The 196,614-nt window shown below is 73.2% G+C and carries 182 protein-coding genes, 1 tRNA gene and 5 pseudogenes (1 of these 188 only partly in view); 67 read left to right on the forward strand and 121 right to left on the reverse strand.

Translation table 11 applies throughout. The annotated features are described in order from the left end of the window. The 7 genes from IE287_RS39285 to IE287_RS09405 all read right to left on the reverse strand — a co-directional run. Positions 1–477, reverse strand: partial view of a GNAT family N-acetyltransferase gene (locus IE287_RS39285; RefSeq protein ID WP_189848462.1) — the start only. Its footprint begins 510 nt before the window's first position; the window shows 477 of its 987 coding nt (coding positions 1–477); its start codon is at positions 475–477; the stop codon falls past the left edge of the window. A gap of 51 nt (positions 478–528) precedes the next feature. Further along, on the reverse strand, positions 529–1,623 hold the full coding sequence (locus IE287_RS09380; RefSeq protein ID WP_189848463.1) for a winged helix DNA-binding domain-containing protein: 1,095 nt from the start codon (positions 1,621–1,623) through the stop codon (positions 529–531). A 61-nt stretch (positions 1,624–1,684) separates the two neighbouring features. Then, on the reverse strand, positions 1,685–2,953 hold the full coding sequence (locus IE287_RS09385; protein ID WP_189848464.1) for an ABC transporter substrate-binding protein: 1,269 nt from the start codon (positions 2,951–2,953) through the stop codon (positions 1,685–1,687). Continuing rightward, positions 2,950–4,035, reverse strand: a complete 1,086-nt coding sequence (locus IE287_RS09390) for a branched-chain amino acid ABC transporter permease (RefSeq protein WP_229883361.1) — start codon at positions 4,033–4,035, stop codon at positions 2,950–2,952. The genes IE287_RS09385 and IE287_RS09390 overlap by 4 nt, the downstream gene beginning before the upstream one ends. Continuing rightward, positions 4,028–4,918, reverse strand: a complete 891-nt coding sequence (locus IE287_RS09395) for a branched-chain amino acid ABC transporter permease (RefSeq protein WP_189848465.1) — start codon at positions 4,916–4,918, stop codon at positions 4,028–4,030. The genes IE287_RS09390 and IE287_RS09395 overlap by 8 nt, the downstream gene beginning before the upstream one ends. After that, on the reverse strand, positions 4,915–5,838 hold the full coding sequence (locus IE287_RS38425; RefSeq protein WP_268254973.1) for an ABC transporter ATP-binding protein: 924 nt from the start codon (positions 5,836–5,838) through the stop codon (positions 4,915–4,917). Before IE287_RS38425 ends, IE287_RS09395 begins: the two co-directional genes overlap by 4 nt. Then, positions 5,835–6,692 (reverse strand): ABC transporter ATP-binding protein, encoded by an 858-nt coding sequence (locus tag IE287_RS09405; RefSeq protein ID WP_189848466.1) that lies wholly within the window; start codon positions 6,690–6,692, stop codon positions 5,835–5,837. Before IE287_RS09405 ends, IE287_RS38425 begins: the two co-directional genes overlap by 4 nt. 206 nt (positions 6,693–6,898) lie before the next feature. On the opposite strand from IE287_RS09405, the gene IE287_RS09410 reads away from it, so the two are divergent. Next, the gene (locus IE287_RS09410; protein ID WP_189848467.1) at positions 6,899–8,098 is read left to right on the forward strand and encodes a PucR family transcriptional regulator; all 1,200 of its coding nucleotides are present in this window, start codon (positions 6,899–6,901) and stop codon (positions 8,096–8,098) included. 37 nt (positions 8,099–8,135) lie between these two features. Next, positions 8,136–8,726, forward strand: coding sequence for a hypothetical protein (locus IE287_RS09415; RefSeq protein WP_189848468.1), 591 nt, complete (start codon positions 8,136–8,138; stop codon positions 8,724–8,726). A 147-nt stretch (positions 8,727–8,873) separates the two neighbouring features. On the opposite strand, the gene IE287_RS09420 is transcribed toward IE287_RS09415, so the two are convergent. Further along, the gene (locus IE287_RS09420; RefSeq protein WP_189848469.1) at positions 8,874–10,025 is read right to left on the reverse strand and encodes a glycerate kinase; all 1,152 of its coding nucleotides are present in this window, start codon (positions 10,023–10,025) and stop codon (positions 8,874–8,876) included. Positions 10,026–10,137: 112 nt separating this feature from the next. On the opposite strand from IE287_RS09420, the gene IE287_RS09425 reads away from it, so the two are divergent. Beyond that, positions 10,138–11,868: a BCCT family transporter gene (locus IE287_RS09425; protein WP_189848470.1), complete on the forward strand. Its 1,731-nt coding sequence runs from the start codon at positions 10,138–10,140 to the stop codon at positions 11,866–11,868. A gap of 40 nt (positions 11,869–11,908) precedes the next feature. Continuing rightward, positions 11,909–12,403, forward strand: a complete 495-nt coding sequence (locus IE287_RS09430; RefSeq protein ID WP_189848471.1) for an NUDIX domain-containing protein — start codon at positions 11,909–11,911, stop codon at positions 12,401–12,403. A 26-nt stretch (positions 12,404–12,429) separates the two neighbouring features. Here IE287_RS09430 and IE287_RS09435 read toward each other — a convergent pair whose 3' ends face one another. Continuing rightward, the gene (locus IE287_RS09435; protein ID WP_030497067.1) at positions 12,430–12,633 is read right to left on the reverse strand and encodes a type II toxin-antitoxin system VapB family antitoxin; all 204 of its coding nucleotides are present in this window, start codon (positions 12,631–12,633) and stop codon (positions 12,430–12,432) included. A 64-nt stretch (positions 12,634–12,697) separates the two neighbouring features. Between IE287_RS09435 and IE287_RS09440 the strand changes: the two genes are divergently transcribed. Further along, complete coding sequence (locus IE287_RS09440; protein ID WP_189848472.1) at positions 12,698–13,414, forward strand: SIR2 family NAD-dependent protein deacylase; 717 nt, start codon at positions 12,698–12,700, stop codon at positions 13,412–13,414. 45 nt (positions 13,415–13,459) lie between these two features. Here IE287_RS09440 and IE287_RS09445 read toward each other — a convergent pair whose 3' ends face one another. The 5 genes from IE287_RS09445 to IE287_RS09465 form a co-directional block, all read right to left on the reverse strand. Then, positions 13,460–13,966 (reverse strand): methylated-DNA--[protein]-cysteine S-methyltransferase, encoded by a 507-nt coding sequence (locus IE287_RS09445; protein ID WP_189848473.1) that lies wholly within the window; start codon positions 13,964–13,966, stop codon positions 13,460–13,462. A gap of 12 nt (positions 13,967–13,978) precedes the next feature. After that, positions 13,979–15,448 carry an AlkA N-terminal domain-containing protein gene (locus IE287_RS09450; RefSeq protein WP_189848474.1) on the reverse strand — a complete coding sequence of 490 codons (1,470 nt, stop codon included), beginning with the start codon at positions 15,446–15,448 and terminating at the stop codon, positions 13,979–13,981. A 100-nt stretch (positions 15,449–15,548) separates the two neighbouring features. Continuing rightward, positions 15,549–16,169 (reverse strand): L-threonylcarbamoyladenylate synthase, encoded by a 621-nt coding sequence (locus IE287_RS09455; RefSeq protein ID WP_189848475.1) that lies wholly within the window; start codon positions 16,167–16,169, stop codon positions 15,549–15,551. 9 nt (positions 16,170–16,178) lie between these two features. Beyond that, the gene (locus IE287_RS09460) at positions 16,179–17,612 is read right to left on the reverse strand and encodes a phytoene desaturase family protein (protein WP_189848476.1); all 1,434 of its coding nucleotides are present in this window, start codon (positions 17,610–17,612) and stop codon (positions 16,179–16,181) included. A gap of 121 nt (positions 17,613–17,733) precedes the next feature. Beyond that, positions 17,734–18,582 carry an inositol monophosphatase family protein gene (locus IE287_RS09465; protein WP_189848477.1) on the reverse strand — a complete coding sequence of 283 codons (849 nt, stop codon included), beginning with the start codon at positions 18,580–18,582 and terminating at the stop codon, positions 17,734–17,736. A 220-nt stretch (positions 18,583–18,802) separates the two neighbouring features. Here IE287_RS09465 and lplAB point away from each other — a divergent pair, with 220 nt between their 5' ends. The 3 genes from lplAB (at position 18,803) to IE287_RS09480 (ending at position 21,700) form a co-directional block, all read left to right on the forward strand. Continuing rightward, complete coding sequence (gene lplAB / locus IE287_RS09470; protein ID WP_189848478.1) at positions 18,803–19,858, forward strand: lipoate-protein ligase LplAB; 1,056 nt, start codon at positions 18,803–18,805, stop codon at positions 19,856–19,858. Between the two features lie 71 nt (positions 19,859–19,929). Beyond that, on the forward strand, positions 19,930–20,832 hold the full coding sequence (locus IE287_RS09475) for a hypothetical protein (protein WP_189848479.1): 903 nt from the start codon (positions 19,930–19,932) through the stop codon (positions 20,830–20,832). Positions 20,833–20,893: 61 nt separating this feature from the next. Next, entirely contained in the window at positions 20,894–21,700 is an 807-nt protein-coding gene (locus IE287_RS09480; protein WP_229883362.1) for a serine protease, read from the forward strand. 109 nt (positions 21,701–21,809) lie between these two features. Here the strand turns inward: IE287_RS09480 and IE287_RS09485 are convergent. Continuing rightward, positions 21,810–21,894, reverse strand: a tRNA-Leu gene (locus IE287_RS09485). 250 nt (positions 21,895–22,144) lie between these two features. On the opposite strand from IE287_RS09485, the gene IE287_RS09490 reads away from it, so the two are divergent. After that, positions 22,145–22,375 (forward strand): hypothetical protein, encoded by a 231-nt coding sequence (locus IE287_RS09490; RefSeq protein WP_189848480.1) that lies wholly within the window; start codon positions 22,145–22,147, stop codon positions 22,373–22,375. A 28-nt stretch (positions 22,376–22,403) separates the two neighbouring features. Here IE287_RS09490 and IE287_RS09495 read toward each other — a convergent pair whose 3' ends face one another. Both IE287_RS09495 and hydA (IE287_RS09500) read right to left on the reverse strand, forming a co-directional pair. Then, positions 22,404–23,417, reverse strand: coding sequence for a TIGR03842 family LLM class F420-dependent oxidoreductase (locus IE287_RS09495; RefSeq protein ID WP_189848481.1), 1,014 nt, complete (start codon positions 23,415–23,417; stop codon positions 22,404–22,406). A gap of 46 nt (positions 23,418–23,463) precedes the next feature. Next, positions 23,464–24,855 (reverse strand): dihydropyrimidinase, encoded by a 1,392-nt coding sequence (gene hydA, locus IE287_RS09500; protein ID WP_189848482.1) that lies wholly within the window; start codon positions 24,853–24,855, stop codon positions 23,464–23,466. Positions 24,856–25,319: 464 nt separating this feature from the next. Between hydA (IE287_RS09500) and IE287_RS09505 the strand changes: the two genes are divergently transcribed. Beyond that, positions 25,320–25,700 (forward strand): STAS domain-containing protein, encoded by a 381-nt coding sequence (locus IE287_RS09505; protein ID WP_189848483.1) that lies wholly within the window; start codon positions 25,320–25,322, stop codon positions 25,698–25,700. Positions 25,701–26,330: 630 nt separating this feature from the next. Then, a complete protein-coding gene (locus IE287_RS38430) occupies positions 26,331–26,921 on the forward strand; it encodes a helix-turn-helix domain-containing protein (protein WP_229883363.1) in 591 nt (196 codons plus the stop codon). Positions 26,922–26,949: 28 nt separating this feature from the next. Here IE287_RS38430 and IE287_RS09515 read toward each other — a convergent pair whose 3' ends face one another. The 3 genes from IE287_RS09515 to IE287_RS09525 are packed head-to-tail and all read right to left on the reverse strand — an operon-like array spanning position 26,950 to position 28,477. Beyond that, on the reverse strand, positions 26,950–27,279 hold the full coding sequence (locus IE287_RS09515; protein ID WP_189848484.1) for a hypothetical protein: 330 nt from the start codon (positions 27,277–27,279) through the stop codon (positions 26,950–26,952). Next, entirely contained in the window at positions 27,276–27,905 is a 630-nt protein-coding gene (locus IE287_RS09520) for an Asp23/Gls24 family envelope stress response protein (RefSeq protein WP_229883364.1), read from the reverse strand. Before IE287_RS09520 ends, IE287_RS09515 begins: the two co-directional genes overlap by 4 nt. Then, a complete protein-coding gene (locus IE287_RS09525) occupies positions 27,896–28,477 on the reverse strand; it encodes an RNA polymerase sigma factor (RefSeq protein WP_229883365.1) in 582 nt (193 codons plus the stop codon). The genes IE287_RS09520 and IE287_RS09525 overlap by 10 nt, the downstream gene beginning before the upstream one ends. A gap of 170 nt (positions 28,478–28,647) precedes the next feature. Between IE287_RS09525 and IE287_RS09530 the strand changes: the two genes are divergently transcribed. From IE287_RS09530 to IE287_RS09545, 4 genes are read left to right on the forward strand one after another with little or no spacing between them, the layout of a single operon-like run. Continuing rightward, a complete protein-coding gene (locus IE287_RS09530; RefSeq protein WP_189848485.1) occupies positions 28,648–29,130 on the forward strand; it encodes an Asp23/Gls24 family envelope stress response protein in 483 nt (160 codons plus the stop codon). 58 nt (positions 29,131–29,188) lie between these two features. Next, complete coding sequence (locus tag IE287_RS09535) at positions 29,189–29,371, forward strand: hypothetical protein (RefSeq protein WP_189848486.1); 183 nt, start codon at positions 29,189–29,191, stop codon at positions 29,369–29,371. After that, complete coding sequence (locus IE287_RS09540; protein ID WP_189848487.1) at positions 29,368–30,279, forward strand: DUF6286 domain-containing protein; 912 nt, start codon at positions 29,368–29,370, stop codon at positions 30,277–30,279. Before IE287_RS09535 ends, IE287_RS09540 begins: the two co-directional genes overlap by 4 nt. Further along, positions 30,272–30,796, forward strand: coding sequence for a hypothetical protein (locus IE287_RS09545; protein ID WP_189848488.1), 525 nt, complete (start codon positions 30,272–30,274; stop codon positions 30,794–30,796). The genes IE287_RS09540 and IE287_RS09545 overlap by 8 nt, the downstream gene beginning before the upstream one ends. A gap of 797 nt (positions 30,797–31,593) precedes the next feature. On the opposite strand, the gene IE287_RS09550 is transcribed toward IE287_RS09545, so the two are convergent. From IE287_RS09550 to IE287_RS09590, 9 genes are all read right to left on the reverse strand, one after another. Continuing rightward, positions 31,594–33,246, reverse strand: coding sequence for a HoxN/HupN/NixA family nickel/cobalt transporter (locus IE287_RS09550; protein WP_189848489.1), 1,653 nt, complete (start codon positions 33,244–33,246; stop codon positions 31,594–31,596). Beyond that, on the reverse strand, positions 33,243–34,331 hold the full coding sequence (locus IE287_RS09555; RefSeq protein WP_229883366.1) for a tetratricopeptide repeat protein: 1,089 nt from the start codon (positions 34,329–34,331) through the stop codon (positions 33,243–33,245). The genes IE287_RS09550 and IE287_RS09555 overlap by 4 nt, the downstream gene beginning before the upstream one ends. Before the next feature lie 342 nt (positions 34,332–34,673). Next, positions 34,674–36,188 (reverse strand): DUF4331 domain-containing protein, encoded by a 1,515-nt coding sequence (locus tag IE287_RS09560; protein ID WP_189848649.1) that lies wholly within the window; start codon positions 36,186–36,188, stop codon positions 34,674–34,676. An 875-nt stretch (positions 36,189–37,063) separates the two neighbouring features. After that, positions 37,064–37,810, reverse strand: a complete 747-nt coding sequence (locus IE287_RS09565; RefSeq protein ID WP_189848491.1) for a class F sortase — start codon at positions 37,808–37,810, stop codon at positions 37,064–37,066. Positions 37,811–37,899: 89 nt separating this feature from the next. Further along, positions 37,900–38,601 carry a hypothetical protein gene (locus tag IE287_RS09570; RefSeq protein WP_189848492.1) on the reverse strand — a complete coding sequence of 234 codons (702 nt, stop codon included), beginning with the start codon at positions 38,599–38,601 and terminating at the stop codon, positions 37,900–37,902. 446 nt (positions 38,602–39,047) lie between these two features. After that, positions 39,048–39,920, reverse strand: a complete 873-nt coding sequence (locus IE287_RS09575) for a DUF4394 domain-containing protein (protein WP_229883367.1) — start codon at positions 39,918–39,920, stop codon at positions 39,048–39,050. A 668-nt stretch (positions 39,921–40,588) separates the two neighbouring features. Beyond that, positions 40,589–41,239: a fasciclin domain-containing protein gene (locus IE287_RS09580; protein WP_189848493.1), complete on the reverse strand. Its 651-nt coding sequence runs from the start codon at positions 41,237–41,239 to the stop codon at positions 40,589–40,591. Between the two features lie 92 nt (positions 41,240–41,331). After that, positions 41,332–42,924: a molybdopterin-dependent oxidoreductase gene (locus IE287_RS09585; RefSeq protein WP_189848494.1), complete on the reverse strand. Its 1,593-nt coding sequence runs from the start codon at positions 42,922–42,924 to the stop codon at positions 41,332–41,334. Between the two features lie 67 nt (positions 42,925–42,991). Beyond that, positions 42,992–45,055 (reverse strand): MMPL family transporter, encoded by a 2,064-nt coding sequence (locus IE287_RS09590; protein WP_229883368.1) that lies wholly within the window; start codon positions 45,053–45,055, stop codon positions 42,992–42,994. Positions 45,056–45,387: 332 nt separating this feature from the next. Between IE287_RS09590 and IE287_RS09595 the strand changes: the two genes are divergently transcribed. Beyond that, a complete protein-coding gene (locus IE287_RS09595) occupies positions 45,388–45,798 on the forward strand; it encodes an ATP-binding protein (RefSeq protein ID WP_189848495.1) in 411 nt (136 codons plus the stop codon). Positions 45,799–45,947: 149 nt separating this feature from the next. Here the strand turns inward: IE287_RS09595 and IE287_RS09600 are convergent, their stop codons facing one another. Further along, positions 45,948–46,187 carry a chaplin gene (locus tag IE287_RS09600; protein ID WP_189848496.1) on the reverse strand — a complete coding sequence of 80 codons (240 nt, stop codon included), beginning with the start codon at positions 46,185–46,187 and terminating at the stop codon, positions 45,948–45,950. Between the two features lie 300 nt (positions 46,188–46,487). Between IE287_RS09600 and sigK the strand changes: the two genes are divergently transcribed. From sigK to IE287_RS09650, 10 genes are all read left to right on the forward strand, one after another. Beyond that, on the forward strand, positions 46,488–47,153 hold the full coding sequence (sigK, locus tag IE287_RS09605; RefSeq protein WP_189848497.1) for an ECF RNA polymerase sigma factor SigK: 666 nt from the start codon (positions 46,488–46,490) through the stop codon (positions 47,151–47,153). Then, the gene (locus IE287_RS09610) at positions 47,150–47,899 is read left to right on the forward strand and encodes an anti-sigma factor (protein ID WP_189848498.1); all 750 of its coding nucleotides are present in this window, start codon (positions 47,150–47,152) and stop codon (positions 47,897–47,899) included. Before sigK ends, IE287_RS09610 begins: the two co-directional genes overlap by 4 nt. A 37-nt stretch (positions 47,900–47,936) precedes the next feature. Next, positions 47,937–48,419: a peroxiredoxin gene (locus IE287_RS09615; RefSeq protein WP_189848499.1), complete on the forward strand. Its 483-nt coding sequence runs from the start codon at positions 47,937–47,939 to the stop codon at positions 48,417–48,419. A gap of 132 nt (positions 48,420–48,551) precedes the next feature. Next, a complete protein-coding gene (locus tag IE287_RS09620) occupies positions 48,552–49,811 on the forward strand; it encodes an NAD(P)/FAD-dependent oxidoreductase (RefSeq protein WP_373307821.1) in 1,260 nt (419 codons plus the stop codon). Next, complete coding sequence (locus IE287_RS09625; RefSeq protein WP_229883370.1) at positions 49,808–50,602, forward strand: DUF1365 domain-containing protein; 795 nt, start codon at positions 49,808–49,810, stop codon at positions 50,600–50,602. Before IE287_RS09620 ends, IE287_RS09625 begins: the two co-directional genes overlap by 4 nt. Further along, a complete protein-coding gene (locus tag IE287_RS09630) occupies positions 50,599–51,939 on the forward strand; it encodes a class I SAM-dependent methyltransferase (protein WP_189848502.1) in 1,341 nt (446 codons plus the stop codon). The genes IE287_RS09625 and IE287_RS09630 overlap by 4 nt, the downstream gene beginning before the upstream one ends. Then, positions 51,936–53,222: a class I SAM-dependent methyltransferase gene (locus IE287_RS09635; protein ID WP_189848503.1), complete on the forward strand. Its 1,287-nt coding sequence runs from the start codon at positions 51,936–51,938 to the stop codon at positions 53,220–53,222. Before IE287_RS09630 ends, IE287_RS09635 begins: the two co-directional genes overlap by 4 nt. Next, positions 53,219–54,049 (forward strand): DUF1295 domain-containing protein, encoded by an 831-nt coding sequence (locus IE287_RS09640; RefSeq protein ID WP_189848504.1) that lies wholly within the window; start codon positions 53,219–53,221, stop codon positions 54,047–54,049. Before IE287_RS09635 ends, IE287_RS09640 begins: the two co-directional genes overlap by 4 nt. After that, positions 54,046–54,774, forward strand: coding sequence for an alpha/beta fold hydrolase (locus IE287_RS09645; protein ID WP_189848505.1), 729 nt, complete (start codon positions 54,046–54,048; stop codon positions 54,772–54,774). Before IE287_RS09640 ends, IE287_RS09645 begins: the two co-directional genes overlap by 4 nt. Positions 54,775–54,864: 90 nt before the next feature. Then, positions 54,865–55,257, forward strand: coding sequence for a DoxX family protein (locus IE287_RS09650; protein ID WP_189848506.1), 393 nt, complete (start codon positions 54,865–54,867; stop codon positions 55,255–55,257). Here the strand turns inward: IE287_RS09650 and IE287_RS09655 are convergent. From IE287_RS09655 to IE287_RS09665, 3 genes and pseudogenes are all read right to left on the reverse strand, one after another. After that, the gene (locus IE287_RS09655; RefSeq protein WP_189848507.1) at positions 55,229–55,660 is read right to left on the reverse strand and encodes a hypothetical protein; all 432 of its coding nucleotides are present in this window, start codon (positions 55,658–55,660) and stop codon (positions 55,229–55,231) included. The two genes, IE287_RS09650 and IE287_RS09655, sit on opposite strands and share 29 nt — an antisense overlap. A gap of 38 nt (positions 55,661–55,698) precedes the next feature. After that, entirely contained in the window at positions 55,699–56,094 is a 396-nt protein-coding gene (locus tag IE287_RS09660) for a cupredoxin domain-containing protein (RefSeq protein ID WP_189848508.1), read from the reverse strand. A 228-nt stretch (positions 56,095–56,322) separates the two neighbouring features. Continuing rightward, positions 56,323–56,991, reverse strand: a pseudogene (locus IE287_RS09665) (hypothetical protein); the annotation flags it as partial. Positions 56,992–57,259: 268 nt separating this feature from the next. On the opposite strand from IE287_RS09665, the gene IE287_RS09670 reads away from it, so the two are divergent. Next, positions 57,260–57,904, forward strand: a complete 645-nt coding sequence (locus IE287_RS09670) for a carbonic anhydrase (RefSeq protein ID WP_189848510.1) — start codon at positions 57,260–57,262, stop codon at positions 57,902–57,904. Positions 57,905–57,988: 84 nt separating this feature from the next. Here IE287_RS09670 and IE287_RS09675 read toward each other — a convergent pair whose 3' ends face one another. Next, complete coding sequence (locus IE287_RS09675) at positions 57,989–59,002, reverse strand: TIGR03842 family LLM class F420-dependent oxidoreductase (protein WP_189848511.1); 1,014 nt, start codon at positions 59,000–59,002, stop codon at positions 57,989–57,991. An 11-nt stretch (positions 59,003–59,013) separates the two neighbouring features. Then, on the reverse strand, positions 59,014–60,405 hold the full coding sequence (gene hydA, locus IE287_RS09680; protein ID WP_189848512.1) for a dihydropyrimidinase: 1,392 nt from the start codon (positions 60,403–60,405) through the stop codon (positions 59,014–59,016). A 433-nt stretch (positions 60,406–60,838) separates the two neighbouring features. Between hydA (IE287_RS09680) and IE287_RS38435 the strand changes: the two genes are divergently transcribed. Continuing rightward, positions 60,839–61,069: a hypothetical protein gene (locus IE287_RS38435; RefSeq protein ID WP_229883371.1), complete on the forward strand. Its 231-nt coding sequence runs from the start codon at positions 60,839–60,841 to the stop codon at positions 61,067–61,069. A 2-nt stretch (positions 61,070–61,071) separates the two neighbouring features. Here the strand turns inward: IE287_RS38435 and IE287_RS09690 are convergent. Both IE287_RS09690 and IE287_RS09695 read right to left on the reverse strand, forming a co-directional pair. Beyond that, a pseudogene (locus IE287_RS09690) lies at positions 61,072–61,191 on the reverse strand (IS5/IS1182 family transposase); the annotation flags it as partial. A 16-nt stretch (positions 61,192–61,207) separates the two neighbouring features. After that, positions 61,208–62,007, reverse strand: a protein-coding gene (locus tag IE287_RS09695) for an IS5 family transposase (RefSeq protein ID WP_189848652.1) whose coding sequence is annotated in 2 segments (ribosomal slippage) — positions 61,208–61,659 and positions 61,659–62,007 — 801 coding nt in all. Because the reading frame shifts where the segments join, the coding sequence is not laid out codon by codon here. 88 nt (positions 62,008–62,095) lie between these two features. Here IE287_RS09695 and IE287_RS09700 point away from each other — a divergent pair. Together IE287_RS09700 and IE287_RS09705 are read left to right on the forward strand one after the other, a co-directional pair. Further along, the gene (locus IE287_RS09700) at positions 62,096–62,728 is read left to right on the forward strand and encodes a hypothetical protein (protein ID WP_189848514.1); all 633 of its coding nucleotides are present in this window, start codon (positions 62,096–62,098) and stop codon (positions 62,726–62,728) included. A 193-nt stretch (positions 62,729–62,921) separates the two neighbouring features. After that, positions 62,922–63,608, forward strand: a complete 687-nt coding sequence (locus IE287_RS09705; RefSeq protein WP_229883372.1) for a hypothetical protein — start codon at positions 62,922–62,924, stop codon at positions 63,606–63,608. Positions 63,609–63,667: 59 nt separating this feature from the next. Here the strand turns inward: IE287_RS09705 and IE287_RS09710 are convergent, their stop codons facing one another. The 5 genes and pseudogenes from IE287_RS09710 to IE287_RS09730 all read right to left on the reverse strand — a co-directional run bounded on the left by IE287_RS09710 (position 63,668) and on the right by IE287_RS09730 (position 67,938). Continuing rightward, on the reverse strand, positions 63,668–64,255 hold the full coding sequence (locus IE287_RS09710) for a DUF4253 domain-containing protein (RefSeq protein ID WP_189848515.1): 588 nt from the start codon (positions 64,253–64,255) through the stop codon (positions 63,668–63,670). 559 nt (positions 64,256–64,814) lie between these two features. Then, positions 64,815–65,452, reverse strand: a pseudogene (locus IE287_RS09715) (transposase family protein); the annotation flags it as partial. A gap of 207 nt (positions 65,453–65,659) precedes the next feature. Next, on the reverse strand, positions 65,660–66,886 hold the full coding sequence (locus IE287_RS09720) for an MAB_1171c family putative transporter (protein WP_189848516.1): 1,227 nt from the start codon (positions 66,884–66,886) through the stop codon (positions 65,660–65,662). Further along, positions 66,880–67,401 carry a hypothetical protein gene (locus IE287_RS09725; RefSeq protein WP_189848517.1) on the reverse strand — a complete coding sequence of 174 codons (522 nt, stop codon included), beginning with the start codon at positions 67,399–67,401 and terminating at the stop codon, positions 66,880–66,882. Before IE287_RS09725 ends, IE287_RS09720 begins: the two co-directional genes overlap by 7 nt. Further along, on the reverse strand, positions 67,402–67,938 hold the full coding sequence (locus tag IE287_RS09730) for a hypothetical protein (protein ID WP_189848518.1): 537 nt from the start codon (positions 67,936–67,938) through the stop codon (positions 67,402–67,404). A gap of 591 nt (positions 67,939–68,529) precedes the next feature. Here IE287_RS09730 and IE287_RS09735 point away from each other — a divergent pair. Next, a complete protein-coding gene (locus tag IE287_RS09735) occupies positions 68,530–69,558 on the forward strand; it encodes a ParB/RepB/Spo0J family partition protein (RefSeq protein WP_189848519.1) in 1,029 nt (342 codons plus the stop codon). Between the two features lie 155 nt (positions 69,559–69,713). On the opposite strand, the gene IE287_RS09740 is transcribed toward IE287_RS09735, so the two are convergent. Next, complete coding sequence (locus tag IE287_RS09740) at positions 69,714–70,433, reverse strand: 4'-phosphopantetheinyl transferase family protein (RefSeq protein ID WP_189848520.1); 720 nt, start codon at positions 70,431–70,433, stop codon at positions 69,714–69,716. Beyond that, positions 70,430–71,785: a cation:proton antiporter gene (locus IE287_RS09745; protein ID WP_189848521.1), complete on the reverse strand. Its 1,356-nt coding sequence runs from the start codon at positions 71,783–71,785 to the stop codon at positions 70,430–70,432. The genes IE287_RS09740 and IE287_RS09745 overlap by 4 nt, the downstream gene beginning before the upstream one ends. A gap of 312 nt (positions 71,786–72,097) precedes the next feature. Between IE287_RS09745 and IE287_RS09750 the strand changes: the two genes are divergently transcribed. Further along, positions 72,098–73,309, forward strand: a complete 1,212-nt coding sequence (locus tag IE287_RS09750; RefSeq protein WP_189848522.1) for a Cmx/CmrA family chloramphenicol efflux MFS transporter — start codon at positions 72,098–72,100, stop codon at positions 73,307–73,309. A 138-nt stretch (positions 73,310–73,447) separates the two neighbouring features. Here the strand turns inward: IE287_RS09750 and IE287_RS09755 are convergent, their stop codons facing one another. The 8 genes from IE287_RS09755 to IE287_RS09790 all read right to left on the reverse strand — a co-directional run bounded on the left by IE287_RS09755 (position 73,448) and on the right by IE287_RS09790 (position 84,859). Further along, positions 73,448–74,626, reverse strand: coding sequence for a 3-deoxy-7-phosphoheptulonate synthase (locus tag IE287_RS09755; RefSeq protein ID WP_189848523.1), 1,179 nt, complete (start codon positions 74,624–74,626; stop codon positions 73,448–73,450). Between the two features lie 80 nt (positions 74,627–74,706). Beyond that, entirely contained in the window at positions 74,707–75,018 is a 312-nt protein-coding gene (cmlD, locus tag IE287_RS09760; RefSeq protein WP_189848524.1) for a 4-amino-4-deoxychorismate mutase CmlD, read from the reverse strand. Beyond that, complete coding sequence (gene cmlC / locus IE287_RS09765; protein WP_189848525.1) at positions 75,015–75,983, reverse strand: 4-amino-4-deoxyprephenate dehydrogenase CmlC; 969 nt, start codon at positions 75,981–75,983, stop codon at positions 75,015–75,017. Before cmlC ends, cmlD begins: the two co-directional genes overlap by 4 nt. Continuing rightward, complete coding sequence (gene pabB / locus IE287_RS09770; RefSeq protein WP_189848526.1) at positions 75,980–78,040, reverse strand: aminodeoxychorismate synthase component I; 2,061 nt, start codon at positions 78,038–78,040, stop codon at positions 75,980–75,982. Before pabB ends, cmlC begins: the two co-directional genes overlap by 4 nt. A gap of 142 nt (positions 78,041–78,182) precedes the next feature. Then, positions 78,183–79,766 carry an MBL fold metallo-hydrolase gene (locus IE287_RS09775; RefSeq protein WP_189848527.1) on the reverse strand — a complete coding sequence of 528 codons (1,584 nt, stop codon included), beginning with the start codon at positions 79,764–79,766 and terminating at the stop codon, positions 78,183–78,185. Between the two features lie 23 nt (positions 79,767–79,789). Beyond that, complete coding sequence (locus IE287_RS09780; protein WP_229883373.1) at positions 79,790–82,678, reverse strand: AMP-binding protein; 2,889 nt, start codon at positions 82,676–82,678, stop codon at positions 79,790–79,792. Next, on the reverse strand, positions 82,665–83,843 hold the full coding sequence (locus IE287_RS09785; protein ID WP_189848529.1) for a hypothetical protein: 1,179 nt from the start codon (positions 83,841–83,843) through the stop codon (positions 82,665–82,667). Before IE287_RS09785 ends, IE287_RS09780 begins: the two co-directional genes overlap by 14 nt. Next, entirely contained in the window at positions 83,840–84,859 is a 1,020-nt protein-coding gene (locus tag IE287_RS09790) for an AurF N-oxygenase family protein (protein ID WP_189848530.1), read from the reverse strand. Before IE287_RS09790 ends, IE287_RS09785 begins: the two co-directional genes overlap by 4 nt. Before the next feature lie 294 nt (positions 84,860–85,153). On the opposite strand from IE287_RS09790, the gene IE287_RS09795 reads away from it, so the two are divergent. The 6 genes from IE287_RS09795 to IE287_RS09820 all read left to right on the forward strand — a co-directional run bounded on the left by IE287_RS09795 (position 85,154) and on the right by IE287_RS09820 (position 91,173). After that, positions 85,154–85,459: a hypothetical protein gene (locus tag IE287_RS09795; RefSeq protein WP_106433679.1), complete on the forward strand. Its 306-nt coding sequence runs from the start codon at positions 85,154–85,156 to the stop codon at positions 85,457–85,459. A gap of 17 nt (positions 85,460–85,476) precedes the next feature. Then, positions 85,477–86,175 carry an SDR family NAD(P)-dependent oxidoreductase gene (locus tag IE287_RS09800; RefSeq protein ID WP_189848531.1) on the forward strand — a complete coding sequence of 233 codons (699 nt, stop codon included), beginning with the start codon at positions 85,477–85,479 and terminating at the stop codon, positions 86,173–86,175. Between the two features lies 1 nt (position 86,176). After that, positions 86,177–87,571 (forward strand): class I adenylate-forming enzyme family protein, encoded by a 1,395-nt coding sequence (locus tag IE287_RS09805; protein WP_189848532.1) that lies wholly within the window; start codon positions 86,177–86,179, stop codon positions 87,569–87,571. A 103-nt stretch (positions 87,572–87,674) separates the two neighbouring features. Continuing rightward, a complete protein-coding gene (cmlS, locus tag IE287_RS09810; RefSeq protein WP_189848533.1) occupies positions 87,675–89,390 on the forward strand; it encodes a chloramphenicol-biosynthetic FADH2-dependent halogenase CmlS in 1,716 nt (571 codons plus the stop codon). Positions 89,391–89,610: 220 nt separating this feature from the next. Then, positions 89,611–90,591, forward strand: a complete 981-nt coding sequence (locus IE287_RS09815; protein WP_189848534.1) for an aldo/keto reductase — start codon at positions 89,611–89,613, stop codon at positions 90,589–90,591. A gap of 243 nt (positions 90,592–90,834) precedes the next feature. Beyond that, positions 90,835–91,173, forward strand: coding sequence for a globin family protein (locus tag IE287_RS09820; RefSeq protein ID WP_229883374.1), 339 nt, complete (start codon positions 90,835–90,837; stop codon positions 91,171–91,173). Between the two features lie 950 nt (positions 91,174–92,123). Here the strand turns inward: IE287_RS09820 and IE287_RS09825 are convergent. The 8 genes and pseudogenes from IE287_RS09825 to IE287_RS09860 form a co-directional block, all read right to left on the reverse strand. Beyond that, on the reverse strand, positions 92,124–93,140 hold the full coding sequence (locus IE287_RS09825; protein ID WP_189848535.1) for a TIGR03842 family LLM class F420-dependent oxidoreductase: 1,017 nt from the start codon (positions 93,138–93,140) through the stop codon (positions 92,124–92,126). A gap of 45 nt (positions 93,141–93,185) precedes the next feature. Beyond that, positions 93,186–94,577 carry a dihydropyrimidinase gene (gene hydA, locus IE287_RS09830; RefSeq protein WP_189848536.1) on the reverse strand — a complete coding sequence of 464 codons (1,392 nt, stop codon included), beginning with the start codon at positions 94,575–94,577 and terminating at the stop codon, positions 93,186–93,188. Positions 94,578–94,722: 145 nt separating this feature from the next. Continuing rightward, a pseudogene (locus IE287_RS09835) lies at positions 94,723–95,199 on the reverse strand (dihydropyrimidinase); the annotation flags it as partial. A gap of 19 nt (positions 95,200–95,218) precedes the next feature. Beyond that, the gene (locus IE287_RS09840) at positions 95,219–96,499 is read right to left on the reverse strand and encodes an aspartate aminotransferase family protein (protein ID WP_189848537.1); all 1,281 of its coding nucleotides are present in this window, start codon (positions 96,497–96,499) and stop codon (positions 95,219–95,221) included. Next, the gene (locus tag IE287_RS09845) at positions 96,496–97,335 is read right to left on the reverse strand and encodes a nitrilase-related carbon-nitrogen hydrolase (protein WP_189848538.1); all 840 of its coding nucleotides are present in this window, start codon (positions 97,333–97,335) and stop codon (positions 96,496–96,498) included. Before IE287_RS09845 ends, IE287_RS09840 begins: the two co-directional genes overlap by 4 nt. A 315-nt stretch (positions 97,336–97,650) precedes the next feature. Further along, on the reverse strand, positions 97,651–99,015 hold the full coding sequence (locus IE287_RS09850; protein ID WP_189848539.1) for a UL36 very large tegument protein: 1,365 nt from the start codon (positions 99,013–99,015) through the stop codon (positions 97,651–97,653). 158 nt (positions 99,016–99,173) lie between these two features. Beyond that, on the reverse strand, positions 99,174–99,590 hold the full coding sequence (locus tag IE287_RS09855) for a PPOX class F420-dependent oxidoreductase (protein WP_189848540.1): 417 nt from the start codon (positions 99,588–99,590) through the stop codon (positions 99,174–99,176). A 106-nt stretch (positions 99,591–99,696) separates the two neighbouring features. Continuing rightward, on the reverse strand, positions 99,697–99,948 hold the full coding sequence (locus IE287_RS09860) for a helix-turn-helix domain-containing protein (protein WP_189848541.1): 252 nt from the start codon (positions 99,946–99,948) through the stop codon (positions 99,697–99,699). Between the two features lie 52 nt (positions 99,949–100,000). On the opposite strand from IE287_RS09860, the gene map reads away from it, so the two are divergent. Next, positions 100,001–100,768, forward strand: a complete 768-nt coding sequence (gene map, locus IE287_RS09865; protein ID WP_189848542.1) for a type I methionyl aminopeptidase — start codon at positions 100,001–100,003, stop codon at positions 100,766–100,768. Positions 100,769–100,819: 51 nt separating this feature from the next. On the opposite strand, the gene ggt is transcribed toward map, so the two are convergent. Continuing rightward, the gene (gene ggt / locus IE287_RS09870; RefSeq protein WP_189848543.1) at positions 100,820–102,679 is read right to left on the reverse strand and encodes a gamma-glutamyltransferase; all 1,860 of its coding nucleotides are present in this window, start codon (positions 102,677–102,679) and stop codon (positions 100,820–100,822) included. Between the two features lie 116 nt (positions 102,680–102,795). Between ggt and IE287_RS09875 the strand changes: the two genes are divergently transcribed. Continuing rightward, complete coding sequence (locus IE287_RS09875; protein ID WP_189848544.1) at positions 102,796–103,527, forward strand: hypothetical protein; 732 nt, start codon at positions 102,796–102,798, stop codon at positions 103,525–103,527. On the opposite strand, the gene IE287_RS09880 is transcribed toward IE287_RS09875, so the two are convergent. Continuing rightward, positions 103,493–104,761 (reverse strand): cytochrome P450, encoded by a 1,269-nt coding sequence (locus tag IE287_RS09880; protein WP_189848545.1) that lies wholly within the window; start codon positions 104,759–104,761, stop codon positions 103,493–103,495. The two genes, IE287_RS09875 and IE287_RS09880, sit on opposite strands and share 35 nt — an antisense overlap. A gap of 95 nt (positions 104,762–104,856) precedes the next feature. On the opposite strand from IE287_RS09880, the gene IE287_RS09885 reads away from it, so the two are divergent. Further along, positions 104,857–106,215: a hypothetical protein gene (locus IE287_RS09885; RefSeq protein ID WP_189848546.1), complete on the forward strand. Its 1,359-nt coding sequence runs from the start codon at positions 104,857–104,859 to the stop codon at positions 106,213–106,215. Positions 106,216–106,404: 189 nt separating this feature from the next. Next, entirely contained in the window at positions 106,405–107,958 is a 1,554-nt protein-coding gene (locus IE287_RS09890) for a CocE/NonD family hydrolase (RefSeq protein WP_189848547.1), read from the forward strand. Between the two features lie 52 nt (positions 107,959–108,010). Here the strand turns inward: IE287_RS09890 and IE287_RS09895 are convergent, their stop codons facing one another. The 15 genes from IE287_RS09895 to IE287_RS09965 form a co-directional block, all read right to left on the reverse strand. Beyond that, entirely contained in the window at positions 108,011–108,877 is an 867-nt protein-coding gene (locus tag IE287_RS09895; protein WP_189848548.1) for an amino acid ABC transporter permease, read from the reverse strand. Continuing rightward, a complete protein-coding gene (locus tag IE287_RS09900) occupies positions 108,874–109,518 on the reverse strand; it encodes an amino acid ABC transporter permease (protein WP_189848549.1) in 645 nt (214 codons plus the stop codon). Before IE287_RS09900 ends, IE287_RS09895 begins: the two co-directional genes overlap by 4 nt. A gap of 17 nt (positions 109,519–109,535) precedes the next feature. After that, positions 109,536–110,465, reverse strand: coding sequence for a glutamate ABC transporter substrate-binding protein (locus tag IE287_RS09905; protein ID WP_189848550.1), 930 nt, complete (start codon positions 110,463–110,465; stop codon positions 109,536–109,538). A gap of 14 nt (positions 110,466–110,479) precedes the next feature. After that, positions 110,480–111,223, reverse strand: coding sequence for an amino acid ABC transporter ATP-binding protein (locus tag IE287_RS09910; protein ID WP_189848551.1), 744 nt, complete (start codon positions 111,221–111,223; stop codon positions 110,480–110,482). Positions 111,224–111,401: 178 nt separating this feature from the next. Beyond that, positions 111,402–111,839, reverse strand: a complete 438-nt coding sequence (locus tag IE287_RS09915; RefSeq protein WP_189848552.1) for a DUF6278 family protein — start codon at positions 111,837–111,839, stop codon at positions 111,402–111,404. Between the two features lie 74 nt (positions 111,840–111,913). After that, positions 111,914–112,693, reverse strand: coding sequence for an exodeoxyribonuclease III (locus tag IE287_RS09920; protein WP_189848553.1), 780 nt, complete (start codon positions 112,691–112,693; stop codon positions 111,914–111,916). Positions 112,694–112,738: 45 nt separating this feature from the next. Beyond that, positions 112,739–113,371 carry an MBL fold metallo-hydrolase gene (locus IE287_RS09925; protein WP_189848554.1) on the reverse strand — a complete coding sequence of 211 codons (633 nt, stop codon included), beginning with the start codon at positions 113,369–113,371 and terminating at the stop codon, positions 112,739–112,741. Between the two features lie 217 nt (positions 113,372–113,588). After that, positions 113,589–114,860, reverse strand: a complete 1,272-nt coding sequence (pcaDC, locus tag IE287_RS09930; RefSeq protein WP_189848555.1) for a bifunctional 3-oxoadipate enol-lactonase/4-carboxymuconolactone decarboxylase PcaDC — start codon at positions 114,858–114,860, stop codon at positions 113,589–113,591. 233 nt (positions 114,861–115,093) lie between these two features. Beyond that, positions 115,094–116,527, reverse strand: coding sequence for a DEAD/DEAH box helicase (locus IE287_RS09935; protein WP_189848556.1), 1,434 nt, complete (start codon positions 116,525–116,527; stop codon positions 115,094–115,096). Between the two features lie 49 nt (positions 116,528–116,576). Then, entirely contained in the window at positions 116,577–117,857 is a 1,281-nt protein-coding gene (glsA, locus tag IE287_RS09940) for a glutaminase A (RefSeq protein WP_189848557.1), read from the reverse strand. A gap of 88 nt (positions 117,858–117,945) precedes the next feature. Continuing rightward, positions 117,946–118,533, reverse strand: coding sequence for a hypothetical protein (locus IE287_RS09945; RefSeq protein ID WP_189848558.1), 588 nt, complete (start codon positions 118,531–118,533; stop codon positions 117,946–117,948). Further along, on the reverse strand, positions 118,530–119,693 hold the full coding sequence (locus tag IE287_RS09950) for an ROK family glucokinase (protein WP_189848559.1): 1,164 nt from the start codon (positions 119,691–119,693) through the stop codon (positions 118,530–118,532). Before IE287_RS09950 ends, IE287_RS09945 begins: the two co-directional genes overlap by 4 nt. Before the next feature lie 65 nt (positions 119,694–119,758). After that, entirely contained in the window at positions 119,759–120,547 is a 789-nt protein-coding gene (locus IE287_RS09955) for an ATP-binding cassette domain-containing protein (RefSeq protein WP_189848560.1), read from the reverse strand. Then, the gene (locus tag IE287_RS09960) at positions 120,544–121,605 is read right to left on the reverse strand and encodes an ABC transporter permease (RefSeq protein ID WP_189848561.1); all 1,062 of its coding nucleotides are present in this window, start codon (positions 121,603–121,605) and stop codon (positions 120,544–120,546) included. Before IE287_RS09960 ends, IE287_RS09955 begins: the two co-directional genes overlap by 4 nt. Further along, positions 121,602–122,621 carry a sugar ABC transporter substrate-binding protein gene (locus tag IE287_RS09965; protein ID WP_189848562.1) on the reverse strand — a complete coding sequence of 340 codons (1,020 nt, stop codon included), beginning with the start codon at positions 122,619–122,621 and terminating at the stop codon, positions 121,602–121,604. Before IE287_RS09965 ends, IE287_RS09960 begins: the two co-directional genes overlap by 4 nt. A 160-nt stretch (positions 122,622–122,781) precedes the next feature. Between IE287_RS09965 and IE287_RS09970 the strand changes: the two genes are divergently transcribed. Beyond that, positions 122,782–123,780: a Gfo/Idh/MocA family protein gene (locus IE287_RS09970; protein ID WP_189848563.1), complete on the forward strand. Its 999-nt coding sequence runs from the start codon at positions 122,782–122,784 to the stop codon at positions 123,778–123,780. Between the two features lie 15 nt (positions 123,781–123,795). On the opposite strand, the gene IE287_RS09975 is transcribed toward IE287_RS09970, so the two are convergent. From IE287_RS09975 to IE287_RS09985, 3 genes are read right to left on the reverse strand one after another with little or no spacing between them, the layout of a single operon-like run. Continuing rightward, positions 123,796–124,212 carry a PaaI family thioesterase gene (locus IE287_RS09975; RefSeq protein ID WP_189848564.1) on the reverse strand — a complete coding sequence of 139 codons (417 nt, stop codon included), beginning with the start codon at positions 124,210–124,212 and terminating at the stop codon, positions 123,796–123,798. 10 nt (positions 124,213–124,222) lie between these two features. Further along, on the reverse strand, positions 124,223–124,918 hold the full coding sequence (locus tag IE287_RS09980; RefSeq protein ID WP_189848565.1) for a response regulator: 696 nt from the start codon (positions 124,916–124,918) through the stop codon (positions 124,223–124,225). Then, positions 124,915–126,129, reverse strand: a complete 1,215-nt coding sequence (locus tag IE287_RS09985) for a sensor histidine kinase (RefSeq protein ID WP_189848566.1) — start codon at positions 126,127–126,129, stop codon at positions 124,915–124,917. Before IE287_RS09985 ends, IE287_RS09980 begins: the two co-directional genes overlap by 4 nt. A 144-nt stretch (positions 126,130–126,273) precedes the next feature. On the opposite strand from IE287_RS09985, the gene IE287_RS09990 reads away from it, so the two are divergent. Further along, positions 126,274–126,504 (forward strand): hypothetical protein, encoded by a 231-nt coding sequence (locus tag IE287_RS09990; protein WP_189848567.1) that lies wholly within the window; start codon positions 126,274–126,276, stop codon positions 126,502–126,504. A gap of 36 nt (positions 126,505–126,540) precedes the next feature. Here the strand turns inward: IE287_RS09990 and IE287_RS09995 are convergent, their stop codons facing one another. Both IE287_RS09995 and IE287_RS10000 read right to left on the reverse strand, forming a co-directional pair. Further along, complete coding sequence (locus IE287_RS09995) at positions 126,541–127,476, reverse strand: DMT family transporter (protein WP_189848568.1); 936 nt, start codon at positions 127,474–127,476, stop codon at positions 126,541–126,543. 104 nt (positions 127,477–127,580) lie between these two features. Beyond that, entirely contained in the window at positions 127,581–128,192 is a 612-nt protein-coding gene (locus tag IE287_RS10000) for a dihydrofolate reductase family protein (protein ID WP_189848569.1), read from the reverse strand. Positions 128,193–128,392: 200 nt separating this feature from the next. On the opposite strand from IE287_RS10000, the gene IE287_RS10005 reads away from it, so the two are divergent. Next, positions 128,393–129,133, forward strand: a complete 741-nt coding sequence (locus tag IE287_RS10005) for an SDR family NAD(P)-dependent oxidoreductase (RefSeq protein WP_189848570.1) — start codon at positions 128,393–128,395, stop codon at positions 129,131–129,133. Positions 129,134–129,481: 348 nt separating this feature from the next. Here IE287_RS10005 and alc read toward each other — a convergent pair whose 3' ends face one another. Together alc and allB are read right to left on the reverse strand one after the other, a co-directional pair. Then, complete coding sequence (alc, locus tag IE287_RS10010; protein WP_189848571.1) at positions 129,482–130,597, reverse strand: allantoicase; 1,116 nt, start codon at positions 130,595–130,597, stop codon at positions 129,482–129,484. A 3-nt stretch (positions 130,598–130,600) separates the two neighbouring features. Continuing rightward, the gene (gene allB / locus IE287_RS10015; RefSeq protein ID WP_189848572.1) at positions 130,601–131,938 is read right to left on the reverse strand and encodes an allantoinase AllB; all 1,338 of its coding nucleotides are present in this window, start codon (positions 131,936–131,938) and stop codon (positions 130,601–130,603) included. Positions 131,939–132,264: 326 nt separating this feature from the next. On the opposite strand from allB, the gene IE287_RS10020 reads away from it, so the two are divergent. Further along, positions 132,265–133,071 (forward strand): IclR family transcriptional regulator, encoded by an 807-nt coding sequence (locus tag IE287_RS10020; protein WP_189848573.1) that lies wholly within the window; start codon positions 132,265–132,267, stop codon positions 133,069–133,071. A 398-nt stretch (positions 133,072–133,469) separates the two neighbouring features. On the opposite strand, the gene IE287_RS10025 is transcribed toward IE287_RS10020, so the two are convergent. Both IE287_RS10025 and IE287_RS10030 read right to left on the reverse strand, forming a co-directional pair. After that, the gene (locus tag IE287_RS10025; RefSeq protein WP_189848574.1) at positions 133,470–134,156 is read right to left on the reverse strand and encodes an ABC transporter ATP-binding protein; all 687 of its coding nucleotides are present in this window, start codon (positions 134,154–134,156) and stop codon (positions 133,470–133,472) included. Then, positions 134,153–135,226 (reverse strand): ABC transporter permease, encoded by a 1,074-nt coding sequence (locus IE287_RS10030; protein WP_189848575.1) that lies wholly within the window; start codon positions 135,224–135,226, stop codon positions 134,153–134,155. Before IE287_RS10030 ends, IE287_RS10025 begins: the two co-directional genes overlap by 4 nt. Before the next feature lie 112 nt (positions 135,227–135,338). Here IE287_RS10030 and IE287_RS10035 point away from each other — a divergent pair, with 112 nt between their 5' ends. Together IE287_RS10035 and IE287_RS10040 are read left to right on the forward strand one after the other, a co-directional pair. Continuing rightward, positions 135,339–136,502, forward strand: coding sequence for a sensor histidine kinase (locus IE287_RS10035; RefSeq protein WP_189848576.1), 1,164 nt, complete (start codon positions 135,339–135,341; stop codon positions 136,500–136,502). Then, a complete protein-coding gene (locus tag IE287_RS10040) occupies positions 136,499–137,137 on the forward strand; it encodes a response regulator (protein ID WP_189848577.1) in 639 nt (212 codons plus the stop codon). The genes IE287_RS10035 and IE287_RS10040 overlap by 4 nt, the downstream gene beginning before the upstream one ends. 35 nt (positions 137,138–137,172) lie before the next feature. Here the strand turns inward: IE287_RS10040 and IE287_RS10045 are convergent, their stop codons facing one another. After that, a complete protein-coding gene (locus tag IE287_RS10045; protein WP_189848578.1) occupies positions 137,173–137,511 on the reverse strand; it encodes a DUF5955 family protein in 339 nt (112 codons plus the stop codon). 160 nt (positions 137,512–137,671) lie between these two features. On the opposite strand from IE287_RS10045, the gene IE287_RS10050 reads away from it, so the two are divergent. The 3 genes from IE287_RS10050 to IE287_RS10060 all read left to right on the forward strand — a co-directional run bounded on the left by IE287_RS10050 (position 137,672) and on the right by IE287_RS10060 (position 141,581). Continuing rightward, positions 137,672–138,355, forward strand: a complete 684-nt coding sequence (locus tag IE287_RS10050; protein ID WP_373307822.1) for a nucleotidyltransferase family protein — start codon at positions 137,672–137,674, stop codon at positions 138,353–138,355. 255 nt (positions 138,356–138,610) lie between these two features. Next, the gene (gene aceB, locus IE287_RS10055; RefSeq protein ID WP_189848579.1) at positions 138,611–140,233 is read left to right on the forward strand and encodes a malate synthase A; all 1,623 of its coding nucleotides are present in this window, start codon (positions 138,611–138,613) and stop codon (positions 140,231–140,233) included. Between the two features lie 202 nt (positions 140,234–140,435). Next, positions 140,436–141,581: a GDSL-type esterase/lipase family protein gene (locus IE287_RS10060; protein ID WP_189848580.1), complete on the forward strand. Its 1,146-nt coding sequence runs from the start codon at positions 140,436–140,438 to the stop codon at positions 141,579–141,581. Here the strand turns inward: IE287_RS10060 and IE287_RS10065 are convergent. Then, positions 141,568–143,367: a hypothetical protein gene (locus IE287_RS10065; protein ID WP_189848581.1), complete on the reverse strand. Its 1,800-nt coding sequence runs from the start codon at positions 143,365–143,367 to the stop codon at positions 141,568–141,570. The two genes, IE287_RS10060 and IE287_RS10065, sit on opposite strands and share 14 nt — an antisense overlap. A gap of 93 nt (positions 143,368–143,460) precedes the next feature. Further along, a complete protein-coding gene (locus tag IE287_RS10070; protein ID WP_189848582.1) occupies positions 143,461–144,417 on the reverse strand; it encodes a fibronectin type III domain-containing protein in 957 nt (318 codons plus the stop codon). A 143-nt stretch (positions 144,418–144,560) separates the two neighbouring features. On the opposite strand from IE287_RS10070, the gene IE287_RS10075 reads away from it, so the two are divergent. Next, positions 144,561–145,160 (forward strand): hypothetical protein, encoded by a 600-nt coding sequence (locus tag IE287_RS10075; protein WP_189848583.1) that lies wholly within the window; start codon positions 144,561–144,563, stop codon positions 145,158–145,160. Between the two features lie 155 nt (positions 145,161–145,315). Here IE287_RS10075 and IE287_RS10080 read toward each other — a convergent pair whose 3' ends face one another. From IE287_RS10080 to IE287_RS10115, 8 genes are all read right to left on the reverse strand, one after another. Continuing rightward, the gene (locus IE287_RS10080; protein WP_229883387.1) at positions 145,316–146,656 is read right to left on the reverse strand and encodes a nucleobase:cation symporter-2 family protein; all 1,341 of its coding nucleotides are present in this window, start codon (positions 146,654–146,656) and stop codon (positions 145,316–145,318) included. A 396-nt stretch (positions 146,657–147,052) separates the two neighbouring features. Further along, positions 147,053–148,444: an 8-oxoguanine deaminase gene (locus IE287_RS10085; RefSeq protein WP_189848585.1), complete on the reverse strand. Its 1,392-nt coding sequence runs from the start codon at positions 148,442–148,444 to the stop codon at positions 147,053–147,055. Between the two features lie 74 nt (positions 148,445–148,518). Next, positions 148,519–149,937, reverse strand: coding sequence for a nucleobase:cation symporter-2 family protein (locus IE287_RS10090; protein ID WP_189848586.1), 1,419 nt, complete (start codon positions 149,935–149,937; stop codon positions 148,519–148,521). Between the two features lie 92 nt (positions 149,938–150,029). Continuing rightward, a complete protein-coding gene (pucL, locus tag IE287_RS10095) occupies positions 150,030–150,953 on the reverse strand; it encodes a factor-independent urate hydroxylase (protein ID WP_189848587.1) in 924 nt (307 codons plus the stop codon). 5 nt (positions 150,954–150,958) lie between these two features. Then, on the reverse strand, positions 150,959–151,366 hold the full coding sequence (gene uraH, locus IE287_RS10100) for a hydroxyisourate hydrolase (RefSeq protein ID WP_189848588.1): 408 nt from the start codon (positions 151,364–151,366) through the stop codon (positions 150,959–150,961). After that, the gene (uraD, locus tag IE287_RS10105; RefSeq protein ID WP_189848589.1) at positions 151,363–151,878 is read right to left on the reverse strand and encodes a 2-oxo-4-hydroxy-4-carboxy-5-ureidoimidazoline decarboxylase; all 516 of its coding nucleotides are present in this window, start codon (positions 151,876–151,878) and stop codon (positions 151,363–151,365) included. Before uraD ends, uraH begins: the two co-directional genes overlap by 4 nt. A 155-nt stretch (positions 151,879–152,033) precedes the next feature. Further along, complete coding sequence (locus IE287_RS10110) at positions 152,034–152,354, reverse strand: helix-turn-helix domain-containing protein (protein WP_189848655.1); 321 nt, start codon at positions 152,352–152,354, stop codon at positions 152,034–152,036. A 44-nt stretch (positions 152,355–152,398) separates the two neighbouring features. Beyond that, positions 152,399–152,659, reverse strand: a complete 261-nt coding sequence (locus IE287_RS10115) for a YkoF family thiamine-binding protein (protein WP_189848656.1) — start codon at positions 152,657–152,659, stop codon at positions 152,399–152,401. Between the two features lie 140 nt (positions 152,660–152,799). Between IE287_RS10115 and IE287_RS10120 the strand changes: the two genes are divergently transcribed. From IE287_RS10120 to IE287_RS10135, 4 genes are all read left to right on the forward strand, one after another. Continuing rightward, positions 152,800–153,633 (forward strand): TIM barrel protein, encoded by an 834-nt coding sequence (locus IE287_RS10120; protein WP_189848590.1) that lies wholly within the window; start codon positions 152,800–152,802, stop codon positions 153,631–153,633. Between the two features lie 44 nt (positions 153,634–153,677). Then, positions 153,678–154,568 (forward strand): 2-hydroxy-3-oxopropionate reductase, encoded by an 891-nt coding sequence (locus tag IE287_RS10125; RefSeq protein WP_189848591.1) that lies wholly within the window; start codon positions 153,678–153,680, stop codon positions 154,566–154,568. A 187-nt stretch (positions 154,569–154,755) separates the two neighbouring features. Continuing rightward, positions 154,756–156,213 carry a catalase gene (locus IE287_RS10130; protein ID WP_189848592.1) on the forward strand — a complete coding sequence of 486 codons (1,458 nt, stop codon included), beginning with the start codon at positions 154,756–154,758 and terminating at the stop codon, positions 156,211–156,213. 573 nt (positions 156,214–156,786) lie between these two features. Next, positions 156,787–157,452, forward strand: coding sequence for an HNH endonuclease (locus IE287_RS10135; protein WP_189848593.1), 666 nt, complete (start codon positions 156,787–156,789; stop codon positions 157,450–157,452). Here the strand turns inward: IE287_RS10135 and IE287_RS10140 are convergent. The 3 genes from IE287_RS10140 to gcl form a co-directional block, all read right to left on the reverse strand. Then, complete coding sequence (locus tag IE287_RS10140; RefSeq protein WP_189848594.1) at positions 157,388–157,783, reverse strand: hypothetical protein; 396 nt, start codon at positions 157,781–157,783, stop codon at positions 157,388–157,390. The genes IE287_RS10135 and IE287_RS10140 overlap by 65 nt on opposite strands. Before the next feature lie 656 nt (positions 157,784–158,439). Next, positions 158,440–158,841: a hypothetical protein gene (locus IE287_RS10145; RefSeq protein WP_189848595.1), complete on the reverse strand. Its 402-nt coding sequence runs from the start codon at positions 158,839–158,841 to the stop codon at positions 158,440–158,442. A gap of 82 nt (positions 158,842–158,923) precedes the next feature. Beyond that, positions 158,924–160,711, reverse strand: a complete 1,788-nt coding sequence (gcl, locus tag IE287_RS10150) for a glyoxylate carboligase (RefSeq protein ID WP_189848596.1) — start codon at positions 160,709–160,711, stop codon at positions 158,924–158,926. Positions 160,712–161,003: 292 nt separating this feature from the next. On the opposite strand from gcl, the gene IE287_RS39400 reads away from it, so the two are divergent. The 3 genes from IE287_RS39400 (at position 161,004) to IE287_RS10165 (ending at position 163,617) form a co-directional block, all read left to right on the forward strand. Continuing rightward, a complete protein-coding gene (locus tag IE287_RS39400) occupies positions 161,004–162,212 on the forward strand; it encodes a hypothetical protein (RefSeq protein ID WP_373307823.1) in 1,209 nt (402 codons plus the stop codon). A 90-nt stretch (positions 162,213–162,302) separates the two neighbouring features. After that, positions 162,303–163,070, forward strand: a complete 768-nt coding sequence (locus IE287_RS10160; RefSeq protein WP_189848597.1) for a TIGR04222 domain-containing membrane protein — start codon at positions 162,303–162,305, stop codon at positions 163,068–163,070. A 19-nt stretch (positions 163,071–163,089) separates the two neighbouring features. Further along, the gene (locus IE287_RS10165; RefSeq protein ID WP_189848598.1) at positions 163,090–163,617 is read left to right on the forward strand and encodes a GNAT family N-acetyltransferase; all 528 of its coding nucleotides are present in this window, start codon (positions 163,090–163,092) and stop codon (positions 163,615–163,617) included. Between the two features lie 100 nt (positions 163,618–163,717). Here IE287_RS10165 and IE287_RS10170 read toward each other — a convergent pair whose 3' ends face one another. Next, positions 163,718–165,313, reverse strand: coding sequence for an AMP-binding protein (locus IE287_RS10170; RefSeq protein ID WP_189848599.1), 1,596 nt, complete (start codon positions 165,311–165,313; stop codon positions 163,718–163,720). After that, positions 165,310–166,992 (reverse strand): AMP-binding protein, encoded by a 1,683-nt coding sequence (locus IE287_RS10175; RefSeq protein WP_189848600.1) that lies wholly within the window; start codon positions 166,990–166,992, stop codon positions 165,310–165,312. The genes IE287_RS10170 and IE287_RS10175 overlap by 4 nt, the downstream gene beginning before the upstream one ends. Before the next feature lie 105 nt (positions 166,993–167,097). Between IE287_RS10175 and IE287_RS10180 the strand changes: the two genes are divergently transcribed. Continuing rightward, the gene (locus IE287_RS10180; protein ID WP_189848601.1) at positions 167,098–167,931 is read left to right on the forward strand and encodes a helix-turn-helix transcriptional regulator; all 834 of its coding nucleotides are present in this window, start codon (positions 167,098–167,100) and stop codon (positions 167,929–167,931) included. A 45-nt stretch (positions 167,932–167,976) separates the two neighbouring features. Here the strand turns inward: IE287_RS10180 and IE287_RS10185 are convergent, their stop codons facing one another. The 11 genes from IE287_RS10185 to IE287_RS10235 form a co-directional block, all read right to left on the reverse strand. Then, the gene (locus IE287_RS10185; protein WP_189848602.1) at positions 167,977–169,077 is read right to left on the reverse strand and encodes a winged helix DNA-binding domain-containing protein; all 1,101 of its coding nucleotides are present in this window, start codon (positions 169,075–169,077) and stop codon (positions 167,977–167,979) included. Between the two features lie 321 nt (positions 169,078–169,398). Then, on the reverse strand, positions 169,399–170,643 hold the full coding sequence (locus IE287_RS10190) for a DUF6357 family protein (protein ID WP_189848603.1): 1,245 nt from the start codon (positions 170,641–170,643) through the stop codon (positions 169,399–169,401). 91 nt (positions 170,644–170,734) lie between these two features. Next, a complete protein-coding gene (locus tag IE287_RS10195) occupies positions 170,735–171,388 on the reverse strand; it encodes a hypothetical protein (RefSeq protein ID WP_189848604.1) in 654 nt (217 codons plus the stop codon). Between the two features lie 173 nt (positions 171,389–171,561). Further along, positions 171,562–172,236: a potassium-transporting ATPase subunit C gene (locus IE287_RS10200; RefSeq protein WP_189848605.1), complete on the reverse strand. Its 675-nt coding sequence runs from the start codon at positions 172,234–172,236 to the stop codon at positions 171,562–171,564. A gap of 8 nt (positions 172,237–172,244) precedes the next feature. Continuing rightward, positions 172,245–174,356 (reverse strand): potassium-transporting ATPase subunit KdpB, encoded by a 2,112-nt coding sequence (gene kdpB, locus IE287_RS10205; RefSeq protein ID WP_189848606.1) that lies wholly within the window; start codon positions 174,354–174,356, stop codon positions 172,245–172,247. Then, entirely contained in the window at positions 174,353–176,017 is a 1,665-nt protein-coding gene (gene kdpA / locus IE287_RS10210; RefSeq protein WP_189848607.1) for a potassium-transporting ATPase subunit KdpA, read from the reverse strand. The genes kdpB and kdpA overlap by 4 nt, the downstream gene beginning before the upstream one ends. 8 nt (positions 176,018–176,025) lie before the next feature. Further along, positions 176,026–176,115, reverse strand: a complete 90-nt coding sequence (gene kdpF, locus IE287_RS10215) for a K(+)-transporting ATPase subunit F (protein WP_033204243.1) — start codon at positions 176,113–176,115, stop codon at positions 176,026–176,028. Positions 176,116–176,498: 383 nt separating this feature from the next. Then, a complete protein-coding gene (locus IE287_RS10220; RefSeq protein WP_189848608.1) occupies positions 176,499–176,855 on the reverse strand; it encodes a SpoIIAA family protein in 357 nt (118 codons plus the stop codon). A gap of 266 nt (positions 176,856–177,121) precedes the next feature. Then, positions 177,122–177,607 carry an SRPBCC family protein gene (locus tag IE287_RS10225; protein ID WP_189848609.1) on the reverse strand — a complete coding sequence of 162 codons (486 nt, stop codon included), beginning with the start codon at positions 177,605–177,607 and terminating at the stop codon, positions 177,122–177,124. A gap of 378 nt (positions 177,608–177,985) precedes the next feature. Continuing rightward, complete coding sequence (locus IE287_RS10230; protein ID WP_189848610.1) at positions 177,986–178,276, reverse strand: SAV_915 family protein; 291 nt, start codon at positions 178,274–178,276, stop codon at positions 177,986–177,988. Between the two features lie 392 nt (positions 178,277–178,668). Continuing rightward, complete coding sequence (locus IE287_RS10235) at positions 178,669–180,906, reverse strand: RICIN domain-containing protein (RefSeq protein WP_229883375.1); 2,238 nt, start codon at positions 180,904–180,906, stop codon at positions 178,669–178,671. 192 nt (positions 180,907–181,098) lie between these two features. Here IE287_RS10235 and IE287_RS10240 point away from each other — a divergent pair, with 192 nt between their 5' ends. Next, a complete protein-coding gene (locus IE287_RS10240; RefSeq protein ID WP_229883376.1) occupies positions 181,099–182,148 on the forward strand; it encodes a LacI family DNA-binding transcriptional regulator in 1,050 nt (349 codons plus the stop codon). Positions 182,149–182,210: 62 nt separating this feature from the next. On the opposite strand, the gene IE287_RS10245 is transcribed toward IE287_RS10240, so the two are convergent. The 3 genes from IE287_RS10245 to IE287_RS10255 all read right to left on the reverse strand — a co-directional run bounded on the left by IE287_RS10245 (position 182,211) and on the right by IE287_RS10255 (position 186,419). Then, positions 182,211–184,430 carry a choice-of-anchor A family protein gene (locus IE287_RS10245; RefSeq protein WP_189848612.1) on the reverse strand — a complete coding sequence of 740 codons (2,220 nt, stop codon included), beginning with the start codon at positions 184,428–184,430 and terminating at the stop codon, positions 182,211–182,213. Between the two features lie 73 nt (positions 184,431–184,503). Then, positions 184,504–185,502: a YhjD/YihY/BrkB family envelope integrity protein gene (locus IE287_RS10250; RefSeq protein ID WP_189848613.1), complete on the reverse strand. Its 999-nt coding sequence runs from the start codon at positions 185,500–185,502 to the stop codon at positions 184,504–184,506. 125 nt (positions 185,503–185,627) lie between these two features. Next, entirely contained in the window at positions 185,628–186,419 is a 792-nt protein-coding gene (locus IE287_RS10255) for a bestrophin-like domain (protein ID WP_189848614.1), read from the reverse strand. 296 nt (positions 186,420–186,715) lie between these two features. Here IE287_RS10255 and IE287_RS10260 point away from each other — a divergent pair, with 296 nt between their 5' ends. After that, positions 186,716–187,093, forward strand: a complete 378-nt coding sequence (locus IE287_RS10260) for a DUF1304 domain-containing protein (protein ID WP_189848615.1) — start codon at positions 186,716–186,718, stop codon at positions 187,091–187,093. A gap of 52 nt (positions 187,094–187,145) precedes the next feature. Here the strand turns inward: IE287_RS10260 and IE287_RS10265 are convergent, their stop codons facing one another. Then, entirely contained in the window at positions 187,146–188,039 is an 894-nt protein-coding gene (locus tag IE287_RS10265) for an alpha/beta hydrolase (protein ID WP_189848616.1), read from the reverse strand. A gap of 288 nt (positions 188,040–188,327) precedes the next feature. Here IE287_RS10265 and IE287_RS10270 point away from each other — a divergent pair, with 288 nt between their 5' ends. Beyond that, positions 188,328–188,783 carry a tellurite resistance TerB family protein gene (locus IE287_RS10270; RefSeq protein ID WP_189848617.1) on the forward strand — a complete coding sequence of 152 codons (456 nt, stop codon included), beginning with the start codon at positions 188,328–188,330 and terminating at the stop codon, positions 188,781–188,783. Positions 188,784–189,063: 280 nt separating this feature from the next. On the opposite strand, the gene IE287_RS10275 is transcribed toward IE287_RS10270, so the two are convergent. Further along, entirely contained in the window at positions 189,064–190,002 is a 939-nt protein-coding gene (locus tag IE287_RS10275; protein ID WP_189848618.1) for a M56 family metallopeptidase, read from the reverse strand. A gap of 4 nt (positions 190,003–190,006) precedes the next feature. After that, positions 190,007–190,483 (reverse strand): BlaI/MecI/CopY family transcriptional regulator, encoded by a 477-nt coding sequence (locus IE287_RS10280; RefSeq protein ID WP_189848619.1) that lies wholly within the window; start codon positions 190,481–190,483, stop codon positions 190,007–190,009. Positions 190,484–190,640: 157 nt separating this feature from the next. Here IE287_RS10280 and IE287_RS10285 point away from each other — a divergent pair, with 157 nt between their 5' ends. Next, positions 190,641–190,838 carry a twin-arginine translocase TatA/TatE family subunit gene (locus IE287_RS10285; RefSeq protein WP_373307826.1) on the forward strand — a complete coding sequence of 66 codons (198 nt, stop codon included), beginning with the start codon at positions 190,641–190,643 and terminating at the stop codon, positions 190,836–190,838. A gap of 346 nt (positions 190,839–191,184) precedes the next feature. On the opposite strand, the gene IE287_RS10290 is transcribed toward IE287_RS10285, so the two are convergent. Then, the gene (locus IE287_RS10290; RefSeq protein WP_189848621.1) at positions 191,185–191,784 is read right to left on the reverse strand and encodes a TetR/AcrR family transcriptional regulator; all 600 of its coding nucleotides are present in this window, start codon (positions 191,782–191,784) and stop codon (positions 191,185–191,187) included. Positions 191,785–192,234: 450 nt separating this feature from the next. Continuing rightward, positions 192,235–193,476, reverse strand: coding sequence for an alanine racemase (locus IE287_RS10295; protein WP_189848622.1), 1,242 nt, complete (start codon positions 193,474–193,476; stop codon positions 192,235–192,237). 312 nt (positions 193,477–193,788) lie between these two features. Between IE287_RS10295 and IE287_RS10300 the strand changes: the two genes are divergently transcribed. From IE287_RS10300 to IE287_RS10310, 3 genes and pseudogenes are all read left to right on the forward strand, one after another. Beyond that, complete coding sequence (locus IE287_RS10300) at positions 193,789–195,120, forward strand: D-arabinono-1,4-lactone oxidase (RefSeq protein WP_189848623.1); 1,332 nt, start codon at positions 193,789–193,791, stop codon at positions 195,118–195,120. A 64-nt stretch (positions 195,121–195,184) separates the two neighbouring features. Then, entirely contained in the window at positions 195,185–196,276 is a 1,092-nt protein-coding gene (corA, locus tag IE287_RS10305) for a magnesium/cobalt transporter CorA (RefSeq protein WP_189848624.1), read from the forward strand. Positions 196,277–196,389: 113 nt separating this feature from the next. Next, positions 196,390–196,614: pseudogene (locus IE287_RS10310) on the forward strand (histidine kinase); the annotation flags it as partial.

The raw sequence follows: 196,614 nt of genomic DNA on the forward strand, positions 1-196,614 counted from the left end.
GGGTTCCAGCCGCTTCTCCAGGCAGACCAGACCGGGACGGTCGTCCCAGGGGGCGGCGGGCTCGAAGCCGAGCCCGCGGTAGAGGGCGAGGGGGGCCTCCCGCCACTCCCAGACCGTGAGCCGGACGGACCGCGCGCCGGCCGCGGCGGCCCGGCGCAGCGCCTCGCCCATCAGCGCGCCGGCGAGGCCGCGTCCCCGGGCCGCCGGCTCGACCCACAGCCGCTTGACCTCGGGCACGGCTCCGGCCTTCAGGACGAGGCATCCGTCCGGCCGGTCCGTCCCCGGCGCGGTGGCGAGCAGCACCGTGTCCGCGGCGAAGGCCGCGGCGGGGGCCTCGGTCTCGGCGCGGTGTCCGTCCGGCAGTCCGGCGGGGCCGGTCACCGCCGCGCCCTTCTCCGCCTCGGTGGCGAGGTGGTAGGCGGTGAGCAGGGCGGGCAGCCGGGGGTGTGCGGCGTTCTCCTCGATGAGCACGTTCATGGCCGGAGCATCACACCGTGAGGTTTCCGGCGTGTGACGCGGCCGGGCGGCTCAGGGCTCCTCCACGCGGACGCGGTCGCTCGCGCGGTCGGTGAGGAAGGAGGCCAGGGCGGCGCCCTCCCCGGTCACGTCGGCGCGCTCGGCCCGGGTGAGGGGGCGGAGCGGGGTGACGGCGAGGACGGACTCGCGCAGGGTCCAGGTGGCGGAGACCCGGCCGTCCACCAGGACGACGCGCTCGCCGGCGACGGAGAGTCCGCGGTGGGCGTCGTCGATGATCCGGCTCCGGTCCTGGTAGCCGAGGATCGCGTTGTCGAAGGCGGGCAGGAACCGCACGGGGGCGGGGGTGCCGGGGTCGGGTCGGGGCGCGTCGGGGAGGTCGAGGAGCTCGCGGCCCCGCTCGTCGCGGAAGGAGACGAGCTCGTCGCGGACGGCCTTGACGGCGGCGGGCAGGCCCGTGAGCCCGCACCAGGCGCGCAGGTCGGCGGAGGAGGCGGGTCCGTGGGCGGCGAGGTAGCGGCGGACCAGGGTCCGGCCGACCGGGTCGGTGTCGTCCTCGGGGAGCGGCGGGACCTCGCGGCCGAGCCAGGCCGCGAGGGTCTGGTTGTGGACCCCGGCCCGGGCGCCCCACAGGCCGCGCGGAGGCAGCTGGACCATCGGGATCACGCCGGCGACGAGGAGTTCGCCGAGGGCCCGGCGGGGCGGTCCGGGCCACCGGTCGGCGACGGCCTCGACCAGTTCGGCCATGGTGCGGGGCGCGCCGTCGGCCATCACGGCGCGGCCGGCGGCGGCCAGCTCCTCCGGGTCGACCCCGGCGAGCTCGGCCCTGTAGGTGGTGAGGACGCGGCCCTGGAGCATGGTGCCGTGGCGGGCGCGCCAGGCCAGGGCGTCCTCGGCGGTGACGAGGTGGACGGTGCGGCGCATCAGGTGGGTGCGGACGACCCGGCGTCCGGTGAGCAGCTCGTCCAGGGCGCCGGGCCGGAAGTCGCGGATCCGGGACCAGAGTCCGGTGAAGGGCTCCTGGGGCTCCTGCGCCTGGAGGCCGCAGAGGTGGGCGACGACGTCGTGGGCGGGGGCGTCGGTGCGGTCGAGGAGGAACTGGCGGGCGAGGGCGGCGCGGCCCAGGGCGCGGGCGTCGAGGACGGTCATGCCCGCCACGCTCCCACGGAAAGAGGACGGTTCCCGTCCTCTTTCCGTGCGGCTCCCCGGTTCAGGGGGTGTAGTTCTTCGCCGCCTCGGAGACGAAGGGCTGGCGGACCGTGCGCATGCCGCCGGGGACCTTCTTGTCGGGCTGGATGACGACGGACTGGCGGGACGACGGGGACTTCGGGTCGCTGAAGTCGTGGGTCATGCCGAAGCCGGGGTCGTGGGCGCTGAGGATGAGGAGCGCCTTGGCGACCCCCTCCCGGGTGAGGTCCTCGTGTTCGCACGCCTTCTTCAGGATCTCGCCGAAGGCCGTGGCGGCGGTCCAGCCGGCGACGACGCCGTTGTCGAGGCCGTCGTCGGGGTAGGCGGCCGCGTAGTCGGCGGCGAGCTTCCGGGCCGCCGGGGTGTCGGCGCCGATGGGGAGGCTCGGGGAGGCGAACCAGTACATCTTCTCCAGGGCCGGGCCGGCCTGGGTGCCGAGCAGCTGCGGGGCGAAGGCGGAGTTGTTGCCGACGACGGGGACCCGGAGGCCGGTCGCGGCGGCGACGCCGACCAGGGAGGCGGCCTGGCGGGGTCCGGCGCTGACCAGGACCGCCTTGACCCCGGCCTGCTTGAGGGCGGCGACCTGCGCGGACATGTCGTTGTCGGTGGGCTTGATCTTCTGCTCGACGACGGTCAGGCCGGCCTGCTCGGCGGCGTACTTCGAGCCCTTGAGCGCGTTCTCGCCGTAGTCGCCCTCGAAGTAGACGTGCCCGAGCCGGTCGCCCTTCTTCAGGCCCTTCTCGGTGAGGAGGAAGTCGACCGCGTTGATCGTCTCGACGTCGTAGGTGGCGCCGAGGACCCGGATGTACGGGGAGCCGAGCAGCGAGGCCGACCAGGCCTGCGGCATGATCAGGCCCTTGTCCTGGCCGTCGACGCGCTGCTTGACGGCGGCGACGAACGGGGAGCCGATGAACTGGGCGTAGCCGACGACCTTCGGCTCCAGCTCGGTGTAGGCGGCGAGCGCCTTCTGCGGGTCGTAGCCGTGGTCGCGGACGGTGAGCTCCAGCGTGCGTCCGCAGATGCCGCCGGCGGCGTTGGTCTGCTTCACCCACAGCTGCTGGGCCTGGGTGACGCTCTTGCCGAGGGTGGCGTACACGCCGGTCATGTCGGTGAGCGCGCCCAGCGCGATGGTGGTGTCGGTGACGCCCTCGCCGGTCTTCACCCCGCCCGCGCCGGTCTGCTTGCCGTCGCCGGTCTTCGCCTTGGAGCTGCATCCGGCGGCGGTGAGCGCGACCAGCGTCGCGAGCGCCGCGGCGAGGCCCCGCACGGCCGCCTGTCGTCTGTGCTTCATCGAGTCTCCCCTGAGGGTCGGTGGATGGGGGTTCGCGCGACGAGCCTCGCGAGGCCGCCGGGCAGGAAGAGGACGACGCCGACGACGGCGGCGCCGTAGAGGTAGCGGGCGGCCTCGCCGGGCGCGATGCCGCCGGTGCCGGGGGCGGAGACCAGCGGCAGGCCCTCGGCGTACCGGTTCAGGACCTGCGGGAGCAGGGCGACGAAGACGCCGCCCGCGACGGCTCCGGCGACGGATCCGAGCCCGCCGATGACGATCATCGCCAGGTACTCCAGGGAGAGCGCCATGCCGAAGTACTCGGGCACGGTCCGCTGGAAGACCAGGGCGAGCAGGACGCCGGCCAGGCCCGCGTACATGGAGGAGAGGACGAAGACGGCGGCCCGGTGCCGGGCGACCGGGATGCCCAGGACCCCGGCGGCGATCCGGTGGTCGCGGATGGCGTTCATGGCGCGCCCCGGGCGGCCGCGGAGCACTCCGCGGGCGAAGAGCACCCCGCCGGCGAGCAGCGCCAGGCCCAGGTACCAGAGCTTCTCGACGGCGCCGAACGGCACCTGGGCGACGAGGAGTTCGGTGTCGTCGAAGGTGAGGCCGAAGAGGTTCAGGGGCGGGACGGCGCGCCCGTTGTAGCCGCCGGTGAGGCCGTGGGCGTTGAAGAGGACGTGCTGGCCGATGAAGATCAGCGCGAGGGTGGCGATGCCGAGGTACGCGCCGTGCAGCCGGCCGGCGATGGGGCTGAAGAGCCCGCCCGCGAGGCCCGCCAGGCCGACGGCGAGGACGGCGGCGAGCCAGCCCGGCAGGCCGAGGCCGGCGAGTCCGTCGGTGCCGTCGCCCGCGAGGGCGCAGTAGCCGTAGGCGCCGACGGCGAGGAAGAAGGCGTGGCCCATGGAGAGCTGGCCGGTGGCGCCGGTGAGGAGGTTGATGCCGATGGCGCCGATGGCGGCGGCGATGGCGAAGAGGCCGGCCTGGAGCCAGAACCGCTCCAGGTAGAAGGGGAGGGCGAGGAGGACGACGACGCCGGCGCCGCCGAGGCCGGCGGCGGCCCGCCGGTACGCCTTCGCGGGGGTCCCGGGACGCTCAGACACGGGCGAGCTCCTTCGTGCCGAAGAGGCCGGCCGGGCGGATCAGCAGCACCACGACCATCACCAGGTACGGGGCGAGGTCGCCGATCCCGCGCCCGAGGAAGGCCAGGTCCGACTGGTAGCCGGTGGCGAGGGACTCGACGACGCCGACGATCAGTCCGCCGGCGAGCGCGCCGGTGGTGGAGTCGAGGCCGCCGAGGATCGCGGCGGGGAAGGCCTTGAGGGCGGCGAGCGAGGTGCCCCGCTCCAGGCCGGGGGTGGGGAAGACGGTGAGGAAGAGCGCGGCGACGGCGGCCAGTGCCCCGGCGACCGCCCAGGCGCCCAGCGAGACCCGGCCGAGCCGGACGCCCATGAGGGCGGCGGTCTCCTGGCTCTCGGCGGCGGCGCGCATGGCCACGCCCCAGGAGGTGTGCCGGAAGGCGAGGAGGAAGGCGGTGATGAGGAGGCCGGCGGCGAGCAGCGCGGCGATCCGGGTCTCGGCGATCGTCACCGGGCCGAGGGTGACGACCGCGTCGCCCCACGGGTCGCCGAGGGCGAGGATGTCGGTGCCGATGCGGCGGGTGAGTTCGGTGGCGAGCAGGATGTCGACGCCGATGGTCACGATGGCCAGGACGCTGTGGTCGGCGCCCCGGTGGCGGCGCATCACGAGGAACTCGACGGCGGCGCCGACGACGGCCGCGCCGGCGACCCCGGCGGCCAGCGCGGGCCAGAAGCCGAGCGGTTCGTGGAGGACGGCGACGAAGTAGCCGCCGGCCAGGAGCAGCGAGGCGTGGGCGAAGTTGACGACCTCCGTGGCGCGGAAGATGACGACGAAGCCGAGGGCGATGAGGGCGTAGACGGAGCCCAGGGAGAGCCCGTTGATGAGGAACTCCGCGAAGGTGCTCACGCGGCGGTCTCCTCTCCGAGGTAGGCGCGGACGACCGCCGGGTCGTTCTGCACGTCGGCGGGGCGGCCGTCGGCGATGCGGCGGCCGAATTCGAGGACGGTGACGGAGTCGGCGAGCCGCATGACCAGGCCCATGTCGTGCTCGACGAGGAGCACGGAGATGCCGAGTCCGTCGCGGACGCCCGCGATGACGGCGGCGGTGCGGCGCCGTTCGTCGGCGGTCATGCCGGCGACCGGTTCGTCGAGGAGGAGCAGGGTGGGCTCCATGCAGAGGGCGCGGGCGAGTTCGGCGAGCTTCTGCTGTCCGTACGGGAGCGAGCCCGCGGGCTTCGCGAGCTGGTCGCCGAGGCCGACGAAGTCCGCGATCTCGCGGACGCGGGCCCGGTGCCGGGCCTCCTCGCGGGCGGCGGACGGCAGCCGGAGCCCGGCGGCGAGGAAGCCGGTGCGGGTGAGCCGGTGGCGGCCGAGCATGAGGCTGTCCTCGACGGTGGCGCGGGGCGGCAGGGCGAGGTTCTGGAAGATCCGGCCGACGCCGAGGTCGGCGATCCGGTGCGGCGGCAGCGCGGTCAGCTCGTGCGGGCCGAGCCGCACGGAGCCGGAGGTGGCCCGGTAGACCCCGGAGAGCACGTTGAAGCAGGTGGACTTCCCGGCGCCGTTGGGCCCGATGAGGGCGTGCACGGTCCCGGGCCGGACGGTGAAGTCGACGGCGTCGAGGGCGGTGAGTCCGGCGAAGCGGACGGTGAGCCCGGTGACGGTGAGGGCGGGCACGTCGGGGCGGACGCCCGGCGCGGCGGGCGCGGCGGCCGTCCGGTCCTCGCCGGGCGCGGCGGCCGGGTCCGGGCCGGCCGGGGCGCGCGGGGCGGGGACGGCCGGGCGGTCCGGTCCGTCCGGGGTGCCGGCCGGCGGTGGGGCGGTGCTCATCGGGTCTCCTTGCGGCGCGGGGCGCGGGCGGGGACCCGGGCCTCTGCGTCCCAGCGGGACAGGACGGGGTGGGCGGCCCGGGCGCGTTCGGCGTCCTCGGCCGCCGCGGCGTCGACGACGCCGAGATACCGGCGGCGGACCTCGTCGGAGGCGGCGAGTTCGGCCGCCGGGCCGGAGAGGGTGACCTCGCCGACCTCCAGGACGTACGCGTGGGAGGCGAGCCGCAGGGCGAGCGCCGCGTTCTGCTCGACGAGCAGCACCGCCGTGCCCTGGGCGTTGATCTCCCGGACGGCGTCCGCGATCCGGGCCGCCATCAGCGGGGCGAGCCCGAGCGAGGGCTCGTCGAGGAGGAGCAGCTCCGGGGCGGCCATCAGCGCCCGGCCGACGGCGAGCATCTGCTGCTCGCCGCCGGAGAGCAGCCCCGCGGGCTGCCGGGACCGTTCCGCGAGGACGGGGAACAGCTCGTGGACGCGGCGCAGGGCGGCGGCCTTCGCGGCGCGGTCGCCGCGCCGGGCGAGGCCGCCGGCCCGCAGGTTGTCCTCGACCGTCATCCGGGCGAAGACCTGCCGCCCCTCGGGGACCTGGCAGACGCCGGCGGCCACCACCCGGTCGGGCGGCAGCCCGTCGAGCGGCCGGCCGGCCGCGGTGACCGTGCCGGAGACCACGGCCCCGCCGTGGAACCTCAGGGTGCGCGAGACCGCCCTCAGCAGTGTGGACTTGCCGGCGCCGTTGCCGCCCAGGACGGTGACGACGGCGCCCGCGGGCACGGTCAGCGACACGCGTCGCAGCGCGTGCACCGGTCCGTATCCCGCCGTCAGATCCGTCACCGTCAGGGCGGGTGCGGTACCTCCCATGACTCCCCTTCCGGGCCGCCTTGTTACTCGGCCGTGTTACTCGGCCGTTCGGTGGCGCTCACCCCAGCACCGCGCCGGACCGCCCGTCCACGTCCGGCGGCACAAACGCTGCCGGTGACCAGCGGGGCCACCGGAGGGCTGTGCATGCGCACAACGCTGCGCGTCAGGGCGTTGCCGTGGAGCGCGGGGCGGTGGATGCTCCCGGCATGGGACGGCGCAGACGGCGGACCGGTGACGACTGGAAGGTGCTCGCGCGGGCGTGCACGGCGCTTCTGGAGCGGGTGCCGGAGCTGGTGGACGAGCATCTGACGGAGCTGCACGCGTACGAGCCCGCCTACGGGCGGATCGTGCCGTACGACCAGCACTGGCAGGAGGCGCAGGAGGCGATGCGGATCGGGATCGAGATGATCTCGGCGCCGCGGCACTCGCCCCGGCGGGACCTGGAGCACGCGGAGCTGCTGGGCCGGCGGCGGGCGGAGCAGGGCATGCCGCTGGAGCTGGTGGTGCACGCGTACCGGCACGCCGGGCACCTGGTGTGGGAGGCGCTGATCGAGGGCGCGGGCCCCGACGCGGCGCAGCTCGCGGCGCTGATGCAGTCGGCGACGACGGTCTGGTCGGCGGTGGACGCGCAGGCGGACCGCGCCTCGGAGGCGTACCGGGCGACCGAGGCGGAGCTGCGGCGGCGTACGGACGAGCAGCTCCAGGCGCTCCTGGACGCGCTCCTCGAAGGGCAGCGGTCGCCGGAGATGGTGGCGGGGGCGGCGGCGGGGCTGGACCTGCCGGAGCAGGGGCGGTACGCGGTGGTGGTGCTGCGTCCGGACCGGCGCGAGGAGCGGGAGCCGTTCCACCGCCGGGTGCGGGGGGAGGGGCTGCGGTTCCTGTGGCGGATGCGCGCGGACTGCGAGATCGGGGTGGTGGCGTTCGCGGAGGGGACGGGGCTCGACGCGCTGGCGGAGCTGCTCGACGCGCGGTGCCCGGGGCCGGGCGGCATCAGTCCGGTCGTCACGGGGCTCACCGAACTGGGCCGGGCGCGCCGGCTCGCCGAACTCGCCCTGCGCACCTGCCCGCCGGGCAGCCGTCAGGTGGTCCGGCTGGACCGCCGGATGGCGGGGGCGCTGGTCGTGGGCCGACCGGACCTGGCGGAGCTCCTCGTCACGGACGTCCTGGGCGGACTGCTCGAACTGGACCCGGCGGACCGGGCGGTGCTCCTGGAGACGCTGGACGCGTGGCTGGAGTGCGAGGGTTCGGCGGGCCGGGCCGCGGGCCGTCTGTACTGCCACCGCAACACGGTCTTCAACCGCCTACGCCGGCTGGAGCAGTTGACCTCCCGTTCGCTGTCCCGGCCGAGGGACCTCACGGAGATGACGCTGGCGCTGGACGCCTTCCGGCTGACGTCGCCGGGGTGAGGGGCGGGCGACCTGGCAGGATGCCCCCGTGACAGCGATGACGAACACACGCACGACGGCGCGGCCGGTCCTCGGTCGGGTCCTGGTCGCGGCGGGGCTGCTGGCCCCGGTCCTCCAGGTGCTGGGCTCCTGGGCGGCGGAGTCGACCCGGCTGGTGGTCCTGCTCGGCGCGTTCGGGGCGGCCTGGCCGTACTGGTTCGCCCTGTGCGTGCTGTGCGCTGCGGGCGTCCGGCGGCTGGACGTGCGGCGGGGGGTGCGGGAGACGGTGACGGTGCTGTGCGCGGCGGGTGCCGTGCTGCTGCTGTTCTTCCGTCTGGTGCTGTTCGACGTCTTCAGCGGCGGGTGGGAGGAGACGCAGCGGATCGCCGCGCCGGGCGGCGGGGACCGGTCCGTCCGGATCGAGCAGGGCTCGGCGATGATCGACCCGCTCTGGCGGGTCTCGGTCGTCGACGGCTCGGGGCTCACCGCCCGGAGTCACCTCGTGGCGTCGTACGACGGGAACACGGGCTTCCACGCGGTCGCCTGGGACGGTCCGGACCGGCTCCTGGTCACCGACGACGGCGGTACGACGACGATCACCCTGGACCCCGCCGACGGCGAACCGCACCGGACCATCGGCACGGGGTGACGGCGGCGCCCGGCCCCGGCGGGCGGGACCGGCGGACTGGGCCGACGGCACGGAGCGACGGGGCCCGGGCGCGGGGCGCGCGCCGCGCGGAGCGACGGGTGACGGTGGCCGGGCGCCGTGCGGCGCCCGGCCCCGTACGGCCGGGGTCTAGGCCAGGAAGTCCCGGGCGATGCCCTCGGCGACCTCCTCCAGGAGGGGGCCCGCGTTCGGGATGGACTTCGCCGGGTCGGGCTCCAGGGCGGAGAGCGGGTAGGCGCGGCGGATGCCGGCGGCGCCGAGGGCCTCCGGCGGCAGGGCGAGGCGTCCGCAGACCGCGACGACCTCCTTGCCCGCGGCGCGGGCCGCCGCGGCGACGCCCGCGGGGGCCTTGCCGTGGAGGGTCTGCTCGTCGAGCGAGCCCTCGCCGGTGATGACGAGGGTGGCGCGCTCCAGGGCGGGGGCGAAGCCGAGGACCTCCAGCATCAGCTCGATGCCGGGGCGGAAGCCCGCGCCGAGCAGGAGGGCGCCGTAGCCGATGCCGCCGGCGCCGCCGGCGCCCGGGGAGGCGGCGAGCTCGGTGGCCTTCGGGCCGATCGCCTTCTCCAGGACCCGCGCGTAGTGGTCGAGGGCGGCGTCGAGGGTCTCCACGTCCTCGGGCGTGGCGCCCTTCTGCGGACCGTAGACGGCGGGCGCGCCCTTGGGCCCGGTCAGCGGGTTGTCGACGTCGCTGGCGAGGATGAAATCGACCCCGTCGAAGCGGGCGTCGAGGTCGGAGAGGTCGGCGGAGGCCAGCGCCGCGAGGGCCGCGCCGCCGGGGCCGACGGGCTCGCCGGCCGCGTCGAGGAAGCGCGCGCCGAGCGCGGCGAGCATGCCCGCGCCGCCGTCGGTGGTGGCGCTGCCGCCGACCCCGAAGACGATCGTGGTGGCCCCGGCGTCGAGCGCGGCCCGCAGCAGTTCGCCGGAGCCGTACGTCGTGGCGGTCAGCGGGGCGAACGTGCCGGCGGGGAGGAGCTGGAGGCCGGACGCCTCCGCCATCTCCACGACCGCCGTGGTGCCGCGCAGCGCGAACGCGGCGGTGACCGGTGTGCCGACGGGGCCGGTGACCCGGACCTCGCGCCGCTCGAACCCGGCCGCGACGGCCGCCGCGACCGTGCCGTCGCCGCCGTCGGCGACGGGCAGGGCCTCGACCGAGAGGCCGGGGACGACCTTCCGGAGTCCCGCCGTGACCCGCTCCGCGACCTGTACGGCCGTGAGCGAGCCCTTGAACTTGTCGGCCGCCACGAGCACGTGAGCGACCTGAGTTGCTGCTCCGTCCGTCACCTTGCATCCCTTGCTTTCGAACAGGCAGTCGCGCCAGGGCCGACCCTATCCGTACCGCCAGACGGCGTGCCACCCCCGGATAACACCAAATGTCGGACCATAGTGGGCTCACATGAGCACGGATATGAACGAGCGGCCGTCTCCGGATCACGTACCGGAACGCCACGCGCCCGATGCGAAGGTCATCGGGATCGGCGTGGCCGCGGTCGTCGGGGCCGTCGGCTGGGCGGCGCTCGGCAAGGACTCCTTCGACAGCGCCTCCTCCTCGGCCCTCACCTGGGTCCTGAACAACTTCGCGTGGCTCTTCGTGGTGGCCGCGGACACCTTCCTGGTGCTGTGCGTGGTCCTCGCGCTGAGCCGGTTCGGCCGGATCCGGCTGGGGGCGGACGACGCGGAGCCGGAGTTCACCAACCTGGCGTGGATCGCGATGATGTTCAGCGCCGGCATGGGCATCGGCCTGATGTTCTACGGCGTCGGGGAGCCGCTCCAGCACTTCCTGGACCCGCCGCCGGGCGGCGGCCCCCCGGGCACCGGTGCGGCCGCCCGGACGGCGATGGAGTACTCCTTCTTCCACTGGACGCTGACCCCGTGGGCGATCTACGGCATCGCCGGGCTCGCGCTGGCGTACGCGGGCTTCCGCAAGGGCCGCGGCAACCGGCTGAGCAGCGCTTTCGTGCCGGTCCTCGGCGCCCGGCGGGCCGCGTCCTGGCAGGGTAGGGCGATCGACCTCCTCGCGGTCTTCGCGACCGTCTTCGGCACGGCGACGAGCCTGGGCCTGGGCGCGCTCCAGGTGGCCGAGGGACTGGACATCACGATGGGCGTCGAGAACTCGACGGCCACGCAGCTGATCATCATCGCCTCGCTGTCGGGGGCGTTCGTCCTGTCGGCCTTCTCGGGCCTGCACAAGGGCGTGAAGTGGCTGTCGACGCTGAACATCGTCCTCGCCGCCTGCCTGGCGCTCTTCGTCTTCCTGCTCGGCCCGACCGTCTACGTCCTGGACACGATCCCGGCCTCGGTCGGCGGCTACCTGCACCAGCTGCTGCCGATGGCGAGCCGCACCGGCGCCTTCACCGACCGCGACTGGCTGGGCGCCTGGACGATCTTCTACTGGGCGTGGTGGCTGTCCTGGGCGCCCTTCGTGGGCACCTTCATCGCCCGGATCTCGCGGGGCCGGACCATCCGCGAGTTCCTGGTCGGCGTGCTGCTCGTGCCGTCCGGGGCGACGGTGGTCTGGTTCTGCGTGATGGGCGGCACGGCGATCCGGCTGGAGTCCACCGGCGAGGCCGACCTGGCGACGGCGGTGGAGGACGGGGCGGAGGCCTCGCTCTTCGCGATGCTGGAGGCGCTGCCGCTGGGCACGGTCACCTCGGTCCTGGCGATGCTGCTGGTGATGACGTACTTCGTGACCAGCGCCGACTCGGCCTCCCTCGTCATGGGGTCGCTGACCAGCCGCGGCTCGCTGCACCCTCCGACGTGGCTGGTGGTGACCTGGGGCGTGCTGATGGCGGCCGTCGCGGCGGTGCTGCTCGTGGCGGGCGGCCTCGACTCGCTCCAGACGGCGACGATCCTGGTGGCGCTGCCGTTCGTGGTGGTCATGCTGGTGCTGTGCTGGGCCCTGGTGAAGGAGCTGCGGGAGGACCCGGGCGCGGGCCCGTCCCGGCACCACGCGCTGCACGGGCTGCGGGACGCGGTGCGGACCCTGGTCGGCGAGGCGATGACCGAGCAGGGCGGCGGCACCCGGCACCCCCGGCTCCACCGGGCGGCCCGCTCCCGCGCCGACGCGGACGGCGAGGAGCCGCCACGGGACGGCGGGGCGTCGCCACGGGACGGCGGGGCGCCCTGAGGCCGGCCCGGCGGACGACCCGCCTGGTTACGCTGACGGTGTGACAGTCACCGATTACGCCACGTACATCGCCGGACTCCCCCGCGTCCTGGCCGCATCCGCCGCGCTCTTCCGGGACGACCGGGACCGGATCCTCGTCCTGGAGCCGAACTACCGCGAGGGCTGGGTCCTGCCGGGCGGCACCGTCGAGTCCGACACGGGCGAGACCCCCCGGCAGGCGGCCCGCCGGGAGACCGAGGAGGAGATCGGCCTGGACGTCCCGCTGGGCCCGCTGCTCGCGGTGGACTGGGCGCAGAGCACCACGCGGCCGCCGATCGTGGCCTACCTCTACGACGGCGGGGTGCTCTCCGCGGAGCAGTTCGCGCGGATCCGGCTCCAGGAGGCCGAGCTGGTCTCCTGGAAGCTGATCGAGCGGTCCGAGGTGGCCGCCCACCTGCCGGGCAGCCTGGGCTCGCGGGTGCTGGCCGGGCTGGAGGTGCTGGACGGCGGCCGGGGCCCGGCCGAGCTGGAGAACGGCCGCCCGGCGGCCGGCTGACCGCGCCGGCGCGCCCTCCCCGCGGGTCAGCCCTGCGGGGGCTCCGGCGGCAGCATCTCGCCGGTGCGGTTCGCCTCGTCGCGCGTGGCGGTCCGGGCCTCCGTGCGGTGGCCGCGCGCGATGTAGTCGCGGACCACCGCCTCCACGGCGTCCTGCGGGCTGCCGACCCCCGCCAGGACCATGACTTCCACGACGAGTTCGGCGTCGAGCGCGATGTTCACCTTGGCCATGGGCGGAACCTAGCACCGGGAAACCCGGTCGCGGGAGCGGATCGGGGATGCCTACCCTCCCGCCATGACGATGGTCGCGATCCTCAGCGGTGCCGGCATCTCCACGGACTCGGGCATCCCGGACTACCGGGGGCCGAACGGGCTCTGGCGCAAGGACCCGGAAGCCGAACGGCTGGTCACCTACGGGCCGTACATGGCCGACCCCGAGGTCCGCCGCCGCTCCTGGCTGATGCGGCGCGACGCGCCGGTCCTGACCGCCGAGCCGAACGCGGCGCACCGCGCGATCGCGGCGTACGAGCGGACCGGCAACGCCCTCCGGGTGATCACCCAGAACGTGGACGGACTGCACCAGGCGGCCGGGGTGCCGGACCGGAAGGTCCTCGAACTCCACGGCACCGCCCGGTCGGTGGTCTGCACGGCCTGCCACGCCCGCACCCCGATGGCGCGGACGCTGGAGCGCCTGGACGCGGGCGACCCGGATCCGGCCTGCCGGGACTGCGGCGGGATCCTGAAGCCGGCGACCGTGATGTTCGGGCAGCGGCTGGACCCGGTGGTGCTGGGCAACGCGATGTCCGTCGCCAAGGCCGCCCGGGTCTTCATCGCGGTCGGTACCAGCCTCCGGGTGCAGCCGGCCGCCTCGCTGGCCGGGATCGCGGCCGAGCACGGGGCCCGGCTGATCGTGGTGAACGCCGAGCCGACCCCGTACGACCCGCTCGCCGCCGAGGTCCTGCGCGAACCGATCGGCACGGCGCTGCCCGCGCTGCTGGAGCGGCTGGCCTGACGCGCGCCCCGTCGACCGGGCCGCGCCCCGTCGACGGGGCGCCCGCTAGAACAGCGCCTCGGGCAGCCCGGCGCCGCCCGACTCGAAGGCGAGCAGGCGCTGCTTGCGGTCGAGGCCGCCGCCGTAGCCGGTGAGGCTGCCGCCGGAGCCGACGACCCGGTGGCAGGGGACGATGACGCTGACCGGGTTCTTGCCGTTGGCCAGGCCGACCGCGCGGGAGGCGCCGGGGTTGCCGAGGGCCTCGGCCAGCTCGCCGTAGGTGCGGGTCTCCCCGTACGGGATGAGCCTCAGCTGCTCCCAGACGCGCAGCTGGAAGGGGGTCCCCTCCAGGTGCAGCGGCAGGTCGAACGCGGTGAGCCCGCCCGCGAAGTAGGCGTCCAGCTGGCGGACCGCCTCCCCGAAGGGACGGGGGTCGGGGTCGCCGAAGCTCTCCTCCGGCGGGCGGTGGCGCTGTCCGGTCATGTGGACCCGGCTGAGGACGCCGTCGACGGCCACCAGGGTCAGCGGCTCGTAGGGGCTGTCCACGACCGTGTGCACGACGGTGCGGGGCATGGCGGAACTTCCTTACGCGGGGAGGTGGTTGATCGGGTGGCCGTCGGTCGCCCACAGGTACTGGACAGCGTAGGCGCGCCAAGGCGCCCAGTGGGCGGAGCGGGCGGTGAGCGCGGCGGGGGTGCCGGGCAGGCCCAGCAGCTCCGCGGCGCGGCGGACGCCGAGGTCGCCGGGGAGGAAGGCGTCGGGGTCCCCGAGCGCCCGCATGGCGATGAGCTCGGTGGTCCAGGGGCCGAAGCCGGGCAGGGCGAGCAGCCGGGCGCGGGTCTCGGCGCGGTCGGTGTCGGGGCCGAGGGCGAGGGTGCCGTCGGCGAGGGCCCGGACGAGGGTGAGCAGGGTGGCGCGCCGGCTGCGGGGCAGGGCGAGGGTCCCGGGGTCGAGCCCGGCGAGCGCCCCGGGGGTCGGGAAGAGGTGGGTGAGGCCGCCCTCGGGGTCCTCGACGGGGACGCCGTGCGCGGTGACGAGACGGGCCGCGTGGGTGCGGGCGGCGGCGGTCGAGACCTGCTGGCCGAGGACGGCCCGGACGGCGAACTCGGCGGGGTCGACGGTGCCGGGGACGCGCCGCCCGGGCGCCTTGTCGACGAGCGGCGCGAGCAGCGGGTCGGTGCGGAGCCGGTCGTCGACGGCGACGGGGTCGGCGTCGAGGTCGAGGAGGCGGCGGCAGCGGCTGATGGCGTGGGTGAGGTCGCGCGGGTCGGTGAGGGAGAGCCGGCAGGCGATGTGGTCGGGGCGCGGGGCGAGGGCGACGATACCGTGCCCGTACGGGAGGGCGAGGGTGCGCCGGTAGGCGCCGTCCCGCCACTCCTCGACGCCGGGGACGGCGGTGGCGGCGAGGTGGCCGAGGAGGTTGGAGGGTTCGAGGGGGGCGCGGAAGGGCAGCCGGAGGGCGATCACGCCGGGGGTGTGGGGGGCGGCCGGCCGGGCGGCGCGGGCGCGCAGCTCGCCCGGGGTGAGGGCGAAGACCTGGCGGACGGTGTCGTTGAAGGAGCGGATCGAGGCGAAGCCGGCCGCGAAGGCGATCTCGCCGAAGGGCAGCGCGGTGGTCTCGACGAGGGTGCGGGCGGTCTGGGCGCGCTGGGCGCGGGCCAGGGCGAGCGGGCCCGCGCCCAGCTCGGCGAGGAGCTGGCGCTCGATCTGCCGGGTGGACCAGCCGAGCCGGCGGGCGAGCCCGGGTACGCCCTCCCGGTCGACGACGCCGTCCTGGATGAGCCGGACGGCGCGGGCGACGGCGTCGGCCCGCACGTTCCACTCCGGGGAGCCGGGGCTGGTGTCGGGGCGGCAGCGCTTGCAGGCCCGGAAGCCGGCCCGCTGACAGGCGGCGGCGCTGGGGTGGAACTCCATGTTCTCGGGCTTGGGCGGGACCGCCGGGCAGCTGGGACGGCAGTAGATCCGAGTGGTGCGGACGGCGGTGAAGAAGACGCCGTCGAAGCGGGCGTCCTTGGACTGGACGGCCCGCACACAGCGCTCGGTCTCGGTGTGCATGGATCCAGGATCGGGGATGCGCGGACACCCGGCTGGCAGGAAAACGACATGGACGTCCGGGCGGGCCGTCCGGGGACCGCCGGCCCGCTCCCGGCGGGGGTCACTCGAAGCGGGTGGGGTCCCCCGCGCCGACGCGGACGATTTCGGGGTCGCCGCTGGAGAAGTCGACGACGGTGGTGGGGACGGTGCCGCAGTCGCCGGAGTCGAGGACGGCGTCGACCTGGTGGTCGAGCCGCTCCTTGATCTCCCAGCCCTGGGTCAGCGGCTCCGCCTCGTCGGGCAGCAGGAGGGTGCTGGAGAGCAGGGGTTCGCCGAGGGAGGCGAGCAGCGCCTGGGTGACGACGTGGTCGGGGATGCGGACGCCGACGGTCTTCTTCTTGGGGTGGAGGAGCTGGCGGGGCACCTCCTTGGTGCCGGGCAGGATGAAGGTGTACGCGCCGGGGACGGCGGCCTTGACGGCGCGGAAGACCCGGTTGTCGATGTGCACGAGCTGGCCGAGCTGCGCGAAGTCCGCGCACATCAGGGTGAAGTGGTGCCGGTCGTCGAGGCGGCGGATCTCCCGGATGCGGGTGAGGCCGTCGTGGTTGCCGATCCGGCTGCCCAGCGCGTAGCAGGAGTCGGTGGGGTAGGCGATCAGCCCGCCCTTGCGGATCGAGTCGGCCACGCCGTCGATGATGCGCGGCTGGGGGTTCTCGGGGTGCACGTCGATGTACTTCGCCATGGGCCGAGTCTAGGTTCCCCGGCCGTCGGGCTTCCTGAGGTGGCGCCAGACGGCCTTGGCCGCGTTGTGCCCGGACATGCCGTGGACGCCGGGACCGGGCGGGGTGGCGGCGGAACAGAGGAAGACCGCCGGGTGGGGGGTGCGGTAGGGCCACGGGGAGAGGGTGGGGCGGAGCACGAGCTGGAGGCCCCGGGCGGCGCCGCAGGCGATGTCGCCGCCGACGTAGTTGGCGTTGCGGGCGGCGAGTTCGGGCGGGCCCGCGGTGGCGCGGGCCAGGATCCGGTCGCGGAAGCCGGGGGCGAAGCGCTCGATCTGCCGCTCGACGGCGTCGGTGAGGTCGCCGCGCCAGCCGTTGGGCACGTGTCCGTACGCCCAGAAGACGTGCCGGCCCCCGGGGGCGCGGCTCGGGTCGACGAGGCTGGGCTGGGCGGTGATGAGGAACGGCGTGTCGGGGGCGGTGCCGGAGGAGGCCTGGCGCAGGGCCGTGTCGATCTCCCGGGCGGTGGGCCCGATCTGGACGGTGCCGGCCCGGCGGGCGGCCTCGGCGGTCCAGGGCACGGGGCCGTCGAGCGCGTAGTCGAGCTTGAAGGCGGAGGCGCCGTAGCGGTAGCCGGCGTAGCGGTGGGCGCCGAAGCCGGCGATGCGGGCGAGCGCGGTGGGCGAGGTGTCGAAGAGGTAGGCGCGGGCGGGCGGCAGGTCGTCGAGCCGCTTGACCTCGAAGCCGGTGTGGACGGTGCCGCCGAGCTCGGTGAGGTACGAGACGAGGGCGTCCGGGATCGCCTGGGAGCCGCCCCGGGGCACCGGCCAGCCGACGGCGTGCGCGGCGAGCGCGAAGACGAGGCCGACGGCGGAGGTGGCGAAGCCGTCGAGGGGCGCCATGACGTGCCCGACCAGGCCGGCGAGGAGGGCACGGGCCTTCTCGTCGCGGAAGCGGCGCAGCAGCCAGGTGGAGGGCGGCAGTCCGGCGGTCCCGAAGCGGGCGAGGGTGACCGGGTCGCGGGGCAGCGCGGTCAGCGGCAGCTGCATGAAGTCCCGGGCGAGCGTGTCCCACCGGCCGAGGTACGGGGTGACGAGCCGGCGGTAGGTGCCGGCGTCGCGCGGGCCGAGGGAGGCGGCGGTCTCGGCGACGGAGCGGGAGAGGACGGCGGCGGTGCCGTCGTCCCAGGGGTGGGCCATGGGCAGTTCGGGGTGGAGCCACTCCAGGCCGTGGCGGGCGAGCGGCATGGTCCGCAGGACGGGGGAGCCGGCGCCGAGCGGGTGGACGGCGGAGCAGGGGTCGTGGCGGAAGCCGGGGAGGGTCAGCTCCTCGGTGCGGGCTCCGCCGCCGACGGTCTCCTTCGCCTCGAAGACGGCCGTGGAGAGGCCCCGGCGGGCCAGTTCCACGGCGGCGGTCAGTCCGTTGGGGCCCGCCCCCACGACGACGGCGTCGAGCAGCGACGTCACCTCGGACTCCTCACGTCGGCCGGCGGTTCGGCAGGGCCAGGATAGGCCCGGGCCGCGCGGGGGCGGAGCGGGCCCCCGGGGGCGGTCCGCTCGCCCACGGGGCCGCGCGGGCGGGCACGGTTCACGCCCCGGCCGCGCCGCCGGCGAGGAGGGCGCGGATCCGCTCGGCGGTGGCCGCGTCCCTGGCCGCCGTGAACGGCAGGGCGTTGTCCCCGGTGATCCTGAACGGCTCGCCGGTGACGGTGGTCTGGGCGCCGCCCGCCTCCGCGACCAGCAGCAGTCCGGCCGCGTGGTCCCAGGCGAGCTCCCAGCTGAAGGCGGTGGCGTCGAGCTCGCCCCGGGCGACGGCCAGGTACTCCAGGCCGGCCGAGCCGCACGGGCGGGGCCGGACGCCCTCGGTCACCAGGCCCAGCAGGGCCCGCTTCTGATCGGGCGTCGTGTAGTCGGGGTGCGAGGTGGCGACCTCCAGGACCGCGCCCGGGGCGGGGGATCCCGAGCGGAGCGGCCGTCCGTCGAGGAAGGCGCCGCGGCCCCTCACCGCGACGGCGAACTCGCCCAGCGCGGGCGCGTGGGTCCAGGAGGCGAGGAGCTCGCCGTGCCGGGCGAGGGCGACCAGGGTGCAGAAACCGGGGTCGCCGTGGACGAACTGGCGGGTGCCGTCCACCGGGTCGACGATCCAGACGGGCGCGTCGCCGCGCAGCGCGTCGTACAGCCCCGGGTCGGCGTGGACGGCCTCCTCGCCGACCACCACGGAGCCCGGCAGCAGGGCGGTGAGCGCCTCGGTGAGGTGCTCCTCGGCGGCCCGGTCGGCGACCGTCACCAGGTCGTACGGCCCCTTCTTCTCGACGATCTCGTGGTCGGCGAGCTGCCGGAAGCGCGGCATGATCTCCGCCGCGGCCGCCTTGCGGACGGCCGCCTCCACCTCGGTCGTGCCGCCGTCGAGGACGTGCTCAAGGAAGGACTCGATCATGGCTCCAGCTAAGCACGCGGCTCCGACAACCGGTACAGGGCCTCGGTCCGGCCCGGAAGGACGGCGCCAGGAGTACGCTTTGGACGGTTTGACCCCGAGTTCCGCAGGTTCCCCGGGTTCCGAGAGCTCCACGGGTTCCGCAGGTTCCCAGAGCTCCACGGGTTCCGAGAGTCACGCGAGTCCAGAGGGGCGCGCGAGTCCCGAGAGGCAGGTCGGTCCGGTGCACGGCGAGTACAAGGTCCCCGGCGGGAAGCTGGTCGTCGTCGATCTCGACGTGGTGGACGGGGCGCTGGCCCGGGTGCGGGTGGCCGGCGACTTCTTCCTCGAACCCGACGAGGCGATCCTCGCCATCGACCGGGCGCTGGAGGGAGCCCCCGCGGACACCGAGGCCTCCGGGCTCGCGGCCCGGATCGACGCGGCGCTGCCGCCGGGCACCCGGATGTACGGCCTCACCAGCGAGGGCGTCGGGGTGGCGGTCCGCCGCGCGCTCGCGCACGCCACCGACTGGACCGACTACGACTGGCAGCTGATCCACGAGCCGCCGCAGTCCCCCGCCCTGCACATGGCGCTCGACGAGGTGATCACCGCGGAGGTGGCGGCCGGCCGGCGGCCGCCGACCCTGCGGGTCTGGGAGTGGGGCGCGCCCGCCGTCGTCATCGGCAGCTTCCAGTCGCTGCGCAACGAGGTGGACCCGGAGGCCGCCGAGCGGCACGGCATCCGCGTGGTGCGCCGGATCAGCGGCGGCGGCGCCATGTTCATCGAGCCCGGCAACACCATCACGTACTCCCTGTCGGTCCCCGACGCGCTGGTGCAGGGCCTGTCCTTCGCCGACAGCTACGCCTACCTCGACGACTGGGTGCTCGACGCCCTCGGCGACATGGGCGTCAAGGCCTGGTACCAGCCGCTCAACGACATCGCGACCGAGGCCGGGAAGATCGCGGGTGCGGCGCAGAAGCGGGTGGTGACCGGCGACGGCGCGGTCCTGCACCACGTGACGATGGCGTACGACATCGACGCCGACAAGATGACCGAGGTGCTGCGGATCGGCCGGGAGAAGCTCTCCGACAAGGGCACGAAGAGCGCCGGGAAGCGCGTCGACCCGCTGCGCCGGCAGACCGGCCTGCCGCGCGGGGCGGTGATCGAGCGGATGGTCGCCTCCTTCCGGCAGCGGTACGGCCTGGCGGAGGGCCGGGTCACCGGAGAGGAGCTGGCCCTCGCCGAGGAGCTGGCGGAGACGAAGTTCTCGTCGCCGGAGTGGACCGCGCGGGTGCCCTGACGGGGCCCGGCCCGTCCGGCGGCACTCCGGGAGCCCGGCCCGGCCGGCGGGACGCCCCCTAGGGTTCCCCCATGCGTGTGGACTTCCCGGTGCGGCCCGGGCTGCGGATGGAATGCGCCGACGGGCGGCGGCTGGTGCTGGTCCAGGAGGCGGCCGGCGGGGGTCCGGTGCCGGTGCTCTTCGCCCGGCAGCGGGCGACCCGCCGGGGCGTGCACTACGCCCGCACCGGCCGGTACGCGTCCCCGCTGGCACCGCTGCGGGCGGAACGGGCCCGGGCGTACGCGGCGTACGCGCCGCCCGGCGGCGGGGCGTGGACCGAGCGGTGGGCGGCGCACGCGGAGGCGGAGCTGCGCGCGGCGGAGGCGGGACCGCTCCACGCGGGCGCGTGGCGGCTGGGCCCGGACGCCGGCGGCTGGTTCGTCGAGCGCCACTGGGAGCACCTGCTGCCGCACGACCGGGACCGGGGACACCTGACCTGGTTCGGGTACGGCGACCCGGCCGGCGACGCCCGCGACCTGCTGCCGCTGCGGGCCCCGTCCGCCCCGGACGCACCCCGGGTGAAGGCCTACCGCCGCCAGTACCGGGAGGGCGTGCTGCCGCCGGTGTTCGCCTGGTGGATCAGCGGTCTGAACGTCCCCGTCGTCCTGGACGGCCACGACCGGCTCACGGCGGCGCTCGCGGAGGGCGGCCGGCCTCCGGTGCTCGTCCTGTCCCGGTCGGTCGACGCGGAGTGGGTGGCGCTGTGCGCGGAGCGTCCGGTGCGGGCGTACGAGGAGCGGATGGCGGCGCTGGAGGACGGTCCGCCGCACCGCACGCGGGCGGCGAACGCGGCCCGCCGCCTCGCCGCCGAGCTGGAGGCGGTCACCGCCTCCGCCGACCCGACCCGCGCCTGGCCCTTCCCCGGCGGCCCGGCCGCCTGGGACGCGGCGGCCGCCTCGGCCGTCCCCGGCTGGCTCCCCGACGCGGACGGGTGACCTGCCCCGCGGCGGCTCGTTGACGCCAGGGACACGCCGCGTCGAGGGCACGGAGGGCACATTGGGACGGGCGAGGGCGGTGACGGCGGCGCTCCTGGGGATCCTCCTGGCGACGGCGCCGGTCGCACCGCGTGAGGCGACGGCGATCGTCGGCGGCAGGGAGGCGGCCCCGGGGGCGCACCCGTACGCGGCGGCGCTGGTCGACACCGGGCGGGACCGGCAGTTCTGCGGCGGCGTGCTGGTCGGTCCCCGGCACGTCCTGACCGCCGCCCACTGCCTGACCGGCTCGTACGCCGACACCGGACGGGTCGCGGTGCTCCTGGGCGGGCACGACCTGCGGACGGCGGCGGAGTCCCGCCACGCGCGCGTGGTCCGCCCCGCCCGCTTCACCACCCACCCCGGCTACGACCGCCGCACCCAGCACGACGACCTCGCGGTGATCACCCTGGCGGCCCCGGTCCGGCCCGGCGACGGGGTGCGCCCGGTCGCCCTGCCCTCCCCGGGCGAAACGTTCGCCCACACCCGGCTGGAGGCCGCCGGCTGGGGCGCGACCGCCTTCGGCGCGGAGCCCTCGCCCGTGCTGCGCACGGTCACCCTGGACACCCTCTCCAACGGCGCCTGCGCGCTCCGCGGCGTCGACGGCCTCACCCCGGCCCAGCTCTGCACCTGGTCCCCCGGCCGCGACACCTGCGTCTACGACTCCGGCGGCCCCCTCGTCCACCGCTCCCCCGCCGGCCGTCCCGTCCTGGCCGCCCTGGTCTCCTACGGCCGCGGCTGCGCGACGGACACCCCGGCGGTCAACACCCGGATCACGTCCCACCTGGCCTGGATCACCCGCACGACGGGCATCCGCCCACCGGCCGCCTGAGCGGCCCGGGCGACACGCGCACGGGCAGGGGCGGAGGCAGGGGCAGGGGCACACGAGAACGAGCCGTGTGCTCCGGTTTCCACCGGAGCACACGGCTCGTCGTCGATCGTGTCCGAGGGGGGACTTGAACCCCCACGCCCGATAAAGGGCACTAGCACCTCAAGCTAGCGCGTCTGCCATTCCGCCACCCGGACAAGGTGTTGGCCGCCTGTTCGTTTCCTCGCGGCGACGAACATCAATCTATCAGGTGTTCGGGGTGGTTCTCACCCGCGTTTGCGGTGGTCAGGGGCGGGAGCGGGGGCAGGCCGGGAGACCGCGGGGCGCGCGATGCGTCACGGGGAGCTCAGCGGGTAGAAGCCGCGGCAGGAACGGACCGCGCGACGGAATGAACCCGGGCGGGAGCCGGCACGGCCCCGCCCCCACGAGTCTCGGAGGCGATCCACCATGGCGTTGGCGCTCACCCTGATATCCGCCGGCGGGGCCGGCCTGCTGATCCCCCTGGGCGAGGTCACCGCCCTGCTGCGCAGGCTCGCGGACGGCTCGCTGGACACGGACGACGAGACCGACGCGGACTTCGACGGCGATCTGTCGCTCGCCGGTCAGCTGCACTCCGTCGCCGATCAGATCGACGCGGAGTGCATCGCCTCCCTGCCGCCCCGGGAGGGGCCCTCCTGAGCGGCGACCGCCCCTCTTCCGCCGCCGCTCAGCGGAACGACGGGATGATCTCGGAGTCGTAGGCGTCGATGGTGGCCTCGCGGTGGTCGTGCATGGCGTAGACGGCGAACTGGTGGACGCCGAGGTCCTTGAGCCGGCGGAGCTTGTCGACGTGGGCCTCGGCGGGGCCGAGGAGGCAGAAGCGGTCGACGATCTCGTCGGGGACGAAAGCGGTGTCGGGGTTGTCGGCGCGGCCGTGGTGGGAGTAGTCGTAGCCCTGCCGGTCCTTGATGTACGCGGTGAGCTCCTCGGGGACCATGCCGGAGTGCTCGCCGTACTTGGCGACGAGGTCGGCGACGTGGTTGCCGACCATGCCGCCGAACCAGCGGCACTGGTCGCGGGCGTGCGCGAGGGCCTCGGGCGAGTCGTCCGCGGTCACGTAGGCGGGGGCGGCGACGCAGATCGTGAGGGCGTCGGGGTCGCGGCCGGCGTCCTGGGCGGCCGTCCTGACCGCCTTGACCATCCATTCGGTGAGGAAGGGGTCGGCGAGCTGGAGGATGAAGCCGTCGGCCTTCTGCCCGGCGAGCGCGAGGGCCTTGGGGCCGTACGCGGCCATCCAGACGGGGAGTTTTCCGTTCTTGATCCAGGGGATGCGGATCGGGTTGCCGTCGACCTCCGCCTCGCGGCCCTCAGCGAGGTCGCGGATGACGTCGATGGCCTCGCCGAGGCGGGCGAGGGTGTTGGGTTTGCGGCCGGCCACGCGCATCGCGGAGTCGCCGCGGCCGATACCGCACACGGTCCGGTTGCCGTACATGTCGTTGAGGGTGGCGAAGGTGGAGGCCGTCACCTCCCAGGTACGCGTCCCCGGGTTGGTGACCATCGTGCCGACGTGCAGCTTGGTGGTGTTGGCCAGGATCTGGCTGTAGATGACGAAGGGCTCCTGCCACAGCACGGCGGAGTCGAAGGTCCATCCGTAGCGGAAGCCGTTGCGTTCCGCCCGGCGCATCAGGCCGACGACCTGCGAGGCGGGCGGGTCGGCCTGCAGGACGAGTCCGAAGTCCACTCGGGGACCTCCAAGTTCGAGTCGGTGCGATGAGACCCCAGGCCGCTTAGCCCAGGTACTGACAGAGTCCGCGCGGCACGAACGCCCCGTGCCCCGCGTGCCCCGTGTACTTCCGCTGGTCGACGACGAGCTCACCCCTGGACAGGACCGTTTCCACCTGACCGGTGATCGTCCTCCCCTCGTACGCCGAGTAGTCGACGTTCATGTGGTGGGTCTCGGCCGACAGGACCTGGGTGGCGTGCGGGTCGTAGATGACGACGTCCGCGTCCGAGCCGGGGGCGATCGTCCCCTTCTGCGGATACAGGCCGAACATCCGGGCCGGGGTCGCGCAGGCGATCTCGATCCAGCGGCGGCGCGAGATATGCCCGTCCACGACGGCCTGGTGGAGGAGATCCATACGGTTCTCCACGCCCGGCAGGTCGTTGGGGATCTTCGAGAAGTCGCCCCGGCCCAGCTCCTTCTGCCCGACGAAGCAGAACGGGCAGTGGTCCGTCGACACCACCTGGAGGTCGTTGGTCCGCAGGCCCCGCCACAGCGGCGCCTGGTGCTCCTTCGGCCGCAGCGGCGTCGAGCACACGTACTTAGCGCCCTCGAAGTCCGGCTCCGCCAGGTTGTCCGTGGACAGGAACAGGTACTGCGGGCACGTCTCGCCGAAGACCGGCAGCCCCATGTCCCGGGCGGCGGCGAGCTCCGCCACGGCCTCCTGCGCCGACACGTGCACCACGTACAGCGGGCTGCCCGCGACCCGGGCCAGCTGGATCGCCCGGTGAGTGGCCTCAGCCTCAAGCAGCGCCTTGCGGACCTCGCCGTGGTAGCGGGGATCGGTCTCGCCCCGCGCCAGGGCCTGTTCGACCAGGACGTCGATTGCGATGCCATTCTCGGCGTGCATCATGATCAGCCCGCCCGTGTCACCGGCCACCTGCATCGCCCGCAGGATCTGCCCGTCGTCCGAATAGAAGACCCCCGGATACGCCATAAACAATTTGAACGAGGAAACGCCGAGTTCGACCAGCTTCGGCATCTCCCGCAGCGTCGACTCGTTCACGTCGGACATGATCATGTGGAACGCGTAGTCGACCGCGCAGTTGCCGTCCGCCTTTGCCATCCAGGCATCCAGGCCGGCCCGAAGCGGCTCGCTCTTCGCCTGCACCGCGAAGTCGACGATCGTCGTGGTCCCGCCCCACGCCGCAGCCCGCGTCCCCGTCTCGAATGTGTCCGACGCGAACGTGCCGCCGAAAGGCAACTCCATGTGGGTGTGGGCATCGACGCCGCCCGGGATCACGTATTTCTGCGACGCGTCGATCACCCGGTCCGCCGCCCACTCCTGCGTCCCAGGCGCCGCCAGGGCCACCACCCGGCCGTGCTCGATCAGCACATCCGCGTGCACCTCGTCTGCGGCCGTGATCACCAGACCACCGGTAATCAGAGTCCGAGTCATTCCCCAGCCATCCCTTCGTACCGACCACCGACCAGACCACCACCGGCACGTGCCGGGGCCACGCCCCGGCCCGCCGGCTCCCTCACGCCGCCACCCCGCACGGCACACGGCCTACTCCGCTAGAAAACCCCTGGTCACGCGACCGAACGAAACTCTTGACTTCGTTGGCATGGTGCCTGGAGATCGCGTAGCGGCCTGCAGGGACATAGCCGCACCACGTCCCCGGTCCGTGGCATTTCCGATCAGCTCTATGGCATCCGGTCCGTCGGGCGCTTCGCTCCGCTGTAATTGACGTCCGGCCACGCAGCGGCTCACACTCCAGCCAGACGGTTGGACACCTCAGCCTGCGGTCTGTGACGCTCCTCGGGCGCAGTTCCCCCTCTGCGCCCCGATCCGGGCCACCGCGCAGGTGAAGCAGCTGGTGCCACCGTTTCCCCGGCCCGGCCCGGGGGTGTTGTGAGTGCGTGAGCATCATGATCAGTTCCCCGATAGTCGCCCTGCCGGACACGGACGAGGCGGACGCCCCCGCAGTGGACCTCAGCTGCGTCTCGTGCGGTGACACCCTGCGGATGCGGCTCGCCGGTGAAGTCGACCACTTCACCGCGACACCGCTGAGGGTCGTACTGACCACGGCCGCGGCCTACGGATACCGGCATCTCGATCTCGACACCCGAGCCATCACGTTCTGCGACTCCGCGTTGCTCGATGCGCTGGCCGGCTGGTGCCGCAGCGGCCGCACCGTGTCCCATACCGCCACCTCCCGGCCGGTCGGCCGGCTCCTGGCGATGGAGCGCGACCTGGGCCGCCCCTCGGCGCCGGGCGCGTGGAAGGTGACCGGCCGGTGATCTTCCGGGCGATGACGGTCGTACCGCTCCTCCTCGTACCGCGCCTTCTGGCGCCGCTCCTGGCGTTGGGCCCGGCCGGGCGACCGGGCCGCCGCCACCGTGTGCGCGTTAGAGCACGCTGACCCGTACCAGGCCGGTGGCCCGTGCTCGCGTCGAGCGGACACGGGCCACCCGGCGGTTGGCTTTGTCGACGTCACACGACAGCGGTTGTCGACACCCTCGGGAGGCACTCACCCGAGCCTGGACCTCGATGTCGACGAGAACGGGAGGCACCCGCCGGCACTCGGCAACGGGGGATGAGGGTCGCCACCTACGCCCGTAGCCAGCGCTTTTGTCTCGGGCCCCGGACGAGGGGCACACGGCGTCTTGCCAGTCGGCACCGAACTGCTGTCTGAAGCCATCGATATCCGACGCGGGCAGCGCCTCCCGAACCGCCCGAGAAGCGCTGCTCTTCGTCATCGACAGAGCCACGGCGGTCATTCCTCGCCGTGGCAGTCTTCTGCCACTCCCCGTGCGTGACGGGCCCCGTCGGGCGGCGACTCCTCATGCGTGGGCGTGTGGCGCTGCTGCGTCCGGGTGATCATCCGTAACCTCGCATCACGGCCGGTGCGCACGGATTGTCACATAGGTATGACAACAGCGCATCAGCAGGTGATCCCTCGTCAGACCTTCGCCTTCCCTGCGGCAGGGGCGTCGCGGCGCAGGCAGGATGACCTGCCCGAGCCGGACGAGCGGCGCTGGCTGCGGGAGCGGTGGGGCCTGTCGACCAGGCAGGTGGCGGCGGCGTTCGGGGTGACACCGGCGACGGTGCGGTCCTGGGAGCACGGCCGTTCGGCACCCCGGGGTGGCCGCAAGGAGGCCTACCGGCGGTTCCTGGCCGGCCTGGCCCAGCACGGCGAGGTGACCCGGTCCCGCGCCGCGCGCGGTGACCGGTGTCCGGGGGCGGACGTGCGGCGTCCGGCACACCGCCCGGCCGCCCCTGTGACACCCGCCCCCGTGTCGTCCCCCCCCGTGACGCCCGCACTGCGGCAAGGCGGCACGCCCAGGCCCGCGTGCCCGGCCGCGTCCGCGGCGGGCTGGGTGGTGCGCGTCGGCCCGGGCGGGGCGGGGGCGGATCCTGTGGCGCCGGAGCGCATCCGGCGCCATCGGCTGCTCAGCGCCGCGGCCTGCGTGTGGTCGCTCGCCCTGTGGGTGCTCCTCACCTGTCCACCGTCCTTCTGACAACGCCGGCCGGATGGGTGTCGACCGGTCACACGATGCCGGTGACGGTCACCCGCACAGCGCCCGGTGTGGTGGCTGCCGCCTCCGCGGCCGCCGCCCGTACGGCACTGGCGGTGTGGGCGGCCTGGTGCTGTGCGCGGACGACGATGTCGATCCGCAGGGCGGTGGTCCGGCCCCGGGAGTCGTAGGCGATGTGCACCGCGGTGCCCGGATCGGACCGGTCGGCGGCAGCCGGCTGTCGTGAGCTGCCCGCCCGCAGCAGGGAGCGCAGGCCGGGACGCAGGCACGCGACGCCGGGGACGGCCAGGACGGCGTCGGTGACCTGCTGGGTGAGGACCTTGGCGCGGTCGCTGTTCACGGCCTGGCCTCCTGCGGCTGGGTGGGAGGGTCGTGGAGGTCGATGACGGTGACGTCCAGGTCGCCGAGGGCCAGGCCGAGGTGCTGTCGGGCGGCACGGATCAGGCTTTCGCGCACCGCGCAGATGGTGTCTGGGAGGTCTTGTCCGTAGACGACGGTGATGCGGAGGTGGACGGTGGAGGGGCCGCGGGCGGGGTGGGTGCGGCTGCCGGGCGGGGTGATGCGGCAGCTTCCGGCCAGCACGCCGGGCACCTGCTCGGCGGCGGTGCGCAGGGTGCGGGCGGCGACGGACTCGTAGATCCAGCTGTCCTCACCGGCCTCGCCCAGGGGCAGGGTGCGGCCCGGGCGCAACTCCAGGCGGACCGCGTCCATGACGCGTCGCACCACGGCGGTGGTGTCGATGTCGGTGGGTGGAGCGGCCGGGGGGAGTACGGCGGCCCGGAGGTGTTCCAGGTCGGCGACGGCCTGTCTGCAGGAGGGGCAGGTGGCGGTGTGCGGGTCGGTGTCCGGCCGGTCGGCGTGCTCCCATACGGTGGCCAGGTCCCTGCCGCAGGCGAGGAGTTCGAGGTCTTCGTCGTCCGGGTTCTCGTCGGGATTCTCGTGGGGGTGGGGGGTGTTCATCGCCATGCGACCATCGCCTCCGTCAGCATGCGCCGGGCCCGGAAGACGCGTGCGCGGACCGCTTCGGGCCGGATGCCCACCGCCTGGGCGATCGTCTCGTACGGCTGTCCTTCGATCTCTCGCAGGACCCAGCAGACCTTCTGCTCGGCGGACAGGCTGCCCATGGCCTGGGCGAGGTCGCGTACGGCGGCGTGCGACTCGGCGGCGCGGGCGGGTGAGGACTGGTGTTCCGGTGCGGCCGGTTCGGCGACCGCGTCGAGGTCGGCCGCGGGTCTGCGGGCCCGCAGCAGGTTCAGGCACCGGTTGGTGACGATGCGGTACAGCCACGTGCGGAACCCCGCCTCGCCCCGGTACTCGGGAAGGCTCCGCCACGCGCTGAGGAAGGCGTCCTGGACGGCGTCCTCGGCTTCGGCCCGGCTGCCCATCAGGCGTTCGGCGAGCTGCATCATGGCCGGCGAGTGGCAGTGGACCAGCATCTCGAACGCCTCCTCGTCTCCTTCCGCGGCCCGTACCGCCAAGAGCCGGTCGCCGGCCTCGGCCGTCTCCTCATCGTCGTCCGGGCCCCACCGAGCTTTCAACGCGGGCTCCTTCCAGCCTCCACCGCTTTGACACCGCCCGCCCGGCTTTCGTTACGCCACCCGGATCCGAACTTTCGTTCACCCGTTCACGACAAGAGGTCCGTAACGCACCGCGCTCTCGCGGTGTCAAAGCAGTGCAAGCACACACCGACCCCATCGAGGGAGCAGTCATGACGGCAACGCAGGAGAAGACCCCGGTCCGCATGGACCACGCGGCCGGCCCGGTACCCGGCGCCGGCCGCACGCAGGTCGACGAGCCCGGCGGCACGCACGGCAGGACGTCGATCGCGGACACCGTCGTCGTCAAGATCGCCGGGCGGGCGACGCGGGAGGTCCCCGGTGTCCACGACATGGGCGGCGGCCTGTCCCGGACGCTGGGCGCGGTCCGCGACCGGGTGCCCGGCGGGCGCCCGAACGTGGGCCGCGGCGTGAAGGTCGAGGTGGGCGAGCGCCAGGCCGCCATTGATGTGGAACTGGTCGTGGAGTACGGCGTTCCGGTTCCGGACGTGGCCCGCGACGTGAGGGAGAACGTGATCGCCGCGGTGGAGCGGATCACGGGCCTGGAGGTCGTGGAGGTGAACATCGCCGTCACCGACGTCCACCTGCCCGGAGACGACGAGGACGACAACACCATCGAGACGCGGGTGGCGTGAGCGGCTCGCGCCGCGTCACCGCACGGACAACGTCGACGAGGGAAGGAAGGCAGCAGCCATGAGCAGGGACGTCCTCGGGCTGATGGTCGGGATGGCACTGGGATTCGCCGGCTGGTTCGGGGGCTTCGGGGCCTTCCTCCTGGTCGCCGCCCTCGGCGGGCTCGGCTACGCGGCCGGCCGCCACGCCGAGCGGGGCGGAGACCTGCGCGACCTCCTGATCGCCGAGCGCAGGCACCGGTGAACACCGCCGAGCGGGGCGTCACCACCGTCGCCGACCGGGTGACGGCCAAGATCGCCCGGCAGGCGGCCGCCGAAGCCACCGCCAAGACCGGCGGGCACGTCCTCAGGTCGGCGGCCACCACCCGCGGGCGCCACGTCGAGGTGACTGTGGAGGTGGACCTCCCCCCGTCCGCACCGGCCGACACGGGCCGGATGGTCCACCTCCGCGATCACCTGACCGACCGCACCCGGCACCTGACCGGGCTGGCCGTCACGCCCGCACGTCTGCGGGTCCGCAGGCTCCACCCACTCGCCGCCCGCCCCCTGCCAGAGGCCGAGCAGCAGCCGGCCACGGTCGGCAGGTTGTGGTCCCCGCGTCGTGCCGCCGCCACGGGTACGGCCTTGGCCGTGGGCGTCCTGGCCGCACTGACGCTGTGGTCCGTCCTGCACCAGCACCTGCCCGGCATTGCCGCGCCGCCGTGGGAGCAGGTGCGGCAGTGGGCTTCCCTGTCCGGCTGCCGGTCTCTCGCGCGGCCGGCAGCCCTGGCGGCCGCCGCTGCCGGGGCATGGCTGGTTCTCCTGGCCGCCACTCCCGGACACAGACGCCTGCTGCCCCTGGGCTGCCCCCGGTCGGCCCGGGCGGTCATCAGCCGCACGCACGCCGCGCGCCTGATCCGGGCGGCCGTCACCGAGGTGCCCGGGCTGCGGGTCCACTCCGTCCACTTCACCCCGCGCAAGGTCACCGTCCGCGCCGAAGCGGCCTACGGCACACCGCACGACGTCCGCGGGACGACCAACACGACCATCGAGCGCACCCTGAGGAGCATGGTCCTGCGACACCCCCCGCAAGTACGGCTCCTCCTGCGCCCCGCCCAGGACCCGCACACCGCCCCCGACCGGCGGCCTGCACAGGAGGACGGGAATGCGTAGCCGCACCGTGGCCAACCGGACGGCGCTCGCCCTGACCGGTCTCGCTCTCCTGGCCTCGGGAGCCGCCGCCACCCGGTGGGGCGAGGAGAGGATCCTCACAGCTGCCCTGCGCCACCTGGAGCCCACGGATCACCGCCTGCTCCTCGCCGCGAGCAGTGCCGCCCTCGCCGCCTCACTGGTCCTGCTCACCGCACAGATCCGGCGCCCGGGCCGGCGCCGCCTGAACCTTCCCGCCCCTGGCTGCCAACTCGACAGCCGCGCCGTCCGCCACGCCGTCCGGACCGGCTGCGCCGCCGTCCCGGGGGTCGTGCGGGCCCGCTGCAGCCTCACCGGCCGCCGGGGCACGATGCGCCTGGCCATCACCCTGACCGTGAACGGCACAGCACACCCCGGCGAGGTCTTGACCGCAGTGGCCGACGGTGTCCTGCCGCAGATCACCCCCCTGCTCACACCTCGTCGACTCCACACGCGTATCCGTCTGCGGGTCCAACGCCCCCGGCCGCACCGAACCCAGTGAGACGCGGCCGGCGGAGCCGTTCCCACGGTGACGGGCAGCCCCTGCGTGGGAACGGCTCCGCTGCCACGGCCCCGCCTGCGCGGGCATGTGCCCCAAAGGGGCGATTATCGCTGTTACGCGCGGAGCAGCGGCATGCCCGACGCGCGGCTGTGGCCGCTCCCTCTTCTCGCGGCCACAGCCCTCAAATCGCCACCACAGGCCGGTGAGTACTGCCGACCCTCGTGCACCAGCTGACCGGGTCCGCGGCAGGAAACCTGGCCGCACCCATCACCAAGGCTGCTTGCCGCGGTGATCAGGCTGTGCCCTCACGGCGCGATGCCCGCCCTGCTCCACCCTGTTCCGGTCGGCGTACGACAGTGGCGGGTCGTCGAGGGGCGGATGGCGCTCCCGCCCGGCGACCGCCACCGCTACGTCACGCGGTCCACCGGATCCCCCCGCCACCGGGCTGCCGGACGGCATGGTCGAGGCCCTCGCCGACCTATAAACGCTGCAACACGGAGCGGACCTGAAAGCCCACTGCCTCCCGCATGCCCATGGGGTCGGGCCGACGGGTGACCCGGCTGTGCAGGAACCCTGTCGGCGTTCGCGAGTAAGGGATGCCGGCATGCGGGGCCGGCCTGCCGGAGAACGCGCCCCATGAAGAAGCGCGTTGGCCGACGTTCCGCCTCCAAGTCTGGGGCACGACTTCGGTCCCCCGGCACGCAGCCGCCGGCCAACACTCGACCGCCCTGATGCAACCCTTTGCGCGACCGGAGCGGGCTGCCGAGACAGGGCCAGCTGGCAGGTCTCCCAAGCATTCAGGGGGTGAGGGCGCGTACGGTCAGTCCGAGTCCGACCACGACGACCAGGGCGGAAGTGCCCACCGGTCCGATGCGCGCGGCGGCACCGACGAGCCGGCGCAGCCGGGGCTGATCACCAGCCTGCTTGATGCGGTGTTTGACGTGGAGGAGCAGCAGTCCGGCCAGGGTCAGGGTGGCGGCCATGCCCAGGCCGTAGGCGAGGACGAGGAGCACGCCGAAGGCGGTGCGGCCGAGGGCGACGGCGCCGAGGAGGACGACGAGCGCGGAGGGGCTGGGAACGAGTCCGCCGGCGATGCCCATACCGATCAAGCCGGCTTTTCCGGCCGGGCGGGGGGCGTGGGTGTGCTCGGAGGGCGTCTGCTCCTGGGTTCTGCGCGAGGCGGGGACCGGGGCCGGAGCGGTGAGGAGGCGAGGAGAGGCGGTAGCAGATACCGCCGCACCAGTACGGTCTGCCGTCGGCGAAGCCGGATGGTGCCCCGCCCCGTGCTCGTGGTGGCGCCCGTGATCGTGGTCGTGGTGGTGGTCACGCCCGTGATGGTGGTCGTGGTCGTGATGGTGGTCGTGATGGTGCCCGTGGTGGTGATGGTGGTGACCGTGGGCGGGCTTGTTGCGGAGGGCGCGGGTGAGAAGCCACAGGCCGATGGCGGTGACGATGAGTCCGCTGGCGGTGCCAAGCCAGGCCAGGACGGTTTCGCCGGCGAGGTGGGTTGCGGTGGGGAGGGCGAGGCCGAGGACGAGTACGCCTGCGGTGTGGGTGAGGGTGATGGTCGCGCCGACGGTGACGGCGTCGCGGCGGGTTCCGCGGCGTCCGGCGAGGTAGGCGGCCATGATCGTCTTGCCATGGCCGGGCAGGAGAGCGTGGGAAGCCCCCAGGATGATGGCGAGGAGGAGAGCGAGAAGGCCGATGGGAAGGGTGAGTTCGTGCCGGGAGACGAGCGCGTCGAACCAGCCTGCGATCCGGCCGCCAGGTGTCCCCGCCGGACCGGCGGCGGGCGTGGTGGTGTCGGTGGTGCCGTTGGAGGGGGTGGTGTGCAGTTCGGCGGTGCGCTGGTCCAGTGGGGTGGCCAGTGGGTCGGGCGGGTAGCGGCGGAGTTCCTGGGTGGCTGAGGTGGTGGGGAGTTCGGTTCCGGTGATGCGCAGTCCGATGCCCTTGGCGGTGATCTCCCGCCATCCGATGCGGTTGGTGTCGTAGCGGGTGTCGACACTGATGTCACCGCCGCGCTCGAGGGGGGCGGGAGTGGTGTAGACGCAGGTGAGGCGGCTGGTTTTGAGTCCCGCCTCGCCGGGTTCCCAGGTGAGCCGTGCGGCCTTGGGGCTCCATGGTGCGGGGCCTGCGGGGGTGCGCAGGTGGAGTCGCTCGGCCAGCGTTGCGCAGGTGGTGCGCGCGTATCGGGTGGTTTCGGCGCCGGTGATGTCGTTGTTGTTGTCGGTGTCGATGAGGGAGCGTTCTTGGAGGGCGGCGATTTCTGCGCGGTCGACGATGACGGTGGCGTCGATGCGGTCTGGGTGGAGGGTCAGGCCGGTGTGGTAGTTGACGGTGAAGTTGCCCAGCGGGTGAGCGGGTGCGGCTGCTGCGGCGGGGGTGGTCAGGCCGCAGAGGGCGGTGAGCAGGCCGGTGGCTGCGGTGAGGGCGCCGTGTGCGGGGGTCATGGGGTGCCGATTCGCTTGAGGAGGGCACGCGCGTGGGCGGCGTGCAGCGGGTTGAGTGCGGAGGCGGGGCCGAGTGCTGCCTGCAGGTCGGCGGTGGCGGCCGCTTGGTTGCCCAGGGCGTGGTGGATGGCGGCGCGGTGGTAGCGCCACAGTGCGTGCCGGGTGCCGAGCGCGAGGGCTTGGTCGGCTTGGTCGAGGGCTTCGCGGTGTCGGCCCGCTTTGTGCAGGGCCCAGGCGTAGGCGTCGTGGACGGCGACGAACGGCCTGGTTCGCAGGGCTTGTTCGGCCATGGTGACGGCGCGGGCGGGGCTGCCGTGGTCGGCTTCGAAGAGGATGGCGTCGGTGTCGGGCGGGTCACCGGCGGATGTTCGGAGGGTGTCCTGGGCCCGGAGCAGCGTGAACTGGGCTTTGGCCTGTTCGCCGTGTCCGAGAGCCTGGTGCGTCTCGCCGAGGGCGAGCAGGAGGTGTGGCAGGGGTGCGATGTCCGTGGCGCGCTGCCAGTCGGCGCGTGCTTGAGCCGTCTGGCCGAGAGCGGCGTGGGCACGTGCTCGGGCGTCGAGGAGTGCGGGGTCGGCCGGTGTCTTGCGCAGCCCCTGGTCGGCTTCCTTCAGTGCGAGGGGGGCGTCGCCGTCCTCAAGGGCCAGGCTGGACAGGCAGGCGTGGGCGAAAGCCTGCTCGCTGTCGGTGGTGGCTGCGGTCAGGGAGCGCCGCATCAGTTCGGTGGCTCGCACGGTGCTGCCGCGCAGTTCGAAGACGTAGGAGGCGCGGGCCAGGGATGAGGCATCGGGGCGCAGGTCGTTCATCTTCTGCACGGCCCGTTCGGCGTCGCGGTACTGGCCGAGTTGGGTGTGGGCGTCGGCGAGTACCCCGTACGCGGCGGGGTTGTAGGGGTCGCTGGTGATGGCCTTTCGGGCCCAGGTGCGGGCGTCTGTGAAGTCGTGGCGGGCGGCGGCGAGCGCGGCCATGCCGGATTCGGCGGTGCTGTTGCCGGTGGGCTGCAAGGAGAGGGAGCGGCGCAGGGCCTTCTCGGCCGTGGCGTAGAGGGCGGGGTCGGCCGTGGTCCGGGCCTGCTCGATGCGGGCCATTCCAAGGTCCGACCACGTGTCCCAGTCGCCCGGCAGACGCTTCAGGCGCGCGGTGAAAGCCGCTACCGCGACCGCGGGGTGGGCGGCTGCGCCAGGGGGTGCGGAGGCACGCAGGGGCGGTGGACCAGGGGGGACAGCCGGGATGAGTACGGCTCCGGCGGCGAACATGGCGGCGCCCAGCGCGAAGGTGACGGCGATGGTTCTCACTCGGCGCCGGCCGCGCGCTGGCGTGGGCGGGTCAGGTTGCATTGGAGGGGGTCTTTCCTGCGTGAGTGACGCGCTCCCGGGGCCTGAACGGGCGCGGTCTGGCCCCGGGAGCCTTGATGATGCGGTGGCGTCACATCAGCCGCGGTTGCGGCGGCGCATCCGCCATCCGGCCGCCGCCAGCAGGACGGCTCCCACGCCGCCGAGGGAGGCCGCGGACTTCTCCTTGCTCATGGCCATGCCGGACGGTCCGCTGTTGACGGACTTGGTGTGCGGCAGGGCCAGGTAGGGGAACGAGGTACCGAAGGGAACCTCGTTGGCGTTGACCTTGTCGCCGTCGGCGAGCGCGGGGACGAGCTGTCCGGTCTGGGCGGCGCCCTCGACGGCCTGCAGCGAGATGTCGATGACGTCGTCGGTCAGGCGGCGTCCGTTGGGGAATCCGGCCAGGTCACCGGCGAGGACTCCGTACCGGTTCGGGTTCGCGGCCGGGGGCACGGTCATGTTGAGGCGCAGCTCCTCCGCGGGAACGATCTTGCGGAGGTTTGCGTCGCGGTTGAGGCGGTGGGCGTTGAGGTCGGCCTGGATGGGCCCGCACGCCTTGCAGATGCCGGTGAGGTAGATCTCGGCGAGGTCGTTGCGCGGGGCGGGCGGTGCGGGGACGCCGTAGACCTGCTGGATCAGCTTGGGCAGGATCGGGTCGAGGACCTTGTCGACGACCGGCTGGACGGTGCGGTCCTGGTCGGGGTTGAGGGTGTTGAAGGCGTCCTTGTACTTCAGCGGGACGACGACCTCGTTGACCAGCGGGTTGCCCAGGCGGGAGACCTGCTTCCACTTGTCGCCGTGCCCGGTGCGCGAGTCGGAGACCTGCACGCCCTTGCGGTCGGTGGTTGACCAGATCCCCACGACCGGGTTGCGTGACGGGGTGTAGTTGAGCGCCAGGTACTTCTTGGGGATCTGCAGGGCGACGGAGTTGACGTTGTAGCCGGCCAGCGTGTCCTGCCCACGCTCGGACAGGTCGCCGCCGTACAGCAGGTCGAAGACCCGAAGGTCGGCGAAGAAGGGGTCCTCGGCCTGTCCGGCGAACGTCTTTCCGCCCCCCGGCAGGGAGCGCACGGCCTGGGCGCGCAGGGAGGCGTAGTTCGGCATGGAGGCCGGACCGACGCGGGAGGGCGCGGCGGGCACGTTGGCCAGCAGAGTCCTGCTCTTGTTGCCGCGGGTCTCGATGAGGTCGTAGACCTGCCGGAAGTTCAGGTCCGGGTCGTCCAAGGTGGTGACCTGGCCGGTGTTGTAGAGGAACTGGTTCGCATCGTCGCGAGTCCGGTTCTTGAACCGCCAGGTGTACGTGATGTCGGCGTTGCCGTCACCCGTGTTGTCGATCTTGATGTTGTAGCGGAGGTCCTCGCCGAAGGCGTAGAAGTTCGGTCCGCCGTTGGGCTCCTCGAACGGGATCCAGTTCGCCAGCAGGGTGACGGTGTCGGACTTGTCGGGGCTGGTGAACGCGTACACGTCGGTGTTGTCGGCACGCGGATCACCGGCGATCAGCGGGGCCTCGCGGTGGCTGGAGGCGGAGCTGACACCAGGGCCGAGGGTGAGGACGGCCATGGCGGTCGCCAGAGCGCCGGAGCCGAGGACGAGCAGGGAGTGGTCCAGCATCCGGCGTCGGCCGGACGCCGGGAAGGTTGCCTTCACGAAGGGGTGTTTCCTTTCCAGCAAGGTGCGTACTGCGCCAGACCCCATCGGGGAGGCAACGGTTCGCCACGGGTTTGTACAGGTGGCGGTCGGCACCGCGGCGAACGAGGGGTTCGCACTGCCCGAGCAGGGTCAGGAAAGGCAACGGGGACTGACCAGGCCCAGGCACACCATCACGCACGGCTGCGCAGGGCGAAGGAAACCACGGCCGGACGGCGTCGCGTGTCCGACTGCCGCCCCCCGCCGGTGCGCCCGGGACCGTCTGCGCGAGAAATCCACAGGTCACAGGCGCAAGTACGCCCACCTGCGCGCCATCCGAGACGTCGACGACACGTTGCGTGCTGTTAGGCCAAACGAGACAACACGCCTTTATTGCAACGAAGTTGCAGCAGCCGTGGCCGTCTACGTCCGTGTGATTCTGTCAGCGCGAGTCCGGCACAACCCACGGCTGGTATCGCTCCTCGTAGCCATGACCACACCGTCATCGCGGGCAGCCCCGCGCCTCCTCGGTCTCGGCCGGGACCATCGCGGTTGCTCAGCGCCAGAGCCGACGACCATGGTCGGGAGGTGCTGCTGGTGCCGCTCGGCACACGTCGCCTGCGCGAGAGGGTGCCCGATCGACCCGCTCGGAGTGCGGCGGCCCGACCTACAAGGCATTCTGAGACCGGCTCAACGTGCCGTAGGAGGCCACTGGAGAGCCCGCATCGAAAGGCCCGCCACCCCCCAGGGTGGCGGGCCTTTCGAACTGTTGCGGGTTGCCCGCTTCACGCGCGTGCATGGGCGGGGGCGTGCTGACCGCAGGCGCTGGCCAGTGTGGGTGGTTGTGCGGGAGCAGGGGGTCAGTCGGCGGGTTGCAGGTGGGCGAAGACGACGAGGTTCTCGGTGTAGTCCTTGGCCGTGCGGTCGTAGGGGCCTGCGCAGGTGATGAGCCGGACGAGGGCGTCGGGGGTATCGTCGTACACGCGCTGGTTCGGGAAGTCGTCCTTGCTGAAGCTCTCCACCGAGTCGACGAGGAAGACCGCGGTGGTGCCGTCGGCGCGCGTGACTTCGAAGGAGTCGCCGGCCTGAAGTTCGCCGAGCCGGGCGAAGACGGCCGGTGCAGTGGCCGTATCCAGGTGGCCGGCGATAAGCGCGGTCCCCCGCTCGCCGGGAGCGATGCCGGCGGCGTGCCATCCGACGAGGTTGACGTCGTCGGCCGGGGGTGGATCCAGGGCCCCTGAAGGCCCGATCTCCAGGTCGGTGAACGGAGCGTCTACGCCGATCTTGTCGATCTTCAGGCGGGTAGGGATCGCTCGGGACATGGCGGGACTGGACGTCGGTCCGGTTCCCGGCGGGGCCTGGTGGGGCGCGCGGGAAGGTGTCGAGGCGCCGACGGGGGCCGACAGGGCCGTGGAGGATGCCTCGGATCGTGGAGTGTCAGCCTCGTCCTGCGTGAAAGTCTTCGGTCCGAAAAGGACCAGGAGCGCGGCGAGTGCCGTCGTCCAGAACACCGTGGGCGCAACCCATCGTGCCGGCCAGCGGCGGGAGGCATCTTCGCCGGCGGAGTCGGGTGGGGGTTGCTTCACAGACGTCTTCTCATCGGGCATGGCGGATCCGGGGTCGCGTGGCGAGCAGAGACGGTTTCCACGGCGCAGGGGCTGCCCTCAGTGCGGCAGCCCCTGCGCCGGGTCGGCTATCACGCGGACGCGCCGGCAGTCTTCTTACGGCGGTAGAGAACGAACGCGCCCGCCCCGGCCGCCAGCACCAGCGCACCGGACAGGCTCACGCTGTCCCCCGCGAGGCCACCGCCACCGGTGTGCATGCCGCCCTTGGGCTTGTCGTGCTTGTAGCCCTCCGGCTTCTGCTGCTCGGGCTTGCCCCAGTCATCGGCGTTGACCGCGGACAGTGCGCCCGCCCCCGTGTGCATACCGCCGTACGGCTTGTCGTGGTCCTTCTTCTCGTGCTTGTCCTTGGACCAGTCGTCGCCGATCAGGGACAGGGCGCCGGAGCCGGTGTGCATCCCGCCGTGCGGCTTGTCGTGGTCCTTCTCATGCTTGCCGCCCTTGTCATGCTCCTTCGACCAGTCGTCACCGCTGACCGCGGTGAGCGCGCCGCCACCGGTGTGCATGCCGCCGTGCGGCTTGCCGTGGTCCTTGTCGCTCTTGTGGTGCTCCTTCTTGCCGTGCTCGTCCTTGGACCAGTCGTCGCCACCGATCAGGGACAAGGCGCCGGAGCCCGTGTGCATCCCGCCGTGCGGCTTGTCGTGGTCACGCTTCTGGCTGTGGGCGGAGTCGTCCTTGTCCCAGTCCCCGGCCGTAAGCGCGTATGCGCCGGGCGTGGTGAGGGCCAGAGCGGCGGCCGTGGCGGTGGCGGCGAAGAGAATGCGGGCAGAGCGCATCAAACGCTTCCTTCCATCCGCTGCGTCAGCAGACCGTTGTCTGCTTCCATACGCGGCGACATGGCCCACCGTCAGCTCCTCAGTGACGGTCCGCCACCTGAACTAGTGCATAAGAGAAACAGCGGCAGCGGTACCTGGCGGCCGTACGGGAGCAGCCGGACATGACCAGAGGAAGTCGGCTTCCGCGCCAGATGAGGCTTGGGCTCAGCGCAGCGCCCCCTGCAGGAGGGGGCGCTGTGTCTGAGGATGTGGTCAGTCTCCGAGGCAGCAGATCAGTGATGCCAGCAGGAGTCCTTCCCATCCCAGGAGCCGGGTCTCGCTCCTGCCCGGCTCATGGCGTACTTCGAGGCCGGAGACGGGTGTGGGCTGCCAGGCGTCATCGGGCCCAGGCTCGCGAGCAGGGGCCGAAAGGCGCTGGGGCGACTGACCGTCCGCGTGTGGGCCCGTCAGTTCTGGTCCAGGGGCAGGGCGATGTCGACGACCTGCCGGCCGGCGGGGAAGGCGCCGACAAGGTCTGCGCGGCCGTTGAGGATGTTGACCTTGTAGAAGCGCTGCTTGCCGTCGGTGGACAGGGCGGCGAAGCCCCGGTTGGAGCCGTCGGAGCTCTTGTAGTAGATGTCGAATCCGGCCGACGGGCCGGCGCTCACTCCGAGGTTTCCGGTGGGGGCCAGGGTGCCGGCGTTGGCCGGGGACTGCAGGGAGACGCGGTCGTTGGTGGTGTCGATGTCGAACAGCGAGGTCGCGGTTGCCGCGTTGAGGTCGTTGTTGGTGTATGCGGCGCCGGTGACGCCCAGAGCGGTGGAGGGCGGCATGGTGGGGTTGGTGAGCGTGCCGTCGACGGCGGTGGGGGTGGCGGGGGCATTGACGTTGTGGCGCAGGTTCTGGCCGGTGTCGCTGATGACGCGCAGGCGGTCGGCGGCGGGGTTGAAGTCGACGCCGAAGTGCTTGCCCTGAAGGGCGACGGTCAGCTGGGAGACCTTGACGGCCTTGGCGCTGCTGCTGAGCGTGTAGATGCCGCCCTTCTCACCCACGCCGTAGAGCTTGCCGTCCTGGACCCGGAAGTCGATGCCGACCAGCACGGTGTCGCCGCGGAGGCCGGAGACCTTCCCCAGCGCCCAGGTCTCGGACGGCTTGTGGACGTCGAAGCCCACCAGACGCTGGTCCGTCGTCAGGCCCACGCTGACCAGGCTGTGGCCCGCGGCGCGGTTCCCCGGGCCGAAGGGTCCGGCATCGCCCGTGTGGGCCGAGGCCAGCACGGGCGACATCAGAGCAGCAGCCACCGCGGCAGCCGTGACGGTGGTGGCGATGCGTGTACGCACGAGAGGACTCCGATCGATCAACAGCCCGCACCCACGACGGGGGCGAGTCTGTGGATGCTTCGACACCCCCTGCCGCAAAGGATGGGCTCTGCAGCCCCCAACCGCCCGATTGGCCGTCAAAAGTCCTACCGCCACACCCACCCACAGCCCAACGCCGTCCGCTTCCCTGAAATCGACCGGACGTACATGCAGGGGGAACAGACATGCATCGGGCGAGGCGGAGTACAGACCGCTACGGCGCGGCGGTGCGACACACAGTCGGCGTTCAAGCGACGGATCCCTCACGGAAGATATCGATTGCGACCAGCCAGTCCATCTCCGCCCCGGAGACTGAGTCACCGCCAGCACGCAACTGAAGGCGCGGCTCGCCGGGCAGCGAGCGAACCGTCGTTGAACAGTCTGCCGTGGCCCGAACCGCTCGGAGAGGCCGCTCCACGTCACGCCGGCCGGGGGTCTGCACGCGATGCCCTCAAGCACTTGGGGGCCCCGTATCGCCCGTGCAGCGCCAGAAATGATCTCCGACGATCGGAGCGCGATCCAGCGATCGAACACACACCCCTTCAGGGGGGCACACGGTCCGACTCTGCGGCGGCGGCCGCGATGCCGCCGCCGTGCCCCTTCGAGGCGAAGGGGCACGGCGGCGGCATGCGTTGCTGCTGGGGCGGCGTTTACTTGGGCATGAGGACGGTGTCGACGATGTAGACGTTGGCGTTGGAGGTCTTGACGTTGCCGCAGACGACCTTGGAGACGTCGTTGACGGTGTAGTTCTCGCCGGAGCCCTTGGTGGTGATCATGCCCTTCTGGAGGGTCTCGAAGGAGCCGTTCTCCAGCTGCTTCGGCGTCAGCTTCTCGCCGACGACGTGGTAGGTGAGGATCTTGGTGAGGGTGGCCTTGTCGGCGAGGACCTTGTCGAGGTCCGCCTTCGGGATCTTGGCGAAGGCATCGTTCGTCGGCGCGAAGACCGTGATGTTCTCCGCGTTGTTGAGGGTGTCGACCAGGCCGGCCTGCTTGACGGCGGTGACCAGGGTCGACAGGGCCGGGTTGTTGGAGGCGGCGGTGGCGACCGGGTCCTTGGCCATGCCGTCGAAGGAGCCCGCGCCCTCCTTCGGCACCCCGGCACAGGCCGGACCGAAGGGCTGGTCGTCGGTCATCGGCTCCTCGGACGGCGTGCTCGTCTCCGTCTTCGCCTGGTCGCCGGCGGCCGCGGTGGGGGCTGCCTTGGTGTCGCTGCCGGAGTCGGAGCACGCGGCCAGGGAGAAGGGCAGCGCGGCGGCTGCGACGACGGCGATCGCGGTACGGCGGATCTTCAGGCTGTTCATAATGGTTTGCTCCTTGAAGGGCTGTCTCTGCGGAGTGGTGGTTTGGTTGGTAGTGCTGCCCGTGGGCGTAGCCGGCGGGCCGTCTGGGTGGTCTAGGAAACGGTGACGAAGACGCTGTGCCAGCCGCTCGCCCCGTCGGGAATGGTCCGGGTGCGCTGCTCGGTCTGGACCTGGCCAGTGCCGTCGGTGGCGCGGACGGTGAGGTTGTGGCCGCCGGGGGTGGCGTTCCATCGGTAGGTCCACTGGCGCCAGGTGTCGGTGCCTGCCTGGGCGGCGAGGTCGGCGTCCTGCCACGGTCCGTCGTCGATGCGGATCTGTACCCGGGTGATGCCGCGGCGCTGGGCCCAGGCGACCCCGGCGACCGTGACGATGCCGGCGGCCGGGCGGGCGAACGGCTTGGGGGTGTCGATACGGGACTGTGTCTTGATAGGCGCCTTGCGGGCCCACTTCCGCTTCACCCAGTACGGGTCGTAGGCGTCGAACGTGGTGAGCTCGATGTCGGTGATCCACTTGCAGGCCGACACGTATCCGTACAGGCCGGGGACGAGCATCCGGACCGGGAAGCCGTGGTCGAAGGGGAGCGGCTCGCCGTTCATGCCGACCGCGAGCATCGCGTCCCGGCCGTCCATCACGTCCTCGACCGGCGAGCCGAGCGTCATACCGTCGACCGACCGCGCCACCAGCTGATCCGCTTTCCCGCCCCGCGACGGGGGGACCACGCCGGCCTCCTTCAGAAGGTCGGCGAGGGGGACACCCAGCCAGCGGGCGTTACCGATGTAGGGGCCGCCGACCTCGTTGGAGACACAGGTCAGGGTGATGTCCCGCTCGATGAGGGGGCGGGCCAGGAGCTGGTCGAGGGTGTAGGTGCGCGGCCGGGTGACCCCTTTGCCGTGAATCCACAGCCGCCAGGTGCCGGCGTCGACCTTGGGCACGGTCAGGGCGGTGTCGACGCGGTAGAAATCGCGGTTGGGGGTGGTGAAGGCTGTGATGCCGGGGACCTTCAGCTGGACGCCGGCCGGGAGAGCGGGGGCGGGAGAGGAGGGTTTGGGCAGGACCAGGGCCTCGCGGGAGGCGACAGCACCTTGGCTTTGTCGACTGGTGAAGAACCGTCCCAGCGCTCCGGCCGTGATGGCCGCCGCGGCGGTCGCGCCGGCCGCGGTGAGGAAGCCGCGCCTGTCCCACGACAAAGCGTCGGACTGGCCGGCCTCGCCGACCGGGGCTGGGGCGGGGAGGGCTTTGGACGCCAAGAGGTACAGCACGCCGGCTCCCGCGACCGCTCCCGCGATGGAGGGCAGTACGTCACCGAGGCCTCTGGAATCGGGACGGCCGAAGGCGGCTGCGGCCCCGATGACTCCGAACAGCAGCACGCCCGCGGCTCCGATGCGCCGATGCGACAGGGCGAGGATGCCCAGGCCGATGGCGATGAGGGCGAGGATCGCGAGAATCCCGAGCTGCAAAACCGTCTTGTCGTTCTCTCCGAACGTGCGGATCGCGAAGTCCTTCACGGCCGCCGGCGTCCGGTCGATCACCGCGCCGCCCACCACCGTCACCGGTCCGGCCGCCGGCCGCACCAGTCCAGCGACCAGCTCGGCCACGGCCAAGGCCGTGAAGGCGGCCAGAAGCCCGGCCAGCGCGCCCCGTGCGGCGCGGAAGAGGGTCCTGCGGAAGCTGCTCACACCCGCCATTCGGCGTGCCCCGCCGGGCGGATTGGTTCGACCTCCAAAAGAGTGAACTCTTCTTTCTGGGTTGCCTTCACGGCGCGGACGCGGAGGTCGCCGGCCGGCCGGCTGCATCAACGCCTTGGGCAGGTTGAGGGCCGCTAGCGGAAAGGGCGATGTCACGGGTCAAGCGCGTGGGCCACCAGGCGCAGTGGCCGAGGTCGAGGATGAGGGCGGGGACGAGAAAGAGCCGCACGAGAAGGGTGTCGATGAGGACGCCGATGGCGACGACGCAGCCGATCTGGGCGAGGTACAGAAGGGGCATCACGGTGAGCGCGGCGAAGGTGGCGGCCAGGATGAGTCCCGCGGCGCTGATGACTCCGCTCGTGGTCTGAACTCCGCGCTGGACCCCCGCCAACGTGCCGTGGCGGACTGCTTCGGCGCGGATCCGGTGCACGAGGAAGATGTTGTAGTCGACGCCGAGTGCGACGAGAAAGACGAAGGAGAACAGCACCACGGCCGGTTCGGTCGCCGCGCTGGCGGAGACCAGCCGGAAGAGCAGGGCGGCAACACCGAACGCGGTGAACAGACTGACCCAGGCAGCCGCGACCAACAGCAGTGGCAGCAGCAAACAACGCAGCAAGACAATCAGAACGGCCAGAACCACGACCAGGACCAGGGGCATGATCAACCGGTGGCCGCGCACGGACGCCTGGTGCAGGTCGGCAAGTTGCGCGCTCTGACCGCCGACCAGCGCCCCGGTCCCGGCCAGCGAGCCGCGCAGCCGGTCCACCGTGTTGCGGGCGATGGCGCTGTCCGGGGCGTCCATCAGCGTGGCGAGGATTTGTGACCTGCCCTCGGGACCGGGCAAGGGTGCGGCGACGGCCGCCACACCAGGTGTGGCGGAGATCCGGTCGCGCACGTCGGCTGCCTGGGCGGCGGAGGCGACGATCGCCAGGGGGCTGGCGGTCCCCGCCGGAAAGTGGCGCGCCATCACCTCGTGCCCGGCGGCCGAGGGCGCGCCGGCAGGCAGAGCCTGGTGCAGCGGAACGCCGCTCTGGGAAAGCAACGGAGCGAATGACGCCCCCGCGACGAGCGCGAGCAAGCAGCCGGCCCAGACGCGGCGGGGCCGCCGGGCCGTCGCGCGGGCGATCCTCGTCCACATCGCGGCCGTCCCCCGCGGGGAGGAAGGCCTCAACACCCGTTGGCCGCACAGGATGAGGGCGGCCGGCAGGAAGGTCAGGGACACGAGGGCGCAGCAGGCCATGGCGATCGCCACCGCAGGCCCCAGGGCCTGCTCGCCGGGCAGGTCGCTGAACGCGAGGGTGATCATGGCGCAGGCGATGGTCGCCGCGCTGGCAAGGACAGGTGGCGCGGTGGCGCGGCAGGCGGCTTTCATCGCCGTAGAGGTGTCAGGCTTTCCGGTGCGCTCTTCGCGGTAGCGGGCGGCCAGCAGGAGGGCGTAGTCGGTGCTGGCGCCGACGACGAGGACGAACACGATGCCCTGGGTCTGGCCGTCGACCTGCAGCAGGCCCGACCGTGCCAGTGTGTACAAGGCGGCACACGCTGCTGCCAGGGCCAGCAGCGAGGCCGCGGTGGCCAGCAGCGGCATCAGCACGCTGCGGTAGACGAGGAGGAGGATCACCAGGACGCCGCCGAGGGCGACGATCAGCAGGGTGCCGTCGGTCTGTGAGAAGGCGCCGTCGAGGTCGGCTTGAGCAGCTGCTGGGCCCGCCAGGTGCACGGTTGTCGAGGCGGCCGTAGCGGCCGTCTCGCGGATGCGCGCGAGCTCGGCGGGCAGGTCGGCAGGTCCGGCGGTGATCACGGCGGTCATGGCCCGGCCGTCCTGGGCGAGGACGGGAGCAGCGCCGTCGGCCAGACGGAAGGCGACCTGACGGATCTCCTCCTGCTGGTCCGGCAAGATCCGTTCACCCTCGGTACGGGGGGTCCAGATCACGGCGAGAGGCAGCGGATCTTCGGCGCCCGCCGGATTGAGCAGATCGGCCACCCGGGCGGATTCGGCCCCGGCCGGCAGCTGCACTTCCTGGCCGGCCTGCGTGACCTCTTCGAGCCGAACGGTGTAGGGCCCGGCGGCGACAGCCAGGACCAGCCACAGCAGCACTACGGCGAACGACCTTGCACGGTTGAGCCTCAGCACGAAGCCATCTCTCTGTCCTTGCTGCCGGGCACGCCCTGCGGACGGCGGCGGCAGCAGAGCACGGGCGCCCGGGATTGCACTCCGTCTCCGATTCGGCACGGCACCAGAACCGGGATGGGAGGCAGAGCCGGACATCACCCGGACGGCCGCTCGCAGGTCTTCGCAGATATGGGCAATCCGGCAGGAAGTCGAGCACGAATCATCCATGCAAGCAGCCCTGGAGTTTCAGCCACGACGCCGGCGACGGCGGTCGGCAAGCCGCCGCAGCAAGGATCACCGCCTTGCCCTTCACCCGGTCTACGGTCACGGAACGCTCACCGCAATGAACGATCATGGACACCGCCATCGCGACCTGCGGGCACCCAGGCACGCTGCACGTCCCGCTGCCCCCTGGCGGACAGGCAGCACGCCAGGCCCGTCAGGCTGCGGCACGGCTCCTGGCGCAGCAGGCAAGCTCCTGCCCGCGCGAGATCGCCGAGGATCTCGTGCTGATCGTCTCGGAGCTGGTCGGCAACGCGGTGCTGCACGCGGCCGGACCCTACGCGCTCACACTCAGCCTGGAGCCGGGACGGGCGGGTATCGCCGTCAGCGACGGCACGGCAGACCTGTCAGGCCGTCACCGCGACGCGCAGCGGGAGGAACCGGGAGGCCGGGGGCTGAAGATCATCCAAGCGCTGGGGGCGGACGTCTTCGTCAGTCCCGCCAGCCGAGGCAAGCAGGTCATCGCGGTCCTCACCTGGTAGCCCAGGCGGAAAGGACGTGGTGCCGCGGGCGGCTGTGCCGACAGCCGCCCGCAGCTGACCCGGCCGGAGCACACTGCCTTCCGGGCGGATCACCGGTCCGCGCGACCCCGTCTTGTCGGCGGCGGACCGGGGCTCTTCGCGGTGCTCGATCAGGCGTTGACGCAGGTGTTGCCGAAGGACGGGTTCAGCAGCCCGATCACGCTGACGGTGTTACCGCAGGCGTTGACCGGGATGTGGATGGGAACCTGGATGAGGTTGCCCGAGCCGACCCCCGGCGAGTAAGCGGCCACACCCTGGGCACCGGCATCTGCCGATGCCATCGACGCGCCGCCGACGACCACCGCGCCGGCCGCCAGGGCCACCGCCAGACCGTGCCGTACACGAACCATGTGAACTACCTCCCAAGAGGGTGCCTCGGCCGTGCAGCTCACACGGCCGGTGTGGGGAGCAGAAGAACAGCGCCCTGCTCTCCTCACGACCGGTCTTCGCCGCGGCGCACTCTCCGGCTTGGCCGCTGCGCCCGGCTCCCCTCGAACGGGTTACACAAAGGCGGCGCGGCTGACGAACTGCCCACCCATCCACACGCCCGTCCGCTACGAAGAACCGACGACACCCCCCAAAGGTTCAGACGACCGGACCGTCACCGGACAGTCCGATCCGACCGAGCGACGGCAAAGGACCGGCATGCGATGGACGCCCCGCCCCCCGACGGCCTCACCAGGCCTCCGCTGCGCCTGTTCCCCACGGCCGGAGCAGCACAGGTGAACCAACCGATCCCCTTCGGCACGCGCGGCCCCGCCGACCACGCCGGCACCGACCTCTCCGACGTCATGCACCAGGTCGCGCAGGGTGACAAACGCGCCTTCTCCGTCCTGTACGACGCCCTCGCGCCGCTGGTCTTCGGCATCGTCGTCAAAGTCGTGCGCGACCGGGCCCAGTCCGAGGAAGTCGCCCAGGAAGTCATGATCGACCTGTGGCGGCAGGCCGCCCGCTACCGGTCCGAGGCCGGCGCTGTGACAGCGTGGGCGGCGACGATCGCCCACCGCCGGGCCGTGGACCGCGTCCGCTCCGCCCAGGCCGCGGCCGACCGCGAGCACGCCCAGGCCGCCCGCGAGCACACCACCGCCTTCGACGAGGTCACCGAACAGGTCGAGACCCGCCTGGAGTCCGAGCAGGTCCGTCGCTGCCTGCGCGGCCTGACCGAACTGCAACGGCAGGCGGTGACCCTGGCCTACTACCGGGGGCTGACCTACCGTGAAGTCGCCGAAGCCCTGCGCACGCCTCTTCCGACCATCAAGACACGCATGCGCGACGGGCTCATCCGGCTCCGCGACTGCATGGGGGTGACCACATGAAACACCACGCCACCGATGCCCACACCCTGGTTGCTGCCTACGCGCTGGGCGCACTCGACGACGCCGAGCGCAAGGACTTCGACGCTCACCTGCGGGCGTGTGAGGCCTGCCGGCAGGAAGCCGCCGAGTTCCAGGCGACCACGGCACGCCTGGCGGCGGCGGTCGCCCAGCCACCGCCCGCCGCGGCCAAGGCCCAGGTCATGGCCGCCATCGACGAGGTGCGCCAGCTACCCCCGCGCATCCCCGCGCCGAGCGCGGCGCCCGTACTCGGCGGGATCCTGCGCCGACGGGCCGTGCCTCTGGCGCTCGCTGCCAGTGTGGCCGCGGCCGCTCTGGGCGGCGTCGCGATCAGGCAGACGCAGAACGGACAGGACCTCGAACAGCAGGCCCGGCAGGCCCAGCAGCAGCTCGACGCGGTCAGCGCCGTCCTGGCGGCCCCGGACGCGCGTACCGTCCACGGCAAGACCGCCAACGGAGCGCTGACCACCGTGGTCTCCTCCGAGCAGCAGAACAAGGCCGCCTTCACCGCCGCCAACCTGCCCGCACCCGGTTCCGGCAAGACCTACCAGCTGTGGCTCGACCACGACGGCACGATGCGCCCGGCCGGACTGATCGACCACGACGGCACCGTCCTCCTGACTGGCAACCCCGCCGACGCGGGCGCCGTCGGCCTCACCCTCGAACCCGCCGGAGGCTCCCCCCAGCCCACCACCGACCCCTTGCTCCTGATGACCCTGCCCGCCTGACCAGACGCTTGCACCGAGCAACGAATCGAGGTCCCTCATGGCCCCCACCCCGAAAATCGGGGACATCGTCGGTGACTTCCGCCTGCCCGGCGGGCACCTGGACGGCGAAACCTTCCACCGCCGCGACTACACGCTGTGCGAGCAGCGTGGCAAGCCACTTGTCCTCGCCTTCTACCCCGGCGACGACACCACGGTATGCACCGCGCAGCTGTGCGCGTACTCCGACGGCCTGCCCGAACTCCAGTCCGCCGGGGCCACCGTATGGGGCATCAGCCCGCAAGGGGTCGACAGTCATGAGATGTTCGCCCGAAGCCGCACGCTGCGCATGCCTCTGCTGTCCGACGAGGCACGAACGGTGGCAAAGTCCTTCGGGATCAGCGCACCCCTGATCGGACTGCGCCGCTCGGTGTTCATCATCAACGGCCACGGCCGCCTGCACTGGAAGCACGTCACCGCCGTAGGAGCCACCTACCCGCCCGCGGTCACGCTACGCACTCAGCTCGCTGGACTCACCGGCTGAACCGGCACGTCTCCACGTCCGGACCCTCCACCCCGCCACCACACATCACGCCCAATCCGATGGCCCGACTGCTGCGAAGTACGGGTGAAACGCAGCAGCCGGGCGGCGTGTCGAGTGGCAGGAGCAATCGTGGTGACAGACCGGAAAGTGGCGGTCGTGGGCGCGGGAGTGGCGGGCCTGACCGCCGCCTATGTCCTGGCGTGCTCGTACGAGGTGACCCTGTACGAGGCGGACGGGCGGCTCGGCGGCCATGCCCACACCCGCGAGCTACCCGGCCCGGCAGGGCGGGCGCTCGCCGTGGACTCAGGCTTCATCGTCCACAATGAACGCACCTACCCCACCCTGCTCCGTCTGTTCCGGGAGCTGGAGATCGGCACGCAGGACGCCGAGATGAGCATGTCGGTGCGGTGCGACGGGTGTGGTCTCGAATACGCGGGCGCCCGGGGCGCGGCCGGACTGTTCGCCTCGCGGGCCGCGCTGCGGGGCAGCTATCTCCGGCTTTTGACGGAGGTACCGCTCTTCCACCGCGCCGCCCGGCGCCTGCTGGCGCGCGGGGCCCCCGCGGGCGTCACCTTCGGGGACTTCCTGCACGACGGCGGGTACTCCCCCTATTTCGTCAGCCACTTCGCCCTGCCGCTCGTGTCCGCCGTATGGTCCTGCCCCGCCCGGACCGCGCTGTCGTACCCGGCCGCATACCTGTTCGCCTTCCTGGAGCACCACGGGCTGCTGTCGGTCACCGGATCCCCGCAGTGGAAGACCGTCACCGGAGGCTCGTCCGCCTACGTCACGGCTGCCGCCAAACGAGTCCATCGTGTCCGCACCTCCAGCCCGGTCGAGGCCATCGGGCGCACCGGCCGCGGCGCTCTCGTCACCGCCGGCGACGGCGACACCGAGGCGTACGACGCCGTCGTCATCGCGACGCACCCGGACCAGGCGCTCCGCCTGCTCGCGGACCCCACCGGCGACGAACGGCGGCTCCTGGGCGCCTTCCGCTACTCCCGCAATCCCACGGTGCTGCACACCGACGACTCCCTCCTGCCCCGCTCCCCCAGGACCCGCGCGAGCTGGAACTACCGCATGGCTAGCTGCGAGCCCTCCACCGCCCCCGTCCGCGTCAGCTACGACATGGAGCGCCTCCAGCGCCTGCCAGCGGGCTCCGGCTACGTCGTCACACTGGGCGGTGACGACGGCATCGCCACGGACCGCGTGGTCGAGCGAATGGTCTATGAACACCCGGTCTACACGCCCGCCTCGGTCGCGGCGCAGCGCGAGCTGGCCCTCCTGAACACCGGTGTGACGGCGTACGCCGGAGCATGGCACGGCTGGGGGTTCCACGAGGACGGCTGCCGCTCCGGCGTCGAGGCCGCCCGCTCCCTGGGGGTGAGCTGGTGACCCGTACCTCAGGCGACCTCATATCCACGGGCTCCGTGGGCACGGACTCCGCGGCGCTGTACGACTGCGTGATCACACACGTCCGCCGCACACCCCTGCGCCACACGGTGCGGCACCGTACGTACCTGTGGTGCGTGGACGTCGACCGGCTGCCAGTGCTACCCCGGCCGCTGCGCCCGCTCGCCCGCTTCGACGCCCGCGACCACTTCACCGGCACCGCCGGGTCGATCCGCGCCGGGCTCGACGCCTTCCTCGCCGCCCAGGGCGTCGACCTGAGGGGCGGGCGGGTGGTGATGCTGGCGCACGCTCGGGTGTTCGGGTTCGTCTTCAACCCGCTGAGCGTGTTCTGGTGCCACAACGCCTCCGGCGCCCTGATGTGCGTCGTCGCGGAGGTCCACAACACCTACGGGCAGCGCCACTGCTACCTGCTCCGGACGGAGGGGGCGGGCGAGGCCAGCAGGACGGGCGAGGTTGTGGTGAACAAGTCGTTCTACGTCTCGCCGTTCTTCGCGGTCGAGGGCCGCTATCGGATGCGGTTGCCGCTGCCCGGCGAGCGCCTCGGCCTGACCGTCCATCTGGAGCACGGCGGCGGCCGTGCGTTCACCGCCGTCGTCCGGGGCGTCCGCCGCCCCGCGAGCGTGCGCGCCCTGCTGTCGGCGGCCGTGCGCAGACCCTGGTCCACCGCCGCTGTCTGGGCGGGCATCCGCCTCCACGGCGTCCGTCTGCTGCTGCGCGGACTGCCCGTCCACCCCCGTCCCGCTTCCCCACCGCAGAAAGGCATGCTGCCGTGACCCGCCCCGCCCTCACCTCCCAGGCTCGCTCCCAGCCCGCGAGCCGCACCGCCTGGCCCCCTCACCACATGGTCCAGGGCAGCGGGACCGCGGCCGCCGCGCCGGCCGTCCGCCGCGCGGACGTCGACGCCCGCCGGTGGCCGGACGTGGCCCGGGTGCCGTCGGCCGGTCCCGCGCGAACCACCCTCGCCCGGTACGTGGTAGGGCGCGCCCTGGACCGGCTGGGCCTGACCGGGCACCCCGTCGGCGTCCGCCCGTCGGCCGGCGGAGCGCGGCTGGTCCTCCACGACCCGAACGCCTTCTACCGCCGGATCGGCCGCCACGGGCTGATCGGCTTCGGCGAGTCCTACCTGGCCGGCGAGTGGGACAGCGACGACCTGGCCGGCGTCCTGACCATCCTCGCCGGCAACGTCGACGAGCTGGTCCCCGCGCCGCTGCGCCGGCTCCGCGGCCTGTGGGTGTCCGCCCGCCCCGCCGCCGACCAGAACACCCGCAACGGGGCCCGGAACAACATCCGCCGCCACTACGACCTGTCCAACGACCTCTTCGCCACCTTCCTCGACCCCACCCTCACCTACTCCTCCGCCATTTTCAGCGCCTTTCCCGCCCGCTTCGAGTCCCTCGCCGCCGCCCAGCACCGCAAGATCGACCGGCTCCTGGACCTCGCCGGCGTCAGCGAGGGCACCCGGCTGCTGGAGATCGGCACCGGCTGGGGCGAACTCGCCCTGCGAGCCGCCGCCCGCGGCGCCCGGGTCACCACCCTGACCCTCTCCGCCGAGCAGGCCGCGCTGGCCCGCGAGCGGATCGCGGCATCCGGGCTCACCGAGCGGGTGGACGTCCAGCTGCGCGACTACCGCGACATCGAGGGACACTACGACTCCGTGATCAGCGTGGAGATGATCGAAGCGGTCGGCGCCGACTACTGGCCCTCCTACTTCACCGCCCTGCGCCGCGCGCTCGCGCCCGGCGGCAGGATCGCCCTGCAGGCCATCACCATGGGCCACCAGCGGATGCTGCACACCGCCGCCACCCACACCTTCATCAGCAAATACGTCTTCCCCGGCGGCCTCATCCCCTCCCGAGAAGCCATCGCCGAACACTCCGCCGCCGCCGGCCTGCACACGCTCGCCGACAACGGCTACGGCGAGCACTACGCCGAGACGCTCCGCCTGTGGCGCGAACGGTTCACGGCCCACCTCCCCGCCGTCACCGAGCTCGGCTTCGACCCGGTCTTCGCGCGTATGTGGGAGTTCTACCTCGCCTACTCGGAAGCCGGATTCCGTTCCCGCTACCTCGACGTCCGCCAGCTCCTCCTCAGCGAAGGAACCCACCGATGAGGCCCGTCGCCGACCGAATCGCCCAGCTCCTCGGCCACTTCGTCCCCGGTCCGCTCCCCGTGCGCATCCGCGCCTGGGACGGCAGCCAGACGGGGCCCGCCGACACGCCTCTGGTGGTCCTCCGCTCGCCCGACGCCCTGCGGCGGCTGCTGTGGCAGCCGGGCGAGCTCGGCCTGGCCGAGGCGTACATCACCGGAGACCTCGACATCGAAGGCGACCTGGCCGACGCCCTCTCCCAGGCCGGGCGGAGCGTCCGCGATCGGCCGGGGACCCGCCCCGGGGCGGCGGGCATGGCCGCAGCCACCGCCCTCGCCGTACGCCTAGGTGCCGTCGGACCGCCCCCGAAGCGCCCCGACGGACGAGCCCGGCTGACCGGCGGTCTTCACAGCGTCTCGCGGGACCGCGCGGGAATCAGCCACCACTACGACCTCTCCAACGACTTCTACGCCCTCCTCCTCGACGAGACGATGGCGTATTCCTGCGCCTACTGGACCCGGCCCGACCACCCTGCCTACACCCTGGCCGACGCCCAGCGCGACAAACTCGACCTGATCTGCCGCAAGCTCGGGCTGAACCCTGGGGACCGGCTGCTTGACGTCGGCTGCGGCTGGGGCTCCCTCACCGTCCACGCAGCCCGCACGTACAAGGCCCGTGTCACCGCGGTCACCCTGTCCCGCGCCCAGCACGAGTACGTCACCGAACGCGCCGCGCGCGAGGGAGTGGCCGACCTCGTGGACGTTCAGCTGCGGCACTGGCGCGACATCGACGGCGGCGGCTACGACGCCGCGACCGCCGTCGAGATGGGCGAACACGTCGGCGACGCCGAGTACCCCGCCTTCGCTTCCAAGCTGCACGACGCGCTGCGCCCCGAGGGCCGCCTCCTGATCCAGCAGATGTCCCGCGGCTCCCGCGCACCCGGCGGCGGCGCCTTCATCGAGACGTACATCGCCCCCGACATGCACATGCGCCCCGTCGGCCGCACCGTGGACCTGCTCGAGGAAACGGGCCTGGAGACGCGCTCCGTGGAAGCCCTCCGCGAGCACTACACGAGGACCATCGACGCCTGGCGCGCCACCCTCGAACAGCGCTGGAACGACGTCGAGGCCCTCGTCGGAACGACGACCGCCCGGGTGTGGCGCCTCTACCTCGCCGGCGCGTCGCTCGCCTTCTCCGAACGCCGCATGGGCGTCGACCAGATCCTCGCCGTGCGGCCCGCCCGCGAAGGGGCGTCCGGCATGCCGGCGACCCCCGCCGACTGGTACATCCCGGTGAGCCCGGCGTGAGCGGCACCGCTTGGGGCGCCCTCGGCGTCAACCTCGCCGTCTGCGCGGGCACAGCGGCGGCGGTGCTCCTCACCACCTTCGCCGTCGCCGTGCGCCGCGGACTGCACCGCATCGTCGACATCGCCTGGGGCCTCGCCTTCGCCGCCGTAGCCGCGGTCTCCTGGCTACTCTCCGACGGTCACGGCGACGACGGCCGACGCCTGCTCGTCGCCGCGGCGACCGCCCTGTGGGGGCTGCGGCTGGCCGCCCACATCGCCCACCGGTCCCGCGGCCACGGCGAGGATCCCCGCTACACCGCCCTGCTCGACAAGGCCCGCGGAAACCGGACCCTCTACGCGCTGCGCACCGTCTACCTCGGCCAGGCGGCCCTCGTCTGGCTGATCTCCCTGCCCGTCCAGGCCGCCTCCTACAGCTCCGCGCCCCTGGACGCCCTGGCGTACTGCGGGCTCGCGCTGTGGGCGACCGGGCTCGTCTTCGAGGCCGTCGGCGACCACCAGCTGGCCCGCTTCAAGGCGAACCCCGCCAACCGGGGACGGATCATGGACCAGGGCCTGTGGTCCTGGACCCGGCACCCCAACTACTTCGGCGACAGCCTCATCTGGTGGGGCCTGTACCTCCTCGCCTGCACCGCCTGGCAGCCGGCCCTCGCCGTCCTCGTCTCCCCGGTCCTGATGACCCTGCTGCTCACCATCGGCAGCGGCAAGCGTCTCCTGGAGAAGCACATGGCCCACCGCCCCGGTTACGCCGCGTACACGGCGCGCACCAGCGGCTTCCTCCCCCTGCCACCCCGGAAAACCGCTCGCGGCACGCCGGAGAAGACGACATGAGCGAAGCCGAGCGAAGCAGCGCCTTCCATGCGCTGCACGTGCCCGAGCCCCGGTTTCCGCACGCGGCCGGTGCGGTGCTGCTGCTGCACGGCGGACGCGCCGACTCCCTCGCACCCCCCTCTGCCCTCAACCTGCCCGACCTGCGCATGAGAGCTTTCGCCCGGACACTCGGGCAAGACCCCCGCCACGCCGACATCCTCATCGGATACGTCCGCTACCGGGTACGGGGCTGGAACGCAGAACGCGCCGATCCCGTCCACGACACACGCCACGCCCTGGCCGAGCTCGCGGACCTGGCCGGCCCTGTTCCCGTGGTTCTGCTCGGGCACTCGATGGGAGCCCGGGCCGCGCTGCGCGCCGCCGACGATCCGCACGTCCGCGGCGTCGTCGCCCTCGCACCGTGGTGCCCTCCTGGTGAGCCGGTCACCCACCTCGCCCACCGCACCGTCATCGCCCTCCACGACCCAGCCGACCCGACCACGTCCGCCGCGGGCACGTGGGCCTACCTGCGCCGCGCTGAGGCAGCCGGGGCCCGTGTCCGAGGCGTCCGCATGCCCGGCGGCCGCCACACCATGATCAGGCGCTCGAACCTCTGGCACACGCTCGCCGCCGACAGCACAGCCGAAGTCCTCGGCTTGGGACCCCCACCCCACATCTCGACCCCGGAGACGGTCTGGAGTGCCGGCCCGCTGGACGCCGCCCTGTTCAGCCCCGGCCCTCGGTGAGTGAGCATCACGCCCTCCGCCCGCTCCGCCCCAACCCCGATGGGTACGCTCGGATGCCCGCTCCCGCCCGTCCCTGACCGAAGGAACCCCATGTCTCCTGCACGTTCCGCGTTTCTGCTCGCCGGCCTGATGGCCTCGGCAGGCGTTGCTCACTTCGTCGCGCCCAAGCAGTTCGACTCCATCGTGCCGCGTTCCCTGCCCGGCAGCCCCCGGACCTGGACCAAGGCCAGCGGCGTGGCCGAACTGGCCTTGGCCGCCGGTCTCGCGCTGCCGGCGACCCGAAGGGCGAGCGCCCGGGCCACCGCCCTGTTCTTCGCCGGGGTGTTCCCGGCGAACGTCAAGATGGCCTACGACTGGCGCCACCGCTCGACGAGCGCGAGAGCCGTCGCCTACGCCAGGCTTCCCCTCCAGGTCCCGCTGATTCTCTGGGCCCGCCACGTCGGGACGCATGACGTCAGGCGTGCCGACGGCGCCGACGGGTGAGGAGGAGCGTGGCTGCGAGAAGTGCCAGCACTTGGGCGATGACGACGAGGTTCTTATCGGTGAACCAGAGCGGCTCGTACATGTTGGGCAGGGGGCCGAGTTCGCCGACATCGACGTACCGGTAGAGCAGGAGCGCGGCCAGTCCACCGGCCGCGACGGTCCAGGCGAAGGCTTCTGCCAGCAGGCGGCGCCAGACGAGGACCAACAGCGCCGCGAGTGCGGCGACGGCGGCTTCGATTCTGAACAGGGTTCCCTGGCTGACGGTGGCGCTGACGGCGTCGTAGCGGTCGGCGAGGTACACGTGGAGGTAGGCGTCGGCTGCAAGACCGGCTGCGGCCAGGAGACGGGCGACGCCGCGCAGTCTGCGGTGTGGAGTGTCCGGGCCAGTGAGATCGTTGGGCATGGGGCTGCTCCGGCGTGAGCCGCGCGTGGCCTGTGCGGTCAGCGCACGGTGAGGGTGCCCATCATGGACGGATGGATGCCGCAGAGGTAGCGGTAGGCGCCGGCAGTCGACGGTGCGGTGAACATGGCTGTCCGGCCGCCTTCAATGGTGCTGGTGTCGAAGGCGCTGGGGGCTTCGGCCGTCACGGTGTGGGGCGCGGAGTCCTCGTTTACCACGGAGACCTTGGCTCCTGGTGAGACCGTGAGGTCGGCCGGCTCGAAGCGGAAGTCCTCGATGACGATGCGTTCTTCGCTGACCGATGTGGTGGACGGCGTGGAGGGCGACGGGGAGGTGGGTGCGCTGCCGCCGGAGCAGCCGGCGAGGGCGATAAGCATGCACAGCACGGCGATCGCTACAACTGCTTGCAGCCTGCGGAAGCGGGGAGGAATAGGCATGAGGTCCTCCTGGGTGCGCTGGGCGGAATACCCGGCTGTCGCGGAGCCAGATGGTGCGACAGGGGGCTTCCCGGGGTCCGGCGGTGCACCAAGTAGGTGGGGCTGACGTCCTGCGGAGGGGGTGACGGCCTCGGCGTCGAGGAGGTCGCAGAGGCCGTCGGGAGGGCGGAACGGCTGCAGCCCATGGGACTCTGGGCGTCACCCTTTCGCCGAGGGTCAGTACTTGCCCATGGAGCTGCCGCTATGGCCCTCGATAACGCCGCAGCTCGCGGGGGCGGTGGCTTCCTGGGGAAGCTTGGGGTCGAGTTCGCTCTTGCCCTTGCCGAAGTCGTACTTGCCGTTGCCGTTGGGGTCGATCCCGTGCTGGACGATGTGCAGGTAGGTGATGTTGTCGGCGACGGCCTGGGAAACGGTGATCGTGCGCGAGTAGGACAGGTTGCCGTTCTTGTCCGCGACCGGCATCCGGTCGACGGCAAGACCGCTGGCCTTGGTGGTGTCGCCCTTGGTGGTCAAGGAGATGTTGATGTCTCCGTAAGCGGGCAGGCCCTCGGCAGTGGTGACGATGCCGTCGCCGTTCTTGTCGGCGCTGGCATCGGGGCAGGTGAAGTCGTGCCCAGTGGTGGACCCGTGGATGTGCTGAGCGTGCGGCTGACCCGGAACCAGGCCCTGGGCTTCGATCTTCACCGTGAGCTGGCGGCCCTGCAGGGTGAGCTGCGCGGTGCCGCTGGCACCCGAGTCGTTCAGCTGCCGCAGGTCGACCTGGTAGCTCCGGCCGTGCTGCGTCTGCTGGCCCGCGTCGTTCGTGTCATGAGCCAGAGCCGGGGCCGCCACGGCGAGCGTGAGGGCAGCGGGCAGCGCCATGAGGGTGGTGAGGCGGGTGGAGCGCTTGACTGTCATCGCGATGCATCCCCTTCCGGGGAGGGTTCACCGGCATGAGACCGGATCGCGTTCGGACGTTGGTCCCTTTCACCCTCTATTCGGGGCGCCCCAGAAGGAGGATTGCTCGCTACTCGCGCCACTCTTCGTGCGTGAGCGCAAAGAGTGGTGACCGACCCCCGGTGCCACTCCGCCGCGGGCGCCTGCCCCGCCCGGCCTCGTGCGGAGCGCACCGGAGGGCACCGGGGTGGCCGGTGCGAGGGCTGGTCTCCCCTCGTAGGCTGCCGCCATGACCGAGAAGACCCTGACGCCCACGCCCCGTGACGCTTTCGACCTGCTTATGTCCGGTAACCAGCGCTTCGTCTCCGGCGCCTCCGAGCATCCGAACCAAGACGCCGCCCGCCGCACCGAGACCGCACCGTCCCAGAAGCCTTTCGCGGTGCTGTTCGGTTGCTCCGACTCCCGGCTGGCCGCCGAGATCATCTTCGACCGCGGTCTGGGTGACCTGTTCGTGGTCCGCACCGCCGGACACGTCGCCGGCACCGAAGTGCTCGGAAGTCTCGAGTTCGGCGTCGCGGTCCTCAACGCGCCGCTGGTCGTCGTCCTGGGCCACGACTCGTGCGGCGCCGTCGCCGCGGCCTGCTCCGCCCTGGAGAACGGAAAGATGCCGGGCGGCTTCGTCCGCGACGTGGTCGAGCGGGTGACTCCCAGTGTGCTGACCGCCCGCGCCGCCGGACGTGAGAGTGCCGAGGAAATCCTGGCCGAGCACATCGAGCACACGGTGGACCTGCTGCTGGAGCGCTCCCGCGTCCTGGCCGACGCGGTGGCCGCCGGCCGAACCGCCGTGGTGGGCCTGTCCTACCGGCTAGCCGACGGCAGCGCCCAACTGGTTGCCGCCCGCGGCCTCGACGCCCTGGTTCCCGCCGCGTCCTGACCCCTCCGTGGAACGGACCGAGCGCGCGCAGACATGGGTCGGCACAACGTCGTGCCGGCCGTACGGAGGTTCGGCGGCCCCGCGTCAGTTGATCGCGGGGATGATGTCGGTGCCGTAGGCGTCGATGGTGCCCTCGCGGTGGTCGTGCATGTCGTAGACGGCGAACTGGTCGACGCCGAGGTCCTTGAGATGGCGGAGCTTGTCGATGTGGGCCTCGGCGGGGCCGAGGAGGCAGAAGCGGTCGACGATCTCGTCGGGGACGAACGCGATGTCGGGGTTGTCGGCACGGCCGTGGTGGGAGTAGTCGTACCCCTGACGGTCCTTAATGTACGCCGTCAGTTCCTCGGGGACCATCGAGGAGTGCTCGCCGTACTTGGCGACCAGGTCGGCGACATGGTTGCCGACCATTCCGCCGAACCACCGGCACTGGTCCCGGGCGTGGGCCAGGGCCTCGGGCGAGTCGTCGGCCGTCACGTACGCGGGGGCGGCGACGCAGATGGTGAGGGCGTCGGGGTCGCGCCCGGCGTCGACGGCGGCCTGCCGGACGGCCTTGACCATCCACTCGGTGAGGAAGGGGTCGGCGAGCTGGAGGATGAAGCCGTCGGCCTTCTGCCCGGCCAGCGCGAGCGCCTTCGGGCCGTAGGCCGCCATCCACACCGGGAGCTTGCCGTTCTCGATCCAGGGGATGCGGATCGGGTTGCCGTCGACCTCGGCCTCGCGGCCCTCGGCGAGGTCGCGGATGACCTCGATGGCCTCGCCGAGGCGGGCGAGGGTGTTGGGCCTGCGGCCGGCGACGCGCATGGCGGAGTCGCCGCGGCCGATGCCGCAGACGGTCCGGTTGCCGTACATGTCGTTGAGGGTGGCGAAGGTGGAGGCGGTGACCTCCCAGGTGCGGGTGCCGGGGTTGGTGACCATGGGGCCGACGCGCAGCTTGGTGGTGTTGGCCAGGATCTGGCTGTAGATGACGAAGGGCTCCTGCCACAGCACGGCGGAGTCGAAGGTCCAGCCGTAGCGGAAGCCGTTGCGTTCGGCACGCTTCATCAGGCCGACGACCTGCGAGGCGGGCGGGTCGGTCTGCAGGACGAGTCCGAAGTCCAAGGGGCGGCCTCCTAGTTCAGGTGCTGACAGGTGGAGCGGGGGACGAAGGCGCCGTGACCGGCGCGTCCGACGTACGTGCGCTGGTCGATGACCGGTTCGCCGCGCGAGAGGACCGTCTCGACCCGGCCGGTGACCGTCCTCCCCTCGTACGCCGAGTAGTCGACGTTCATGTGGTGGGTCTCGGCGGAGAGGGTCTGGGTGGCGTGCGGGTCGTAGAGGACGATGTCGGCGTCGGCGCCGGGCGCGATGGTGCCCCTCTGCGGGTAGAGGCCGAACATCCTCGCCGGGGTGGCGCAGGCGATCTCGATCCAGCGCCGCCGCGAGAGGTGCCCGTCGACGACGGCCTGGTGGAGGAGGTCCATGCGGTTCTCCACGCCCGGCAGGCCGTTGGGGATCTTCGAGAAGTCCCCGCGCCCCAGCTCCTTCTGGCCCGTGAAGCAGAACGGACAGTGGTCCGTCGACACCACCTGGAGGTCGTTCGTCCGCAGCCCCCGCCACAGCGCCGCCTGGTGCTCCTTCGGGCGCAGCGGCGTCGAGCACACGTACTTGGCGCCCTCGAAGTCCGGCTCCGCCAGGTTGTCCGTCGACAGGAACAGGTACTGCGGGCAGGTCTCGCCGAAGACCGGCAGGCCCTTGTCCCGGGCCGCGGCCAGCTCGGCGACCGCCTCCTGGGCCGAGACGTGGACGACGTACAGCGGGGAGCCGGCGACCCGGGCGAGCTGGATCGCGCGGTGGGTGGCCTCCGCCTCCAGGAGGGCCTTGCGGACCTCGCCGTGGTACCGGGGGTCGGTCTCGCCGCGGGCCAGGGCCTGCTCCACCAGGACGTCGATCGCGATGCCGTTCTCCGCGTGCATCATGATCAGCCCGCCGGTGTCGGCCGCGACCTGCATGGCCCGCAGGATCTGCCCGTCATCCGAATAGAAGACACCCGGATACGCCATAAACAATTTGAACGAGGAAACGCCGATCTCGACCAGCTTCGGCATCTCCCGCAGCGTCGACTCGTTCACGTCCGACATGATCATGTGGAACGCGTAGTCGACCGCGCAGTTCCCGTCCGCCTTTGCCATCCAGGCATCCAGACCGGCCCGAAGCGGCTCGCCCTTCGCCTGCACCGCGAAATCGACGATCGTCGTCGTCCCACCCCACGCCGCCGCCCGCGTCCCCGTCTCGAACGTGTCCGACGCGAACGTGCCACCGAACGGCAACTCCATATGCGTATGCGCGTCCACCCCACCCGGGATCACATACTTCTGCGACGCGTCGATCACCCGGTCCGCCGTCCATTCCTGCGTCCCCGGCGCCGCCAGCGCCACCACCCGGCCATGCTCGATCAGCACATCCGCGTGCACCTCGTCCGCGGCCGTGATCACAAGACCACCGGTAATCAGAGTCCGAGTCATTCCCCAGCCATCCCTTCACCCCCGCCGAACAGGCCACCACCGGCACGGGCCGAGGCCACGCCCCGGCCCACCGGCCCCCTCACGCCGCCACCTCGCACGGCACACGGCCTACTCCGCCAGAAAACCCCTGGTCACGCGACCGAACGAAACCCTTGAATACTCCAGGAACCCTCAAGAGTCATGGTGTTGAGCGGCATGGGGGTTAAATGCGTCGCGGTGACACGTTGAGCCCACTCCAACTTCGGGCAGTGCTGGTCAGATCCGCGCGATGGGCATCTGATAGACCCTGGCTATGACATTCGCGGCGGTGGGCGAGGGTGGTGCGGGCGGATGGCACGTCGATCGGGGTGCGCTCACCGCGGTGATCTGTGCTCGGTGGACTGAAGCCGAGATCGCTTCGTCGGCCCGTAGGGCCGTGCGCAGTCTCATATGGATGCTCGATACAGAGAACGGCCTGGGTGAGGCTTATCTGCACGAGGCCGGTACCTGCCTGTACATGTACGTGTGGGAGGAGGACGCGATCTGGTTGGCGATCGCCTTCCGCAGACTGACACCCATGCACCTTGACCTGGTGTTTTGTAATGAAGGCTATACCTTCGACGTGCGCGTGCCAGCCGGGACCACCGAGGCCGAACTGATGGCCCTGGCGAGTGCTGCGGGCTGAGCTCAGCCCGCAGTGGCGAAGTGGAGGACCAGGACGGCCTTCACGGTGTCGGTGATACGGGTCGTGCTGCACCGGAGCTTCCGCAGCAGGCGCCACTGCTTCAGAGCAGCCATGGCCTGCTCGCCCTAAGAAGTCATCTCATTTGGTGAGTCTGCGGTAGCAGATAAGGGTGCAGGCGATGGCGGTGAAGGCCAGGAAGTGGTCGGCTTTGCGTTCGTAGCGTCGGTGGAGTCGTCGGCAGCCGGCGAGCCAGGCCATGGTGCGTTCGATGGTCCACCGATGTCGTCCGAGCCGCTGAGAGGATTCGATGCCTTTGCGGGCGATGCGGTGTCGGATGCCTCGGCCGGAGAGCCATTGGCGCAGGTGGCGGTAGTCGTAGCCCTTGTCGGCGTGGAGCTTGCCGGGCTTACGCCTGCGTCGGCCGCGGCGTGAGCGGATCGGGGGTATGCCCTTCACCAGCGGGATCAGGGCCTGGCTGTCGTGGAGGTTCGCCGCCGAGATTCCGACGGAGATGGGCAGACCGGTCCGCTCGGTGATGAGGTGGATCTTCGACCCGTACTTGCCCCGGTCGACAGGATTCGGACCCGTCAGCTCCCCCTTTTCATCGCCCGCATGTTGACCGAGTCGATCGCGCAGCGCGACCAGTCCAGCTCGCCCCGGGAACCGAGCTCGTCGAGGACCAGGCGGTGCAGCTTGGCCCAGACCCTGGCCTTCGACCACTCGGTGAACCGGCGGTGGGCCGTGGCCCCGGACGGCCCGAACGACGAGGCAGGCAGCTGTCGCCACGTACACCCGGAGGTCGCCACGAACACGATCGCGGCCAACACCTCCCGGTCACCATGCCGACGCCGGCCACCACCCTGAGGCCGCGAAGGAGCCTCCGGCACCACCCGCTGAAACAACTCCCACAACCCGTCCGGCACCAGACGCTCGACAATCCCCACCACGCCTCGCACCCTACCGACCCGTAGGAAGCGTGCCGTAAATGCGACGCCTTGCGATGACAGGCCGTGGCAGGATCACCGGATGTCCAACGATGTTGCCTATCCCGTCTTCCGTACCCCCGACCCTGCACTCGCCCTGCGTACCGCGCGCCGTCTCATGGAGTTCGGCCGCTGCGAGCATTCCGAGGTTTCCGCGTACGCGGAGCTTTCTTCCGTCGCCGAGGTGCGGCGGATGGCGAAGGCCATGTCCCAGGGACGGTTCTGCGGGGCATCTGAACCGGACGAATTCGAAGGGGTGCCGTTCGAGGACCAGCCTGCTCTCGTCGTCGGCGTCGAGGCGAGCGGCTTGCCGGCCGAGGAAGCCGCGTTCGAGGGACGGCTGCCGGTGGAGTGGGAGGTGTGGAACCTGCCGATCGGCAGTATCGAGGCGGATCTCACCGCGGCGATCGGTACGAACGTGGGCTTGATCAATTGGGATGCGCTGCAATGGCCGGCCGCTCCCGAGGCCGGATTCCACGGCGAGTCCAAGCACGCCGAAGTGACACTCCTCTTCAACACCTGCACCCGCGAGCTCGATGAACCCACCGATGACCACACCGTCCTCGTCCATGTACGCAGTGCCGTCTTCGACGGCCGCCAGACAAACGAGCCGTATGCCCACTGGCTCGCCGCGCAGGTGGGCCTCACGGTCATCGGGCCCGCGCAACGGTGTTGAAGGAGCCCGCCGACCCTCGGAAATAGCTCCCCCGATTCGTCCGGTACCAGCCGCTCGACGATCCCCGGCACGGCCTGCCGGCCACTCAGCCGCCGACGGCCCAAATAGGCCGGGCTGATCATCCGCTCAGCGCTATCGTCTGCGGACAAGAGCCTTACGCCCGGGGGGAAGTGTCTTGAGACAACGGATTCTCATGAGCGCCGCCGCCACGCTGCTGGTGACATCGGCTGGCTGTACGTCGGGGACGGAACAGCCGCGGGACTCCTCAAAGCCCGCAGCAGTGAAGTCCTCGGTCACGACACCCTCGGCGGTCACCCAGCGGCCGTACGACAAGATGCCGGCGCGGCCGCTGGGCCAGGCGGCGGTCAGCGGCCGTGATCATGCTTTCCTGCAGGAGGCGTTCGCGATCCAGATGCCGGCAGGACACAAGGTTCCACCGGCCGACGAGGTGGTCGTGATCCGTCGCCTGGATGCCAAGAACGGGGATCTGGCCTGGATGTCCGACGGGCGCACCTTCTGCTACGGCAAGATCCGGGAAGGATACAGCTCGCTCAGCTGCGGCCAGCTCCCTGAGGAGCCGCCGGCGCCCGGACTGCTCTTCACGATCTGGGGCGAGCCTGACCGGGTGACCAACGGGGAAAACAACGACGAGGTCCGCGTCGTGGGCTTCGTGATCGCCGAGGGCGGTCCGAAGCGTTTCGACCACGTCAAGCGCAGCAAGGGGACGGGGCCGGTGCATCAGGCGGTCGCGAGGTTTCCCTCCGGTCGCATGGTCACCTTCCTAACGATCGACCGTGCCTACGGGCCCATCGACCCCGAGGCGGAGATCTGCAGGAGCGACCGGAAGATCTGCTTCCCGTCCGAGGACCTGCCGCACTGACACGACGGCGGTGCGCGGCCGTCAGCCGCGCACCGCCCCACGAGGTCCTGCGCTCTGGTTCAGTCCCACCAGAGTGACCACATCGTCGAGCGGGCCATCGTGTCGCCGGTCTTCACCGCGTCGTCCACGGTGTCGTGGCAGTAGGCGCGCAGCTCCGCGGCGGCCTGCGCGGCGCCCCGCGGGTCCAGGGGCGGCCGGTCGACGACCAGCTCCAGGTAGGAGCCGTTGGCGAAGAAGAGCTCGGCGCCCCACTGCTCGTGCCAGCGGCGCAGGAGCGCGGAGGTGTCGAGGGGCGTCAGGCTGCGGTCGCCGTACCCGGCCCAGCCCCACGTCGTGTAGACACGCGGCAGAAGCACCGGAACCTCGTAGCCACCGCGCGCGGCCACGAAATTCACCCACCGCCAGTCCTTCTCGAAGAAGTCCCGGGTACCGGTCGCCCACTGCGACACTCCCTGCAGCGGCCGCTCCACGGCCGGTGCGAGTAGGGGTGCCAGCCGGTCGGGGTCGTAGTCGGACCGCCAGAGGTCGAAATCGTCGTCCACGTTGGCGACCTCCTCCACCGCCCACCGGCAGGCCGACACCACTATGGACGCCGCCTTCGCGTCGTGGTCCTGAGACGCGGCTTCGCCGACCCACCGCTCCAGCACGCCGGCATCCCACGCCGCATGATCGTGCCACTCCGTCGCATCACTCGGCGGGCTCAACGTGACGTACGGCCACCAACCGGTCCGGTCATGCCTGCCGCGCCACTCCTCCCACACCGTACGAGCCTGCTCTCGCGGCACGCGGACGCCCAGGACCTCGACACCCGCCGCGGTCACAGACCGCTCGGTCTCGGCGGCGGGAAAGGACATCCGCAAGCGGTGAAGGAGGTCATCGGAGGGAAGAAGCGGCGGGCGGAGGAACGATGTCATGAGATCAGGACCCTAGACGATCCCTGCAGGGCGAGCCCCTCCTTCGTCTCCGCCTCGTCGAAGCAGCAGCGATTCCAGCCGTACCGAGCCGCTCCGGGCCGGTGGCCCCCTGACGAAGGCAGCCATCGTCACCGCTGACGCATTTCACCTCCCCCTGAACCTGCCACCTTCCAACACTGCCTGCACGAGTCCAGGACACGTGTGCTCGCCCCCCTTCGCACGAGGCACAGGTTCGGGCCTCACGTTCCGTATCGCCAGGCTTCATGCTCATCACCAAATGAGATGACGTCTAAGCACGGATGCGCGCATGGGACAGATTGAAGGCTCGCTGACCCGCGGAAAGCTGCTCCCACCTGCCGCGGACAAGGGCAAGCGGACGGTCCCGCCGGCACCCTGCTAGCCCTTGTCCGCCCAGCAGGCCAAGCCCGCGTCGGTGAGGGTGTCGATGACGCCATGGGTGCGGGCGCCTTGATGTCGTGGACGGCGCCCGGCAAGGCCTGCGAGACCCACAGCAATCGGCCATGCGGATCAGCGATGACCTGCACATTCATGCCGTGCCTCTTGTGCCTCCCGCAGTAGAACGGGCGGTCGGCGGCAATCCGGTTGATCGGCAGCAACGTCCCGTCGAGGATCACGAACGCCTTGCGTGCCGCCGTCTTCACCGCGGCAGCCAGGTCCGGAGCGAGTCCGGCTAGAACGTCAACGGCCTCGGCGATGTACCGGTAGGCAGTGGTGGTGCCGACACCGAACCTGGCCGCGAGCTGGGCACAGGTGTGCCCGCACCGCAGATGGGCCAGCGCGAGCAGGGCGTGGCAGCTGGCACTCAAACGTCGCCAGCGGGTGCCGCGACGCCGGCGGGGGCCGCACCTGAGCTGATAGGAGGCGCAGGGCGGAGCTGGACACGTCGATCCCGGCCGGATAGACAAGCATGCGAAACCTTCGGTGGAGATGGTTCTCTTGGTCGAAAACCCATCTACCAGGGGCTTCACTGCACTGTCAGCCCAACTAGCTATCATCGGCAAGAGGTTGGGAAGGGCTCTCTCTGTATCGAGCCTCCAGTTGAGCTGCTCATGGTCTCTCGGTCCGTTCGGCGTGCGCCTCGAAGTGCCTGTGCGCCTGCCCAGCTGGGCGGGTTCCTCAGTCACCCCGGGCTGAGGCTGCCCCACGGCCTGATGGGGTGGGGGCGAAGGAACGGGCCGGGGGTGAGGTGTAGGCGCGGGCCAGGTCTATCAGGTGGGTCTTTTCGGCCGTGAGGGTCGTCGGGTGGTCCTGGCGGGTGAGGAGCAGGGGGGCGGCTCCGCGCGGAAACGATTCTGCTTCCATGGCGCAGCGCGAGACGCCCGCGAGTTTGGCCCGGCGGGCCTCCTTCATCACACAGGCCAGGACCGCCGCGTCGGCCTGGGCGGGGGTGAGACCGTGGCGCCGGACGTGGTCGCGAGCCAGCAGCGTGAGCCCCGTCGGCACGTAGTGGTCGAGCTCCAGCATGGCGTCCCGGATCTCGATGAGCTTGCGGTAGGCGAGCAGTCGCCGCGGGATCGGCGGCCAGAGGAGTTCGAGCAGTCTCGTGCGGCGCCCGGTCAGGACGACGTGGGGGACGGCGCCCACCAGGGCGTGCCAGAGGGGCCAGAGGCTCCACACCGTGCGGGCGTCGGTCACCGCTCGGACCAGCGCGACGACGGTCGGGACGAGGATGGCCGTCGCGCGCAGCACCGCGTGCAGGTTGATCATGAGCGGGAGGTACGGCCAGACCCACTCCACGTCGAGGACGAGCCGCAGCAGCCGTCCGGTCCAGAACAGCCCGGCGAACGCGGTGCCCGCGGCGAAGAGCCAGAGGGCCGCTGCCAGCAGCCGGTCGTCGGTGCGCAGCCCGTACCAGCAACAGACGATCAGACACACGGCGTTGGCCACCATGTGCGTCCCGATCAGCGTCAGCCAGTAGGCGAAGGACGGCGCCGGGCCGCCGGCCGCGATCACCGAGTGGGCGGGATGCGCCGGGGCGGTGAGGTCGAGGACCGTCAGGACGACCATCACCGTGCCGGTGGCGCCGAAGAGTCCGGCCCGTAATCGTCGGCTTCCGACGGGGGCCGAGACGAAGAACAGGACGGCGCCCGCCGAGACGACGCCGGTGAGGTTCCGCACCAGGTCGACGGCGTGGCCGGTGCCGGTCAGATCCCGTGCCGTCCCGGTGACGACGGGCAGGTCGAGGACCATCGCCACGCCCGCCGTGGCCACCGCCAGCCACAGCCCGCGCTGGTCGGCGGAGCGCAGCGACGGCGCCGCGCGCAGGAGCGCGGCGATACAGATGCAGAGGCAGCCGGGGTACGCGAGCCACGTGCCGAACCCGGTCAGATACGAGCTCAGCACCCCGGGTGCTCGACCCCGAGGGCCGCGCTCAGGCTGGCGAGCGGGCCGTCTGGTTCGCGGCGCGGCGGCTGGTCCGCCCCGGTGCGCAGGAGGCTCGCGAGCAGTTCGGCCTCGCGCTCCTGGAGGGTGGTGTAGTTGGTCCGCCCGAAGAGGCGTCCGATCAGCCTCGGATCGAGGTCCGGCAGGACCGCGCGCAGGGCCGCGTCCTCGGCCGGCCGGCCGGCCGCCAGGCGGTGGTCGAAGAGCATGTGACCGAACTCGTGGAGCACGATGTGTTCCTGGTGGAGCGCGGAGGTGTGCTGCTCGTAGAAGATGTGGTCGTCCGCGGCGGTCGCGAGCCAGACGCCGCAGGTGCCGGCGGACGCGGCTTCGAGCGGTAACGGGTGGAGGTACAGCGGCCGCCCCCGCTGCTCCGCGACGTGGTCGCGGAAGCTCGCGATGGAGAACGGCGCGGGGAGCCGCACCTTTTCGGCGAGCTTCCGGCAGCGCCGATGCAGGGTGAGGGATCGCAGCACCTACCGCTCCTCGTTCTCGGGTAACAGGGCGTCCTTCATCGCCTGGCCGTCGTCTCCGCGTCTGCTCCGGCGCCCCTGCCCGCCGCCCTGGGGTTCGACCTCGGGAAGGTTCTGCACCTTCCGCGTCTCGTTCACGATGGTCAGCAGGGAGTCGAGACTCGCGGGCGAGAGCCCCGAGGCACGCATCGCCAGACTGCGCACCTTGGCGTCCCTCAGGGCGGTGGCGAGCGCCAGCTGGGCCTGCACCCGCTGCGACACCTCCTCGTTGAGGAAGTACTCCGGGGGCACCCCGAAGAACTGGGCGAGGACGTCGAGCTGTTCGAGGGTGATGTTGCGCTTCTTGCCCGTGGCGAGTTCCCACAGGTACGTCCCCGAGATGGAGCCGCCGGTCGCCGCGCTGATCTCCCTGGCGAGGCGGGCGTATCCGGGCCGCTGCTGTTCGTCGGGGTAGACCGCGTGGATCAGTTCGGTGAGCCGCTGGTCGAACTTCCGCAGCAGCGGCCGTACTCCGTCGCCGTGCGCCGGTTCCCCCGTCATGCTAACCATCCCTCCCGAAGACCCCGCAGAGGGTTCGGACCATGTGTATCCCCCGTCCGCAGGAGCGGACAAGAAAGATTCAGGACACGTGTCGAGGCGGACGAGGTTGTCCACGTCAGCGGACATGTTGACGCCTGATCATGCGCTGGCTTAGCGTCACATTTCGGCTACGGTCGCCGACGAGGCGTCGCCCATCCCTCGAAAGGATCGCGAACGCATGGTGCAGCCGCGTGAGACGCAGGATCGGTGGGTGCACCGGTCGAGCGCCGACCGCCCACGGGTCGCCGTGGCCCCGCGGAGAGTCGGCTCCGCCGGCATCGCGGCCGACGCCGCCGTGCCCCGTACGGCTCCGTACCCACCCGTCGTGCACTGACCCGCCGCCTTCCCGGCCCGTTGCCCCGTGGCCCCGTTTTCCCGTTGCCCCCCACACCCTCACCCCCCACTCCTCACTTGTGATCCCCGCGCGCTCCCCGCGGTGGTTCCCCTCCCCCGCGCCGCCGCCTCGCCTTCCCGCGCCGCTCCGTCGCGCCCGCGCCGGCGGAGGCGCACGACCTTTTCAGCCATCGATGACGTGCGTTCCTGGAGGCATTGATGTCCACGATTTCGGACCTACGACAGGCGTCGACCTTCGACATCGACATCCACACCCTGCTGCCGGCCGACTCGCCGCGCTTCGCGCTCGACCAGGCGCACGTACGGGCGCTCGCGGAGAGCGAGACGGAGTTCCCCCCGATCCTGGTGCACCGGGCGACCCTGCGGGTCATCGACGGCATGCACCGGGTGCGGGCCGCGAAGCTGCGCAACATGGACACCATCGGCGCGCGCTGGTTCGAGGGCGACGAGCAGGCGGCCTTCCTGCTCGCCGTGGAGTCCAACACGCGGCACGGGCTCCCGCTCTCCAGCGACGAGCGGAAGCAGGCGGCGCTGCGGATATTACGTACCCACCCCCACTGGTCCGACCGCAGCATCGCCGAGCGGACCGGCTGGAGCGCCACCGGCGTTGGCGCCCTGCGCCGGGACATCGCCGACCCGGACGCGCGGCCGGAGGCGCGGGTGGGGCGGGACGGCCGGGTCCGCCCGTCCACCACGGCGGAGGGCCGCCGGGCGGCGGCCGAGGTCATCCGGCGGAATCCGGACGCCTCGCTGCGGGAGATCGCCCGGCAGGCCGGGATCTCCGTGGGCACCGCCCGCGACGTGCGCCACCGGCTGGCCGAGGGGCGGCCGGCGGTTCCCGATGGACGCCGTGCCGACGCTCCACTCGCCGATCCCGCCGCCGCGCCGCCCTCACCGGACGAGGACCGTACGGGCCGAGGGGGCGCGCCCGACCTCGCCCGCCGCATCACCCTCTTCGACGGGCTCCGCAACGACCCCTCGCTCCGGCTCAGCGAGAGCGGACGGCTGGTCCTGCAGCGCCTGCACGCGCAGCTGCGGACCACCGAGGAGTGGAAGCGCCTCGCCCCGACCATCCCCCTGCACGGCCGGAGCGCGGTGGCCGACATCCTGTCCGCCTGCGCGGACGACCTCAGGGGGACGGCCAGGGAACTGCGGTGCGTCGAGGACTCCCTGACCGACCACGCCGCGCCCGGAAGCGAGCGCCGGCCGGACGCGGGCCCCGCCTGATCCGAGGGACACGCCCCAGCGCCGGCCGGACGCAGGCCCGGCCCGATCCGAGGGACAGGCCCCAGCGCCTGGCCGGACGCGGGACCGGCCCGATCCGAGGGACAGGCCCCAGCGCCTGGCCGGACGCGGGACCGGCCCGATCCGAAAGTCGGGCATTAGCGCCGGCCGGCCGTGGTGGCGGTGTCCGCTCCGCCCAGCGTGGCGGCCGCCACCCGGTGGGCGACGGCGGTGACGACGAGCCGGCGGCCGACCCGCCACCGGCCGTGCAGGGTGTGGAGTGGTCGCCCCTCGTCGTCGTGTCCGGTGCGCAGGAGACGGGCGCGGAAGGTCTGCCGGTACGGGTCGAGGACCAGCTCGGCCTCGCGGAAGTCCAGCCAGGTCCCGGTCAGCGGGAACCACGCCTTGTACACCGACTCCTTGGCGCTGAAGAACAGCCGGTCCCAGTGGAGCGCGGGCCGGGCGCGGGACAGCTCGGTCAGGTGGGCCCGCTCGGTGGACGACGCGATCCGCCGGAGCACGCCCGGCGGAAGCGGTGCGTGGGGTTCGGCGTCGATGCCGAGGGCGGCGACGTCGATCCGGCGGGACACGGCGGCCGCGCGGTAGCCGTCGCAGTGGGTCATCGACCCCACCACGCCCTCCGGCCAGCTCGGCGCGCCCCGCTCGCCCGGCACCATCGGCCCGGCGGGCCGGCCGAGGGAGGTCAGGGCGAGCCGCGCGCAGTGCCGTACGGTGGCGAACTCCCGGCGCCGGCGGTCGGCCGCCCGGCTCAGCACGGCCGCCTCCTCCGGGAAGATCCAGGCGTCCGGGACGTCCCCGAACTCCTCGGCGGTCAGCGCCGCTTCCGGTACGAGCCCGGTCAGGAGCGTCGGCGTCACCGCTTCGCCCCCGACGGCTTCCCGCCCACGGCGCGGGCGGCCTGGGGGCGCGGCACCGCGGCCTCCCACTCGGCGGCCAGCTCCCGCAGGTCCGCGTCGACCATCTGGCGCGGGTACGCCCAGCGCAGCAGGGGCGCGGTCATGGCGGTGGTGACGAGGGCCATGACGACCATCAGGGAGTACAGGTCCGTGTCGAGCAGCCCCAGTTGCAGGCCGACGCCGAGGATGATGAGTTCGGTGAGGCCGCGGGTGTTCATGAGGATGCCCAGTGTCGTCGCGGACCGTCCGGGCCTGCCCGTGGCCCGCGCTCCGAGGTAGGCGCCGCCGAACTTGCCGCCGACCGCCACGAGGAGGATCAGGCCGAGCTCGCCGAGTCCGTCCGCGTCGACCGTGCTCAGGTCCACCTGCAGCCCGGCGACGGTGAAGTACGCGGGCAGCAGCATCCAGGTGACCGCCTCGAACCGGTCGGCGACCGCCGCGCGCAGCCGCTCCGTGCCCTTGCGCGGCACGATCGCGCCCGCGAGGAACGCGCCGAAGATGAAGTGCAGTCCGAACCATTCGCTCAGCGCGCCGGAGACGAGCAGCAGCACCGTGAGGACCCCGAGCGGCCCGCCCCCCGGCCCGCGCTCGCCCGCCCCCGGCCGGTCCGTGCCCTGCCCGCGCCCGGCCACGCCCGTTCCGGCCGGCTCGCGGGCGGCCAGGAACCTGCCGAGGAGCGGCCGTACCACGGAGACCATGGCCACGGCGTACGGCAGGACGAGGAGCACCTGCCAGGAGCTCTGGCTGCCCGTGAAGGTGAGGACGGCCGCGAGCAGCAGCCACGCGACGACGTCCCCGGCGGCCGCGCTCGCCATCGCCAGCGCGCCGACCCGCGTGTGCTGGATGCCCCGGTCGGTGAGGATGCGGGCGAGGACCGGGAAGGCCGTGATGGACATGGCGGCGCCGAGGAACAGCACGAAGCCGAGCCGGTCGCCGGCCGGGTGGGCGTTCCACAGCCACACCGCCAGCGCCGCGCCGAGTCCGAACGAGCAGACGATCGATCCCACGGACACCCCTACCGCGGCGCGCTTGTTCCCGCGCAGCAGCCGGTGGTCGAGTTCGAGGCCGACGAGAAACATGAACAGCGCGACGCCGAGGTTTCCCAGCGTGCTGAGCATCGGCCGGACGTCCGTGGGGAACACCGCGTCCGAGAGTGCGCCGTGGAACAGCGTCGGACCGAGCAGGATGCCGGCGAGGATCTCGCCGAGGACGGCCGGCTGGCCGCATCGCCGTGCGAGGCGCCCGAGCACGTGCGCCAGTGCGAGGACCACCGCGAGCCCCATCATGATCATGGCTGTCTGGTGGGTCGTCATGAACACTCCTTCTCCGCGCCGGGGGTGTCCAAGTCGTTAGACATGACGTTCCGGGCGTTGCTATGTTGAGAGGTATGTCGAGTCCTGAGGCGGAAAGAAGCGAGCCACCGGTGATCCGGTGGCTGATCGCGTAACCCTCTGACGACCCTGCTTCCCCCGGCCTCTGCCGCCGAGCAGCGCGTCGCGCATTCGCCACGGATCAACCGCATCGCGGGATCACGCCCGGATCTCTCCGGGACGTCTCCCACGCCACGCACGGCCTTTAGTCCTGCGTCGCGTCTCCTCTTTCTGCGATGTAGTTGGAGCCTTTTCATGCCATTCGCCATCTACGTTCTCGGGCTGGCCGTATTCGCCCAGGGAACGTCGGAATTCATGCTGTCCGGCCTCGTGGAGGACATGGCCGCCGATTTCGGCGTGTCCCTCCAGGCCGTCGGCTCACTCACCTCGGCCTTCGCCGTCGGAATGATCATCGGCGCACCGCTGGTCGCGATGCTGAGCCTGCGCTGGCCGCGCCGCCGGGCGCTGCTCGCCTTCCTCATCACGTTCCTCCTCGCCCACGTCGTCGGCGCTCTCACGAGCAGCTTCGAAGTCCTCTTCGTCACGCGGGTGATCGCCGCACTGGCCAACGCGGGCTTCCTCGCCGTCGGCCTCGCCACCGCGGCGAGCATGGCCGGGCCGCAGGCCAAGGGCCGGGCGACGTCGATCCTGCTCAGCGGCGTCACCCTCGCCTGCATCGCCGGCGTCCCGCTCGGCGCCGTCCTCAGCGAGGTCTGGGGCTGGCGCTCGGCGTTCTGGGGGGTCGCGATCATCTCCGCCCCCGCGGTCTTCGCGGTGCTGTGGTCCGTGCCGGCGACGCCCGTCGACCCCGCGGCTCCCAGCGTTCGCCACGAACTGCGGGCGCTCCGCACGCCCAAGGTGGGCGTGACGCTGCTGCTCGGGGCACTGGTCAACGGCGCGACGTTCTGCTCGTTCACGTACCTCGCGCCGGTCATCACCAACGTGACGGAACTGAGCTCCGGTTGGGTGCCGGCCGCGCTCGCGCTGTTCGGCATCGGATCCTTCGTGGGGGTCAACGTCGGCGGCCGGCTCGCGGACACCCGTCCCGGCCAGGTCCTCGCGGTCGGTGGTGCGGTCCTCCTCGCCGGCTGGCTGGTGTTCGCCCTTACGGCCGCGAACCCGGTCGTGGCGCTCGTCCTCGTTTTCATCCAGGGCGCGCTGTCGTTCGGCGTGGGCTCCACGCTGATCGCGCAGGCCCTCTACACGGCGTCGGACGCCCCCACGCTCGCCGGTGGCTTCGCCACCGCCGCGCTGAACGTCGGCGCCGCCGCCGGGCCCGCCCTGGGCGGTCTCGCCCTGGGCGCCGAGTTCGGTTACCGCTCGCCGCTGGTGGTGAGCGCCGTGCTCGTCGCCACCGCGCTCGTCCTGGCGGGGGTGGCCCGGGCCGCCGGCGTCACCGGCGCCAAGGCCGAGGCCGCCGCCACGGAGAACCCGCCCACCGGGCGCCCGGTGGAGGCCCGTTCCTGACCGTCCGTCCTGACCGTCCGCAAGGTCCTTCCGGTCCGTCCTCACGGTCCGTCCTTCCGGTCCGTCCCGTCTCCGGTGGCCCGTCCCTCTCGTGGGGGCGGGCCACCGGCCGTCCGGGGTGGACGGCACGGGACCCGGTCAGAACAGGGAGAGGAAATGGGTGACCATGTCCGCCGACTGCTCGGGGTTCAGCCGGGGGTCGCAGGTGGACCGGTAGTCCGTGAACCGCGGCGGCCGGTCGAACTCCGACACGCATTCGGTGACCGGGTCCGGGGTGAGCTCCAGGTGGAGACCCGCGGGCCACTGCCCGTGCTCCCGGAGCGTCCGTACGAAGGCGGCGGTCTCGGCCCGCATCGGCTCGATCAGCCGGGTCTTGTGACCGGCCAGCTTCAGCCCGTTGCCGTGCATCGGGTCGCAGAGCCAGACGACCGGTGCGCCGTGGCGGGCGACCGCCCGGACGACCGGCGGCAGGAGCTCCTCCACCTCCTTGGCGCCGAAGCGTACGATGAACGTCAGCCGTCCCGGTACGCCCTCCGGGTTCAGCGACCGGCTCAGGGCGACCGCGTCCTCCGGCGACACCGTCGGCCCCAGCTTGACACCGACGGGGTTGTGCACGGCCTGAGCCAGGGCGACGTGCGCGCCGTCCTCCCGACGGGTGCGCTCGCCGATCCAGCCGAAGTGCGCGGAACCGCTGTACGTACCGTGGGCGCCCTCGCGCACCAACGGTCGTTCGTACGGCAGCAGCAGCAACTCGTGGGAGGTGTGGACCCGTTCCAGGACGGGCCGTCCCGACCAGGAGCGCCGGATCTCGTCGAGGACGATCTGCGAGCAGGTGTACGCGGTGAGGAGCCTGCGGGGTTCCGGGGTCCTGGCGGCCGGTTGGAACTCGGGCTCGTTGACGGCGTCGCCGCAGTAGCTGGGCATCTTGCGGCCCGAGCCCGACTCCTCGGTCTCGAACGGCGAGGAGCGCGGCTTCCCGTACTGGCCGGCGATCCGGCCAAGGGCCACCGCGGGCAGCCCGCTGCCGGCCCGCATGATCGCGGCGAGGCCCTGGAGGTTGTCGACCTTGCGCCGGACCAGGTCGGGTACGGCCTCGTGGAAGCGTTCGGCGCAGTCGCCGCCCTGGATGAGGAGCGCCGCGCCGCGGGCGACCAGCGCCATCCCGTTCATCAGGTCGACGACCTCGTCCTCGGGGGTGAGGACGGGCAGTCCGGCCAGCTCCCGCTCCACCGTGTCGACGGCGTCCGGGTCGGGCCAGTAGGGCTGTTGTGCCGCCGTCCGCCCGGTCAGGGCCGCGAGCGTCGTGGTCGCGTGCATCGTGGTCTCCTCCGCCCTCGTCGGAACACCGCCGGCAGGGCTGTGGTGGGGGTCGTACGGAGTGGTCCGGGCCGGCGGGGTCAACGCCGGTCCTCGGCCGTGAGGCTCTCCCGGCTCATCACCAGGTCCTCGACGCGGCACATCTCCGTGATGATCGCGTCGTAGAGGTTCACCAGGAACGCCTCGTCGAGGCCGTGGTCGGCGGCGTAACGGGCGGCCCTGTCCTTGACCAGGCTGACCCGGCCGGGCTGCATCATCGGGACCCCGTGCCGTGACTTGTGCCGCGCGATGCGGACACCGAGGTCGATGCGGCGCCGCACCGTGTCCAGGAGCGTCCCGTCGAGGGCGTCGAGCTCCGCGCGCAGCCGCTGCAGCTCGTTGTGCTCGGTCATCGGTCCTTCTCGCCTTCGTCGTCGGTGCGGTGGAGGGTGCGGAACAGCTCCTGGCAGTGGTCCTGGCCCGCCGCGAGCTCCGGTCCCATGAGCCGGCGGAGCTCCTCGAAGACGCCGTCGAGGTCCCCGGCGCCGTCGTTTCCCCGGGGATGGCCGGGGTCGCCGGCGGGGTCGGGGGCGCCGGCGCGGTCCGGGTCGTCGCCGACCAGCGAGACGAAGGAGCGCAGGGCCTCGGCGAGCGCCCGGCGCGCGGACGCCGCCCGGGGGTTGGACCGCTGGATGTCCCCGTACACCTCGGGGGTGCCGCCGAGCACGCGGGCCAGGAGGGCGAGCAGCACCTGGTGGGGCGGCGGTGCCGTCGCCGTCAGGGTCCGGACGTCGACGCCGAGGCGGGCGAGGGCGAGCCCGAAGGAGAGGATCACGGCGTGCGTCAGGGCCTGGGTGACGGCCGTCGTCCGGTCGTGCTCCTCCGCCGTGAGCCGTACGGGTCTGCCGCCGCCGCTCTCGACGAGCCGCAGCAGGGCCGTGACGCCCGGCCCGTCCCTGGTGACCACGGCGGCCACGGGCCGGCTGATCATGCCGGCGGCGGGGGCGAACATCGGGTTGAGGCCCACGTGCTGGACGCCGGGGGCGTGGGCCGCGAGCTCCGCGGCCATGCCCGTCCGGACGGACAGGCTGTCGGCGAGCAGCGCGCCCGGCCGCATGAGCCGGGTCACGGGCGCCACGGCCTTGAGGGCCACGTCCTCGTGTACGGCGAGCAGGACGAGGTCCGCGTCCCGGAGGGCGGCCGCGAGCTCGGGTCCGGGCGCGGTGACGTCGCCCACCAGACAGGCGTCCTGCCGTCCCGGCGGCGGTACGAGGTCGACGACGAGCGTGTGGCTGCCCGCCTTCCGCAGCAGCTCGGCGAACATGCCGCCCACCGCTCCGCTGCCGCCGACGACGACGCTCCGGGGGAAGCCGCTCATCGGGCGCCCGCCACGGCGCTGCCGTCGAGGGCGGTGACCATGGCGCGGGCCTTGACCACGGTCTCGGTGAACTCCTCCTCCTGGTCGGAGAGGGACACGATCGCCCCGCCGACGCCGAACTCCGCCCGGCCGTCGGCCAGCACGATGGTGCGGATGACGATGCTGAGGTCGGCGGCGCCGCCGAGGGCGAACCATCCGAGCGCCCCGGAGTAGACGCCCCGCGGGCCTTCCTCCAGGCGGTCGATGATCTCCATGGTGCGCTTCTTGGGCGCGCCGGTCATGGAGCCGCCGGGGAAGGCGGCGCGTACGCAGGCGGCGGTGCTCGTGCCGGGCCGCAGCCGTCCCCGTATGGTCGACACCAGCTGGTGCACGGGCGCGTAGGTCTCCACCTCGAAGAGCCGGGGCACGTGGACGGAGCCGATCGCGCAGACGCTGTTGAGGTCGTTGCGGACCAGGTCGACGATCATCAGGTTCTCGGCCCGGTCCTTCTCCCGGCTGGCCAGGTCGGCGCGGAGCCGCTCGTCCTCCTCCGCGGTGCCGCCCCGGGGGCGGGTCCCCTTGATGGGCTTGGACTCGACGCCGCCGTCCGCGCCGATCGTGAGGAACCGCTCGGGCGAGGCACTGAGCACCGACAGCTCGGGGAACTCCAGCAGGGCGCCGTACGGGACGGGACTGATGGCGCGCAGCGCGGAGTAGAGCGGCAGCGCAGTCGCCTCGGTCGGCGCGGTGACCATGTTGGTCAGGCAGATCTCGTACGACTCGCCGTTGCGGATCTCCTTGAGGCACTCGTCGATGCGCTTGAGGTACGCGTCCTTGTCGTGGCGCGCGCGGGCCAGGGGGCCGAAGCCCGCCGCCGCCTCGGGGACCCCGAAGACCATGGCGGGGGTCGGCTCGGCCGGGGTGCGGACGGCCAGCCCGGTGAGGGTCTCGGCCGTCTCCCGCAGCCAGGCGCGGGCACCGTCGTCGTGGCCCCGGCGGTCGAGGGCCAGCAGGTAGCAGCAGCCTTCCTGGTGGTCGAGGGCGATGGCGCGGTCGGCGAAGAGGAGCGCGGCGTCGGGGTGCGGGGACCGGTGCGCGGGGTCGCCGGTGGTCTCCGCCTTCAGCTCGTAGCCGAGGTAGCCGACGTAGCCGAGGTTGAACTCGAAGGGCAGCTCGGGGGCAACGGGGACCCGCCGGCGTTCGAGCTGCTCCTCCAGGTAGCTGAAGAAGGGGCGCCGCGTCCGGGTCGTGGTGCCGTCGGAGCCGCGGACGGAGACGACGCCGTCGGCGACGCGGTAGGTGAGGTACTCGGCGAGCGGGCCGCGGTCGTCGCCGAGGAACGAGAAGCGCGAGGCGCCTTCGAGGACGGAGCTGCTGTCCAGCCAGAACGTGGCGCCCTCGCCGGGCAGGCAGCCGCGGCGTACCTCTTCGGCGTCCGGCAGCACGTCGACGCGGCGCACGTGGAGTTCGTACAGGGAGTCGGCCGCGTCGCGCCCTGCCCGGTGGTGGGCGAGGGCGAGGTCGCGGAAGTTGGCCATGATCTCCCGGCCGAAGTCGCTGCCGATCGACTCCGGGTGGAACTGGACGCCCCACAGCGGCTTCTCGCGGTGCCGCAGGCCCATGACGACGCCGTCGTCGCTCCAGGCGAGGGGTTCCAGCTCGTCGGGGAGGCCGGTAGCGGCCAGGGAGTGGTAGCGCACGGCGGTGAACGGCGAGGGGAGGCCCCGGAAGACGTCCTCGCCGGTGTGCCGCACTTCGGAGACGCGGCCGTGCATGGGTTCCGGGGCGAGACCGACGGCCGCGCCGAAGAGGTGGGCGATGCCCTGGTGGCCGAGGCAGACGCCGAGGACGGGCAGGCCGCTGTCGGTAATCGCCTGGCGGCTGATCCCGAAGTCCCGTTCCCGGTCGGGGCTGCCGGGGCCCGGGGACACGACGACCGCGTCGAAGTCCTCGACGGACAGCCGCGACCAGTCGGCGTCGTTGGTCACGACGACGGGGGGCTGCCCGGTCGCCTCGCCGATGTACTGGAACAGGTTGTGGGTGAACGAGTCGTAGTTGTCGATCAGAAGCGTGCGCATGATGGGGCACCTTGTCTCGAAGGGCTCGCCGGAGGGCGCGGGGGCGACGGCGGGCCACGGGGACGGGCCGGAGGGGCCGTGCCGGAGGGGCCGGGGGCCAGGGGCGGCGGATCGCCGCGCCCGGCCGCGGGCGTCGCGTCGCTCAGAGGCGCAGCGTCCGCCGGAGGTGCAGCCGTTCGGCGGTCCCGCCCTTGTCCTGGACGTGCCGGACGAGGAGGTCGCTGTCGACGATGGCGGGGTGGCTCTCGTCGTAGTCGACGGCCATCACGACGCCCATCCAGGGTTCGAGGCCCATCGCGTACACATAGACCTCGTCGGGCTCCAGGGCGTCGACGATCTCCCTCGCCTGCGGGAAGTTGGAGCCGTTGAGCCGTCGGCTCTGGTCGGTCCTGCGGTCCAGCGGCTCGCCGTAGAGCGGACCGTAGATCCAGCTGGCCGCCGCGCCGATGCTCTCCATGCCGATGAAGACGGTGTCGACGGTGCCGATCACCTCGGCCACCTTGGCGTACATCGTCGGGGAGATGTTGGTGGAGTCGGCGGCGAACAACACGGAGCGCTCCCCGAAGCGGATCAGCCATCCGGTCTTGCTGCGGATGCGCAGGTCGCCGTGCTCCCCCAGGAAGGGCAGGGCGACGACCTCGGCCGATCCGCAGGACAGCGTCTCCAGGTCGTCGACCTCGACGACGTCGGTGAAGCCGAGCCGGCGCAGGATGCCGCCGAGTCCGGGGTCCACCAGGCTGGCGTTGGTGGACTTGGGGACCAGGACCCTGCCGACCCGGTGCCGGATCCGCAGCAGGGTCTCGAACAGCATGTGGTCCTGGTGGTTGTGGGTGATGAGCAGGTGGTCGATGCGCTCCGGCAGGTCGGCGAAGGTGAACCGGTTCTCCGCTCCCCCGGGGTATCCGCTGTAGCTCAGCACCGGGTCCACGAGGAAGGTGGTGCCCCGGTGGCGGGCGAACACGCAGGCGTGGCCGACGTATTCGAGGACGTCCTCGTCGGAGGCGGAGGCGGCCGCCGCCGGGGTGGGCTCGAAGTACGAGGCGAACCGGGTGGCCCGCTCGCCGTCGAGGCCGAACCGCGCCGCCAGGTCGTCGAGTTCGGCCCCGGTCAGACGGCCGCGGAAGACCGTGTCGAGCAGCGGGGAGTTCAGCGGAACGTCGACGAGGAGCTGCTCCGGGCCGTACTCCAGCATCGGCGTGGTGAGGGCGAACTCGCGGGCGTCCTCCGTGACGGGGCGGAAGCGGACCTGCTGCCAGGACTCGTCGTAGTACTCGGAGGCGTACATCAGCGGCTCGACGAAGCGGTAGTCGGCCGTGCGGTTGTCCCTGCCGTAGAAGACCTCCACCCGGCCGGCCAGGGCCGCCGGCAGCTCCTGGTAGACGGGGTCGAGGCACTCGCCGTGGTGCCGGGGCAGGATGTCCTCCTCCAGGCACCGGACGGCCTCGAAGAGTTCGTCGAGCCGCTCGCGCCGTGGAGCGGTCTCCCGGTACCAGGCCTCGATGGCGTCGCGGTGCTCGTGGGCGTGGATCCAGGGGCCGCCGTGCATCCGGCGTTGCCGGACGGCCGCCGCATGGACCTGCGGGTCGTCGAGGTAGCTCTCGACGATGCGGTCGAAGCGGTTGTGGACGAAGCGGGCGAGGGTCTGCGGCGGCAGCAGGTACGACCAGCCGTACCATCCGGCGATGGCCGGCTCGACCGCGATGTCCTGGCGTAACGAGTAGCGCATGGGGGACTACGGCTCCGTTCCTGTCAGCGCGGTGTCGGCGCGTGGGCGGCGCCGTTCTGGGCCTCTGCGGTGGTCCCGGTCCGCCCCGGCCGGTCGCCGGCCGGAGTGTCCGACGGGGTGCCGAGCAGCCGGCCGAGGATGTCGTGGTCGACCTCGCGTTGGGCGGAGGGCCAGCCCGGTCCGCTCAGGGCCGCCTGCATGGCGGCCAGGAGCGGGGCGGGGACCTCGCCGCCGTCGCGTACCCGCTCGAACCATTCGGCGGGCGCCAGGACGTCCGCCTCGGTGAGGCCGGTGTGGCGCAGCAGCTCGTCGAGCGCGTACGTACGGTGGACCACGACCGCCGAGCGGGAGTCCGGGGCCCGGGAGGCGCCGTCGGCCGTGCCCGGGTTGGCGTCCGGCCGCCCGAGGAGGGTGTCGGCCAGGGTGCCGACGTCGCAGACGGGCACGTGGCCGCTGAGCCGGGGCATCGCACCCACCCGGCGCGCGGTCTCCAGGAGGGCGGTGAACCAGTCGTCCTTGAGGTGGTGGCGGTCCTCGGGCCGGTGCCCGTAGACCAGCCCCGGCCGGTAGTGGGAGACGGCACAGCCCAGCACGGCGAGGGTGTTCACGTACTCCTCGCTGATCAGCTTCGACCGCGAGTACGGGTCGCCGACCGCCGTGAGGGTCGCGGCCGACAGGGGTAGGAAGCTCGCCCCCGCCGAGGCGGCCGACAGGAAGGCGAAGGACCGGGCACCGAGGGCCGCCGCGGCGCGGACGACCAGGGCCGTGTTGCGCACGCTGCCGCTCAGGTGGCTGTCGAGCGGCAGCAGGTGGTTGACCTGGTAGCCGCAGTGCACCACCGCGTCGACGACGGGGCCGCGCCGCCGGTCGACCCAGCGCTCCAGCTCCGTGTACGAGATGGCCCGGACCCGGGCGTAGTCGGCGGCCTGCCGTCCGAACCGGGTCGCGTGGCCGGTCAGTACACCGTCGGGGTCGCCGGTGCTGACGACGAGGACGGGGCGGCCGGCGGCGAGCAGCCGGTCGAGGACGTGCCCTCCGATGAAGCCGGACGCACCGGTGAGGAGCACCTCGCGGTCGCCGTCCCCGGCCCCGGGCACCGGCTCGTGGCGGGTGTCGCGGCGCAGCAGCGGCAGCTCGGCGCGCAGGGCGTCGCGCTCGGTCTCCACCCGGCGCAGCAGCGTGTCGACGGCGGACTCCGCCGGGGCGACGGCCTCGCCGCGCAGGTGGCGCAGGAAGGCGGCCGGGGCGAAGTCGTAGTCCATGGCGGCGAACGCAGCCTCGACGGCTTCCTCGCCGTACGCGTCGGAGAGTTTGACCTGGATCTGGATCATGGCGAGGGAGCTGCCGCCGGCGTCGAAGATGGACGTCTCGGGGCCGATCTCCTGGCCGAGGACGGCGGTCACGACGTCGAGCACGCGCCGCAGTTCCGCGGCGTCCTCGTCGTCCGTCCCGCCGTGCGGGGCGCCGGCCGGGGAGGCGAGCAGCTCGCGCAGGGCGCTCCGGTCCACCTTCCCGCCGGAGGTGAGCGGGAGCGCGTCGACCAGGACCACCCGGTCGGGTGCCTCCCAGACGGGCACCAGGTCCCTGATCCGGGCCATCACCGACTCCTCGGTGGCCTCGCCGTCCGCGGCCGTGACCAGCAGGATCGTGGCGTCCTGGCGGACGAGTGCCACCTCGCGCCCCAGGTGGCGGGAGAGAGTGGAACCGACATGGGCGAGGTTCACCCGGTGGCCGAGTCGTTTGATCTGCTCGTCGATCCGTCCGAGGTAGGTGAGCTCGCCGTCGTCGGAGAGGGAGACGACGTCCCCGGTGGCGTACGCCGGGGAGCCGTCGACCGTGCCGAACACCTCGTTCTCGGCCGGGCTGCCGCCGGCGTAGCCGAGTGCCACGCCGTCGCCGACGATGACGAGTTCGCCGGTGCCCGCCGTGGCGTGGTCACCGGAGTCGGGGTCGCGGACGAAGGCCCGGAAGCCGTCGACGGGGGTGCCGATGCTCGGCGTGTACGCGGTCAGCTCGGCGAGGGAGAAGCAGACGGTGGCTTCGGTCGGGCCGTAGGCGTTGAACACCCTGCTGTACCGGGCGGCCTTGTCGTACTCGCCCTCACCGAGGGCCTCGCCGCAGAACTCCACCTTCCGGATGCGACTGCGCGCCGCCTCGTCGAGCCGGGCGTAGACGGACGGCGACAGCATGGCGAGGTCACAGCCGTGGGCGGCGAGGTGCCGCGAGACGGACCCCAGCCAGGAGGCCTGGTCGCGCACGGGGACGACGAGGGTCGCCCCGGCGTACAGGGTGCCGAGGATCTCGCTGACGGAGGCGTCGAACGACAGCGACGCGAAGTGCAGGACCTCGTCGTCGGGTGTGATGTCGAGCAGCCTCCGCAGGGAACGGCAGAGGTTGAGCAGACCGCCGTGCCCGACGTCGACGAGCTTGGGATTGCCGGTCGAACCCGAGGTGAAGATGGAGTACGCGACGCGGGAACGGGCCGGCTCGTCGGCCGTGCCGTCCGCCGGCTCCGGGGCCGGGTCCGTGGGCCAGCCGACGTCACCGGCGTACAGGGCACGGAGGCCGGCCTTCTCGCCGCGCACCAGCGCCTCGCGCTCGAAGCAGACGAGCAGCGCCGCGTCCGCGACCCGCGCGAACTCCTCGAACCGGTCGGCGGGCAGGCCCGGGTTCATCGGGGTGTGCACGGCGTGGCTGCGCATCGCCGCGAGGGCCCAGACCACGGCTTCCGCCGTGTGCTCCCCGGCGACCAGGACGCGGCGGCCCGCGGGGCACTCGGTGTCGATCCTGCGGGCGAGCGCGCCGGTGACCCGGTCGAGCTCCTCGTAGGTCCAGGTCCGTCCGGCGGTCCGCAGCGCGGTCCGTCCGCGGTGGCGCCGGAAGAGGTCGGTCAACAGGTCAGGGAGTTCCACCACTTGCTCCAATTCGCTGCTTGAGTCCGTCGAGGACGTCGGCCGCGGCCCCGAGGGAGAGGAATCCGCGCTTGTACTGCATCCGCAACAGCGGCGGGCCCGGCCAGGACCGGTCGGCGAGGAACTTGAGGTCCTCGAAGACCCGGGCGCTGCGTACCGGGACCCAGCGCCACCGGTCCGGCTCCGGACGCATGAACGTGGTGTCGGAGACGACGACGCGGGGCATCCGGCCGCGGGTGAACGCCCGCGCGAAGGCGTCGAGGTCGGACATCGTGAACCGGCCGAGGGACTCCTGGGCGTGCCGGGTCTTGGCGAAGTACTCGGGGGTGTAGTCGGACGGCTGACCGGCCCGTACGACGAGGGGCTTGATCTCGACGTAGTAGCCGCCCTTCGTCGCGAACTCCCAGCGGGAGTAGGGATACTGCAGAACCAGACCGCCGCCGAGGGCGGGCAGCAGGACGCCTGTGACGGCGCTGAGCAGTTCGTCGAAGGTGACGCCCTCGCGCAGCGGCAGCCATTCCTCCACCGACGCGGAGATCGTCGGAATGCCCTTGCGGCCCGGCACGGGCAGCTCGCCGAGGGCGCGGGTGACCTCCGCGGGGTCGGCCGCCGGCAGGGCCGTGTACTGCTCGACGGTCCGTGCGTGGTGGCGGTAGCGGGAGCCGATCCGGCCCGGCGGGGTGTCGCCGCGCAGATGGGCCCTGATCTGCCGGAGCAGGTCGACCACGTCGGCCAGGTCGACGATCAGATGGCTGAACTTGACGAAGACGAGGTACTCGCCGTCCGCGTGCCGCCAGTACGCGAGGCGCACGGCCTCGTCGATCCGCAGCGGCCGGCTGTTGTGGTACGCGGTGACGAGGTCCGCCAGCTCGGCGGGGCCGCCCTCGACGGTGCCCGGCCGCGGGTCGAGGGTGACGACCACGTCCTCCTCCGCCACGTCGACCAGGTCGGCCAGGGCCCGGGTGAGGCCGAGCCGGGCCACGAACGCCCGCCACGCGGCCGGGTCCTCGACCCGACCGGGCTCGACGGTGCCCACGAAGGCCGTGCACGGGTTGACGTCGCAGTCCATGCCGAGGTCGGCGAGGAAGCTGTGGATGTCGCGGACGGCGACCGCGGCGGGGCGCAGCGGAGTGCGGCCGGCCGGCCCGGGACTGCCCGCGGTCACCGGGTCACCGTCGTGCCCCAGCCGAACTCGACCTGGTCGAGGACGTCCATCTCGGTGAGGAGGGTGTGGATGCCCGAGTGGTCCTGCACGAGGTGGGTGCCGCCCTGGGCCTTGCGCACCTCGGCGGCGGCCTTCTCCCAGCCGGGGACGCCCTCGAACGCGACGATCGACTCCCAGGTCGTGAAGTCGGGGGCGACGAAGGCCTCCAGACCGGCCACGACCTTCTCCAAGAGGAACCGGCGCCGGTCGGCCGGAAGCGCCTCGTACACCTGCTTCATCATCTCGCCGGAGATCGAGGCGTGGCAGTACTCGTCGCGGTTGTGCAGCTTCACCGTGGTGGAGTTGACGACCTGGATCTCCTGGTCGTCGGCGAGGAGGTCGAGGTAGGCGTTGATGGAGATCTCGGCGACCGTCGCGAAGCCCAGGGTGGTGAGACTCCGCTGCCACGGCTCCTCGCAGCGGTCCAGATGTGCCTGGTGGATCGTGGTGATGTGCGAGTCCGGCAGCACGCGGTCGGAGAAGTCGCTCCGGCGCATCCGCCGGGTCACCGCGCTGCCGTTGATGTGCATGAGCGTGTGGTACTGCTCGTCCACCATGGCCTGCGCGACGGCGAGCTCCAGCTGCTGGCCGCCGAGACCAGGGTACGCGCCGCCGATGACGAGTTCGAAGGCCGGGTTGGCAATCCGCTGCTCGATCAGCACCGTGTTGCGGTTGTAGGCGACCCAGCCCCAGCTGAGCAGCCGGGAACGGGTCTCGTCGGAGAGGCGCTCCCAGATCGGGTGGCCCCGGAAGGGGATCATGTCCTCCCGGAAGTCCGGGCGGCCGGGATCGAACAGGGCGTAGACGTCCGGTTCCTCGCGCTTCACGGCGGCGCGCCGGTGCCAGTTCCCGACGAGCCGGTTGATGACCGCGTTCTCGGCGGGGTCGTCCGGGTCGAATGCCGGCAGTCCGCCGATCCGGACGTGCCCGTCGTCGTTCCCGGCCGCTTCGGATTTCTCGTCCGTGTGGTCACGCATGGCCCACCCCTTCCTTCACTTTTCTTTGCGGGCTCTTCCCTTTGCGGGCTCGGCCTTTCCCGGGTCCGGCATCTCGAAGTCTGTGGATATCGGTCGCGGGCCGCAAGGGTGTACAGATCACCACCCCGTGCAACTGAAGGAACCGGACAGTTGAACAGGGCGGTGAACCGCGCGGACTGAACGACCTTGCGTGGGCCGGGGGCGTATGACATAAAAATCCAGGCGTCGGCCCGGAGCACGACTCGGCCGGCGGAGCGATCTGTTCTGTCTTTCGTGCTGGACGGAGGCCTTAAGGTGACGGAGCGAATCCAGGGTGTCGTCGTGGCGGCGCTCGAAGAAATCAATCTGACGCGTGAGGAGAAGATTCCGACCGACCAGGTGCTCGACCTGTGTCTCTACGGTGACTCCGGCGTGTTCGAGTCCATGTACCTGGTGGCCTTCCTCTCCCTGGTCGAGGAGAACATCGAGGACGAGTTCGGCACCGAGGTCTCGCTCACGTCCGAGAAGGCGGTGTCCCGCCGGGTGAGTCCGTTCAGCAGCGTGCGCAGGCTGATCGGCTTCATCGAGGAAGAGCTGGAACTCGTCGGCGTACGTGGTTAGCCCAGGTCGCCGCCCTCATGATCCTCATGATCACCGGCACCCGGACCGGCATCGGCAAGGCCCTCGCGGAGCATTTCCTGGAGGCCGGGCACGACGTCGTCGGGTGCAGCAGAAGACCCCCGACCATCGACCACCCGCGCTACCGGCACCACGAGGCGGATCTCGCGGACCCCGGTCAGACGAAACGCATGTTCCGGAGCGTCCGGGAGGAGTACGGAAAGCTCGACGCCCTGGTGAACAACGCCGGCACCTCGTCGATGAACCATTTCATGACGACCCCGGACGAGGTTTCCCGAAAGATATTCGACATCAACTTCTTCGCCGTGCTGAACTGCTGCCGGGAAGCGGTGAAACTGCTGCGGAAATCCACGGAACAGAGTTCCGCTATCCTGAACGTCTCCACGGTCGCGGTGCCCTGGGCCATCGAAGGACAGCTCGCCTATTCGGCCAGCAAGAGTGCGGTCGAACAACTCGTCCGCGTGATGAGCAAGGAGTTGTCCACGTTCGGCATCAGGGTGAACGGAATCGGACTGCCGCCCGTTCACACCGTATTGACGAGGACCGTTCCCCGGCCCAAGATCGACGCTCTGATCGCACGCCAGGCGATATCCCGTCAGTGCACGACGGCGGACATCGTCGGCCCGGTGGAGTTCCTGATCGGCCGGCAGTCGGAGTTCATCACGGGCGAGACGCTCTTTCTAGGGGGTGTGCACTGACATGCGCGACGAACTGCTGCGTAGGTTCGAGGACTTCGGCGCCCGGACGGCGCTCTTCGACCGCGGGACCGCCGTCACGTACGCGGAGCTCCTGAAGCGGATCGGCGAGACCCGGCAGCTGCTGGCGCTCCACGGCGTGAAGCCGCGGGAGACCGTGGTCGTCCACGGCGACTACTCGCTGGACTCGGTGGCGGCCCTGTTCGCCCTCTTCCTCGACCGGAACGTCGTGGTGCCGGTGGTCACGCTCACCGACACCACGCTCGACACCCTCGTCGAGCACTGCCGACCGGGCCATCTGATCAGGACGACCGGGGCGGGTACGGAGGTCGAGGACCTCGCCGGCGTCGCAGAGGACCCCACCGACGGGGCCGACGCCGTGCACGGCCGGCTCGGCGACCCGGACGCGGCCGGACTCGTGCTGCTCAGCAGCGGCAGCACCGGCGCGCCCAAGGTCATCCTGCACAGTCTCGACGTGCTCGTCGGCGAGAAGCTGGAGAAGCGGCCGCGCCGCCGGGAGAACGCCCTCAACATCCTCATGGTGCTGATGTTCGATCACATCGGGGGCATCAACTCCCTGCTCAGCACCCTCCTGGTCGGCGGCACCGCGGTTCTCCCCCGCCATCGCACCCCGGACGAGATCTGCGCGCTGATCGAGCGCCACCGGATCCTCGTCCTCCCCACCAGCCCGACCTATCTCAACCTGATCATGGTCGGCGACTACCACCGCACACACGACCTCAGCAGCCTGCGCCTGATCACGTACGGCACCGAGCCGATGTCCGAGGAACTCCTCCTGCGGGTCCGCAAGACCTTCCCGGGGGTGCGGCTGCTCCAGACCTTCGGGACGAGCGAGACCGGCATCGCCACGACGACCAGCGAATCGTCGACCAGCACGTACTTCAAGATCTCCGACGCCGGTGTGGAGTACCGCATCGTCGACGGCGAACTCCAGCTCAGGAGCCGGACCCAGTTCCTCGGCTATCTGAACTACGACGACGACTCGCTGACCGAGGACCGCTGGTTCCGGACCGGGGACCTGGTCGAGGAGGCGGCCGACGGCTACCTCCGGATCAAGGGCCGGGCCAAGGAAGTCATCAACGTCGGCGGCGAGAAGCTCCTCCCGCTGGAACTCGAATCGGTCCTCATGGGCAGTCCCCTCGTCGAGGACTGCGTCGTGTACGGCAGGCCGAACGCGATCACCGGCCAGTCCGTGTGCGTCGACATCAAGCCCACGGGCGAGCTCACCCGCGCGGCCCTCCGCAAGCACGTCACGGAGTTCCTCGCCGGCCGGGTCGAGCCGTTCAAGGTCCCCTCGAAGATTAACGTCGTCGACACGATCGCGATGTCGGACCGCATGAAGAAACTGCGGTCCCGGCCGGGCGCCGACGAGGAGTGAACGGCCTCCTCCCGCCCGTACCCCGCACCCCGTTCACAGCGCTTCCTCCTCGCCGCCCCGGCGCGGAGTCCCGTCAGCCTGTCCCCGTCCCAAGGAGTACGTGATGACACGATCGAAGGTGGCGATCATCGGCGGAGGGCCGGCCGGTAGTGTCGCGGGCCTCACCCTGCACAAGCTGGGCCACGACGTCACGATCTACGAGCGGTCCGCCTTCCCCCGGTACCGCGTCGGCGAGTCCCTGCTGCCCGGCACGATGTCGATCCTCAACCGCCTCGGGCTGCAGGAGAAGATCGACGCGCAGAACTACGTCAAGAAGCCCTCGGCGACCTTCCTCTGGGGCCAGGACCAGGCCCCGTGGACGTTCTCCTTCGCGGCTCCCAAGGTCGCGCCCTGGGTCTTCGACCACGCCGTCCAGGTGAAGCGCGAGGAGTTCGACAAGCTCCTCCTCGACGAGGCCCGGAGCCGCGGGATAGCCGTCCACGAGGAGACCCCGGTCACCGACGTGGACCTGTCCGACCCCGACCATGTCGTCCTGACCGTACGCCAGGGCGGCGAGAGCGTCACCGTCGAGAGCGACTTCGTCATCGACGCGGGCGGCTCGGGCGGCCCGATCTCCCGCAAGCTCGGCGTGCGCCAGTACGACGAGTTCTACCGGAACTTCGCGGTCTGGTCGTACTTCAAGCTGAAGGACCCCTTCGAGGGGGACCTCAAGGGCACCACGTACTCGATCACCTTCGAGGACGGCTGGGTCTGGATGATCCCCATCAAGGACGACCTGTACAGCGTCGGCCTCGTCGTCGACCGCTCGAAGTCCGCCGAGGTCCGCGAGCAGGGCGCCGACGCCTTCTACTCGTCCACCCTCGCCAAGTGCGCCAAGGCCGTGGACATCCTCGGCGGCGCCGAGCAGGTCGACGAGGTCCGGATCGTGCAGGACTGGTCCTACGACACCGAGGTCTTCTCCGCCGACCGCTTCTTCCTCTGCGGCGACGCCGCCTGCTTCACCGACCCGCTGTTCTCCCAGGGCGTGCACCTGGCCTCGCAGTCGGCGGTCTCGGCCGCCGCGGCCATCGACCGCATCACCCGGCACGGGGACGAGAAGGACGAGGTGCACGCCTGGTACAACCGCACCTACCGCGAGGCCTACGAGCAGTACCACCAGTTCCTCGCCTCCTTCTACACCTTCGCCTCCTTCACGGAGCCCGACTCCGAGTTCTGGCGGAAGCGGCGCATCACGGAGTCCGACGACGACCGGCTGACCCGGAAGAAGTGGTTCGAGAGCCTGGTGGGCAACGGCCCGGAGGACCCCTCCGGGACCGTGACGTCCTTCCGCGACCGGGCGTCCACGATGATCGCGATCGGCCGCCACCAGCGTCCGGAGCTCAGCGACGACTTCAGCGAGGCCGAGCTGAACCCGGCCCGGGTCCGCTGGATCAGCGACCTCACCAAGCGGCTGAACAGCATCACCCGCTTCAAGTGGACCGGCGGCAAGGCCGTGCTCAAGCAGCACTACCGCGTCGAGCCGATCGGCTTCCGGCTGGAGCAGCGCGAGGTCCTGGCCAACGGGGAAGGGCTCGACATGGCCCAGTACCCGATGGACGACGAGGCCCGGCAGATCTTCCAGGACCTCGCCGAGGAGGAGTTCGGCTACAAGACGCTGGTCAAGCGCCTCGGCGCGGTCGGCCGACAGGAGCTGAGCACCCAGATCGTCGTCCGGCTGATGGAGGCGGGCCTCCTCACCGGCTACGACGCGCAGGGCGAGAAGGTCTTCGTCCAGGGACGGCTCCACTTCGGCGGCGTCGGCGTCGAGTACGAGGTCTGACCGCCGCCGCACGACCACCCGCCGGGCAGCACCGTCCCGTTCACGGGAGCGGACGGGACGGGCCCCGGCGGGCTCGGGGGCCGGTGCCGCCCACCGGCCGCCGAACACCGCCCACACACCCACGTCAGCCGTGGCTCCCGCCTCGGCGCCCCACCGCTCCCACCCCACCCTCCCCCCACCACTCCCCCATCCACCCTCGCGCCCCGAAGGAGGCGGTCCGATGCGGCACACGAGATTGCGGGACCTGGAGGTCTCCCGGATCGGCCTGGGGACCATGGGCATGTCCTTCGGCTACACGGGCTCCGGCTCGGACGACGCGGGCTCCGTCCGCGCCCTGCACCGCGCCCTCGACCTCGGCGTCACCTTCCTCGACACCGCCGAGATCTACGGGCCCTACACCAACGAACGGCTCGTCGGCCGGGCGCTCGGCGCCCGCCGCGACCAGGTGGTGCTCGCCACGAAGTTCGGCCTCGTCTCGCACACGGGCGGCGGCCCCGGGCGGCTCGACAGCAGCCCCGCGAACGTCCGTACCGCCGTGGAGGGTTCGCTGCGGCGGCTCGGGACCGACCACATCGACCTCTGCTACCAGCACCGCGTCGACCCCGGCACCCCCATCGAGGACACCGTCGGCGCCCTCGCCGAGCTGGTCGCCGAGGGCAAGATCCGCCACATCGGCCTCTCCGAGGCGGGCCCCGCCACGATCCGCCGCGCGCACGCCGTCCACCCGGTCACCGCGGTCCAGTCCGAGTACTCCCTGTGGACCCGCGACCCGGAGGAGGCGGTCCTGCCGGTCCTGCGCGAACTGGGCATCGGCTTCGTGGCGTACTCCCCGCTCGGCCACGGCTTCCTCACCGGCACGGTCCGCGCCGCCGGCCGCTTCGACGCCTCGGACCTCCGGGCGGACAACCCCCGCTTCACCGCCGAGAACCTGCCCCGGAACCTGCGCATCGCCGACGAGATCGCCACCGTCGCCGCCGAGGCGGACGCCACCCCGGCGCAGGTCGCCCTCGCCTGGCTGCTCACCCGGGGGGACGACGTCGTGCCGATTCCCGGCAGCCGGCGGGCCGCCCGCGTCGAGGAGAACACGACGGCCGCCGAGGTCCGCCTGAGCGCGGAGCAACTCGCCCGCCTCGACGCCCTGCCCCCCGCCGCGGGCGAGCACCACACGGAGGAGCAGATGGCGATGATGGACCGCGTGTAGCGGCTGCCCGGGCGCTCGCCCCACCGAGAGCGAACATTCCTGGTCACGGATCGAGTTGCGGCCAGGCTGTCGGGGTCACATCCCGCATCCTGGAGGCGTTCCACGACCGCCGGGCATTGCGAACACCCTGTACGAGGCCGTGGGCGGCGCCGACGCGCTGCGCAGGCTCTCCGAGACCTTCTACCAGGGGGTCCTCGCCGACCCCCTCCTCGTCCCCTCTTCGCCGACTTCACCGCCGCCCACGTGGAGCACGTCGCCGCGTGGCTGGCGGAGGTGTTCTCGGGTCCTGCCGACTTCACGGCGGAGCTCGGCGGGCACCAGGCACTGCTCAGGGCCCGTCTCAAGCTCGGCATCACCGAGGAACAGCGGTTGCGCTGGATGGAGTTGATGACGGCGTCCGTGGAGAAGCAACTGCCGGACGACGAGCTGCTGCGGCGGCGGGTGGTGGAGGGCTTCGACTGGGGCACCCGGATCGCCAAGGGCGTCTCGGCCTCTGCTCCGGGCACGGACCTCGGCGAGCCCGGCCCCACACGCCGCGCTGGGGCTGGGGCGGCCTCGCCTGACCGGCCGGACGCCCCCTAGGGTGCGAGGGGGCCGTCGAAATTGCCAGTATAGAGAGCATTGCGTACTGCGTGGAGGAACTCGCTTCGAAGGTGCGCGGTTCCGAGGCGGCAATCGTCCAGCGGCGCGATCAAAAAGCGGGCGGTCTCCAACGCCCGGGGTTTGCCGCCTCTCAGGTCTCCTGCATGGGTGACCAGCGCACGAATGGCCTGCCGGGTGGGAACAGCACCTGACTCTCCGTACAGCCAGATGGTCAGAGGAATCCTTGCGAGGTGGGGGATTCGCGAAGAGGCCACTCGCGCTTCGAGAAGAAGCTGAAGGAGCTTGCGTTGGTGGGCTGAGTGCAACGCCTTGTCCGAGCCGTGAGGGCCAGTGCGCCGTCGCCGCGGACGGTCCAGCAACCCGAGCGATACCCAGTCGTGTACGAGTCGCTTGGTGACTGCATGCCCTGCAAGAGCGGCGTCGTGCACCAGTTCATCGATGGTGCCCGGCCCGGAGATCATCACCTGTGGAAATTACGCCGAACCCAGCCTCGGATGGGGCCCATTGAGGTGCCCTTCGGCGATTCCTCTCTCGTAGGGTCGAAGGCCCGAGGCAGAGTTCACCGGCGGCCGGAGCTTGGCGGCATGGCCGACGGCGACCCCTGCGGCGGTGACCCAGGCTCTGAAAGGGAGACCGATGACCAACACCGTGAACGGCCCTAGGCCACTACCGCCTGACCAGCCCAGTGCGGTGACTGGAGCGAAGCACGGCCGTAGCAGTCACCACAGGCTCAGTGGCCTCCCAGCGGAAGCCGCCTACGACCCGCCAAGCGTTCGGCCAGCGCGGATCACCGTACCGACCGCGCGGGCGCGATAGGCAGGCCCTCGGAGGTCCGCGAGAGACTTTGCGAGGGCGCGCCGACGGGCCCTCCTTCTTCGGTCGGCCAGCACCACGTCGTGCCGGCTGTACGGAGGTTCGACCGATCCGCGTCAGGCGTTGATCGCGGGGATGATGTCGGAGCCATAGGCGTCGATGGTGCCCTCGCGGTTGTCGTGCATGTCGTAGACGGCGAACTGGTCGACGCCCAGGTCCTTGAGCCGGCGGAGCTTCTCGATGTGTGCCTCGGCGGGGCCCAGGAGGCAGAAGCGGTCGACGATCTCGTCGGGGACGAAAGCGGTGTCGGGGTTGTCGGCGCGGCCGTGGTGGCTGTAGTCGTAGCCCTGCCGGTCCTTGATGTACGCGGTGAGCTCCTCGGGGACCATCGAGGAGTGCTCGCCGTACTTGGACACCAGGTCGGCGACGTGGTTGCCGACCATGCCGCCGAACCAGCGGCACTGGTCCCGGGCGTGCGCCAGGGCCCCGGCCGAGTCGTCGGCCGTCACGTACGCGGGGGCGGCGACGCAGATCGTGAGGGCGTCGGGGTCACGGCCCGCGTCCTGGGCGGCCTGCCGCACCGCCTTGACCATCCACTCCGTCAGGAACGGATCGGCGAGCTGGAGGATGAAGCCGTCGGCCTTCTCTCCGGCCAGGGCGAGGGCCCTGGGGCCGTAGGCGGCCATCCAGACGGGCAGCTTGCCGTTCTTGATCCACGGGATGTGGATCGGGTTGCCGTCGACCTCCGCCTCGCGGCCCTCAGCGAGGTCGCGGATGACCTCGATGGCCTCGCCGAGGCGGGCGAGGGTGTTGGGCCTGCGGCCGGCCACGCGCATCGCGGAGTCGCCGCGGCCGATACCGCACACGGTCCGGTTGCCGTACATGTCGTTGAGGGTGGCGAAGGTGGAGGCCGTCACCTCCCAGGTACGCGTCCCCGGGTTGGTGACCATCGTGCCGACGTGCAGCTTGGTGGTGTTGGCCAGGATCTGGCTGTAGATGACGAAGGGCTCCTGCCACAGCACGGCGGAGTCGAAGGTCCAGCCGTAGCGGAAGCCGTTGCGTTCGGCACGCTTCATCAGGCTGACCACCTGCGAGGCGGGCGGGTCGGTCTGCAGGACGAGTCCGAAGTCCACGCGGGACCTCCAAGTTCGAGTCGGTGCGATGAGACCCCGGGCTGCTCAACCCAGGTACTGACAAAGACCACGCGGCACAAATGCCCCGTGCCCCGCGTGCCCCGTGTACTTCCGCTGGTCGATGACGACCTCACCCCGCGAGAGGACGGTCTCGACCTGGCCGGTCACCGTCTTCCCCTCGTACGCCGAGTAGTCGACGTTCATGTGGTGGGTCTCGGCCGACAGCGTCTGCGTGGCGTGTGGGTCGTAGATGACGACGTCCGCGTCCGCGCCCGGCGCGATCGTGCCCTTCTGCGGGTAGAGACCGAACATCCGGGCCGGCGTCGCGCAGGCGATCTCGATCCAGCGGCGCCGCGAGATGTGCCCGTCCACCACCGCCTGATGGAGGAGGTCCATGCGGTTCTCGACGCCCGGCAGGCCGTTGGGGATCTTCGAGAAGTCCCCGCGCCCTAGCTCCTTCTGCCCCACGAAGCAGAACGGACAGTGGTCGGTGGAGACCACCTGGAGGTCGTTCGTCCGCAGCCCCCGCCACAGCGCCGCCTGGTGCTCCTTCGGCCGCAGCGGCGTCGAGCACACGTACTTGGCGCCCTCGAAGTCCGGCTCCGCGAGGTTGTCCGTCGACAGGAAAAGGTACTGCGGGCACGTCTCACCGAAGACCGGAAGCCCCATGTCCCGCGCCGCCGCCAGCTCCGCCACCGCCTCCTCGGCGGACACGTGGACGACGTACAGCGGGGAGCCCGCGACCCGGGCGAGCTGGATCGCCCGGTGGGTGGCCTCCGCCTCCAACAGCGCCTTGCGGACCTCCCCGTGGTACCGCGGGTCAGTCTCGCCACGGGCCAGGGCCTGCTCCACCAGGACGTCGATCGCGATGCCGTTCTCCGCGTGCATCATGATCAGCCCACCGGTCTCCCCGGCAACCTGCATCGCCCGGAGGATCTGACCGTCATCCGAATAGAAGACCCCCGGATACGCCATAAACAATTTGAACGAGGAAACGCCGATCTCAACCAGCTTCGGCATCTCCCGCAGCGTCGACTCGTTCACGTCGGACATGATCATGTGGAAGGCGTAGTCGACCGCGCAGTTCCCGTCCGCCTTTGCCATCCAGGCATCCAGACCGGCCCGAAGCGGCTCACCCTTCGCCTGCACCGCGAAATCGACGATCGTCGTCGTCCCGCCCCACGCCGCAGCCCGCGTCCCCGTCTCGAACGTGTCCGACGCGAACGTGCCACCGAAAGGCAACTCCATATGCGTATGCGCATCCACCCCGCCCGGGATCACATACTTCTGCGACGCGTCGATCACCCGGTCCGCCGTCCACTCCTGCGTCCCCGGCGCCGCCAATGCCACCACCCGGCCATGCTCGATCAGCACGTCCGCGTGCACCTCGTCCGCGGCGGTGATCACGAGGCCACCGGCAATCAGAGTCCGAGTCATTTCCCAGCCATCCCTTCACACCGACCGCCGAACAGACCACCACCGGCACGGGCCGGGGCCACGCCCCGGCCCGCCGGCCCCCTCACGCCGCCACCTCGCACGGCACACGGCCTACTCCGCCAGAAAACCCCTGGTCACGCGAGCGAACGAAACCCTTGAAGGAGGTGATGCCCTCCTGGATGAGCAGCGGCATCTCCCGGAGGGTGGCCGGGGTGACGTCCGACATGATCATGTGGAAGGCGTAGTCGACGGCGCAGTTGCCGTCGGCCTTCGCGTACCAGGCGTCGAGGCCCTCGCGGAGGCTGTGGCCGACGGACTGGACGGCGAAGTCGACGAGGGTGGTGGTGCCGCCCCAGGCGGCGGCGCGGGTGCCCGTCTCGAAGGTGTCGGAGGCGAAGGTGCCGCCGAAGGGCAGCTCCATGTGGGTGTGGACGTCGACGCCGCCCGGGATGACGTACCGGTCGGTGGCGTCGAGGACGCGGTCGGCGGTCCAGACGGCGGCCGCGTCGGAGCCGTGGGCGTCGAGGGCGGCGACGCCGCCGTCCTCGACGAGGACGTCGGCGTGGAGTTCGTCGGAGGCGGTGACGACGAGGCCGCCCCGGATGAGGGTTCGGGTGCTCACGGGACTTCTCCCCTGCCGGTTAGAGGGATCTGAGGGCCTGTTCGAGGAGGGCGGCGCCCTCCTCGGCCTCCGCGACGGTGAGGGAGAGCGGGGGCGCGACGCGCAGGGCGCTGGTGTCGTGGCCGCCGCCCTTGCCGATGAGGAGGCCGCCCTCGCGGGCCGCCTCCAGGACGGCGGAGGCGGCCTCGGGGGCGGCCGCGCCGGTGACGGGGTCGGCGAGCTCGATGCCGATCATGAGGCCGCGGCCGCGGACCTCGCGGACGGCGTCGACGCCCGCGGCGGCGGCCCGGATCCGCTCGATGAGGAGGCCGCCGACCCGGCGGGCGTTGCCCTGGAGGTCGTGGTCGAGGAGGTACCCGAGGTTGGCGAGGCCGGCGGCCATGGTGACGGGCGAGCCGCCGAAGGTGGAGATGGAGTTCGCGTCCAGGCAGTTCATGATCTCGGCGCGGGCGACGACCCCGCCGACCGACATGCCGTTGCCGATGCCCTTGGCGAAGGTGAGCAGGTCGGGCGGGCCGGCCTGCGCGTGCGCCTGCCAGCCCCAGAAGTGGTCGCCGGTGCGGCCCCAGCCGGTCTGCACCTCGTCGGAGATCCAGAGGATGCCGTGCCGGTCGAGGACCCGCCGGAAGGCGGCGTAGAGGCCGTCGGGCGGGGAGGTGAAGCCGCCGACGCCCTGGACGGGTTCGGCGATGAGGGCGGCGACGCGGTGGGTGTGGCCGAGGAGGTCCTCCAGGTCGGCGACGGCGGCCTCGGTGAACCTCTCGTCGGTGAGGCCCGCGAAGGGGCCCCGGCCGCGGACCGCTCCGTGCACGTACAGGGTCTGGAGCGGGGAGAGGCCGGTGGGCGACCAGGCGCGGTTGCCGGTGACGCCGACGGTGGAGAAGGAGCGCCCGTGGTAGCTGTTGCGCATCGCCAGGATCTGGTTCGAGCGGCGGTACGCGGTGGCGAGGAGGAGGGCCGTGTCGTTGGCCTCGGTGCCGGAGGTGGTGAAGAAGACCCGGGCGTCGGGGATGCCGGAGAGCGCGGCGATCCGCTCGGCGAGCTCCACCATCGGCCGGTCGAGGTAGAGGGTGGAGGAGTGGATGATCCGGCCGGCCTGTTCGGCGACCGCCTTGGTGACCTCGGGGAGGGCGTGGGCGGTCATGGTGGTGAGGATGCCGCCGAAGAAGTCGAGGTAGCGGCGGCCCTCCGCGTCCCAGACGTGCCGGCCCTCGCCGTGGGTGAGCTCGATCGGCTCGTCGTAGTAGAGCGCGAGCCAGTCGGGGAGGACGGCGCGGTGGCGGGCGTGCAGCCCGGTCACGGCCGGACCAGCCCGTCGTACGCGTCGGGGCGGCGGTCGCGGTAGAAGGCCCACTGCTGCCGGACCTCCTCGATGATCCCGAAGTCGAGGTCGCGGACGACGAGTTCCTCCGTCTTGTCGGAGGCGACGTCGCCGACGAAGCGGCCGCGCGGGTCGACGAAGTAGCTGGTGCCGTAGAAGTCGTTGTCGCCGTACTCCTCGACGCCGACGCGGTTGATGGCGGCGACGAAGTACTCGTTGGCGACGGCGGCGGCGGGCTGCTCCAGCTGCCAGAGGTAGGAGGAGAGGCCCCGGTGGGTGGCGGAGGGGTTGTAGACCAGCTGGGCGCCGTTGAGGCCGAGTTGGCGCCAGCCCTCGGGGAAGTGGCGGTCGTAGCAGATGTAGACGCCGACCTTGCCGACGGCGGTGTCGAAGACCGGCCAGCCGGCGTTTCCCGGGCGGAAGTAGTACTTCTCCCAGAACCCCTTGACCTGCGGGATGTGGTGCTTGCGGTACTTGCCGAGGTAGCTGCCGTCGGCGTCGATGACGGCGGCGGTGTTGTAGTAGAAGCCCTCGGACTCGACCTCGAAGACGGGGACGACGATCACCATGCCGGTCTCGCGGGCGAGGTCCCGCATCCGCCGCACGGTGGGGCCGTCCGGCACGGGCTCGGCCCAGCGGTAGTGCTCGGGCTCCTGGACCTGGCAGAAGTAGGGGGCGTTGAAGACCTCCTGGAAGCCGATCACCCGGGCGCCCTGCCGGGCGGCCTCGCGGGCGTGCTCCTCGTGCTTGGAGATCATGGATTCGGTGTCGCCGGTCCAGGTCGCCTGGACGAGGGCGGCGCGTACGACGGTCATGAGCTGCTCCTTCGGCGCGGCGTCAGAGAGCCTCTACGCCCGTAGACACGGTGCGTAGGAGGAGAACGTAAGCCCCGTCACACCCCGGAGCAAGACTGCCGCCCGGAAGCAGCGCAGTCGATCATGTTTCATACCGGAGTGGTCCACACCGGACACGTACCGACACGTACCGACTGCTCCCCGCTCGTACGGTTCCGCTTCCGGGCCCCGGGACCGCCTTCGGGCCCCGGGACCGCCCTCGGACTCCGGGGACGCCTCCGGGCTCAGGGCCGCCCTCGGGCCCTCCGGGGCCGCCCCCTGGATCCGGAGCCGCCTTCAGGCCCCGAGGACCCCGGCGACCCGCAGCGCGTGCCGCAGGGCGCGGTCGTCGGCGGGCGAGAGGGCGCGGGCCGCCGACCCGAGCCGGGGCATCAGCAGCGCGGGGTCCACGGCGGCGAGCCGGGCCGCCTCCTCGGGGGTGCGGACCCGGATGAAGGCGGTGAGCAGCGCGTGGGCCTCGCGGTCGTGCCCCTCGGCGACGAGGGCGGCGACGGCTCCGGCCAGCTCCTCCACCGGCCGGGCGAGCCCCTGGCGCAGCAGCTGCTCGCAGTCGTCGGCGCGGCCCGCGTCGGCCAGCGCCCCGGCGACGGCGGCCAGCCGCGCGGGCGGCAGCGAGGCGGCCTCCCAGAGCAGGGTGGCCCAGTCGGCGCCGAACCCGGCGCGGTGCAGCTCCGCGGCGAGCGCGGGCAGCCGCGCGGGCGGCCCGCCGAGCGCCTCCCAGAGCAGCACGTGCGCCTCGCCGGTCCGGCCCTGGGCGCGGAGCCGCTGGAGGGCGTAGACGGCGTTGGCGGCGGCGCGGCCGGCCTCCTCGGCCTCCTCCGGGGAGGCCGGGTCACCGGTCGCGCCGGGCGCGTCCGCGGCGGCACGGGGCTCGGCCCGCGCCCCGAACCGGGCCCCGCGCGGCTCCGCCCCGCCGGCGGGCGGTTCCGGTACGGCGAGGGGTGCGGGTCCCTCGCCGCCGGGGTCCTCCGCCCAGGCGTACCGGGCTCCCCGGGGCCGCCACCGTCCCGGCGCGGAAGCGCCGGTCGGGGCGGGCGCCGCCGGGGAGGGCTCCACCGGGGAGGGCGCCGGGTCGGGGTCCGGTCCGGGGAAGGCGGCGGCCGCCCGGTCCGGGGCCCAGGACGCGTCGGCGCGGGCCGGGACCGGGGCGCGGTCCGGGGCCGAGGGGGCGCGGAGCCGGTCGAGGCGGGCGGTGAGGTCGGCGACGCGGGCGGTGGCACGGGCGTGGTCGTCGCGCGTCCAGGCCAGGTCGTGGGCGAGCCGGGGCGCCTCCTCCGGATCGGGGTCGCGCAGCAGTCGCCCCAGCTCCCGGATCCGGGCCTCGGCGTGGCGCCGCTCGCCCTCCATCAGCTCGCGGCGCGCGGTCAGCGCCTCGGCCCCGCCGGGCCTGCGGTCGTGGGCGCCGGCCGCCGCCGCGTACAGTCCCCTGCCCGGCTCCGGGGCCTCCCCCACGTCCAGGAGGAGGGACTCGACGACGTCCCACGGCAGCAGTTCCACGCCGTCGAGGCAGGCGCGCAGCCCTTCGGGGTCCCGTTCGGCGAAGACCGTCCACCAGCCGCCGGCCCGCTCCGCGCGCGCGGCGAGGCCGCTCAGCCAGTGGGTGAACTCCGCCATCTCCGGCGAGAGGTGAGTGACCGTCATGCGCGCACCTGCCCTGCGGTAGAAGGGGACCTTCCGGTCCGCCGCAGGGCATTGCACCGCATGTGTGTTACGGGACCACTACGGACCGTTTTCCTCCTCGTGCCCCGGGGACCACATCGGCGTCGCGGGCGGGGCCGTCCGGAGGGGCGTTCGAGGGGTCACAGGGTGACGACGATCCCGGTGTGGGGGCGCTTGCCGAGACGGGCGACGGTCGCCGGCCAGTCCACGAGCCAGTACTGGTACGTGTACTTGCGGGAGAGCAGCCGCCGGACGTGCCTCAGCTCCTCCCCCGTGACGAGGCGGGCGGTGCCGGAGGTCCGGACGGCGCCCTCGGGGACGTTGCCGCGCAGGTCGCAGACGGCCAGCTCGACCCTGGGGTCGTTGCGGAGCCGCTTGACCTTCCAGGAGTCGGTGCGGGTCCACACGTACACCCGCTCGTCCTCGACGGCGTACCAGACGGGGGTGGCGACCCCGGTCCCGTTCTTCCGGAAGGTGGTGAGGCTGAGGTAGCGGCCGCGCCGCAGCTCGTCGGGGAGGCGCCGGGCGCCGTCGGGGTTCTCGGGGTCGGTCGTCATGACCGCCGAGCCTATGCCGGGGCGGGGCCCCGGGCGTGGAGCGGGGTCTCCCGCCTCCGGGCCGCCGCCCGGCGGCCCGACGGGTCTCCGCCCGGTCGGAGGGTCCTCAGACGGGCAGGAGGGCGGTGCGGACGAGCAGGTCGTCCAGGGAGAGGTCGAGGACGCCGGCGAGGGCCGCGACGGTGAAGAAGGCCGGGGTGGGGGCGCGGCCGGTCTCGATCTTGCGGAGGGTCTCGGCCGAGAGGCCGGCCGCCGCGGCGACCTCGACCATCGAGCGCTCGCCGCGGGCGGCGCGCAGCAGCCGCCCGAGCCGCTCGCCGCGCTCGCGCTCTTCCGGGGTCAGGGGGGTGCGCACCATGGTTCCCACTCTACCCGCACCGGACGATTCTTATACCGGTACAGTAATGGGAATGGTGGAGATCAAGACCGAAGAGAACCTGACGGCCATGCGCGAGGCGGGCCGGATCGTGGCCCGCGCCCTGGCGGCGGCCCGGGAGCTGGCGGCGCCCGGGGTGCCGGCCGGCGCCCTCGACCGGGCGGCGCGGGAGGTGCTGGCCGAGGCGGGCGCCGACTCGCCCTTCCTGGGCTACCACCCGGAGTGGGCACCGGTGCCCTTCCCGGGCGTCGTCTGCGTGTCCGTCAACGACGCGATCGTGCACGGCATCCCGGACGGCACGGTGCTCCGGGACGGCGACCTGGTCTCGGTGGACTGCGGGGCGCGGCTCCGCGGCTGGGTCGGGGACGCGGCGGTCAGCTTCACCGTCGGCCGCGCCCGCCCCGAGGACACCCGGCTGATCGGCGCCGCCGAGGAGGCCCTGGCGGCGGGCATCGCGGCGGCGGTCGTCGGCAACAGGATCGGGGACATCGCGCACGCCGTCGGCACGGTCTGCCGGAAGGCCGGGTACGGCATCCCGGAGGGCTTCGGCGGCCACGGCATCGGCCGGGCGATGCACGAGGACCCGGGCGTGCCCAACGAGGGGCGTCCGGGACGCGGGATGCGGCTGCGCGCCGGCATGGTCCTGGCGATCGAGCCGATGCTCGTCGGCGGGGGCGGGGACGACTACTACACCGCCCGGGACGGCTGGACCGTCCGCACCCTCGACGGCTCCCGCGCCGCCCACGCCGAGCACACGGTGGCGGTCACGGCGACGGGCCCGCGCGTCCTGACGTCCCTCTGACGGCCCCCCGAAGGCCGCCGCGGGGCCGCGCCGGCCCCGCGGCCCCGGGCGTCAGCGGGCCGGCCGGACGACCATCGCCGAGCCGCCGCCCCGGCGGACGGTCTCCGCGGCGGCGAGCCAGCGGCCGTCGGGGAGGCGCTGGACGCCGGTGGCGGCGCCGATCTCGGGGGTGAGCCGGAAGGTGTGGCCGAGCGCTTCGAGGCGCGCCCGCACCGGGCTGTCCCACAGCGCCGGTTCGATCTCCGTCGCGGCCTGGTTGCGCTGACTGGCGCGCGGCGCGGCGATGGCGTCGACGAGCGGCAGCCCCCGGTCGAGGAAGCCGGTGAGGGTCTGGAGGACGGTCGTGATGATGGTGGCGCCGCCGGGCGAGCCGAGCGCGACGACCGGCCGCCCCTCGCCGTCGAGGACGATCGTCGGCGAGATCGAGGAGCGGGGTCGCTTGCCGGGGCCGGGCAGGTTCGGGTCGTGGACGGCCGGGTTCGCGGGGACGAAGGAGAAGTCGGTCAGCTCGTTGTTGAGCAGGAAGCCGCGTCCGGGGACGGTGATGCCGCTGCCGCCGGTGGACTCGATGGTCAGCGTGTAGGCGACGACGTTCCCCCACCGGTCGGCGACGGTGAGGTGGGTGGTGTGCTCCCCCTCGTACGTCGTCGGCGCCGGGGTCCCGGAGGCGGCGCACGGCACGGGGTGCGCGGGGTCGCCGGGGGCGAGCGGACTGGCCAGGACGGCGTCGTCGCGGATCAGGCAGGCGCGGGAGTCGGCGTACCTCCGGGAGAGCAGGCCCCGCGCGGGGACCCGCTCGAAGGCGGGGTCGCCGACCCAGCGGCCCCGGTCGGCGAAGGCGATCCGGCTCGCCTCGACGAAGCGGTGGAGGTACCGCTCCTCGGTGGCGGCGGAGAGGTCGGTGCCCTCCAGGATGTTGAGGGCCTCGCCGACGGCGATGCCCCCGGAGGACGAGGGGGCCATGCCGTGGACGCGCAGGCCGCGGTAGGTCGTGGCGGTGGGCGCGCGCCGGATCGCGCGGTACGCGGCCAGGTCGCGCTCGGTCAGGTCGCCGGGGCGCACGACGCGGGCGGCGCCCTCGCGGACCGGAGGGGTGCGGACGGTGCGGACGATCTCGCGGGCGAGCGGGCCCCGGTAGAGCGCGCCGACGCCGTGGGCGCCGAGGGTCGCGTAGGTGCGGGCCAGGTCGGGGTTGCGCACGACCGAGCCGACCTCGGGAAGCCGGCCGCCGGGCAGGAAGAGGGCGGCGGAGGCCGGGAAGTCGCGGAAGCGGGCTTCGTTGGCGGCGGTCTGGGCCCGGTAGGTGGCGTCGACGGCGAAGCCCTCGCGGGCCAGCCGCTCGGCGGGGGCGAGGAGTTCCCGCAGCGGCCTGGTGCCCCAGGCGTCGAGGGCGGTCGCCCAGGTGGCCGGGGTGCCGGGGGTGCCGACGGAGAGGCCGCTGGTCATCGCCTCGGCGAAGGGCAGGGGGGCGCCGTTCTCGGTGAACAGCCCGGCGCCGGCGGAGGCCGGGGCGGTCTCGCGCCCGTCGACGGTGTGGACCGTACGCGTCCGGGCGTCGTAGTGGACGAGGTAGCCGCCCCCGCCGATGCCGGCCGAGTAGGGCTCGGTGACGCCGAGGGCGGCCGCGACGGCGACGGCCGCGTCGACCGCGTTCCCGCCGCGCCGCAGGACCTCGACGCCGGCGGCGCTCGCGTCGGCGTCGACGCTGGCGACGGCGCCGCCGTACCCGACGGCGACCGGCACCTTCGCGGGCGCGGTCGGCGGGGCGGTCGCGGTCGGCGGGGCGGGGGCTCCGCTCCGGGGCGGGGCCGCCGCCCCCACCGTGACCGCCGCCGCGAGCGCCGCGACGAGCACCGCGCACCGCGCCCGGCCCCGGCTCGTCCCCGCCCGGCCTGTCCTGGAACCACGCATCCCTGACCTCCCGTCAACACGCCTGCACCCACCGTAACTTCCGGGGAGGCCCGGGCGCACGACCCACCCCCGCCCCCTCTCGAACGGTCACCCGGCCGCCGCTAGCATGCGCCCCTATGGACGAGGACCTGCGCAACATCGTGCTCGGCGTGCTGGCGACCGGGCTCAGCGCGTCCCTGGGCTGGCTGACCCGGACGTACGCGTGGCGCCGGCGGCTCCGTCGCAAGCAGGCGTTCTTCGGGCTGCCCGGCCACGCGGAGTGTCTGCTCGTGGTCAACCGGGAGGCGGGCGGGGACGGGGCGGTGCACCGCTTCGACGTCTTCGCGCTGCTCGAACTCGCCGCGCTGGTGAAGGACTGCGGGGCGCAGGCGCAGATCGTCCAGCACGACCGCACCCACCTGGGCTTCGGCGACCGCACGGAGTTCTGCGTCGGCGGGCCGGGCTCCAACCGGCGGATGGCCGCCCACCTCGGCTCGCTGCTGCCCGGGCTCTCGATGAACACCGAGCCGGAGCCGGTCGAGGACCGGGGCGCGATCGAGGTCGGCGGCGAGCGGTACCCGATGGATCCGGGCGCCGTCGAGTACGTGGTGCTGGCGCGGATCACGGCGGGCGACGGCGGCCGGCCGGTCTTCCTCTTCTGCGGACAGCGGGCGATCACCAACCAGGCGGCGACCCGCTATCTGGCGCGTCACCACGAGCGGCTGGCCCGCACCCACCGCGGCGGCTCGTTCGTCCTGCTGCTGAAGGTGGTCAACTCCCAGGCGTACGGCCCCGACGTGGTCGAGCTGGTGGCCGACGTGACGCGGGCGGCGCTCAGGGCTCCCGCAGCCGCACCGGCAGCGACTTGATGCCGTTGATGAAGTTGGAGACCAGCCGGCGGGGCGCGCCGGCGAGCTCGACGCCCGCGCAGGATTCCCGCAGCTCCTCGTAGAAGACGCGGAGCTGCAGTCGGGCGAAGTGGGCTCCGAGGCAGACGTGGGGGCCGTCGCCGAAGGAGACGTGCGGGTTCGGGCGGCGGTCGAGGTCGAGCCGGTGCGGGTCGGCGAAGACCCGCTCGTCGTGGTTGGCGGAGACGTGGAAGACGACCACCTTGTCCCCCTCGGAGATCCGCGTCCCGGCGAGTTCGGCGTCCCGGGCGGCGGTGCGGCGGAAGGAGAGCACCGGCGGGTGGACCCGCAGCAGCTCCTCCACGGCGGTGTCCGTGCCGGCCTCGCCCCGCCAGAACCTGCCCTGCTCCCCGGGGTCCTCGCCGAGGGCGAGCACCCCGCCCGGCGCGGCCGACCGGACGGTGTCGTTCCCCGCGACGGTGAGCAGGAAGAAGAACATCTCCAGTTCCGCGTCGGCGAGTTCGGTGGTGGCGAGCGCCGTCATCAGGTCGTCGGCGGGGTGCCTCCGCTTGTGGGCGGCGAGCTCCTGGGCGTACGCGAACATCTCGGCGAGCATCGCCGGTGACCGGGGGTCGACGGGCCGTCCGCCGGCGCCGAGGACGGCGGGTTCGTCGGGGTCCTGGTAGGCGATGACCCGCTCGGTCCAGGCGTGCAGCAGTCCCCGGTCGCCCGCGGGCACGCCGAGCAGGTCGGTGAGGTTGAGCAGCGCGTAGTCGTCGGTGACCGTCCGGACGAGGTCGACCTCGCCGCCCGTCTGCCGGGCCGCGGCGAGCAGCCGCCGGGCGCGGGAGCGGGCGGTCGCCTCGAACCGCGCGATCCTGCCCGGGGTGAAGGCGCGGCTCGCGAGCCGCCTCAGCCGGCCGTGCTCCGGAGGGTCCTGATTGAGCATCATGCGCCGGATGAACGGCAGGTCGGCGGGGTCGGGATCGCGGATCTGGGTGGCCCCGAGCCAGGAGGAGTACGTCCCCGGGTCCTTGAGCACCCGCACGACGTCGGCGTGCCGCGTGACCGCCCAGAACCCCGGTCCGGCCGGCCAGCCGAGCACCGCCCGCTCCTCCTGCCTCGCGACGGGCGCCCGGTCGCGCAGCTCGCGGAAGGCGTCGTGCGGCGGCCCGGCGGCGTGGATCCGCGGGTCGAAGACGTCGGGAAGGTGCGTCCGCTCCACGGGTCCAGCCTGGAGCAGGGGTGAAGACATGTCCATCATGACAGGTCAGAGGCGTTTTTCGTAGGACGGAACGCACAGTTCGCGCGCCTTGTCCGGCCTGTCGGCAGACACCCAGAATCTCCGCCATGACGCACAGCGGTGGGACGGGGAACGTGAGGGTCGTGAACGAGGACGAGGTGCTGAGGGCGCGGGTGCTGCTGCTGGCATCGTGGCGGCTGTCGGTCCCTCAGCGGGTGGAGGCGTACCGGGTGCTGGCGCGGGTGAGTCCGGACGCGTACGCGCCGAAGCTGGCCGACTGGCTGGGGTCGGCGCTCTTCCAGACGGGGGCGACGCCGGAGCGGAGCGAGGAACTGGCCCGCGAGGCGGTCGAGGCGGCCCGGCGGGTGCGGGCGGACCACGCGAAGCGGGCGGAGACGCTGCTCCGGGCGCTCGACCTGCACCAGGGCGTGCTGTTCGAGCTGGGGCGGCGGGCCGAGGGCCTGACCCTGTGCGAGGAGATGGCGGCGGTGGGCCGGGAGGAGTACGCGCGGGGCCGGGCGGTGTTCCCCCGCGCGTCGAGCCGGCGGCTGGTCACCGCGCTGATGGAGGAGGGGCGGTACGCGGAGGCGGCCGAGCGGCACGGCGGCGTGCCGTCCCCCGGCCTCGGGGGCGCGGTCGAGGCGTCGGCGGTGCTGGAGGCCGCGGGGCGGACCGGGGAGGCCGTGGAGGCGTTCGGGGAGCACCTGGCGGAGCTGCGGGCGGAGGTGACCGGGGGCCTGACGACGGCGGCGCTCCTGGTGTGGGCGCTGCTGCGGCAGGCCGAGGTGCTGGAGCGGGCCGGGCGGGACGAGGGAGCGGCGGGGCTCCGCCGGGAGGCGGGGGAGGCGCTGGCCCGGCTGGCCGCCGAGGGGGATCCCCGCGGGGGCGGCACCCTCGACTGGTGGGTCCGGTTCTTCCTGCTGTCGGGCCGCGCGGACGAGCCGCCCGCCTCGCCGAAGGCGCCGGCCCCCTTCTTCGGCCAGGACTCGATCGACTGGTCGCACGACGTGCGGCGGGCGTTCGACGCGTCGGCGGAGGCGCTGGAGGCGGAGGCGGCGGAGCTGGGGCGGAGGGCCGGGGCCGATCCGGTGCGGTGGCTGCCGCGCCTGGTGACCGCGCACCGGCGGTTCGCGCTCCGCGCGGCCCGGCGCGCCCGGAACCGGGGCGACGGGATCCCCGACGCGCTGCGCCCGGTCTTCGACGAGGGGGTGGCGCTGGGCCGCCGGCTCTCCCCCGCGGCGGAGGCCCGGGCGCTGACGGACCGGGCGTCGATGCTGCTGGCGGCCGGGGCGTACGGGGAGGCGCACGCGGACTTCACGGCGGCGCAGTCGCTGCGGGCGGCGACGGCCGGGGCACCGGCGCACGCGCCCTCGCCTTCGCCTTCGCCGGAGCCTGTGCCTGTACCTGTGCCCGCACCTGCGCCCGTGCCGCCGGTGTCGGCGCCCGCGCCCGCGGCGGCCGGGTAGGCGGCCCGGGCCGGGGCCCGGCCTTCCCGCCGGGCCCCGGCCCCGGGGCCGTACCCGGCCGCCCCGGCCTCCACCGCAATCGTTACCCGCACGTAACTTACCGACCGGTTACCACGGGTAGCACGCCGCGGTTACCGTCGGGCCACTTCACTGCCCCCCCATCAGTGACCCCCCATCGAGGAGTGGCCCGTGCGCACATCCCTGGCCCTCGCCGTCTCCGCCGCCCTGGTGGCCGGGACGGCCCTGACCGTGGCCCCCGCCGCCCAGGCCGGCACGAGCGGCACGTCGATCCGCTTCGTGGACATCGCCGGCGACGGCGGCACCGTCCTCAAGGCCAACGTCGTCACGCCCGCCGGCGCCGACGCCTCCGCCCGCTACCCCGTGATCGTGCTGCCCACCAGCTGGGCCATGCCCCAGATCGAGTACCTGGCGCAGGCCCAGAAGCTCGCCGACTCCGGCTACGTCGTGGTGAGTTACAACTCGCGCGGCTTCTGGCAGTCCGGCGGGGAGATCGAGACCGCGGGACCGAAGGACGTCGCCGACGCGTCGAAGGTGATCGACTGGACGCTCGCGAACACCCCGGCCGATCCCGCCAAGGTCGGTATGGCCGGGGTGAGTTACGGCGCCGGGATCAGCCTGCTCGCCGCCGCCCACGACCCCCGGGTCAAGGCCGTCGCCGCACTGAGCGGCTGGGCCGACCTCATCGAGTCCATCTACAGCGGGCGCACCCAGCACCTCCAGGCCGCCGCCCTGCTCGGCGGAGCCGGGTACCTCACCGGACGCCCGGGACCCGAACTGGAGAAGATCCTGGGCGACTTCCTCTCCTCGAACCTCGACCAGGAGGACGAGATGATCGCCTGGGGCCGGCAGCGGTCGGCCGGCACGTACCTGGACCGGATCAACGCCAACGGCACCGCCGTCATGCTCGGCAACGCCTGGGGCGACACCATCTTCCCGCCCAACCAGTACGCGAGCTTCTACGAGAAGCTGAAGGGCCCCAAGCGGCTGGAGTTCCGCCCCGGCGACCACGCCACCGCCGAGGCCACCGGCATCCTCGGCCTGCCCAACGACACCTGGACCAGCGCCCACCGCTGGTTCGACCACCACCTCAAGGGCGCCGACAACGGCATCGACCGCGAGCAGCCCGTCCGGCTCAAGCCGCGCTCGGACGGCGGCTACGAGGGGTACGCCGACTGGAAGGCCGTCAACGCGCACCGCGAACGGCTCGCCCTGAACGACTCCGAGCACGTGTGGGCCAACGTGGACTCCGGGGCCAACGGCGGGATCGTGCTCCTCAGCAACCTCCTCGACCAGCTGGCGCAGACCCCGCCGGCCGTCTCCGTCCCGCTGCTCCCCCGCTCCTTCGCGGCGGTCTGGCAGTCCGGGCGGTACGACTCCGGCGCGGCGGTGCGCGGCACCCCGGTGCTGCACACCACGATCACGCCGACCAGGTCCAGCGGCACCTTCGTCGCGTACCTGTACGACGTGGGCCCGCTCGGGGTCGGGAAGCTGGTGAGCAACGCCCCGTACACCTTCCACGACAAGGCGCCGGGGAAGCCGTTCGGGGTGGACCTGGAGCTCTTCTCCACGGCCTACGACGTCCCGGCCGGACACCGGCTGGCGCTCGTCGTCGACACCGTCGACCCGCTCTACATCGAGCACAACCCGGCCGGCGCGCAGCTGACCTTCTCCTCCCCCGCGTCCGATCCCTCGTACCTGTCGGTTCCGATGCGGGAGGAGTGATCACGGCTGCTGCCGGGCCGGTTTCAGGCCCCTTCCGGGGCCCGTACGGGGGTCACTCGCGGCCCGGCAGCGTGGTCACCGGTGCGGCGGGAGCGACGTCCACCCCCTTGGTGCGGGGGTCGCGGCGCTCCCGGCGCGCGACCCAGGTCGCGCACCAGGAGAGCAGCATGCACATGCCGATGTAGATCGGCGAGATCACCAGGACGACCGGGATGAACGGCAGGTCGTAGTCGAGGTTGGAGGCGATCAGCTTGCCCGCCTGGAGGAACTCCTCGTAGGTGATGAGGTAGCCCAGCGAGGTGTCCTTCAGCGCCACCACCAGCTGGCTGATGATGGCCGGCAGCATCGCCCGGACCGCCTGCGGGACCAGGACCCAGGTCATCACCTGGGTCTTGCGCATGCCCAGGGCGTACGCGGCCTCCCCCTGCCCGCGCGGCACGGCGTGCACGCCGGTGCGGAAGACCTCGGCGAGCACCGAGCCGTTGTAGAGGGTGAGGCCGGCGACGAGTGCGGGCAGCGGCTGCACCTTGAGCGCCACGAAGATGAAGAAGATCATCACGAGCACCGGCATGGCGCGGAAGAACTCCACGAACAGCGTGGCGATCCAGCGCACCGGCCGGTGGTCGGAGAGCCGCCCGGTGGCGAGGACCGCGCCGAGCGCCAGGGAGAACACGGCGGCGAGCGCGAACGCCTTGAGGGTGTTGCCGAGCCCTTCGAGGAGCAGCTCCTGGATGCCCTCGTAGAGGAAGGGGCGCCACTTCACGGCGGTGAACTGGTCGGTGTCGAAGAGGAGGTAGAGGATCCAGGCGGCGATGCCGAGGATCACCGCGGTGGACACCAGGCCGTAGAGGAGGTGGCGGCGGCGGGCCCGCGGACCGGGGATGTCGTAGAGGGCGCCGGCCTGCGGCGTGCGGCTCACCGGGTCACCCCCCAGCGCTTCTCCATGACGTTGAAGACGGCGCTGATGGCGAGGGTGATGATCAGGTAGCCGACGGCGATCCAGACGAAGGTCCAGACGATGTTGTAGCCGAGTTCGCTCAAGGTCTTGTAGGTGCCCAGGAGTTCGGTGACGCTGAAGGCGCCGGCGATGGCGGAGTTCTTGGCGAGGGCGATCAGGGTGGAGCCGATCGGCGGGATCACCGAGCGGAAGGCCTGCGGGAGGACGACCGCGCCGAGGGTCTGGGTGAAGCTCATCCCGAGGCTGCGGGCCGCCTCGCCCTGCCCGACCGGGACGGTGTTGATGCCGGAGCGCAGCGCCTCGCAGATGAAGGCGGAGGTGTAGCAGCCCAGCGCGAGGACCGCGAACAGCTCGAAGGGCAGGACCAGTCCGAAGCGGGGCAGACCCAGCATGACCGCGAAGAAGAGCAGGGTGAGCGGGGTGTTGCGCAGGATGGTGACCCAGACCGTGCCGAAGACCCGGAAGGAGCCGACGGGCGCGACCCGGAAGGCCGCCATGACGAAGCCCAGGACGAGGGCGAGCGCCGAGGCGTAGACGGTGAGTTCGAGGGTGCCGAGGAAACCCTCGCCGTAGAGCGAGAAGTTCTCTGTCAGTACGTCCATGTCAGCGGTGGGGGTCCTCAGGTGGCCGGGTAGCGGTCGATGGGCGGCGGCGTCGGGGCGGGGACCCCGGAGAGGCCGAGGGTCGCGTCGTACGCCTTCTTCCAGTCGCCGTTCTTCTCGTGCGCGGCGATGGCGTCGTCGAGGGCGAAGCGGAGCGCGGTGTCGTCGCGCGGCACGCCGATCCCGTACGGCTCCTTCGAGAACGGCTTCCCGGCGAGCTCGAGTTCGTCGGGGGCCTTGGCGGCGTAGCCCATGAGGATGGTGTCGTCGGTGGTGACGGCGTCGACCTGGTAGGTGAGGAGGTTGTCGACGCAGATCGAGTACGTGTCGTAGGCGACGAGGTCGGCCTTCGGGTAGTCCTGCCGGATGCGCTGGTAGGGGGTGGATCCCGCGGCCGAGCAGACGCGCTTGCCGTCGAGGTCCTGCGGTCCGTGGATGTCGTCCTCGTCGGTGCGGACGAGGAGCGACTGGCCGGCCTCGTAGTACGGGCCCGCGAAGCCGACGAGCTCCTTGCGCTTGTCGTTGATGGTGTAGGTGCCGACGTAGTAGTCGATCTGCCCGTTCTGCAGGGCGGTCTCGCGGTTGGCCGAGGCGATGGTGCGGAACTCGACGCCGCCGGCCGGGTCGAAGCCGAGGGAGGCGGCCATCATCTTGGCGATCTCGATGTCGAAGCCGGAGTAGCGGCCGGTGGCGGGGTCCTTCTCGCCGAGGTACGGCTGGTCCTCCTTGGCGCCGACGACCAGCCGGCCGCGCTTCCTGGCGCGGTTCCAGGTGGACGAGTCGGGGAGGCGGAAGCCGGACTCGACGCGGTAGGAGGGGAGCCGGTCGGGCTGCGGGCCCTTGACGGGCGGGCTGCCGGGCCGGCCGCAGCCGGCGAGCAGGGAGCCCGCGGCGGTGAGCAGCAGGGCGAGGGCGAGGGCGCCCGGACATCGGTGCGTGCGCTGCATGGTTCCCACCCCGGTCAGTGCGAGAGGATCTTGGAGAGGAAGTCCTTGGCGCGTTCGCTGCGCGGGGCGGTGAAGAACTCCTCGGGGGCGCGGTCCTCCAGGATGCGGCCGTCGGCCATGAAGACGACCCGGTTGGCGGCGGAGCGGGCGAAGCCCATCTCGTGGGTGACGACGACCATGGTCATGCCCTCCCGGGCGAGCTGCTGCATGACCTCCAGGACCTCGTTGATCATCTCGGGGTCGAGGGCCGAGGTCGGCTCGTCGAAGAGCATCACCTTCGGGTCCATGGCGAGGGCGCGGGCGATGGCGACGCGCTGCTGCTGCCCGCCGGAGAGCTGGGCCGGGTACTTCTCGGCGTGGGCGGCGAGGCCGACCCGGTCGAGGAGTTCGCGCGACCGCCGGTCGGCCTCCTCCCGCTTCCGCCCGCGGACCTTGACCGGGGCGAGGGAGACGTTGGCGAGGACGGTCTTGTGGGCGAAGAGGTTGAAGGACTGGAAGACCATGCCGACCTCGGCACGGAGCCGGGCGAGGTCCTTGCCCTCCTCCGGGAGGGGGCGGCCGTCGATGCGGATCTCGCCGGACTCGATGGTCTCCAGCCGGTTCACGGCGCGGCAGAGCGTGGACTTGCCGGAACCCGAGGGGCCGATGACGACGACGACCTCGCCGCGCCCGACGGTGAGGTCGATCGACTGGAGGACGTGGAGCGTGCCGTAGTGCTTGTTCACGCCACGCAGTTCGATCAGCGGATCGACGGTCATGCGCTGCCCTGCCCCATTTCTCAGCGGTGTGCCGGTGCGCCGTGCCGACGCGGCACGTCGAGACAGCGCAAACTATCCGCCGGGAAAAGGGACTTCACACCCGACACGCCTGAAAAGGAACAAGACGGGATGAGTCGTATTTACGGCAGACGGGTGGGCCGGGCACCCGCCGGGCGGGTCAGGCCTCGGCGGCCTCGGCGTACAGCCGGGAGAGCTCGGGCGCCCCGGTCATCGCCCATTCGAGGCCGTACTCGACGACCGGGATCTCGCGGCCGGACTCCAGCACGACGACCGGGCCGCCGTTCGGCCACAGCTGCCAGCGGGCGCCCGGGACGTTCCGCACGATGACGGTGCCGAGGTACAGCCCCGCGTCGTTGCCGAACCAGGGCAGCTCCTCGGCGTCGTCGCGCCAGCGCGGCGGGAGCTGGTCGAGCTCCTCCAGCGAGCGCGGGGTGTCGTCGAGCGCGACGCCCGCCGCCTCGACCCGGGCGCGGAGCAGCTCGCACTCGGCGAGCAGCTCCGCCACGCCCTCGGGATCGCGGTCGAAGGCGTCGGCGAGCGGCGAGGGGTCCGGTTCACGCCGCTTGCGCCAGTGACCGAGGAACGGAATGTTCATCGGAACAGCGTCGCACCGTCACCCGCCGGTCCACCACCCGGCACGCGGTGATCGCCGGCGGCGGTCCGGCGCGGTCAGAGATCGAGGTCGACGACGACGGGGGCGTGGTCCGAGGCTCCCTTGCCCTTGCGCTCCTCGCGGTCCACGTAGCTGTCCTTCACGGCCCCGGCGAAGGACTCGTTGCCGTAGACCAGGTCGATGCGCATGCCCTTGTTCTTGGGGAAGGCGAGCTGGCGGTAGTCCCAGTACGTGTACGGGTGGTCGTACTTGAGGGGGCGCGGGACGACGTCGGCGAGGCCGGTCTCGCGCAGGCCCGCGAGCGCCGCCCGCTCGGGCGCGGTGACGTGGGTGGCGCCCTCGAAGAGCGAGACGTCCCAGACGTCGGCGTCGGCCGGGGCGATGTTGTAGTCGCCGAGGACGGCGAAGGGGCGCTCGCCCGCGGCGTCCTCGCCGACGGCCGCCTTCAGCGCCTCCAGCCAGCGCAGCTTGTACGCGTAGTGCTCGTGGGCGATCTCCCGGCCGTTCGGCACGTAGACCGACCAGAGGCGGACCGGGCCGCAGGTGGCGGAGACCGCCCGGGGCTCCTGGACGCCGTCGTACTCGGGGCCGCCGGGCAGGCCGGTGACGACGTCCTCGAGGCCGACGCGGGAGAGGAGGGCGACCCCGTTCCACCTCCCGGTGGCGTTGACCGCCGACTCGTAGCCCAGCTCGCGCAGCGCCTCGGCGGGGAACTGCTCGGCGCTGCACTTGGTCTCCTGGATGCACAGCACGTCGGTGCCGCTGCTCTCCAGCCAGGCCAGCAGCCGGGGCAGCCGGGCGGTGATCGAATTGACGTTCCAGGTGGCGATGCGCATGGCGCACAGCCTACTGGCGGGCACCGACAGCGGCCCGGAGGCCGCTCACAGCTCGGCGGAGGCGCCGGGCGCGAGCCGCGCGTGGTCGGCGCCGCCGAGCTCCCCGATCTGCCGGTCGTAGATCGGCCGGGCCAGGTCGGTGAGGAGGGCGTCGTGGATGTCGTACGCCCGGCGCGGCTTCACCTCGCGGACGTAGTCGATCACCTCGGAGATCTTGTTCCAGGGGGCCATCACCGGCAGCAGCAGCGTGTCGACCGGGCGGCCGGGGACGGTGAGGGCGTCGCCGGGGTGGAAGACGGCGCCGTCGACGAGGAAGCCGACGTTGGTGACGCGCGGGATGTCCGGGTGGATCACGGCGTGCAGCTCGCCGTGGACCTCTACGTCGAAGCCGGCGGCGGTGAAGGAGTCGCCGTGCCCGACGGTGTGCACCCGGCCGGGGAAGGCGGCGGCGAGCTGCCCGGCGACGCTGCGCAGGGTCCAGATCTCGGCCGCCGGGTTGGCTTCGAGGGCGGCCCGCAGCCGCGCCCCGTCGAAGTGGTCGGGGTGTTCGTGGGTGACGAGGAGGGCGTCGGCGCCGAGCACCGCGTCCTCCTCCGTGAACACCCCGGGATCGAGGACGAGCGTCCGCCCGTCCTTCTCCAGCCGGACGCAGGCGTGGGACTTCTTCGTCAGCTTCACGGCCTCACCCTACGCCGGGCGTGCGGGCCCGGCCCGGACGCGGCCGGCGGTGCCGGGCCGTCCCTTCCCGATCGTGCCGGTCGGGCCCGCGTCGTCCGGTGCCCTGCGGCGCGGGGCGGAGGGCACGCCCTCGTACCGGGCGCGCCCGGGTGTCCCGACGGGGCGGCGGGGTGCGCTGCCGGGCGGCGCGGACCCGGCAGGATCCGCAAGGGCCGGCCTAGGCCGGGGGCGTGGTCTCCTCCGTGATGACCCGGCCGACCGTGCCGAGGGCGGTCTCGGCGGCCGGGAGACCGCAGTAGACGGCGGTGTGCAGCACGATCTCGCGGATCTCGGCGGGCGAGAGTCCGTTGCGGAGCGCGGCGCGGGTGTGGTCGGCGAGCGCCTCCCGGTGCCCGCCGGCGACGAGCGCCGTCAGGGTGACGACGCTGCGGGTGCGCCGGTCGAGCCCCTCCCGGGCCCAGACCTCGCCCCAGGCGTAGCGGGTGACGAGCTCCTGGAAGTCGGTGGCGTCCGCGTCGGCGAGCGCCCGGTCGACGTGCGCGTCGCCGAGGATCTCGCGGCGCAGCCCGAGCCCCTTCTCGTACGGGTCGGGGCGGGTCTCCGGCGCCTCCCCGGCGTCCTCGGGGGCGGCCGGGGCGGGGGCGGGATCGGTGGGCGCCGGGGCGGCCACGGGGACGGGCGGGGGCACGGCCAGGGTGCCGCTGGTGTCGTGGCCGGTCGCCGAGAAGTGCTCCAGGAGCAGGTCGGTGACGGCGGCCGGCTGCTCGACGGGCGCGAGGTGGGAGGCGCCCGGCACGACGGCCAGCTTGGCGTCGGCGATGCCGGCGACCAGGGTGCGGGCCTCGGCGGGCCCGGTGACCCGGTCCTCGGAGCCGACCAGGACCAGCGCGGGCACGCCGATGCTGCCGAGGGCGGCGCGGACGTCGAAGACCGCGAGGGCCTCGCAGGCGGCGACGTAGCAGGCGGCGTCGGTGGTCCGCACCATCTGCACGGCCCAGTCGACGATGGCGGGCTGGTTGGCGGCGAAGTGCGGGGTGAACCACTGCTCGGGAGCGGTGCGGGCCATCGGCTCCAGGCCGTTGGTGCGGACCACCACCCCGCGCTGGCGGAACTCGTCGGCGGTGCCGAAGCGCGGCGCGGTGGCGACCAGGGCCAGCGAGGCCACCCGGTGCGGGGCGCGCAGGGCGAGGTCGAGGCCGACGGCGCCGCCGAGGGAGCAGCCGGCGTAGCCGAAGCGCTGGACGCCGAGGGCGTCGAGGGTGGCGAGGAGGCGGTCGCCGAGCTCCGCGACGGAGGTGAAGGGCTGGGCGGGGGCGCCGCCGTGGCCGGGCAGGTCGAAGCGGACCACCCGCCGGTCCCGGGTCAGCTCCGGGATCTGGCGGTCCCACATGTGGAAGGTGGTGCCCAACGAGGGGCCCAGGACCAGGACGGGAGCGTCCTCGGGCCCGTCGACTCGGTATTGCAGGGTGTTCGTCGGTGTCTCGCTCACTCGCCCGACCCTCTCATCTCCGCGGATCCCGCGTGGCGCCGGGGCGGAATTCACGCACGGAGAAGACCCCGCCGGGCCACCGGCGGGACGACGGGACGGCGCCGGGCCGGTGCGGACACCGGCCCGGGCGGGTACGGACGCCCGGCCGGGACGGGTACGGACGCCGGACCGGACACGGACGCCCGGCCGGATACGGAGGGGCGGTCCCGGGCGGGCTCGGGGCGCCCGGGCGGTCAGTGGCCCCTGCGGACGCGGGCGGCCTTGCGGGCCTCGGCGAGCTTCCGCTCCTCGGCCGAGCGGCGGGACTCGTTCTTCGCGCGCCCGGGCTTGCCGGGGACGGTGCCCATGCCGCGGAACTGCGCGCCGCCGCGCCGGGGGCGCTCGGCGCTGGGCGCGCTGCCGTCGACGGGGACGCCGGACGGGGCCCTGGCGCCGGTGATCCGGCTGAGCTCGGCCTCGCCGGAGCGGACCTGGGTGACCCGCGGCCTGAGCCCGGCGTCGCCCATCAGACGGAGGACCTCCTTGCGCTGGTCGGGCAGGACGAGCGTGACGACGCTGCCCGAGCCGCCGGCGCGGGCGGTGCGCCCGCCGCGGTGCAGGTAGTCCTTGTGGTCGGCCGGCGGGTCGACGTTCACGACGAGGTCGACGTCGTCGACGTGGATGCCGCGCGCGGCGACGTTGGTGGCCACGAGGACGGTCACCTCGCCGCGGCGGAACTTCTCCAGGGTCCGGGTCCGCAGCGGCTGGGACTTGTCGCCGTGCAGGGCGGCGGCCCGGACGCCGCTGCCCAGCAGGTGGGCGGTGAAGCGGTCGACGGACGCCTTGGTGGCCAGGAACATGATCACGCGCCCGTCGCGGGCGGCGATCTCGGTGGCGGTGGCGTACTTGTCGGCGCCGTGCACCTGGAGGACGTGGTGCTCCATGGTGTCGACCGAGGCGGTCACGGCGTCGACGGAGTGGACGACCGGGTCGTGGAGGTAGCGCCCGACCAGGAGGTCGACGTTCCGGTCGAGGGTGGCGGAGAACAGCATCCGCTGGCCGTCCTCGCGCACCAGGTCGAGGAGGGCGGTGACCTGGTCGGTGAAGCCCAGGTCGGCCATCTGGTCGGCCTCGTCGAGGACGGTGATCCCGACCCGGTCGAGACGGACGTCCTTGCGCTCGACGAGGTCCACGAGGCGCCCGGGGGTCGCGATCACGACCTCGGCGCCGTCGCGCAGCGCCGTGGCCTGGCGGCCGATCGACATGCCGCCGACCACGGTGGCCAGCCGCAGCCCCAGCGCCCCGGCGTAGGGCGCGAGCACGTCGGCGACCTGCTGGGCCAGCTCGCGGGTGGGCACGAGGACGAGGGCCCGCGGCTTGCGGGCCTCGGCGCGCAGTCCGGCGGTGCGGGCGAGGAGCGGCAGTCCGAAGGCGAGCGTCTTGCCGGACCCGGTCCTGCCCCGTCCCAGCACGTCGCGCCCGGCGAGGGCGTTCGGCAGGGTGGCGGCCTGGATCGGGAAGGGGGTGACGACCCCGTGCGCGGTGAGCAGTTCCCGTACCGCGGAGGGCAGCCCGAGCTCGTCGAAGGAGGCGACGGGCGGCAGGGCCGGGGTTCCGCCGGCCGGCCGCGCGAGGTCGTCCGCGGCGGCGGGGCGGGGGCTGTGGTCCGGGCGGGGTGAACTGTTCATGGGTTCCATTGTGGGTCACCGCCGCCCGGCTCCCCGCCCGCCGGCCCGGTCAGCGGCGGCGGCACCAGGCGAGGGCCTCCTCGCGGGTGCGGAACGCCTCCCAGGTGCGGGGGCGGTCCCCGCCGGCCTCCACGAAGGCCTCCTGGGCGGCGACGGCGGCCCGGTGGCCGCGCGCGACGAGGTCGTCCAGGATCGCGGCCATGCCGGCCGCCGGGCCGGGCAGCACCTCGGTGACCGCCGTCAGGTCCAGGACCAGGCCGCCCGGGGCGGCCGGCGTGACCTCCCGCACGGCGTGCACGAGCGCCTCGAACTCGGTGAACTCCAGGATCCCCTGGGCGGTGACCAGGCCGATGTCCTCGCCGTCGCACGTCAGGCGCTCGGCGCCGGTGACGGTCGCCGCGCGCAGCCCCGGGCTGTGCATGATGTGGAGGCCGAAGCGCTCCGCCATGGCGCGCAGGGCCGCCACCCCGCGGACCGAGTTGCCGGAGGCGTCCAGCGGCGGGCTGTGGACGGCGACGCCGAAGCGGGCCGGGCCCGCGGCGATGAGTCCGCCGGAGACCCCGCTCTTGGCGGGCAGGCCGACGTCGAGCATCCACCGGCCCGCGCCGTCGTACATGCCGCAGGTGGCCATCACCGCCAGGGTGCGGACGGCGTCGGGCTCGGAGACGACCCGGACGCCGGTGACCGGGTTGCGTCCGCCGTCGGCGAGGGTCGCGGCCATCACCGCGAGGTCGGCGGTGGTGACGCGGACCGCGCACTGGCGGAAGTACGTGTCGACGGTCTCCTCGGGGTCGGCGCGCAGCGAACCGGCCGACCGCATGAGGTAGGCGAGGGCGCGGTTGCGGTCTCCGGTCGCCGCCTCGCTGGCGTACACCGCCTCGTCGACGTCGAGCTCCCGGCCGGCGAACGCCGACAGGCGGGCGAGGATGCGCCGGAAGCGGTCGTCGGCGCCGTCGGCCCGGACGAGCGCGGTGGTGGCGATCGCGCCGGCGTTGACCATCGGGTTGGCGGGCCGGCCGGTGCCGGGCTCCAGGCTGATGGCGTTGAAGGCGTCGCCGCTCGGCTCGACGCCGACGCGGCGCAGCACCTCGTCCACGCCGTGGTCGCTCAGCGCGAGGGCGTAGACGAAGGGCTTGGAGACGGACTGGAGGGTGAAGGGGGTGTCCGCCCGCCCCGTCCGGTAGGTGCGGCCGGCCATGCTGACCAGCGCGATGCCGAAGTCGTCCGGGTCGGCCCCCGCGAGCTCGGGGATGTAGTCGGCGACCTCGCCGTCGCGCAGGCCGGCCAGGCGTCGGTGCACCTCGTCCAGCGAGTCCGTCACCGGATCCATCGCATCGGCCTCCGTCCGGTGGCGCGGGCCGCCCGGAAGGGGGCCGGGGTCCAGCGTGCCCCGCGCGGGGGCGGTCCGCACCCCGGGCTCAGGGACTGGTGGTGGAGACCGCGAAGACGCGCGGGAAGGCCGGGTCCGTGAGGTCGACGGCGAGGTCGGTGCGCGGGCGCGGCTCCTCGCGGGTGACGGTGGTGCCCGACCAGGTCAGGCCGTCGGGGAAGGTCCAGCCGACGATGTCCGCGTCCCGGTCGGAGACGGCGATCAGGCCCGGGGTGAGCGCGGACCGGCTGGTGCCCGACTCGGCGAGGAAGGCGTCCAGTCCGGTCGCGGTGGTGGTGAACTGCACGTACAGCCGGCTGGTCTTCCAGTTGCTGGTCTCGTAGTAGGCCACGCCGGAGGCGCCCGACGGGACGGGGACCTCGAAGACCCGGCGCTTCATCAGCGAGGGCCAGTTGTCCTGGAGGCCGACGACGGAGGACTCGCGCTCCTTGTCGATGCCGCTGTCCCGGCTCTGGCCCGCGGAGATCACCAGATAGCCGGCGGGGATGCCGACGAGCAGGACGATGATGACCGCCGTCAGCCAGCGGCGGCGGATCATCCGTCCCCGGTCCTCGGGCATCCGCTGCCCGGGCACGCGCTCCTCGGGCGGACGGGCGGGCGGGTGGTGCACGGTCATGCCCCGGGGTCCTCGGTGGTGCGGGAGGCGCGCCCGTGGGTCCCGGCGCGGAAGGCCTGCGCGTAGCGCTCGTACCGCTCGTAGCGCTCCACCCGGCGCCGGTTGGCGCGGCGGAAGCGGCGGGCGACGAGCCGGGCCAGGTCGGCGGCGCCGACCATGCCGGCCTCGGGGCCGAGCTGGGCGCGGGTGATCCGGGCCTCGGGGCGGTAGCCGCGGCCGGTGAGGTGGCGGCGGAAGGCGTCCCGGGCCGGACCGATGAGGAGGTCGTCGGCGGCCGAGACGCCGCCGCCGATGACGAAGCAGGAGGGGTCGAGGGCGGCGGCCAGGTTGGCGATGCCGACGCCGAGCCACTGGCCGATGTCCTGGAGCAGCTCGACGCACATGGCGTCGCCCTCGCGGGCGAGCTCGGTGATGAGCGGGCCGCTGATCTCGGGGACGTTGCCCTTCACCCGCTCGATGATCCCGTACGCCACCGGGGAGTCGGCGGCGGCCAGCTCGCGGGCCTCGCGGACCAGGGCGTTGCCGGAGCTGTACTGCTCCCAGCAGCCGCGGTTGCCGCAGGGGCAGCGGTGGCCGCCGGGCACGACCTGCATGTGCCCGAACTCGCCGGCGACGCCGTACTTGCCCCGCTTGACCCTGCCGTCCTCCAGGATGGCGCCGCCGATCCCCGTACCGAGCGTGATCATGACGAGGTGGTCCTCGCCGCGTCCGGCGCCGAAGCGCCACTCGGCCCAGGCGGCGGTGTTGGCGTCGTTGTCCACCATGACGGGGACGGCCAGCCGGTCCTGGAGGGCGTCCCGGAGGGGCTCGTTGCGCCAGGCGAGGTGGGGGGCGAAGAGGACGCGGGCCCGGTCGGCGTCGACCCAGCCGGCCGCGCCGATGCCGACGGCGTGCACGTCATGCCGGTCGGAGAGGTCCAGGACCAGCTCGACGATGGTGTCCTCGACGACCTTGGGGCTCTTGGACTTGTCCGGGGTCTCGGTGCGGATCTTCTCCAGGATGGTGCCGTCGGCGTCGACGACGCCCGCCATCACCTTGGTCCCGCCGATGTCGATGCCCACCGTCGGCACCCGGGGCGCCGACAGGTGGGAGCGGCGCTCGCGGGTCCCGACGGTCCGCAGGACACCGCTCCGGGCGGCGGGGTCACGGTAGGTGCTCATCGGCTCGATTCTGCCAGGAGTGGGGTCGGGTCCGCGTGATGAAGCGGGCGGCGCGGCCCGCCGCGTCAGGGCCCGGCGGGCCGTTCCAGCTCGTGGCGGAGGTCGTCGAGCTCGCTGCCGCCCGCCATCTGGCGGGTCAACTCGTCGAGCGTCACCGACCCCTTGGTGTGGCTCGCGGCCATCGTGCCGCGCTTGAGCAGCACGAACCGGTCGCCGACGAGGTAGGCGTGGTGGGGGTTGTGGGTGATGAGGACCACGCCCAGGCCCTGGTCGCGGGCGGCGGCGACGTACTTGAGGACCACGCCGGACTGCTTGACGCCGAGGGCGGCGGTCGGCTCGTCGAGGACGAGGACCTTGGCGCCGAAGTGGACCGCGCGGGCGATGGCCACGCACTGGCGTTCGCCGCCGGAGAGGGTGCCGATGGGCTGGTCGACGTCGCGCAGGTCGATGCCCATGCGGAGCAGCGCCTCGCGGGTGGTGGTCCGCATCCGCTCGGCGTCGAGCCGCCTGAGCGGGCCCCTGCCCTTCGTCGGCTCGGAGCCGAGGAAGAAGTTCCGCCAGACCGGCATCAGGGGGACGACGGCGAGGTCCTGGTAGACGGTGGCGATGCCCCGGTCGAGGGCGTCGCGCGGGTTGGCGAGCACGACCTCCTCGCCCTCGACGCGGAAGGTGCCGGCGTCGTGCCGGTGGAGGCCGGCGACGATCTTGATGAGGGTGGACTTGCCGGCGCCGTTGTCGCCGAGGACGCAGGTGATCTCGCCGGCCCGGACCTCCAGGGAGACGCCTTCGAGGGCGCGGATGTTCCCGTAGTACTTGCTGACGCCGGTCAGCTCCACCAGGGGGGTCGCGGTCACTTGGTGGCCTCCACGCGCTTGCGGATCCAGGCGTTCAGGAGCGTCGCGAGCAGCAGCATCGCGCCCAGGAAGAACTTGAACCAGTCGGGGTTCCACTCGGCGTAGACGATGCCCTTGCTGGTCATGCCGAAGATGAGGGCGCCGACGGCGGAGCCGATGGCCGAGCCGTACCCGCCGGTGATCAGGCAGCCGCCGATGACGGCCGCGATGATGTAGATCAGCTCGTTGCCGACGCCCTCGCCGGACTGGACGACGTCGAAGGAGAAGAGCAGGTGCTGGCCGGCGATCCAGGCGCAGAGGGCGACGCCCACGTAGAGCCCGATCTTGGTGCGGTGGACCGGGACGCCGACCGCGCGGGCCGCGTCGGCGCCGCCGCCGACGGCGAAGATCCAGTTGCCGAAGCGGGTGCGGAGCAGGATCCAGGTGGCCACCGCGACCAGGCCGAGCCACCACAGGATGGTGACCTTCAGCTCCACGCCCCCGACGGTCAGGGTCGAGGCGAAGACGGAGTGGGCGGAGGGGAAGCCCTCCATGTCGGCGATCGACCGGGTGGAGACGGTGCCGGTGATCAGCTTGGTGAGCCCGAGGTTGAGGCCGGTCAGCATGAGGAAGGTGCCGAGCGTGATGATGAAGCTGGGCAGCTTCGTCCGGGTCAGCATGAGGCCGTTGAAGGCGCCGATGGCGAGGGTGACCAGGAGCGAGACGCCGACGCCGACCCAGACGTTGGCGGTCATCTGGTAGCTGAACATCGAGGACACCAGCGCGGAGCTGGTGACCAGGACGCCGGCGGAGAGGTCGAACTCGCCGCCGATCATCAGCAGGGCGACCGGGACGGCCATGATGCCGAGGGTGGAGGCCGCGTAGAGGACGGTGCCGAGGCTCGCGGGCCGCAGGAAGCTGTCGGCGGCCACCGCGAAGAAGGCGAAGACGGCGAGCGCGCCGACGACCGAGCCCAGCTCGGGGCGGGCGAGGAGCTTCTTCAGCGGGGTGGTCCGCAGGAGCCGTTCGTCGACGTGGTCGACGCCGTCGCCCCCCGCGGGGGGTGCGGTGGCGCTCATCGGGTCCCCCGCTCCGCGTACTTCTTCAGCTCCGCGGCCTGGTCCTCGGTGACGATCTGCGGTCCGGTGAGGACGGGCTCGCCGCCGCCGAGCACGTTGGCGTTGGAGCGGTAGAGCCAGAGCAGGTCGACGGCCTCGTACCCCTGGAGGTAGGGCTGCTGGTCGACGGCGAAGCCGAGGGTGCCGGCCTCCAGGGCGGCGGCGACCTTGGCGTTGAGGTCGAAGGTGTCGATCTCGGCGGTGCTGCCGGCGCTCTTGGCGGCCTGGACGGCGGCGTCGGCGAAGGGGGCGCCGAGGGTGACGACGGCGTCGACGTCCTCGTCGGACTGGAGCTTGGCCTCGATGGACGCCTTCACGTCGGGCATGTTGGTGCCGTCGACGTAGAGGTCGACCAGTTCGCCGTCGAAGGTCTCCTTGGCGCCGGCGCAGCGCTGCTCGTGCCCCACGTTGCCCTGCTCGTGCAGGACGCAGAGCGCCTTCTTCCTCCCGCGCTTGGTCAGCTCCTCGCCGACGGCCCGGCCGGCGACGGCCTCGTCCTGGCCGATGTGGGCGAGGGCGCCGAAGGCCTCGGACTGCTCGGCGCCGGAGTTCACCGTGATCACCGGGATGCCGGCCTTCACGGCCTTCTCCACGGCGGCCTTCATGGCGTCGGGCTTGGCGAGGGTGACGATGAGCCCGTCGACGCCCTTGGCGACGTACGAGTCGATCAGCTGCGCCTGCTGCTGGGACTCGTCGCTGTGGGCGTAGAGGAAGTTGACGTTGTCCTTGGCGGCGGCCTGCTCGGCGCCGTTCTGGACGATGTCCCAGAAGGTGTCGCCGTCGCCCGAGTGGGTCACCATCGCGAAGGTCCAGCGGGGGGTGTCCACGGCCGCCCGGCCCTGGGCCGCGGCCGCCTTGCGGGCGTCCTCCGCCCGCTTTCCGCCCGTGCTGCTGCACCCGGCGAGCGCTCCCGTGAGCGCGAGTGCGAGCACGGCGCCGATCGCGGCGCGTACCCCTCCTGTCCGAAGCCTGGTCACGAGGCCGTGCCCTCCTTTGTGTCCTTCTGCGTGCATTGCAGTATCGGTCATGGGGGTCGTGCCGCTCGCCAGGGGGCCTACCCCTCTCCGGCGGGACCTACGTACGGACCAGCGGCGGGACCTCCTTGACACCGCCGGACGGCGCCCCCACGGTGGGCCCATGCGCATCGGAGTGATCGGCACGGGCCGGATCGGGAGCTTTCACGCGGCGGCGCTCGCCCGGCATCCGGAGGTCGGGGCGCTGGTGGTCGCCGACGCCGACCCGGCGCGGGCGGCCGCGGTCGCGGGGACGGTGGGTGCCGAGGCCGCGCCGGACGTGGCGGCACTGCTGGGGCGGGGGCTCGACGCGGTGGTGATCGCCTCGGCGACGGCCGCGCACGCGGAGCTGATCGCCCGGGCCGCGCGGGCGGGACTGCCGGCCTTCTGCGAGAAGCCGATCGCGCTGGACGTGCCGGGCACGCTGACGGCCCTGGCGGCGGTGGCGGAGGCGGGCACCGAGCTCCAGCTGGGCTTCATGCGCCGCTTCGACGCCGGCTACCGGGCGGCCAGGGAGGCGGTCCGCGCGGGGCGGCTGGGGAGGCTGCACACGGTACGGACGGCGACCTCGGACCCGGAGCCGCCGCCCGCCGCGTACCTGCCGCTCTCCGGCGGGCTCTTCCGGGACTGCGTGGTGCACGACGTCGACATCGTGCGGTGGGTGACCGGCCGGGAGGTCGTGGAGGTGTACGCGCGGGGCTCGGACGCGGGCGGGGCGCTGTTCCGCGAGGCCGGTGACGTGGACACGGCCGCCGCGCTGCTCACGCTGGACGACGGCACCCTGGTGACGGCGACGGCGACCCGCTGCAACGGCGCCGGCTACGACGTGCGGATGGAGCTGGCGGGCGACCGCGACCAGCTGGCGGTGGGCCTGGACGAGCGCACCCCGCTGACCTCGCTGGAGCCGCACTCCCCCGCGCCGCCGCCCAAGCCGTGGCCCGGTTTCCTGGAGCGCTTCGCCCCCGCGTACGAGGCGGAGCTGGACGCCTTCGTCCGGCTGGTGCGCGGCGAGGCCCCCAACCCCTGCGACGGGCGCGAGGCCCTGGCGGCCCTGCGGGTCGCGGAGGCGTGCGAGCGGTCCCGGCGCGAGCACCGGCCGGTCCGGGTGGAGGAGATCGTCTAGGGAGCGTCCCGTCGGTCAGCCGACGGCGCGGACGGTGCCCTGGGCGAGGGCGCAGAGGGTCTCGCCGCCCTCCTCGTCGAGGGTGAGGAGTTCGCAGCGGACGACGGCCTGGCGGCGGCTCGCGTGGAGCACCTCGGCGCGGGCGCGGAGGGTGACGCCGACGGCGGGGCGGACGTAGTCGATCGAGAAGCCGGCGGTGAGGACGGCCGCGCCCAGGACGCTGCCGGCGGCGAAGGTGATCGCGTTGTCGGCGGCGTAGGAGAGGACCCCGCCGTGCACGAAGCCGTTCTGCTGGCGCAGGTCCTCGCGGATCGGCAGCTCCAGGGTGGCGCCGCCGTCGCCGAAGGCGCGGACGTCGGCGCCGACGAGGCGGCTGAACGGCTGGGCGAGCAGGATGTCGCGGGCCAGGGCGAGGGCGGTGGGCTCGGTCACCCGCGTCACCCTACTCGCCGGTACGGTCGTGCGGGAGGCCGTCCTCCCGGTCGAGGAGCCCGGCGTCGTGGACGAGCAGGGCGATCTGGACCCGGTTGTTGAGTCCGAGCTTGGCGAGCAGCCGGGAGACGTACGTCTTCACCGTCGGCACGCTCATGTAGAGGCGCTCGGCGATCTCGGCGTTGGAGGCGCCGCGGCCGACGGCGACGGCCACCTCCCGCTCGCGGTCGGCCAGCCCGGCGAGGCGCTCGGCGGCGGTGTTCCGGCGGGGCCGGGCCTCGGACAGGGCGGCCACGTGGCCCATCAGCTGACGGGTGACGGCCGGGGAGAGGACGGGGTCGCCCGCGGCGACCCGCCGCACGGCGGCGACGATCTCGGCGGGCGGGGTGTCCTTGAGGACGAAGCCGGCGGCGCCGGCCCGCAGGGCGCGCAGCACCTGCTCGTCGGCGTGGAAGGTGGTCAGGACGATCACCTCGGGGGCGTCCGGGCGGCCGCGCAGCAGCTCGGTGGCGGTCAGTCCGTCGACCCTCGGCATGCGGATGTCCATGAGGACGACGTCGGGGGCGAGCCGGGCGACGAGCTCGGGGACCTCGTCGCCGTCGGAGCCCTCGCCGACGATCTCCAGCGCGGGGTCGCCGCCGAGCATCAGGGTGAGGCCCGCGCGGACCAGGGGGTCGTCGTCGACGAGGAGCAGCCGGATGGTCATGCGGGCCACGGTAGCCAGGCGGTCAGGGCGAAGCCGCCGCCGGGGGGCGCCCCGTGGTCGAGGCGTCCGCCGGCGAGCGCGGCGCGCTCGGAGAGCCCGATGAGGCCCTGGCCGGAGCCGGGGACGTGCGGGACGGGCCCGTCGGGCGCCGGGTTGCGGACCTCGACGGTGAGTCCGTCGCCGGGGGCGCCGCGCAGGGTGAGGGTGACCCGGGTGCCGGGGGCGTGCTTGCGGGCGTTGGTGAGGCCCTCCTGCGCGATGCGGTAGACGGTGCGGCCGGTGGCGGCCGGCACCGCGCCGGGGTCGTCGACGGTGCTGTCCAGGACGACCGTCATGCCCGCCTCGCGGGACTCGTCGACGAGCGCGCCGAGGGTGGCGAGGGTCGGCTGCGGCCGGTCGCCGCCGCCGCTCTCCTCCCCGGGGGCGCGGAGCACGCCGATGATCTCGCGCAGGTCCTGGAGGGCGTCGTGGGCGCTGTCGCGGATGACGCCGGCGGCGCGGGCGATCTGCTCGGGCGGGGCGTCGGGCCGGAACTCCAGGGCGCCGGCGTGCACGCTGAGCAGGGTGAGCCGGTGGGCGAGGACGTCGTGCATCTCGCGGGCGATGGCCTCGCGGGCGAGCCGCTGGGCCTGGGCGGCGCGCAGCTCGGCCTCCGCCTCGGCCCGCTCGGCGCGCTCGCGCAGCGCCTCGACGAGCTGGCGGCGGGCCCGCACGAGCATGCCCCAGGCGGTGACGAGGAGGGTGAGGGCGGTGCCGAGGACGATGCCGAGGAGGGTGCCGGTCTCGGGGTCGGGGCGGACGAAGACGGTGGCGACGGAGCCGGCGAGGGCGATCCCGAGGATCCAGGCGATCTCGCGGAAGGGCCGGCGGACGGCGACGCTGAAGAGGCCCGCGAGCATCGCCCCGGCGGCGACCGGGACGAGGGCGCCGACGACGGCGAGCGCGGCGGCGAGCCCGACGGGCCACCGGCGGCGCAGCCAGAGCGCGCAGCAGGCGAGGGCACCGACGGTCTGGTCCACCAGGTTGACGGCCTCGCTGTTGTACTCGGCGCTGGTGTCGGCGGCGACGAGCCCGAAGAGCGCGGCCAGCAGGAAGACCAGGGTGTCGACGACCCAGTCGCGCACGGTGCGGCGGGGCCGGGCGGCTCCGGACCCGCCCGGTTCGACCAGGTGGGAGGGGAGCAGCCAGCGCTGCCGGTCCGTTCGCGTCATATCCGCAATGTACGCAGCCGGGGCCCGCCGCACCGGTCCGCGGGGCCCGGCCGCGACCGAAGTCGCGCGGATCGATACTTCGGTCGCACGGCGGTGGACCGTCGGCGGACGCCGCCGTCCGGGTGGCGCGCCCAGGCTCTCCCCATGAGGAGATTTCTCGAGGTGACCGGTTTCCTGCTCAGCGTCTTCGGGGTCTGCGGGGTGGTGCGCGAGCTGACGGACGGGTGGTTCCCGTTCATGGGCGTGACGCGCCTCCTGACCGAGCGCGTGTGGTTCCCGGAGGGCCGCGAGGTCTTCGCGAACATCGTGATCGCCGCCCTCGGCCTGGTCCTGATGATCGTCTCGGAGCGGGTCGAGAAGTCCGGCGGATGCTGACGGATCCCCGGGGCCGCCGGAGCGCCGCGGCGGAGCCTAACGGGCGTCCGCTTCGGCGCTCCGGCGGCCCCAGGCGGTGCCGGCGAGGACCAGGGCCGCGCCGGCGAGGCCGAGGAGGCCGGGGCGGTCGCCGGCCAGCGCGATGCCGGCGAGGGCGGCCCACAGCGGCTCGGTGCCGAGCAGCAGGCTGACCCGGGAGGGGGAGGTGCGGCGGACGGCCCACATCTGCACGAAGAAGGCGAAGAGCGTGCAGAAGACGGAGAGGAAGGCGAGTCCGGCCCACTCGCGGGGGCCGAAGTCCAGGGCGGCGGTCCAGGGGGTGACGCCGCCGCCCGCGACGGCGAGCACGCCGAAGACGAGCACGGCGGTGCCGAGCTGGACGGTGGTCAGGGAGAGCGAGTCGGCCGACCGCACCGCCTCGATCCGGGCCATCGCGAGGACGTGCACGGTCCGGGCCACCGCCGCGAGGAGGATCAGCAGGTCGCCGAGGGAGGGGGCGGTGAAGCCCGCGCCCTGGGTGAGCAGGACGACGCCGGCGACGGAGAGCGCGGCGGCGCCGAGGAAGCCGCGCGGCGGTCCGGTCCGGGTGACGGCGGCCTCGGCGAGCGGGGTGAAGATCATGGTGAGGCTGATGATCAGGCCCGCGTTGGTGGCGGAGGTGTGGACGACGCCGTAGGTCTCCAGGAGGAAGATCCCGGCGAGGATCCCGCCGAGCAGGGCGGCTCCCCGCCACTGCGCGCCGGTCAGCGCCCGCAGTCCCTTCCGCCCGGCGGCGACGAGGACGGGCACCACCAGCGCGAAGCGCAGCACGAGGACCGCGACGACGGTCTGGCCGGTGGTGATGCCCTTGGCCGCGAGGTAGCTGCCGCCCCAGAAGACGGCGACGAGCAGCAGCGGGAGGTCGGTGAGCCAGGCGCGGCGCCGGGCGCCGAAGGGGAGGGCGGCGGGTGCCGAAGCGGACGAAGCGGCCATGTCGGTCGGAGTCTCCAACTCTGCGGGCGGGGTGGAGACTTCGGCGGCTCTCACGCGGAGCGATCACGGTACCCGCCGGTGCGCGTGGTGACTACACCCTTTTCTCAGGCGTAGCTGCCGTACGCGGGACGGCCCGCGCGCTCGTACGTATGGAGGGCCACGCCGCTGCCGGTGACGCGCGCCTCGGCGAGCCGGAAGGCGGTCGGCCTGGTCCCCTCGTCGAAGAGGCGGAAGCCGGTGCCGAGGACGACCGGGAAGAGGTGCAGGTGGAGGGTGTCGATGAGGTCGTGGGCGAGGAGGGTCCGGGCGAGTCCGCCGCTGCCGTGCATCTGGATCTCGCCGTCGAGGCTCTCCTTGAGCGCGGCGACCTCCTGGACGACGTCGCCGCGCAGCAGGGTCGTGCCGGCCCAGTCGGCGGAGTCGAGGGTGGTGGTGGCGACGTACTTGGGCAGGGCGTTGAGCTTGCTCGCCACGGGGTCGGCGGGGTCGGTCCGCTTCGGCCAGTACCCGGCGAAGATGTCGTAGGTGCGGCGGCCGAGGAGGAAGGCGGTGGGACGGGCGAAGATGCGGTCGATCTGCCGGCCGAAGTCCTCGTCGCCGAAGGGCACGGACCAGCCGCCGTGCTCGAAGCCGCCGCTGCGGTCCTCGTCGGGGCCGCCGGGTGCCTGGTAGACGCCGTCGAGGGTGAGGAACTGGGTGAGGCTGAGGGTGGCCATGACGGGCGCCTTTCGGTCGGTCGCGGTCGGTGGGGACGTCCTGCCCCCATCCGTATCGACCGGGGCCGGCGCCGCAACTCATCGGTGCGCGGCGAACGCGGTGTCCGATCGCCGCCAGCGCCGCTCCCCCGCCCCGAGTTTCCTTGAATCCGCAACCACTTGAGCGGTCCGCGCTCGGGGTGACGAGGAGGCGGGAAGAGATGTCCACGATGAACGGGACGGCGGTACTGGTGACGGGCGGCAGCCGGGGCATCGGCGCGGCGACGGCGGTCCGGCTCGCCCGGGAGGGCGCCGACGTGGCCTTCACCTACGTACGGGACGAGGCGGCGGCGAAGGAGGTGGCGGCCCGCGTCGAGGCGGCCGGCCGGCGGGCCCTGGCGCTGCGCGCCGACGCGGCCGACCCCGGCGACGCGGCGGGCGCGGTGCACCGGGCGGCGGACGGCCTGGGGAGGCTCGACGTCCTGGTCAACAACGTGGGCATCGGCGTCCTCGGCCCCCTGGGCGAGCTGACCCTCGCGGACGTGGACCGGGTGCTCGCGGTGAACGTCCGGGCCGCCTTCCTCGCCTCGCAGGCGGCGGCGGAGCGGCTGCCGGACGGCGGCAGGATCGTCACGATCGGCACCTGCATGACGCAGCGGGTGCCGGGCCCCGGCGGGACGCTGTACGCGCTGAGCAAGTCCGCCCTGGTGGGCCTGAACAGGGCGCTGGCGCGGGAGCTGGGCGGGCGCGGCATCACGGCGAACATCGTCCACCCCGGCCCGGTGGACACGGACCTCAACCCGGCGGACGGACCGTACGCGGCGGGCCAGACGGCACTGACGGCGCTGGGCCGCTTCGGCACCCCCGACGAGGTGGCGGCGGCCGTCGCCTACCTGGCGGGCCCGGAAGGCCGCTACGTGACGGGCGCCGAGCTCTCGGTGGACGGCGGACACGCGGCGTGACGCGGGACGCCCTCGCGGGCGGGGCGGAGCCGGGCGGGCCCCGGGGGGCCGTACGCGACCGGGCGGCGCCTGGAGGCCGCACGCGACCGGGCGAGGCCCGAGGACCGCACGCGGCCGTGCGGGACCCGGGGGCCGTGCGGCGCGGGACCGGCGGGTGAGCCGAAGGGGCGCGCCGCGTGAGCCCGGCGCGAAGCGCCCCGGAGGCGGACGGGGCCGGAAAAAAGAGGGGCGCACCGGTGCTGTCGGTCCGGTGCGCCCTCGCGGGCCGGGCGGGGTGTCGTGCCCGCCTGGCCCGCCGGGGGCCGGTCGGTGTCGGCCGGCGGGCCCCCGGAGTCGTACGGGCTCGGGTCAGCCGCCCAGTTCCTGGTGGCGGGCGGTGAGCCGGGCCGCGCCCGCTTCGGTCAGGGAGCCGAAGAGGCGGAGGCGGGAGATGCCGCCGTCCGGGTAGATGTCGATCCGGACGCGGGAGCCGACCGCCGGCGCGTCGAGCACGAAGCGGTGGTTGGTGTCGGGCTGGAGCCGGGTCCGGGGCAGGATCTCGGTCCACTCCTCGGAGCCCTCGGCGGCGACGGAGAGCGCGGCCCAGCCGGCGCTGTTGCCCTTGAGGTAGGCGGTGTCGATCTCGACGGCGCGGATCGCGGACTCGGCGACGAGGGAGTAGCGGATCCAGTCGTTGCCCTTGTCGCGGCGGCGGCGGGTCTCCCAGCCGTCGTCCATCTTGCGGGAGCGGCCGGGCTGGATGGTGTTGGTGGCCGGCGAGTAGAAGCGGTCGGAGGCGTCCTCGACCTGGCCGCCGTTCTCCAGGGCGGCGAGGTCGAAGGTGCCGAGGACGCCCAGCCACGCCGGGTCGGGGGCGACCTCGCCGTGGACCCGGAGGCGGGCGATGCCGCCGTCCGGGTGCTGGTTGACGCGGAGGTGGGTGAAGCGCTGCTCGGCGTCGACGGCGAAGCCGTTGGCCGCGTGGCCGCCGACGGCGGTGCGCGGGACGAGGGTCGTCCACTTCACGTCGTCGGCGAGGAGCTCCTCGGGCGACGGCGAGCCGGGTACGGAGGCGGCCTCGACGGAGACGGCCTGCGGGTAGTTGCCGCGGAAGTGGGCGGTGTCGACGACGATGCCGCGGATGACGCCGGGGGCGCCGAGCCGGACGAGGGCCCAGTCGTGGTCCTCGGCGGTCGGGTGCGGCTCGGCGGCGGAGGCGCCGCGGCGGCGGCGGGTCTCCCAGCCGTCCATGATCTTGCCCTTGTGACCGAAGTGCTCGGGGTCGAACTCGGCGGCCTCGGGCTTGAGCAGGTTCTCGCGCTCGGCGAAGAACTCGTCGTTGGCGGCGATGACGCCGGCGCCGAGGCGGCGGTCGGCCAGGTCCGCGTACTGGGTGAAGGGGAACTCGGCCGTGCGGTAGTCGGCGTACGGGTCGCCGCCGCCGTAGGGGCTGGCGTCGCCGGTGAAGGAGGGTATGCCGGTCACGGGTCAGTTGTTCCTTTCGAGGAGGCGGCCGGAGGGCTCGGCCAGGGTGCCGCGGTCGTTGATCTTCTCGCCGCGCAGCCAGGTGGAGGTGACCACGCCGTGGAGGGTCTTGCCCGCGTAGGCGGTGATGCGGTTGCGGTGCTGGAGGTCGGCCGGGTCGACGGTGAAGGTGGCGTCGGGGTCGACGACGGCGAAGTCGGCGTCGCGTCCGGTCTCGATGGCGCCCTTGCGGTCGAGGCCGGCGAGGCGGGCGGGACCCTCGGACATCCAGCGGACCACGTCGGTGAGGTCGAAGCCGCGGCGGCGGGCCTCGGTCCAGATGGCGGGGAGGCCGAGCTGGAGGGAGGAGATGCCGCCCCAGGCGGAGGAGAAGTCGGGGGTCTTCAGGTCCGCGGTCGAGGGCGAGTGGTCGGAGACGATGCAGTCGATCACGCCGTCGGCCAGGCCCTGCCAGAGCGCGTCCTGGTTGACGGCCTCGCGGATCGGCGGGCAGCACTTGAACTCGGTGGCCCCGTCGGGGACCTCCTCGGCGGTGAGGGTGAGGAAGTGCGGACACGACTCCACCGTCACCTTGACGCCCTCGGCCTTCGCCGCGGCGATCAGCGGCAGCGCGTCCGAGGAGGACAGGTGCAGGACGTGGACGCGGGCGTCGAGCCGGCGGGCCTGGTCGATCAGGTTCCCGATCGCGGTGTTCTCCGCGTCCCGGGGCCGCGAGGCGAGGAAGTCGGCGTACTGGGAGGACGACTTCTGCGGGGCGGCCGCGAGGTGGTGGGGGTCCTCGGCGTGGACGATCATCAGTCCGTCGAACCCGGCGATCTCCGCGAGCGAGCGGGCCAGCTGCTCCTGGTCCAGCTCCGGGAACTCCTCGACGCCCGACGGCGACAGGAAGCACTTGAAGCCGTAGACGCCGGCGTCGTGCAGCGGGCGGAGGTCCTTGACGTTGTCCGGCAGCGCGCCGCCCCAGAAGCCGACGTCCACGTGTGCCTTCGCGCGCGCGACCTCCTGCTTGGTGCGCAGGTTGTCCACGGTCGTGGTGGGCGGGAGCGAGTTGAGCGGCATGTCGACGATGGTGGTGATGCCACCGGCCGCCGCCGCCCGCGTCGCGGTCCAGAAGCCCTCCCACTCGGTGCGGCCCGGGTCGTTCACGTGCACGTGGGAGTCGACGAGTCCCGGAAGGACGACGTCGTCGCCGACGTCCTCCAGCACCGCCCCGGCCGGCACCTCGGCGTCGTGGGCCCACACCCCCGCGATCGTCCCGCCCGAGACGGCGATGGCCGCCGGCCGCGTGCCCTCCGGCGTGATGACCCGTGTCGAGCGCAGTACCAGGTCGATGTCCACCATGCCCCTTCCCGTTCCGCCTCCAGGAAGCGGAATTTCAACGAACTGTTGAAGGAGTCTGCGGCCGGGACGGGATGCCGTCAAGGGCGTCCCCCGTCCGCCGCGACGTGACCTAGCCTACCTAGACGTTTCCACAAAGTGGAATGTGAATTTCGTACAGTAGAAGGTAGCTCCGCACAGACGGGGCGGACCCGACCCCGGCCGCGCAGCCGCCGACAACGGACAAACACCCCGCTGACCGGCCCGGACGCCGGGCCCCGTACACGGTGCCCGGCCCGGCGGCCCGGTAGGCTGCTGCCTTGCCCGCCTGCCCCGAAAGGACCGTTGACGTGCCGACGTCCAGCGCCAGCACCACCGACGCCGCCAAGCCCGCCGCGAGCGGTGGCGTCCAGTCCCTCGAGCGCGCCTTCGATCTCCTGGAACGGATGGCCGACGCCGGGGGCGAGGTCGGGCTGAGCGAGCTCTCCGCCAGCAGCGGGCTGCCGCTGCCCACCATCCACCGCCTGATGCGCACCCTGGTCGCCTGCGGCTACGTCCGCCAGCAGCCCAACCGCCGGTACGCTCTCGGCCCCCGGCTCATCCGCCTCGGCGAGTCCGCCTCCCGCCTCCTCGGCACCTGGGCCCGCCCCTATCTGGCGCGGCTCGTCGAGGAGACCGGCGAGACGGCGAACATGGCGCTCCTCGACGGCGACGAGATCGTGTACGTCGCCCAGGTGCCGTCCAAGCACTCCATGCGGATGTTCACCGAGGTCGGCCGGCGGGTGCTGCCGCACTCCACCGGCGTCGGCAAGGCGCTGCTCGCGCACACGCCGGACGACGAGGTGCGCGCGCTGCTCGGCCGCACCGGCATGCCGGCCGCGACCGAGAAGACCATCACCACGGCGGACGGCTTCCTCGCCGCGCTCGCCGCGGTCCGCGAGACGGGGTACGCCGTCGACGACAACGAGCAGGAGATAGGCGTCCGCTGCCTCGCGGTGTCCGTCCCCGACTCGCCCACCGCGGCCGCCATCTCCATCTCCGGGCCGGCCGGACGGGTCACGGAGGCGGCGACGGAGAGGATCGTCCCGATCCTCCAGCAGGTCGCCCGGGAGCTCTCGACCGCCCTCGCCAACACCGCCGGCAACGGTCAGGCCTGACCCCGGCCGCCACGGCCTCCCGCACCGCCCCGCCGCACCCGTGGCGGGGCGGTCCGCGTTCCCGGGCGGTCCGCGTCCCCAAACGGCGGGCGGGGAGGGCCGGCCGGCGCTCAGCGCCCGTCGAGGAGGCCGGCGATCCGTGCGTACAGACCGAGCGGCGGCCGGAGCTCCGGCCGGCGGCCGGCGGCCTCGGCGGCGAGCTCCCGGCTCCAGGCCCAGCTCCTCCGGGCCGCCGCGCGCAGCTCGGGTCCGTGGGCGGCGGCGGTCGTCGCGGCGCCGCACCCGCTTTTCCGGGTCCGCCGCCCGCCGCCGCCCGCCGCCGGCGAACGCCCGGCAGCGGGCGGGACGGGCCGGCGACAGCCGGACCGCGCGGCCCGGGGCGGCCGGCAGGGGCCGGGTCAGGCGACGGGGGCCGGGTCGGCCGAGAGGCGGCCGTCCTCGACCGTCGCCACCCGGTCCGCCGCCGCCAGGTGGGAGCGGTCGTGGGTCACGAGCACCGTGGCCGTCCCCCGGTCCCGCGTCAGGGCGGCGAGGAGCGCGACGACCGCCGCGCCCCGCTCGTGGTCGAGCGCGCTCGTGGGCTCGTCGACCAGGAGCACGGCCGGCTCGTTCATGAGCGCCCGCGCGATGTTGACGCGCTGGCGCTGGCCGCCGGAGAGCTGGTGCGGCCGGCGGCCGGCCCGGTCCGCGAGGCCGACCGCGTCGAGCAGCTCCATGGCCCGGGCGCGCACCGGCGCGGGCGGACGCCCGGAGAGGTGGGCCATGACCTGGAGCTGTTCGACCGCCGTCAGCGAGGGCAGCAGGTTCGGCTGCTGGAAGACGATCCCGAGGGAGGTGCGGCGCAGGGCCGCCCGCCCCGCCGCGTCGAGCCCCGCCGTGTCCGTGCCGGCGACGACGACCCGCCCCCGGTCGGGGGTCACGAGGGTCGCGGCGACGGCGAGCAGGCTGGACTTGCCGGAGCCGGAGGGGCCGACGACGGCCGTGAGGCGGCCGGGCGGGACGGTGAGGGAGACGGCGTCGAGCGCCGTGAGCCGTCCGTCGCCGTCCGGGTAGGTGAGGGTGACGGCGTCGAGTTCGAGGCTCATCGGACGCTCCCGAGCGCGGTGAGGGGGTCGACGGCGGTGATCCGCCGGATGGACAGGGCGGAGCCGATCGCGCCGAGCACGATGAGGACGCCGGCGGGCCCGAGCACGGTCAGCGGCGCGAGGACGAAGGGCACGTTCCCGCCGCTGACCAGCGCGCCGATGCCGAGGGCGAGGCCGGTGCCGAGCAGCGTGCCCGTCACCAGCATCAGGACCGCCTGCCCCAGCGCGTCGCGCAGCAGGTAGGACGTGGAGGCGCCGAGCGCCTTGAGGACGGCGACGTCACCGCTGCGCTGGATGGTCCAGACGGTGAAGAAGGCGCCTATGACCAGTGCGGAGATCGCGAAGAGGAAGCCGCGCATGAGCTGGAGGGAGCCGTTCTCGGCCTGGTAGGACCCGAGGGCGGTGAGCGCGTCGTCCACGGTCCGCGCCTCCGTGCCGGCGGCCGTGTCGCCCGCCGCCCAGTCGGCGTCGCCGCGCAGCGCGACGACGGTGGCCTGCTCCTCGGTGGTGGTGCCGCCGTGGCCGAGCCGCTGCCAGTCGTCGAGCGAGGTCCAGACGACGGGCGTGTGGCTGTACGAGGCGTCCCCGGCGACCGCCGCGACGGTGACCTCCAGCGGGCCGAGCCGGACCGCGTCCCCGGCGCGCGCGTCGAGTTCCTCGGCGGCCGACTCGGACAGGACGGCCTTGCCGGGCGCGACGGGGGCGGGCGCGAGACCGTCGCCCGGTTCCGTGCCGAAGGCGGAGACGGCGGCGGTCCGCTCCCCCGCGACCGCGTTGAGGGTGCGGATGCCGAGCGGCGCCGCCGCGCTCACCCCGGGGCGCCCGGCCCAGGCGGTCCACTGCTCCTCGGTCACCGTCGAGTCGGTGAACGAGACCGACTGCCCGGCCGGCGGGGCGGCGAAGGCGATCCGGTCGGCGGGCAGGCCGGTCACCGCGGAGACGTTCTCCCGCGCGAGTCCGGCCGTCAGCCCGGAAAGCAGCCCCACGAGCAGGGTGATCAGCACGATCACCGTGCCCATGAGGGCGAACCGCCCCTTGGCGAATCTCAGGTCTCTCCATGCCACGAACATGGGACCCAGCCTGCTGTCGGCGGCCCCTTCCGGGCATCGCGCCGCGGATGGCTCCCTCCTCGAACTTTCGGTTGAGTCCGGATCGCCGGCTCCTGTCTACGCTGGTGGGGTCATGCATCCGCGTTCCCTCACCCCCGTGCTCCGCGTCCTGCGCGTCTGTCTGCACCTCCTGACGGGCGGCCTGCTGGTGCTCGCCGCGGTCCGCGCCCCCTCCGCCGCGGGCACGGCCCTCGCCGTCCTCACCGGGGCGGTGTACGCGGCCGGGGCCCGGCTCCCCTCCGTGCGGGAGTCGCAGCGGGCCGCGGCCTGCTGGCTGGCGGTGCTGGGGGCGTCCTGGCTGGCGCTGCTGTGGACGACGCCGGAGGCCCTGTGGGTGGCCTTCCCGCTGTACTTCCTCCAGCTGCACCTGCTGCCGGTCCGCTGGGCGCTGCCGGTGGTCGCGCTGACGGCGGGCGCCGCGATCGGCTCGTACGTGGGCCACGGCGCCGCGCTGAACCCGGGGGTCTTCATCGGGCCGCTGCTCGGGGGCGCGGTGGCGGTGGCGACCGTCCTCGGCTACCAGGCGCTGTACCGGGAGAGCGAGCGGCGCCGGCGGCTGATCGAGGAGCTGATCGCCACGCGGACGGAGCTGGCGGCGGCGGAGCGGCACGCGGGGACGCTGGCCGAGCGGGAGCGGCTGGCCCGGGAGATCCACGACACGCTCGCGCAGGGGCTGTCGTCGATCCAGCTGCTGCTGCGGGCGGCCGAGCGGGCGCTGCCCGAGGGTTCCCCCGCGGCCGGGCACATCGACCGGGCGCGGCAGGCCGCGCAGGACAATCTGGCGGAGGCGCGCCGGTTCGTGCGGGCGCTGACGCCTCCGGATCTGGAGCGGGGGTCGCTGGCGGCGGCCCTGGAGCGGCTGTGCGAGCCGGGCGCGGGGCCGCGGGCGCGGTTCTCGGTGAGCGGGACGCCGGTGGAGCTGCCGACGCCGTACGAGGTCGCGCTGCTGCGGATCGCGCAGTCGGCGCTGGGGAACACGGTGCGGCACGCGGCCGCGGAGCGGGCGGAGATCACCCTGTCGTTCATGGAGGACGCGGTGGCGCTGGACGTCGTGGACGACGGGAGGGGTTTCGAGCCGGAGGGGGTGCGGGGGTCGGTGGACGGCGGCGGCTTCGGACTGCCGGCGATGCGGTCGCGGGCGGAGTCGCTGGGCGGCACCCTCACGGTCGAGTCGGCGCCGGGGCAGGGCACGGCCGTCGCGGTCACCCTGCCGCTGCCCGCGGGAGGTGCCCGGTGACGGCTCCCGGGACGGTCCGGCTGCTGCTCGCCGACGACCATCCGGTGGTACGGGCGGGGCTGCGCGCGGTCCTGGACACCGAGCCGGGCCTCACCGTGGTCGGCGAGGCGGCGACGGCGGAGCGCGCGGTGGAGCTGGCGGCGGCCGGGGGGGTCGACGTGGTCCTGATGGACCTCCAGTTCGGCGCGGGGATGCACGGGTCGGAGGCGACGGCGGCGATCACGCGGGTGCCGGGCGGCCCGCGGGTCCTGGTGCTGACGACGTACGACACCGACGCGGACATCCTGGCGGCGGTGGAGGCCGGGGCCTCGGGGTACCTGCTGAAGGACGCGCCGCCGGAGGAGCTGGCGGCGGCGGTGCGGACGGCGGCGGCCGGCCAGTCGGCACTGGCGCCGGCGGTGGCGTACCGGCTGATGGACCGGATGCGGACGCCCGCGGAGGCGCTGACCAAGCGGGAGCTGGAGGTGCTCCAGCTGGTCGGCGAGGGGCTGTCGAACCAGCAGATCAGCAAGGTGCTCTTCCTCAGCCAGGCGACGGTCAAGTCCCATCTGGTGCACGTCTTCGCGAAGCTGGGGGTGGACTCGCGGACGGCCGCGGTGGCCGTCGCCCGCGAGCGGCGCCTGATCCGGCGCTGAGGCCCAGGAGGACGGGCCCGCCGGGCCGCCGGGGCTCAGGAGGACGGGCCGCCGGGCCGCTGGGGCGGCAGCGAGGGGCCGAAGAGCTCGACGGCGTGCCGGACTCCCGCCAGCCCTTCGGAGAGGGCGCTGACGGAGCCGAGCGAGCCGGCGACGAGGAGCAGGCTGCGGCGCAGCCGCCAGACCTCGGGGGCGCCGCCGGCCGCCATCGCGTCGAGCGCCGCCAGTTCGTCCTCGGCGATCCCGCGGTCGGCGAACTCCACCCGGTGTCCGGCGAGTTCGCGCCGGAGCCGGGCCACGGCGGACCGCAGTCCGGCCACCCTCGGGTCCACTGCCTCGCCGGTCACTCGCCTCTGCCCCACGCTCCGCAACACGGTCCCCCACTCCGAGACGCCCGCTCCTGGTACCCCCGGGCGGTGGTCGGGCGCCCGGAGTCGCGGGTCAGTTAACTCCTCCGGGCGCCCGGCGGGGAAGGGGCCGTGCCGCGCATTCATGCGACCGTGTCATTCCGTGTCATGCGGTATGCAGTCCTCCATGACTCCGATGACCCCCGCGAACCCCGCGGCCCCCCCGACCCCCGTGACGCCCGCGGCGCCCGCGGCCCCTCCGGCACCGGGGACGCCCGTGGTCGCCGGTCTGCTGCTGGCCGCCGGCGGCGGGCGGCGGCTCGGCGGCCGGCCGAAGGCCCTGCTGCCCTACCGGGGCCGTCCGCTGGTCGAGCACGCGGTCCGGGTGCTGCGCGAGGGCGGGTGCGCGGTGGTGCACGTGGTCCTCGGCGCCTCGGCGGAGCGGGTACGGGAGCGGGCGGAGCTGTCGGGCTGCGTGGTGGTGGAGAACCCGGACTGGGCCGGCGGGATGGGCTCCTCGCTGCGGGTCGGCCTGGCCTCGCTGGCGGCGGACCCGCGCCGGGCGGACGCGGTGCTGGTCTCGCTGGTGGACCAGCCGGGCATCGGCGCGGCGGCGGTCGCCCGGGTGCGGGCGGCCGCGGCCGGGCGGCGGGACGCGCTGGCGGCGGCCTCGTACGACGGGAAGCGGGGCCATCCGGTGCTGTTCGGCGCGGACCGCTGGGCGGGCGTCGCGGCGGGCGCGGAGGGCGACCGGGGGGCGCGGGACTACCTGGCGGCGCACCGCGACGCCATCGCGCTGGTGGAGTGCGGGGACGTGGCCGAGCCCTTCGACATCGACACGGAGGCCGATCTGTACCGGCTGGAGGGATGAGCGGGCCCGGCTCCGGGCACCTGGAGTGAAAGGGCTGGCACCCGGAGCCATGGTCTGTCGACCCGAAGAATCTCGACATCAACAAACGATTGAACTTCCACCATGAGGAAACTAATATCCACTGCATAGAAGCGCCTGAGCACCTGCGACGGCGCTCGCGGCCGTATCTCGGCTCCCGCGGCACTCCGTGCCGTCCGTGACGCCCGGCGGCCGCCAGGCACCGCACGCGTAGTCCGCTGAAGGAAGTGACAGTTCATGTCCGCACCAGCGCCGTCCCCCCTGGTCGTCGTCGACGCCGAGCCCCTGCCGCGTCAGGAGGAGGTGCTGACGGAGGCGGCCCTCGCCTTCGTCGCCGAGCTCCACCGCCGGTTCACCCCGCGCCGGGACGAGCTGCTCGCCCGCCGCGCCGAGCGCCGCGCCGAGATCGCCCGCACCTCCACCCTCGACTTCCTGCCGGAGACCGCGGCGATCCGCGCCGACGACTCCTGGAAGGTCGCGCCGGCCCCGGCGGCCCTGAACGACCGGCGCGTCGAGATCACCGGTCCGACCGACCGCAAGATGACGATCAACGCGCTCAACTCCGGCGCGCGGGTGTGGCTCGCGGACTTCGAGGACGCCTCCGCCCCGACCTGGGAGAACGTCGTCCTCGGCCAGGTCAACCTGATCGACGCGTACACCCGGAACATCGACTTCACCGACGCCCGCACCGGCAAGTCCTACGCCCTGGGGCCGGCCGAGGAGCTCGCCACGGTCGTCATGCGCCCCCGCGGCTGGCACCTGGAGGAGCGTCACCTCGCCTTCGAGGGACGCGCGGTGCCCGGCGCGCTCGTCGACTTCGGCCTGTACTTCTTCCACAACGCGCAGCGCCTGATCGACCTCGGCAAGGGCCCGTACTTCTACCTGCCGAAGACCGAGTCGCACCTGGAGGCCCGCCTCTGGAACGACATCTTCGTCTTCGCCCAGGACTACGTCGGCATCCCGCAGGGCACCGTCCGCGCCACGGTCCTCATCGAGACCATCACGGCCGCGTACGAGATGGAGGAGATCCTCTACGAGCTCCGCGACCACGCCGCCGGCCTCAACGCGGGCCGCTGGGACTACCTCTTCTCCATCGTCAAGAACTTCCGTGACGGCGGGGCCAAGTTCGTCCTCCCGGACCGCAACGCCGTGACGATGACGGCCCCGTTCATGCGGGCGTACACCGAACTCCTCGTCCGCACCTGCCACAAGCGAGGCGCGCACGCCATCGGCGGCATGGCGGCCTTCATCCCGTCCCGCAAGGACGCCGAGGTCAACAAGGTCGCCTTCGAGAAGGTCAAGGCCGACAAGGACCGCGAGGCCGGCGACGGCTTCGACGGCTCCTGGGTCGCCCACCCCGACCTCGTCCCGATCGCCATGGCCTCCTTCGACGCCGTCCTCGGCGACAGGCCGAACCAGAAGGACCGCCTGCGCGAGGACGTCTCCGTGGCGCCCGGCGACCTCATCGCCATCGACTCGCTCGACGCGAAGCCGACGTACGACGGACTGCGCAACGCCGCCCAGGTCGGCATCCGCTACATCGAGGCGTGGCTGCGCGGCCTCGGCGCCGTCGCCATCTTCAACCTGATGGAGGACGCGGCCACCGCCGAGATCTCCCGCTCCCAGATCTGGCAGTGGATCAACGCGGGCGTGGTCTTCGAGAACGGCGAGACCGCCACCCCCGAGCTGGCCCGCGAGGTCGCCGCCGAGGAGCTCGCCGCCATCCGCGCCGAGATCGGCGAGGAGGCCTTCGCGGCCGGCAAGTGGCAGCAGGCCCACGACCTCCTCCTCCACGTCTCCCTCGACGCGGACTACGCGGACTTCCTCACCCTCCCCGCGTACGAGCAGCTCGTCGGCTGATCCCCCGCACCACCCGCGACAGGGCCCGTCCCTCCCGGCGAACGCACAGCTCCGGGGAGACGGGCCCTGTCGCGTCACAGGCGACGTGACGCAACCGAGATATGCAGCTACCTAGCGGTAATAAGACGCGCCGTGCGAGATTCCGCCATGCCACCGGCCGGCGGCCGTCCCCCACGTCACTGCGCACCGCAGGAGCACAGCCATGCCCTCGACCCCCCACCGCGCGCTGCGCGCGTTCCTGGCACTGTGTACCGCCGCCGGACTGGCCTCCGTCGCCGCTCCCCCCGCCCAGGCCGCCCCCGGCACCGGGCCGACCGCCGTCGTCGCCATGGGCGACAGCTACATCTCCGGCGAGGCCGGCCGCTGGCTCGGCAACAGCCTGACGAACTCCGGGAGCCGCGACGGCACCGACCGCGCCTGGACGGGCAGCGGCCACGACCCCTCCCGGGTGTACGGCTCCACCGCCGGCGGCTGCCACCGCTCGGACGTCTCCGAGGTGCGCAGCGCGGGCCCGGTCGCCGCGGCCCTCGTCAACCTCGCCTGCTCCGGCGCCACCGCGCAGAACGTCTTCCGCGCCTCCCGGGGCGGCACGGCCTTCAAGGGCGAGGCCCCGCAGGCCGACCGGCTGGCCGAGGTCGCGGCCTCGCACGACGTGGAGCTGATCGCCCTCTCCGTCGGGGGCAACGACCTCGGCTTCGCCGACATCATCACCACCTGCGCGACCGACTACATCGTCTGGTACTCGTACTGCCACGACGACCAGCAGGCCGAGGTCGACGCGCGGATCGACACCGCCATGGCCGCCGTCGGCAAGGCCGTCGACGAGATCCGGGCCGTGATGACGGGCGCGGGCTACGCCGCCTCCGACTACCGGATCGTGCTCCAGTCCTACCCCTCGCCGATCCCCCGCGCGGCCGAGAACCGCTACCCGGAGTCCGGCTGGTCCCGGACGAACACCGGCGGCTGCCCCTTCTGGAACAAGGACGCCGACTGGGCGCGGGACTCCCTCGTGCCGCAGCTCTCCGACCGGCTGCGGCAGGTCGCCGTGGCCAAGGGCGCGCAGTTCCTGGACCTGCGGGACGCCCTCCAGGGGCGCGAGGTGTGCGCGAAGGCGAGCCGCCAGGTGACGGCTTCGCTGCCCGCGTCGGGGGCGTCGAGCGAGTGGGCGCGGTGGATCGACAGCCAGAGCACCCAGGGCCTGGTGCAGGAGTCGATGCACCCCAACGCCTACGGCCAGCAGGCCCTCGGGCGCTGCCTGGCGCTGGTCCACGCCGTCCCGTCGGGCCACCGGGCCTGCCGGAACACGGCGGGCGCGGGCCCCTCGGGGATGTACCTCACGGCAGGCTGACGCCCAGCGGGCCGAGGACCCGTCCGGCGGCGTGCCGGTCGGCCTCGGCCATCGCCCGGACCAGGGCGGCCGAGCCGCCCGGCCAGTCGGCGGCGGCCGCGTCGAAGGCGGCCCGGCGGGACTCCAGCGGTCCCTTCTTGGCGGGCAGTCCGTCGAGGACGCGCAGGGCACGGGCCGACAGCGGCACCTGGACGGCGTCGGCCTCCTCGCCGCGGGCCCGGAGCGCCTCCAGGGCGTAGGCGCCGATCACCGGGTCGCGCAGCGCGCCGCGCAGGGCTCCGGGCGGGGCGGCGGCCGTGTCGAGGAGCTCGAACAGGGCCCGCACGTCGGCTCCTTCGGAGGCGTGGGCGTGGACCGTGCCGAGCGCGGCGAGCAGCTCCGACCAGGCTTCGGCGGTGCCCCCGCGCGCGTGCAGCCAGTCGGCGAGCACGCGCGCGGCGGGCGCGTGCGGCCACTGCGCGGCGGCGGCCACCAGCTCGCGCGCGGGCAGGGCGGCGGTCTCGGTGGCGGTGGGCGCGGCGATCCGGCGCACCCGCAGGAGGTAGCGGACGGTGGCCGCGCCGCGCGGGGTCAGCCCGAAGGCGTCGCCGGAGCGCAGGACGAGGCCGGTGGCGGCGAGCCGGTCGGCGACGACGGCGAGGTCGCGGGCCGGCCCCTCCAGGCGGGCGCGGTCGTCCTCGCCGAGGCCCGCCGAGCCGAGCAGCCGGACGAGTTCGGGCACCGGCGGGGTCTCGTACCCGCCGGTGACGTCCTCGGGGACGGCCACGGGGACGTCCTCCAGGGCCGGGTCGACGGTCCAGTCCTCGTACTCGGCGGCGCGGCGGGCGACCGAGTCGGCGGCGCAGCCGCGCTGGTAGAGCGCGTACAGCAGGTGCGGCGCCTCGCCGCCGAAGGGCTCGTACTCCTCCTCGGCGAGCTCCTCGACGGCGGCGAGGAGCTCGTCGGCGTGCCGTTCGACGTCGGCGGCGCCGTCCAGGGCCGCGGGCGGCGGGACGGGGACCGAGGGGTCGCCGTAGTAGTCCATGTGCTCGTCGAGCAGGGCGTCGGCGAGGACGAGGTGGGGGAAGTCGTCGGGTCCGGGCGCGAAGCGGGCGTACGCGCCGGTGAGCTGCTCGGTGAGTCCGGCGGCGGTCCAGCGGTCGAGGAGGGCGGCGGTGACGCGGCCGACGCCGGCGGCGACGGCGTGGTCGGTGAGGAGCGGCCCCGCGGCGGGCGGTTCCTCGGCGTCGCGGACGTAGGCGCGGGCGACCGCCTCGGCGAGCACGGTGTCGGCGAGCGCGGTCCGGCCCATGAGGTCGGCGCGGAGCACCCCGTCGGGCAGCGGTGCCCCGTCGAGGGCGCCGATGCGCCGCCGCACGTCGTCGGCGTCGGCGAGGTCGGCGCCGACGGTGCGGAGCAGGGAGGCGTACCAGCGGTGCCAGGTGAGGTTCCCGGGGTCGGTCATGGCCCGCTCGAAGTCGGGCACGGCCTCGCGGACGACGGCGGCGACGCGCTGCCCGAGTTCGCCGTCGAAGCGTCCGGCGAGGGCGGCGACGACGGCCGGGTAGGCGGCGAGGTCGCCGGGCGGGGCGTAGACGAAGGCCGGCAGGTCCTCGACGAGCACCTTGCGGACCAGTTCGGGGGCGGGCTCGGGGAGTCCGCCGGTCCGGTCGGCGCCTCGCAGCGCGAGCAGCCCCAGCACGGCCTCGGCGGCCCGGACGAAGGCGGGGTCGCTCCGCTCCGGTCCGCCGTCGAGGAGCGCCAGGAAGTTGTCCAGCCCGGTATTGGTGAGAACGGTCTCGGCCACGCTTCCAGGGTAGGTCGGGGGTGCCGGGATCGGCCTGAGGGACACCCCCGGCGGGGTCCGGCGGGTCCGGCGAACCCGCCGGACCCGGGCGGCTCAGCGGACGACGACGGTGCGGGGGGCGGAGAAGTCGCCCCAGGTCCCGTCGGGGAGGCGGGCGCGGAGGGTGAGGGTGAGGGTGGTGCCGGGCTTCACGCGGGCCGGGAAGGTGTAGGTGGCGCGGCCCGGGGGCGGCGTGGTGCCCCAGACGACGGTGGTGGCGAAGCGGCCGTCGATGTGGAGTTCGTGGTGGGTGACGGGGCCCCCGGTCTCCGGCGGGGTCCAGGCGAGGGTGACCTCGCCGCCGGCCGAGGTGGCGGCGAGGGCGAGCGGGGAGGTGTTGGGGGGTGCTCCGGGGGCGGGCGCGGTGGTGAGGTCGGCGGGGGGACCGTCCGGGGAGGAGTTCTCCGCGGCGTCGCGGGCGCGGAGGGTGAAGGAGTAGGCGGTGCCGGGGCGCAGGCCGGTGACGCGGGCGCTGGTGGCGGTGCCGGGGGCGGTGTGGACGCGGACGCCCGCCTGGTGGACGTCGTAGGCGGTGACGCGGGTGTCGTCGCGGGAGGGGGTCCAGGTGAGGACGGCGGCGTCGGGACCGTCGGGGGTGGCGCGCAGGGTGCGGGGGGCGGTGGGGGGTTCGCGGTCCTCGGCGGTGGCGCGGAGGGTGGTGGCGGGGACGGCGGGGGTGGCGGGCGAGGCGTTGCCGGCGGCGTCGCGGGCGATGACGGCGAAGGTGTGGCGGGTGCCGGGGGCGAGGCCGGTGACGTCGGTCATGAGGGTGGTGCCGGGGAGTTCCCTGACCGGCCGGCCGTCCTGGAGGACCTGGTAGGAGGTGACCGCGCGGTCGTCGGCGGCCGCCTGCCACATGACGTGGACGGTGGTGGCGCTGCCGGAGGTGGCCGTCAGGCCGGTGGGGGCGGCGGGCGGGGTGGTGTCCGGGGCGGCTCCGGCGCCGGAGCAGGCGGTGAGCGCGGCGAGTGCCGCACCGGTCAACAGGCTTGCGGCGAGCGGGCGTTGCACGGTCCGGCCTCCGTCCGTCGAAAAGGTCCAGACCTATATCGCATGCGGAGGGAGGGATTCGCAAGGGGGCGTCGGGGGGCCGTTGTCGGTGGGGCGCGCTTCACTGGAACCGTCACTCTCCGTAGTCGATTTCCGGGGGAACCATGACGGACCGTTGGCTGTACGTGTCGGGAGCCGGGGTGCTGCGGCGCGGCTGGACCGAGGCGATGGTGCGGGAGCTGCTCGGACTGCCGGACGTGCAGGGCCGCGATCCGCGCCGGTACGCGCCGGCGCCGGTGCGGCTCTACCTGCTGGCGCGGGTCGAGGCGGTGGAGCGGACGCCGGAGTTCGCGGCGGCCTCGGCGGCCCTCGCCCGGGCCCGGCGGAGCGCGGGCGCCGGGCTGCTCGCCGGGAGGCGGCGGGCCGCCGTGCTCGCCGCGATCCGGGCCGAGCCGATCGAGGTGCCGAGGCTGCCGGCGGCCGAGCTGGAGCGCCGGGCGGCCCGCCACCGGCACCTGCTGACCGCCCGCGGACCGGGCGGCCGGGAGGCCGGACCGCCCGCCGGCCCGCTCGCGCGGTGGCAGGTGGGGTACCTGCGCCAGGCCCTCGTCCGGTACGAGACGCTGCTCGACGGGCTCTACGGCGACGTCGGACGCCGCGAGGCCGAGCGGCTGCTGCGGCGCAGGCTGTACGAGGCGATCGCCGCCGCGTATCCGGCGCTGGCCGGGGAGTGCGCCCGGCGGATCGCGCGGGAGTCGGCGTGAGGGCGGCGGGCACGCCGCCGCCCCGGTCCCCGCGGGGTGCGCGGGGGCCGGGGCGGGCGGGGCGGAGGCGGGGCGCGGTGCGTGCCCCGGCGGGGCCGGGCCTTCCGGGTGCGGTCCCGCTCGTGGGCACGGTCCTGCTCGTGGCCGCGGGCCGGCTAGTGGGCGTGGGCCGCCTTGGCGCTGCGGATCTCCTCGCCCGGCTCCATCGGCGCCGTCACCTCGTCGTCGTCCTTGCGTCCGCCGAAGTGGTTGAAGACCACGTTGAGCAGGACGGCGGCGACGCAGCCGGTGGAGATGCCGGAGTCCAGGATGATCTTCGCGGTCTCCGGGAAGGCGTGGTAGAACTCCGGCGCCGTGATCGGGATGATGCCGACGGCCAGCGAGACGGCCACGATGAGGACGTTGTTGTCCTTCTCCAGGCCGGCCTTGACCAGGGTCTGGATGCCGCTGGCCGCGACCGAGCCGAAGAGGACGACGCCCGCGCCGCCGAGGACCGGCCGGGGCACGACCGAGATCAGCGAGGCCGCGACGGGCGAGAGGCCCATCAGGACCAGCAGACCGCCGCCGCAGGCGACGACGTAACGGCTGCGGATCTTGGTCATGGCGACCAGGCCGACGTTCTGGGCGAAGGCGCTGCACATGAAGCCGTTGAAGAGCGGGCTGAGCGCGGAGCCGAGGGTGTCGGCGCGCAGACCGCCCGCGATGGTCTTCTCGTCGGCGGGCTTCTCGACGATCTCGCCGAGCGCCAGCATGTCGGCGGTCGACTCGGTCATCGAGACCAGCATGACCACGCACATCGAGATGATCGCCGCCAGGGCGAACTGCGGGGCGCCGAAGTGGAACGGCGTCGGGAAGCCGACGATGTCCGCCTCCGCCACCGCGCTGAAGTCGGTGACGCCGAAGGGTATGGCGATCAGCGTGCCGAGGACCAGGCCGACGAGGACGGCGATCTGCTTCAGGAACCCGCGGGTGAAGCGGCGCAGCAGCAGGACCACGACGAGCGTGATGCCGGCCAGGGCGAGGAACTTCACCGACCCGTAGTTCTCCGCCGCCGGGTTGGGCCCCTGGGCCCAGCCGAAGGCGACCGGCAGCAGCGAGACGCCGATGAGGGTGATGACGGTTCCGGTGACGACCGGCGGGAAGAACCGCACCAGCCGGGAGAACCAGGGAGCGGCGAGGAAGCCCAGCACGCCGGCGACGATGATCGCGCCGAAGATGATGGGCAGCGCGTCGGCCTTGTCGTCCGTCGTGTCGACGATCGCCAGCATGGGGGCGACACCGGCGAAGGTGACGCCGTTGACGAAGGGGAGCTTGGCGCCGATCTTCCAGAAGCCGAGCGTCTGGAGGAAGGTGGCGAGGCCGGCCGTGAAGAGGCTGGCCCCGGTGAGGAAGGTGAGTTCGGTGCCGGAGAGGCCGACGGCCGCTCCGACGATCAGCGGCGGGGCCACCACGCCCGCGTACATGGCGGCCACGTGCTGGAGGCCGCTGGTGAACATCTTCAGGGGGGGCAGGATCTCGTCGACCGGATGCTTGGTCCGGTCTTCCGGGGCGGTGCCTGCGTCTTGTGCATTGCGAACCTGGGGCTCGTCGGCCACGGCGGTTCCTCCGGTCGGTTACACGTCGGCGGTGACGCGGGTGTCAGGGAGTCGGAGCGATGCGGTGCGAAGTGCAGGAGGTGCGGCTCGGTGCGAGGTGGTGCGGTGCGCCGGAGGAAGGGGTGCGGCGCGGACGACGGGGTGCCCGGTGTGGGGGTGCGGGCACGGGTCACCGTCCCGGGGGGCGCCGTACGACTTCTGCGTACGGCGCCCCCCGGTCGGGCTGCCGCGGACCCCGCTCGGGTCCGCGGCGACCGGTCGGGGGCCGTCCCCCCCGACCGGACTCCGGGGGGAGGATCAGGCCTGGGCCGCGATGCGGGCCAGGCGCTGGGCCTCCGTGCGCGCGTCCCGCGCGATGGTGTCCTCGTCGACGGTGAGCAGGCGATTGTTCTCCACGATCTGCTTGCCGTTGACGAAGGAGGCGGTGACCGGGGCCGCCGCGCCGAAGACGATGGCGGTGACCGGGTCGGCGATCGACGAGTGGCCGAGGCCGTCGATCTTCCAGAGGACGAAGTCGGCGAGCTTGCCCGCCTCCAGGGAGCCGATGTTGTCGGCGCGGCCGAGGACCTGCGCACCGCCGTAGGTGCCGAGGCGCAGCGCCTGGCGGGCGTTGAGCGCGGACTCGCGGTGGGCGCCGAGGCGGTTGATGAGCAGCGCGTTGCGCAGCTCGGTGTGGAGCTCGCCCGACTCGTTGGAGGCGGTGCCGTCGACGCCGAGGCCGACCGGTACGCCCGCCTTCAGCATGTCGGGGACGCGGGCGATGCCGGCGGCGAGGCGCGCGTTGGAGGACGGGCAGTGGGCGACGCCGGTCTTCGTGCGGGCGAAGGCGGCGATGTCGGAGTCGTTCATGTGGACGCAGTGCGCCATCCACACGTCCTCGCCGAGGAAGCCGGTCGACTCGAAGTAGTCGGTCGGGCCCATGCCGAAGAGCTCGTGGCAGAACTTCTCCTCCTCCACGGTCTCCGAGCCGTGGGTGTGCATGCGCACGCCGAGCCGGCGGCCGAGCGCGGCGCCCTCGCGGAGCAGCTCGGTGGAGATGGAGAAGGGGGAGCAGGGGGCGACGGCGACCTGCGTCATCGAGTCGAAGGAGGCGTCGTGGTGCTTCTTGACGGTCTCCTCGGTCGCGGCGAGCGCGCCCTCGGTGGTCTCGACGGCGAAGTCCGGCGGCAGGCCGCCGTCCTTCTCGCTGCGGTCCATGGAGCCGCGGGCCAGGGTGAAGCGGACGCCCATCTCGGACGCGGCGCCGATGATGGCGCCGGACAGGTCGCCGGAGCCCTGCGGGAAGACGTAGTGGTGGTCCATCGCGGTGGTGACGCCACCGCGGGCCATCATGGCCAGCGAACCCTGGGCGGCGACGCGCACCATCTGCTCGTCGATGCGGGCCCAGGTCGGGTAGAGCGCGACCAGCCAGTTGAAGAGGTTGTGGTCGGTCGCGAGGCCCCGGGTGATCCACTGGTAGAAGTGGTGGTGGGTGTTGACCAGGCCCGGCGTGATCAGGTGACCGGTGGCGTCGATGCGCCGGACCACGTTCTCCAGGTTCTCGGGCGCCTTGCCGGCGCCGAGGGACTCGATCCGGTTGCCGGCGACGACGAGGTAGCCGGAGGCGTACTCGGTGTCCTGCGCGTCGACGGTGGCGATGGCCGCGTTCTCGATGACGATGCGCTGGGGGGCTGCCGAAGGTGCTGCCATGGCGGTGCTTCCTTCATTCCAGGGGGTGGGGATCCCTCCGCGACGGGCTCGCGGGGGGAGGGCACGGCAGGACCCTAGGAGGATTTGAGTGCCGGAGCCGTCTGACGGCTCCGGGTGCCGAGATGGTGGAAGAACAGATTCAGCAGGACGGCGACGAGCGCGCCGGCGCTGATGCCGGAGCCGAGCACGGTCTGCGCCCAGGCGGGGAAGCCGGCGTAGAAGGTGGGAGCGGCGAGCGGGATGATGCCCGCTCCGAGCGCGACGGCCACCAGGATGATGTTGGAGCTGTCGTCGAGCCCGGCCTCGGAGAGCGTCCGGATGCCGCTGACGGCGATGGAGCCGAAGAGGACGATGCCGGCGCCGCCGAGGACGGGCATCGGGACGGTGGAGACCACCGCGCCGAGCACCGGGAAGGCGCCGAGCACCAGGAGGGCGCCGCCGGCGACGGCGACCACGTAGCGGGAGCGGACCCGGGTGAGCGAGACGACGCCGACGTTCTGCGCGAAGGCGGAGGTCGGGAAGCCGCCGAAGACGGGGCCGAGCAGGGTGGCGATGCCGTCGGTGCGCAGGCCCCGGGTGATGGTCCTGCCGTCGCTGGGCCGGTCGCAGATCTCGCCGAGGGCGAGCATGCCGGCGCTGGACTCGGTCATGAGGACGAGCATCACGATGCACAGGGAGAGGATCGCGGCGGGCTGGAACTCGGGGGCGCCGAAGGCGAAGGGGGCCGGCAGGGCCGCGACGGGCGCCTCGCGCAGGGCGCCGAAGTCGGCCATCCCGAAGGGGATCGCGGCGAGGGTGCCGATGAGCAGGCCGAGGAGGAGCGCGATCTGCTTGACGAAGCCGCGCCCGAAGCGCTGGAAGAGCAGCACGACCACGAGGGTGAAGCCGGCGAGCGCGAGGTACTTCATGGCGCCGAAGTCGGCGGCGGTCTTGTCGCCTCCCTGGGCCCAGCTGACGGGCACCGGCATCAGGGTGACGCCGATCAGGGTGATGACGACGCCGGTGACGAGCGGCGGGAAGAAGCGCAGGAGCCGTCCGAAGAAGGGGCCGACGGCGAGGCAGAAGACGCCGGCGACCATGACCGCGCCGTAGATGGCGGGGAGTTGGTGGCCGGGGGCGCTCGTCTCGGCGATGGCCAGCATCGGGGCGATGCCCGCGGAGGAGGCCGCGTTGACGAAGGGGAGCCGGTTGCCGGCGAAGTTCCGGACGCCGAGGGTCTGCAGGATGGTGGCGCAGCCGGCGATCAGGAGGCTGGCGGCGATGAGCCGGGTCATCCCGGCCGCGTCGAGTCCGACGGCCTGGCCGATGATGAGCGGAGGGGTGACGACGCCGGCGTACATGGCGGCGATGTGCTGGAGCGCCGCGGGCACGAGCCGCGAGGCGGGGAGCTTCTCGTCCACCGGATGGCAGGCGGCCTGGGACGGGGCCGCGGTGGACGACGGGGTGGGACACGGGCCTTCGGCGGACGCCGGCCCCTTTGCGGGCAGTGCCATGCTGGGTTCCCTCCGGTCTGGTGCCGGTCCCCGCCCGGCTGCGGGCGGGCGGGGACCGGATCACTCAGTGCCGCTCAGAGATGTGGTGCCGCTCAGAGATTGGTCATGTCGACCGGGATCAGCGCCTCGGCGCCGTCACGCAGGACCGTGGCCTCGATGAGGCCGTACATGCGGTCCGCGGCGTAGTAGACCTCGTTGTCGTTCTTCAGCCCGAAGGGCTCGAGGTCGACCAGGAAGTGGTGCTTGTTGGGGAGCGAGAAGCGCACCTCGTCGATCTCCGCGCGGTGGTTGATGATCCGCGTGGCCATCTGGTAGAGCGTCTGCTGGAGGGAGTACGAGTACGTCTCCGCGAACGCCTCGAGCATGTGCTTCCTGGTCTGCTCGTAGGACCGCTCCCAGTGGGGCATGCGCTGGTCGTCGTCGGTCCAGTTGAACCGCCAGCGGCCGGACACCTGGGTCGCCAGGATGCGGTCGTACGCCTCCTGGAGGGTGGTGTACTGGTCCTTGATGTAGCCCCAGAACTCCGAGTTGGTGGAGTTCATGACGACGAGGTCCTTGAGGCCGGAGATGACCTCCCACTTCTCGCCGTCGTAGGTGATCTGGGTGACCCGGGTCTCCTGGCCCTTGCGGGCGAAGGAGTGGTTCACCTCGTCGGCGCCGATGAACTTGGAGTTGGCGTCCGAGGAGGCGATGCGCTCCCAGGAGTACTCCTCGATCCGGATCCGGGCCCGCTTGATGGGCTCCTGGCTCGTCACGAAGTGGCGGGCGAGGTGGATGCCGAACTGCTCGGCGGACTCGATGCCGTACTCCTTGGCGAACGCGAAGACGGTGTTCTTCGTCGTGTCGGTGGGGAGGCAGTGGGCGTTGGAGCCGGTGAGGTGCACGTCGCTGAGGTCGCCGGAGAGGGCGACGGAGACGTTCAGGTCCTTGATGTGGTGGGTGGCGCCGTCCCGCGTGATCTTGACGACGCGGTTCTCTGCTTTGCCGTACTGGTTCTGGCCGAGAATCGTGGGCATGTCTGCTAGCTCCCTCGGTAAACGGAGTAGCCGAACGGGTTGAGCAGCAGCGGTACGTGGTAGTGCTCGCCCGGCTTGACGGCGAACGTGATCGCCACCTCCGGGAAGAAAGCACCGTCCGGACCGCTGTCCCGATTCGCGGGGGCGTCCTGCTGCGCCTCGGCTTGCTGGTTCTGCTTGCTCAGGAAGTACGCCTCGGTCTCGAAGTCGAGGCGTACGTGGGTGGTGCCGACCGGCAGGGCCGGAAGGTCCTTGCACCGTCCGTCGGCGTCGGTGGCCGAGCCGCCGAGCGCGACCCAGGCGGCGTCGGAACCGGCGCGGGCGGCGAGGGTGATCGCCACGCCCTCCGCGGGGCGTCCGATGCTGGTGTCCAGGATGTGGGTGGACACCGAGGCCGTGGTGTCGGTGCTCATGCGGCGCTCTCTTCCTCTACGAGACGGGTGAGCCGGATGCGGTTGATCTTGCCCAGTTCGGCGCGGACGATCTCGCGCTCCTGCTCGGGCGAGTTGCCGATCCGGTCCTTGACCGCGTCGCGCATCTGCTCGCCGGTCCTGCCGGTGGCGCAGATGAGGAAGACGTGGCCGAAACGGTCCTGGTAGGCCAGGTTCAGTTCGAGCATCTCGGCCTTGAGCTCGGCGGAGGAGCCGGCCATCCCGCTCTGCTCGCGGGTGGAGGTGGCATCCCCTTCCTTCGGACGACCGATCGGCGGGTGGCCCGCCATCGCCTCGGCCAGGTCCTCGGCGGTCAGCTCGGCCATGGCGGCGTCGCTGGCGAGGAAGAGGGCTTCGGCGGTGGAGTACGGGCGCTGGGCGAGGAGCTTGCTCCCCCACGCCGAACTGGAGCACACCTCGTGGAGCGCGGCGAGAGCCTCGCTGTCCGCCGAGGTGTTGAACCGGGTGAGGCCCGGTGTCGTACCTGAAGTCACGGGAAGCCTCCGTGGCTGTTTTTCGCTGTGCGTCGGACGGGCTGCGGATAGCTAACGCCCTCGGCAACACGACGTCAACACTTTGTTGAAAACTCGGTGACACAAAAGCCGTCGTCCCGACATGCGGACGACGGCCTGTGGCAACTCTTGATCGACTACGCGTTCTTGGAGGCGTTTTCCCTGTTCAGGTAGTTGTAGACGGTGAAGCGGCTGACACCCAGTGCACCCGCCACCGTCTCCACCCCGTGCCGCACCGAGAAGGCGCCGCGGGCCTCCAGCACCCGGACGACCTCCTGCTTGCTCTTGCGGTCGAGCTCCGACAGCGGCACCCCGTGCCGCCGCTCCATCGCCGCGAGGATGTGGTCCAGGGAGTCCGACAGCTGCGGCAGCCGCACGGCGAGGACGTCCTCGCCCTCCCAGGACAGGACGACGTCGTCGACCGCGGCCTGTGCCGGATCCAGCACTTCCGCGCCCATCGCGTCGACCAGCGGCTTCACCGCGGCCGCCAAGGGATGCTCGGTCACTTCGCGTCCTCCCCGCCCTCGCCGATCACGTTGAGCTGGAGCGAGACCCGGGTGGCACCGGCCCCGAGCGCCTTGCGCAGCAGCTCGTCGACGGCGGTGAGGACGGCGTCGGCGCCGCCCTCCGCGGTGTTGCCGAAGGGACCGACGTCGACGGCGTCCAGGTCGGCCGACTGGATGACCTCACGGGCCACGACCGCGTGGGCCGGCGCCTCGTCGAGGTCGAACGGCTCGGTCGTGAACTCCACTCTCAAACGCACCATGGCCCCACGCTACGGGCCGTTCGGGCAGCTGGGGAGCCCCGGAGTCGGAGGGAGGCCTTGACAAGCGCCGCCACGGGCTTGCAACATTCCGTCAGACAGAAAACGACTTCCGCAATACGGAAGGAGCGCCGCCCCTCATGGGATACACGGACCAGCGCTTCGATGTGAACCTGTCGATCCTCTTCACGGAACTCCCGCTCCTGGAGCGCCCCGCGGCCGCCGCCGCGGCGGGCTTCACCGCGGTCGAGCTGTGGTGGCCCTGGATCGACACCGCCACCCCCGAGCAGAGCGAGCTCGACGCCCTCAAGAAGGCCCTTGAGGACGCCGGCACCCAGCTGGTGGGCCTGAACTTCTACGCCGGACAGCTCCCCGGCCCGGACCGCGGCGCGGTCTCGGTCCCGGGCGAGGAGTCCGACCGCTTCAAGGCCAACATCGACATCGCCGCGGACTTCGCCGCCTCGGTCGGCTGCAAGGCGCTCAACGCGCTCTACGGCAACCGCGTCGAGGGCGTCGACCCGGAGGTCCAGGACGCCCTCGCCCTGGAGAACCTGGTCCTGGCGGCCCGCGCCGCCGACCGCGTCGGCGCGATCCTGCTGATCGAGACCCTGAACGAGCCGGAGTCGCCGCTCTACCCGCTGGTGAGCGCCCCCTCCGCGATCGAGGTCGTCGACAAGGTGAACGAGGCCACCGGGCTCGGCAACGCCAAGTTCCTCCTCGACATCTACCACCTGGCCATGAACGGCGAGGACGTCAGCGACGTCATCGCGCGGTACGCGGACAAGACCGGCCACGTCCAGATCGCGGACAAGCCGGGCCGCGGCGCCCCGGGCACCGGCGAGCTCCCCCTGGAGCAGCTGCTCGACGAGCTGAGGAAGGCCGGTTACGACGGCTGGGTCGGCCTGGAGTACAAGGCCGCCGACGCCGCCGCGTCCTTCGCATGGCTCGCCGCAGAGGCCCGCCCGGCCCGCTGACGCAGGCCCCCTCCCCGTACGACCTTGTTTTGAGAGGCACCCTCATGAGCAACCTTCCCAAGATCGCGTGGATCGGCCTCGGCATCATGGGCTCCCCCATGTCCGAGAACCTGATCAAGGCCGGCTACTCGGTCACCGGCTTCACCCTGGAGCAGGACAAGCTGGAGCGCCTGGCCAAGGCCGGCGGCACCGCGGCCGGCTCCATCGCCGAGGCCGTGAAGGACGCCGACGTCATCATCACGATGGTGCCCGCCTCCCCGCAGGTCGAGGCCATCTCCTACGGCCCCGAGGGCATCCTGGAGAACGCCAGGCAGGGCGCGCTGATCGTCGACATGTCGTCGATCACCCCGCAGACCTCCGTGGACCTGGCGAAGAACGCCAAGGAGAAGGGCATCCGCGTCATCGACGCCCCCGTCTCCGGCGGCGAGGCCGGCGCCATCGAGGCCGTGCTCTCCATCATGGTCGGCGGCGAGCAGGCCGACTTCGACGAGGCCCTCCCGATCCTGGAGGCCCTCGGCAAGGTCATCGTCCTCTGCGGCCCGCACGGCTCCGGCCAGACGGTCAAGGCGGCCAACCAGCTCATCGTCGCCGTGAACATCCAGGCGTGCGCCGAGGCCGTGGTCTTCCTGGAGAAGTCCGGCGTGAACCTCCAGGCCGCCCTCGACGTCCTCAACGGCGGTCTGGCCGGCTCGACCGTGCTGACCCGCAAGAAGGACAACTTCCTGAACCGGGACTTCAAGCCCGGCTTCCGGATCGACCTGCACCACAAGGACATGGGCATCGTGACCGACGCCGCCCGCAACGTCGGCGCGGCCCTCCCGGTCGGCGCCGTGGTCGCCCAGCTCGTCGCCTCGCTGCGCGCGCAGGGTGACGGCGGCCTGGACCACTCGGCCCTGCTCCGCGCCGTCGAGCGTCTCTCCGGCGCGCAGGTCTGACCTGCCGCCCCGTCCCGACGGGGCCCCAGATTTCCGGTCGGCGGCGGCGCTGACACCTGTCCTGTCGCGCCCAGGCGCCGCCGCCGACCGGAACACCACACTTCAATTTCAACAAACTGTTGACGCCGTGTTTCGAGCGAACTTACGCTCCACGGCAGTCAGCAGCATCCTGTACGGAAAGGCCACCATGTCGAAGCGCGTGCTTACGACCGAGTCCGGCGCCCCCGTCGCCGACAACCAGAACTCCGCCACCGCCGGCGTCGGTGGCCCTCTCCTCCTCCAGGACCAGCACCTGCTGGAGAAGCTCGCGCGCTTCAACCGTGAGCGCATCCCGGAGCGCGTGGTGCACGCCCGCGGCTCCGGCGCGTACGGCTACTTCGAGGTGACCGACGACGTCACCGGCTTCACCAAGGCCGACTTCCTCTCCGAGGTGGGCCGGAAGACGGAGCTCTTCATCCGCTTCTCCACCGTGGCCGACTCGCTCGGCGGCGCGGACGCGGTCCGCGACCCGCGCGGCTTCGCGGTGAAGTTCTACACCGAAGAGGGCAACTACGACCTCGTCGGCAACAACACCCCGGTGTTCTTCATCAAGGACCCGATCAAGTTCCCCGACTTCATCCACTCCCAGAAGCGCGACCCCTTCACGGGCAAGCAGGAGGCGGACAACGTCTGGGACTTCTGGGCCCACGCCCCCGAGGCCACCCACCAGATCACCTGGCTCATGGGCGACCGCGGCATCCCGGCCTCGTACCGCCACATGAACGGCTACGGCTCGCACACCTACCAGTGGACCAACGAGGCGGGCGAGGCCTTCTTCGTCAAGTACCACTTCAAGACGAACCAGGGCGTCCGCTCCCTCTCCGCCGACCAGGCCGCCGAGCTCGTCGGCAAGGACGCCAACTCGCACCAGACGGACCTGCTCCAGGCCATCGAGCGCGGCGTGAACCCGTCCTGGACCCTCTACGTGCAGGTCATGCCGGCCGCCGAGGCCGCCGAGTACCGCTTCAACCCGTTCGACCTCACCAAGGTGTGGCCGCACGCGGACTACCCGCTCCAGCGGGTCGGCCGGATGGTCCTCGACCGCAACCCGGACAACGTCTTCGCCGAGGTCGAGCAGGCCGCGTTCTCCCCGAACAACTTCGTCCCGGGCATCGGCCCCTCGCCGGACAAGATGCTCCAGGGCCGCCTCTTCGCCTACGCGGACGCCCACCGCTACCGCCTCGGCGTGAACCACACCCAGCTGCCCGTGAACGCCCCCAGGGCGACGGTCGCGGACAACTACGGCCGCGACGGCGCCCACGCCACCCGCTACGGCTCGCGGTACGACAAGAACTACGAGCCCAACTCGTACCAGGGCCCGGCCCAGACCGACGCGCCGCTCTCCGCGCCGCTCGCGATCCACGGCTGGACCGGCGCCCACGCGGCCCCGCAGCACACCAAGGACGACGACTTCTTCCAGGCCGGCGAGCTCTACCGCCTGATGTCGGAGGAGGAGAAGTCCCGCCTGATCGCCAACATCGCCGGCGGCCTCTCCCAGGTGTCCCGCGAGGACGTCATCGAGAAGAACCTCGCCCACTTCGCCGCCGCCGACGCCGAGTACGGCAAGCGCGTCGAGGAGGCCGTCCGCGCCCTGCGCGAGGACTAGTCGTCTCGAATTCCCAGACCGCGTACGGCATCTGACGGGAGGTCAATGCCGTACGCCGTCCGGAACACCGGCCCGGATGAGGGGTGGCCGGTGTTCAACGGACAGCGTGAGGACCGCGGCGGCTCCGAGCCAGTGCGGTGGCCAGGACGCCCGGCCCCCCTTCCAGACCTGAAGGAAGGGACCGGCCGAAGCGTCCGCCGGAGCCGCCGCGGTCCCAACGCCCTCCCCGCCCAGGGGAGCACACGAACTCCGCCCGGCGGTGCGAACGTCCTGTCGCGCCAGCCTCGCACCGTCGGGCGGTCACGACGAGAGCGCGGAACCAGGTTTACGGTCCTTGGTTCCGCGCTCTTTCGTCGTCCCCGCACCCCGGCACCCCCGCACCCCCGCACCCCGGCACCGCCCGGCACCACCCCGCACCGCCCGGAAGCACCCCGCACCGCCCGGAAGCACCCCGCACCGCCCGGAAGCGCCCCCGCACCGCATCGTTTCTGCGGTGAACATCCGCACCCGCTCGGCGGAGCGCACCGCGATTCGGCCCCCGTGCGCCCCGCGACCGGCGCTATCCACCGGTACGTGATCAAGAACCTGATGCGCGGGCTCGTCCCGCTCGCCCTCGTCCTGTCCCCGCTCGCCGCCCCCTCCCCCGCCGCCTCCGCCGGCGTCCAGCTCTTCCCCGACGCGCTCGCCGAGCTGACCGAGGCCACCGAGGAGCCCCAGGGGTACGAGGAAGCCGCCTTCGCCCACTGGGACAAGGGGCTCGACACCGCGGACGCCTGCGACACCCGCGCCGAGGTGCTGCTCGCGGAGGCCGTCGAGGCGCCCGCCACCGGCGCCGCGTGCGCGCTCACCGGCGGCAGGTGGACCTCGTACTACGACGGCCAGACCGTCACCGACCCGGCCCTGCTCCGCGTCGACCACCTCGTCCCCCTGGCGGAGGCCTGGGCCTCGGGCGCGTCCGGCTGGACGGCGGGCCGGCGGGCCCTGTTCGCCAACGACCAGGGGGCCGCGGCGACGCTGGTCGCCGTCACCGCCCGCAGCCAGAGGGCCAAGGGGACCCAGGACCCCGCCGAGTGGGTGCCCGACGGCAACGCCGCCTACTGCCGCTACGTCGGCGAGTGGGTCGGCACCAAGCTGCGCTGGGGGCTCACGGTGGACAAGGACGAGATGGAGGCGCTCAAGCTGTTCGCCGACGGGCCGTGCGAGGAGACGGTGGTGCTGCGCTCGACAGCCCCGCGGTGAGGACGGCGGTGACGGCGAGCGAGGCGCCGTGGCGGGGCAGGCACACCTGGTACAGCAGGCTCGCGCCGTAGCCGACCGCGGAGACCGCCACGGCCGCGGCCGCCACCGCCACGGACGGCCCCGCACCCACCGCGAAGAGCAGGTGCGGGGCCGCCGGCAGCGCCTGGAGGGGCGCGGCCAGCCGGCTCCGCAGCCGCGCCGGCACGAACCGTCCCACCACGGTGTCCCCGGCGAGCATGCCGGCGGCCGCACAGGCGAGGAGCGGGCCGGCCCGGTCGGGGGCGTACGACACGAAGAGCGCCTCGCGGCCGACGATCAGCCCGTGGGGCACCCACGGCGCCGGGTAGAGCAGCCGGCGGGGACGGTCGGAGAGGAGCAGGGCGTTGGTCCGCCAGGTCGCGGCGGCCGAGGCGCGCCCGCCGGCGCGGGGCGCCGCCGAACCGCTCGACGCGCTGCTGGTCCGGGCGGCGATCAGCCCCCGCCTGGAACGCGGACTTCCTCACCCCGGCCCCGTACGGCGACGGCGAGCGGTGCTTCGAGGAGGAGGTCGCGGCGGTCCGGTCGACCGCGCCGGAGGCGGCCCCGGCCGACCTGGCGGTGTCGGTCGGCGGACCCGTGCCGGAGCCGCTGCGCTCGCGCCGCGACCTGCCGGAGCGACTGGCGGCCCTGCCGGAGTGGGTGTGGCGGGAGACGGTGCTGCCGGAGCGGCCGGGGCGCCGGAGGGCGCTGGAGGCCGACGCGACGGCCCGGACCGCGCGGCCGGCGCGGGACGGCCGGGCGGCCGCGCTCGACGAGCTGTGCCCGGGGCGGACGCGCCGGCTCGGCGGCGGCCGGCTCCGGGTCGACCCCCGTGACCATCCCCCGCGTTCGGTGTCCGGCGGGCGGCTGCTGCTGGTGCCGGTGACGCCGCTGGCGGGCTGGGTGTCGTGGGAGGCGCCCGGGAAAACGGTCGAAGGGACCGGACCGCGGGCGGGGGCGGGGGCGGTGCTAGAGCTTCGCCCAGGCGCGCAGGCGGGCGCCGAGGACGACGGCGTGCGGGAGGGCCGCGAGGGCGGGTCCGCCGGCGTCGACGCCCCGTGCGGCCAGCCGGCCGGCGAGGGCGCCCCAGTGGGCGGCGGCGGCCTGCTCGTGGGTCTGGTCCCCGAAGGGCTCGTCGGGTCCGACGACGGTCCGGGCGTCCTCCTCGACGGACTCCGCGGTGAGGTGGTCCCGGATGTCGCCGTCGCCCATGAGGCTCTCGGCCCAGCCCCGGTCGTCGAGGAGGACCAGACTGCGTCCGTCGGAGAGTTCGGCCTCCAGCCGGGCGGAGACCGACAGCTGCCGGCCGGTGGTGTGGGCCTCGTCCAGTTCGACGTGGGTGACGAGGCGGGTGGGAACGACGGCGGTCATGGTGTCCACGGTAACCGCCGCGTGCCCGGCCGGATGGAGCCGGCCGGGCACGTGGGCCGGGGACGGGCCCCGGAGGAGGCGATCAGACCGCGAGCGGCTTGATCGCGGTGGGCGCGTGGCCGGGCTCGGTGGCCAGGTCCTCGAACTCGGTGACGTCGCTCATGTCGACGGTCTTGCTCATGGCGATGTTGGTGATGCGCTCCAGGATCGCCTCGACGACGACCGGGACCTGGTGCTCGACGGCCAGCTTCTTGGCCTGCTCCAGGGCCTCGCCCAGCTTCTCCGGGTCGGTGACGCGGATCGCCTTGACGCCGAGGCCCTCGGCGACCTTGACGTGGTCGACGCCGTAGACGCCGATCTCGGGGGTGTTGATGTTCTCGAACTCGAGGTTGACCTCGAAGTTGATGCCGAGGCCGCCCTGCGCCTGCCGGATGAGGCCGAGGTAGGCGTTGTTCACGAGGACGTGGACGTAGGGGACCTTGTGCTGGGCGGCGACCGCCAGCTCCTCGATCATGAACTGGAAGTCGTAGTCGCCGGAGAGCGCGACGACCGGGGTCTCCGGGTCGGCGGTGGCGGCGCCGATGGCGGCCGGGATGGTCCAGCCGAGCGGGCCGGCCTGGCCGCAGTTGATCCAGTGGCGCGGCTTGTAGACGTGCAGGAACTGCGCGGCGGCGATCTGGGAGAGGCCGATGGTGGTGACGTACCGGGTCTCCGGGCCGAAGGCCTTGTTCATCTCCTCGTAGACGCGCTGCGGCTTGATCGGCACGTCGTCGAAGTGCGTGCGGCGCTGGAGGGTGGCCTTGCGGTCCTGCGCGGAGGCGGCCCAGGCGGTGAAGTCGGGGAGCTTGCCCTCGGCCTTCCACTCCTTGGCGATGGCGACGAAGAGCTCCAGGGCGGCCTTGGCGTCGGAGGCGATGCCGTAGTCCGGGGCGAAGATCTTGCCGAGCTGGGTGGGCTCGATGTCGACGTGGACGAACTTCCGGCCGGCCGTGTAGGCGTCGAGGTTGTAGCCGGTGTGGCGGTTGGCCCAGCGGTTGCCGATGCCGATGACCGTGTCGGACTCCAGGAAGGTCGCGTTGCCGTAGCGGTGCGCGGTCTGGACGCCGACCATGCCGGCGGCGAGCTCGTGGTCGTCCGGGATGGTGCCCCAGCCCATGAGGGTGGAGATGACCGGGATGTTCGTCAGCTCGGCGAACTCGACGAGGAGGTCGGTGGCGTCGGCGTTGATGATGCCGCCGCCGGCGACGATCAGCGGGCGCTCGGCCTCCAGCAGGAAGGAGAGCGCCTTCTCGGCCTGGGCGCGGGTGGCCTGCGGCTTGTAGACCGGCAGCGGCTCGTAGGTCTCCGGGTCGAACTCGATCTCGGTGAGCTGGACGTCGATCGGCAGGTCGATGAGGACCGGGCCGGGACGGCCGGAGCGCATCAGGTGGAAGGCCTGCTGGAAGACGCCGGGGACCTGCGCGGCCTCCAGGACCGTGGTGGCGGCCTTGGTGACGGGCTTGGCGATCGAGGCGATGTCGACGGCCTGGAAGTCCTCCTTGTGGAGCTTCGAGACCGGGGCCTGGCCCGTGATGCAGAGGATCGGGATCGAGTCGGCGATCGCCGAGTACAGGCCGGTGATCATGTCGGTGCCGGCGGGGCCGGAGGTGCCGATGCAGACACCGATGTTGCCGGCCTTGGCGCGGGTGTAGCCCTCCGCCATGTGGGAGGCGCCCTCGACGTGGCGGGCCAGCGTGTGGGCGATGCCGCCGACGTTCTTGAGCTCGCGGTAGAAGGGGTTGATCGCCGCGCCGGGCACGCCGAACGCGTTGGTGACGCCTTCGCGCTTGAGGATCTCAACGGCCGCTGCGGCGGCGGTCATACGAGGCATGGGAGTGCTCCTGCTCGGCCGGTCGGTCGCAGGTTCCGGGCGGGCCGCCCGGTCCTGTTTCCGTAATGCGGAAGAACTGTTCTGCTATACGGAAGCAATGTAAGTGGGGGTCGGGAAGCCGTCAAGGCACCGCCCACCAGACGGGCACCCGAAAGCCGCCCGAGGACCCCGTCCGATGGCCGAAGTCGCACCCCCGCGCGGCCGGAAGGGTGGACGATGGGCGCACGGGAAGAGGGGGTTCGGTATGGGTGAATCGCTGTCGGTGCGCTGCCCCGCATGCCGGCGGAGCCATGTGTTCGCGGCCCCCGCCTTCCCCTGCCCCTGCGGGAACCCGGTCGCCCCGCGCCTGGACCCGGACGCGGCGGCCGAGCCGCTCCGGCGCCGGAACTGGCGGGAGGAGTGGGTCACCGTCCGCTGCCTCGCCTGCGGCCGCGAGGACCAGTGGCCGCAGCCGGAGCTGGGCTGCGCCTGCGGAGCCGTCCTGCGCGTCCCGGTGACCCCCGTCCCCGGGGAACCGGAGACCGCCGAGGACGGAGGACGGGAGTACGGCTCCGACCCGCACGGCCCGGCCGGACACGCCCCGCCCGCCTCCGCCGGCCCGGAGCCCTCCCCCGCCCCTCCCGGCCTCTTCGCCGCCCCGGAGGAGGAGGCGGAGGGGGAGGCCGAGGGGGACGGGAACGCCGGAGAGGACGGGAACACCGGGGCGACCGGGGAAATCGGGGGAGCCGGGGAAATCGGGGAAGCCTGCGGCCTCGGAGACCCCTGGGACGACGGAGTCGCCGGGGAGGCCGGGGAGCTCTGGGAGGCCGGGGGCTCCTGGGACGGAGAGGAGACCACGGAGACCGGCGTGGCCTGGGGCGTCCCGGACGCGGAGGACGCCGTGGACGCCGTTGACGCCACGGACGCCGTGGACGCGGACGCGGCCTGGGAGGCCGGTGAGCCCTGGAGCCTGCGGGCGGACCGGGAGGAGCCGGCCCCGTTCCCCGGGCCGCAGGCTCCCGGGGGCGATCCCGGCGCGCCTCCCTCGGACTGGTTCGGCGCCCCGCCCCGGTCCTTCGCCGAGCGGTACCCCGTCCACATCCCGCTGCCGCCGACCGCGCCCCGGCCCGCCGCGGCGCGCGGCGCGTTCCGGCCGGTGACGATCAGGACCGCGCGGGACGCCGTGGCCGCCGCCGCCACGTACCTCCAGTGGCTCGGCTTCCGGGAGATCGTGCAGCCCGAGGACCGGCGCTCCGCCGGGGTGGACCTGCGCGGCCCCGGGCTCGTCGCCCAGGTCGACCCGAGCACCCGGCCGGCCGGACTGCGGGCCGTGGAGTGCCTGTGGCTGAACGGACTCAGCGCCTCCGCCGTGAGCGTCTTCTTCTCGCTCGCCGGCTACACCCCGGAGGCCCGGTCCCGCGCCGCCGAGATAGGGCTGCCGCTCTTCGTCCTCGACCTCACCGGGACCCCGCAGCCCGTGAACAACGCGGCCGACGAACTCACGTCGGGCGGCGCCATCTGATCCGTACCGCGCCTTCGAGCGAACGGATCCGGCCATCCACGCGTGATGATCACGGTCCCCCGGGCAGAAACACCGTGGGGGGTGGCGGGCATGGGGACGGGGACAGGGTGGTTCATGGCGGCGGCCGCGGCCGCCTGGGCCGAACTGCTGGTCGCGGCGGTGCTGCTGTGCGCACCCGGCCGGGGCGGGGGCCCGGGCCCCGCCGGCGCGGTGCCCGGGCCCGAGGCGCTGGCTCTGCTGCGCGGCGGACGGCGGGCGGCGGTGACGGTCGCGCTGGTGGCGCTGCACCAGCACGGCGCGGTCGCGGCCGGGCGCAAACACACGGTTCGGGCCAATGGCGGGCCGGGCCGCACCCGGGACCCGGTCCAGCTCGGCGTCCACCGCTCGCTCCGCAACGCCCTGGCCCTGCGCGCGCTGACCCTCCGCCCCGAGACGCGCCGGGCGGTGGACGGCCTGCGGGGCGAGCTGGGGCGGACGGGGCTGCTGCGGCCGCCGGGTCGCCACCGCGCGGCCCGGCTGCTGCTGGCCGCCGCGCCGGCGACCCTCGTGGCGGGCGTGCTCGCGGGCGCGGCCACCGGGGACGGACCGGGGACCGCGGCCGTCCTGGCGACGGCGGTGCCGGTCCTCCTCGCCGCCCTCGCCCTGCTCCGGCTGCCGCCCGCGACCCGCGCTGCCCGGCGGCTCCTGGCCGAGCTGCGGGAGCGGCACCCGCTGCCCGCGCACCGGAGCGAGGTGACGGACGGACGGCTGGTCCGGCTGTACGTGGCGCTGTACGGCGACCCCGCGCTCGCCCTCTTCCTGCCGCGCTTCTCCCGCGACGGGGGGCTGCTCGGCCGCCGCCCCTCCGACCGGCGCTGAGGCGGGGCCATACTGGCGTATGCGCATCCGAGCTGCCGCACCGGCCGAACTCCCGCTGCTCCAGTCCATCGAGCGCGCGGCGGGCGAACCCTTCCGCACCCTCGGGATGACCGCGATCGCCGACGACGAGCCCCTCCCGCTGGACGTGCTGGAGGGGTACCGCGCGGCGGGCCGGGCCTGGGTCGCGGTCGACGGGGCCGACCGGCCCGTCGCCTACCTGCTCGCGGAGACCGTCGACGGGGCCGCCCACATCGAGCAGGTCTCCGTGCACCCCGCCGCGGCCCGCCGGGGCGTCGGCCGGGAGCTCATCGAGCACCTGGCGGCGGCCGCCCGGGAGGAGGGCCTGACGGCCCTGACCCTGACGACCTTCACCGAAGTGCCGTGGAACGCCCCGTACTACGCCCGGCTCGGCTTCCGTCCGCTCGCCGACGGCGACCCCGGCCTCACCGACGGCCTGCTGGCCATCAGCCGGGCCGAGGCCGCCCACGGCCTGGCGGCCTGGCCCCGGATCTGCATGCGCCGGGAGCTCGCGGGGAGCCCGGCCTGACCCGGAGGACCGGTCCGCCCCGGCCCTGAACCGGCCGGATGCGAGGCCGGGGCCCGGCCGGAGGATCCGGTCCGCCCCGGTCCGCCCCGCAGGGCCCGTCCTACTCCCGGTACCGCTCCCTCAGTTCCACCTTGCGCACCTTGCCGCTCACCGTCATCGGGAACTCGGCGAGGACCTCGACCCGGCGCGGGACCTTGTAGTGGGCGAGGCGGTCGCGGCAGAAGGCGGTGATGTCGTCGAGGGTCGGCGGGGCGGCCGGGTCGCGCGGGATCACGCAGGCCAGCACCTCCTCGCCGTACCGCTCGTCGGGGACGCCGACGACCTGCACGTCGGCGATCCCGGGGTGCCCGTGGAGGAACTCCTCGATCTCGCGCGGGTACACGTTCTCGCCGCCCCGGATGATCATGTCCTTGATGCGGCCGACGATCTCGACGTACCCGTCCTCGCGCATCACGGCCAGGTCGCCGGTGTGCATCCAGCGGCCCGCGTCGACGGCCTCCGCCGTCTTCTCCGGCTCGTCCCAGTAGCCGAGCATCACGCCGTAGCCGCGGGTGCACAGTTCGCCCGCGGTGCCGCGCGGCACGGTGAGCCCGGAGGCCGGGTCCACCACCTTCACCTCGACGTGCGGGAGGACCCGGCCGACGGTGCCGGTGCGCCGCTCCAGGTCGTCGTCGCGGCGGGTCTGGGTGGAGACCGGCGAGGTCTCCGTCATGCCGTAACAGATCGACACCTCGGTCATGTTCATCTCCGCGACCACCCGCTTCATCACCTCCACCGGACACGGCGAGCCCGCCATGATGCCGGTGCGCAGCGAGGAGAGGTCGTACGAGGCGAAGTCCGGGAGGTCCAGTTCCGCGATGAACATCGTGGGGACCCCGTAGAGCGAGGTGCAGCGCTCCTCCTGGACCGCGCGGAGGGTCGCGGCCGGGTCGAAGGAGGGGGCCGGGATGACGATGCAGGCGCCGTGCGAGGTGGCCGCCAGATTGCCCATCACCATGCCGAAGCAGTGGTAGAAGGGGACCGGCACGCAGATCCGGTCCCGCTCGGTGTAGGCGATCATCTCGCCCACGAAATAGCCGTTGTTGAGGATGTTGTGGTGGGAGAGCGTGGCGCCCTTGGGGAAGCCGGTGGTGCCCGAGGTGTACTGGATGTTGACCGGCTCGTCGGCGGAGAGCGGCTCGGGGACGAGGCCGCCGGACGGGCGCGCGGCGAACTCCTCCCAGCTCGCGTCGCCGAAGTACACCGCCTCCCGCAGGCCGGGACAGTCGGCCCGGACCTCCTCGACCATCGCCCGGTAGTCGCTGGTGCGGTGGGCGAGCGAGGCGAAGAGCGTCGAGATCCCCGACTGCCTCAGCACATAGGCGAGTTCGTGGGAGCGGTAGGCCGGGTTGACGGTCACCATGACGGCGCCGATCCGGGCCGTGGCGTACTGGACGAGGACCCACTCGGGGCAGTTGACCGCCCAGATCCCGACCCGGTCGCCCTTGCGGACGCCGCTGCCGAGGAGCGCCCCCGCGATCCGGTCGACGGCGGCGCCGAACTCGGCGTAGGTCCAGCGGCGGCCGCCGGCCACGTCGACCAGGGCCTCGCGGTCGGGCCAGGCGGCGACCGCCCGGTCGAGGTCGGCGCCGATGGTGTCGCCGAGGAGCGGGGTGTCCGCCACCCCGTGCGCGTAACTGGTCTCCGTACCGGTCACACCAGGTCTCCTTCCGTGAACTCCGGGCCCGTGGAGGCCCCTTCGGCGGTCAGGCGGCGCAGCTCGACCCGCCGGATCTTGCCGGAGACGGTCTTCGGCAGCTCGGCGAACTCGATGCGGCGGACCCGCTTGTACGGGGCGAGGACGGCCCGCGAGTGGGCGAAGAGGGCGCGGGCGGTCTCCGCGTCCGGTGTGAAGCCCTCGGCGAGGACGACGTACGCCTTCGGGACGGCGAGCCGCAGCGGGTCGGGCGCCGGGACGACGGCCGCCTCGGCGACGGACTCGTGCTCCAGGAGCGCGCTCTCCAGCTCGAACGGGCTGATCTTGTAGTCGGAGGCCTTGAAGACGTCGTCGGCGCGGCCCACGTAGTGGAGGTAGCCGTCCTCGTCGCGGCTGCCGATGTCACCGGTGCGGTAGAGGCCGCCGGCCATCGCCTCGGCCGTCTTCTCCGGGTCGCCGTGGTAGCCGGTCATCAGACCCACCGGGTGGGCGGACAGGTCGAGGCAGATCTCGCCCTCCGCCACGTCCCTGCGGCCGGTCACCGGGTCGACGAGGGTGACCGCGTACCCGGGGCTGGGGCGGCCCATGGAGCCCTCCTTCAGCCGCTGGCCGGGGCTGTTGGAGACCTGGACGGCCGTCTCGGTCTGGCCGAAGCCGTCCCGGATGGTGACGCCCCAGCCGCGCCGGACCGCCGCGATGACCTCGGGGTTCAGCGGCTCGCCCGCGGCGACGGCCTCGCGCGGCGGGGTGGCGAGCCGGCTCAGGTCGGACTGGATCAGCATCCGCCACACGGTCGGCGGGGCGCAGAAGGAGGTGACGCCGTGGCGCTCCATCTCGGCCATCAGGCGGCCCGCGTCGAAGCGCGTGTAGTGGTGGATGAAGACGGTCGCCTCGGCGTTCCACGGGGCGAAGAGGTTGGACCAGGCGTGCTTGGCCCAGCCGGGCGAGGAGATGTTCAGGTGGACGTCGCCGGGCTTCAGCCCGATCCAGTACATCGTCGCCAGGTGGCCCACCGGGTAGGAGGTGTGGGTCTGCTCGACGAGCTTGGGGCGGGCGGTGGTGCCGGAGGTGAAGTACAGCATCAGGGTGTCGTGGGCGAGGGTGTCGCCGTCGGGCTCGAAGACGTCCGGCTCGCGGGCGGAGTGCTCGTACCCCAGCCAGTCCACCCCGTCGCCGCCGACCGAGATGCGGGTGTAGTCGCCGGGCACGCCGGCGAACTTCGCGGTGTCCTCGGAGCGCACGATCACGTGCCGGGCCCGGCCGCGCTCGACCCGGTCGCGGAGGTCCGCGGGGCCGAGCAGCGGGGTGGCGGGGATGACGACGGCGCGCAGCTTCATCGCGGCGAGCATGGTCTCCCACAGCTCGGTCTGGTTGCCCAGCATCACGATGATCCGGTCCCCGGCGCGGACGCCCTGGGCGCGGAGCCAGTTCGCGACCCGGTTCGAGCGGGCGGACATCTCCGCGAAGCTCACCCTGGTCTCGGAGCCGTCCTCCTCGACGATGTGCAGGGCGGTGCGGTCGTTGCCCTCGGCGATGACGTCGAACCACTCCAGCGCCCAGTTGAACCGGTCGGGGCGGGGCCAGGCGAAGCCGTCGCGGGCCGCCTCGTAGTCCTCGCGGTGCCGGAGCAGGAAGTCCCGGGCGTTCCGGAACTCCTCGGTCGCGCTGGTAGCCGTCATGTGTCCTCCTCGTTGCGGGACCGGTCCCGCCCATCGTGTAATCGGTGACCCGGGTCTCACCACCCCCGTTCGGGGGTGAAGGCGTGGAGGAAGGGGCGTTCTTCCGTGTCCGAGCGGAGCGAGGGGGCCGAGCTGCGGGCCGCGCTGGTGCGGCTGCGGCGCGGCAGCGGGCTGCCCGTGGTCTTCGGCGGCCTGGTGCGGGACGGCGGCAGGCCGCTGCGCATAGCCGAGCTGCACGGGGCGGTGACCACGGCCCTCCACGGCCTGGCGATCTCCCCCGGCAACGGCCTGGGCGGCAAGTGCCTGGCGCTCGCCCGCCCCTGCGCGGTCACCGACTACCCGGTGGCCCGGCACATCACCCACGAGTACGACGTCCCGGTGTCGGCGGAGGGCCTGCGGTCGGTGATCGCGGTGCCGGTGGTCGTCCGGCGGCGGGTGCGCGGGGTGCTGTACGGGGCGCTGCGCGACGCGCTGCCGCTCGGCGAGCGGGTCTTCGACGCGGCGGTCGCGGCGGCCCGGGACGTGGAGCAGGCACTGGCGGTGCGGGACGAGGCCGGCCGGCTCGCCGGGGCGGCGCGGGCGCCCGCGCCCGACCGCCCCGGCCCCTCGTGGGAGGAGGTCCGGCAGGCCCACGGCGAGCTGCGCGCGCTCGCCCCGCAGGTCCTGGACGCGGAGCTGCGGCAGCGGCTGCTCGCGGTCTGCGGACGCCTGGAGGCGGCGTCCGGCCGGACGCCGGTGCCCGGTGTGGGGCTGACCCCGCGCGAGACGGACGTCCTGGCGGCGGTCGCGTCCGGCGCCACCAACGCGGCGGCCGCCCAGCGGCTCGGCCTGCGCCCGGAGACGGTCAAGGGCTATCTGCGCTCGGCCATGCGGAAGCTCGGCGCGCACACCCGCCTGGAGGCGGTCGTGGCGGCCCGCCGGGCGGGCGCGCTGCCGTAGCCCGCAGGCCCCGGGGAGGCGGGGCGGGACCGGGGCCCGGAGGCCCTAGGAGGGCAGGACGAGGTCGTACGCGTCGCCGTCGGGCACGGTGAGGCGCAGGATCCGCTCGGCCTCGTCCGCGAGGGCCGCGCGGTCGGCGCGCGTGATCCGGCCGAAGGGCTCGACCGTGAGGGTGGTGCGCTCCTTGGCCTCCTCCAGGTACCAGAGCCCGGCGAGCGTCCCGTCGAGGAGGAACACGCGGTGGGCCTGGTTGCCGGTCCAGGTGCGTCCCTTCAGCTCGGCGGGGACGATCCGGGTGCGGTCGGCGTGCGAGAGCAGGAGGTTGTCGAACTCGGGCAGGAGGCGCGGCGGCGCCGGGGTGGCCGCGTCGGGGCGGGGCGCGTCGGGCAGGTCGAAGAGCTCGGTGCCCCGCTCGTCGCGCAGGACGAGGAGCCGGGGCCGCAGCCGCTCGAAGGCGGGCCGCAGACGGGTGAGCCCGCACCAGGTCTGCATGTCCTTGACGGAGGCGGGGCCGAAGGCGCCGAGGTAGCGCAGGACGGTCTCGTCGATCGCGGCCGCCTCCCCGTCGGGCCCGCCGAACCACTCGCCGGTGGTGGTGAGGGCGACCTGGCCGCTGCGCCGCCACAGTCCGCGCGGGGTGACCTGCACCATCAGGAGCAGGCAGCGGGCGGCGACGGTGAGGGCGAGCGGGTCGGCGTCGGGCCACTCGCGCAGGAGACGGTCCCGCAGCTCCTTCGGGGTGCGGGGCCGCTCCTCGACGTACGCGGTCGACAGGGCGGTGAGCCGGTCCAGGTCCACGCCGGCGAGGCCCTTGCGGAAGGCCTTCAGCTCCCGCTCGACCGCCCCCGCCTGGACGAGCCGGCGCAGGGCGACGGCGTCGCCCGCGGTGTGGGTGTGCACGGTGGAGCGCAGGGAGACGATCCGGGCGACGGCGCGGGACTCCATGAGCGCGGACAGCCGCTCGGGCCGGAAGCCGTCGAGGCGGGCGGCGAGGGCGTAGTACGGGGGCTTGGTGTTCTGCGCCTGGAGCCCCACCAGGTGGTGCACGGCCTCCTCGGGCCCGAGCGGCGAGGGCCGGAGGAGCAGCTGGCGGGCGAGGGTGGCACGGCCCAGGGCGCGGCGCGAGACCGTGGGGAGGGAGTCCATGCGGGGACGCTACAAGGCATCGAGGACAGATCCTGTCCTCCGTCGCCGGAGACTCTCGCCCCCGCCCCCCGTCCCGGGTCCCGGGTCCCGGGTCCCGATCACCACCCGTACCTCCCGATGGCCTCCTCTCCCCCCGCGACGATCCGGAAGGGGCCGGAAGGGGCGGAAGGGGCCGGAGGGCCCCGCAGCGGCCGACGGAGGAAGAACTCCACTCCCTGACAGCCGCCGGCGGTGGTGTGCACGAGTCCGTCCGTGGACCTGGAGAGGCGGGACCGGCTGTGGCCGGCCTTCTCCGACGGCGTACGGGGCTCGTGGCCGGGGCTACCGGGGGCCGCGCCGTCGGCGTGCGCGCTCGAACTCCTCGACGTCCGGTGTCCAGGGGCCGTGCCGGTCGAGTGCGGCGCAGCCGCCGCGGGCGAAGGCGCCCACCACCTCCCGGTAGCCCTCGATCCCGTCGACCAGGCCGTACTCGACCCGGTACTCCGGATCCGACCCGGCGCCTCCCTTCCGCACCGTCGTGATCCGGGCGACGGAGTCCGCGTAGAAGTGGAGCTGGATCCCCTCGCCCCGTTCCTCGTCCTCGATGGTGAAGACCTCGTTGTCCGCGGCGGAGCGGTCGGCGACGAACTCCCAGAACTCCGCGGCGGCGGTGCGGGGACCGCCCCGCCGCCACTTCCCCTCGGCGCCCTTGTCGTCGGTGAACGACAGGGCCGTTGCGCCGGCGCGGTCGGCGGCGGTCTCCTCGTCCTCCTCCGCGGGCGTGTTCCTGGAGCGGGCCGCGGCCTCCGAGCACATCAGGAAGCCCACCGTGCGCACCGCGTCGTCGGCGAGTCCGGGGTGTGCGCGGCGCACGGCCGCGTCGACCGCCGCCGCCATCCGGTCCCAGGCGCGCTTGTCCGTGGCGCGTCGTCCCCGTCGCGGATCGAGGCCGATCCGCATCCCGGTGCACGCCCGCTCCGCGGTGGCGACCACCCGCATGACCTCGGGCAGCAGCGCGGGGTCCACGGCGTGGGGCCTGCGTCCCGGGACCGTCCCGCCGTGCAGGTACCGGCCGGTGTACTTCAGGATCGCGGTGTCGAGCGGGCCGAGGACCACTCCGCGCTCCGCCCGGCGGCGGACCGCGCGATGCTCCTGGGCGCGCTTCTCGTCCGGCGTCTCGGTCGCCGTGCGCATCGCCGCGCAGACCCGACCGCGCTCCAGCAGGGCGACGTCGGCCCCGTGGGCGACGAGCCGGTCCCTGTCCCACCGGATGCGCCGGAAGAGCGCGTCGACGTCCGCGGGCGGGAGGAGGAGGACCGGGTCCAGGAGCGCGACGGCCGCGTCCTCGTCGAGCCGGCCCCGGGTGCCGGCGTCGTCGCACAGCGGAAGGACCGCGCTCCACAGCAGCAGGTGCCTGGCCAGGTCCTCCCGGATGACCGCGAGATGGTCCTCCCGGATCGGGAACGCGAACGTGCGGGGCTCGTGGTTGGCGTCGGCCCCGGCGCCGAGCGTCAGCCTCGGCCCGCCGTCCTCGCGGGTCACGATCGGGATCCAGCCGCTCCCCCGGGTGAAGACGACGTCCCTCATCGGCCCGGGCCTCCCGGGAACGGCACCGGCCGGGACGGGGCCGCCGCGTGGGCGTCACGGCGGTGCCGCGGACCCGTGCCGGGGCGCCCGTTCACGCCCACCGCGCGCACGCGGCGTCGAGGCGGGGGTCGGTGCGCACCCAGACTTCGCCCCCGGCGGCCCCGGCCGGGGCGTCGACCCGCTCGACGCCGAGGAACTCGATCAGCCGGAGCAGTTCGGCCCTTTCGGCCCGGTCGTCGTCGACGCCGTGCGAGTCGAAGAAGACGTAGTACCGGTCGCTCGGGTCCACGATGCCCGCATCCGCCCAGATCCGGGCGACCTCCTCGATCGCCGCCGCTTCCGTCGTGAACGCGGCGGCGCGGGCGGCGCCGCGGGTCTCCGGTGACGCGTCGAGGTCGGCGGGGTCGGAGAACCACTGGCCGAAGCGGTCGAGGCCGGCGTATCCGTTCTCGAAGAACAGCATCGCGGCGGGAAGGTGGCGGTTGCCCCGGTCGACCCGGAGGTGTTCCGCCCGGCGCACGCCCGCGTCCTCGATCCGGGAGATCAGGCCCTGCCCCGGCACGAGGACCAGGTGCTGCCGCGCCGGTTCGTCGCTGATGGTGTAGGTGGCGGCGTCCCGCTCCCGGAAGAACGCGGAGAACGCCACGTAGGCTTCCTGCGGGTCGGCCACGGAGACCTGCCGGTCGTCGCCGTCGCCGGTGGCGAAGACGAACCGTCTGGGTCCGGGGCGGTAGGGGCGGGCCATGGGCGTCCTTCGTTCGCGTGCGACGGCTCCGTCAGCGTAGCCGCACCGGAGGGAACGGGGCCCGCCGCTCCTCCGCGGCGGACGGCCGCTCCTCCCCGGCGGGCGGCCGGGGCGGACCTCGGGGCCGCACGGGTCCGCACCGGGCCGGCCGGCGGAGGAGCGGCCGGGGCGGTTCAGCCCTCGGCCGCCACGGTGGCCTTCAGCGCGACGTTGAGCTTCAGGACGTTGACCCGGGGTTCGCCGATGAAGCCGAGGACGCGGTCGTCGGTGTGGTCGGCGACGAGCTTCTCGACCTGCGCGACGGTGAGCCCGTTCCTCTCGGCGACGCGGTGGACCTGGAGCTTCGCGTACCGGGGCGAGATGTGCGGGTCGAGGCCGGAACCGGAGGAGGTGACGGCGTCGGCGGGGACGTCCGACGGCTTCACCTGGTAGTCGGCCGTGGAGTTGTCCTTCACCACGGCGGCCTTGGCGTCGGTCACCCACCGGATCAGGTCCTCGTTGTCGCCGGAGCGGTTGGTGGCTCCGGAGAGGAGGAGCGCGTACCGGGTGTTGACGGAGTTGGTGCCGAGGCCGTTGGAGGGGCGGGGCTGGAACCACTTCAGGTCCGGGGCCGCGGCCTCCTCCCCCTCCTTCAGGGGGAGGAGGTAGGTCTGGCCGATGAGTTCGGAGCCGACGGCCTTCCCGCTCGCGTCCTCGATCTCCGAGCCGTTCGCCTTGCCGGGCATGGTGAGCTGGGCGACGCCGGTGACGGCGAGCGGGTAGAGCACGCCGCAGACCAGGGTCAGGACGAGGAGGGCGCGCAGGCCCGCCCAGAGGACCCGTCCGGTGTTTCCTACGGAGTTGTTCATGGCGGCGATCAACCGATTCCGGGGATGAGGGAGAGGAGCATGTCGATGAGCTTGATGCCGACGAAGGGGGCGACCAGGCCGCCGAGTCCGTAGACGCAGAGGTTGCGGCGGAGCATGGAGTCGGCGCTGGAGGGCCGGTAGCGCACGCCCTTGAGGGCGAGCGGCACGAGGGCGACGATGACCAGGGCGTTGAAGACGACGGCGGAGAGGATCGCCGACTCGGGCGAGGCCAGGCCCATGATGTTGAGCCTGTCCAGCGACGGGTAGGCCACCGCGAACATGGCGGGGATGATCGCGAAGTACTTCGCGACGTCGTTGGCGAGGGAGAAGGTCGTCAGGGCGCCCCGGGTGATGAGGAGCTGCTTGCCGATCTCGACGATCTCGATGAGCTTGGTCGGGTCGGAGTCGAGGTCGACCATGTTGCCGGCCTCCTTGGCGGCCGACGTGCCCGTGTTCATCGCCACGCCGACGTCCGCCTGCGCGAGCGCGGGCGCGTCGTTGGTGCCGTCACCGGTCATCGCCACGAGCTTGCCGCCGGCCTGCTCGCGCTTGATGAGGGCCATCTTGTCCTCGGGGGTGGCCTCGGCGAGGAAGTCGTCGACACCCGCCTCCTCGGCGATCGCCTTCGCGGTCAGCGGGTTGTCACCCGTGATCATGACGGTCCTGATGCCCATGCGGCGCAGCTCGTCGAACCGCTCCCGCATGCCCTCCTTCACGACGTCCTTGAGGTGGATGACGCCGAGGACCCGCGCGCCCTTGTCGTCGCGCACCGCCACGAGCAGCGGCGTGCCGCCGGCCTGGGAGATCCGGTCCGTGAGCGCCTGCGCGTCCTCGGCGACGCTGCCGCCCTGCTCCTTCACCCACGCGACGACCGAACCGGTCGCTCCCTTGCGGACCTTGCGTCCGTCCGCGTCCACGCCCGACATGCGGGTCTGGGCGGTGAATCCGATCCACTCGGCACCGGACAGTTCGCCCCGGTGGCGTTCGCGCAGGCCGTACCCCTCCTTCGCGAGGACGACGATCGAGCGGCCTTCGGGCGTCTCGTCCGCGAGGGAGGAGAGCTGGGCGGCGTCGGCCACCTCGGCCTCGGTGGTTCCGCGTACGGGGACGAACTCCGACGCCCGGCGGTTGCCCAGCGTGATCGTGCCGGTCTTGTCGAGCAGCAGCGTCGACACGTCGCCGGCGGCCTCGACCGCCCGTCCCGACATCGCCAGCACGTTGCGCTGCACGAGCCGGTCCATGCCGGCGATGCCGATCGCGGAGAGCAGCGCGCCGATGGTGGTCGGGATCAGGCAGACGAGCAGGGCCGTCAGGACGATGAGCGAGGTCTGCTCGTCGGCGCCCGCGTAGATCGCGAACGGCTTCAGCGTGACGACCACGAGGAGGAAGACGATGGTGAGGGAGGCGAGGAGGATGTTGAGGGCGATCTCGTTCGGCGTCTTCTGCCGGGCGGCGCCCTCGACCAGGCCGATCATCCGGTCGATGAAGGTCTCGCCGGGCTTCGCCGTGATCTTCACGACGATCCGGTCCGAGAGGACCCTCGTACCGCCCGTGACCGCGCACCGGTCGCCGCCGGACTCGCGGATGACGGGGGCGGACTCGCCGGTGATCGCGGACTCGTCGACGCTCGCGACGCCCTCGACGACGTCCCCGTCGCCGGGGATGACGTCGCCCGCCTCGCAGACGACCAGGTCGCCGGGGGTGAGCTCGGTGCCGGGGACCTTCTCCTCGCCCGTGCCGTCCCGGGTGAGACGGCGGGCGACGGTGTCGGTCCTGGCCTTGCGCAGGGTGTCGGCCTGCGCCTTCCCCCGGCCCTCGGCGACGGCCTCGGCGAGGTTGGCGAAGACGGTGGTGAGCCAGAGCCAGGCGGTGATCGCCCAGCCGAACCGGTCGCCCGGGTTCCTCACCGCGAGGACCGTGGTGAGGACCGAGCCGACCAGCACCACGAACATGACCGGGGACTTGACCATCACGCGCGGGTCGAGCTTGCGGAGCGCCTCCGGGAAGGAGGCGAGCAGCTGGGCGGGGTCGAACAGCCCGCCGCCGACGCGTCCGGTCCCGGCGCTCCTCGCTGCGGGTGCCTCCGGCTCCGTGGGCCGGGTGGGGGTGACGGTGCTCATGCGGCGAGCCCTTCGGCGAGCGGTCCCAGCGCGAGGGCCGGGAAGTAGGTGAGACCGGCGACGATCATGATCGTGCCGACGAGGAGGCCCGTGAAGAGGGGCTTCTCGGTGCGCAGCGTGCCCGCCGTCTCGGGTACGGGCCGCTGCTCGGCCAGCGATCCGGCGAGCGCGAGGACGAACACCATCGGCAGGAACCGGCCCAGCAGCATCGCGATGCCGAGGGTCGAGTTGAACCACTGCGTGTCGGCGTTGAGCCCCGCGAAGGCCGAGCCGTTGTTGTTGGCGCCCGAGGTGAAGGCGTACAGGATCTCGGAGAAGCCGTGCGCGCCGGAGTGGGTCATCGAGTGCGCCGGGGTGTCCAGGACGAACGAGGCGGCCGTGAAGCAGAGGACGAGGGCCGGGGTGACCAGGATGTAGCAGGCCGCGAAGGTGATCTCGCGGGTGCCGATCTTCTTGCCCAGGTACTCCGGGGTGCGGCCGACCATCAGGCCGGCGAGGAACACCGCGATGACCGCCATGATCAGCATGCCGTAGAGGCCGGAGCCGACACCCCCGGGCGCGATCTCGCCGAGCTGCATGCCCAGCAGGGTGATGCCGCCGCCGAAGCCGGTGTACGAGGAGTGGAAGGAGTTCACCGCGCCGGTGGAGGTCAGCGTGGTGGCGACGGCGAAGAGCGAGGACCCGCCGATGCCGAACCGGGTCTCCTTGCCCTCCATCGCCCCGCCCGCGATGTCGAACGCGGTGCCGTTGTGGGCGAATTCGGTCCACATCATCAGCGCGGTGGAACCGATCCAGATCGCGGCCATCGTGCCGAGGATCGCGTACCCCTGCTTCAGCGACCCGACCATGCGGCCGAAGGTGCGGGTGAGCGCGAAGGGGATGACGAGGATCAGATAGATCTCGAAGAGGTTCGACAGCCCGTCGGGATTCTCGAAGGGGTGGGCGGAGTTGGCGTTGAAGTAACCGCCGCCGTTGGTGCCCAGTTCCTTGATGACCTCCTGGGAGGCCACCGCACCGCCGTTCCACTGCTGCGTGCCGCCCGTGAACTGGCCGACCTCGTGGATGCCGGAGAAGTTCTGGATCGCGCCGCAGGCGACCAGGACGAGGGCGCCGATCACCGAGATCGGGAGGAGGACGCGCACGACTCCGCGGACCAGGTCGGCCCAGAAGTTGCCCAGCTCGCCCGTACGGGACCGGGCGAAGCCGCGCACCAGCGCGACCGCCACCGCCATGCCGACCGCCGCCGACACGAAGTTCTGCACCGCGAGGCCGCCGGTCTGCACGACGTGGCCCATGGCCTGCTCGCCGTAGTACGACTGCCAGTTGGTGTTGGCGACGAAGGACGCGGCCGTGTTGAACGCCTGGTCCGGGTCGATCGACACGAAGCCGAGCGAGCCGGGCAGCGACCCCTGCACCCGCTGGAGCAGGTAGAGGAAGAGCACGCTCACCGCGGAGAAGGCGAGGACCCCGCGCAGATAGGCCGGCCAGCGCATCTCCGCGTCCGGGTGCGCGCCGATCGCCTTGTAGATCCACTTCTCGGGCCGGTGGTGCTTCTCCGAGGAGTAGACGCGCGCCATGTGGTCACCCAGCGGTCGGTACGACAGACCGAGCGCGACGACCAGCGCGAGGAGCTGGAGGATTCCAGCCAGGACAGGACTCATCTCGGCTCTCAGAACCTCTCCGGCTTGACGAGGGCGAGGACGAGATAACCCAGCAGGGCGGCGGCCACCAGCAGACCGACGATGTTCTCGGCGCTCACAGCCTGGCCACCCCCTTGGCGATGAAGGCCACCAGCGCGAAAACCGCGATCGTGGTGACGACGAAGGCCACGTCGGCCATCGTGAACTCCCGGAGAAGAAGGAAGAGCGAATTTCTCTGACGAGATGAGAAAACAGCCTTTCCGGCCGCTCGCCGGCGCCGTTGACGCCGTCCTGACGCCCTTGGAGCCCCTCTTGACGCATCCCCTACGCGACGGGGCGACGCCCTGGTTCCGCGGGGCGCGGCCCCGCTCCAGGGCCTCGGCGGCCCCCCGGTCCTCCGGGCCCGGAGAGGGGGCGGGCGGTCACGGCGCGGGCCTCGTCGCGGCCGTCCTCCCGGAGCCGGTCCACCGCCCCTGACCGCGGTGGCCGCGCCCGGAGGCGGTCAGGACGCCACCCACGCGGTGGCCTCGTCGCGCCGCGCGAGGGGGAAGACCTTCGTCTCGCCCGGACTCATCCAGCCGAACAGCGAGGTGAGGTGGGACATCCACTCGACGTCGGTGACCAGGGCGACCCGCTTCCAGGCCCGCAGGTGCTCCGCCCCCATCCTCAGGTCCTGCCACACGGCGCCGCCGCTCATCCCGTCGAACTCCGGGACGACGAGCAGGAAGCGGACCTCACCGGCGCGGGCGGCCCCGGTGAGCGCGGGGATGACCGTGTCGCGGTAGTCCTCGGCGGAGATCCTGCCGTCCACCTCGAATCCGACGACGCCGGCGGGCATGGCCTCAAGGCTCCTGATCACGGCGTCCCTCGTTCCTCTTCCCCCCGGGCCGCCCCGGGGCCGTCCTCCGAGCCTTCCGCCTCCGCGCCGCCCCGGCAGCGCGGCGTACGCCGGACGGGCGAGGCCCGGACGGCGCGGGAGCCGGCGCGGCGCGGGAGCCGGCGCGGCCGGCGCGTGGCGGTGGTCGGGCGGAGGGGTCCGGTGGGCGGGAGGGCGCGCCGGGGGGCGGGGAGGACGCGGCGGTGGGCGACGCGGGCGCGGCGGTGGCCGGGCGGGCTTGCCGGCGGTCAGGCGGGCTCGGCGGCCGTCTCCGCGATGCGGAGCAGGGTGGTGCGGATGCCGGCGCTGTTGACGGCCACGCGCCGCGCGGGGTCGGTTCCGGCGAAGAGGGTGCCGAGGAGTTCGGCGGCCCGGGCGCGGAGGCCCTCGGTGCGCAGGTCCTGCCAGAACTCGGTGAGGCGGGTGCCGTCGCCCTCGGGTTCGAAGCGGTAGCCCCAGCGGGCGATGGGGAGGCCGAGGACGCCGACGTCGAAGACGAACTCCCGGTCCGGGACGGCCCGGGTGACGCGGCCGAGGGTCGGCCAGGCGAAGGGGCCGCGCCGGTTGAGGCCGACGAAGCGGGTGCCGGGGCGGGCCGGAGGGCGGGGGACCCAGACGTAGCGGCACTCGGGGCTCCAGCGGCCCATGTTGCGCAGGTCCGAGACCAGTGCGTAGACGTGCGCCGGCGGGGCGTCCACGACCACGCTCTCCTCCAGGCTCCACCGGCGGTCCATCGGGCGCTCCCCTCGTGCGGCACGGACGGCCGCCCGCCCGTTACTCGCCGGTACGGTAACGGACCCCGGGGCCCCGGGAACAGGGCCCCGGGGCCGGCTTCCGGCCGCCGGGTCCCGAACGCGTGGCGCGCCGCGGGACCGGGGCGGGGCCCGAGACCGGAACCGGGACCGAGACGGGGACCGAGGTGGCGGCGAAGGCCGGAGCGGCCGTCGGGTGCTCCCGGAGGCGGGAAGGAAGGACGGCCCCGTCCCGGACGGGGCGGCCGTCCCGGACGGACGGGACGGCACGACCGCCTCACGAGCCGCCGGCCGCCGCCGACTCCCCGATGCCTCCCCGATGCCTCTCCGGCGCCTTCGTCGCCCCTCCTGGCGGGCCCTCTACGCGACCGGGGCGCCGAGCGCCGCGTCTATGCGCAGCTCACGGACGCCGAGCGGTTCGACGAGGGCGCGGAGCGCAGGTTCCGCGAGGACGATCCACGGCTGCGCGGCGCCCAGGACCTCCGTCAGCCGCGCCGGGGCGCTGAAGGCGACGGCGGTCCGGTCGCCGACCGGTGTGCGGAAGAGCCGGGGCACGCAGCCGCCGGGGCCCGGCCTGACCGGCACGCAGAGCCGTCGGGCCCGGGGCCGCTCTCCGGGCCCGGCGTCGTCTCCGCGCAGGGCGTCTTCCATGGTTCCTCCCGAGGCATGGCAGGGGCCCCCGTCGCGGTCGCGCCGGGGGCGTCTCCCCGGACCTGTACCCGGCGACCACCCGGAGCGACCTCCTCCGGGCGCGCCCCTGAAGGAATCTCCCGTCGCCGGCGGGCGGGTCGCCCCACCGCCGGCGCCCCGCCCCCCGCACGTCACCCGGGCGCACCGCCCCGGACACGTCTTCCCGGTAAGCCGCCCCGATGCATCGCCCCGGTACGCCGACCCGACGCATGACCCCGGGGCGTCCTCGCGGTACGTCACTCCGGCAGGGCCGCCGCGGGCTCCCGCACGGGCGGCGCGGCCGCCGGCCCCGGCGGGAGCGGGAGCGTGGCCCTCCCGCCGGGGCCGGCGGTCGCGGAGGGGACGGCTCCCCGTCAGCCGACCGTCCAGCGCTGGAGGGCGCTCCCGGTGTCCGGCTGCTGGGTGACCCGCGCTCCGTTCGCGGTGGAGGCGGTGGTCAGGAGGAGGCCGCTGGCGACCGAGGCGACGGTGGAGGTGCCGTCGGGGAGGCGGGTGATCGTCCAGCGCTGGTTGGCGCCGCCGTGGCAGGTCCACTGGATGACCCGGGCGCCGGCGGCGGTGGAGCCGCCCTCGATGTCGGCGCACTTGCCGGAGGAGACGTTGCGGAGCTCGTGGCCGCCGCCGGCGCGGGGCGTGAGCGTCCACTTCTGGTTGGCGCCGTTGTTCGGGCTCCAGGTGACGAGTCCGGTGCCGTCGGCGGAGCCGCTGTCCGGGTTGTCGAGCGCCTTCCCGCCCGCGGTGAGGGTGACGGTCCGCGGCGCGTCGCCGACCGGGGTGAGGGTGAGGGCCTGCTCGGCGGCCGTGCGGCCCGCGCCGACCGGGGAGCCGGTGGTGTCGGTCCAGCTGCGGGCGGGGGTGGTCTCGGCGGCCCGGGCGGGGACGCCGGAGAGTCCGAGGACGAGGCCGCTGTACCGGTTGACCAGCTTGACCGTGCCCGTCGGGGCGTTGTCGGCGGCGGAGGCGCCGCGGACGACGAACCAGTCCTGTCCGGTGCCGGAGGCCGCCGCGGTGACCGTGGGCTTCGTGCCCCACGCGCGGGTGGCGGGGCCGGTGGCGGCGACGCCGAGCAGGCCGCCGGTGGCGGCGTTGGCGACGCGGTAGGAGCCGTCGCCCTTCGCGGTGAAGGTCCAGCTCTCCAGGGCCGCGCCGGTGGGGGGCGCCGACGTGGTGCCGGACCCGCCGGCGACCTGGGCGAGGACCCGGCCGTCCGCGGTGGCGACGCGGTAGGTCCGGCCGGTGTCGACGGGGGCCGCGGGCGCGTTCGTCCCGACGCTCAGGTTGACGTATTCGGCGCTCGAACCGCCCGAGCAGCCGAAGGAGCAGTAGGCGCGGAAGTCCTTGCCGACGATGCCGGAGCCGGTGCGGTTGCCCGCGTCCAGGAACCAGCGGTACCAGGAGGCGGTCCGGTAGCCGCCGGTGTCGCCGAGCCGGAACCACTTCTGGGTGGTCAGGTCGGCGGTGGCGTACAGCTCCTGCGGGGCGTTGCCGCTCTGGTCGACGGCCTGCGGTTCGCCGATGTACAGGCCGAGGTAGGCGTTGTAGGTGATGTCCATGACGAAGAGCGGGGAGGTGGCGGGGGTGAGTCCGGCCGCGACCTGCCGGCTCACCGAGCCGGCGCTCGCGGGGTCGTACTCCTTCTCCTTCGGCACGTAGCCGGTGGTGCTGCCCGCGCCGACCGGGACCATCGTCGACTCGCGGCCGCCGACCCCGGGCTGGGTCCAGGCGCCGTCGTACCACTTGCGCCACGAACCGGGCGCCATCTTGCCGGAGATGGGGGCGCGGGCGACGTGCCCGTAGAAGGCGGCCCAGCCGCCGCCCTTGTTGACGATCCGGGAGCCGTAGAAGGCGTAGAAGTAGCCGGAGGCGGTGTCCACGAAGAGCCGGGGGTCGCCGGTGCCGTAGTGGTACGTCTGCTGCGGGAAGGCGGCGGTGTCGCCGCGGTCCGTGCTGTACGGCGAGGTGATGACGTGGCCCTCGATCTTCCAGGTCCGGCCCTGGTCGGTGGAGACCGCGTAGTCGATGCCGTCGTAGTGGATGCCGTCGGCGAAGGGCTGCGGGGTGAACTCGTTGTGGACCAGGCCGTACCAGTCGCCGGTGTCGGGATCGACCCACATCCCGGTCAGGTCGCAGTAGTTGCGGTGGGCGTAGCCGCTTCCGGCGGGCGCGGCGGTGGACTCCACGCCGGTGGGGCTGTTGTTGCAGCGCGAGGTGGTGTCGTTGTTGCGGTCGGCGGGGTCGGCCGGGTTCACCGCGTCGCTGATCGCGGCGGAGCGGTCGGCGGAGTCGAAGTCGGTGCCGGTGTAGAAGGTCCACTTGCGGGGGTCGTTCGCCCCGTACAGCGCGTGGGCCTGCTGGTAGTAGAAGGTGCCGTCCTTGTCGATGTACGGACTGGCCGGGGTGTCGTCGGGCCGGTTCCACGTGCCCTTGGCGCCGACGGTGACGGTGTAGGTGGCGGTCGCCGCGGCGGGGGCCGGTGCGGCGGGGACGGGGCCGGCGACGGCCGGCGGGGCGGTGGCGAGGGCCGCGCCGCCGGTCGCGGCGAGGACCGCCGCGACGAGCGTGCGCACGAACCGGTTGCGCGAAGGGTGCACGAGTACTCCCTGGGGTGGAGGAGTCGGGCCGCTGGTGGCACGGACCCTAGAGCGCATTTGACCGGTAAAACAAGAGGCCCGGCTCCGCCGGATTCCTTCGTCCGCAAGGGAGTTGAGGCACACGGCGGTCCGGCGGAGCGGCCGTCGGCGCCTTGACCGCAGGTGGGGGCCCGGTTACGTTGCGAGCCGGGCGTGATCGACGGGCGGGGCGGGGACGACGGGGGCGTCATGGTCACCATGCAGGACGTGGCGCAGCGGGCGGGCGTCACCAAGCAGACGGTCTCCAACGTGGTCACCGGGCGGGTGGCGGTGCGCCCGTCCACGGAGGCGCGGGTCCGCGCCGCGATCGCCGAACTCGGCTACGTGCCCAACCTGGTGGCCCGGTCGCTCGCCACCGGCAGCAGCCGCACCGTGGGCCTCTTCGTGCCGACCGTCTCCACGCCCTTCTACGCGGACGTGGTCGAGGAGGTCGAGGACGCGCTGGAGGAGCGCGGCTACCGGCTGCTGCTCTGCACCACGCGCCTCGACGGCGAGCGCGCCCGGCGCCACCTCGCCGCGCTGGCCAGCCGGTCGGTGGACGCCCTCCTGATCGCCGGCGACCAGGGCCTCACCGGCCATCTGCCGCTCCTCGCGGACGCCCGCTTCCCCGTGGTGCTGTGCGCCTGGGAGGCCGAACTGCCGGACGGCTTCCCGGTGGTGACGGTCGACTACGAGCACGGAGGCCACCTCGCCGGACGGCACCTGCGGGAGCTCGGGCACGAGCGGGCCCTGGTCCTGGCCAGCCCCGCGCACACCGTCCGCGCCGCCGGCTTCCGGCGGGCCTTCCGGGAGGACGGCGTACCGCTCCCGGACGACGCCGTGCGCACGGCGGCCGAGCCCACCTTCCAGGGCGGTCTGGCGGCGGCGCTCGACGCCCTGCGGTCCCGTCCGGAGACGACGGCGCTCTTCGCCACCCACGACGTCCTCGCGGTCGCCGCCGTGGAGGCCGCCCGGATCCTGGGCCGGACCGTCCCCGACGACCTGTCCGTCGTCGCCCACGACGACACCCCGGCGGGCCTGCTCTCCGGCACGGCGCTCACCAGCGTGGTCCTCCCCCAGCGGGAGATGGCCCGCCGGGCCGTCGGCCTCGCCCTCGGCGCGGCGGCCTCCGGAGCACCGCCGGATCCGCGTCCCCGGCCGCTGCTGCCCGCCCTCGTCCCCGGCCGGAGCACCGCGCGCGCGACGCCGCCGGGCGGCCCCTGACGCGCGCCGGGGCGGGCGGTGGTCGCCCACCGCCCGCCCCGGGGCGTTCTCCGTGCCGTACGTCAGACGGTCGTGCCGCGCCGTCCGGCGTCGGGGCACTCGTCGCCGTAACCCTCGTCGCCGTAGCCCTCGTCCCCGTAGCCCTTCGGCTCACAGGGGTCCGGGCCCGGGCCGGGGTCGTCGCCCCGCTCGTTGTCGAGGGAGACGAAGACGGCCTCCTGCTCGGCGCTCACCACGTGCGGTCCGCTGACCGGGTCCGCGGGCAGCGCGTAGCCGTCGGGGGCGTCGGTCTCCCGCAGGTAGTATGTGCCGTGGTCGAGGTCGCCGAAGCCGCACAGGCCGGCGAAGCCGGTGGTGCAGGGCGCGCCGACCCGGGTGTCGCGGTCGGTGCCGGTGGTCTGGAGCCCGGCCACGCCGTTGGTCTCCTCCCACAGCTCGAAGACGGCTCCGCGCAGCGGCATGCCGCTGTCGGCGTCGGTCTTGAGGAGCCGGATCGAGCCGGTCCCGGGTGGGATCGGCGTCCGGGTGTTGGCCGCCTCGACGGTCACGCCGGCCTGCGCGTTCTGCTCGGTGAGCACCAGCGGCCCGAAGACCGGGTTCGCCGGCAGGTCGTACCCGGGCGGCGCCTGCGTCTCCTGCCAGTAGTAGGTGCCCGTCCCCACGGTCCGCGCACAGACGCCGTTCGCACCGGTCACGCACGGCTCGCCCACCGCCGTGTCCGGGTCGGCGCCCCCGGTCTGGAGACCGGCGACGCCGTTGGTCTCCTCCCACAGGCGGAAGGTGGCCCCGCCGAGGGGGTCACCGCTCTCGGCGTCCTCCTTCACCACCCGGACCTCGCCGGTGACGGCGGTGGCCTCGTTCTCCGCCTCGACCTGCACGCCGGCCTGCGCGTTCTGCTCGGTGAGCACCAGCGGCCCGAAGACCGGGTTCGCCGGCAGGTCGTACCCGGGCGGCGCCTGCGTCTCCTGCCAGTAGTAGGTACCCGTCTCCACCGTCCGCGCACAGACGCCGTTCGCACCGGTCACGCACGGCTCGCCCACCGCCGTGTCCGGGTCGGCACCGGTGGTCTGGAGACCGGGAACGCCGTTGGTCTCCTCCCACAGGCGGAACGTCGCCCCGTCCAGCGGGTCACCGCTCCCGGCATCGGTCTTGAGGACCCTCACCTCACCGGTCACGACCGTGGGCGTGTTGCAGTCCGGGAGGTCGCCGGTGAAGGGGTAGGCGTGGAACTCCTGGCCGCCGCCGCCCCCTTCGGCGCTGGTGTGGGTGAGGGAGCCGGTGGTGAAGAAGCGCCCGTTGATGCCCGGCAGGCTGACGGTCGTGGCGGACGCCTGGTTGCCGATGAGGAAGCTGCCCTGGAACTGGCCGGTGCCGGCGAGGTCGACCGCGGTCGCGTCGGGGAAGTTCCACAGCAGCCGCTCGCGGTAGGCGTTGAGCCGGTCGGTGGAGTCGGCGATGCCGCCGCTGTAGGTGCGCAGGGTGCGGTCGGCGCCGAGGACGTTGACGAGGATCGTCGCGCCGGCCGGGATGCCGGCGAAGACGATGCCCTGCTGTCCGTCGTTCGGGCCCTCCATGTCGAAGTCGACGTTGAAGATCTGGAGCGGGGAGGTGCCGTCGCCGGTGAAGAGCGTCTGGCCGCCCTGGTTCACGGCGGTGCCGGTGGGGGTGCGCGGAGCACCGTCGACGCGCGCGTAGCACTGGCTGGCGGCGGTCAGCCGGTCGCGCAGCCCGGCGAAGGGGACGGTGGCGTCGTCGTCCTGTTCGAGGGTGGCCGCGACGTTGCCGGTGACGGTGCCGGCGTGGCGGACGACGCCGTCCTCGGCCAGGAGCTGCTGGCCGGTGGCGACGGAGACGTTCCCTCCGGTGGTGAGCCAGTCGGAGTCGACGTCCGGCGGCACCCTGGAGCCGACGCCGGCCTCTCCCAGGTTGTAGACGCCGGCCTCGGCCTTGTTCATGTCGAAGTCGCCGAGGACGACGACGCGTCCCTCGGCCTCCGCGGCCCGGCCGCGGACCCGGAAGTCGTCGCCGACGTAGATGTTGACGGCGTTGTCGCGGCCCTGGATCTCCCCGTTGTCGATCTGCGGGAAGGGGCTGGGGCAGCCGGGCGGAGCACCCGCGACGCAGGGGCCGAGGCCGCCGGGCAGTCCGGCGGCGGCCGCGGGGACGGCCGCGGGGCCGAGCACCAGGGCGGGGACGGACGCGAGCGCCAGGGCGCAGGCGAGGCCCGTCGACCCGGCGCGCCGCCGGGGGCGCGCGGGGTGGCGAGTCGAGTGGTTCGTCATGCGGGGAGTCTCCGAGCGCGGCGGGGGGCCCACCACTCGTGCGGCCCGCCGTTGCGCCGGTCAGGGCGCGGGGTCACTCGTCGGGCCGACCCGGCCCCGGCCCCCGTTCCGGATCCGGCTCCGACTCCGGCCCCGGCTGCGGCTCCGGTTCCCGTCCCGGCTCCGGCCGTGGCTGTGGCTCCGGCCGTGGCTGTGGCTCCGGCCGTGGCGTCCGTCCCGGCTCCGGCGCGCCGGCCGGGCGGATCCGGTCGGTGCCGAGGAGGCGGGCGAGGGCGGGTTCCCACGCGAGTACGGCTCCGATGGTGAAGGCGAAGGTCAGCGCGGCGCAGACGACGATGAGCCAGGACAGCAGGGTGAGGACGAGGCCGAGGGAGCCGTACTCGGCGAGGGCCCGGTTGAGCGCGCCCGGCATGTAGAAGCGGGCGGTGATGCCGAGGACGGTGGAGGCGACGGCGCCCAGGAGGGCGCCGGGCAGCAGCGGCAGCCAGGGGACCCGGTTGGCGAGGAGGAGGTGCTGGGTCCAGAGCCAGACGCCGGTGGCCAGGAGGAAGAAGAGGGGGAGGCCGAGCCAGGCTCCCGCGCCGAAGCCGTCGCGGATGGGCGCCTGGAGGAGGACGACGAGGACGAGGGCGAGCAGCCAGACCGCCCACCGCCAGGCGGCGATCCGGGTACCGGCCTTGGGCAGCCCCCAGGCGCGTTCGCAGACGCGGGCCATGGCACGGCTGAAGCTGGTGGCGGAAACGAGGGCGAGCAGCGCGCCGACGGCGCCGGTGGTCTCCCGCACGCCGTCGGCCGCGGACCGGTCGAAGACCTGCTGGAGTTCCTGCTCGGACGCGCCGGTGAGGCCGAACATGGCGCGCAGGGAATCGCGGAGCTGGTCGCGCACCGGGGCGGGGGCGAAGGCGGCGAGCGCGAAGAGGAGCGGGACGGCGGCGAGGAAGGCCTGGGCGGCGAGGCGGGTGCCGGCGTCGAGGAGGTTGCCGCCCATGAGCCGTTCGGTCAGTTCGGTGAGGACCGGGAAGCGGCGCTCGGCACCGGCGCGGAGGTCCCGTGCCCGGGTCTTCCACTCCATCGCGTCTCCCGCCCCCCGCCGGTCTCCCCCGCCGCGGGCGGCGGGCCCGCCGCCCGCGCGGCCGTTCCCCGCCATGAGACGGCACGGGCCGGGTTCCGGCCACCCGGCGGCGGCCGGACGGGGGGTCAGCCGGTCCAGTAGCGGGCGAGCGCGCCTTCCCTGTACGGGGCGGGGCTGACGCTCAGTTCGCCGGCGAAGGGACGGTCGAGGACGAGGACGAGGAGCAGGCTGAAGCCGATCAGCGCGGCGACCGAGGCGACGAACAGCACCTGGATCCGCAGCCGCCGCATCCCGTACAGGAAGGTCAGCGGGACGAGGACGAGCGCGCCGCCGAAGGCCAGGACCTGGAGGAGCGGCGGGAGTTCCTGCTCGGCCATGGTGATCCGGGCGCGGCGCTGCGCGGCCACGTCGTTGAGGTGGGAGACGGCCTCCTCGTAGAAGACCTCCTCGCGCGGGGTCTTCGGGTCGTAGGCCTGGAGCACGTCGAAGGCGTCGACGAGGCTGCGTTCGGTGGCACCGTACTGCGGGCGGCCCTCGCGCATCAGGGGCCACTGGTGCTCGACGACGGCGTGGACGTAGTCGCTGAGGGCCGCGTCGAGGTCGGCGCGGACCTGCGGCGGGAAGGCGGCGGCGTCACGGGCGATGAGGGCGACGTCGGTGGCCTCGGCGGCGACGATGGTCTGGGTGCTCTCCAGCTGGGTCCAGAGGGTGACGATGACGAAGGCGAGGATGATCCCGTAGATCGCGCCGAACATCCCCAGGGTCACGCCGACCATGTCGTTGTGCTCCCCTTCGGCGAGGGAGGGGTGGCGGCGGCGCAGCAGCACGCTGCCGGCGACGGCGAGCACGACGGTGCCGCCGACGAGGACGACGGCCAGGGTGAAGGAGCTGAAGTGGTTGAGCAGCCAGAGCGACATGTGCGCGGAGTGTAGGGATCCGGCGCACCCGCTCCGGACCGCTGCCGAGGCGTACGCCCCCGGCGTACGGGGAGAGTGCACACCATCGGGTGACCCCGCCGGACGCCCCGGTGACCGCCGTGGGGGGTACGGCGGTGCCGTGGGGGTACGGCGGCACCGGGAGGGGTCGTGGTCGCCGGGAGGGGCTCTGGTCGCCGGGAGGGTCCGTGGTCGCGGGCTGGGCCGACCGGATGGACGCGCGGCCGTGCGCCGCGCGACGGCGTTCCCGGCGCCCCCGCTCGTACGACCATGCGGGCATGCACATCGTCAGCCAGGTGTTCGCCCTGATCGCCGCCGCCGTCCACCTCTTCGTCTGGCCGCTGGAGAGCTTCCTCTACGGCCGGCGGGCGTGGGTCCGGGAGTTCCTGACGGGGAGCACGGCGGACGCGCCCGAGGTCCGTCTCTGGCGGTTCAACGTGGGCTTCTACAACCTCTTCCTGGCCTGCGGCATGATCGCCGGCGTCGTGGCGCTGCACCTGGGGCACGAGACCGTCGCCCGGACCCTGGTCGTCTACGTCGCCGCCTTCATGACCGGCGGCGGGATCATGCTCCTCGTCTCCGATCCCCGGCTGTGGCGGGGGTCGCTGGGCCAGGCCGTCCCGGGCGTCGTGATCCTGGTCGCCGAACTGGCGTGAGCGGCGGGACCGCCGCGGACGGTGCCCGCGACGGTCCCGCCGTGCCGGTCCGTCAGGCCGTCGGCCCGCCGGAGCGGGTCAGTCCGGCGAGGAGGTCGGCGAAGAGCTCCGGGCGGTTCCAGTAGCCGACGTGGGAGGTGGGCAGGGTGTGCACGTCGAAGGGGTGGTCGGGGGTGAGTTCGTCGGCCTTGCGGATCATGTGGTCCTGGACGGCCGGGGTGAGGCTGCGGTCGGCGGAGAGCCGGACGTAGGTGTGGGGCACCCGGCGCCACGCCTCGGGCCGGACCAGCGCGGCCGGTTCGAGGACGCCGTGGTTCTCGTCGGCGTCCAGGGTGTCGAGGAAGTGCCGGAAGAGGTGGTCGGGGGCGTCGGCCATGATGGCCTCCTTCAGCGCGGCGAAGGCCTCCGGGTCGGTGTGGGCGCGCCGCCAGTCGAGGCGGACGACGCCGGGGTCGCCGCCGGGCACCTCGTACGGGACGGCGATCCGGGCGACGGCCGCGTCCAGGAGGTTCTCGTCGACGACGTCCCACGGCTCGGTGAGCATGGCGGGGTCGGCGAGGCAGAGCGCCGACAGGTAGACGACCCGGTCGACGAGCTCGGGGACGGCGTTGACGACGCCGGTGAGGGTGAGGCCGCCGAGGCTGTTGCCGGCGAGGACGACCGGGCCGTGGCCGGCGAGCCGGCGCAGGACGCCGGCGACGTGCCGGACGTTGTCGGCGAGGGTGACGCCCTCCATCGGGGAGGCCTCGCGGGCCAGGCCGGCACCGTCGGGTGAGGGCCGGTGGTAGGCGGCGGGGCCGGTGGCCCCGGCACCGTGGCCGGGGAGGTCGACGGCGTGGGAGCGGTGGCCGCGCAGGGCCAGCTCGTCGCGGAGCGGGGTCCAGGCACGGGCGTTGCTGGAGCCGCCGTGCACGAACACGAACGTGGGAAGCGCGTCGATGCGCATGGGAGGGATCCTCGTCATCCTGAGGCGGAAGGTGGACGCGTGGACCTCGGGACCGGCGGGCGCGCGGGCGCACGCGGAAGGGCACGGGCACGGGCTCGGTGGCGCGTGCGCGTGGGGGGGCCGGACCGCGGTCAGCGCGCGGAACGGAGCCGGATCGCCCGGAAGTTCTGGATGACGGAGCACATGGCGCCGACCGTAGCAGCCGTCCCCCCGCGCCCTCGAACCCTTTTCCGCCCTGGTAACTTCTACAACACTGTAGAAGTTCGACCGAGGGAGTGTGAGCCGACGATGGCGCTGTGGGACCGGATCAAGGAGTCCGCCTCGACCATGCAGACCCAGCTGACCGCGCGGAAGAACGAGCTGACCAGCGGGGCCTTCCGGGACGCGAGCATGGCGATGTGCGCGCTGGTCGCCGCGGCCGACGGCACCGTCGACCCGGCCGAACGGCGCCGCGTGGCCCAGCTGATCGCCGCCAACGAGGTGCTGCGGAACTTCGACGCGGCCGACCTCCAGCAGCGCTTCGACGCCCAGCTCGACCGGCTCGCCGCCGACTTCGACTTCGGGAAGGTCGCCGTCCTCCAGGAGATCACCAAGGCGAAGAAGAAGCCGGCCGAGGCCCGGGCCGTGGTCCAGATCGGCATCGTCATCGGCGGCGCCGACGGGCACTTCGACCCCACCGAGCAGGCCGTGGTCCGCGAGGCGTGCTTCGCGCTCGCCCTGCCGCCGCACGAGTTCGACCTCTGAGCGCACGCGTTCGGCCTCCGGCGGGGCGGGTTTGGCCTCCGACCGGGCGGGGCCGGCCTCCGGCGGGGCGGGTTTGGTCTCCGACCGGGCGGGTCCGACCCGGTCGGAGGCCGGGCGCGGGCGCCCCTGCGCGTGCTCGTCCGCTCCGGCGGCAGCCCGCCCGGCGGGGCGTGCGTCCGTCCGATCGGGCGGGAGCGTCCGGCGGGGCGTGCGTCCGTCCGATCGGGCGGGAGCGTCCGGCGGGGCGCAAGCCCGACCGGGCGGGGCCGGCCGGCGGGTTCTACAGCGGGGTCGCCGCCTTGAGGACCGCGTAGAGCGTCACCGCCGAGTTGGCCGAGGCGAGCGCCGAGACGACGGCGCCGACCAGCGCGCCCCACAGGGCGAGGCCGACGGCGGTGAAGGCCGGCGGCCAGGCGCGCGGGGCCGGGGGCGCGCCGAGCAGGGCGGCCACCCGGCGCGGCACCGGCCCGGCGACGGCGAAGGCCGTCAGCGGCGCGGGGCCCGCGCCGCCGGAGGCCAGGGCGGCCCGCCCGATGGCCCGCGCCACCACGCGCCGGCTGCCGATCCGTACCGCCGCCTCCTCGTCCGCCCACCGTTCGGCCGAGTACGTGACCGCCGTCCGCAGCGGGCGCAGGAACGGGTTGGCCGCAGCGGCCAGCCGCGCGACGAGCAGCAGCCGGTCGTGCCGCCCCGTCAGATGCGCCCGCTCGTGGGCGAAGAGGGCCCGCCGCTCGGCGGGACCGAGCCGGGCGAGCATCCCCCGGCTGACCACCACCCGCCCCCGGCGGCCCGTCGCGGCCGGGAGGGCGTAGGCGTACGGGGACGGGTCCGGCAGCACCGCGACCGGGCGGTCCGGCAGTCCGGCGAGGGCGCGGGCGGCCCTCCGGCGGACGCCCCGGTGCCGCAGCAGGACCCGGCCGCAGACCGCGACCACCGCGAGGAGCGCCGGGATCGCCGCCCGGCCCGCGATCTCGTCGTACGGCAGGACCGCGCGCACCTCCGGGTCCGACCAGGCGTCCGGGAGCGGGTTGCCGGGCAGCTGGGCGGTGCCGACCACCATCAGGAGGGCGAGGCAGAGCGTGCTGCACACGCCGAGCACGGCGGCGACGGCGGTGAGCAGCCGGGTCGCGGTGCGGGGATGGAGGTGGTGCTCGGCGAGCCGGGCGACGGGCCACGCGGTGAGCGGCAGCACCAGCGGGAGGAAGACGAGGAGGCCCACGGCGTCAGCCCTCCCCCGCCCGGCCGGCCCCCGGCCCGCGGCCCTCCGGCCCACCGGCCTCCGGCTCCCCGCCACGCGGTGCCTCGTCCTCCGCATCGGCGCGGGCCAGGAGCTCCCGCAGGAGCTGTTCGTCGGAGGACGGGAGGGTGGTGACGAAGCGGGTGAGGACGGCCTCCCGGTCGCCCTCGCCGTCGAGCAGCCGGCGCATGCGGAGGGCGGCGAGCCCGGCCTCGTCGGCGACGGCGGTCCACTCGAAGGACCGGCCCACGCGCTCGCGGGCGACGGCGCCCTTGGCGTGCAGGCGCGTGAGGATGGTGATGACGGTGGTGTAGGCGAGTCCGCCGCCGAGCCGCTCCCGCACCCGGCCCGCGGTGACCGGCCCTCCGGCGGCGCGGACCGCCGCGAGGACCTGGACCTCCAGCTCGCCCTGGCCGCGCCGGCGCGCGCCCGGCTCCGCGTCCCCGTCGTCCCGCTTCTTCATCCGCCGTCCCCCTCGCCGTTCCCGGCCGCTCGCCCGGACCACCCGGGTGCGCTTCATCGTTCGGGGGGTGACCCTACCCGCTCCTTCTACGCCCCTGTAGATTGACGCGGGTCGGACCCGTGTCCCGTCCCCCGCCAGGAGTGTCCCCGTGTTCGGTATGAGCGAGATCGCGATCCTGCTGGTCGTCGTCGCCCTGGTGGTCGGCGCGAGGAAGCTGCCGGAGCTGGCCCGCAACGCCGGGAAGGCGAGCCGCATCCTCAAGGCCGAGGCCCGGGAGATGAAGGCCGGCGACGCGCCCCGCGAACCGGCGGCCACGTACACCGTCAAGGAGACGCGGACCGCCGAGGACCGCTGACACCCCGGGGCCGCCGGGGCCGCCAGGGCCTCCGGACGCCGGCCCCATCGGTCCCAGGGGCCCCATGGCCCCGTGGGCCCCACTGGTCCCACCGGCACGGGAGCCGACGTCGCGCACCGGTCGGGAGAGCCGATCGGCAGCGCACCGGCCGCGATCCTCCTGGCATACGGTGCCGATCCCCACCTCGCGGTCGACGGCGGGGCCGCCTGCGACGTGGACCGCACGCTCCGCCATGGCATGGCGATCAGGCCGATGGATCGGTTCGGCACCGGCCGGACCGAACGGAAAGCCCGATGCGGCGGGGTCCGCCGGCGGCGGCTTCTGCCGATGACCGGCCGGCCGCCCCCTAGGAGCGGGGCACGGCGACCGAGGCGAGGTAGCGGGCGTACTCGTCGAGGGCGGCGAGGGCCTGCTCGTCGTCCCGGTCGATCAGCCAGGTGAGGGTGAGGCCGTCGAGGACGCCGAGGCCGTGCCGGGCCAGGACCGCCGTGTCCACCGTCCAGACCAGGCCGGCCGCCCGGGCCATCGACTCCAGGTGGGCGCGGTTCACGTCCAGGTAGTGCCGGTACTGGCGGCGGGCGAGGTCGGCGAGCCCGGGCCGCCGGAGGGCGTACTGGGTGACCTCGTACGTGACCAGGTGCTCGTCCGGGCGGGCCCGGACCTGCTCCCAGTAGGCGCGCAGGATCGCGCGGACCTTCTCGAAGGGGGTGGCGCCCTCGGGGTGGGCGAGGCCGGCCGGGGGGAGGTTGCGCTCCATGATCCGCTCGATGACGGTCTGGAACAGCTCCTCCTTGGAGCGGAAGCAGTAGTGGAAGGCGCCGAGGGGCACCCCCGCCTCGGTGACGACCGCGCGGGTGGTGGTCTTCGCGACCCCGTCGCGGATCATGACCCGGATCGCCGCCTCCGCCAGCTGCTCACGGCGCTCGCCTGCGGAGAGTCGGGGCATGGGCGGGCTCCTCGGGGCGGGACGGGACGGGGCGGCGGTGAGATGGGGCGGGGGCGGGATGAGGCGGGGTGGCTGCGGGCCGGGTCAACGTACCGCAGGGGAGGCGGGGACGACCGCCCCCACGGGCAGAGCCCCGTGCGGACCCGGCCCGCACGGACCCGGCCCGCACGGACCCGGCCCGCACGGACCCGGCCCGGACGGACGCCCTCCCTGAGGGGCGCCGTCCTCGGCGGGCGGGCCCCGGCGGGGGCGGGTCCGGGTCCCGGCCGGCGCGGGTCCCGGCACGCAGGGCGGCCCGTGAGGGCCTCGGGTCTCGACGGACGCGCCCCCGGCGGGCGGGTCCGGCCCTGGCGAGCGGAGGCCGCGGGCCCGCCGCCCGGGACCCGTGGCGGCCGCGGACCCGGCGGGCGGAGGCCGCGCGGCCGGGACCCCGGGGCGCGCCGGCGCGTCCTACAGGAAGGCCATGCCCTCGCCCCGGTAGGTGGGGACGGTGGCCACCACCCGGTCGTGCTCGACGAGGTGGAGGGCGTCGACCCGTTCGCAGAGCTCGCCCGCCTTGGCGTGCCGGAACCAGACGCGGTCGCCGACCCGGAGGGAGTCCGCGGCGGGCCCGGTGAGCGGGGTCTGCACCTCGCCCGCGCCCTCGGCGCCGAGCATGCGCAGCCCCGCCGGGTGGACCGGGACCGGGAGGCGGTCCGGGCCGGGGGCTCCGGAGGCGGTCCAGCCCCCGCCGAGGACGGTGACGTGGCCGGGGGCGGGGCGCCGGACCACCGCGAGCGCGAAGAAGGCGGCGGGCAGCGGGCTGAAGCCCCGGTAGTGGTCGAAGAGGGCGGGGGCGTACAGCCCGGAGCCGGCGCCGAGTTCGGTGACGGCGGGCTCGGCGGCGGTCGTCTCCAGGCTGCCGGTCCCGCCGCCGTTGACGAACTCCAGCGGGGCCACCTCCCGGACGGCGCGGACCGCGGCGGCACGGCGGGCGCGCAGCTCGCGGACGGAGACCCCCTGCACGACGCGGACGGCGGCGCGCATCGGGCGGGCCTGGGTCGGCTGGGCGTCGCCGACGCCCGCGATGTGCCCCTCGTACGCCATCACCCCGACCAGCCGCAGGCGCGGGCGGGCCACGACCGCGCGGGCCAGCGCCGCCGCCTGCGCCGGGGCGTGGAGCGGTGAGCGGCGCATGCCGACGTGGACGCGTCCGCCGAGCAGCCGGAGCGAGGCGTCGAGGTCAAGGCAGACGCGCACCGGGGGGCCCGAGGGGCCGATCGCCGCGGTGATGAGGTCGAGCTGTTCGGGCGAGTCGACCATGACGGCGATCCGGGCCGCGGCGTCCTCGTCGGCGGCGAGCCGGCGCAGCGCGTCGGTGTCGGCGGTCGGGTAGCCGACGAGGAGGTCCGCGCCGGGGTCGTGGGCGGCGAGCCAGAGCGCCTCGGGGAGGGTGAAGGCGAGGATGCCGGAGAAGCCCGGGCGGGCCAGCACGTCGTCGATGAGGGCCCGGCAGCGGAGCGACTTGCTGGCGAGGCGGATGGGCTTGCCGCCGGCCCGGCGGGCCATCTGGGCGGCGTTGGCGCGCAGGGCGCCGAGGTCGACGACGGCGAAGGGCGGCTGGAGTCCGGCGGTCGCCTCCTCCAGGTCGGCGAAGCCCGTGGGGCGCGGGGCGGGCGCGGCGGCTGCGGCGTCGGGGCGGGCGCTTGCCATGGGGGCGGCCTTTCCTGGACCTCTTCGGGGGCGGGGGACCCCTGCGGGGGACCCCTGCGGACGAACCTGACGGGGCGGACCTGACGGGGCGAACCCGGCGGGCGTACCGGCGGGCGGACCTGACGGGGCGTATCCGCCGGACGGACCCGGCCGGCGTGCCCGGCGGGGCTGCGACGCCGCCACGGTCTCTTGGTCGTCCGTCCAAGTCAAGCCTCCGGGACCCTTGACTTGGACGGTTGACCAAGTCCACCCTTCCGGACAATGAGAACCGGCGGTAACCCGCCACCGTCCGGCCCGAAGGGAACGCCAGGCATGAGCGGCAGCGAGAACGGCAGCGTGTGGCGCAACTGGGCCGGCAACGAGGAGGCCCGCCCCCGGCGGGTGGTGCGCCCGGCCCGCACCGAGGAGGTCGCCGCCGCCGTGAAGGACGCGGTACGGGACGGACTGCGGGTCAAGGCGGTCGGCTCGGGGCACTCCTTCAGCGGCGTCGCCGTCGCCCCGGACGTCCAGCTCCGCCCCGACCTGCTCGACGGCGTGGACGCGGTGGACCCGGAGACCGGGCTCGTCACCGTCGGCGCGGGGATGCCGCTGTGGAAGCTGAACCCGCTGCTCGCCTCGCACGGCCTCGCCCTGGAGAACATGGGCGACATCGACCGGCAGACGATCTCGGGTGCGATCTCCACCGGCACCCACGGCTCCGGCATCCGCTTCGGCGGCATCGCGACCCAGGTCCGCGGACTCGAACTCGTCCTCGCCGACGGGTCGGTGACGGTCTGTTCGCCGACCGAGCGGCCGGAACTCTTCGCGGCGGCCCGGGTCGGCCTCGGCGCGCTCGGCGTCCTCACCAAGGTGACCCTCCAGACCGTCCCCCTCTACGCCCTGCACGCCCAGGACGCGTCGATGCCGGTCGCCGAGACCCTCGGCCGGATCGACGAACTCGTGGCGGAGAACGACCACTTCGAGTTCTTCTGGTTCCCGCACAGCGAGACCGCGCTCACCCGCCGCTTCCGCCGGCTGCCCGGCGACACGCCCCTCTCCCCCATCGGCGCCTTCTCCAAGCGGCTCGACGAGGCGGTCAGCGGACCGGGCTTCGAGGCCCTGAACCGGCTCGGCACCCGGGTGCCGGGCCTGGTGCGGCCGATCACCCGCTTCGCCGCGCGCGCCATGTCGTCCCGCACCTGGACCGACCACGCGTACCGGATCTTCGCCTCGGTGCGCGACGTCCGCTTCCACGAGGGCGAGTTCGCGATCCCGCGCGAGCACGCCGCCGAGGCGCTGCGGGAGCTCCGGGCCTGGATCGACGCGCAGGGGGAGCCGGTGTCGTTCCCGCTGGAGGTCCGCTTCACGGCCGCCGACGACATCTGGCTCTCCACCGCGCAGGGCCGGGAGAGCTGCTACATCGCCTTCCACCAGTACCACCGGATGCCCTACCGCCGGTACTTCGACGCCTGCCGGCGGATCCTCGGCTCCTACGGCGGCCGGCCGCACTGGGGCAAGATGCACGACCTCGGCGCGGCGGAGCTGCGGCCGCTCTACGAGCGCTTCGACGACTTCGTGGCCCTCCGGGACTCCCTCGACCCGGGCGGCGTGCTGTCCAACCCCTACCTCGACCACGTCCTCGGCACCGCCCCGGCGGCGGACTGACGGGCTGACCTGGTACGGCGCACGATGGCACACTGTCCCCTCGGTCTGCCGAAGGAGTACCGCCGTGTCCGTCATCCAGCGCCTGCGCACCGCCGTCCGCCGGACCTACCGGCGGACGGTCGACCTCAGCCACCCCGCCCGCTCGCCGCTCGGCAGCGCGGTCGTGAACTGCGTGGTCTACGTCGACGGCGTGCGGCGGACGGTGCGGGGCGCGGGCGCCGAGGACGCGCTGCGGTACGTGCGCCGGGGCGGCGACGGCTTCGTCTGGATCGGCCTGCACGAGCCGGCGGAGAAGGAGCTGACGGTGCTGGCCGAACTCTTCGGGCTGCACCCGCTGGCCGTCGAGGACGCGGTCCACGCCCATCAGCGCCCCAAGGTCGAGGAGTACGACGGGGTGCTGTTCGCCGTCCTGAAGACGGTCCGGTACGTCGAGCACGAGGAACTGACCGCCACCAGCGAGGTGGTGGACACCGGCGAGCTGATGGCCTTCGTCGGCCCCGACTTCGTCATCACCATCCGCCACGGCGGGCACGGCTCCCTCGGACCGCTGCGCGAGGCGCTGGAGGCGCTGCCGGAGCAGCTGGCGAAGGGACCGTCGGCGGTGCTGCACGCCGTGGCGGACCACGTGGTGGACGACTACCTCGCGGTCGCGGACGCGGTCCAGACCGACCTGGACGCGATCGAGAACGCGGTCTTCACCGACCAGGCGGACCGCCGGGACGCCGGGCGGATCTACCAGCTCAAGCGGGAGCTGCTGGAGCTGCGGCGGGCCGTCGCGCCGCTCTCCCGCCCGCTGACGGCGCTCGCCACCCGGCCCATGCCGCTGATCGACCCGGAGATCCGGGCGTACTTCCGGGACGTCACCGACCACCTGGCGCGGGTGACCGAGCAGGTCGCCTCCTACGACACGCTGCTCGACTCGGTGCTCCAGGCACACCTGGCCCAGGTCACGGTCGCGCAGAACGAGGACATGCGGAAGATCACCGCGTGGGCGGCGATCGTCGCCGTGCCGACCATGGTGTGCGGGGTGTACGGCATGAACTTCGAGCACATGCCGGAACTGCGATGGACCTACGGCTACCCGGTGGTCCTCGGGGTGATCGCGGTGGCGTGCTTCACCATCCACCGGGGCTTCCGGCGCAACGGCTGGCTGTAGCGGAGCACGCGCCCCTCCCCACCGCCGTCGCCCGCTCCCCGTCGCCCGCCGCCCGTCGCCCGCCCCCCGCCGCCCGCACCACTCACGGGGCGACGCCGTCACCCGTAACCGGACTCGCCCCGCCCGCCATCGCCGCCCTCTGCGTCGCCGTCTTCGTCCGCATGGACCGGCAGACGGAGCGGCAGCGGGCCCTCATCGACGACCTGATCCGCACCCGGCGCGAACTCGCCGCCCTCGAACGGCGCGAGGGCACCCTCGCCGAGCGGCAGCGCCTCTCCATGGAGATCCACGACACCCTCGCCCAGGGCCTGTCGAGCCAGCAGATGCTGCTCCAGGCC

Source organism: Streptomyces omiyaensis (assembly GCF_014650895.1).
GTDB lineage: Bacteria > Actinomycetota > Actinomycetes > Streptomycetales > Streptomycetaceae > Streptomyces > Streptomyces omiyaensis.

Excerpts from the sequence above, each read along its gene's own strand:
- IE287_RS09475 (WP_189848479.1), top strand. The coding sequence starts at position 19,930 with ATGCGTGTGGACTTCCCGGTGCGGCCCGGGCTGCGGATGGAATGCGCC.
- IE287_RS09490 (WP_189848480.1), top strand. The coding sequence starts at position 22,145 with ATGGCGTTGGCGCTCACCCTGATATCCGCCGGCGGGGCCGGCCTGCTG.
- IE287_RS10230 (WP_189848610.1), bottom strand. The coding sequence starts at position 178,276 with ATGGAAGACGCCCTGCGCGGAGACGACGCCGGGCCCGGAGAGCGGCCC.
- IE287_RS10050 (WP_373307822.1), top strand. The coding sequence starts at position 137,672 with ATGACTCCGATGACCCCCGCGAACCCCGCGGCCCCCCCGACCCCCGTG.
- IE287_RS09880 (WP_189848545.1), bottom strand. The coding sequence starts at position 104,761 with ATGTCTTCACCCCTGCTCCAGGCTGGACCCGTGGAGCGGACGCACCTT.
- cmlS (WP_189848533.1), top strand. The coding sequence starts at position 87,675 with ATGACACGATCGAAGGTGGCGATCATCGGCGGAGGGCCGGCCGGTAGT.
- IE287_RS09900 (WP_189848549.1), bottom strand. The coding sequence starts at position 109,518 with ATGGACGTACTGACAGAGAACTTCTCGCTCTACGGCGAGGGTTTCCTC.
- IE287_RS09945 (WP_189848558.1), bottom strand. The coding sequence starts at position 118,533 with ATGACCGTGCACCACCCGCCCGCCCGTCCGCCCGAGGAGCGCGTGCCC.
- IE287_RS09660 (WP_189848508.1), bottom strand. The coding sequence starts at position 56,094 with ATGCCTATTCCTCCCCGCTTCCGCAGGCTGCAAGCAGTTGTAGCGATC.
- IE287_RS09850 (WP_189848539.1), bottom strand. The coding sequence starts at position 99,015 with ATGACGGTCACTCACCTCTCGCCGGAGATGGCGGAGTTCACCCACTGG.
- IE287_RS09380 (WP_189848463.1), bottom strand. The coding sequence starts at position 1,623 with ATGACCGTCCTCGACGCCCGCGCCCTGGGCCGCGCCGCCCTCGCCCGC.
- IE287_RS38435 (WP_229883371.1), top strand. The coding sequence starts at position 60,839 with ATGCTCGATACAGAGAACGGCCTGGGTGAGGCTTATCTGCACGAGGCC.
- IE287_RS10250 (WP_189848613.1), bottom strand. The coding sequence starts at position 185,502 with ATGGAGTGGAAGACCCGGGCACGGGACCTCCGCGCCGGTGCCGAGCGC.
- IE287_RS09855 (WP_189848540.1), bottom strand. The coding sequence starts at position 99,590 with ATGACGACCGACCCCGAGAACCCCGACGGCGCCCGGCGCCTCCCCGAC.
- IE287_RS09385 (WP_189848464.1), bottom strand. The coding sequence starts at position 2,953 with ATGAAGCACAGACGACAGGCGGCCGTGCGGGGCCTCGCCGCGGCGCTC.
- IE287_RS09635 (WP_189848503.1), top strand. The coding sequence starts at position 51,936 with ATGAGGCCCGTCGCCGACCGAATCGCCCAGCTCCTCGGCCACTTCGTC.
- IE287_RS09655 (WP_189848507.1), bottom strand. The coding sequence starts at position 55,660 with ATGCCCAACGATCTCACTGGCCCGGACACTCCACACCGCAGACTGCGC.
- IE287_RS10190 (WP_189848603.1), bottom strand. The coding sequence starts at position 170,643 with ATGAGGGACGTCGTCTTCACCCGGGGGAGCGGCTGGATCCCGATCGTG.
- glsA (WP_189848557.1), bottom strand. The coding sequence starts at position 117,857 with ATGGATCCGGTGACGGACTCGCTGGACGAGGTGCACCGACGCCTGGCC.
- map (WP_189848542.1), top strand. The coding sequence starts at position 100,001 with ATGGTGGAGATCAAGACCGAAGAGAACCTGACGGCCATGCGCGAGGCG.
- IE287_RS10265 (WP_189848616.1), bottom strand. The coding sequence starts at position 188,039 with ATGCGCATCGACGCGCTTCCCACGTTCGTGTTCGTGCACGGCGGCTCC.
- IE287_RS09735 (WP_189848519.1), top strand. The coding sequence starts at position 68,530 with ATGTCCACGATTTCGGACCTACGACAGGCGTCGACCTTCGACATCGAC.
- gcl (WP_189848596.1), bottom strand. The coding sequence starts at position 160,711 with ATGCCTCGTATGACCGCCGCCGCAGCGGCCGTTGAGATCCTCAAGCGC.
- allB (WP_189848572.1), bottom strand. The coding sequence starts at position 131,938 with ATGGTGGACATCGACCTGGTACTGCGCTCGACACGGGTCATCACGCCG.
- IE287_RS09520 (WP_229883364.1), bottom strand. The coding sequence starts at position 27,905 with ATGGCGATGAACACCCCCCACCCCCACGAGAATCCCGACGAGAACCCG.
- IE287_RS09440 (WP_189848472.1), top strand. The coding sequence starts at position 12,698 with ATGACGATGGTCGCGATCCTCAGCGGTGCCGGCATCTCCACGGACTCG.
- IE287_RS10000 (WP_189848569.1), bottom strand. The coding sequence starts at position 128,192 with ATGGCCACCCTCAGCCTCACCCAGTTCCTCACCCTCGACGGCGTCTAC.
- IE287_RS10195 (WP_189848604.1), bottom strand. The coding sequence starts at position 171,388 with ATGGCCCGCCCCTACCGCCCCGGACCCAGACGGTTCGTCTTCGCCACC.
- IE287_RS09645 (WP_189848505.1), top strand. The coding sequence starts at position 54,046 with ATGAGCGAAGCCGAGCGAAGCAGCGCCTTCCATGCGCTGCACGTGCCC.
- IE287_RS10085 (WP_189848585.1), bottom strand. The coding sequence starts at position 148,444 with ATGGCAGCACCTTCGGCAGCCCCCCAGCGCATCGTCATCGAGAACGCG.
- IE287_RS10025 (WP_189848574.1), bottom strand. The coding sequence starts at position 134,156 with ATGAGCCTCGAACTCGACGCCGTCACCCTCACCTACCCGGACGGCGAC.
- IE287_RS10185 (WP_189848602.1), bottom strand. The coding sequence starts at position 169,077 with ATGGACTCCCTCCCCACGGTCTCGCGCCGCGCCCTGGGCCGTGCCACC.
- IE287_RS09465 (WP_189848477.1), bottom strand. The coding sequence starts at position 18,582 with ATGATCGAGTCCTTCCTTGAGCACGTCCTCGACGGCGGCACGACCGAG.
- IE287_RS09885 (WP_189848546.1), top strand. The coding sequence starts at position 104,857 with ATGACGCACAGCGGTGGGACGGGGAACGTGAGGGTCGTGAACGAGGAC.
- IE287_RS10255 (WP_189848614.1), bottom strand. The coding sequence starts at position 186,419 with ATGTCGCTCTGGCTGCTCAACCACTTCAGCTCCTTCACCCTGGCCGTC.
- IE287_RS10175 (WP_189848600.1), bottom strand. The coding sequence starts at position 166,992 with ATGACGGCTACCAGCGCGACCGAGGAGTTCCGGAACGCCCGGGACTTC.
- IE287_RS09415 (WP_189848468.1), top strand. The coding sequence starts at position 8,136 with ATGACGAACACACGCACGACGGCGCGGCCGGTCCTCGGTCGGGTCCTG.
- IE287_RS09560 (WP_189848649.1), bottom strand. The coding sequence starts at position 36,188 with ATGCTGGACCACTCCCTGCTCGTCCTCGGCTCCGGCGCTCTGGCGACC.
- IE287_RS10165 (WP_189848598.1), top strand. The coding sequence starts at position 163,090 with ATGCGCATCCGAGCTGCCGCACCGGCCGAACTCCCGCTGCTCCAGTCC.
- IE287_RS09905 (WP_189848550.1), bottom strand. The coding sequence starts at position 110,465 with ATGCAGCGCACGCACCGATGTCCGGGCGCCCTCGCCCTCGCCCTGCTG.
- cmlD (WP_189848524.1), bottom strand. The coding sequence starts at position 75,018 with ATGACCGAGCACAACGAGCTGCAGCGGCTGCGCGCGGAGCTCGACGCC.
- hydA (WP_189848512.1), bottom strand. The coding sequence starts at position 60,405 with ATGACTCGGACTCTGATTACCGGTGGTCTTGTGATCACGGCCGCGGAC.
- IE287_RS09995 (WP_189848568.1), bottom strand. The coding sequence starts at position 127,476 with ATGGCCGCTTCGTCCGCTTCGGCACCCGCCGCCCTCCCCTTCGGCGCC.
- IE287_RS09535 (WP_189848486.1), top strand. The coding sequence starts at position 29,189 with ATGAGCAGGGACGTCCTCGGGCTGATGGTCGGGATGGCACTGGGATTC.
- kdpA (WP_189848607.1), bottom strand. The coding sequence starts at position 176,017 with ATGAGTCCTGTCCTGGCTGGAATCCTCCAGCTCCTCGCGCTGGTCGTC.
- IE287_RS09670 (WP_189848510.1), top strand. The coding sequence starts at position 57,260 with ATGACCGAGAAGACCCTGACGCCCACGCCCCGTGACGCTTTCGACCTG.
- IE287_RS09910 (WP_189848551.1), bottom strand. The coding sequence starts at position 111,223 with ATGACCGTCGATCCGCTGATCGAACTGCGTGGCGTGAACAAGCACTAC.
- IE287_RS09805 (WP_189848532.1), top strand. The coding sequence starts at position 86,177 with ATGCGCGACGAACTGCTGCGTAGGTTCGAGGACTTCGGCGCCCGGACG.
- IE287_RS09405 (WP_189848466.1), bottom strand. The coding sequence starts at position 6,692 with ATGGGAGGTACCGCACCCGCCCTGACGGTGACGGATCTGACGGCGGGA.
- IE287_RS10090 (WP_189848586.1), bottom strand. The coding sequence starts at position 149,937 with ATGGCACTGCCCGCAAAGGGGCCGGCGTCCGCCGAAGGCCCGTGTCCC.
- IE287_RS10285 (WP_373307826.1), top strand. The coding sequence starts at position 190,641 with ATGAGCGAGATCGCGATCCTGCTGGTCGTCGTCGCCCTGGTGGTCGGC.
- IE287_RS10295 (WP_189848622.1), bottom strand. The coding sequence starts at position 193,476 with ATGGCAAGCGCCCGCCCCGACGCCGCAGCCGCCGCGCCCGCCCCGCGC.
- IE287_RS38425 (WP_268254973.1), bottom strand. The coding sequence starts at position 5,838 with ATGAGCACCGCCCCACCGCCGGCCGGCACCCCGGACGGACCGGACCGC.
- IE287_RS10125 (WP_189848591.1), top strand. The coding sequence starts at position 153,678 with ATGAGCAACCTTCCCAAGATCGCGTGGATCGGCCTCGGCATCATGGGC.
- IE287_RS10110 (WP_189848655.1), bottom strand. The coding sequence starts at position 152,354 with ATGGGCGCGGAAGTGCTGGATCCGGCACAGGCCGCGGTCGACGACGTC.
- IE287_RS09650 (WP_189848506.1), top strand. The coding sequence starts at position 54,865 with ATGTCTCCTGCACGTTCCGCGTTTCTGCTCGCCGGCCTGATGGCCTCG.
- IE287_RS09595 (WP_189848495.1), top strand. The coding sequence starts at position 45,388 with ATGGACACCGCCATCGCGACCTGCGGGCACCCAGGCACGCTGCACGTC.
- IE287_RS10145 (WP_189848595.1), bottom strand. The coding sequence starts at position 158,841 with ATGACCGCCGTCGTTCCCACCCGCCTCGTCACCCACGTCGAACTGGAC.
- IE287_RS10120 (WP_189848590.1), top strand. The coding sequence starts at position 152,800 with ATGGGATACACGGACCAGCGCTTCGATGTGAACCTGTCGATCCTCTTC.
- IE287_RS09445 (WP_189848473.1), bottom strand. The coding sequence starts at position 13,966 with ATGCCCCGCACCGTCGTGCACACGGTCGTGGACAGCCCCTACGAGCCG.
- IE287_RS09730 (WP_189848518.1), bottom strand. The coding sequence starts at position 67,938 with ATGACGGGGGAACCGGCGCACGGCGACGGAGTACGGCCGCTGCTGCGG.
- IE287_RS09985 (WP_189848566.1), bottom strand. The coding sequence starts at position 126,129 with ATGACGCGAACGGACCGGCAGCGCTGGCTGCTCCCCTCCCACCTGGTC.
- IE287_RS10035 (WP_189848576.1), top strand. The coding sequence starts at position 135,339 with ATGCATCCGCGTTCCCTCACCCCCGTGCTCCGCGTCCTGCGCGTCTGT.
- IE287_RS09615 (WP_189848499.1), top strand. The coding sequence starts at position 47,937 with ATGGCCCCCACCCCGAAAATCGGGGACATCGTCGGTGACTTCCGCCTG.
- IE287_RS10290 (WP_189848621.1), bottom strand. The coding sequence starts at position 191,784 with ATGCCCCGACTCTCCGCAGGCGAGCGCCGTGAGCAGCTGGCGGAGGCG.
- IE287_RS09580 (WP_189848493.1), bottom strand. The coding sequence starts at position 41,239 with ATGAACAGCCTGAAGATCCGCCGTACCGCGATCGCCGTCGTCGCAGCC.
- IE287_RS09980 (WP_189848565.1), bottom strand. The coding sequence starts at position 124,918 with ATGACCATCCGGCTGCTCCTCGTCGACGACGACCCCCTGGTCCGCGCG.
- IE287_RS09755 (WP_189848523.1), bottom strand. The coding sequence starts at position 74,626 with ATGCACGCGACCACGACGCTCGCGGCCCTGACCGGGCGGACGGCGGCA.
- IE287_RS09915 (WP_189848552.1), bottom strand. The coding sequence starts at position 111,839 with ATGAACATTCCGTTCCTCGGTCACTGGCGCAAGCGGCGTGAACCGGAC.
- cmlC (WP_189848525.1), bottom strand. The coding sequence starts at position 75,983 with ATGAGCGGCTTCCCCCGGAGCGTCGTCGTCGGCGGCAGCGGAGCGGTG.
- IE287_RS09425 (WP_189848470.1), top strand. The coding sequence starts at position 10,138 with ATGAGCACGGATATGAACGAGCGGCCGTCTCCGGATCACGTACCGGAA.
- IE287_RS09960 (WP_189848561.1), bottom strand. The coding sequence starts at position 121,605 with ATGAGCGCCACCGCACCCCCCGCGGGGGGCGACGGCGTCGACCACGTC.
- IE287_RS10130 (WP_189848592.1), top strand. The coding sequence starts at position 154,756 with ATGTCGAAGCGCGTGCTTACGACCGAGTCCGGCGCCCCCGTCGCCGAC.
- hydA (WP_189848482.1), bottom strand. The coding sequence starts at position 24,855 with ATGACTCGGACTCTGATTACCGGTGGTCTGGTGATCACGGCCGCAGAC.
- IE287_RS09600 (WP_189848496.1), bottom strand. The coding sequence starts at position 46,187 with ATGGTTCGTGTACGGCACGGTCTGGCGGTGGCCCTGGCGGCCGGCGCG.
- hydA (WP_189848536.1), bottom strand. The coding sequence starts at position 94,577 with ATGACTCGGACTCTGATTGCCGGTGGCCTCGTGATCACCGCCGCGGAC.
- IE287_RS09455 (WP_189848475.1), bottom strand. The coding sequence starts at position 16,169 with ATGGCGAAGTACATCGACGTGCACCCCGAGAACCCCCAGCCGCGCATC.
- IE287_RS10260 (WP_189848615.1), top strand. The coding sequence starts at position 186,716 with ATGCACATCGTCAGCCAGGTGTTCGCCCTGATCGCCGCCGCCGTCCAC.
- IE287_RS09815 (WP_189848534.1), top strand. The coding sequence starts at position 89,611 with ATGCGGCACACGAGATTGCGGGACCTGGAGGTCTCCCGGATCGGCCTG.
- IE287_RS09610 (WP_189848498.1), top strand. The coding sequence starts at position 47,150 with ATGAAACACCACGCCACCGATGCCCACACCCTGGTTGCTGCCTACGCG.
- IE287_RS10300 (WP_189848623.1), top strand. The coding sequence starts at position 193,789 with ATGAGCGGCAGCGAGAACGGCAGCGTGTGGCGCAACTGGGCCGGCAAC.
- IE287_RS09530 (WP_189848485.1), top strand. The coding sequence starts at position 28,648 with ATGACGGCAACGCAGGAGAAGACCCCGGTCCGCATGGACCACGCGGCC.
- IE287_RS09705 (WP_229883372.1), top strand. The coding sequence starts at position 62,922 with ATGAGCGCCGCCGCCACGCTGCTGGTGACATCGGCTGGCTGTACGTCG.
- IE287_RS09950 (WP_189848559.1), bottom strand. The coding sequence starts at position 119,693 with ATGAGCACCTACCGTGACCCCGCCGCCCGGAGCGGTGTCCTGCGGACC.
- IE287_RS09935 (WP_189848556.1), bottom strand. The coding sequence starts at position 116,527 with ATGAACAGTTCACCCCGCCCGGACCACAGCCCCCGCCCCGCCGCCGCG.
- IE287_RS10080 (WP_229883387.1), bottom strand. The coding sequence starts at position 146,656 with ATGTTCACCAGCGGCCTCCAGCACGTGGCCGCCATGTACGCGGGCGTG.
- IE287_RS10160 (WP_189848597.1), top strand. The coding sequence starts at position 162,303 with ATGGGGACGGGGACAGGGTGGTTCATGGCGGCGGCCGCGGCCGCCTGG.
- kdpB (WP_189848606.1), bottom strand. The coding sequence starts at position 174,356 with ATGAGCACCGTCACCCCCACCCGGCCCACGGAGCCGGAGGCACCCGCA.
- aceB (WP_189848579.1), top strand. The coding sequence starts at position 138,611 with ATGTCCGCACCAGCGCCGTCCCCCCTGGTCGTCGTCGACGCCGAGCCC.
- pucL (WP_189848587.1), bottom strand. The coding sequence starts at position 150,953 with ATGCCCACGATTCTCGGCCAGAACCAGTACGGCAAAGCAGAGAACCGC.
- IE287_RS09585 (WP_189848494.1), bottom strand. The coding sequence starts at position 42,924 with ATGGCGGGTGTGAGCAGCTTCCGCAGGACCCTCTTCCGCGCCGCACGG.
- IE287_RS10280 (WP_189848619.1), bottom strand. The coding sequence starts at position 190,483 with ATGAAGAAGCGGGACGACGGGGACGCGGAGCCGGGCGCGCGCCGGCGC.
- IE287_RS09410 (WP_189848467.1), top strand. The coding sequence starts at position 6,899 with ATGGGACGGCGCAGACGGCGGACCGGTGACGACTGGAAGGTGCTCGCG.
- ggt (WP_189848543.1), bottom strand. The coding sequence starts at position 102,679 with ATGCGTGGTTCCAGGACAGGCCGGGCGGGGACGAGCCGGGGCCGGGCG.
- IE287_RS10200 (WP_189848605.1), bottom strand. The coding sequence starts at position 172,236 with ATGAACAACTCCGTAGGAAACACCGGACGGGTCCTCTGGGCGGGCCTG.
- IE287_RS10075 (WP_189848583.1), top strand. The coding sequence starts at position 144,561 with ATGACGGACCGTTGGCTGTACGTGTCGGGAGCCGGGGTGCTGCGGCGC.
- IE287_RS10225 (WP_189848609.1), bottom strand. The coding sequence starts at position 177,607 with ATGGACCGCCGGTGGAGCCTGGAGGAGAGCGTGGTCGTGGACGCCCCG.
- IE287_RS09545 (WP_189848488.1), top strand. The coding sequence starts at position 30,272 with ATGCGTAGCCGCACCGTGGCCAACCGGACGGCGCTCGCCCTGACCGGT.
- IE287_RS10245 (WP_189848612.1), bottom strand. The coding sequence starts at position 184,430 with ATGACGAACCACTCGACTCGCCACCCCGCGCGCCCCCGGCGGCGCGCC.
- IE287_RS09920 (WP_189848553.1), bottom strand. The coding sequence starts at position 112,693 with ATGCGCATCGCCACCTGGAACGTCAATTCGATCACCGCCCGGCTGCCC.
- IE287_RS09790 (WP_189848530.1), bottom strand. The coding sequence starts at position 84,859 with ATGCGTGACCACACGGACGAGAAATCCGAAGCGGCCGGGAACGACGAC.
- IE287_RS09875 (WP_189848544.1), top strand. The coding sequence starts at position 102,796 with ATGGACGAGGACCTGCGCAACATCGTGCTCGGCGTGCTGGCGACCGGG.
- IE287_RS09700 (WP_189848514.1), top strand. The coding sequence starts at position 62,096 with ATGTCCAACGATGTTGCCTATCCCGTCTTCCGTACCCCCGACCCTGCA.
- IE287_RS09860 (WP_189848541.1), bottom strand. The coding sequence starts at position 99,948 with ATGGTGCGCACCCCCCTGACCCCGGAAGAGCGCGAGCGCGGCGAGCGG.
- IE287_RS10005 (WP_189848570.1), top strand. The coding sequence starts at position 128,393 with ATGTCCACGATGAACGGGACGGCGGTACTGGTGACGGGCGGCAGCCGG.
- IE287_RS09775 (WP_189848527.1), bottom strand. The coding sequence starts at position 79,766 with ATGCGCTACTCGTTACGCCAGGACATCGCGGTCGAGCCGGCCATCGCC.
- IE287_RS09570 (WP_189848492.1), bottom strand. The coding sequence starts at position 38,601 with ATGCGCTCTGCCCGCATTCTCTTCGCCGCCACCGCCACGGCCGCCGCT.
- IE287_RS09550 (WP_189848489.1), bottom strand. The coding sequence starts at position 33,246 with ATGACCCCCGCACACGGCGCCCTCACCGCAGCCACCGGCCTGCTCACC.
- IE287_RS09970 (WP_189848563.1), top strand. The coding sequence starts at position 122,782 with ATGCGCATCGGAGTGATCGGCACGGGCCGGATCGGGAGCTTTCACGCG.
- IE287_RS09990 (WP_189848567.1), top strand. The coding sequence starts at position 126,274 with ATGAGGAGATTTCTCGAGGTGACCGGTTTCCTGCTCAGCGTCTTCGGG.
- IE287_RS10270 (WP_189848617.1), top strand. The coding sequence starts at position 188,328 with ATGGCGCTGTGGGACCGGATCAAGGAGTCCGCCTCGACCATGCAGACC.
- IE287_RS09565 (WP_189848491.1), bottom strand. The coding sequence starts at position 37,810 with ATGCCCGATGAGAAGACGTCTGTGAAGCAACCCCCACCCGACTCCGCC.
- sigK (WP_189848497.1), top strand. The coding sequence starts at position 46,488 with ATGGACGCCCCGCCCCCCGACGGCCTCACCAGGCCTCCGCTGCGCCTG.
- IE287_RS09800 (WP_189848531.1), top strand. The coding sequence starts at position 85,477 with ATGATCCTCATGATCACCGGCACCCGGACCGGCATCGGCAAGGCCCTC.
- IE287_RS09845 (WP_189848538.1), bottom strand. The coding sequence starts at position 97,335 with ATGACCGTCGTACGCGCCGCCCTCGTCCAGGCGACCTGGACCGGCGAC.
- pabB (WP_189848526.1), bottom strand. The coding sequence starts at position 78,040 with ATGCGCACGCTTCTGATCGACAACTACGACTCGTTCACCCACAACCTG.
- uraH (WP_189848588.1), bottom strand. The coding sequence starts at position 151,366 with ATGAGCACCGACACCACGGCCTCGGTGTCCACCCACATCCTGGACACC.
- IE287_RS09745 (WP_189848521.1), bottom strand. The coding sequence starts at position 71,785 with ATGACGACCCACCAGACAGCCATGATCATGATGGGGCTCGCGGTGGTC.
- IE287_RS10030 (WP_189848575.1), bottom strand. The coding sequence starts at position 135,226 with ATGTTCGTGGCATGGAGAGACCTGAGATTCGCCAAGGGGCGGTTCGCC.
- IE287_RS09555 (WP_229883366.1), bottom strand. The coding sequence starts at position 34,331 with ATGGCCCGCATCGAGCAGGCCCGGACCACGGCCGACCCCGCCCTCTAC.
- IE287_RS09435 (WP_030497067.1), bottom strand. The coding sequence starts at position 12,633 with ATGGCCAAGGTGAACATCGCGCTCGACGCCGAACTCGTCGTGGAAGTC.
- IE287_RS09750 (WP_189848522.1), top strand. The coding sequence starts at position 72,098 with ATGCCATTCGCCATCTACGTTCTCGGGCTGGCCGTATTCGCCCAGGGA.
- IE287_RS38430 (WP_229883363.1), top strand. The coding sequence starts at position 26,331 with ATGACAACAGCGCATCAGCAGGTGATCCCTCGTCAGACCTTCGCCTTC.
- IE287_RS09450 (WP_189848474.1), bottom strand. The coding sequence starts at position 15,448 with ATGCACACCGAGACCGAGCGCTGTGTGCGGGCCGTCCAGTCCAAGGAC.
- IE287_RS10060 (WP_189848580.1), top strand. The coding sequence starts at position 140,436 with ATGCCCTCGACCCCCCACCGCGCGCTGCGCGCGTTCCTGGCACTGTGT.